At 66.8% G+C, this 230686-nt stretch carries 190 protein-coding genes, 1 tRNA gene, 12 pseudogenes and 1 riboswitch (1 of these 204 cut by a window edge); of the genes and pseudogenes, 97 read left to right on the top strand and 106 right to left on the bottom strand.

Annotated elements, in window-relative coordinates:
- The first annotated feature begins 190 nt into the window (after positions 1–190).
- The 11 genes from LPC10_RS06490 (at position 191) to LPC10_RS06440 (ending at position 9888) form a co-directional block, all read left to right on the top strand.
- Complete coding sequence (locus LPC10_RS06490) at positions 191–2131, top strand: PQQ-dependent methanol/ethanol family dehydrogenase (protein WP_231345964.1); 1941 nt, start codon at positions 191–193, stop codon at positions 2129–2131.
- A 114-nt stretch (positions 2132–2245) separates the two neighbouring features.
- Positions 2246–2935: a pentapeptide repeat-containing protein gene (locus tag LPC10_RS06485; protein ID WP_231345963.1), complete on the top strand. Its 690-nt coding sequence runs from the start codon at positions 2246–2248 to the stop codon at positions 2933–2935.
- An 11-nt stretch (positions 2936–2946) separates the two neighbouring features.
- A complete protein-coding gene (locus LPC10_RS06480; RefSeq protein WP_231345962.1) occupies positions 2947–3354 on the top strand; it encodes a hypothetical protein in 408 nt (135 codons plus the stop codon).
- A gap of 43 nt (positions 3355–3397) precedes the next feature.
- Complete coding sequence (gene pedF, locus LPC10_RS06475) at positions 3398–3859, top strand: cytochrome c-550 PedF (RefSeq protein WP_231345961.1); 462 nt, start codon at positions 3398–3400, stop codon at positions 3857–3859.
- Between the two features lie 8 nt (positions 3860–3867).
- Positions 3868–4182 carry a hypothetical protein gene (locus LPC10_RS06470; protein WP_231345960.1) on the top strand — a complete coding sequence of 105 codons (315 nt, stop codon included), beginning with the start codon at positions 3868–3870 and terminating at the stop codon, positions 4180–4182.
- The gene (locus tag LPC10_RS06465) at positions 4179–4736 is read left to right on the top strand and encodes a cytochrome b (protein WP_231345959.1); all 558 of its coding nucleotides are present in this window, start codon (positions 4179–4181) and stop codon (positions 4734–4736) included. Before LPC10_RS06470 ends, LPC10_RS06465 begins: the two co-directional genes overlap by 4 nt.
- Positions 4733–5293, top strand: coding sequence for a rhodanese-like domain-containing protein (locus LPC10_RS06460; RefSeq protein ID WP_231345958.1), 561 nt, complete (start codon positions 4733–4735; stop codon positions 5291–5293). Before LPC10_RS06465 ends, LPC10_RS06460 begins: the two co-directional genes overlap by 4 nt.
- A 14-nt stretch (positions 5294–5307) precedes the next feature.
- The gene (locus tag LPC10_RS06455) at positions 5308–6123 is read left to right on the top strand and encodes a quinoprotein dehydrogenase-associated SoxYZ-like carrier (RefSeq protein ID WP_231345957.1); all 816 of its coding nucleotides are present in this window, start codon (positions 5308–5310) and stop codon (positions 6121–6123) included.
- Complete coding sequence (locus LPC10_RS06450) at positions 6120–7085, top strand: quinoprotein relay system zinc metallohydrolase 1 (RefSeq protein ID WP_231345956.1); 966 nt, start codon at positions 6120–6122, stop codon at positions 7083–7085. Before LPC10_RS06455 ends, LPC10_RS06450 begins: the two co-directional genes overlap by 4 nt.
- 716 nt (positions 7086–7801) lie before the next feature.
- Entirely contained in the window at positions 7802–8077 is a 276-nt protein-coding gene (locus LPC10_RS06445; protein ID WP_231345955.1) for a hypothetical protein, read from the top strand.
- A gap of 143 nt (positions 8078–8220) precedes the next feature.
- Positions 8221–9888, top strand: coding sequence for a recombinase family protein (locus LPC10_RS06440; RefSeq protein WP_231345954.1), 1668 nt, complete (start codon positions 8221–8223; stop codon positions 9886–9888).
- Positions 9889–10255: 367 nt separating this feature from the next.
- Here the strand turns inward: LPC10_RS06440 and LPC10_RS06435 are convergent, their stop codons facing one another.
- The 3 genes from LPC10_RS06435 to LPC10_RS06425 are packed head-to-tail and all read right to left on the bottom strand — an operon-like array spanning position 10256 to position 14404.
- Entirely contained in the window at positions 10256–11680 is a 1425-nt protein-coding gene (locus tag LPC10_RS06435) for a hypothetical protein (protein ID WP_231345953.1), read from the bottom strand.
- Positions 11661–12566, bottom strand: coding sequence for a HAMP domain-containing sensor histidine kinase (locus tag LPC10_RS06430; RefSeq protein ID WP_231345952.1), 906 nt, complete (start codon positions 12564–12566; stop codon positions 11661–11663). Before LPC10_RS06430 ends, LPC10_RS06435 begins: the two co-directional genes overlap by 20 nt.
- On the bottom strand, positions 12563–14404 hold the full coding sequence (locus LPC10_RS06425; protein WP_231345951.1) for an ABC transporter ATP-binding protein: 1842 nt from the start codon (positions 14402–14404) through the stop codon (positions 12563–12565). The genes LPC10_RS06430 and LPC10_RS06425 overlap by 4 nt, the downstream gene beginning before the upstream one ends.
- A gap of 314 nt (positions 14405–14718) precedes the next feature.
- On the opposite strand from LPC10_RS06425, the gene LPC10_RS06420 reads away from it, so the two are divergent.
- Both LPC10_RS06420 and LPC10_RS06415 read left to right on the top strand, forming a co-directional pair.
- A complete protein-coding gene (locus LPC10_RS06420; RefSeq protein WP_231345950.1) occupies positions 14719–15282 on the top strand; it encodes a recombinase family protein in 564 nt (187 codons plus the stop codon).
- 187 nt (positions 15283–15469) lie between these two features.
- A complete protein-coding gene (locus tag LPC10_RS06415; protein WP_231345949.1) occupies positions 15470–16852 on the top strand; it encodes a TadE/TadG family type IV pilus assembly protein in 1383 nt (460 codons plus the stop codon).
- Positions 16853–16947: 95 nt separating this feature from the next.
- Here LPC10_RS06415 and LPC10_RS06410 read toward each other — a convergent pair whose 3' ends face one another.
- From LPC10_RS06410 to LPC10_RS06400, 3 genes are all read right to left on the bottom strand, one after another.
- Entirely contained in the window at positions 16948–17382 is a 435-nt protein-coding gene (locus LPC10_RS06410) for a hypothetical protein (protein WP_231345948.1), read from the bottom strand.
- A 151-nt stretch (positions 17383–17533) separates the two neighbouring features.
- Entirely contained in the window at positions 17534–18808 is a 1275-nt protein-coding gene (locus LPC10_RS06405; protein WP_231345947.1) for a Y-family DNA polymerase, read from the bottom strand.
- Positions 18808–19242 (bottom strand): LexA family transcriptional regulator, encoded by a 435-nt coding sequence (locus LPC10_RS06400; RefSeq protein WP_231345946.1) that lies wholly within the window; start codon positions 19240–19242, stop codon positions 18808–18810. Before LPC10_RS06400 ends, LPC10_RS06405 begins: the two co-directional genes overlap by 1 nt.
- An 882-nt stretch (positions 19243–20124) precedes the next feature.
- On the opposite strand from LPC10_RS06400, the gene LPC10_RS06395 reads away from it, so the two are divergent.
- The 3 genes from LPC10_RS06395 to LPC10_RS06385 are packed head-to-tail and all read left to right on the top strand — an operon-like array spanning position 20125 to position 22430.
- The gene (locus tag LPC10_RS06395; protein ID WP_231345945.1) at positions 20125–20478 is read left to right on the top strand and encodes a helix-turn-helix domain-containing protein; all 354 of its coding nucleotides are present in this window, start codon (positions 20125–20127) and stop codon (positions 20476–20478) included.
- 18 nt (positions 20479–20496) lie between these two features.
- Entirely contained in the window at positions 20497–22047 is a 1551-nt protein-coding gene (locus tag LPC10_RS06390; protein ID WP_231345944.1) for an ADP-ribosylglycohydrolase family protein, read from the top strand.
- On the top strand, positions 22047–22430 hold the full coding sequence (locus LPC10_RS06385; protein WP_231345943.1) for a hypothetical protein: 384 nt from the start codon (positions 22047–22049) through the stop codon (positions 22428–22430). The genes LPC10_RS06390 and LPC10_RS06385 overlap by 1 nt, the downstream gene beginning before the upstream one ends.
- A 183-nt stretch (positions 22431–22613) precedes the next feature.
- Here LPC10_RS06385 and LPC10_RS06380 read toward each other — a convergent pair whose 3' ends face one another.
- The 9 genes and pseudogenes from LPC10_RS06380 to LPC10_RS06340 form a co-directional block, all read right to left on the bottom strand.
- Positions 22614–23006, bottom strand: coding sequence for a hypothetical protein (locus LPC10_RS06380; protein WP_231345942.1), 393 nt, complete (start codon positions 23004–23006; stop codon positions 22614–22616).
- A 216-nt stretch (positions 23007–23222) separates the two neighbouring features.
- On the bottom strand, positions 23223–25601 hold the full coding sequence (locus LPC10_RS06375; protein ID WP_231345941.1) for a DEAD/DEAH box helicase family protein: 2379 nt from the start codon (positions 25599–25601) through the stop codon (positions 23223–23225).
- Positions 25602–25886: 285 nt separating this feature from the next.
- Positions 25887–26300 carry a site-specific integrase gene (locus tag LPC10_RS25670; protein ID WP_370644716.1) on the bottom strand — a complete coding sequence of 138 codons (414 nt, stop codon included), beginning with the start codon at positions 26298–26300 and terminating at the stop codon, positions 25887–25889.
- Between the two features lie 698 nt (positions 26301–26998).
- Positions 26999–27075: transfer RNA gene (locus LPC10_RS06365), tRNA-Arg, on the bottom strand.
- Positions 27076–27476: 401 nt separating this feature from the next.
- Positions 27477–27797: pseudogene (locus LPC10_RS06360) on the bottom strand (IS3 family transposase); the annotation flags it as partial.
- Between the two features lie 76 nt (positions 27798–27873).
- Positions 27874–28740, bottom strand: a complete 867-nt coding sequence (gene istB, locus LPC10_RS06355; protein ID WP_003602200.1) for an IS21-like element ISMex13 family helper ATPase IstB — start codon at positions 28738–28740, stop codon at positions 27874–27876.
- Complete coding sequence (istA, locus tag LPC10_RS06350) at positions 28737–30002, bottom strand: IS21-like element ISMex13 family transposase (protein ID WP_003602196.1); 1266 nt, start codon at positions 30000–30002, stop codon at positions 28737–28739. The genes istB and istA overlap by 4 nt, the downstream gene beginning before the upstream one ends.
- A 138-nt stretch (positions 30003–30140) precedes the next feature.
- A pseudogene (locus tag LPC10_RS06345) lies at positions 30141–30988 on the bottom strand (IS3-like element ISMch5 family transposase); the annotation flags it as partial.
- Between the two features lie 134 nt (positions 30989–31122).
- Positions 31123–32532: pseudogene (locus tag LPC10_RS06340) on the bottom strand (ISL3 family transposase); the annotation flags it as partial.
- Between the two features lie 191 nt (positions 32533–32723).
- Here LPC10_RS06340 and LPC10_RS06335 point away from each other — a divergent pair.
- Complete coding sequence (locus LPC10_RS06335; RefSeq protein WP_231345940.1) at positions 32724–38333, top strand: HAD-IA family hydrolase; 5610 nt, start codon at positions 32724–32726, stop codon at positions 38331–38333.
- A 15-nt stretch (positions 38334–38348) separates the two neighbouring features.
- Here the strand turns inward: LPC10_RS06335 and LPC10_RS06330 are convergent, their stop codons facing one another.
- A complete protein-coding gene (locus tag LPC10_RS06330; RefSeq protein ID WP_231345939.1) occupies positions 38349–38621 on the bottom strand; it encodes a hypothetical protein in 273 nt (90 codons plus the stop codon).
- Between the two features lie 122 nt (positions 38622–38743).
- Positions 38744–39448, bottom strand: a pseudogene (locus LPC10_RS06325) (hypothetical protein).
- 379 nt (positions 39449–39827) lie between these two features.
- Here LPC10_RS06325 and LPC10_RS06320 point away from each other — a divergent pair.
- A complete protein-coding gene (locus LPC10_RS06320) occupies positions 39828–43112 on the top strand; it encodes a glycosyltransferase (protein ID WP_231345938.1) in 3285 nt (1094 codons plus the stop codon).
- Positions 43113–43247: 135 nt separating this feature from the next.
- On the opposite strand, the pseudogene LPC10_RS06315 reads toward LPC10_RS06320, so the two are convergent.
- Positions 43248–43567: pseudogene (locus LPC10_RS06315) on the bottom strand (transposase domain-containing protein); the annotation flags it as partial.
- Positions 43568–43710: 143 nt separating this feature from the next.
- Here LPC10_RS06315 and LPC10_RS06310 point away from each other — a divergent pair.
- Positions 43711–43914 (top strand): hypothetical protein, encoded by a 204-nt coding sequence (locus tag LPC10_RS06310; protein WP_231345937.1) that lies wholly within the window; start codon positions 43711–43713, stop codon positions 43912–43914.
- A gap of 327 nt (positions 43915–44241) precedes the next feature.
- On the opposite strand, the gene LPC10_RS06305 is transcribed toward LPC10_RS06310, so the two are convergent.
- The 3 genes from LPC10_RS06305 to LPC10_RS06295 all read right to left on the bottom strand — a co-directional run bounded on the left by LPC10_RS06305 (position 44242) and on the right by LPC10_RS06295 (position 47364).
- Positions 44242–45768, bottom strand: a complete 1527-nt coding sequence (locus LPC10_RS06305; RefSeq protein ID WP_231345936.1) for a tripartite tricarboxylate transporter permease — start codon at positions 45766–45768, stop codon at positions 44242–44244.
- A 30-nt stretch (positions 45769–45798) separates the two neighbouring features.
- The gene (locus tag LPC10_RS06300) at positions 45799–46296 is read right to left on the bottom strand and encodes a tripartite tricarboxylate transporter TctB family protein (RefSeq protein ID WP_231345935.1); all 498 of its coding nucleotides are present in this window, start codon (positions 46294–46296) and stop codon (positions 45799–45801) included.
- 81 nt (positions 46297–46377) lie between these two features.
- Positions 46378–47364 carry a tripartite tricarboxylate transporter substrate binding protein gene (locus tag LPC10_RS06295; RefSeq protein WP_231345934.1) on the bottom strand — a complete coding sequence of 329 codons (987 nt, stop codon included), beginning with the start codon at positions 47362–47364 and terminating at the stop codon, positions 46378–46380.
- Between the two features lie 522 nt (positions 47365–47886).
- On the opposite strand from LPC10_RS06295, the gene LPC10_RS06290 reads away from it, so the two are divergent.
- Positions 47887–48087 carry a hypothetical protein gene (locus LPC10_RS06290; protein ID WP_231345933.1) on the top strand — a complete coding sequence of 67 codons (201 nt, stop codon included), beginning with the start codon at positions 47887–47889 and terminating at the stop codon, positions 48085–48087.
- 159 nt (positions 48088–48246) lie between these two features.
- Here the strand turns inward: LPC10_RS06290 and LPC10_RS06285 are convergent, their stop codons facing one another.
- Positions 48247–49137 (bottom strand): alpha/beta hydrolase, encoded by an 891-nt coding sequence (locus tag LPC10_RS06285; protein WP_231345932.1) that lies wholly within the window; start codon positions 49135–49137, stop codon positions 48247–48249.
- Between the two features lie 348 nt (positions 49138–49485).
- Between LPC10_RS06285 and LPC10_RS06280 the strand changes: the two genes are divergently transcribed.
- Positions 49486–50487, top strand: a complete 1002-nt coding sequence (locus LPC10_RS06280) for a phosphoribosylaminoimidazolesuccinocarboxamide synthase (RefSeq protein WP_231345931.1) — start codon at positions 49486–49488, stop codon at positions 50485–50487.
- Between the two features lie 197 nt (positions 50488–50684).
- Here LPC10_RS06280 and LPC10_RS06275 read toward each other — a convergent pair whose 3' ends face one another.
- On the bottom strand, positions 50685–51329 hold the full coding sequence (locus LPC10_RS06275) for a 2,3-bisphosphoglycerate-dependent phosphoglycerate mutase (RefSeq protein WP_231345930.1): 645 nt from the start codon (positions 51327–51329) through the stop codon (positions 50685–50687).
- Positions 51330–51568: 239 nt separating this feature from the next.
- Here LPC10_RS06275 and LPC10_RS06270 point away from each other — a divergent pair, with 239 nt between their 5' ends.
- A complete protein-coding gene (locus LPC10_RS06270) occupies positions 51569–52036 on the top strand; it encodes a hypothetical protein (protein ID WP_231345929.1) in 468 nt (155 codons plus the stop codon).
- A gap of 112 nt (positions 52037–52148) precedes the next feature.
- On the opposite strand, the gene LPC10_RS06265 is transcribed toward LPC10_RS06270, so the two are convergent.
- A complete protein-coding gene (locus LPC10_RS06265; protein WP_231346978.1) occupies positions 52149–52400 on the bottom strand; it encodes a hypothetical protein in 252 nt (83 codons plus the stop codon).
- Between the two features lie 378 nt (positions 52401–52778).
- Here LPC10_RS06265 and LPC10_RS06260 point away from each other — a divergent pair, with 378 nt between their 5' ends.
- From LPC10_RS06260 to LPC10_RS06240, 5 genes and pseudogenes are all read left to right on the top strand, one after another.
- Positions 52779–53444 carry a tripartite tricarboxylate transporter TctB family protein gene (locus LPC10_RS06260; RefSeq protein ID WP_231345928.1) on the top strand — a complete coding sequence of 222 codons (666 nt, stop codon included), beginning with the start codon at positions 52779–52781 and terminating at the stop codon, positions 53442–53444.
- A gap of 16 nt (positions 53445–53460) precedes the next feature.
- Positions 53461–54966: a tripartite tricarboxylate transporter permease gene (locus LPC10_RS06255; protein ID WP_231345927.1), complete on the top strand. Its 1506-nt coding sequence runs from the start codon at positions 53461–53463 to the stop codon at positions 54964–54966.
- 65 nt (positions 54967–55031) lie between these two features.
- Positions 55032–56003, top strand: a complete 972-nt coding sequence (locus LPC10_RS06250) for a tripartite tricarboxylate transporter substrate-binding protein (protein ID WP_231345926.1) — start codon at positions 55032–55034, stop codon at positions 56001–56003.
- A 317-nt stretch (positions 56004–56320) separates the two neighbouring features.
- Entirely contained in the window at positions 56321–57073 is a 753-nt protein-coding gene (locus LPC10_RS06245; RefSeq protein ID WP_231345925.1) for a TerC family protein, read from the top strand.
- 138 nt (positions 57074–57211) lie between these two features.
- Positions 57212–57868, top strand: a pseudogene (locus tag LPC10_RS06240) (IS5 family transposase); the annotation flags it as partial.
- Positions 57869–57937: 69 nt separating this feature from the next.
- Here the strand turns inward: LPC10_RS06240 and LPC10_RS06235 are convergent.
- Positions 57938–58354, bottom strand: a complete 417-nt coding sequence (locus LPC10_RS06235) for an ester cyclase (protein ID WP_231345924.1) — start codon at positions 58352–58354, stop codon at positions 57938–57940.
- A 346-nt stretch (positions 58355–58700) separates the two neighbouring features.
- A complete protein-coding gene (locus LPC10_RS06230) occupies positions 58701–60863 on the bottom strand; it encodes a molybdopterin-dependent oxidoreductase (RefSeq protein ID WP_231345923.1) in 2163 nt (720 codons plus the stop codon).
- Between the two features lie 233 nt (positions 60864–61096).
- Between LPC10_RS06230 and LPC10_RS06225 the strand changes: the two genes are divergently transcribed.
- Complete coding sequence (locus tag LPC10_RS06225) at positions 61097–62563, top strand: PLP-dependent aminotransferase family protein (protein ID WP_231345922.1); 1467 nt, start codon at positions 61097–61099, stop codon at positions 62561–62563.
- Between the two features lie 414 nt (positions 62564–62977).
- Positions 62978–65443: pseudogene (locus LPC10_RS06220) on the top strand (TonB-dependent siderophore receptor); the annotation flags it as partial.
- A 123-nt stretch (positions 65444–65566) separates the two neighbouring features.
- Here the strand turns inward: LPC10_RS06220 and LPC10_RS06215 are convergent.
- Together LPC10_RS06215 and LPC10_RS06210 are read right to left on the bottom strand one after the other, a co-directional pair.
- Positions 65567–66931: a cytochrome P450 gene (locus LPC10_RS06215; protein WP_231345921.1), complete on the bottom strand. Its 1365-nt coding sequence runs from the start codon at positions 66929–66931 to the stop codon at positions 65567–65569.
- Between the two features lie 117 nt (positions 66932–67048).
- Positions 67049–67690, bottom strand: coding sequence for a hypothetical protein (locus tag LPC10_RS06210; protein ID WP_231345920.1), 642 nt, complete (start codon positions 67688–67690; stop codon positions 67049–67051).
- Between the two features lie 233 nt (positions 67691–67923).
- Between LPC10_RS06210 and LPC10_RS06205 the strand changes: the two genes are divergently transcribed.
- Positions 67924–68463, top strand: coding sequence for an STM3941 family protein (locus tag LPC10_RS06205; RefSeq protein ID WP_231345919.1), 540 nt, complete (start codon positions 67924–67926; stop codon positions 68461–68463).
- Positions 68464–68485: 22 nt separating this feature from the next.
- Here the strand turns inward: LPC10_RS06205 and LPC10_RS06200 are convergent, their stop codons facing one another.
- The 4 genes from LPC10_RS06200 to LPC10_RS06185 form a co-directional block, all read right to left on the bottom strand.
- Positions 68486–69460 carry a hypothetical protein gene (locus tag LPC10_RS06200; RefSeq protein ID WP_231345918.1) on the bottom strand — a complete coding sequence of 325 codons (975 nt, stop codon included), beginning with the start codon at positions 69458–69460 and terminating at the stop codon, positions 68486–68488.
- A gap of 27 nt (positions 69461–69487) precedes the next feature.
- A complete protein-coding gene (locus tag LPC10_RS06195; RefSeq protein WP_231345917.1) occupies positions 69488–69949 on the bottom strand; it encodes a hypothetical protein in 462 nt (153 codons plus the stop codon).
- Between the two features lie 166 nt (positions 69950–70115).
- Complete coding sequence (locus LPC10_RS06190) at positions 70116–71552, bottom strand: hypothetical protein (RefSeq protein WP_231345916.1); 1437 nt, start codon at positions 71550–71552, stop codon at positions 70116–70118.
- Positions 71553–71671: 119 nt separating this feature from the next.
- Entirely contained in the window at positions 71672–73369 is a 1698-nt protein-coding gene (locus tag LPC10_RS06185; RefSeq protein WP_231345915.1) for a molecular chaperone HscC, read from the bottom strand.
- A gap of 242 nt (positions 73370–73611) precedes the next feature.
- Between LPC10_RS06185 and serA the strand changes: the two genes are divergently transcribed.
- Positions 73612–74862 carry a phosphoglycerate dehydrogenase gene (gene serA, locus LPC10_RS06180; protein WP_231345914.1) on the top strand — a complete coding sequence of 417 codons (1251 nt, stop codon included), beginning with the start codon at positions 73612–73614 and terminating at the stop codon, positions 74860–74862.
- Between the two features lie 17 nt (positions 74863–74879).
- Positions 74880–76277 (top strand): FAD-binding oxidoreductase, encoded by a 1398-nt coding sequence (locus tag LPC10_RS06175; RefSeq protein WP_231345913.1) that lies wholly within the window; start codon positions 74880–74882, stop codon positions 76275–76277.
- 156 nt (positions 76278–76433) lie between these two features.
- On the opposite strand, the gene LPC10_RS06170 is transcribed toward LPC10_RS06175, so the two are convergent.
- The 10 genes from LPC10_RS06170 to LPC10_RS06125 all read right to left on the bottom strand — a co-directional run bounded on the left by LPC10_RS06170 (position 76434) and on the right by LPC10_RS06125 (position 87126).
- Complete coding sequence (locus LPC10_RS06170) at positions 76434–76784, bottom strand: hypothetical protein (protein ID WP_231345912.1); 351 nt, start codon at positions 76782–76784, stop codon at positions 76434–76436.
- 10 nt (positions 76785–76794) lie between these two features.
- On the bottom strand, positions 76795–77472 hold the full coding sequence (locus LPC10_RS06165) for a tetratricopeptide repeat protein (protein ID WP_231345911.1): 678 nt from the start codon (positions 77470–77472) through the stop codon (positions 76795–76797).
- A gap of 17 nt (positions 77473–77489) precedes the next feature.
- Complete coding sequence (locus LPC10_RS06160) at positions 77490–78590, bottom strand: hypothetical protein (RefSeq protein WP_231345910.1); 1101 nt, start codon at positions 78588–78590, stop codon at positions 77490–77492.
- A 149-nt stretch (positions 78591–78739) separates the two neighbouring features.
- Positions 78740–81172, bottom strand: a complete 2433-nt coding sequence (locus tag LPC10_RS06155) for a LamG domain-containing protein (protein ID WP_231345909.1) — start codon at positions 81170–81172, stop codon at positions 78740–78742.
- A 130-nt stretch (positions 81173–81302) separates the two neighbouring features.
- A complete protein-coding gene (locus LPC10_RS06150) occupies positions 81303–81743 on the bottom strand; it encodes a N,N-dimethylformamidase, small subunit (protein ID WP_231345908.1) in 441 nt (146 codons plus the stop codon).
- A 379-nt stretch (positions 81744–82122) separates the two neighbouring features.
- Positions 82123–82821, bottom strand: coding sequence for an urea ABC transporter ATP-binding subunit UrtE (gene urtE / locus LPC10_RS06145; protein ID WP_231345907.1), 699 nt, complete (start codon positions 82819–82821; stop codon positions 82123–82125).
- A gap of 2 nt (positions 82822–82823) precedes the next feature.
- Positions 82824–83564 carry an urea ABC transporter ATP-binding protein UrtD gene (urtD, locus tag LPC10_RS06140; protein WP_231345906.1) on the bottom strand — a complete coding sequence of 247 codons (741 nt, stop codon included), beginning with the start codon at positions 83562–83564 and terminating at the stop codon, positions 82824–82826.
- Positions 83565–83689: 125 nt separating this feature from the next.
- Entirely contained in the window at positions 83690–84811 is a 1122-nt protein-coding gene (gene urtC / locus LPC10_RS06135; protein ID WP_231345905.1) for an urea ABC transporter permease subunit UrtC, read from the bottom strand.
- Between the two features lie 53 nt (positions 84812–84864).
- A complete protein-coding gene (gene urtB / locus LPC10_RS06130; RefSeq protein ID WP_231345904.1) occupies positions 84865–85749 on the bottom strand; it encodes an urea ABC transporter permease subunit UrtB in 885 nt (294 codons plus the stop codon).
- Positions 85750–85815: 66 nt separating this feature from the next.
- Positions 85816–87126, bottom strand: a complete 1311-nt coding sequence (locus LPC10_RS06125; RefSeq protein WP_231345903.1) for a transporter substrate-binding domain-containing protein — start codon at positions 87124–87126, stop codon at positions 85816–85818.
- Between the two features lie 549 nt (positions 87127–87675).
- Between LPC10_RS06125 and LPC10_RS06120 the strand changes: the two genes are divergently transcribed.
- Positions 87676–89151 (top strand): carbohydrate porin, encoded by a 1476-nt coding sequence (locus tag LPC10_RS06120; protein WP_231345902.1) that lies wholly within the window; start codon positions 87676–87678, stop codon positions 89149–89151.
- Between the two features lie 86 nt (positions 89152–89237).
- Here the strand turns inward: LPC10_RS06120 and LPC10_RS06115 are convergent, their stop codons facing one another.
- On the bottom strand, positions 89238–92567 hold the full coding sequence (locus tag LPC10_RS06115) for a helicase-related protein (protein WP_231345901.1): 3330 nt from the start codon (positions 92565–92567) through the stop codon (positions 89238–89240).
- 174 nt (positions 92568–92741) lie between these two features.
- Here LPC10_RS06115 and LPC10_RS06110 point away from each other — a divergent pair.
- Positions 92742–93497, top strand: a pseudogene (locus LPC10_RS06110) (IS5 family transposase).
- A 350-nt stretch (positions 93498–93847) separates the two neighbouring features.
- Here the strand turns inward: LPC10_RS06110 and LPC10_RS06105 are convergent.
- From LPC10_RS06105 to minC (LPC10_RS06085), 5 genes are all read right to left on the bottom strand, one after another.
- A complete protein-coding gene (locus LPC10_RS06105) occupies positions 93848–94786 on the bottom strand; it encodes a FecR domain-containing protein (RefSeq protein ID WP_231345900.1) in 939 nt (312 codons plus the stop codon).
- Positions 94787–94899: 113 nt separating this feature from the next.
- On the bottom strand, positions 94900–95409 hold the full coding sequence (locus LPC10_RS06100; RefSeq protein WP_231345899.1) for an RNA polymerase sigma factor: 510 nt from the start codon (positions 95407–95409) through the stop codon (positions 94900–94902).
- Positions 95410–95882: 473 nt separating this feature from the next.
- Positions 95883–96170 (bottom strand): cell division topological specificity factor MinE, encoded by a 288-nt coding sequence (gene minE / locus LPC10_RS06095; protein ID WP_231345898.1) that lies wholly within the window; start codon positions 96168–96170, stop codon positions 95883–95885.
- Positions 96167–96982, bottom strand: a complete 816-nt coding sequence (minD, locus tag LPC10_RS06090; RefSeq protein WP_003602600.1) for a septum site-determining protein MinD — start codon at positions 96980–96982, stop codon at positions 96167–96169. Before minD ends, minE begins: the two co-directional genes overlap by 4 nt.
- A gap of 12 nt (positions 96983–96994) precedes the next feature.
- Positions 96995–97681, bottom strand: a complete 687-nt coding sequence (gene minC / locus LPC10_RS06085; RefSeq protein ID WP_231345897.1) for a septum site-determining protein MinC — start codon at positions 97679–97681, stop codon at positions 96995–96997.
- A 374-nt stretch (positions 97682–98055) separates the two neighbouring features.
- On the opposite strand from minC (LPC10_RS06085), the gene LPC10_RS06080 reads away from it, so the two are divergent.
- Positions 98056–99744: a methyl-accepting chemotaxis protein gene (locus LPC10_RS06080; RefSeq protein WP_231345896.1), complete on the top strand. Its 1689-nt coding sequence runs from the start codon at positions 98056–98058 to the stop codon at positions 99742–99744.
- Positions 99745–100119: 375 nt separating this feature from the next.
- Here the strand turns inward: LPC10_RS06080 and typA are convergent, their stop codons facing one another.
- The gene (typA, locus tag LPC10_RS06075; RefSeq protein WP_231346977.1) at positions 100120–101946 is read right to left on the bottom strand and encodes a translational GTPase TypA; all 1827 of its coding nucleotides are present in this window, start codon (positions 101944–101946) and stop codon (positions 100120–100122) included.
- Positions 101947–102250: 304 nt separating this feature from the next.
- Between typA and LPC10_RS06070 the strand changes: the two genes are divergently transcribed.
- The 8 genes from LPC10_RS06070 (at position 102251) to LPC10_RS06035 (ending at position 111718) form a co-directional block, all read left to right on the top strand.
- Positions 102251–103591, top strand: a complete 1341-nt coding sequence (locus LPC10_RS06070) for a DUF2254 domain-containing protein (protein WP_231345895.1) — start codon at positions 102251–102253, stop codon at positions 103589–103591.
- Positions 103592–103697: 106 nt separating this feature from the next.
- Entirely contained in the window at positions 103698–104438 is a 741-nt protein-coding gene (gene minC, locus LPC10_RS06065) for a septum site-determining protein MinC (protein ID WP_231345894.1), read from the top strand.
- Positions 104439–104686: 248 nt separating this feature from the next.
- On the top strand, positions 104687–105667 hold the full coding sequence (locus LPC10_RS06060; RefSeq protein ID WP_231345893.1) for an ABC transporter substrate-binding protein: 981 nt from the start codon (positions 104687–104689) through the stop codon (positions 105665–105667).
- 13 nt (positions 105668–105680) lie between these two features.
- On the top strand, positions 105681–106502 hold the full coding sequence (locus tag LPC10_RS06055) for an ABC transporter permease (protein ID WP_231345892.1): 822 nt from the start codon (positions 105681–105683) through the stop codon (positions 106500–106502).
- Positions 106503–106510: 8 nt separating this feature from the next.
- A complete protein-coding gene (locus LPC10_RS06050; RefSeq protein ID WP_231345891.1) occupies positions 106511–107380 on the top strand; it encodes an ABC transporter ATP-binding protein in 870 nt (289 codons plus the stop codon).
- 238 nt (positions 107381–107618) lie between these two features.
- Complete coding sequence (locus LPC10_RS06045) at positions 107619–109496, top strand: ATP-binding protein (protein WP_231345890.1); 1878 nt, start codon at positions 107619–107621, stop codon at positions 109494–109496.
- Positions 109486–110844, top strand: a complete 1359-nt coding sequence (locus LPC10_RS06040; RefSeq protein WP_231345889.1) for a sigma-54 dependent transcriptional regulator — start codon at positions 109486–109488, stop codon at positions 110842–110844. Before LPC10_RS06045 ends, LPC10_RS06040 begins: the two co-directional genes overlap by 11 nt.
- Positions 110845–110872: 28 nt before the next feature.
- On the top strand, positions 110873–111718 hold the full coding sequence (locus LPC10_RS06035) for a 3-keto-5-aminohexanoate cleavage protein (RefSeq protein ID WP_231345888.1): 846 nt from the start codon (positions 110873–110875) through the stop codon (positions 111716–111718).
- A 226-nt stretch (positions 111719–111944) separates the two neighbouring features.
- Here LPC10_RS06035 and LPC10_RS06030 read toward each other — a convergent pair whose 3' ends face one another.
- Positions 111945–112571, bottom strand: coding sequence for an HdeD family acid-resistance protein (locus tag LPC10_RS06030; protein WP_231345887.1), 627 nt, complete (start codon positions 112569–112571; stop codon positions 111945–111947).
- A gap of 596 nt (positions 112572–113167) precedes the next feature.
- Between LPC10_RS06030 and map the strand changes: the two genes are divergently transcribed.
- Positions 113168–113920 carry a type I methionyl aminopeptidase gene (gene map / locus LPC10_RS06025; protein ID WP_231345886.1) on the top strand — a complete coding sequence of 251 codons (753 nt, stop codon included), beginning with the start codon at positions 113168–113170 and terminating at the stop codon, positions 113918–113920.
- A 7-nt stretch (positions 113921–113927) separates the two neighbouring features.
- Here the strand turns inward: map and LPC10_RS06020 are convergent, their stop codons facing one another.
- Entirely contained in the window at positions 113928–114356 is a 429-nt protein-coding gene (locus tag LPC10_RS06020) for a TIGR01244 family sulfur transferase (protein ID WP_231345885.1), read from the bottom strand.
- A 223-nt stretch (positions 114357–114579) separates the two neighbouring features.
- Between LPC10_RS06020 and LPC10_RS06015 the strand changes: the two genes are divergently transcribed.
- Positions 114580–114963, top strand: a complete 384-nt coding sequence (locus LPC10_RS06015) for a restriction endonuclease (RefSeq protein ID WP_231346976.1) — start codon at positions 114580–114582, stop codon at positions 114961–114963.
- Between the two features lie 43 nt (positions 114964–115006).
- On the opposite strand, the gene LPC10_RS06010 is transcribed toward LPC10_RS06015, so the two are convergent.
- Entirely contained in the window at positions 115007–115300 is a 294-nt protein-coding gene (locus tag LPC10_RS06010; protein ID WP_231345884.1) for a hypothetical protein, read from the bottom strand.
- Between the two features lie 227 nt (positions 115301–115527).
- Between LPC10_RS06010 and LPC10_RS06005 the strand changes: the two genes are divergently transcribed.
- The 3 genes from LPC10_RS06005 to LPC10_RS05995 all read left to right on the top strand — a co-directional run bounded on the left by LPC10_RS06005 (position 115528) and on the right by LPC10_RS05995 (position 117679).
- A complete protein-coding gene (locus LPC10_RS06005) occupies positions 115528–116034 on the top strand; it encodes a PAS domain-containing protein (RefSeq protein ID WP_231345883.1) in 507 nt (168 codons plus the stop codon).
- 177 nt (positions 116035–116211) lie between these two features.
- Complete coding sequence (locus LPC10_RS06000) at positions 116212–117366, top strand: acyltransferase family protein (protein WP_231345882.1); 1155 nt, start codon at positions 116212–116214, stop codon at positions 117364–117366.
- Positions 117367–117463: 97 nt separating this feature from the next.
- A complete protein-coding gene (locus LPC10_RS05995) occupies positions 117464–117679 on the top strand; it encodes a DUF3606 domain-containing protein (protein WP_231345881.1) in 216 nt (71 codons plus the stop codon).
- Positions 117680–117722: 43 nt separating this feature from the next.
- On the opposite strand, the gene LPC10_RS05990 is transcribed toward LPC10_RS05995, so the two are convergent.
- Positions 117723–118139 carry a flagellar biosynthesis repressor FlbT gene (locus LPC10_RS05990; protein ID WP_231345880.1) on the bottom strand — a complete coding sequence of 139 codons (417 nt, stop codon included), beginning with the start codon at positions 118137–118139 and terminating at the stop codon, positions 117723–117725.
- Between the two features lie 203 nt (positions 118140–118342).
- Here LPC10_RS05990 and LPC10_RS05985 point away from each other — a divergent pair, with 203 nt between their 5' ends.
- From LPC10_RS05985 to LPC10_RS05965, 5 genes are all read left to right on the top strand, one after another.
- Complete coding sequence (locus LPC10_RS05985; RefSeq protein WP_231345879.1) at positions 118343–119542, top strand: flagellin; 1200 nt, start codon at positions 118343–118345, stop codon at positions 119540–119542.
- A gap of 183 nt (positions 119543–119725) precedes the next feature.
- Positions 119726–120925, top strand: a complete 1200-nt coding sequence (locus LPC10_RS05980) for a flagellin (RefSeq protein WP_231345878.1) — start codon at positions 119726–119728, stop codon at positions 120923–120925.
- A gap of 223 nt (positions 120926–121148) precedes the next feature.
- Positions 121149–124169 carry a penicillin-binding protein 1A gene (locus LPC10_RS05975; RefSeq protein WP_231345877.1) on the top strand — a complete coding sequence of 1007 codons (3021 nt, stop codon included), beginning with the start codon at positions 121149–121151 and terminating at the stop codon, positions 124167–124169.
- 37 nt (positions 124170–124206) lie between these two features.
- Positions 124207–125292, top strand: coding sequence for a hypothetical protein (locus tag LPC10_RS05970; RefSeq protein ID WP_231345876.1), 1086 nt, complete (start codon positions 124207–124209; stop codon positions 125290–125292).
- A gap of 455 nt (positions 125293–125747) precedes the next feature.
- Complete coding sequence (locus tag LPC10_RS05965) at positions 125748–126251, top strand: hypothetical protein (protein WP_231345875.1); 504 nt, start codon at positions 125748–125750, stop codon at positions 126249–126251.
- 15 nt (positions 126252–126266) lie between these two features.
- Here LPC10_RS05965 and LPC10_RS05960 read toward each other — a convergent pair whose 3' ends face one another.
- The 4 genes from LPC10_RS05960 to ptsP all read right to left on the bottom strand — a co-directional run bounded on the left by LPC10_RS05960 (position 126267) and on the right by ptsP (position 133337).
- Positions 126267–127772, bottom strand: a complete 1506-nt coding sequence (locus LPC10_RS05960) for a carbohydrate porin (RefSeq protein ID WP_231345874.1) — start codon at positions 127770–127772, stop codon at positions 126267–126269.
- A 147-nt stretch (positions 127773–127919) separates the two neighbouring features.
- Positions 127920–129644: a PTS fructose transporter subunit EIIBC gene (locus tag LPC10_RS05955; RefSeq protein ID WP_231345873.1), complete on the bottom strand. Its 1725-nt coding sequence runs from the start codon at positions 129642–129644 to the stop codon at positions 127920–127922.
- A 180-nt stretch (positions 129645–129824) separates the two neighbouring features.
- Complete coding sequence (gene pfkB / locus LPC10_RS05950; protein WP_231345872.1) at positions 129825–130772, bottom strand: 1-phosphofructokinase; 948 nt, start codon at positions 130770–130772, stop codon at positions 129825–129827.
- Between the two features lie 3 nt (positions 130773–130775).
- The gene (gene ptsP / locus LPC10_RS05945; protein ID WP_231345871.1) at positions 130776–133337 is read right to left on the bottom strand and encodes a phosphoenolpyruvate--protein phosphotransferase; all 2562 of its coding nucleotides are present in this window, start codon (positions 133335–133337) and stop codon (positions 130776–130778) included.
- A gap of 211 nt (positions 133338–133548) precedes the next feature.
- On the opposite strand from ptsP, the gene LPC10_RS05940 reads away from it, so the two are divergent.
- Positions 133549–134532: a LacI family DNA-binding transcriptional regulator gene (locus LPC10_RS05940; protein ID WP_231345870.1), complete on the top strand. Its 984-nt coding sequence runs from the start codon at positions 133549–133551 to the stop codon at positions 134530–134532.
- Between the two features lie 16 nt (positions 134533–134548).
- Here the strand turns inward: LPC10_RS05940 and LPC10_RS05935 are convergent, their stop codons facing one another.
- From LPC10_RS05935 to LPC10_RS05920, 4 genes are all read right to left on the bottom strand, one after another.
- A complete protein-coding gene (locus tag LPC10_RS05935) occupies positions 134549–137713 on the bottom strand; it encodes an efflux RND transporter permease subunit (protein WP_231345869.1) in 3165 nt (1054 codons plus the stop codon).
- Positions 137714–137802: 89 nt separating this feature from the next.
- On the bottom strand, positions 137803–139056 hold the full coding sequence (locus tag LPC10_RS05930) for an efflux RND transporter periplasmic adaptor subunit (RefSeq protein WP_231345868.1): 1254 nt from the start codon (positions 139054–139056) through the stop codon (positions 137803–137805).
- Between the two features lie 268 nt (positions 139057–139324).
- Positions 139325–141130 carry a translation elongation factor 4 gene (lepA, locus tag LPC10_RS05925; protein ID WP_108939101.1) on the bottom strand — a complete coding sequence of 602 codons (1806 nt, stop codon included), beginning with the start codon at positions 141128–141130 and terminating at the stop codon, positions 139325–139327.
- 159 nt (positions 141131–141289) lie between these two features.
- Positions 141290–142087, bottom strand: coding sequence for a HugZ family protein (locus LPC10_RS05920; RefSeq protein ID WP_231345867.1), 798 nt, complete (start codon positions 142085–142087; stop codon positions 141290–141292).
- Positions 142088–142391: 304 nt separating this feature from the next.
- On the opposite strand from LPC10_RS05920, the gene LPC10_RS05915 reads away from it, so the two are divergent.
- The 5 genes from LPC10_RS05915 (at position 142392) to LPC10_RS05895 (ending at position 146497) form a co-directional block, all read left to right on the top strand.
- Positions 142392–143108, top strand: coding sequence for a response regulator transcription factor (locus LPC10_RS05915; protein WP_108939099.1), 717 nt, complete (start codon positions 142392–142394; stop codon positions 143106–143108).
- Positions 143109–143136: 28 nt separating this feature from the next.
- Positions 143137–144987, top strand: coding sequence for a stimulus-sensing domain-containing protein (locus tag LPC10_RS05910; protein ID WP_231345866.1), 1851 nt, complete (start codon positions 143137–143139; stop codon positions 144985–144987).
- Positions 144984–145499 (top strand): HPr kinase/phosphorylase, encoded by a 516-nt coding sequence (locus LPC10_RS05905; protein WP_231345865.1) that lies wholly within the window; start codon positions 144984–144986, stop codon positions 145497–145499. Before LPC10_RS05910 ends, LPC10_RS05905 begins: the two co-directional genes overlap by 4 nt.
- A gap of 125 nt (positions 145500–145624) precedes the next feature.
- A complete protein-coding gene (locus LPC10_RS05900) occupies positions 145625–146026 on the top strand; it encodes a PTS sugar transporter subunit IIA (RefSeq protein ID WP_003606016.1) in 402 nt (133 codons plus the stop codon).
- Positions 146027–146173: 147 nt separating this feature from the next.
- Complete coding sequence (locus LPC10_RS05895) at positions 146174–146497, top strand: HPr family phosphocarrier protein (protein WP_231345864.1); 324 nt, start codon at positions 146174–146176, stop codon at positions 146495–146497.
- Between the two features lie 77 nt (positions 146498–146574).
- Here LPC10_RS05895 and LPC10_RS05890 read toward each other — a convergent pair whose 3' ends face one another.
- The 3 genes from LPC10_RS05890 to LPC10_RS05880 form a co-directional block, all read right to left on the bottom strand.
- Positions 146575–146862, bottom strand: coding sequence for a GIY-YIG nuclease family protein (locus tag LPC10_RS05890; RefSeq protein ID WP_231345863.1), 288 nt, complete (start codon positions 146860–146862; stop codon positions 146575–146577).
- 209 nt (positions 146863–147071) lie between these two features.
- A complete protein-coding gene (locus tag LPC10_RS05885; protein WP_231345862.1) occupies positions 147072–148181 on the bottom strand; it encodes a GTP-binding protein in 1110 nt (369 codons plus the stop codon).
- A 61-nt stretch (positions 148182–148242) separates the two neighbouring features.
- Positions 148243–149730 carry a D-alanyl-D-alanine carboxypeptidase family protein gene (locus LPC10_RS05880; RefSeq protein ID WP_231345861.1) on the bottom strand — a complete coding sequence of 496 codons (1488 nt, stop codon included), beginning with the start codon at positions 149728–149730 and terminating at the stop codon, positions 148243–148245.
- Positions 149731–150001: 271 nt separating this feature from the next.
- On the opposite strand from LPC10_RS05880, the gene queE reads away from it, so the two are divergent.
- Together queE and LPC10_RS05870 are read left to right on the top strand one after the other, a co-directional pair.
- A complete protein-coding gene (queE, locus tag LPC10_RS05875; RefSeq protein ID WP_231345860.1) occupies positions 150002–150640 on the top strand; it encodes a 7-carboxy-7-deazaguanine synthase in 639 nt (212 codons plus the stop codon).
- A gap of 144 nt (positions 150641–150784) precedes the next feature.
- Positions 150785–151213: an ABC transporter ATP-binding protein gene (locus LPC10_RS05870; protein WP_231345859.1), complete on the top strand. Its 429-nt coding sequence runs from the start codon at positions 150785–150787 to the stop codon at positions 151211–151213.
- A gap of 175 nt (positions 151214–151388) precedes the next feature.
- On the opposite strand, the gene LPC10_RS05865 is transcribed toward LPC10_RS05870, so the two are convergent.
- Positions 151389–152258 (bottom strand): LysR family transcriptional regulator, encoded by an 870-nt coding sequence (locus LPC10_RS05865; protein WP_231346975.1) that lies wholly within the window; start codon positions 152256–152258, stop codon positions 151389–151391.
- A 99-nt stretch (positions 152259–152357) separates the two neighbouring features.
- On the opposite strand from LPC10_RS05865, the gene LPC10_RS05860 reads away from it, so the two are divergent.
- From LPC10_RS05860 to queC, 4 genes are all read left to right on the top strand, one after another.
- On the top strand, positions 152358–152576 hold the full coding sequence (locus LPC10_RS05860) for a hypothetical protein (protein ID WP_108939090.1): 219 nt from the start codon (positions 152358–152360) through the stop codon (positions 152574–152576).
- A 145-nt stretch (positions 152577–152721) separates the two neighbouring features.
- Complete coding sequence (locus LPC10_RS05855) at positions 152722–153429, top strand: YoaK family protein (protein ID WP_231345858.1); 708 nt, start codon at positions 152722–152724, stop codon at positions 153427–153429.
- A 254-nt stretch (positions 153430–153683) separates the two neighbouring features.
- A complete protein-coding gene (gene queD / locus LPC10_RS05850) occupies positions 153684–154040 on the top strand; it encodes a 6-carboxytetrahydropterin synthase QueD (protein WP_231345857.1) in 357 nt (118 codons plus the stop codon).
- A 5-nt stretch (positions 154041–154045) separates the two neighbouring features.
- Positions 154046–154783, top strand: a complete 738-nt coding sequence (queC, locus tag LPC10_RS05845) for a 7-cyano-7-deazaguanine synthase QueC (protein WP_231346974.1) — start codon at positions 154046–154048, stop codon at positions 154781–154783.
- 48 nt (positions 154784–154831) lie between these two features.
- Here the strand turns inward: queC and LPC10_RS05840 are convergent, their stop codons facing one another.
- Positions 154832–156028 (bottom strand): MFS transporter, encoded by a 1197-nt coding sequence (locus LPC10_RS05840; protein ID WP_231345856.1) that lies wholly within the window; start codon positions 156026–156028, stop codon positions 154832–154834.
- Positions 156029–156205: 177 nt separating this feature from the next.
- Between LPC10_RS05840 and LPC10_RS05835 the strand changes: the two genes are divergently transcribed.
- The 3 genes from LPC10_RS05835 to LPC10_RS05825 all read left to right on the top strand — a co-directional run bounded on the left by LPC10_RS05835 (position 156206) and on the right by LPC10_RS05825 (position 158759).
- Positions 156206–156964, top strand: coding sequence for a helix-turn-helix domain-containing protein (locus LPC10_RS05835; RefSeq protein WP_231345855.1), 759 nt, complete (start codon positions 156206–156208; stop codon positions 156962–156964).
- Between the two features lie 130 nt (positions 156965–157094).
- Positions 157095–157832, top strand: coding sequence for a PIG-L deacetylase family protein (locus LPC10_RS05830; protein WP_231345854.1), 738 nt, complete (start codon positions 157095–157097; stop codon positions 157830–157832).
- 75 nt (positions 157833–157907) lie between these two features.
- Positions 157908–158759: a glycosyltransferase family 2 protein gene (locus LPC10_RS05825; RefSeq protein ID WP_231345853.1), complete on the top strand. Its 852-nt coding sequence runs from the start codon at positions 157908–157910 to the stop codon at positions 158757–158759.
- Positions 158760–158775: 16 nt separating this feature from the next.
- On the opposite strand, the gene LPC10_RS05820 is transcribed toward LPC10_RS05825, so the two are convergent.
- Positions 158776–159012 (bottom strand): hypothetical protein, encoded by a 237-nt coding sequence (locus LPC10_RS05820; protein ID WP_231345852.1) that lies wholly within the window; start codon positions 159010–159012, stop codon positions 158776–158778.
- A 375-nt stretch (positions 159013–159387) separates the two neighbouring features.
- Between LPC10_RS05820 and LPC10_RS05815 the strand changes: the two genes are divergently transcribed.
- From LPC10_RS05815 to LPC10_RS05800, 4 genes are read left to right on the top strand one after another with little or no spacing between them, the layout of a single operon-like run.
- The gene (locus tag LPC10_RS05815) at positions 159388–159570 is read left to right on the top strand and encodes a hypothetical protein (RefSeq protein ID WP_231345851.1); all 183 of its coding nucleotides are present in this window, start codon (positions 159388–159390) and stop codon (positions 159568–159570) included.
- Complete coding sequence (locus LPC10_RS05810; protein ID WP_231345850.1) at positions 159571–159798, top strand: hypothetical protein; 228 nt, start codon at positions 159571–159573, stop codon at positions 159796–159798.
- Between the two features lie 58 nt (positions 159799–159856).
- Complete coding sequence (locus LPC10_RS05805) at positions 159857–160159, top strand: hypothetical protein (RefSeq protein ID WP_231345849.1); 303 nt, start codon at positions 159857–159859, stop codon at positions 160157–160159.
- A gap of 40 nt (positions 160160–160199) precedes the next feature.
- Entirely contained in the window at positions 160200–160487 is a 288-nt protein-coding gene (locus LPC10_RS05800; RefSeq protein ID WP_231345848.1) for a hypothetical protein, read from the top strand.
- Positions 160488–160665: 178 nt separating this feature from the next.
- Here the strand turns inward: LPC10_RS05800 and LPC10_RS05795 are convergent, their stop codons facing one another.
- The 4 genes from LPC10_RS05795 to LPC10_RS05780 form a co-directional block, all read right to left on the bottom strand.
- Complete coding sequence (locus LPC10_RS05795) at positions 160666–161715, bottom strand: glycosyltransferase (protein WP_231345847.1); 1050 nt, start codon at positions 161713–161715, stop codon at positions 160666–160668.
- Positions 161716–161929: 214 nt separating this feature from the next.
- Positions 161930–163018, bottom strand: a complete 1089-nt coding sequence (locus LPC10_RS05790; RefSeq protein ID WP_231345846.1) for a glycosyltransferase family 2 protein — start codon at positions 163016–163018, stop codon at positions 161930–161932.
- 5 nt (positions 163019–163023) lie between these two features.
- A complete protein-coding gene (locus tag LPC10_RS05785) occupies positions 163024–164118 on the bottom strand; it encodes a glycosyltransferase (protein ID WP_231345845.1) in 1095 nt (364 codons plus the stop codon).
- 410 nt (positions 164119–164528) lie between these two features.
- The gene (locus tag LPC10_RS05780) at positions 164529–165212 is read right to left on the bottom strand and encodes a GntR family transcriptional regulator (protein ID WP_231345844.1); all 684 of its coding nucleotides are present in this window, start codon (positions 165210–165212) and stop codon (positions 164529–164531) included.
- 381 nt (positions 165213–165593) lie between these two features.
- On the opposite strand from LPC10_RS05780, the gene frc (LPC10_RS05775) reads away from it, so the two are divergent.
- Both frc (LPC10_RS05775) and LPC10_RS05770 read left to right on the top strand, forming a co-directional pair.
- On the top strand, positions 165594–166871 hold the full coding sequence (frc, locus tag LPC10_RS05775; RefSeq protein WP_231345843.1) for a formyl-CoA transferase: 1278 nt from the start codon (positions 165594–165596) through the stop codon (positions 166869–166871).
- Positions 166872–167011: 140 nt separating this feature from the next.
- Positions 167012–167227, top strand: a complete 216-nt coding sequence (locus LPC10_RS05770) for a hypothetical protein (RefSeq protein ID WP_231345842.1) — start codon at positions 167012–167014, stop codon at positions 167225–167227.
- Here the strand turns inward: LPC10_RS05770 and LPC10_RS05765 are convergent.
- The 4 genes from LPC10_RS05765 to LPC10_RS05750 all read right to left on the bottom strand — a co-directional run bounded on the left by LPC10_RS05765 (position 167209) and on the right by LPC10_RS05750 (position 170384).
- Positions 167209–167376, bottom strand: a complete 168-nt coding sequence (locus LPC10_RS05765; protein ID WP_231345841.1) for a hypothetical protein — start codon at positions 167374–167376, stop codon at positions 167209–167211. The two genes, LPC10_RS05770 and LPC10_RS05765, sit on opposite strands and share 19 nt — an antisense overlap.
- 222 nt (positions 167377–167598) lie before the next feature.
- Entirely contained in the window at positions 167599–169446 is a 1848-nt protein-coding gene (locus LPC10_RS05760; protein WP_231345840.1) for a zeta toxin family protein, read from the bottom strand.
- A 37-nt stretch (positions 169447–169483) separates the two neighbouring features.
- The gene (locus tag LPC10_RS05755; protein ID WP_231345839.1) at positions 169484–169765 is read right to left on the bottom strand and encodes a hypothetical protein; all 282 of its coding nucleotides are present in this window, start codon (positions 169763–169765) and stop codon (positions 169484–169486) included.
- Between the two features lie 163 nt (positions 169766–169928).
- Complete coding sequence (locus LPC10_RS05750) at positions 169929–170384, bottom strand: cyclic nucleotide-binding/CBS domain-containing protein (protein WP_231345838.1); 456 nt, start codon at positions 170382–170384, stop codon at positions 169929–169931.
- 434 nt (positions 170385–170818) lie between these two features.
- On the opposite strand from LPC10_RS05750, the gene oxlT (LPC10_RS05745) reads away from it, so the two are divergent.
- The 4 genes from oxlT (LPC10_RS05745) to LPC10_RS05730 all read left to right on the top strand — a co-directional run bounded on the left by oxlT (LPC10_RS05745) (position 170819) and on the right by LPC10_RS05730 (position 176932).
- Complete coding sequence (gene oxlT / locus LPC10_RS05745) at positions 170819–172111, top strand: oxalate/formate MFS antiporter (protein ID WP_231345837.1); 1293 nt, start codon at positions 170819–170821, stop codon at positions 172109–172111.
- Between the two features lie 266 nt (positions 172112–172377).
- Positions 172378–173703 (top strand): oxalate/formate MFS antiporter, encoded by a 1326-nt coding sequence (gene oxlT / locus LPC10_RS05740; protein ID WP_231345836.1) that lies wholly within the window; start codon positions 172378–172380, stop codon positions 173701–173703.
- A gap of 468 nt (positions 173704–174171) precedes the next feature.
- Positions 174172–175926, top strand: coding sequence for an oxalyl-CoA decarboxylase (gene oxc, locus LPC10_RS05735; RefSeq protein WP_133090189.1), 1755 nt, complete (start codon positions 174172–174174; stop codon positions 175924–175926).
- 289 nt (positions 175927–176215) lie between these two features.
- Positions 176216–176932 (top strand): alpha/beta hydrolase, encoded by a 717-nt coding sequence (locus LPC10_RS05730; RefSeq protein ID WP_231345835.1) that lies wholly within the window; start codon positions 176216–176218, stop codon positions 176930–176932.
- Positions 176933–177033: 101 nt separating this feature from the next.
- On the opposite strand, the gene LPC10_RS05725 is transcribed toward LPC10_RS05730, so the two are convergent.
- The 3 genes from LPC10_RS05725 to LPC10_RS05715 all read right to left on the bottom strand — a co-directional run bounded on the left by LPC10_RS05725 (position 177034) and on the right by LPC10_RS05715 (position 179463).
- Positions 177034–177186 carry a hypothetical protein gene (locus tag LPC10_RS05725; RefSeq protein ID WP_231345834.1) on the bottom strand — a complete coding sequence of 51 codons (153 nt, stop codon included), beginning with the start codon at positions 177184–177186 and terminating at the stop codon, positions 177034–177036.
- A 461-nt stretch (positions 177187–177647) separates the two neighbouring features.
- Positions 177648–178898 (bottom strand): formyl-CoA transferase, encoded by a 1251-nt coding sequence (frc, locus tag LPC10_RS05720; RefSeq protein WP_108939065.1) that lies wholly within the window; start codon positions 178896–178898, stop codon positions 177648–177650.
- Positions 178899–179013: 115 nt separating this feature from the next.
- Positions 179014–179463 (bottom strand): PAS domain S-box protein, encoded by a 450-nt coding sequence (locus LPC10_RS05715; protein WP_231345833.1) that lies wholly within the window; start codon positions 179461–179463, stop codon positions 179014–179016.
- 274 nt (positions 179464–179737) lie between these two features.
- On the opposite strand from LPC10_RS05715, the gene LPC10_RS05710 reads away from it, so the two are divergent.
- Together LPC10_RS05710 and LPC10_RS05705 are read left to right on the top strand one after the other, a co-directional pair.
- Positions 179738–180181 (top strand): OsmC family protein, encoded by a 444-nt coding sequence (locus LPC10_RS05710; RefSeq protein ID WP_231345832.1) that lies wholly within the window; start codon positions 179738–179740, stop codon positions 180179–180181.
- 29 nt (positions 180182–180210) lie between these two features.
- Positions 180211–180579, top strand: coding sequence for a nuclear transport factor 2 family protein (locus LPC10_RS05705; protein ID WP_108939062.1), 369 nt, complete (start codon positions 180211–180213; stop codon positions 180577–180579).
- A 118-nt stretch (positions 180580–180697) separates the two neighbouring features.
- Here LPC10_RS05705 and LPC10_RS05700 read toward each other — a convergent pair whose 3' ends face one another.
- The gene (locus tag LPC10_RS05700; RefSeq protein ID WP_231345831.1) at positions 180698–181855 is read right to left on the bottom strand and encodes a DUF2778 domain-containing protein; all 1158 of its coding nucleotides are present in this window, start codon (positions 181853–181855) and stop codon (positions 180698–180700) included.
- Positions 181856–182191: 336 nt separating this feature from the next.
- Positions 182192–182400, top strand: a riboswitch (cobalamin riboswitch).
- Positions 182401–182505: 105 nt separating this feature from the next.
- Between LPC10_RS05700 and LPC10_RS05695 the strand changes: the two genes are divergently transcribed.
- A complete protein-coding gene (locus tag LPC10_RS05695; protein WP_231345830.1) occupies positions 182506–184716 on the top strand; it encodes a TonB-dependent siderophore receptor in 2211 nt (736 codons plus the stop codon).
- Positions 184716–185876: a DUF1624 domain-containing protein gene (locus tag LPC10_RS05690; protein WP_231345829.1), complete on the top strand. Its 1161-nt coding sequence runs from the start codon at positions 184716–184718 to the stop codon at positions 185874–185876. Before LPC10_RS05695 ends, LPC10_RS05690 begins: the two co-directional genes overlap by 1 nt.
- A 75-nt stretch (positions 185877–185951) precedes the next feature.
- On the opposite strand, the gene urtA is transcribed toward LPC10_RS05690, so the two are convergent.
- The 9 genes from urtA to LPC10_RS05645 form a co-directional block, all read right to left on the bottom strand.
- Positions 185952–187193, bottom strand: coding sequence for an urea ABC transporter substrate-binding protein (gene urtA / locus LPC10_RS05685; protein WP_231345828.1), 1242 nt, complete (start codon positions 187191–187193; stop codon positions 185952–185954).
- 189 nt (positions 187194–187382) lie between these two features.
- Entirely contained in the window at positions 187383–188258 is an 876-nt protein-coding gene (locus LPC10_RS05680) for an urease accessory protein UreD (protein ID WP_231345827.1), read from the bottom strand.
- Positions 188258–188902: an urease accessory protein UreG gene (gene ureG / locus LPC10_RS05675; protein ID WP_231345826.1), complete on the bottom strand. Its 645-nt coding sequence runs from the start codon at positions 188900–188902 to the stop codon at positions 188258–188260. Before ureG ends, LPC10_RS05680 begins: the two co-directional genes overlap by 1 nt.
- Positions 188899–190611, bottom strand: coding sequence for an urease subunit alpha (ureC, locus tag LPC10_RS05670; RefSeq protein WP_231345825.1), 1713 nt, complete (start codon positions 190609–190611; stop codon positions 188899–188901). The genes ureG and ureC overlap by 4 nt, the downstream gene beginning before the upstream one ends.
- Positions 190612–190626: 15 nt before the next feature.
- Positions 190627–191322, bottom strand: a complete 696-nt coding sequence (locus LPC10_RS05665) for an urease subunit gamma (protein WP_231345824.1) — start codon at positions 191320–191322, stop codon at positions 190627–190629.
- A 13-nt stretch (positions 191323–191335) separates the two neighbouring features.
- Positions 191336–192016 carry an urease accessory protein UreF gene (locus LPC10_RS05660; RefSeq protein WP_231345823.1) on the bottom strand — a complete coding sequence of 227 codons (681 nt, stop codon included), beginning with the start codon at positions 192014–192016 and terminating at the stop codon, positions 191336–191338.
- A 4-nt stretch (positions 192017–192020) separates the two neighbouring features.
- Complete coding sequence (gene ureE / locus LPC10_RS05655; RefSeq protein ID WP_231345822.1) at positions 192021–192482, bottom strand: urease accessory protein UreE; 462 nt, start codon at positions 192480–192482, stop codon at positions 192021–192023.
- Between the two features lie 183 nt (positions 192483–192665).
- Entirely contained in the window at positions 192666–193733 is a 1068-nt protein-coding gene (locus tag LPC10_RS05650) for a DUF2778 domain-containing protein (protein WP_231345821.1), read from the bottom strand.
- A gap of 440 nt (positions 193734–194173) precedes the next feature.
- Positions 194174–196141 carry an oleate hydratase gene (locus tag LPC10_RS05645; protein WP_231345820.1) on the bottom strand — a complete coding sequence of 656 codons (1968 nt, stop codon included), beginning with the start codon at positions 196139–196141 and terminating at the stop codon, positions 194174–194176.
- Positions 196142–196667: 526 nt separating this feature from the next.
- On the opposite strand from LPC10_RS05645, the gene LPC10_RS05640 reads away from it, so the two are divergent.
- Positions 196668–197288 carry a DUF1269 domain-containing protein gene (locus tag LPC10_RS05640; protein ID WP_231345819.1) on the top strand — a complete coding sequence of 207 codons (621 nt, stop codon included), beginning with the start codon at positions 196668–196670 and terminating at the stop codon, positions 197286–197288.
- A gap of 69 nt (positions 197289–197357) precedes the next feature.
- On the opposite strand, the gene LPC10_RS05635 is transcribed toward LPC10_RS05640, so the two are convergent.
- Complete coding sequence (locus tag LPC10_RS05635; RefSeq protein WP_231345818.1) at positions 197358–199844, bottom strand: PAS domain-containing protein; 2487 nt, start codon at positions 199842–199844, stop codon at positions 197358–197360.
- Positions 199845–200256: 412 nt separating this feature from the next.
- Between LPC10_RS05635 and LPC10_RS05630 the strand changes: the two genes are divergently transcribed.
- From LPC10_RS05630 to LPC10_RS05620, 3 genes are all read left to right on the top strand, one after another.
- Positions 200257–203274 (top strand): PAS domain S-box protein, encoded by a 3018-nt coding sequence (locus LPC10_RS05630; RefSeq protein WP_231346973.1) that lies wholly within the window; start codon positions 200257–200259, stop codon positions 203272–203274.
- A 215-nt stretch (positions 203275–203489) separates the two neighbouring features.
- Complete coding sequence (locus tag LPC10_RS05625; RefSeq protein ID WP_231345817.1) at positions 203490–205601, top strand: TonB-dependent receptor; 2112 nt, start codon at positions 203490–203492, stop codon at positions 205599–205601.
- A complete protein-coding gene (locus LPC10_RS05620; RefSeq protein WP_231345816.1) occupies positions 205598–206326 on the top strand; it encodes a DUF4198 domain-containing protein in 729 nt (242 codons plus the stop codon). The genes LPC10_RS05625 and LPC10_RS05620 overlap by 4 nt, the downstream gene beginning before the upstream one ends.
- Positions 206327–207037: 711 nt before the next feature.
- On the opposite strand, the gene LPC10_RS05615 is transcribed toward LPC10_RS05620, so the two are convergent.
- The gene (locus LPC10_RS05615) at positions 207038–207268 is read right to left on the bottom strand and encodes a hypothetical protein (protein WP_231345815.1); all 231 of its coding nucleotides are present in this window, start codon (positions 207266–207268) and stop codon (positions 207038–207040) included.
- A gap of 20 nt (positions 207269–207288) precedes the next feature.
- Here LPC10_RS05615 and LPC10_RS05610 point away from each other — a divergent pair.
- The 5 genes and pseudogenes from LPC10_RS05610 (at position 207289) to LPC10_RS05590 (ending at position 211984) form a co-directional block, all read left to right on the top strand.
- Positions 207289–208640, top strand: a protein-coding gene (locus tag LPC10_RS05610) for an IS3 family transposase (protein ID WP_231345814.1) whose coding sequence is annotated in 2 segments (ribosomal slippage) — positions 207289–207624 and positions 207627–208640 — 1350 coding nt in all. Because the reading frame shifts where the segments join, the coding sequence is not laid out codon by codon here.
- A 76-nt stretch (positions 208641–208716) separates the two neighbouring features.
- Positions 208717–208869, top strand: a pseudogene (locus tag LPC10_RS05605) (transposase domain-containing protein); the annotation flags it as partial.
- A gap of 153 nt (positions 208870–209022) precedes the next feature.
- Positions 209023–210501: an amidase gene (locus LPC10_RS05600; RefSeq protein WP_231345813.1), complete on the top strand. Its 1479-nt coding sequence runs from the start codon at positions 209023–209025 to the stop codon at positions 210499–210501.
- Positions 210502–210519: 18 nt separating this feature from the next.
- Positions 210520–211638 carry a recombinase family protein gene (locus LPC10_RS25665; RefSeq protein ID WP_370644661.1) on the top strand — a complete coding sequence of 373 codons (1119 nt, stop codon included), beginning with the start codon at positions 210520–210522 and terminating at the stop codon, positions 211636–211638.
- A gap of 25 nt (positions 211639–211663) precedes the next feature.
- Complete coding sequence (locus tag LPC10_RS05590; protein WP_231345812.1) at positions 211664–211984, top strand: helix-turn-helix transcriptional regulator; 321 nt, start codon at positions 211664–211666, stop codon at positions 211982–211984.
- Between the two features lie 142 nt (positions 211985–212126).
- On the opposite strand, the gene LPC10_RS05585 is transcribed toward LPC10_RS05590, so the two are convergent.
- A complete protein-coding gene (locus LPC10_RS05585; RefSeq protein WP_231345811.1) occupies positions 212127–212639 on the bottom strand; it encodes a hypothetical protein in 513 nt (170 codons plus the stop codon).
- Positions 212640–212679: 40 nt separating this feature from the next.
- Positions 212680–213770: pseudogene (locus LPC10_RS05580) on the bottom strand (IS3 family transposase); the annotation flags it as partial.
- A 62-nt stretch (positions 213771–213832) separates the two neighbouring features.
- Here LPC10_RS05580 and LPC10_RS05575 point away from each other — a divergent pair.
- A protein-coding gene (locus LPC10_RS05575; RefSeq protein ID WP_231343685.1) for an IS3-like element ISMch5 family transposase occupies positions 213833–214980 on the top strand; the annotation gives its coding sequence in 2 pieces (ribosomal slippage) (positions 213833–214082 and positions 214082–214980; 1149 coding nt in all).
- A 42-nt stretch (positions 214981–215022) separates the two neighbouring features.
- Here LPC10_RS05575 and LPC10_RS05570 read toward each other — a convergent pair.
- Together LPC10_RS05570 and LPC10_RS05565 are read right to left on the bottom strand one after the other, a co-directional pair.
- Positions 215023–215217 carry a hypothetical protein gene (locus tag LPC10_RS05570; protein ID WP_231345810.1) on the bottom strand — a complete coding sequence of 65 codons (195 nt, stop codon included), beginning with the start codon at positions 215215–215217 and terminating at the stop codon, positions 215023–215025.
- Positions 215217–217376, bottom strand: coding sequence for an AAA family ATPase (locus tag LPC10_RS05565; protein WP_231345809.1), 2160 nt, complete (start codon positions 217374–217376; stop codon positions 215217–215219). The genes LPC10_RS05570 and LPC10_RS05565 overlap by 1 nt, the downstream gene beginning before the upstream one ends.
- A gap of 681 nt (positions 217377–218057) precedes the next feature.
- Here LPC10_RS05565 and LPC10_RS05560 point away from each other — a divergent pair.
- The 4 genes from LPC10_RS05560 to LPC10_RS05545 are packed head-to-tail and all read left to right on the top strand — an operon-like array spanning position 218058 to position 221823.
- Positions 218058–219365 (top strand): glycosyl transferase family protein, encoded by a 1308-nt coding sequence (locus tag LPC10_RS05560; protein ID WP_231345808.1) that lies wholly within the window; start codon positions 218058–218060, stop codon positions 219363–219365.
- A gap of 10 nt (positions 219366–219375) precedes the next feature.
- Positions 219376–219570, top strand: coding sequence for a hypothetical protein (locus tag LPC10_RS05555; RefSeq protein ID WP_231345807.1), 195 nt, complete (start codon positions 219376–219378; stop codon positions 219568–219570).
- Positions 219571–219574: 4 nt separating this feature from the next.
- Positions 219575–220711, top strand: a complete 1137-nt coding sequence (gene wecB, locus LPC10_RS05550) for a non-hydrolyzing UDP-N-acetylglucosamine 2-epimerase (RefSeq protein ID WP_231345806.1) — start codon at positions 219575–219577, stop codon at positions 220709–220711.
- Between the two features lie 11 nt (positions 220712–220722).
- The gene (locus LPC10_RS05545) at positions 220723–221823 is read left to right on the top strand and encodes an HlyD family secretion protein (RefSeq protein WP_231345805.1); all 1101 of its coding nucleotides are present in this window, start codon (positions 220723–220725) and stop codon (positions 221821–221823) included.
- A gap of 245 nt (positions 221824–222068) precedes the next feature.
- Here the strand turns inward: LPC10_RS05545 and LPC10_RS05540 are convergent.
- The 6 genes and pseudogenes from LPC10_RS05540 to LPC10_RS05515 form a co-directional block, all read right to left on the bottom strand.
- Positions 222069–222407: pseudogene (locus tag LPC10_RS05540) on the bottom strand (transposase); the annotation flags it as partial.
- A 263-nt stretch (positions 222408–222670) separates the two neighbouring features.
- Complete coding sequence (locus LPC10_RS05535; protein WP_231345804.1) at positions 222671–223300, bottom strand: tyrosine-type recombinase/integrase; 630 nt, start codon at positions 223298–223300, stop codon at positions 222671–222673.
- A 214-nt stretch (positions 223301–223514) separates the two neighbouring features.
- On the bottom strand, positions 223515–224066 hold the full coding sequence (locus LPC10_RS05530; protein WP_370644659.1) for a cytochrome b: 552 nt from the start codon (positions 224064–224066) through the stop codon (positions 223515–223517).
- On the bottom strand, positions 224066–225178 hold the full coding sequence (locus LPC10_RS05525) for a catalase family peroxidase (RefSeq protein ID WP_231345802.1): 1113 nt from the start codon (positions 225176–225178) through the stop codon (positions 224066–224068). The genes LPC10_RS05530 and LPC10_RS05525 overlap by 1 nt, the downstream gene beginning before the upstream one ends.
- A gap of 7 nt (positions 225179–225185) precedes the next feature.
- Positions 225186–225953: an anti-sigma factor gene (locus LPC10_RS05520; RefSeq protein ID WP_231346972.1), complete on the bottom strand. Its 768-nt coding sequence runs from the start codon at positions 225951–225953 to the stop codon at positions 225186–225188.
- Positions 225954–225955: 2 nt separating this feature from the next.
- Complete coding sequence (locus tag LPC10_RS05515; RefSeq protein WP_231345801.1) at positions 225956–226486, bottom strand: RNA polymerase sigma factor; 531 nt, start codon at positions 226484–226486, stop codon at positions 225956–225958.
- 266 nt (positions 226487–226752) lie between these two features.
- Here LPC10_RS05515 and LPC10_RS05510 point away from each other — a divergent pair, with 266 nt between their 5' ends.
- Positions 226753–227031, top strand: a complete 279-nt coding sequence (locus tag LPC10_RS05510; protein ID WP_231345800.1) for a hypothetical protein — start codon at positions 226753–226755, stop codon at positions 227029–227031.
- A 299-nt stretch (positions 227032–227330) separates the two neighbouring features.
- On the opposite strand, the gene LPC10_RS05505 is transcribed toward LPC10_RS05510, so the two are convergent.
- The 6 genes and pseudogenes from LPC10_RS05505 to LPC10_RS05480 all read right to left on the bottom strand — a co-directional run.
- Positions 227331–228236 carry a sigma-70 family RNA polymerase sigma factor gene (locus LPC10_RS05505; RefSeq protein WP_231345799.1) on the bottom strand — a complete coding sequence of 302 codons (906 nt, stop codon included), beginning with the start codon at positions 228234–228236 and terminating at the stop codon, positions 227331–227333.
- Positions 228237–228330: 94 nt separating this feature from the next.
- Complete coding sequence (locus LPC10_RS05500) at positions 228331–228747, bottom strand: cupin domain-containing protein (RefSeq protein ID WP_231345798.1); 417 nt, start codon at positions 228745–228747, stop codon at positions 228331–228333.
- A gap of 40 nt (positions 228748–228787) precedes the next feature.
- Positions 228788–229537 carry an SDR family oxidoreductase gene (locus LPC10_RS05495; RefSeq protein ID WP_231345797.1) on the bottom strand — a complete coding sequence of 250 codons (750 nt, stop codon included), beginning with the start codon at positions 229535–229537 and terminating at the stop codon, positions 228788–228790.
- Positions 229538–229739: 202 nt separating this feature from the next.
- A complete protein-coding gene (locus LPC10_RS05490) occupies positions 229740–230195 on the bottom strand; it encodes a carboxymuconolactone decarboxylase family protein (RefSeq protein WP_231345796.1) in 456 nt (151 codons plus the stop codon).
- 272 nt (positions 230196–230467) lie between these two features.
- Complete coding sequence (locus tag LPC10_RS05485; protein ID WP_231347153.1) at positions 230468–230632, bottom strand: hypothetical protein; 165 nt, start codon at positions 230630–230632, stop codon at positions 230468–230470.
- Positions 230590–230686, bottom strand: a pseudogene (locus tag LPC10_RS05480) (IS5/IS1182 family transposase) (its annotated part continues 95 nt past the right edge of the window); the annotation flags it as partial. The gene LPC10_RS05485 and the pseudogene LPC10_RS05480, both read right to left, overlap by 43 nt.

Below are 230686 nucleotides of genomic sequence, written 5' to 3'. Positions count from 1 at the left end.
GCGGCGGGCAATCTTTCCCGCCATACCTCCATTCGAGCCCGGCCTCGGGACGCCAAGCTCTCACGAAGTATTCGGGTCGCCCGCTCGTCGCGGCGGATCGTCGGATGCTTGTCGTGAGGCTCCCGCGGACCGGCTCCCCATCAGAATCGAAAGACGCGGCGCGGCCCACGCGACCGCCAGGGAGAGACGCATGGCCAGGAAGACAGCGGGGCACGGCCCCCGCACGCTGATGCTCGCCGCCGCTTCGTCGCTGATCCTGTCCGGCCTGCTCATGGCGGCGCCCGCCTCGGCCCAGAAAACCGAGACCAAGGATGCCCCCAAGGCCGAAAAGGCCTCGACCGGCGCCGCGGTGACCTGGGAGGACATCCTCAACGACCAGAACACCGACAAGGACGTGCTCATGTACGGCATGGGCATCAAGGCCCAGCGCTATTCGGGCCTCGACAAGATCAACACCAAGAACGTCAGCCTGCTGAAGCCGCGCTGGTCGTTCTCCTTCGGTGACGAGAAGCAGCGCGGCCAGGAGGGCCAAGCGCTGGTGCATGACGGCGTGATCTACATCACCGCCTCCTACTCGCGCATCTTCGCGCTCGACGCCAAGACCGGCAAGAAGCTGTGGTCGTTCTCGGCCCGCCTGCCCGACGATATCCGCCCGTGCTGCGACGTGGTGAGCCGCGGTGCCGCGATCTACAACGGCAAGATCTATTTCGGCGCGCTCGACGCCTCGATGTACGCGCTCGACGCCAAAACCGGTAAGGTCGTCTGGAGCAAGAAGTTCGACGACCACGCCGCCGGCTACGCCTATACGGGCGCGCCGAACATAATCAAGGACAAGAAGACCGGCAAGGTCGTCCTCATCCACGGCAATTCGGGCGACGAGTTCGGCGCGCAGGGCAAGCTCTACGGCCGCGATCCCGAGACCGGCGAGGAGATCTGGATGCGGCCGCTGGTCGAGGGCCATATGGGCCGCCTCAATGGCAAGGACTCGACCACGACGGGCGACGCCAAGGCGCCGTCCTGGCCCAACGACAAGGACGGCAAGAAGGTCGAGGCGTGGAACCACGGCGGCGGCGCCCCCTGGCAGACCGGCGTCTACGACGAGAAGACCAACACCTTCGTCATCGGCACCGGCAACCCGGCCCCGTGGAACCACCATTACCGCTCCGGCCCCGGCGGCGACTGGAAGCCCTACGACAGTCTCTACACCTCTGGCCAGATCTACATCGACCCGTCGAACGGCGAGCCGGTGGGCTTCTTCCAGCACACCCCGAACGACGCGTGGGATTACTCTGGCAACAACGAGATCATCCTGTTCGACATGGAGAAAGACGGTAAGACCGTGCGTCTCGGCGCCCATGCCGACCGCAACGGGTTCTTCTTCCTTACCGACACCGACAAGCTCACGGCGCGCGACGGCCAGATCAGCAAGCAGACCGCGCTGGTCGCCGCCTATCCCTTCGTGCGTGACATCACCTGGGCGACGGGCTGGGACCTGAAGACCGGCCGTCCGATCGAGGTCGAGGGCCAGCGTCCGCCGGCCCCGGAGGAGGGCCAGGCCAAGGGTAAGTCGATCAAGGTGACGCCGAACTTCCTCGGCGGCAAGAACTGGAATCCGATGTCCTACTCGCAGCAGACGGGGCTGTTTTACATCCCGTCGAACGACTGGACCGAGGATTACTGGACCGAGAACGTCACCTACAAGGCGGGTTCGGCCTATCTCGGCCAGGGCTTCCGCATCCAGCGCAAGTTCGACACCCATGTCGGCGCGCTGCGCGCGCTCGATCCGAAGACCGGCAAGATCGTCTGGGAGCACCTGGAGGCGATGCCGCTCTGGGCCGGCACCATGACGACCAAGGGCGGGCTCGTCTTCACCGGCACCTCGGACGGCTACGTGAAGGCGTTCGACGCCAAGACCGGCAAGCAGCTCTGGGCGTTCCAGACCGGCTCGGGCGTGGTCTCGGTGCCGAGCACCTGGGAGATGGACGGCAAGCAGTACATCGGCATCTCCTCGGGCTACGGCGGCGCGGTGCCGCTGTGGGGCGGCGACATGGCCGACCAGACCAAGCTCGTCTCGCAGGGCGGCTCGTTCTGGGTGTTCGAGCTGCCGACCGACACCGCCTCGGCGCAGTGACCCGACGCGCGGGAGGTTTTTTTTAGAGCCCTCCCGCCGCCACGGCCGGGCCGGCGCCACCGCGCCGGCCCGATGCGACACCCCCAAAAAAATCCGCAAAAAGGAGCTGACCCGATGTCGGCCCGGACCCGCGGCGCCCGGCGCGCCCTCCTGATCGCCGGCCTTCTCGCGCACGCGCTCCCGGCGGCGGCCCAGACGGTGGTCCTCAACCGGGAAGAGCGGCCGAGCCCCTGGGAGGTCGGCGGCTGCACCATCGCCCCCGGCGCGAAATGCGCGGGCGCGGACCTGCGCCACGCCGACCTGAAGAACGCCGACCTCGGCGGCGCCGACCTCACCGGCGCCAACCTCGCCCGCGCGGATCTCCGCGGAGCGAACCTGCGCGGCGCCATCTTGGAAAAGGCCAATCTCAGCGGGGCCCAGCTCCAGATCGCCTTCATGCAGGGCGTGAAGGCCAAGGACGCCCGCTTCGTCGGGGCCAACCTCGACCACGCCCGCATCGTCGGCGGCGATTTCAGCGGCGGCGACTTCACGGTGGCCGATCTGGAGATGGTCCAGGCCAAGCGCGCCCAGTTCGTCGGCGCCCGCTTCATCGACACCGACCTGCAGGAAGCGAAGTTCTACGAGGTGAATCTCACCGGCGCGGTGATGGACGGCGCCAAGATCCGCTTCGCGATCTTCCAGGACGCCTGGATGCAGGATTGCAAGGGCTGCCCGGTCCACTGGCAGACCGACAAGCCCGTCTGGGAGGCCTACCCGGCCGCGACCGCCCCGAAGCACGAGGACGAACCGCAGGCGGGCAAGTGACGGCGTGGCCGATGGCGCTCGCGATGCTCGGCACGATCCTCTCGCTGCCGGCGCTGGCCGCGGGCGAGGCGGAGGCCGGGATGCGCGCCGCCTTCGCCAAATGCCGCGCTATGGCCGAGGGCACCGAGCGGCTGGCCTGCTACGACCGGCTCGCCGCCCACCTCGCCCCGCCCCGCTTCCAGGGCCGCCTGACCGCGCAGACCGAACCCTTCGAGATCACCGCGCCCACAATGCTGCGCTACGAGAGCGATGGCCCGATCTTCGTCCTGTACCTGAAGGACGCGGCCGGCGGCATCGTCCAGAACCTGCACATCGGCGGCGGCGGCAGCGCCACCCACCGCATCGACACGCCCGGAACCTACTCGCTACAGGTCAGCGGCTCGGAGACGTGGCGCATCTGGCTGGACCCGGCCCCGTGAGCCGCCCGGCCGAAAATCTCCCCATCGAGAAAGGCATCCGCCGATGAACCGCACGCTCCGGGCCGCCGCCCTCGCCCTGCCGCTGGCGATCCCGCTCGCCCTTGCCACGACCGCCCTCGTCCACGCCCACGGCGACGGCGCCCCCTCGGCCATCGACACGACCGGCCTGGAGCCGCTCGGCGAGAACGACCGCGACAAGAACCCCTATGTCGGCAACGCCAAGGCGGTCGAGATCGGGGCGTCCGGCTACAACAAGAACTGCGCCCGCTGCCACGGCATCGACGCCAAGTCCGGCGGCATGGCGCCCGACCTGCGCGAACTCGACAAGACGGAAGCCTCCGACGTCTACTTCCTGACCCGCGTGCGCGGCGGCGCCCAGCGCGACGGCCGCTACCGCATGCCCCCCTTCGCCGACATCCTGAGCCAGGAGGCGATCTGGGCGATCCGCACCTACATCGAGAGCGAGGCCGACAAGGACCCGGCCATCGCGGCCAAGATCAATTGATTCCGCGGATGCTCGCGCATTCGGCCTCGGCGCTCGCGCTGGCGGGAGGGCTGCTCCTGCCCGTCCCCGCGCGCGCCGAGGTCAAGGAATACCAGATCCGGCGCATGCTGATGCTGAAGACGGAGTGCACGGTGACCGGGCTCGACATCGCCCGGATCGCCGACGACCCGCGCCTGCGCGAGCGCTTCCGCGCGACCTGCGAGAACCTCAGCCACTATCCCGACGGGGTCGAGATCGTCTGCCCCGACACCGAGGACGAGCGCGACTGCACCCTGCTCACCGCCAAGCGCGAGTTCCCCCATCTGAGGCTGCTGGCGCGATGACCGCCCCCGCGCCCTGGCCCGGCCGCCTCTCGCTCGGCCTGCACTGGGGCGTCGGCGCGGGCGTGCTCGGGCTGCTCGCCTTCGGCTTCTGGCTCCAGACGGTGAAGGGCGGCCCGGACAAGACCGCGCTCGTGCAGATCCACAAGTCGGTCGGCGTGCTCGTCCTCATTGCCGCGCTCGCCCGCGTGGTCTGGCGGATGCGCGAGGGCTTTCCCGCGCCCGCCGGGCCGCACGCCGCCTGGGAGCGGCGCGGCGCGATTCTCCTCCACGTCTTCCTCATCGCGGCGACCCTGCTGATGCCACTCTCCGGCATCCTGCGCTCGCTGGCCTACGCCCGCCCTGTCTCGGTGTTCGGGCTGCCGCTGGTCCCGAAACTGTTCGAGGCCAAGCACGAGACGCTCTACGCGGTGGCCTCCAACCTCCACGATGGGCTGGCGCTCGCCTTGAGCGCGGCGCTCGCGCTCCACGTCGCGGCGGCCCTCAAGCATCACTGGATCGACCGCGACGCCACGCTCACCCGCATCCTCGGCCTCACCCGGAGGGCCGGGCGATGAGGCGCGCCGCTCTTACCGCAGCGCTCGGTCTCGCCGTCCTCGCGGGTGCCGCCCGGGCCGATTTCGACAGCGACGAGACCACCGGCTACCGGGTGCAGAACTACCGCGCCCCGGTGACCCGCCCGGTCGAGGCCGGGGAGCGGATCGACATCGCCGCCCTCGACCGCCTGCGCGACGAGGGCGCGGTGCTGATCGACACCATGCCCCAGCGCGGCGGCTATGACCCCGCCACCGGCGCGTGGCGCATCGTGGACCGCCGCGAGACGATCCCCGGCGCGACGTGGCTGCCCGAGACCGGCCGCGGCCGGCTCGAACCGCGGCTCGCCGCCTACTTCGCCCGCCATCTCGCCCGCCTGACCGGCGGCGACCGGGGGCGCCCCATTGTATTCTTCTGCCTCGCCGATTGCTGGATGTCGTGGAACGCGGTCAAGCGCGCCGCCGCGCTGGGCTACACCCGCCTCTACTGGTTCGCCGATGGCACCGACGGCTGGACGGACACCGAGCGTCCCCTGGTCGAGGCCGTCCCGCCCCCGGTTCCACCCCTCGAAGACCGCTGAGCCGAGGCCCCGCGATGCCCTTCCTCTCCCCCTTCAGGCCCTTCATCGACCGGCCGCTCGCCCGCGCGGCGGCCCCATCCAGCGGCAGCCGCGATCCGCTCGATTCGCCGCTCTGGCCGGCCATGGCCGAGCGCTATCTCGGCGGGCGCCGCACCGTGTTCGACGACGCGGTGCAGGTGATGCTACCCCCCGTCACCGAGGACCAGACCCAGGTGCCGGTGACCGTCGATGCCCGCGCCCTGGGAAGTGCCGACGAGGTGCTCGTCATCGCCGACCTCAACCCGTTTCCGCTGACCCTGCGGCTGGAGCCACTGGCGGCCAAGCCTTTTGTCGCCTTCCGCATGAAGATCGAGCAGGGCACGCCGATCCGCGCCGCGGTCCGCAAGGGCGAGACCTGGCATGTCGGCGGGCGCTATCTGGATGCGGCGGGCGGAGGCTGCTCGGTGCCGCCGGTGGTGGAGAAGAAGGTCGATTGGAAGAGCCTCGGCGAGACCCGCGCCCGGGTCTGGAGCGAGGCCGACGGCCTTCGCCTGCGCCTTCGCATGACCCACCCGATGGACACCGGCATGCTCGCCAACATCCCGCTCTTCCTGATCGAGGAGCTGAGCGTGGCCGATTCCGCCGGCGCGGTGCTGGCCCGCCTCACCCTGCAGGAGCCGGTGGCCGACAATCCGACCCTGACGCTGCTGCCGGACCGCCCGGCGACCGGCGAGGCGCTGACGCTCAAGGCCCGCAACACCAACGGCACGACTTTCACGGTGCGGGTGCCGATACCGCCGAATGCGGCGTCCGCGGCCGCTCCGGCCGCCGGGCAGGAGGGACGGCTGTGAGCAAGGAAACCACGATCACCCGCCGCGCCGGCCTCGCCCTTGGGCTTTCCGCCGCCGCCCTGCCCTGGCTCCGGGCCGAGGCCGCGCCGCTTCAATATCCGCTTCATCCGGTCGAGATCGTCCCGCGGGTCTGGACGATCTACGGCGCGCCCGAACCCATCACCCGCGCCAATGGCGGGGCGATCGCCAACATCACCGTGCTGGACACCAGTGACGGTGCCGTCCTGATCGATGCCGGCCCCTCGCACCGCTACGGCACGGCGCTGAAGGCTCTGGCCGAGCGCCTGACGGGCAAGCCGGTGGTGCGGGTCTACCTCACCCACATCCACGCCGACCACGTGCTCGGCGCGACCGCCTTCGAGCCCGGCACGGTCAGCGGCGGCCCGGCGCTCCGCGGCGACCTGAAGCGGGCCGGCACCGACCTCACCAACGGTATGTACCGGGTCGCGGGCGACTGGATGCGCGGCACCGGCGTGCCCGAGCCCGGTCGTGTCGCGGAAGCGGGCGTCGAGACCATCGGCGAGCGCCGCTTCCGTATCCTCCCGCTCGCCGGCCACACCCGCGAGGACCTGTGCCTGTTCGAGGAATCGTCCGGCCTGCTCTTCCCCGGTGACCTCGTCTTCCTCGACCGCGCCGCCACCACACCGGACGCCGATCCCGAGCGCTGGCGCGGCGCGCTGGCGACGCTCAGTGAGATCGACCACCACCTGCTGATCCCCGGCCACGGCCCGGTCGAGGCCGGACGCCGCGGCATCGACCAGACCCGGCGCTGGCTCGACACGGTCGAGGCGCGGATCGACGAGGGGTTTTCCCGTGGGCTCGACGTGACCGAGCTGATGGCCGAGCCCCTGCCGGACTGGACCGCCGGGCTCGCGGTGGCGCGCTACGAGTTCGCCCGCTCGGTAATGCATCTCCTGCCGGCCCTGGAGCGCCGCGACCTACCGCGATGCACTCAAGCTTGATCCGAGACCAAATAGCAGTTCAAAGCCAGCATTTCCAAGATTGGCCCTTGGCACGAATCCGTCGTCCGGCGAGCGGATGCTGAATAGCAGCTTCATGAGCCCAACCAGACCTTGGACCGCAGAGCCTCGAATGTCCGCAAGGGGCTGGAAGCGGCGGTTAGGCGCGGGCAGTCCGAAGGGCGGCTCATGGCGCTATGCGGACCTGCCGCCCATCCTTGCCGGTTGTAGAATGCTTCGGACGCAGCGTTGACCAGGGTCCAATCTGATGGTCCAATCCCCAGGTCCGATACCGCTCAAGACGGGTGATCGAGGGCCTAACCCTTTGATGTCGTACCCCTTCGGTTTTGGCTGAGAATCCTGGCTACTCACCTACATTATGCCGGGACCCTCACAGCGCTTCTTGTCTGAACAGGAACACCTGAGCGGCCTGACAGCGCCCTGGATTGATCGGGCAGCGCCGCGTCATCGGCTTCGAGTTTGAGAACACCGCTTGCGTTCACCCAAGTTATCAGGAATCTTAGCCGTACATGGCGGTTCGCGCTTGAGCGAACGCGTCGTGTCGCGCCGGGGAAGGTGAAGAAACTGCCCCACGCTGGCCGGCGGCCAGCCTCGGATGCGTAGGCTGCCGGTCGGCGTGGGACCTCACGTGCTTCGTGGTGTATCAACCCTCCGCTCCGCCGGCGGCGTGCACCCCAGGTGCGTCGAAGCCGGCACGGATGACATCGGGCGCGGTAGCCGGCGCCAAGACATCGCTGAAGTCCCTGGCCGCCGGAGCGCCTGTCAAAGGTCGGGGAGCCCACTTCGGCATCGACGTGCCCGCGCCGCTGTCTCCGCAGCGCAAACGCGGACGCGTGTCCCGACGCGAGCCTGATCCGCCTCAGGTTGTGAACGATCTCCCGCGTCCACTGCCGGTCTCCCGGGCCGAACTCGACGTACTCGAGACCTTCCTCGGGGCCGAGATCGACGCGCTTTTTCGCGACCTGCTGCCATGACGCGCCCGTTCGTCTCGACGGTGCCTGTCAAAGCCCCATTCGAACACGGCGCGGCGAGAGGTCTGTGGATCGCGTCCCATCCCGGCTTTGCCTCTCCCCTCGACCGACTCACCTTGCCGCCAGCTGCGTCGGAGGCTTGACCGATGAAACTGATCAACCGCTCGAACCGCCTCCTACCCGCTCGGGACGGTCAACTACGCGCCTGTCTATACCTACGTGTCTCAACGGGCCGGCAAGCCGAGAGCGACCTCTCCATCCCCGACCAGCGCAAGTCGGTGCGCGCCTACTGCACCGCCCACGGCTGGCCTGTCATCGCCGAGCATGTCGAACCCGGAGCCTCCGCCCTTGACGACAACCGCCCCGCATTCCAGGCTATGATCAACCGGGCCGAGGACAGCGATCACCCCTACGACGTCATCGTCGTGCATTCACTGTCACGCTTCTTCCGCGACGCGCTCGGCCTGGAGATGTATGTCCGCCGCCTCTTGAAGGTCGGGGTGCGGCTCGTCTCGATCACCCAAGAGTTCGGTGACGATTCTGCCGCCAAGATGATGCGCCAGATGATCGCGCTGTTCGACGAGTACAACAGCCTCGAGAACAGCAAGCACGTCCAGCGCGCGATGAATGAGAACGCGCGCCAGGGCTTTTACAACGGGGCGACGCTACCGCTCGGCTACACGCTCGAAGAGATCGAGCGACGCGGCAGCCGGGTCAAGAAGCGTCCGATCATCGATCCGGTCGAGGCGGAAACAGTTCGGCTGATTTTCAAACTCTACCGGCACGGTGACGGCCGCTCCGGCCCCCTCGGCGTGAAGGCGCTCACCTGCCACCTGAATGAACGCGGCTATCGCACACGCGCCGGGGCCAGCTTCGGCGTGGCTACGATCCACGGCATACTGACGAACCGGATCTATGTCGGGGAGTGGGGCTTCAACAAGCGCTGCTCGAAGACGCGACAAGCCAAGCCGAAGGCGGAGCACATCGCCATTGCAGTGCCGCCTATCATCGCCACGGATGAGTTCGAGGCGGTGCAGGCTACGTTGAAGGCCCACAACCCACGCGTCACGCCGGCGCGGGTCGTGACAGGCCCGATCCTGCTCACCGGGCTTGCGACCTGCAGCACCTGCGGCGGTGCGATGACGCTGCGCACCGGCACCTCGGGATCGGGGCAGGTGCACCGCTACTACAGTTGCTCGACGAAGGGACGGCAGGGTCCGACGGGCTGCTCGGGCCGGACGATCCGGATGGACACGCTCGACACTCTGGTCACCGAGCGTCTCGTGGCCGACCTTCTGCAGCCTGACCGATTGCGGATGACGCTGGCCTCGCTGTGGGCGCTGCGCGCCGAGCGAGCAACGCAGGTCGATGGCCGTGTGGCTGCGCTGCGCAGCGAGCTCACGACCGCGGAGGAGAAGCTGAGGCGGCTTTACCGGTTGGTGGAGAACGGCGACGATGAGCCGGACGACCTGCTGAAGGAACGGCTGTCGAGTTTGCGAGCCGAGCGAGATCTGGCGAAAGCTACCCTCGGCCGGATCCGTATGGTCAGCCCAAATCCAACTGAGATCGGGCCCGAACTGATCGAGCGCTTCGGGCGTCTGCTGCGCGAGAATGTGACCTCGGGTGAGATCCCGTTCCGGAAAGCGTGGCTTCAGACAATTGTCGATCGCGTCGAGGTGGGAGCAGACGTGATCCGCATCGTCGGTGACAAGGAGAGCCTGAAGAATGCCCTGACGGGTTCGGGCGGCGAAGCCGTGACCGGCGTTCGCAGTTCTGTACGGAAATGGCGCACCCGACACGATTCGAACGTGTGACCTTTGCCTTCGGAGGGACGCTATTTTGAGCTCACTCGAAGGGTAGGCAACCATCCTGCTCCACAATCACGTTTTTGATCAGCGAGTTACCAGTCCAATCTACTTCAACAATGACGACGGATCAATCAGGCAGGATTGGCCGATCATGCTCTCTGAGCGGTGACTTGTGACGCCTCGTGAGGAACGGAAGACGACACGGAGAACTGGCTAAGGTGTCTAGAATCATCATTTTACTGCCGGTTCTAAAGCTGAGGACGACCAAATGTACCGTGCTCCACTAGATTTTACTTTGTCCGTCAGCCGGATATAACGCATCGTTTCCGAGAATTTACAACGATGTTACAGCGTGGAACGAAGAGAGAAAGTTCTATGCTCTCGCAGATATTGCGGCTACTATCCCCCGCAGAAGTCCGATAGTAAGCTCAGGCTCTACCGTAGAAAACTTCAATTGGCGCAATACATAGGCGTAACTGCAAGCGTTGAAGGCCGTGTCTCCGCCAGCCACGTCATATGCCCAATCACGGCACGTTTTCACGAAATGGGGAAAAGGATGACGACTTTCATATTCATCCCTGTTTAGCCAAATAGGGAGGAGCTTTTTAAGGTTGTTAGCCGCAAATATCCTGGCTCCATCAGGATGATAGATACAGCTGAGCTCAAGAGTGATAGGGTCGATGCAAGAAGATTGATGGTCGACATCGCCAAAGTCAATCATTACGGGCTGCAATCTGCCATCGACGAGAACATTTCCTCCATGTAGATCGCCATGAGCACAAGAGCTTCGATAGCTTACGGACAAGCGTTCTACTTTTTCAAAATCGAGGTCGTACCTGCTAAAAATTTCAGTTGCAATATCATCATTTACTAATTTTCTTCTAAATTCTTTGATAGTCGTAGTTTTTAAGTCAAAAGCATCAGACCAAATTTTTGTATTTGCCTTGATCGAGCGAACTACACTCGACCCATCGGTCCCATGATCAATGATATCAAATAAAGTTCGGTCATAGTTGTCAGCCAATCTGTAAAACGCGCCTGATGATCCACATGCACCTTTTTCAACCGTTTCCATGAGGGGCGGAAAGAAGCCAACAGGCAGCGACTTTACATAACGATTGTAAGCTCTAATTTCGGTTTCAACATGACGTTTCGGGCCTAGTTTAACGACCATCTGCGCAACAGGCTGATCATTCTGCGCTCGAACTGTGCATCGCATCACTCTTGCCTTGGATAGACCGCCGCTTAAAGGGACCACATCAACCTTAGAGCCGCCGAGTCTACGAGCTCCTACGCTGATGATACGACTGAAACCGTGCGTAAGTCCTAACTCACGACCACGTGAGTTAATCTCAACCTTCTTCAAGGTGCCTATTTCAGCTGCTACTTGCGTGACCTCTTCGATGAGCTTTGCCGCATTTTCCTTCTCAAAATAATCTAACGTATTCGCTGCTACGCCAGATCCCCAAAGATCAGTTTTCTCACCAAATCTTGCAAGGCGCTTCGTAAATTCATCCATATCGGATCCAGTTAGAATAAATATCTGGATTCCCGGGCACGTATCAATCGCGGAGTAGAAAACCTTCTGTCCGTTTCCCTTGTCCGCGACGAGGCCGTGATCATCAACAGGAATACGCAAGTCCAAGACAATCAGATCAAAGAATTCTTCGTTGAGTGCGGTTAAAGCAGAAGACTGACTTTTTGCCAGTCTGACATAATCAACGCCAGGTATTTTCCATAGCAGAGGCTGCATCTCGTCAGCGAAAAGCCCATGGTCTTCAACGAACAGAATCCGCATTTTTTCTGAACCACCTTATCTCGAAGTGAGCACCTGAGTCATAGTTCTTGACGGTTACTTCGCCTTGCATCGACAGCATGGCTTGCTGTGCAAGTGACAGACCGAAGCCTAGATGACCCTCTTTAGAACTAGATCCCTGCTTCAAGGCCGCCGCTGGATCGTCGATGAACCCTGGCCCCGTATCTTTGATAGCTAGATAATTGTCTGTTTGAGTGCTTCCCCACGTAAATATAATGCGTAGCGATTCTTTTCGAGGCTCAGATAGTACAGCTTCTATTGCGTTCCGGTAGCCGTTCACGATCGCAAGACGCAGTCGATCTGGATCCGCACTCACTGTGAATCGCGCAGGCCCGGCGAATGCGATGCTTATTCCTGCCCTATCTTGTGCGGTATGTACGATATCTGATACCAGATCGGGCAGGCTGAAAGAAGAATATGTTGGCGGAGAACTGGCATTCTTCAATTCTCTAATCGCTCTAAGCAAACTTTGCAGATGCTCAACGGATCTCCGGGTTCTCGAGTTTTGATAATCTGCGATCTCAGAAGGGGCAGCCAAGGCAAGCGCCCCTACTATAGGTGATATTTCGTGTATGAATTCAGCCGCAATTTCTTCTGTCATTTTAAGTTTAAGCGAGATCAAGTCGCTGCTAAGGACATCTATCTCACTATCGATTTCCGTTATACCCCTCGCTTCACCCCCTTTTTCAATTGATTGAATTGCAGATTGAAGCGCACGCTTGATCCAAGGAACGCTTTCACGATTCAATGCGGCTCGCAACGCAGCCTTATCGCTCCGCCGGGCATTTTCCGCGAGATATCGTGCAGCAGCCAGACGGACTTCTGTTGCGTCGTTACGAAGATCACCAAGCGCCTTCGAGTGATTCATGGCAATTGGTGATCAGCATAGAACTGCGCACGATCACGAAAAGCTTGCATTCCGCCTTCCATGATACTGGTAATTGCTCGTATAGAATCGGGATGATCAACTTTTTCGCACACTTCAACAGTTGCATTGCGCCCATCGGAGACCAATTGTATTATCATGCTTGCATTTCCAAGAACTGGAATGTTTGCATTATGAGTAGTAACAATAATCTGAGAGTTTTTTGATCGTGATCTTAAAGACTTAATAAGTGTCTCTGAAATGAAAGCATTATCTATATGGTCTTCCGGCTGGTCTATTATCAGAGTCCGGTCGTCGTGTTGAAGCACTATGGACAATATAACAGTGCACCTCTGCCCGGCCGACAGTTTGGAAACATCTTTATATTCAAGTCCATCAAGTAGCTGCAATACAACGCTGTCTTCTATGTTTACAACAAGGATACTGGAAAGGTCAGTTCCTTTTAAGCTTGCAATAGCACGGGCAGCTCTATCTTTTGTGATGCCAGTTAAATTGGAAAGCTTCGCATAATCCTCAGTGTCTACACAGTGGACTAACTCGCGAGGGCTAACATTTTCAACGATAACATTAGCTAGATCATTGTATCGGATCCCTGATCCTCGGAAAGCTGCTATCAAAGCTGCAGCGTAGTATTCATACTGACCAAACCGATCAATTCTTATATCGATTTTCGGGCCAAGATTGGCGTTCAGTTTTTTTGCTATGTCAGAACGTTTGCTGTATCTTACGGATCTTATGCGTTCGAGCGTATCTAGTAAATCATTGCGCTGCTGGTGGAGCGAATGCAAACGACTCTTTCTATCTTTGATATTCTTCTCGGTCGCCTCTAGCTGAGCGATTTTATTTTTTATAGATGAAAGCTGTCTTGAGGTTTGCCCAGCTCCCTCGATGATCTTTTCTATCTCTACCCTGACAGATCTCGCTTGCGCTTCTACCTCAATACGCATGTCTTGGATCTGTTGCTTTGCTATGTCCGCTTTCGCAGAAATGTCAGACAAAGTTCTTTTGGTGTCAGTCAACTTGGTGACCGCCGCAGCAAACTGATGTTTTAACAATGGAATTGGATCTCTACCGACATCCGTTTGCCACTCTTCCAAAAAAATGCTATTATCAAATTCGGTGCTTAAAGCCTTTGTCACCTTCTGAACTTGAGTTACAAAACGCGAAATGTAGTCTTCCGACAGCTTATAGTCGATGATCTTGTCAGTCAGGTCTGTCAGGAGCACTTGACGTTTGTTGTTGTCTTCCGAAGAAAGACTCACGCGCAAGGATTCTTTTTCGAGCGACTGAGCTAAAGATCTCAGAGCCGGCAGTTCATTTATACCTGACGATAGCTGGTCAATTTCATCTACGACAGACTTTATGCTTCGACTAATTAGTCCAATATTGTTTTTTATACTTGCTTCACTGGATTGATCTGACGAATCATCTTTCACAAAGCTGTCTATCAAGCTTAGGCGCCCTTGATCTGTCAGGGCGACAGTTTCTATTTCTTTCTGCGAAAATATGAGCGGGGGTAGGTAGAAATCGCTAGCATTCGAATGTTCGTCGTAGGCGGTACGACTCACATGTACTTCATCAAGCAGATCTTCCAACGTCACCGCGATCTCGCCGTCCCCAAGTACCGCTTGTGCGTGCTCGATGGAGGCTTTTGCGGCATCGACGGTATGGTTCGGTGCTTTGAGTGCATAGCGTATGAGCTCGACGAGCGAAGTTTTGCCCGTGCCTCGTGCCCCGATAATTGCGATCAATCCGGGCGGTAGATACAAGTCAAGGCCATTAAGAAAGCCTTCTTCTACTTGGACACGGCTGATGTGCACGTTAATCCCCGAAATCCGTTCAGTGTGATCATAGGCGATGTATCAAGACCGCTCAAGCAGCAAGGTTCTCACATGAACCTCTGAAACAGTAGTCCGAGGCAAGCCGTCACACCGGGCTATGACGTTTTGATCCGCCACTCATGGAAGGTGGTACGACAGCGTCATGGCACCGTCGCCCTTATCCGTACCATCAGAGTGCACGGAGAGGTGACGTAACATCGCCGCCGATACTCCCTAAGCGCAGGCGTAACATCAGGCTTGCCTCTTTCCCGATGTTACGTCATTGTCACCGAGTCTAGAGCTTGGAGTGACAGTTGGCGAGAATAGGATATGCGCGGTGCAGTTCGGAGGATCAGTCCCTCGACATTCAAACCGAACGGCTCAAGGCCGAGGGATGCCAGCCGATCCGGGCGGAGAAGGTGTCCGGTGCCTCGCGTGATGGTCGCACGGAACTGGCCGCCATTCTCGACTTCATCCGTGAGGGTGACGAGTTGGTCGTGGTTCGGGCTGATCGGCTCGGCCGTGACACCCGCGACGTTCTCAACATCGTCCACGAACTCGACCAGCGTGGCGCCTTCCTGACTGTCCTCGATCCGCACGTCTCAACTCGTGGCGAGAGTGGACGTATCGTGCTGACTGTCCTCGGGATGGTCAGTCAGATGGAGCGCCGATTCATCCTTGAGCGTCAGCGGGAAGGCATCCGGGCTGCGAAGGCGAAAGGTGTCTATAAAGGTGGAACACGGCGGCTGGATCGAGAGAAGGTACTGGCTATGAAGGCCGAGGGTTACGGACCAGCCGCCATTGCGAAGGCCCTTGGTTGCTCAAGGATGCAGGTCTACCGGATCATCGGTTCGGGGGCGCAGGCACCATCCGCCTGATCTTTATGATAACCTGTAGATTTGTCTAGCGTAGTTGGTTGCTAGATACTTAATCATCGACGCTCGGGCTACACGGCTTGGCAGGTATCTCGTTAAGCTTCGACTGCTAGAACGGAGAAGAAGGGCAAACATTTGGTAGGTTGTTTTGGTTCTCGGTATCGGACGGCTACGGGACAGTCTGGCGCCGTTGAGCCGCATAGCCAGCACCTTTCACCGGGATAGCGGCGGCACCGTCACCGTCATCGTCGCGCTTGCCGCGACGACTTTGATCGGACTTGTGGGCGGAGCGATAGACTATGCCCGGCTGGTCTCGGCCCAGAGCCACATCCAACAGGCTGCCGACGCCGGCGTGATGGCAGGTGGCAACGCCCTTAAACTCGTCGTGTCCAACACCGACTCGATTGTCGGCCTGACCACACAGACCATACAAGCCGAAATCAAGGACGGCGCCAGGAACCCTGTCACGATCCAGGTTGACGTTGCCAGTGACAAGACCAGCGTTACAGCGACGGTAGAGCAGACCATCCAGCTCACCTTCGGGCCGTTCGTCGGCATGTCGTCACAAAAGCTTTCGGCCAAGGCCAAGGCCAGCGTCGTCGGCAAGATGCGCCTGTGTATGCTCGCGCTCGATCCGGCCGCAGCCGGTGCGTTCAACCTCGAAAAGAACGCGCAGGTCACGGCTTACGACTGTGCACTGTACTCCAATTCCAAGAGTGTCTCCGGCATGGTCGGCAAGGACAATGCGATGGCACGCGCGCAGACGATCTGCTCGGCGGGGGGGACCAGTACCACGCGCGCGAACTTCACGCCCAACCCCCAATCAAGCTGCCCGGTTGTTCCCGATCCCCTTGCCGACCGCCCTGCACCGGAGATCGGGGACTGTATGACGCTGCCCTCTGGCGCGAGCAAGAAGCCCAAGGCCGGCAAGAACCTGATCGACCAGAGCGTTACCCTCTATCCCGGAACGTATTGCGGCGGACTCGAAATCAGGAAGAAAGCTGTCGTCACGCTCAATCCCGGCGTCTATGTCATGAAGGATGGTCCTCTCCTAGTAACGCAAAGCGCAGCACTGTCCGGAACGGACGTAGCGTTTTATTTCACCGGAGACAAAGGGAGCCTGCTGTTCGACAAAAAAACGACTATCAGCCTGTCCGCCCCTGTTAATGGCCCCATGGCCGGTTTGTTGATGTCCGAAGAAAGGGCCGTTTCGGCACCGGTTGATCCGGTATCTCAACTTGAAGATGAAATCGAGGAAGACACTTCAACGGTCAGTCTTAAGCCAGGCAAGACGCCCCCGCCGCTCGCTGCCAGCAAGGCAATGCGGACGTACCGCATCATCAGCGACAATGCCCGCACCATCCTCGGGACAATCTACCTACCAGCAGGACGTCTTGTGATTGATGCGACTAGGCCAGTTGCAGACATGTCAGCGTATACCGTGGTCGTGGCTCAGCAGATCAACCTCTACGAAGGGCCAAATCTTTATCTCAACGCCAACTACAATAACACGAGCGTACCGGTGCCGAAGGGCCTCGGGCCGATCTCAGGACAGCTGCTGCTCAGCCAGTGACATGGCCGGTTAGAACGATCTCGCTAGTTGGCGGGGGATGCTCATAGAAAAAGGGCCGCCCGCAGGCGACCCCATCGTTGGTTCTGTGCCGTCGCTTACCAGCCGTAGCCGTAGCCGCCATAGACGGGAGCATAGCCGTAGGCAGGCGCATAACCATAGCCGCCGTAGTAGCCAACCGGACGGCCATACCCGTATCCGCCATAGCTATAGGAGTTGGCGGCGATAGCACCGGCCGCGAGACCAGCGATGCCCAAACCGATGGCTGCGCCCGATCCAATTCCGCGGCGGTAGCCGTATCCACGATATCCGTAGCCGCGACGGAAGCCGACGCCACGATACCCACCGAAGCCGCCACGGTAGCCGTAGCCGCCGTAACCGCGACGGAAGCCAACCCCACGATATCCACCGAAACCGCCGTGGTAGCCGCCGTAGCCACCGCGCCATCCAGCTTCCGCCGGAGTCACAGTAGCAGCCATCGAGCCAAAGCCGAGCATCGCGGTGGCAGCTAGAACGAGATGACCCTTACGCATGGAATGCCTTTCGCAAATGCGCTATTCCCGTTCAACAAGTGTCAGATTGGGTCAGTTCCGCCTGCCTACCCTCGCCCGGTTGTCGCATAGGCACTTAGCGATCCTTCACACTGTCAAGGTCTCGATCTCCCCGCCGTTTCTCCCCCCATCCCTATCGCACAGTGAGAAGTTCATCGATGCGCGTCGTGTAGCGGGGCGAACGCATATCGAACTTGGTGGACCATGACCGGGCTTTAGCCCAACCCGACGATGCCAGAACCACGCTTCCCCGTCCGTGTCGTCGGTTGCAGTTGTCTAGGGCATCCATCAGCGGCCGACTTCGCTCACGATCCAGTCCACCGATCAAGGCCCGCTGCGACGCTTCAAGGGGCATCAGGTCCGTCGTGATGATGCCGGCCTTCGAATATCGGTAGCCGTCTTTCCAGACCCTCCGCACGCCAGAGATCGCAGCCTTTGCCAGGACCAGTGTGTCGTTCGTCGCTTCGGGTAGAGTGACCACTGTCGAGACGGATCGTTGCGGCCTGTCTCTGTCATGCTCCGACGTATGGTAGAACACGGTGACGTGATCGGTCCCTAAACGTCCCTGCCGAAGCTTCTCGCCCAACCGTGAAGCGTAGGTCGCTACAGCCTCTTCCATCCTCGGCAGGTCATCGACGCGATCCGAGAACGAGCGGGTGACGGCGCAGCCCTTACGGGTAGGCGCGACGGTTTCGAGATCGAGACAGGGGATGCCGCGAAGCTCGTAGACCAAACGTTCGCCGACGACGGTCATACCCTTACGGGCCAACCTGGGATCGAGGTCGCGAACATCACTCACACTATCGCACCCGAGGGCTTCGAGCTTGCGTGCGGTCGCCGGTCCAACGCCCCATATCTCTCTCAGGGACGTTCGCACTAACCATGCGGCCCGCTCTTCCTCGTCGGAGAGATCGCACACTCCACCGAGTTCAGGGATCGTCTTGGCGATGTGGTTCGCGAGCTTGGCGAGCGTCTTGGTTGGTCCGATGCCTACACAAGTCGGGATGCCGGTCCACTGCTTGACGGTTGACCGCATATCCCTCGCGAGACTGACCCGATGGGATACCTGCACATCAGTCAGGTCGAGGAAGCTCTCGTCAATGCTATAGATTTCGACACGCGGTGAGAAGCTACGATAGATATCGTTAACCCTCGCAGACATATCGCCATACAGTGCGTAATTCGATGAATATACCTTAATACCAGACGAATTGCAATAATTTCTGATCTTAAAGTACGGATCTCCCATCTTGATACCGAGCGACTTAGCTTCCTGAGTTCTCGCTATCGCACATCCATCGTTATTGGAAAGGACGATGACAGGAACTCGCGCAAGTGAACTGTCAAACACCCTCTCGCACGAACAGTAGAATGAGTTTCCGTCCGACAAGGCATAGGCGCGGGCCATCAGCGGGAGGCACGACGACGGGGATTGATCGAACCTGAGACGACGCCCCACACTTCCACCAAGGCATCGGACGGAAGCTGGAAGGTCGGATAGCGCGGGTTGGCAAACGACAACGTGATCCGATGCCCCTGCCGACCGAACACCTTGAACGAGCGATCACCGTCAATATCGACCACCACAACATCGCCGCTTGCGGGTGTGAGGGAACGATCTACCACCGCAAGATCGCCATCGAACAGGCGGGCGAGAATCATCGAATCACCCGCGACGCGCACAAGGAACGTGGCTGGCCGGTTCGCGATCAGTAGCCGCTGTAGGTCGATCTCTTCCTCGATGAAGTCGTCAGCCGGAGACGGAAAACCGGCCCTGACGGGCTTCGCCAGGACCGGTAGCGGCATGGGACGGGTAATGATGGGAACGGCGGTATGGAGCATCGACAGCCACCTAGAGCGATCCAGAACATAACAGGAACACTCTAGGCCACGAACGTCAAGGATCGTGCCCTGTGGATAACTCGTATGGTGGCCGGGTGGGCGTTAAGACCGGCGCGGGACGCTCAGCGATAAAGCCGGCCTAACTGCATCCATTAGCGTAGATGCGGGCCGATCAAGACCGCCGATCCCGTGTAATCATCTGCGGCTTCGCGATAGTCTGCTCGATCCGCTGATATTCGATGGGCGGAACCTTCGAGGCTCTCACGGTCTTCGGTCGCGCTACGATCTCGTCATCATACTCGTAGTGGTGGATGTTTCGAGTATGGTGGATGTGATGCTCTTCCGACGTGTGGGTGTGATGTGCCTCGGTCGAGTTCCTGTTGCCATAAGCTTGAACGATAAGCTTCGTGATGCCCTGACATGCCAACATAATGAGTAGCAGGGCGAAGCAGACTCCGAAGCCTACTAGTGTGTAATGAACCAAATCGAACCAAGTCATAGGATCGCCTCGTGTTTAGAGTGGTTAGTGGTGCTGATTGTCGGAGATTCTAATCTTCTTCCCAATCAACCCAATACCGCGATCCATTCACAGTGCCGCTCTTCGGACCCTTGCCGGTTACAGAACCAAGTAGGTGGTTAGAGGACATCCATGATCCTCGTTTCGCGTATTTCATATACCAGTAACTACCCTTCCGAACGACCCCCCTGAGTTGGATGTCAGGATCGTCGATGCTCACGAAGGGCTTGAAAGTTCGTCCGTTCCCCTTGTTACCCCAAACCATAAATTAAGACTCCTAGGTCGTAGCTTGACTACGCCCAAGGTCAGAATTATCGTATCTGTGGTCAGTAGGCAATGCCCGAACTCGTAGCCAGAGTCCGGGCATGACGCGTGACTTGAAGCAAGCGATAGGAGCACAGGCCAAGCGTGCCCGTGAGAATGCCGACCTCACTCAAGAACGGCTCGCTGAACTTATTGAGAGAACAAAGGACGCTGTTTCGAGCATTGAACGGGGCGTTAACCTACCCTCGCTCGACACATTGGCCCGTATAAGCCAAGTCACAAGAGTTCCGATGACGTTCATGGTTGAGACGGTCGATAGCAAACAGGAAGATGACGAGACTCTGTCGCGCATCAGATTGATTCTGAAAGGCCTATCTCAAGACGACCGGAAGCTTGCGCTCGTCATCATTGAAGCTATCGCCAATCAGCGTGCCACGAAGATGTCCGTTGAATAATATCCGTGCATGATATAGATGGATGATAGGAGCATTCAATCTATGTCAGAGGATGGGTATCATACTTTCCAAACGGTCTTCGGTCGTCACAGTCAGCCTAAACAACGAACCAGCCTGACGCATCCGATTAAGGTCGCGACGCTCCCGGCTGGTGATGGACTTGGAAAGATCGGTGTCACGTTCTGTCCCGGTAAGGTTCAGACGGACGGCGCTACAGGCTCGTGGAACCGCGATCTGGCGACGGACATCAAGGCGATCTCCGATTGGGGCGCGACAACACTAGTCACGCTGATCGAGAATCACGAGATTGAGGCCCTACGGGTTCCTGGCCTTGAAGGAGAATGTCAGCACCACGGGATCGATTGGCTCCACCTACCGATTCGTGATGTTTCGACCCCTACGGAGACGTTCGAGACAGAATGGGTGACGGTCGGTGAAGGGCTGCGGTCACGCCTTCGGAATGGCTTCAACGTCGTTGTCCACTGTAAGGGTGGCCTTGGTCGCGGGGGAACCATAGCGGCAAGGCTTTTGGTCGAGCTTGGTGCTGATCCCGAGGATGCCATTCGGAGGGTCCGTGAGGCCCGTCCTGGCGCCATCGAGACCGTCGAGCAAGAGAAGCACGTCTACCGCCAGCGTCCCGTTGGAGAGCGTCAGCCCTCGGCAACACTGGACGCGATTCGGGACCGTGCCCTCGGTTCTCTGGTCGGCTTGGCCGTGGGTGACGCTATCGGGACCACGGTGGAGTTTCGGCCACGCGGCAGCTTCGATCCCGTCACGGACATGATTGGCGGCGGTCCTTTCAACCTCAGGCCGGGTCAGTGGACGGATGACACGTCGATGGCCTTGTGCCTTGCGGACAGCCTGATCGAGCGTGACAGCCTGGATGAACGCGACCTACTCGAACGGTTCTGTCGCTGGTTTCGTCGGGGTGAGAATTCCGTCACAGGTCACTGCTTCGATATCGGCACCGTGACCGCGACCGCCCTCACCCACTTCGAACAGACCGGCGACGTTCACGCTGGTCCGACTGATAGGATGACGGCCGGCAATGGGAGCCTGATGCGTCTGTCACCGGTCGCTATCCGCTACTGGAACGATCACGACCGCTTGAGGGACGCAGCACGGAGACAGAGTTACACGACCCATGGCGCTCAAGAGGCCGTGGACGGCTGTGAAGCGTTCTCCGCGATCATGGCCTCGGCGATCCAGGGAAGGCCGCTCACGGACGTTCTGAGCGCATCCTACGGCCATGCTCTCTGTGACGGTGTTCAGGCGATTGTCGGAGGATCGTGGAAGGGGAAACACCGGGACGATATCCGATCCTCCGGTTACGTCCTCCACTCCCTTGAAGCTGCCTTGTGGTGCGTAGGAACGTCAGGAAGCTTCTCGGAGGCCGTCCTAAAAGCGGTGAATCTCGGTGATGATGCTGACACTACGGCGGCGATCACGGGCCAGCTTGCCGGTGCCGTCTACGGTCTGTCAGGCATTCCCGAACAATGGCGGAAGCGTCTCGCCTGGAATGATCGGATCGAGGGCTTAGCGGATCGGCTGTTCACGGAGAGCGTTTGATGAGTGACGATCCCTTCATCCCCTATGCCGTGATCGAGACCGCGAATTGGCCGCCCACGTCGCTTATGACGATATGGGCGATAGGAGCGGCAAAGCTGAAACGCATCGACTTCGACCTGTCACAGCCGGAAGATACGTTCATCAAGCAGGCGTTAGTAGGATTGCAGTCAAAGCTTGATCGATGGGGAGGCAAGGAACTCCCATCGTTCGGCCGCCCGATTTCGATTGTCATTAACCTCGAACCGAACAAAGGGATTCGGATCGACCTCGATGGTTCTATCTCGGATCATCTTGACTGGACGATGACTATAGGTTCAGCCTCAGAAAGAACCGGTCGAGGGAAAATTGAACTAGGATTGAAAGACAGTACTTCGAGTTGCTAAAATACAAAATATATGTGCTGAATATCTCTAATCGGCACAAATAGTCCAGTTACAACAAAGTAATATATTGCTTGCTAACAAGTATATCCATTTTGACCCTTGGACGACGAATGGCGTTTGAATGGTATGTGATACGTGAGTCGGCGGCCACTTGGCCGCCGATCTACTATCTGCGCTGCGATGCTAATTGAAAACTATTTTAGCTCCATAGTACTCAGCAATTTCTTCCTCTGTTTGCTCGTCAAGAGTATCATAAATATCATCTGACTCCCGAACCAAAAGCGCAACATATTTCTGATCGATTGTCGTTGTGATCAATCTCTCGCCCACAATAGTCAACATCTTCCTGATATCGGAGGGTGACATCAAGTTCCACATGTCGACAATGTCGTTTGAATTGTGGATGACCTCTCCAAGAACATTAAGCGTATAAAACAGCTCTTGATCCTCAATCGGCATCGCTACATATGGGTCACGCGGCATCATGACTTCAAGATAGCGACATACAATACTCCGAATAATATAAAGTTGCCAATTATGCTTGGTTTGGTGGCCGCGATTGTAACAAATGGTCATCTATGGGGTTCCTTATGGGTATGTAACTTTCCGCAGCATTAGCGCAGAAAAGCAGGCGGTAAGAGGTTAAGTATGAGCAGAAATCGGCCTCTTATGTGCCGCCTAATGCCTTATCACTTCAACCATCTCTCTTATAGCAACTGAATAGTCACGATAGAATAAGAGCTAGATTTGACCGGTGCCCTGAACTGCCTCCTTCAGCGCACCCATCACTGTTTATCCAACTCTGGCAGATGACCGCATCATTCGCCGCTTGTCGTTGATGCGGTCATTCGGCGAACGGCTCGACAATGCCGCTTGTGTCAGGGTGACGTCCCGAGATGCATCATCCACACCACCCTCAAGCAGCGTGTAGTTCAGCTTCAACAATGCCTTATGACTCTTGCCTTGCACGACAGTCTCATCTCGAAAGCGTTGCAAGGCTTCTTCGCATAGTTGAGCATGGTCCACCGCAATAGACTTCGCCGATGCCTGAGATATGGCGTCCGCTAGGCCATCACTATCGAAGCGCGTCGGGAACGAGTTGTTACACCAGTCCAGCACGTCGAGCGGCTTTCGGCCATTACGATAGTGTAGGAAGAAACCATCACCATCCGCCGGCTGACAGGGAAGATAAAAGAGGTCTGTTAGATAGGGCTTACGGTCAATTCCGTGAACCTTCTCCTTGCTGTTGAAACCAAACTCGAAAGTATCTCTATATCCTTCGATTTCGATCTTGTGGCATATCATATTATAGATTGCCGTATACATCGCAGGAGACATGACCGTATCGGTAAGAAGAACAACTCGATACCGGGGCATTGCCTTCGTATGACTGTATGAGCTATAGGCAAGCATCTCGATATTGGGTAAGATTTTGGATAGCTGTCTATGCGTCAGCGTCCCGTTCTCAATATCAAGGTAGATGTTCTTACCGCAAAACGCATTCGCCTTAGATCGACGAGAAGTAGCATCATCCTTATCGATGAATAATGCAGGGCTGATCAACAGGTTGGCATTCTTAGATTTAAAAACAGACTTTGAATAGAACTTCATGTTCTTCACGAAGGCATCGCTCGAACCTACAAGCATCGTTGATTTGCTATCCTTCTTATGTTCAATGATGGACCCTTGAAGGGATGTCACAGGTATAACTGTATTAAAGGAATAGCCGTGACAATCGTCGATTATGAAAATTTCTTGTTTTGACTCAATTGCCTTCCTCAATCCATTCATCACTTCTGCTTGCTGGCCTTTCATTCTATCACGATGAGCCCTTTGTCTATCTGCTTGACTGGCATAAACCTTGTCAGACCTCGTTCTACCACCTGTTCTCGCATCAATGCCCAACGGAATGACAACTGATCCGGGGAATCGTTCCTGCTGCCACGCAGCATTCTGCCGGTCAGGCAGAACTACAATCTTCCGCTCAAGATTGTTGGGATTGCGCACCGAAATGCGATTATATGTCTGATAACAACAGTGATAAGCCAATGCGACTCGCTGTTCATCAGGTCCGATTCCACACAGATTTGTAAGAAACCCACCCTCATTCCTGCTATAATTCAGTGCCGACATAATAACGGCCTTGTTGATATGCTGGAACTGGTTCAATCCATGTGGGCTATGACCGACATTATGGGCATGTAATACATCTGAAAACGACTCCTTCTCATTCACAACGTTGTCCTGCCATACAAACTCTTCCTCGCCGAACAGAGAACGCACTGCTTCTAGAAACCTAGGTCTGATCAACGGATCTTTCTTCTGTTCCGTCTTCGACCAGTTACGTTCAGAAGCGTAGTAGAACTCAATCAAATGGCCGTTTTCATGCTCGTTGTAGCGAAGCTTGTTCATCAGAGCATCATCCCTGGCGAACGTCACACCCTTTCCTGCGAACCACTTGTATAAGATTGTCTCTTCTGCCCGTGCACCAGCCAACAAGACAGATTTGAAGCCGAGAAACACGGATGGATTGAGCATTGAGTATGTGGTTAGGACACGATCATCCTTGCTCCCTTTCAAGAGTCCGTTGTAGGATTTGCGATCAACGTAAGTGGTGTAGCGACCTTGATGGACACGGCTTGCAAGTGGATTGACTAGAGTAGTGAAGACGTCCTTGTTTCTGTTCTCAGCCAATTTCCTGATAGTCGAGGGATTGGAGGCCGTAACAAGACCATAGATCGGACCAGCATCCCCAATCGCTAAGGAATCGGTGAGCAAACTATGGTTGTCGGGAAGGCGGATGCTGTCAGGAACGAACGCAGCAGGTATCTCGTCACAGATCAGATGAATGCGTTCAGGTCGATCAAAATGTGGAATCATCAAGAACGCTGCTAACGTGCTGATGATGACGTGGGGGCGATCTGGTGGATTCCTCAGATGATTCGATAGGCTGACTAGTGTTTTCTCCCCGCACGTATCCTGGTTAAAGACCTCTACGGGAACATTGGGAAACCGCACAGACATCTCTTGCGCGGTCTGATGGCAGAGGTTCTTGGACGGTTGGATTAGGACGACTGTTTCACCACCCCTGACGAGTTCATCCAACCGTTCTTCAATAGCGTAAGTCTTTCCCGCACCTGTAGGCGCCGGGCAATAATGAATAGTTCTCACTTGTGTTTTCCAGAAATTGACGTCTTATCGCGGAAAATGAAAATGCGATTCTAGACGGTTTATGATTGTTATAAAAAGCTAATATGAGCATTGTGCTTTCCCTGGCGCACTTCTCACATCAGCGGCTAAATGTCAGCAGCGGAGTTGTTCCGGCCGACATTCAGACGATACGCGCTAAATGTTCACGATAGAATGCGAGCTAAGCTGCGAGAGTCCTACGCTTGCAACAGTCAGGCGTTAGGCTTTGGTATTCTAGACTGACTGCGTTGGTCTCGTCGTTCCTTGCTATGTAGCAGGTGACTTTGTCATTTGCGCGAGCTTCTTACTTATGCTTTCTGGTCTGATATGTGTGTATCTCATCAGCATCTTCGTATCGCGATGACCACTGATCATAGCGACCTCGGGTATGCTAAGTCCTAGCTCGAAGAACCTGCTTATTGCTTCATGCCTAAGGTCGTGAAAGCGCAATCCTTCTAGTTGGGCACGAACCCGTAAGCGATTCCAACTGAGATGAACTGCGTTGCATGACACACTAAAAACGCTGTCGCCCCGTCGCTCGATGCGCATAAATTCTTCTATAGCTCTGGGAGTCAATGGAACTGTCCGCGGCCTGCCGTTCTTCGTTTGATGCAGGCGCACAGTTCCTTTCCCAAGGTCAACATCTTTCCATCGAAGCGACAGTATCTCGCTTCTGCGCATACCGCTCTCTATGGCTAGCACAATAATAGATGCAACTTGTTGGTTCTTCAATCCAGAAATCGCTTCGTATAGATTTGCCTCCCCTTCCTTAGAGAGTCGTTCTTCACGCGGTAGTCCTGGTGCTGGAAATCGGATATCATGCAAAGGGTTTTTATCTAAAGTAATACCCCATTCTTTTCTAGAGATTTCGAAACAGTGTCGGAATATCGTAAGTTCACGCCGAACTGTATCTGGTCCAACCTTTTTTAGTCGATTGTTTCTATATTCTGCGAAGTGCCGCGATGAAATGTTCGTGACTGAGACGGCGGCTACGGGATGCCCGAGCATGTTGTTGATGCGGCAGTTCTCCGAAGCGTAGCCCCGTTTGAGCGCAGTGACCTCGGCCTGATACCGCTGCAACAATTCCCCAACCGTCAGGCTACCGCCGGCGGGCCGCTCAGCGGGGTCATCAGTCGGAGAATGGTCGCGTTCCCGAGCCTGCGCCCAAGCTACCGCAGCGGCCTTGGAAGGGAACGATTTTGAGCGTGTGGGAAAGCCGACATGCCGCACCTGAACCTGCCAGGAACGCCCTCGCTTTCGGATAGTTGCCATGATTCGTGACCCGTCGCTTGTGACAAAGCGTGACAGGCTGTTCACGAACGCTAGGTGGAGCTTTCGGAAGGGTCAGAAAACCATAAGCGAAAACAATGGCTTATGATTGGCGCACCCGACACGATTCGAACGTGTGACCTTTGCCTTCGGAGGGCAACGCTCTATCCAGCTGAGCTACGGGTGCTGACCGTGGCTCGTGAGTAGCTCAACTCAAGGCGCCGCGCAACGGCGCTGTGCGGGGTGATGAAATGCCCTGATCGCTCAAAGGGATGGTAGCGTAGCCTTCCTCAGGCAAAGGTCACATGTTCGAATCGTGTCAAGTGCGCAAGGGAGGAGGGAGGGGGAGGGGCTGCTCGAGCGCCGGCGGTGTGTCCGCGGGTGCGGACGGCGCGCGGCTCGGTTGAGGCGCCGGTGCCGCGCGTGCGCCGCTCATGTAGGAGCTCAGATCACTCTAAGGCTGTTATGGACCTATCGGCTGGGCGGCTCAAATGATGGGTCATGAGCCAGTCCCGGAAAGCCTACCCGTCCGATGTGTCCGACGACGAATCCGCCGAATGGCCTGCTGCCGGTTTGTTGGACACCGTCCTAAGCTAATTGGGTTCGGTTTTCGAACTCGACGGGGCTGAGGTAGCCCAAGGTCGAGTGCCGCCGCGCCAGGTTGTAGAAGCGCTCGATGGAATCGAACACGTCTGCACGGGCTTCATCCCGCGTCCGGTAGGTCCGTCGGGCGGTGCGCTCGGTCTTCAGCGAGGAGAAGAAGCTCTCCATTGCCGCGTTGTCCCAGACGTTGCCCGAACGGCTCATCGAGCAGGTCACGCCGTGCTCGGTCATTTGACGCTGGAAGGCTTCGCTCGTGTATTGCGAGCCCTGGTCCGAGTGATGCAGCAAGGCATCCGGCTTGCCTCTGTCAACGGGCACCGAAGTCTCCGCAATTGTGGGCTTTCAAAATTCCCTGGCCGGCGGGTTCGGTGCGGATCGGTGATCAGCCGGCCGTGTGATCGGAGGCAGCCTTTCCGGGTGGACGACCGCGACGCCTGGGTGCGGGCGGCGGAACGATCAGGGCCTTGGAGCGGACGTGCTCGGGGACGAGGTCGGCGTGCTGGCGCAGGCGGTAGCTCGCCCCCTCGATCTGGATCACCACGGCATGGTGGAGGAGTCGGTCGAGCAGGGCTGTCGCCACGACCGGATCACCGAACACTTCGCCCCACTCGGCGAAGCCGCGGTTCGAAGTCAGGATCATCGCCCCGCGCTCGTAGCGCGCGTTGACGAGTTGGAAGAACAGGTTGCCGCCACCGGGGACGACGGGGAGGTAGCCGATCTCGTCCACGACCAGCAGCGAGGCCCGGCAGAGATAGCGGATGCGCTCGCGCAGGGAGCCGTCGCGCTCGGCCTTGGCCAGCGAGGTCACGAGGTCGGCCAGCGTCGAGAACACGACGCTGCGCCCGGCCTTGACCGCCTCGACGGCGAGCGCGATCGCCAGATGGCTCTTGCCGGTGCCGGGTGGTCCGAGCAGATGGACGACCTCGGCCCGGTCGATGAAGGTCAGTTCCGCCAGCGCCAGGACGCGCTCGCGGTCGAGCGAGGGCTGGAAGGCAAAGTCGAACCCGGACAGCGTCTTGATCGTGGTCAGGCGCGCGACCAGCAGGGCGGTCTTCACGCGGCGGTTCTCGCGCAGCGTCAGTTCCTCGGTCAGGATCACGTCGAGGGCGGCCAAGCCGTCGATCTCGCCCTGCTCGATGCGCCGGACCGTCGCGTCGAGCACCTCCAGGGCGCGCGGCATGCGCAGGCCGACCAAGCTGCGCTTGATGCTGTCGAGGGTCGTGGCGACACAGGGGGCGGCGCGGCTCATCGCTGGCCTCCGATCCCGCCGGCGAGCCGTTCGCCGACTGCCTGGTAGACAGCCAGCGAGCGCCGGGCGACGTGATCGCCATGGCGGCCGATCGGCAGACCGTCGGGATGGCCGCGGCGCATGGCCCGAGCGGCCGTGCCTTGCCGATGGTCGGGGTCGATGCGGTACTGCCGTCGTCCCTCCAGGATCGGATGGCTCGCGACGAGCCGGCCACCATCGAGGATGCGGATCGTGTCGGGCAACTGATGCACCTCGACGACGCGCCGGGTCCGATCCGGTACGCTGTAATAGTTGCCACCGATCGAGACGAGGCCATCGTGGCTGACGCGCCGCTCCAGCGTGAGCAGAGCGTCGAAGGGCAGAGCCGGCAAGGGCTGCAACTCGGGCCGCTCGGCGGCGAAGGCTTCCGAGACGATCCGCTGCGTGGTGCCGTGCAAGCGGACGTTGGCGACGGTATCGAGCCAGCTCCGAAGCTGGCGGTTGAGGTCGTCGAGGTCGCGGAAGGAACGTGCGAGGAAGAAGTCCTGGCGGATGTAGGAGAACGGTCGCTCGACCTTCCCCTTGGTCTTGGCCCGGTACGGGCGGCAGGCGCGCGGCAGGAATCCGTAGTGCTGGGCGAGTGCCAGCAGGGATCGGTTGTAGACGATGTGGCCGTCCGCATCCTCGCCGGTGACCGCCGTCTTCATGCGATCGTAGAGGATCTCGATCGGCACGCCGCCGATCGCGGTGAAGGCCTGCATGTGACAGCGCAGCAGCGTTTGCAGGTCCTGATGCAGGACGAAGCGCGCCTCGATGTGCCGGGAATGGCCGAGCACCAGCGAGAACAGCCAGACGATGCAGGTCGTGTCCGGCGCATCCGTGAAGGTGACGAGGAAGCGGGCGAAGTCGACCTGCGCCTGCTGGCCGGCCGGGGTCTCGAAGCGGACCTCGTAGGGCTTGGCCTCGGGCGGCCGGATCGCGGCGGCGAACCGCTTCACCGCGGTGTAGGCACCGGTGTAGCCGCGCTCGCGCAACTCGCGGGTCAGGCGCACGGCACTCAGGTCGGGGAAGGCGGTGATCCGCTCGCGCAGATAATCGAGATAGGGCGCGAGCTTGCTCGGGCGGCCGGGCTGACGCGGGCCGTAGGCCGGCGGCTCGAGGCCGCGCTCGATGTACTTGCGGATCGTCTTCGGATCGCGGCCGGTCCGGCGGGCGATGGCGGAGACGGACAGGCCCTGTCGGTGCAGGTCCAAGATCATGACGAGTTCTCCCAGCAGAACCATCCTCGTCGCTCCCAGCCGATCGGTATCGGCAGGCATGGTGGCTGAGGATGGAAAAGCCCGAGAGGGCGCGGGGCGTCGCGACCCTACGGGCCAGGGCACCGACCAGGGAATTTTCGATGCCCACAATCAGGGAGTATTCAACGCCCGCTGACAGCCTCTGCGCCAGATCGCCATGACGAGCGCATCTGTCACGAGTTGAGCCGTCATACTGGCCTGCATCGACCAGCCCACGACACGGCGCGAGAACAGATCGATGACGGCGGCGACGTAGAGCCAGCCCTCGGCGGTCCAGATATACGTGAAGTCGGCGATCCACTTCCGGTTCGGAGCGTCGGCCGCGAACCGCCGCTCCAGGAGATTGGGCGAGGCAGCGGCCCGCTCACCTTCGTCCTTTGGCAGGCCCCGTCGGCGCGGTCGCGCTCGCAAGGCATTCTCGCGCATGATCCGCTCGATGCGGTGCAGCCCGCATGACACGCCCTGGGCGAGCACATCGCGCCAGACGCGCCTCGCGCCGTAGGTGCGGTCGCTGGCCACGAAGCTCGCGTGGGCCTTGCTCAGGATAGCTTCGTCGTCCCGTGTGCGTCGGCTAGGCTGCCGGGTGAGCCAAGCGTGGAAGCCGGAGCGCGAGACACCCAGCGCCGCGCACATCCAGGCAACTGGCCAGACAGCACGATGCTTTGCGATGAACGCGAACTTCATATCGCGTCCCTCGCAAAGTATGCGGCGGCCTTTTTTAGGATATCACGCTCCGCTTTTAGACGAGCGACCTCCTTGCGCAGCCGGTCGATCTCGATCTGCTCGGGCTTCATCTGCCCCTGACCGGGAAAAGCGTGTTGGGGATCGGCCGCCGCCTGCCTCACCCACCGGTGCAGCATCGTCTCGTGAACATCGAGATCGCGCGCGGCCTGCGCGACACTGACACCACGTTCCCGAATCAGTCGAACCGCCTCGATCTTGAACTCACGTCCGAACTTGCGACGCTGCATGGAGCACCTCCGGCTTCACCTTCACACCTAAACAGGGTGTCCGTGAAACCGGCAGCAGGCCAGTGCGCCTGGATCATAGGCACACACTTCCACAAGCGTGAGCTCATGTCCGGTCATTTAGGGGGCTACTTCACTCTGTCCCTCGACAGGCCCTTGGCGAAGGACGCGAGGAGGCTGCGAGCAGCCGTATCGATCCAGGTGTCGAGGTCCGGCGGTTTGCGCTCACGGATCATGGTCTGGAAGCTGGACAGGAGTGAACGAGCCTCATCGAGAGCCGGCACTGCCGCCTCGATCGTCGCCACCGTCACGACCTCGGCCTTGCTCAAGCCGTCCCGCCCGCTCGTCATCATCCGCGCGAGAAGGCGCGCGGAGGGAACCTTGCCGGGCGCACCCTCGGGAGCCTGCTCATGACGCCGACGGCGGGTCGCCCATTCTCCGACGACGCGGAGGCTGCCGGTGAACCCGTCGGCGCGCAAGCGTCGCCACAACTCGGCACCGTTGCGGCAGCCGGCCGTCCACTCGGCGTCGAGCCGCGGCAGATAGGCCTCATGGCTGCTCTGGCGCGCCTGGAACACGTCGCCGGTCAAGCCACGCAGCACATCACGCACACGCTTGCGGCTGTGTCCGGTCGTGCGGACGATCTGCCGGATCGGCGCTCCCTGTCGCGACAGCGTCAGGATCGCCTCGGCAGTCGCCGTCCGCCGACGGTAGCCCTCGTACTGTAGGCGTTCGGCGCAGGTCAGCCGGCCAGGATCGATCGTGGTGGCGCCCACCGCCGTGCGGATGGCGGTCATCGATTTGCGCACGGCATCGAGGAAGGCGGCGCTGGCGTTCTCCATCAGGTGCCAGCGGTCGGCGACCTGGGTCGTCCTGGGCAACGCCCGCGCCTCAGCCTCGCCGTAGCAACCGCCGCGGTCACGGGCGAGGACGGCGATCTCGGGGTGGGCGGAGAGCCATGCCTCGACGGTGCCGCTCTCGCGATCCGGCAGGAGGGCGACAACGCGCCGCCGCTCCAGATCGCATATCAGCGTGCCGTAGCGGTGCCCACGGCGGAACGCCCAGTCGTTGATGCCGATCACCTTCAAGGTCTCGGCCGGCCTCTGGGCCCGGCGGCGCACGGTCCGCAACATCGTGTCGCGACTCGCTGGCACCATGAGCCGGCGGGCGAAGCTCTCAGCCGGCCTACCACCGAGCGCGAGGCCGAGATGATGGACAATGGTCTCCACCCGTCCCGTGCGCCGGGCGTAGGCGGCGGCGAGGTCCGGTTCGAGCCGCTCGGCGAAAACCTTCGTCCGGCATTCTGGTCTGACGCACCGGAACCGGCGGGCGCCGACCCTGATGACGACGTGCCGGCCGGCGGCCGGCAGGTCCGGCAGAGTGCGGCTGTACCGGCTATGCACCCGCGATGAGACGCCCTCACACCTCGGACATCGGGCCGAGGCTGCTTTGGGCCGAGCCGTTATCGTCAGGCCCGCTCCTACCTCAATGTGGTCGACGACAAGGCTTGGCGGGACGATCGAACCGAGATGAAGGCTGCGGGCCATGGCAGGATCTCCAACGGCAAAAGCCGAGATCCATCAACCCGCCTGCACCGAAAGTGAGTCAAAGCCCTTTTTCGACGCCGTTCGACACGCTACTCGAATGCCGCCCGCGCACCCCGCCGAGCAGGCTCCTGCGCCGAACCCTACTCATCCGAGGGCTCGGCGCGTCAACGTAGAGGCGCATAGGTAACCTCATGGTACGCATTGGGACAATCGCCGATTTTCGGAACTATGCTGAGCCGTATCGCCACGTCTCTTTCGACCTTTTTGATACGTTGATTCGCCGTCGCTTCCTCGGCGTAGGGGAAGTACATGATACCGTCAGCGCCTATGCCCAAGCGCTGATCGGCCGACGTCACGAGCGGCCGCCGTCCGAGATCACCTCACTTCGCTACGCCATGGGGCGCGTACTCAAGGGATCGGTTGAGCAGGTGATCCAGGAGCCGACCCTGGAGATGGTGTGGGGCCGCATCCTCCAGCATGAGGACATGGTGGCCAGCGACGAACAGCGGCAGGACTTAGTGGGGCGAATCGTAGCCTTCGAGCACGCCCTGGAGATGGCCAACCTCGCTCCTGTCGAAGGTGCGGTCGAACTACTCACTGCTCTCAAGGCAGATGGCAAAGTCATCATTGCCATCTCTGACATGTATTTCAGCCACTCGCAGATGCTGGATATTCTCGATAAGCTTGGTTTGCGAGCATTCTTTGATCACATCTACATTTCCGCCCACTGCAATGAGACGAAGCAGACTGGTGACCTGTTCAAGCGCGTTCTCAGAGACGTCGGGATCGGGCCGCAGGACATGCTGCACGTGGGAGACAACCAGCAATCCGATATCGTCATGGCGGAGAAGGTCGGCGTGGGGGCGGTTCTGGTGGAGCAAAGCCACCTCATCCGCGTTGCGCCGCCTGCCTATGGCCACCGCGCCCGGGTCGAGGAAGATGTTGCCGACGTTCTAAAGACGTATCTGTTCGCAACAATGCTTGATGCTTACCAGCAGCGCTCGGAGCATCTGTACTTCATGGCTCGGGACGGTTGCGCCATGCGTGGGTTCCTCGAACGTTGGAACTCCCCTCTCCTCTCCCGGTTCATGCCCCCGCCCCCCGCCACCGACCTATTCCTGAATCGCGTCCTGACGTGCTGGAGTAATGTCGATCTTGGCGCCTCAGACTGGTTGGTCGCCGCCGTTGGGATCGCCTTCTGGCTCAAGCAAGGTGAGGCGACCATTGCCCAATTGTCCGCTTTGCTCGGTATCGAGACGGTCCCGAGCGAGCTGGGGACGGGCGTGTTGCGATCCGTCAACGACACCTTCCGTGTGGTCGAGGCTTATCGCAACGCCGGTGCCGTGTCGGCGATCCGATCATCGATCATCAGCAAGCGTTCCCAGGTCCTGCGCTACCTGAAGACGGTCGGTTTCTTCGATCATCGGAGTGTAACCTTTTGTGATCTCGGCTATTCCGGCTCGGTCCTAAGAGCATTGAACACCCTCTTGCTGCAGCAGATCACCGAGGGCGAGGCCGTACCAGTTCCGAAGATGACGCTGCACCTGATCGTGACCTACGACAATTACGAGGTCAATCGCGTCCCCGCGTTGCCGTTCGTCCGCTTTGGCAGGGACACCGTGCTGCCGTGTGAACGATTGCCGCCGGGATTGAAGGGGTCATTCGCCTGGCTCGAGCTCTTCTTCAAACATCCGACGCTTCGCCCGATCACGCGCTTCATCGAAGGGGATGAGGGTCCCCAGCCAGAACTTCTGCACGATCCCGCTCCGCCCTGCGCCACGCCAGCGCAGCGGGTCGAGGAGTTCGCCGTTGCCAAAGACGAGGATATCGTTCTGTTGTGGATGGCAGCGACCGGGCATTACGATGTGCTCGCCACGCCCTTGCTGACGCGCTTCGACGAGCCCGATGCCCGGACCATCGAGCAGATGCGCGACCATCTCTACGAACTTGATCCGATCGAGGGCACAAAGCGATCGATCATTCTCGAAATGCCTCATGCATCCTCCGACGAAGTCGCACAGGCCGCGCGGCGCGGCGACTATTGGATCTCGGGCTCGGTGGTGGCATCGGCACTTGCCGCCACAGACGATGCCGGTGTCGAGGAGCCGGTCAACAAAGCGCCTCAATCGACCACCTCGTCGCCCTCGGGGAGAGCGCGTCCTCGGCGTGGACTGCTGGCCCGCTTCCTGAGGCGATGGACACGAGCGGCGAAGCCGCCTTCCGCTCCTGCCGCCAGCTTCGATGCCTACTTCTACCGTTCCTTCTACCGCGATCTCCGCCATTTTCTGACCGACCAAGAATTATGGGATCACTACCAGCGTCATGGCCGCTCTGAGCGGCGGCTCACCTCGCGGGATGCTTTTGTCACCCAGCTGAAGGCCAATTACGGCACCCCACCCGACGATTTCGATACGGGTGCTTATCTGCACTACAATCCCGATCTCGCCATGGCGATTGACTCGCCGGAGCGAGCACTTGAGCATTACATGCACTCGGGGATCAATGAGGGGCGCCGGTACACTCCCCCGCTCGAGCCGCTGAACACCGAGTTCGAGCAGTTGCTCGCGGCGGGGAAGATCACGTTGACGGCGCAGGAACTGGCGCGTCGGCAGACCGGCGCTCTGACCGTGGAACTGATCCTGCGGCGTCACGGCATCCGACCTGGGCCGTGGATCGACCGCATAGACCTGACGGCGTTTCGCGCCATGCATTCCACCTGGTGCGGCCCCATCGCGACGATGGCCGAATGCATTGTGGCGATCGTCGAGAAGGGGTTGGTTCATGCACCGTCCCTTTCTTTCAGGGAACCTTTCGATCCGGCGTTCTATCGGGCGCAACTGTCGACGCCGGTCGGGCCGAATACAGAAGATCTGTTTCGCCATTACCTCAACATTGGCTCCTTCGGTAACTTGGTGCCGTCCGAGGAGGCCGGGCTGCTGCAACTATGGAATCGTGCCGACTATCCGGAAGGGCTGAACTGGCAGGCCTATCGTGACAACTGCGGAAAGCGAGAGCTGCGGAACGCGGACCGATTGAAGGTCTTTCGTGCTTTTCTCGACGTGCCGGCAAAGCAGCAAATCGAATACCTCGATACAAACAAATCGACCGCCTTGGTGCAGTTTCTCGCACTGCGGTCATGGCATGTTCATAATCGGATCGACGATGCCCGGATGCTTCTGTCCTTCGCTGTCAGGCAGCATCAGGATCTGGGGCAGATCCACCACCTTCTCGGCGATCTCGAAATTGCCGCCGGCCGTTCCGCCGATGCGCTGGTCCACTATCGACGAGGGATAGCGGCGTCCTGCGCCAATCGGTGGAGCTACATCAATGCGGCCCGCCTCCTACTGGATATTGGCGATCATCTATCGGCGCTGATAATTCTTCAGAAGGGTCGCGCGATCTGGCATGAGGCTCAACCATGGCGAGGCCTGTACGGCCGCGCGATGCACCTGCGGTCCCAAGCCTGTAAGGAGCGCGTCAAGGCGTGGCAGTTGCCCTCGTCGGGCTTGGCGGAAGCCGACGCCATCGTCCGAGAGATCGCGACCCGCGTGCCGATGACGAGCCAGGCCATCAGTGAACCTGGGATGGTCCTCCTCGTCAGCGGACGACCCGCGGCCGGAGCGAGGCAGGATCGCGACCTGCTGGCCAACATCATCGTCTGCGATCTCGCGGGTATCGATGCCGGCGACTATCTGGCGGCGATCCTGCGGGCGGAACTGGTCGTTTTCCATGAAGTGCCCTTCACATATGAAGTGTTGCTGGCCATCGCCACCGCGAGAGCTTTAGGTCGCGAAGCCATTTATTGGTGCGGCGACCTTGCAAATTGGGACGGCCATAGCATTGATCTCGCCCTCTGGGGTGTTTCCGCCGAAGAAGGATCGTGGTTTACGTCGTCTGAAGCCCGTGAAATGGCGTTGGTGGCCCGATATTGCGATCGTATCGTCACCACACTCCATGGGCTTCGCCCTGTCTTATGCGCAATCGCAACGCAGGTGGCGGTCGAGGAAATAATCGTGGGCTCTCCCAACCTGCGAGGGACGGATCGCGTCGCTCGTGTGCTGCTGATCGGTCCGTCGGATGAAGACGATGACGAGATCGACGAGATACTGGCGCGTGCCATCACCGATGCGGTCGAACAGGATCCCGCTCTGACGATCATGGCGGAGCGCAAGCTTGTTTCGCAATGTAGGTCCCCTCATCTGGGAGGCCGTATCGCACCGATCGATGATCGGCCTACCATGGCAAAGCTCGCTCAGCTGGTTGTGACGGCTGACTTGGTGGTCGATCGGACATCCCAGTCAGAGGCGGCCTACTCGCTTCATCAGGAAGCGGAAGCGCGTGGCATCCGGGCGGTCATGTGGCGGGGCAATCTCACTGACTGCGATGGGTCCGCCAAGGCGAGCCGCCCACGCGACAGGCGCGTGACGCAGGTAAGCGGCGTATCGTTCGCGCAGACGGTGGAGAGCGCCTTTGCGAGCGAGCGCCCTCGGCCGAAATCCTTGGAGCTGGCGCCCAGCCGGCTCGTTCGCCGACCGGATTCGGTGGGCAAGCCGCGCCTGTTGTTCGTCAACGTCTGGTTCACGCCACAAACGTTCGGTGGTGCCACCCGAGTCCTGAAAGACAATATCGACTATCTGCTTGACCATCATGCCGACGAGTTCGAGCTGGCTGTCTTCACGTCCGATGAGCATAACGAAGTGCTCGGCCAGTTCACGATGGACAGTTACCGGGGTATACCGGTCTTTCGAGTGGCGACGCCGGAGGAACCCTTTGTCCATTGGCGGCCCGAGACATCGATGGTGGCCGCTAGGTTCGAGGCGCTTCTCGAACGCTTCGCACCCGATCTAGTCCACATCCACTGCCTTCAGCGCCTTTCCGCCTCAGTGGCGGGCGCCTGCGCGGCTCGCGGCCTGCCCCACCTCGTGACGCTGCACGACGGTTGGTGGTTGTCTGACAACTTCTTCCTCTCGGACGAGCATGGCCTGCCCACTCCAGCCTGTCAGGATTATCAGGTCCAGGCACGGCCCGAGGTGATCGATCTCGGCCGATCCGCGCTGCGGGCGCAGCGGCTCCGCTCCATCCTGCTCGGCGCTACGCGACGCCTAGCCGTCTCGTCCAGCTTTGCCGCCACATACGGCCGTTGCGGCATCCCCTGCGACGTGGTGGAGAACGGGGTATCCCGTATTCCCCCTGTCGCCCGATCGCCGCGGCGCGAGGACGGACGCGTGGCCCTCTGCCATGTCGGCGGTCTCGCTCGCCACAAGGGAGCCTTCCTGATCGAGGCGGCACTACGCACTAGGCGTTATGAGCACCTTCATTTCACTATTGTGGATCTGGGCCAGTCTGAAGAGTTCGAGGAGCATCTCGTTTGGGGGGGAACTCCCGTCACTGTAGTGGGGCGGATGAATAGCGATGCGATCGCAAACTTTTACGCTAGAATGGATGTTCTTCTCGCCCCCTCGACCTGCGAGGAGAGCTACGGGCTCGTTGCGCGGGAAGCCCTGGTCCATGGTTTGTGGGCCGTCGTCGGCGATCGGGGCGGGATGGCCGAAGCGATAGCGCCGGACCGGAATGGTTTCGTGGTGTCCGTAGAGGATGCGGAGGGTGTCGCCGCCGTCTTGGCGGAGATCGACGCCGATCCCGTGCGCTTCCGCTCTTCGCCTTCCTACGTGCCCCCCATGAGAAATGCGGACGAGCAGGCACGCGAGCTGATAGCTCTTTATCGACAACTGCTTCTACGGCAGGCTGGGCCGCGCTCCGAAACCCGGCACTCCAAGACAGGGCGCGCCGGTTCGTGGTGAGGCCGGCGCGGCGCATCAGGTTAGCCCCGCATCGGCATGCGTCTCGGCCAGCACGAACGCTATCTGCTTGCAGGCGCTCGACCCGGTCCGATGATGCGTCATCTCGGTGGCGATGCGGCGCGCCTCGTGGAGGAGGCGCTCCTCGGCTTCCTGGGCTTCGGTGAGATCCTCGAGCGCCGCGGCAACGCGGCCCGTGTGGTCGGCGAGCGGGGCGGCGGTCACCGCCACCGAGGCGGGCTGGTCGGGCAGCCCGACCGGATGCCCCGCGGCCCGGCACCAGCCGAACACCTCGAAGAACCGTCTCTCGGGGCGTTGCGCAGGGTGTTTTGACGATGCGGTCGGCTTGGACCTGAACGCTCGGCAGTCTGGCGGTGGTCGTGAACAGGCATGGGGGCCTTCCCGAGCCTCTCTCAGGCCGCGACCGGCTGCGTTTCGATCCATGGGAAGCGCTTGAAGTTATAGGCAAGATTGGCCAGTCCAATCTTGGTTCGCCTCTGGCCAGACCGATGGTGCGCACAAATCGGCCGAATCGATGCTTCTGGCCGGCAAAGACCGTTGCGACGGCAGAGCGAACCTTGGATCGGACGCGGTTGGCCTTGCGCTGGGACGCCGTCAGATCGTGGCCGGGCTGCCGCCGGAAGTTGATCTTCGAACGCCGGCCATGCTGGGCCAGATGGGCCTCGTTGGTCTTCGAGCAGGCCGTGTCGGCCCAGACCTCGCTCGCCGTGTTGGTCGGATCGAGAACGTTGGCCAGTTGTGCCCCGCTATAGGCGGTCGCGCCTTGGCCCGCTTCAGCCTCCAGTGGACGTCACGAGCCTTTTGCGCGAGCTTTTTCGGCTTGGCCGCCCACGCATCCGCGGGATCCGGCCCTCCTTCAGATCAACCTTATCCGCATCCATGTTGCGTTGGCGCAGAGCGGCGATGAGCGAGGCGTCGATGATCTGCCCCGACATCGCGAGATAACCCTTGCCCTTCAGCCAGGCGTCGCCCTTCGAATCATCGGATCGCTTCAGTACGGTTGCCGACCTCGACCGGAGCGCCTCGAAGTCGATCTGAGCCGCGAGCTTCACAAACGGATCGCCGTTCTCCGCTAGACGCTGATAGTGCTCATTCAGATCAAAAAACCCTGGCTAATCCATCCCAGCCTCCCCGTACCGACAATGTCAGGGAATCACGCCACCGCGCCAAGCGGAAGGGGAACTTCGAGGTGTCCGACCGGCTGCACTCGCCCTGCTGGATGCATCGATCCCGAGATTTGTGACCGGGTGAGGTCGAATGGCACGGCGGGGTGCCCTGAAGAGGGATCACACGAACCACCATGGCTGCCACGCGTGCGCCATATGGACATGGAGCCATGACCGCTGCTAGAGACGACGCATCCTGCGGCAATTGCTTGACACTATTTGCATGACCGTACGCGCCCGAATGTATTTGCATGCAGACAATTTCTCTGATCGTCCGCGCAAATTTTAAAATTAAATAAAAGAGATAAACGTGAGCGAGTCCATAAAAGTACGAATAAAAAAAATAAAATTGGCGTTTAGAAACGCGTTGGGCCCTCCAAACAAAGCCATTTACGAAAAACTCGGAGACGGACTTTGGCAGAATTACTTTTCGAAGCAAAGTTATTTTGCGTTAAATCCAGACTTAAGTTTGTCAGATGCGACCGAAGAGCATTTTCGGACAATCGGGTACAAAAGTCTTAGACGCTTCAATCCAGGGATTAGCTTTGACCCTGTATTTTATCGTGATCTATACCCAGATCTTGTGCACCTGCCAGATGAAGCGGCTTACAAGCACTGGCTGATCTACGGACTGGGTGAAAACCGCCTCGCCTCGGCTCAGGCTTATCTCGGAAGTGTCGGCTATTCAGGGTCGCTGCCCCGCTACTTTTCGTCGACACTTTCGAATGATAAGTATGCGCACAGAGCGGCTGATTACCGTGCGTTTTTGTCTTTTCTATCAAGTTCCGCCGAAGAATTTCAATCGATGCTAGCAAGCATTGATATCAACTTTTTGGATATCGGTACAATAGCGCGATACTTCGTAAGTAGAGGAGCGATAGACAAAGCGATTTTCTGCCTGGAGATCCGAGCTCACAAGTGCCCGGTGGACACGGAAGCTTTAGGTGCTCTTGCTGATCTGAAGCTGCAATCAGGCGAACGTTACGGGGCGCTGAAGCTCTATGAAGCCGTTCTAGCGCACGACTCGGAAGCAGTCGGGCCAGCTGTCAACGCGGCCGACATTTTAGCCTCATTCGGTGACTTTGAACGTGCGCTGACGCTGCTCGGCAACGTTCTGATGGTCGTGCCCGATATGTATCATCTCCGGCCGATCGGCATGAGCTACGCAAAGCGGCTGTTTGCTCGCGAGCATGGAATGCTCGTGAAGATGGCCGCTGGCCGACAGGTTGAGGAGGCTCGCGAACTGACTCGTCATATTTTGGCTTCAAGCGCGCAGAAGGCAGTCTCTTTCTCCCTCGGTCCCGTCGTCACACAAGCCGTGTCATCGAAGCGTGTAGCAATCTTCGCGTTCACGGAACCGCGGCAATGCTTTCGCTATCGGGTTGATCACAAGCTGCAGCAACTGGCCGCCAACGGTATCGAAGCACAATGGTTTGATGCGAATGATCCAAGGCGCCTTCGCGATCAGGCTTCGAGATTTGGAAGCGTAATTTTCTTCCGTGTGCCCGGGGCGCCGGAGATCTACGAACTCATTGAATACTGCAATCGGCTTGGAATTCAGACGATATACGAGGTCGATGACCTTATCATCGATCCCGATAATTATCCGCCGCCGCTCGAGAGCATGGGCGGACTGGTGACGAAGGAGGAATGGGGCAGGTTCGTGCTCGATCCGATCCTCCTCGCTGGCGCGGCGCGTGCATGCAGCTACGGAATCGGATCCACGGAGAAAATCACGAACGAACTGGCCAAGCTCGTTCGCACCGGCATTGCCTTCACGCACCGCAACGGGTTCCTTGAGGCGGACTACGCGCCGGTGCAAGCAGAGACCCGGCACGCGCCGCATCCGGGCCGAATTACGATCTTCTATGGAAGCGGCAGCCGCAGTCACACGGGCAACTTTTACAATGGCGCGGCACAGGCGATTGTCGCCATCATGCAGCGCCATCCCTCGGTCGACCTGCAGATTGTTGGGCCATTAACTCTCGATAAGAGCTTCGAATCATTCGGAGCGCGCGTGAAGCGCGCCGAACCGATCGCGGTATTCCGCGATTACCTTAAGGTACTTGCGCGCGCCGACATCAACATTGCACCACTCGACGGATCGGCCTTCGCTGACGCCAAGAGCGAGATAAAATGGATGGAGGCAGCACTGGTCGGCGTGCCGTCGGTTGTGAGCCGGTCGAGCAACTACGAGGACGTTGTGCACGAAGGGGTCGACGGGCTGCTCGCCTCGAACCAGGCCGAATGGTACGACGCTCTCAACAAACTCGTGCGCGACGCGTCCGTCCGACGCGCCATGGCTGCCGCGGCGCAACGCACCGTGACGGCGAAGTACAACGAAGAGACGATGGGCAGCGCGCTAGCGACCCGTCTGGCGGAATTCCAACCGGAGCAGTGCAAAGCGCGGACCGACAAGCTCAAGGTCGCGCAAGTCAACGTCTACTTTGCCCCGCAGACAATCGGCGGCGCGACCCGCATCGTTGAGACCCTCGCGCAGGAACTAGGCCGGCAGGGGTGCTTGGTTGAGGTGTTTGGCTCGCTCGCCCATGCAGGCTACGAGGGCGCGCATGAGCGCTACGCAGCTTTGGGCTGCGATGTCACCTTGGTCGCGCCGAGCACCCGGAGCCAAGGCGCCGCGGAGGACGATGGGCTGTCGCGGGCCGCATTCGTGGAATTCTTGGACCGGTTTAAACCGGACGTCGTCCATTTCCACTGCATACAGAACCTCACGGCGAGTCTGCTCGACGAGACGCGCGAGCGCGGCATTCCTACGATCGTCACGGTTCATGACGGCTGGTGGGTGTCGGACAATCAATTTCTGGTCCGGCCGGATGGGACGCTCGTTGAGCAGGGCGGCGTATGGGGGGATCCGAACCGGCTCCTGCGACTGAGGCAGGCGCTCGCATCGGTCGACAGGATCATCAGCGTGTCCGATTACTTCGCGAGGCTCTATCGGGAGCGGATCGGAGTGAGGGTCGACGTCATCGCCAATCCTGTAACGCAGTTTCATGCGACGGACGGGCCAGCGGTCGGGCCATTAGCCATTGGCCTGCTCGGTGGCCTCGGTTTGGCAAAGGGAAGCGATCTGCTCCACCAAGTACTTTGCCACTCCACGTTCCCGAACTTACGCTTTACCCTGGTCGATCACGCCGTGATCGAGGGACAGATCCGTAGGGAGAACTGGGGCGAGAACGAAGTTACGATCATCGGCAAGATCAAGCAGGCGCGCATTGCGGATCTCTATGGACAATTGAATGTAGTCCTCGCGCCATCGATCTGCGTCGAGAGCTTCGGCCTCGTCGTCAGAGAAGCGATCTCCCTCGGAAAATGGGTCGTCGTGTCGGATCGCGGCGCGCTCAGTGAATGCGTCAAGGAAGGTGTGAACGGGTTCGTAATTGACGTGTCGAACGTGTTAGGCTTGCTGAACGTTCTGCGGAAGCTCGACGCGAACCCAAACCGCTACCGCAAGCATAAGGCCACGCAACTCGACTTACCCACGGCGGAACAGGTAGGCGGCGCCTATGTGGCACTTTATCGTGAGGTCGCCGCGCAGCCTCTGTCCAGAACGGAACCAGAGGGCGGCGACGCCTGACCGGATCCCTGCGGCTGGCGGCATGATTGTCGAAGGCGTTGTGCACTCTGAAGCGCGAGCTGCAGCAACGGCTGCAGAAGTCGGGTTACGACTCGGAGGTAGAGGCTTTTTTGGGATAGCGGTCTGAGACCCCGTTCAGAAGTATGCGGTCGGCGGAGGGCCTGATGATCGGGCGGCTTGAGCGACTGGCGTCCAATTCCAGGGCAGCAGGTCGGCCAACCGCCTGGCCGGATGATCGGCGATACGGGTAAGCACGTCGCGCAGGTAGGCCAGGCTGTCGAGGCCGTTGAGCTTGGCGCTCTCGATCAGGGTGTAGAAGGCCGCCGCGCGCTCGGCGCTGCGGTCGGATCCGGCGAAGAGGTTGTTCTTACGCCCGACCGTAGCGCCCGCTCGACCGGGTTGTTGTCGAGCGCGATGCGGCCGTCGTCGAACACGCCGGTCAGCGCGGTCCACTGCTCGACTTCGGGCCCGAGCGAGAAGGGGACGATCTCTCGAAGGTGACGTTGACCCACCACAGCCTCAAGAATGAGGGCAGCGCCGGCCGATGTCTCGGGCTGCGACGAGACGAAACTGACGCCGATGACCGGGATCGGGCTCGGTGCAGGAGAAGGGAAAGGCGCTCCTCGCCGAGATCATCGCACGCGTGAATGACCTGTTCGGCGTCGACACGACCGACGGCGACCAGTTGAGCTACGTAACGACGCTTCGGGACATAATGCTCGAGTCCGAGGCTCTCGTGACGCAGGTTGCCAACAACACCAAGGCTCAATTCGACAATTCGCCACCCTTGAGGCCGAGCTGATAAACACCATCATCGATGCATTCGAGGCTCGCGCGTCCCTCAGCAAGCCAGCGCTCGACTCACAGAAGGTTCGCCAGGGGCTGACAGAGTCTTGCTTGGGCCGGCTCAGCCTTACGAGGCTCTTTGAGCCCTTGCAGGTCAAGAGCATGGGCACGCATGAGGCCAGCACAAAGTGCAGGCATCGCAGACCCGTAGGCAATCTCGTATGCAAGGAGAAGCTGAGCCGGGGCGAGCTTCAGGGTCGAGATGCGTCGTCGCGAAGGCCGCGATCTTCGTCCAGCCGCTGCTCCACGACGCCGCATTGGCTCTCGAAGGCCTGGTTGCATCTCAACGCGCGACCGGGGCCGGCCGGGTGAGGCCGGCCTTGCGCGCCAGCCGTTTGCGCAGGTCGCCGAGCGGCCCCCAGAACAGGAGCAGCAGGCCGAGGACCATCAGGCTCGAGACGAGGCCGTTCGAGAAGAAGACGGACAGGTCCCCGCCCGAGCCGAGCAAGGCTTGGCGGAACGCGTCCTCGGCGCGATCGCCGAGGACGAGCGCGAGCACGAGGGGGGCGAGCGGATAGTCGAGCTTCTTGAAGACGTAACCGACCACTCCGAAGATCAGCATCAGCCAAATGTCGAAGCGCGAGGATTCGACCGTGAAGGCGCCGATGGCGCAGACGACGAGGATGATCGGTGCGACCAGCGCGAAGGGGATGCGCATGATCGCGGCGAAGACCGGCACGGTCGCGAGCACGATCAGGAGGCCGGCGAGGTTGCCGAGATACATCGAGGCGATCAGGCCCCAGACGAACTCCTTCTTCTCGACGAAGAGCAGCGGGCCGGGCTGCAGGCCCCAGATCATCAGGCCGCCGAGCAGCACCGCCGCGGTGGCCGAGCCGGGGATGCCGAGGGCCAGCATCGGCAGGAGCGCCGAGGTGCCGGCGGCGTGGGCCGCGGTCTCGGGGGCCAGCACGCCCTCGATATCGCCGCGCCCGAACTCCTCGGGCTGGCGGGAGAAGCGCTTGGCGAGGCCGTAGCCCATGAACGAGGCCGCGATCGCGCCGCCCGGGGTGACGCCCATCCACATGCCCACGACCGAGGAGCGGATCAGCGTCGCCCAGTAGCGCGGCAGCGAGGCCCAGGTGCGCAGGACCACGCCGAGATCCATGGCCGCCCGCTTGCCCTTGAAGTGCAGGCCCTCCTCGATGGTGAGCAGGATCTCGGAGACGCCGAACAGGCCGATCACCACGACGAGAAAGTCGAAGCCCTTCATCAGCTCGGGCGTGCCGAAGGTCAGGCGCAGATCGCCCGAGATGGTGTCGAGGCCGACTGCCGCGAGCAGGAAGCCCAGTGCCAGGGACACGATGATCTTGGCCTTGTTCTCCCGGCCCATGCCGATGAACGAGCAGAAGGTGAGGAAGAAGACGCCGAAGAACTCGGCCGGGCCGAAGCGCAGGGCGAACTTGGCGACCAGCGGCGCCACGAAGGTGATGAGCACCACGCCCGAGAGCGCCCCGATGAAGGAGGCGGTGAAGGCCGCCGTCAAGGCCTCGCCGGCCCGCCCCTTCTGCGCCAGAGGGTAACCGTCGAAGGTGGTGGCGACCGACCACGCCTCGCCGGGGATGTTGAACAGGATCGAGGTGATCGCGCCGCCGAACAGGGCGCCCCAGTAGATCGACGACAGGAGGATGATCGCTGAGGTCGGGTCCATGCCGAAAGTCAGCGGCAGGAGGATCGCGACGCCGTTGGGGCCGCCGAGACCCGGAAGCACGCCCACCACGATGCCGAGCAGCACGCCCACCACCATGAACAGGATGTTGTGCCACGTCAGCGCGACCTGGAAGCCGAGCAGGAGCTGGTTGAGGTCGTCCATGGAAATACTCTCCGCCGCAGGCCGGTCAGGTCAGTAGCCGAGGAAGGCTTCGATCGGTCCCTTCGGCAGCGGAACCCGGAACTGTTGCTCGAACACCCAGAAGATGACGAGCGGCACGAGCACGGTGGCGAGCGCCGTCTGCCACCAGCGGAAGGCGCCGAGCGTGACCATGAACAGGGCCATGAACAGGGCCGAGGACAGGTAGATGCCGAGGAAGGCGATCCCCAGCAGGTAGAGGAACAGCGGCACGAAGACCTGGGCCACCAGCCGGAGCTGGCTGTAGGTGACGAAGATGCTGTCCTCCCGCCGCAGGGCGCTCACGAGGGCGGCGATGGCCGCGACGCCCAAGATTGCGGCGACGCGGGCCGGGAAGAAGCCGTTTTCCGGCCCGTTGTCCCAGCCCGCACCCCGCCCGTAGGAATCCCACAGGGCCAGCCCGGCAAGGCCGAGCAGCAGCAGCGCCACGACGATCTCGACGGCGCGGCGCGACAGGCCGCGCTCGGGGAGCGGGGGAGAGGCTTCGGTCATGTCGGGCAGTTCCTGAACAGGTGTTCGCCTCGGCCGCGCCGCCCTTCGACGAAACGGCCAGCACCGCAGCCGGGCGCGGGCTCAGTTCGCCGCGATGAACCCGGCCTTGGTCATCAGCTCCTTGTGCTTGCGCTCGTCCTCTGTGAGGAAGTCGACGAAGCTCTGGCCGGAGCGGAAATCGGGCACCAGCGCATTGCGCTCGAGATAAGACTTCCAGTCCGGGGTCTCGGTGACCTTCCTGAACAGCTCGACGTAGAAGGCCTGCTGCTCCGGAGTGACCTTGCCGGGCATGAACATGCCGCGCAGCATCTGATAGGTGACGTTCACGCCCTGCGACTGGCAGGTCGGGATGTCGGACCACGCCATCTCGGCGGTGACCTTCTGCGTGTACTCGATCGGCTTGTCGGAGAAGGCACAGAGCGGCTTCACCGCGCCGGAGCGCCAGTTGGCGACCTCTTCGGCCGGGTTGTTCATGTTGGCATCGATATGGCCGCCGGCGAGCTGCACGGAGGCCGGGCCACCGCCCTGGTAGGGCACGTAGGTGATCTTCGTGCCCGTTGCCTGCTCCATCGTCACGGAGATCAGGTGATCCTCGCGCTTCGAGCCATTGCCGCCGGTCTTGAGCGGCGGCTTGGCGGCCTTGGCAGCCTCGAAGAATTCACCGGCCGTCTTGTAGGGCTTCTCGCTGTTGACCCAGAGCACGAAGGCATCCTGCGCCATCATCGCGATCGGGGTGAAATCCTTCCAGCTCACCGGAAGCTTGGTGGAGAGAGGCGTCATGTAGATGCCGCTCGACGTGGTGATGAGCTTGTGGGGGTCGCCGGCCGATTTCTGGATATCGAGCATCGCCTCGCCGCCCGCTGCGGCGGGCTTGTTCACGATGATGATCGGCTGCTTGACGAGGTTGTTCTTCTGAATTGCCCCCTGGATCGTGCGCGCCATCTGGTCGGACGATCCGCCGGGCGGGAAGGGGACGATGATCTCGATCGGCTTCGTCGGTTCCCAAGCCTGGGCCGGGGCAGCAGACAACAACAGGGCCGCGATCGCGGCCCGCACGGCAACTCTCATAGCGTCTCCTCTCGCGGCGCACGTTTCGGCACGCGGCCTGTTTTTTGGTTCGAGGACCAGACGGCTGCACCGTTCGCCCCCCGACGGCGTTGCTCGGGCCGTTCGTGGTCCGACACACCAACCGGCAGCAACAACCAGCGACTTTGATAACGCGACGGGCGCAGCTGCACCTGAGCCGACAGCCACTCGGATTTTTGAATTATAAATCTCTGCGACGCAAGCGCGCTGGGCGTATTATGCACGCATCACCGGGGATGTGGCCTTTTCGGGATGCCCTCGGATGGGCGGCGCACATCATCAGGCAAGATGCAATTGCGCTCGGCCGCCACCTCACCTTTCCTGATCCGCTATAACCGGTAGCGCCCGCATGGCGGCATCAACGGCCAAACACCCATCAGCCGGGCGTGCCTCGCGGATCGAATGCCGGCACCTGCCCTCGTTGGTCCAAAACCCGGTTCAAGCGTTGAGATCGATCAAGGCTTCCTGCAGCCGTCCCCTGCGAGCGTCGAGTGCCAATCCCCGATGAACGCCAATCCTGATGTGAACCCGCCATCGGCGCCCGCGGTCGAGCAGACGCCGATCCTCGATGCCCGCACGCGGCTGCGGCTCGGGCGACAATTGGAGGCGTTGTATGAACCCGTGCTCGACGAGGTGCTCGATCCACGCTTGGCGGAGTTGCTGCAGCAATTGGAGCGCGATCAGCGTCAGGTCCGAGGCGAGTAGCCGCTCAACCGGCGGCCCGAGCCGGAGATCTCCTCCCGACGAAGCCGAGCCCGGTTGGGCCAGAGCGTGCGCGTCGAAACAGGAGCCTGAGGACGCCGCCCCGGCGCCCGCGGATCGGATGCGGATCTCGGATCGCGTCCGCCTCGACACCCCGCCTACTCAAGCACCGTCGAGATGAGCCCTGATGAAGGCCCCCGCCGCGGCCAGCGAGCGCCGACCCTCCGCGACCTCCTGGTAAAAGAGATGCCAGGCATGGATCATGGCCGGCCAGATCTCGAGATGCACGGAAACGTCCGCGCCCCCCGCACCGGCGGCCAGTCGAACCGCGTCGTCGAGAAGGGTCTCGGCCGAGCCGACCTGGATCAGCATCGGCGGTAATCCGGCAAGGTCGGCGTAGATCGGCGAGACGAGTGGCCCGCGCGCATCGGCGCCGTTGAGGTACAGGTTCGCCAGTTCGGACAGGTAGGCCCGGCTCAGCAGCGGGTCGACGGCGGCCTTGGTCTCCAGGCTGGCACCGGTCAGGGCGAGGTCGGTCCAGGGTGAACTGAGCCACAGGCAACCCGGCAGCGGCCGTCCCGCCTCCCGCAGCGACAGGGCCGTCGCCAGCGCGAGGCCGCCTCCCGCGCTCTCCCCTGCGAACGCGATTCGTGCCGGTGCGATGCCGGTATCGAGCAGGAACCGGTATCCGGCCAGGGCATCCTCGAGGGCGGCCGGAAACGGGTGCTCGGGCGCGAGCCGATAGTCGAGCGCGAGGGTGCGCGCACCGGCCTCGCGCCCGGCCTGCGCCACCATGTGGCGATGGCTCGTCAGGGAGCCGGAGACGTAGCCGCCCCCGTGCAGGAACAGCACGACATGGTCGCTTCGAGCCGCGGGCGTGCGCGTCCACTCCGCGGGCACGCCGTGCGCATCGACCGGTTCGACGATCACGTCCGGCGGCAGCGCGTAGCCGGCTCCGAGGCCATCGATCCGCACCCGCCGTGCGGCGAGGTCGGCCGGCCTCGGATGGGCGGCGAGGCGGGCCCGGATCGCATCGATTTCGGACGATGGCATCGCGCTCCGATCCGTTTGTCCGAAGGGTCTCTCCGGCCGAAGCCGGGGGCACGGCCTTCCGCAGGGTCGAGCGAGAAGTTTTGCACGCGGGCGCGGCTTTGGAAATGATGCCGGCGGCCCGCTCCGGGCCGCCTTGCGGCGCGAGGCTCCGGAAAGAGGCCCGATACCCTGCGCAAACGAGGATCGTCGTGAGCGGAGCCGTCGGGGAAGGGTTGTTCACAGCGCCTGCGGGTCCGCCGGGCGGCCCCGGAGACAGGAGCGCTGCGCCTCCTTCCGCGGCGACGATGGGGCGCTTCCCTGCTACGAGGCGTGCTTGAACTCCCTTCCTGACATGAGCGGGTGAGACGAATGAAGGATGCAAGCGCCCTCGCGCCATACGCGCATCACGTTCTGGACGAGGCGGAGATCGCTGGGCTGCCGAACCGCTACCGGGGCAAGGTTCGCGACAACTACGATCTGGCCGACGGCCGCCGGATCCTGATCACCACCGATCGGATCAGCGCCTTCGATCGCCCGCTGGCCGCCATTCCTTTCAAGGGGCAGGTGCTGACGCAAACCGCCCGCTACTGGTTCGAGCGGACCGCCGACATCTGTCCGAATCACGTGCTTGCCTATCCGGACCCCAACGTTGTCGTCGGGCGACGGCTCGACATCCTGCCGGTGGAGGTCGTGGTGCGGGGCTATCTGGCGGGCACGACCTCCACCTCGATTCTCACCCGCTATCAGCGCGGCGAGCGCGAGATGTACGGCCACCGCTTCCCCGACGGCCTGCGCGCGCATGAGCGTCTGGCGCAAGCGGTCATCACGCCGACGACGAAGGCCGCGGATGGCGGACACGATGAGCCGCTCAGCGAGAAGGCGATCCTGGAACAGGGCCTGCTGACGGCCGCACAATGGCAGACCGTCTCCGAGGCGGCGCTGGCGCTGTTCGCCCGCGGCCAGGCACTCGCCGCCGAGCGCGGCCTCATCCTCGCCGATACGAAGTACGAGTTCGGGACCGACGCCGACGGACGGATCGTGCTCGCCGACGAGATCCATACCCCGGACAGCAGCCGCTACTGGTTTGCGGAAAGCTATCCCGAGCGGCTCGCGGCCGGGACGGCGCCCGAGAGCTTCGACAAGGACTATGTCCGCAACTGGGTCGTGGCGCGCTGTGATCCCTACCGCGATCCGATTCCCGAGATCCCGCCCGAGGTCGTGCTCGGCGCTGCGGCGGTCTACATCCGCGCCTACGAGACCATCACACAGGAGACCTTCGTCCTGCCTGATCCGGCCGAAGTGCCGATCGAGCGCATCCGGCGCAATCTCGCGACGTATCTGGGTAATGATCAGGCGAAGGGGCCGGTCTAAAAGTGCCTCACAAAACTCCCGGTCTCTGACTGTCGTCACTCTGGCAATGACGGCGCAGCGGGAGTTTTGTGAGAGACACTAAGCCCTGACGTGCCCGCGCGCGGGATTTCTTCGCACGCTGTGGGCCGCGTGAGGCCACGGTACCTGCGCCGACCGCGTCGCGGCGAAGCCGATCCGAGCCGCGTTGCGACGATCGATCACGCGCTCGTCTTCGTCGGAATCGCCGCCGCTCGGGCGAGCGTTCGGGTGGCCGTGTCGTAACGGTAGACGAGGATCTCGGCCGTGCCGATGTTCACGACCTCGATGTGCTCGGGTTCGATGCGGTCGAGGCGCATGAGCAGCGATCGCAGCGAGTTGCCGTGGGCGACGACGAGCACGCAGCCGCCGCTTTCCACGCGAGGGGCGATGGCGCGCTCGAAGTACGGCCACAGGCGCGCGCCCGTCATCGCCAGGCTCTCGCCGCCGGGCGGCACCGCGTCGTAGGATTTCCGCCAGGTGCGGACCTGCTCGACGCCGAACTGCGCCCGTGCCTCCGTCTTGTTGAGGCCCGCCAGCGCTCCGTAATCCCGTTCGTTCAGGGCGGCGTCCGCGTGCACCAGCAGATCGGCTTGGCCCAGCGCATCGAGGATCAGCGCGAGGGTGTGCTGAGCCCGCCGGAGCCGGCTCGTGAACGCCGCGTCGAAGCGATATCCGAGCGACCGGAGCGTGGCGCCGGCCTCAGCGGCCTCCTCGGTGCCGCGGGGCGTCAGGGCTGGATCCCGCAATCCGGAAAACAGCTCCCGCTCGTTATCCTCGCTCTGGCCGTGCCGCACGAGCACGAGAGTGTGTTTGCTGCTGTCCATGTCCATCCGCTCGCCGGAGCGAGCTATCGCAGCCCGGACAGGCTCGCAACACGGGTCCCGCCGCGGTGCACCGCGCCGCGATCGGCGGATCGGGATGGAGGCCGCGGCTTTTCGCTGCCGCGGCGAGCCGAAGCCGTCGATGCGCGTTGTCCGTCGGGCCTTGCGAGAGGGCTGCGAAGGGGCTGCGATGGGGCCGCGCTGCCAGGCAGCGGCCAGACGACGGAGGGTGCGACGCTGCGATGCCGACGGTGTTTCTCGATTGCGACGGGGTCCTGGCCGACTTCGATCGTGGGGCCACCCGCGTGCTCGGGATGTCGCCGGAGGCATTCCAGGACCGGTTCGGCCTGAAGGAGTTCTGGAACCGGCTGGCGGCCGCGCCGGACTTCTTCGCCGACCTCGATCCGTTGCCGGATGCGCGGGAACTCTACGAGGCGGTCGAGGCCTGCCGGCCCGTCATCCTCACCGGTTTGCCGCGGGGGAACTGGGCCGAGCCGCAGAAGCGGCGCTGGGCGGAGCGTCACTTCCCCGGTGTGGCGATGATCGCGACGACCGCCGCGCTGAAGCGCGAGCATTGCCGTCCCGGCGACGCGCTGGTCGACGATTGGACCACGCACCGGCATCGCTGGGAGGCGGCCGGCGGCGTCTTCATCCATCATCGGAATGCGGCCTCGTCGATCGAGGCCCTGCGCGCGCACGGCTTCATCTGACCGCGGCCGCTCCATGGGGGCCGGCGCCTTGAGCCGACGCACCTTAGACCATGTCCGACCCGATGCGATCGGGCCGGACATCGCTCTGAGCGATGACAAGTTTTCGTTGCGCTTAGCCGCACATGCGGCGGTAGCGCCGGCAATTGCCCTGACCTTCCTCGCCGTAGATGTCCTTGTTCTCGCAGCGATCGCGAAGGTCCCGGCACATGCGGCGATAGCGGCGCTCCTCACGCTCTTCGCGATAGCCGCGGCCATCATCAATTTCCACGCCGCCGGGACCGATCCGGAACCCCTGTGCATGGCTCGGAGCATTGAGGATCATCAGTGTGCCGAGGGCGGCCGCCGCGACGAGAACCTTACGTATGGACATTCGTCCTCTCCCCTAAACTGCTAAACCGGGGAGGCAAACGCGCAATCACAGAAAAGGGTTCAGACATCGACGCCGTTCGACCGACAACCCGACGCGTCCGTATCTCTGATCGAAACGGCCGTTGCGCCGTGGCGAGCAAGGCCTGCCGGCTTGTCTCGGCGCTGTCGAGCGGGGCCGGCGTGGCGGCCGCCGGGTCTGTTGTCGGCAACAATGGGTTTGGAACGACAGCATTTCGCGGGCGCAAGCTCTTGCGGAATCTTGGCTTTGCAGCATAGGCTTCAGACAAAATTCCTCGGGGGAGGGACCGGTCGTTCCCGATGTGCAGCGCACACCGGAGTCGCCGGTGCGGGCATGCCCGTTTGAGAGGGGACAATGAGCGACCGGTCGAGTGGCGCTGGGGCGGGACATGCGCTCTCGCGCATACCGCAGAACGTGGTGGCCGGCCTCGGCCTCGTGCTGCTCGGGGTGTTCGGCGTCTGGGCCACGGGTGATCTGCCGCGCGGCACCCTCGGTGCGATGGGTCCCGGCATGCTGCCGCACTGGGTGGCGATCGGCGTGGCCGCCAGCGGGGTCGTGCTGGCCGTGACGGGCTTCGTCCGCGGCGGCGAGGGGCTTCAGGCCGTCGGCCTGCGCGGTCCGGTCGTCGTCGTCCTGGCCATCCTCGCCTTCGCGGCCACGATCCGGCCCGCCACCCTCGGCCCCGTCACCACGCCCGGCCTCGGCCTGATCGTCGCCGGTCCCCTCGCGGTCATCCTCGCGGGCTATGCCAGCCCCGAGGCGCGGTTCCGCGAGCTTCTGATCCTGGCGCTGCTTCTCACCGCCGGATGCATGCTGCTGTTCGGCGATCTGCTCAACCTGCCGATTCCGCTCTTTCCCAGCGCCCTGGTCGAGGCGGCGAGCGGAACGATTCCTTCGCGGGTGCTCCTGCGGCTGATGGCCGGGACGCTCGCCCTGATAGGGCTCTGTCTGCTCGTCCTGCAACGCCGGTCGGCCCGGCGCGGCGAGACCGACGTCGCCCGGCACTCGATGACTGCCTGATCGGAAGCGCAAGCCCGTGCCGGATCTCCTCTCCAATCTCGGTCTCGGCTTCGCCGTCGCGCTGAGCCTGCAGAACCTGTTGCTCTGCTTCCTCGGCTGCCTCGTCGGCACGCTGATCGGCGTGCTGCCCGGCGTTGGGCCGATCGCCACGATCGCCATGCTCCTGCCGATCACCTTCGGCCTCGATCCGGTGGGCGCGCTGATCATGCTCGCCGGCATCTATTACGGGGCGCAGTACGGCGGCTCGACCACCGCGATCCTCGTCAACATCCCCGGCGAGGCGACTTCGGTCGTCACCACGCTGGACGGGCATCAGATGGCGCGGCAGGGCCGGGCCGGCATCGCGCTCGGCACGGCCGCGATCGCCTCGTTCTTCGCTGGCACCGTCGCCACGCTGCTGATCGCGGCGCTCGGCGCGCCGCTGACCCGCCTCGCGCTGATCTTCGGGCCGGCGGAATACTTCGCCCTGATGGTGATGGGGCTGGCCTTCGCCGTCGTCCTCGCCCACGGCTCCGTGCTCAAGGCCGTGGCCATGATCCTGGTCGGCATCCTGTTCGCCTGCGTCGGCACCGACCTCGAGACCGGCGAGGAGCGGATGACCTTCGGCTTCACCTTTCTGACGGACGGCATCGACTTCTCCGTGCTGGCCATGGGCCTGTTCGGGGTGGCGGAGATCCTGCGCAACCTCGACCAGACCGAGACGCGGGAGATCGCGCGGGCGCGCATCGGCCGCCTGCTGCCGGGCTTGGTCGATCTGCGTCAGGCGATGCCCGCGACCTTGCGCGGCACCGCGATCGGGGCGACGCTCGGCATCCTGCCTGGCAATGGCGCCGTCCTCGGGCCCTTTGCCGCCTACACCGTCGAGAAGCGCATCGCGCGGGATCCGAGCCGCTTCGGCCGCGGCGCCATCGAGGGCGTCGCCGGCCCGGAGAGCGCCAACAACGCGGGCGCGCAGACCGCCTTCATCCCGCTCCTCACCCTCGGCATCCCGCCCAATGCCGTGATGGCGCTGATGGTCGGCGCGATGACGATCCACGGCATCGTTCCGGGGCCCGGCGTGATGACCAAGAGCCCCAACCTGTTCTGGGGCATGATCGCCTCGATGTGGATCGGCAACCTGATGCTGCTGGTCATCAACCTGCCGCTGGTCGGCATCTGGGTGCGCCTGCTGAAGGTGCCCTACCGGCTGATGTTCCCTGCGATCCTGATGTTCTGCTCGATCGGCATCTACTCGATCAACGCGTTGCCGACCGACGTGATGCTGATCGCGGCCTTCGGAATCTTCGGCTACGCGCTGATCAAGTTCGGCTTCGAGCCCGCGCCGCTCCTGCTCGGCTTCGTGCTGGGCCGGCTGATGGAGGAATATCTTCGGCGCGCGCTCACCCTGTCGCGCGGCGATGCCATGGTCTTCCTCGAGCGTCCGGTCAGCGCGGTGCTGTTTCTCGTCGCCTTCACCATTCTGGCGCTGGCGCTGCTGCCCTCGCTGCGGCGAAGCCGCGACGAGGTCTTCACAGAAGCCTGAGCGCCCGGTGCCCGAGGGGCCCGGAACGCTCCGAAGAGACGACATCAGGAAGGGATGAGGAAACCATGAGAACGGCTCTCGCGATCAGTCTCCTGTCGGTGCTCGCCGCCTTCGGGGCAGCGGCGGACACCTACCCCCAGCGCCCGATCACCATGGTGGTGCCGTTCGCGGCCGGCGGCCCGACCGACGTCGTCGCGCGCATCGTCGCCGAGCCGATGTCGCGGGCGCTGGGCCAGCAGGTCGTCATCGAGAACGTGACGGGCGCCGGCGGCACGACCGGCATCACCCGAGCCTCGCAGGCCTCGCCCGATGGCTACACCATCATGATGGGCCATATGGGCACGCACGGCGCGGCGCCGGCCCTGTTCAAGGGTCTGAAATACGATCCCGCCAAGAGCTTCGACCCGATCGGGCTGGCCGCCGGCACGCCGATCGTCATCGTAGCCAAGAAATCCATGGCGGCCCCTGACCTGAAGGGCTTCGTCGAGGCACTGAAGAGCGGCGGCGCCTCGGTCAACCAAGCCCATGCCGGCGTCGGCTCCGTCTCGCACTCGACGGGCATCCTGTTCAACTCGCTCATCGGCGCCAAGCCCACGCTCGTCGTCTATCGCGGCACCGGGCCGGCGCTGAACGACCTGGTGGCGGGGCAGGTCGACTTTATGACCGATCAGATCGTCAACGTCGCCCCGCAGATCACCGGCGGCACGATCAAGGCCTACGCGATCGCGACCCCTGAGCGCTCCCCGAGCCTGCCCGATGTGCCGACCACGAAGGAAGCGGGCCTGCCCGATTACCAAGTCAGCGCCTGGAACGCCGTCTTCGCACCGAAGGGCCTGCCGGCCGATGTCCGGGCCAAGCTCGTCGCCGCCCTCGATACCGCGCTCAAGGATCCGGGCGCGAAGAAGCGCATCCTCGAACTCGGCGGTACGGTGCCGAAGGAGGCCGAGGCCGGGCCCGACGCGCTGCAGAAGCTCGTCGAGAGCGAGGTCGCCCGCTGGACGCCCGTCCTCCGGTCCGCTGCCGAGGGCAATCCCTGACACGCCTTCGAGGGCCGGTCCCGGGCAGGTTGCCGGCGGGACCGGCCTTCGGCGGACGCCGCTGTGTGACCCGCAGCGATCCGGTATCCCTCCGTCGAAGAAGCCCATCGAGCCGGCGCTCCCCTTAGTGTCTCTCACAAAACTCCCGCCGCGCTGTCCTCACCAGAACGAGAGCCGTCGGTGACCGGGAATTTTGTGAGGCACTTTTAGCGATGCGGCCGGCCTCACCGAACATCCTCATCGTCCTGTGAGACCACGGTGCGAACGCTGGCGTTCGCACCGCCGCGACGGGCCGGGACAGCGAAAGCGCGCGAATCGTGGACACCTATCTCAGTTCCTCCTTCCTGCTGTCCCTTCTCCAGATCATCTGGATCGACATCCTCCTGTCGGGCGACAACGCCGTGGTCATCGCCCTGGCCTGCCGTGGGCTGCCCGAGCGGCAGCGGCGGATCGGTGTGTATGTCGGTGCCCTGGTCGCGGCGCTTCTGCGGATCGTCTTCGCCCTCATCATCTCGCAGCTTCTCGCGGTGCCGCTGCTGAAAGTCGTCGGCGGGATGATCCTGCTGCACATCGCCGTGAAGCTGGTGCGCGGTGAGGAGGAGGACGAGAGCAGTATCAAGGAGCAGTCCAGCCTGCCCAAGGCAATCTGGACGATCGCCGTCGCCGACGCGGTCATGAGCTTCGACAACGTCGTCGCCGTGGCGGGGGCCGCCAAGGGGCACGATGAGCTCTTCATTATCGGCCTGGCTCTCTCCGTCCCGCTCCTCGTGGTCGGCGCGACCTTGATCACCCGCCTGATCGACCGCTTCCCGATGCTGATCTGGTTCGGCGGCGGGCTTCTCGGCTGGGTGGCGGGCGAGATGATCGTCACCGATCGGATGGTGCAGCAGCACGTGATCGAGGCCCTGCCCACCGCTCTGCAGCCCAGTCTGCATGTCGTGGCGGGTGCCCTCGGCGCCGTCCTCGTCATCGGCATCGGCGCCCTCCTCAAGCGCAAGTCCGATCGGGCTGTCGCGGGTGAGCAGGCCGAGGCCGTGGTCACGGCGGAGGCCGATATCCTCGGCCGCTGAGGCTTAAGAGTGCCTCACAAAACTCCCGCTCTCTGGCCGTCGTCACTCTGGCAATGACGGCGCGTCGGGAGTTTTGTGAGAGACACTAAGAGCGCCTAACAGAACGGGCAGGGACCGCTTGGTCGGGCGTTGGTTGGTATGGCACGTCCGCTTCTGCCCGATGATCTCTGGCGCGAGATTGCCCCGCATCTGCCGCCGCCCCGGCCGCGTCCGAAGGGCGGCCGACGTCCGATCGAGAGCCGGGCGGCGCTGACCGGTATCCTGTTCGTCCTGCGCTCCGGGTTGCCCTGGGCTGCCGGCTGAAATGGGCTGCGGCTGCGGGATGAGTGGCTGGCGTCGGCTGCGCGACTGGCAGGAGGCGGGTGTCGGGGCGCGCCTGCATCGAGTCCTGCTGGAGCGCCTTCACGCGGCCGGTGAGATCGACGGGAGCCGGGCGAGCCTGGACAGTGCATCTGTCCCGGCCAAAAAAGGGGCTCTGCCACCGACCCGAACCCGACGGACCGGGGCAAGCCGGGTACGAAGCGCCACCTCGTCACCGATGCGCGCGGCACGCCGCGCGGCTTCCGCCTGAGCGGGGCCAACCGGCACGACAGCGTGATGAGGGCCCAGACCCTCGACGCCATCCCGCCCCTGCGAAAGGGACGGCGCGGGCGACCACGCAGGCGGCCCGGCAAGCTGCACGCCGACAAGGCCTACGATGCCAGGGCGAGGCGCCAGGAGTGTCGGGCGCGCGGGATCGTACCGCGCATCGCCCGCAAAGGCATCGAGAACAGCGAGCGGCTCGGGCGTCACCGCCCAGAGATCGTCGGGCACGAGAGCATCCATGCCTGCTCAACCCGTCAAACTCCGGTTTTGTCCCCTGCTCTAAGCCCAGCCCAACTCCCTCACGGCCCGAGCGTCGTTCCAGATCTTCGTCACCCCGACGATCTTATCGCCTTCGAATTGCATGACGTAGACGTAGTCGGTCGAAGTGCTCCTTCCCGTCGGCGGGCAGGGGCCGCCTTCGCCGGTATGGGTTCCGTGGAAAATCCCATAGGCCGCCACGTTCCGGCGCTCCTCATCTGTGGCGAAGGATTTCACCTCGTACCGACCGTCGGGGACGAAGGTCAGGAGCCCCTTCATCCACTCGGTGTAGTCCCGTAGCGAGGTCACGCCAGCGAGCGCGTCGGCCTGGGCCGAGAAGGTCGCGGCCGGGGTGCAGTAGCGCTCGCAGGCCTCCCACCCTCCGCCCGTCTCGCAAGCGTGGAAGAACGCCTTCGCAACTGTCGTAATGTCGCTCATGCCGAGATCATCTTTCCCATTACTGCGGAAGCCGCTCGTTCTGGACATCCGTCGAAGGCATCCGCCTGAGATCGTGCCTCATGAGGCTTCGTGTCTCTCACAAAACGCCCGCCGCGCTGTGCTCGCCCGAGCGAGAACGGTCGGTGGCCGGGCGTTTCGTGAGGCACTCTGAGCCGAACAGACCGATCGCGCTCGCGCGAGCCCCTCGGAAGGGTGCCCGCGCGGAAAGTCGTTCGGCGAGGGCGCTTTCCGGCGGCCTGATGCGATCAGGTCGGATACGGCCCTAGAGCATCGTTTTTGCATCGTCTTCTCCCGAAAGCCGGCGGCCACCTTTCGGGACGATGCTTTAGTTCGCCCGCGAGACCTCGACGAGGTTGTCGGAGAACGACGGCGCGTGGCCCATGTCGGTGAAGGCCCCCGACGAGATGCTGTTGACCGTGCCCTCGTTGTGCTGGCGCCAGTAGCCCAGCGTCGCCACCACGATCCCGGCCCTCACGTCGTCGGTGATCCGCGCCACGCCTTTGAAGGCGCCGCGGTCGTTGCCGACCTGGACCCGGTCGCCGTCCCGGATGCCGCGAGCGTCCGCATCGGCTTGGTTGATCATCACGAACTGCTCGCCCTGGCCCTTCTGCTTGTCCTCCATGTTCGCGTAGCAGGAGTTCAGGAAGTAGTGGCTCTTGGGCGAGACGATGTTGAGCGGGAAGCGCTTGGCCAACTCGGGGTCGTTCGTGTGGGATTCGCGCGGGCCGAGGTAATCGGGCAGCGGGTCGAGGACCTCGCCCGGCTGGAAGCCCTCGTACATCTGCCGGAACGGGGGGGCGACGAAGTTCGTGGCGCCATCCACTTTCAGCATGCACTTGCCGGTCGGCGTCGGGAAGTTCCCCTCCCGATGCGGCGCCCGGTCGTCCGGCGTGCCGACCTTCAGTCGGGCGAAGCCGTGCTCGCGCATATAGGCGAGGTCGATGCCCTCGCAGGCCGGCGACGACCAGTCGACGTAGTGCTCAAGGCACTCGCTGTCGCTCCACTTGAAGTTCTCCTCCTCGAAGCCGAGCCGCGCGGCAAGCCGCCGGAAGATCTCGTTGTTCGGGATCGCCTCGCCCGGCGCCTCCGCGCACTTGGTGTTGTAGGTCAGATAGAGGTGCCCCCAGGAGAGAATCATGTCCTCCATCTCGGCGCCCATCGTGGCGGGCAGCAGGATGTCGGCGTAGGAGGCCGTGTCGGAGATGAAGTGCTCGGCGGAGACCATGAACAGGTCTTCACGCATCAGCCCCTCGACGATCTTGTCGGTCTCGGGCGCCTGCGTGACGGGGTTCGAGTTCCAGCACATCATCGACATGATCGGCGGGTCGAGCTTCATCTCGCCGGTCAGCGCCCGGCCGATCTGCAGGTTGGAGACGACGCGGGTGCCTTCCGGGATCAGGTCCGGACGGCAGATGACGTCGAATTTGTAGGGGTGCTCCCACACGCCGAACTGGGTGACGCCGCCGCCGACATGGCGCCAAGCGCCGGTGAGCGCAGGAATGGACGAGACCGCCCGGATGGTTTGGCCTCCGCCGTAGTGCCGCTCCAGCGCCACACCCATGCGGATGCCCACCGGCTGCTCGGTCGCCATCTCGCGGGCGAGCTTGCGGATGTCGTCGGCGGAGACGCCGGTGATCTCCGCGGCCCATTCGGGCGTGCGGGGAGCGGCCCGCTCCTTTAGCTCCTCGAAGCCGACCGTGTAGTTGTCGACGTAGTCCTGATCGACGAGCCCCTGCTCGATGATCGAGTTGATGAGCGCCATGGCCAGCGCGCCGTCGGTGCCGGGCTTGGGCGCGATGTGCCAGTCGGCAGCCTTGGCGGTGCGCGAAGCGTAGGTGTCGATCACGACGACCTTGGCGCCCTTCTTCTGGGCGTCCTTCACGATGGCCCAGTGGTGCAGGTTGGTGCTGACCGAGTTGCAGGCCCAGATGACGATATATTTCGAGTGGATGTAGCTGTCAGGGTCGAGGCCCGCCGTGGGGCCGACGGTGAGGAGCCACGCGGTGCAGGAGCCCTCGCCGCAGAAGGTGCGCTCGGTCACGGTGGCGCCCATGCGGTTGAAGAAGGCGTCGCCACCGTTCAGCCCGTGCACGAGACCCTGGTTGCCGAGGTAGCTGTAGGGCGCGATGGCCTGCGGCCCGTACTGGTCGATGATGGCCTTCCAGCGCGTCACGATGGTGTCCAGCGCCTCGTCCCAGGTGATGCGCTCGAACTCCTTCGAACCCTTCGGGCCGACTCGCTTCATCGGGTAGAGCAGCCGGTCGGGGTGATAGTGGCGCTTCTCGTAATCCTTCAGCTTCACGCAGAGACCACCGCGGGTCATCGGGTGATCCGGGTTGCCACGCACGCCCTGAAGCTGTCCGTCCTTGACGTCGAACAGCATCGAGCAGGTGTCGGGGCAATCGTGCGGACAGCCTCCGAAGAAGGTTTCCGTCAGGCTCTCGGCTTCGGCGACGATCAGGGAGTCCGGCTTGACGATTTCGTTCATGTTTCCTCCGCAGTCGAGCGTCCGGCCTTCTTAGCGTTCCGGATGGCGAGCTCGATCCGTTCTTAGGATGCACTAAAACGCAAACAATTCCAAATTTTGGTCAGGCAAAAGGGCCAAATCGGGCGTGACCCATGGTACCAACTGTTTTATCGCCTCGAGCGTGCGGGCCTGAGCCGGCGGACGCTGGCACTGGCCGTTCGTCCCAAACGGGTCGCCGTCGGCGGGAGTGACGGGTGGAACTGACGCTCACGCTGGACGCCACTTCCGCCAAGCCCCTGCAGGTTCAGGTGTTCGACCAAGTCCGGGAGATCATCCTGGAAGGGAAGCTGAAGGCTGGCATGGCGCTGCCGCCGAGCCGCCTGCTGGCCGAGCGCCTGGGCATCTCTCGCAACACCGTGATCACGGCCTACGAGCGGCTCGCGGCCGAGGGCTACGTCAAGGCGCGCGGTACGGCTGGCCTGTTCGTGGAGCCCATCCCGCCGGACAGCCTCCTGTTGATTCAGCGCGGCGACCAAGTCCTGACCAACGGACCGGCCCCGGACGAAGGCGGCGAGCCCGTGCTCTGCTTCGCCGGCTCGCCCGGGGGTGGCAGCGACCGGCCCGAGCGCGACTTTTGGGTCGGACGCTCGGACCCGGCCGGTTTCCCGCTCCGTATCTGGCGGCGGATCGTGAACCGTCTCCTGTCACACGAGACCGCCTACCTGACCGACTATTGCGACCCGGCAGGCCTCCCTGAACTCCGCGCGGCCATCGCCACGCACCTGAGACGTGCCCGCGCCGTCGCGGTGACGGAGGACCAGATCATCGTGACCACGGGCGGACAGGATGCCCTCAACCTGGTGTTCAATCTGCTGAGGTTCCACACACGTCAGCTCTGCATCGAGAACCCCTGCTACCTCGGGGCTTCCCTGATCTTCAGGAGCGCCGGCATGGCCGTCCATCCGGTCCCGGTCGACGGCGACGGCCTGCGCACGGATCGTCTGCCCAAGGACCGGGGCAGCCTGCTGTACGTCACGCCCTCGCACCAGTTCCCAACCGGCGCGCTCATGCCGGTGACCCGGCGGCTGGAACTTCTGCGCTGGGCCGAGGAGACCGACAGCTACATCGTCGAAGACGATTACGACAGCGACTTCCGGTACGATGGCCCGCCGCTGACCGCCCTGGCCGGCCTCGATGGGGGACGACGCGTCTTCTACGTCGGCACTTTCTCCAAGTCAGTGGGGGCGGGCCTGCGCATCGGCTACGCCACGGTCCCGCGCCTGTTCTGGGACGAGGCGCGGATGCTGAAGGCCCGGATGAGCAACGGTCAGGCATGGCTTGAGCAGGCTGCGCTGGCCACCTTCATCGACGAGGGTCACTTCGACCGTCACCTCCGACGGCTGAGGCAGGTCTACAAGTCGCGACGCGACGGCCTCGTCCGAGCGCTGCGGGAGACGTTCGAGGAGCCCATCATCCTGGGTGCGGAGAGCGGCCTGCATCTCGTCTGGCGCCTGCCGGAGGGCTTTCCGCCGGCCAGGAAGATCCAGAGCACGGCACGCGAGCGAGGCATCGGCGTCTACGCCCTGTCCAGCGGGGCCGCTTACGACTTCGATCCCGGAGCACGGGATGACATGCTCGTGTTCGGCTACTCCTCGCTGGCTGAGGCACAGATCGAGAGCGCGGTACGCGAACTCCAATCGATAGCAAAGGATGCCTGCTGAGGACAAAGCTTGGCGCCGCTTATGTCCGCTCTCGGGCGCGCGCGACACCAGGTCGAGCAACCGGCTTGGGTCGAAGACGGTCCGCCCGCTTACAGGCGCGTCATCGAAGCCGGCTTCCCACCCTCAGCAGCCTTTTGTGCGGTCAAGCTGATCGGGATCAGACCCTCGGGCGACGGCATCCGCAGCCCCCCACACGGACACGCCCCTCTCCGACGGCCTCGTGGCGCTCGGCCTTCGAAAAAGTTCGGTTCCGAAGGTCAGGAGTTCGGCGGCTCGCCTGTCTATCGAAGCAGGAGCGGGCAGAGGCGCTCCCGGCCGAGGACAGGGACGCGCGGGGATATGGTGCTGGGAGATCGACGCGGGGGTGCGCGGCGCGCGCGGGATCTCGCTGTGGCGGGCGCATCGCTGATCGCCATGATGGCCGCCGCGGGCGCTCAGGATACCGTTCCGCTCACGTCGGACAGAATCCGTCTCGTCCCAGTCAGCGGCGACGCGCCGTCCGGCTCGGGCGATACGGGCGCGGCGCGGATCCCGGTCGCGGTTCCGGCGGGGCCGCTCGAACCGGCCCTGACCGCCCTGGCCGGACAGGCCGGGTTGAGGCTCGCCTACCGGACCGCCCTGACCGAGGGACTGACCACCCGAGGCGTCGAGGGCGCGTTCCGGCCCCTCGACGCGCTCGCCGAACTGCTCGCGGGCACCGGCCTGACCTACCGCGCCGCCGGCTCCTCGACGATCACCCTCGTCAACCCGCGCTATGTCCAGCTCGGCAACGAGCCGGCCTCCTCCGTCACGCTGGAGGAACTGGCGGTCGAGGGGCGGGCGGGCAGCGGCGCCCGCGCGGCGGGCCTTCCACCGCCGACCGGGACGATCGGCCAGCCGCCCCCGCCTTACGCCGGCGGGCAGGTCGGCGGCGGCTCGCGCCTCGGCCTGCTCGGCAACCGCAACACCTTCGACCAGCCCTTCAACGCGACGAGCTACACAGAGAAGCTGATCCGCGACCAGCAGGCGCGTAATATCCAGGACGTCGTCAACAACGACCCCTCGATCCGCACCAACGTGCCGGCGTTTTCCGGCATCCTCGGCTTCTTCATCCGCGGCTTCCCGGTCTTCGCGCAGGACATCGCCTTCAACGGCCTGTTCGGCGTCGCCGATGCGTTCAATCCGGCGATCGAGCCGATCGAGCGCGTCGAGGTGCTGCGCGGCCCCTCGACCCTGCTCTCGGGTGTCCCGCCCTTCGGCAATATCGGCGGCGTCATCAACCTGATCCCGAAGCGGGCGCTGGAAGAGCCGCTCAACCGGGTCACCCTCGGCTACGCCTCCGACGCACAGGTCTACAAGGCGGTCGATGTCAGCCGCCGGTTCGGGGACGCCAAGGAGTGGGGCATCCGCTTCAACGGCGCGTTCAACAACGGCGCCACGCCGATCGACAACCAGAGCCTTCATTTCGGCACCGCCGCGCTCGCCCTCGACTATCGCGGCGAGCGGCTGCGGGCGGCGCTGGACCTCGGCTACCAGGAACTCGACTTCCGCTCGCCGCTGCGCAACCGCAACGTGGCGGCCGGCGTGCGCATCCCCCGCGCGCCCGAACTCACCCTCAACCAGCACCAGCCCTGGGAGTACCGCGACAGCGCCAACCAGCACCTCGCGACCCGCGTCGAGTACGACCTGACGCCGGACCTGACCCTCTACGGCGCCTATGGCCGATCGAATTTCCGGCAGGAATATTTCGGCGGCGTGCTGACGATCTTCAACGCCCGGGGCGATTACCGCGACCCGATCAGCTACCTACCGTTCCATATCGTCAACCGGACGGCCGAGGCGGGCCTGCGCGGCACCGTCGAGACCGGGCCGATCCGCCACAGCTTCGGCCTCGCCGCGGTCGGCTTCTGGCAGGATCTCGCCCAGCCCACGGCGCAGAATGTCGGCGCGCCCATCGTGTCGAACCTCTACGACCCGGTGATTGTCGCCCCGCGCTCGACCTTCGGCCTGTCGAACGCGACGCCGCGCACGTCGAGCCGGATCAACCGCAGCCTCGCCATCGCCGACACGATGTCGCTCTTCGACGAGCGGATCCTGCTCACGATCGGCGGGCGCTGGCAGAGCCTCGACGTGAATTCCTACAATCCCGTCACGGGCCTGCGCACGGGGGCCAGCGAGAGCGGCGCCTTCTCGCCCGGCATCGGCGTCGTGGTGAAGCCGTGGGAGCGGCTCTCGCTCTACGCCAACTACGTCGAGGGCCTGACCTCGCCGGCCCCGCCGGTGAACGCGCTCAACGCCAATGCCGCCTTCCCGGCGGCGGTATCGCGACAGACGGAAGTCGGCGCCAAATACGATTTCGGCACGCTCGGCCTCGGCTTTGCCGCCTTCGAGATCGAGCAGCCCTTCGGCTTCCTCGACACAGCCACTCAGCTGTTCTCGGTCGATGGGCGCCAGCGCAACAGCGGCGTCGAACTCACCGTGTTCGGCGAGCCGGTGCCGGGCGTGCGGGTGCTGGGCGGCGTCAGCCTGCTCGACGGCGTGCAGGTGCGCTCGCAGGATCCGCGCAATGTCGGCCGGGTCGCGGTCGGCGTGCCGGAGGTGCAGCTCAACCTCTACGGCGAATATGACCTGCCGCCGAGCCTCCTGCCGGGCCTGAGCCTGACGGGACGGGTGATCTACACCGCGACGCAGTACTATGATCTGGCCAACAGCCAGAAGATCCCCGACTGGGCGACGCTCGATCTCGGCCTACGCTACGCCACCCTGTTCCGGGACCGGCCGCTGACGCTGCGGGCGAACGTCGTCAACGTGACGGGCAACAATTACTGGGCGACGACGGGGCGCGGCATCCTCGCGCAAGGGACGCCGCGGACGGTGCTGCTCTCCGCCTCGGTGGATTTCCGAGGGCTCACACCCATCGACGATGATCGTGACGCATCGTCGATGACCCCGCGAATGCGAGGCGAGGGTCGTCCGCCGGACGCACGGCGCAGGACCTTCGGTCCTGGTCCGTGCAGCTTGGCATCAGGCCCGCCGCGTCAGCCGGAAGGCGGGGGCGTGGTCGGGCTGGGTCGTCACCACGGCGGCCGGGAGCACCGGGCGGGCATCGGCCCGCTCGATCCGAAAATGGCCGACGATCCGGCTCAGCGCGAGGGTCGCCTCGGTGAGCGCGAAGGCCGCGCCGATGCAGACCCGCGGCCCCGCCCCGAAGGGCAGGTAGGCGAAGCGCGGCACCGGCGGAGCGCCGGGCAGGAAGCGGGCGGGATCGAAGGCATCGGGATCGCGCCATAACGTGCGGTGCCGGTGCAGCAGCCAGGGCGAGATCGTCACGCTGTCGCCGGGCCGGACCGCCTCACCGCCGAGGACGTCCGGACGAAGCGCACGGCGGGCCAGCACGAAAGCGGGCGGGTAGAGCCGCATCGTCTCCTCGATCACCGCGCGGGTGAACGGCTTGTCGGCGCAGGCGGATTCGGCGGCCACGGCGGCTTGCGCCTCCGGTGCCAGCGCGAGCAGAGTGCAGGCCCAGAGCAGGGTCACCGCCGTGGTCTCGTGCCCGGCCAGGATCATGGTGGCGACCTGATCGCGCAGTTCCTCGTGCGAGAAGCCCCGGCCGGTCTCCGGATCGCGGGCGGCGCGCAGGAGGTCGAGCAGGTCGCGCGCCTCATCCTGAGGCCGTCCGCCCTGGCCCTCGTCGCGATCGGCGATCACCCGATCAAGGAAGGCGACCCAGTCGCGGCGGTAGCGGGCGCGGGCCCGGTCGAGCGGCGTGGCGAAGCGCAGGGGCACGAGCAGGTCGCTCAGGTGCGGGCGCCCGAGCCGCGCGGCGTAGGCTTCGAGGAAGCCGCGCAGCCGGTCGCCGTGATCCGCCATGCCGACGGAGAACATGGTGCGCCCGGCGATCTCCAGGGCGAGCCGCTGGAGCGCGGCGAACAGATCGACCGGCCCCCGCGCCGCCGAGTCTTCGAGGGCGAGCACCGCCTCATCGCTCGCCGAGAGGATGTGCGGCACCAGCGTCTCCACCGCCCGCGGGGTGAAGGCGGGGGCGAGCGTGCGCCGCTGGTGGCGCCATGCCGTCCCCTCGCTGATGAGCAGGCCGTCGCCGAGCAGCGGCCGCAGGATGCGGATGGTCATCGGGGTGCGGGCGTAGTTGGCGGCGTTGTCCACCAGCACGTGCCGCACCAGTTCCGGGTCGCTGACAGTGAAGCGGTTGCGCCCGAACAGCCGGCGGTGGCGCAGGGGGGCCTCGTAGGCGGAGGCCGGCCAGCAGAGGATGCCGTTGACCCGCATCGCCGCGATGAAGCGCAGCGTCGGCAATTCCCGCTCCGGCGGCGCCGGCACCGGCGGCACCAGACGCGCCGTCGCGTGTCCGGGGGGAGCCTGCATGTCCATTCCGTCCGTCTCTCGCGCACCCGTGAGCGGGCACTCGCGGAGCGTTCTAGGCGCTGGGAGCCGCCGGGGCGAGTGCGCTGGCGGAAGGGCTCGGCAAGCGACGGCGCGCGGGCCGCATCAGCGGCGCAGAGTGCCGGTCAGGCTGTGCTGCGGCGGCTCGCCGGGATGGACAATGCGCTCCCAGGAGAAGTCGTCCCAGCGCAGGAACGCGTCGAACCAGCGGCGCAGGCGATCCTCGCCGGCCTGTCCGGTGTAGCTCGTCAGAGCGACCGTCAACGGCGCCTCGACGGCGACGTCGAAGCCGGTGCCGGGCTCGGTCTCGCCGGTGAGATGCAGGGCGAAGCGGTCGCCGCCGCGATGCGCCGCCGTGATCCGGCAGGGACCGAAGGCTTCGTCGCCGTAGGTGCCGAGCAGGCCCGGCGGCTCGCGCCAGGTCTCGCCGGTGAGCGGGTTGACCGCCCGCGGCCCCTCGTAAGCGAGATCGAGGCCGCCGAGGCTGCTCAAGTCCCGACCCGCGAACAGCTGCGTCGGCACCTCGAGCCACTGCGTATCGACGTTCGGGCCGATGACGAGATGTTCGTCCTCGTCCTCCGGCACGTCGTAGGTGAAGGGCCGCCCCTGCACGCTCAGGGTGAGGCCGACCGTGTCGCCGGGCTCCTGCCCGCGCCAGCGCCCGTCCGCCGCATTCAACGAAAGGCTGTACGATTCGATGTCCGGCGCATACGCCGTGCCCTCGTAGATCATGCGAAAATGGCCCATGCGCAGCCCTGCCCCCTCCGTTCGCCGGCCAAACCGCGTCTGCGCCGCCCCCCGCATCGGGGCCGGGACGCTACCGGTGCGGGAAACGGCCTGCAAGGCGCGGGCCCCTGATCGAGGAGAGTGTCGATGATCGTCTGGTCCGGCTGGGGTGTGCTCTCCGTGCTGATGCTGCTGCTCGGTACCCTTGCCGCCGTGGGCGCCTTCTTCGCCAAGGTTCCGGGACATCCGGTCTGATGCCCTTGCCCGACAGCACCAACCCGACCGAGGCGCGCATCGACCTGCACGGCTCCCGCTGGCGGCTCATCGGCCTCCTGCTCCTGGCCCTCGGCTTCACCGCCCTCTGCCTCGCCCTGCTCGTCTTCGAGCCGAAGGACGGACCGATCGTTGCACCCGGCAGCGTCGAACAGTTCATCCTGATCGTCGGCACCGGCTTCTTCGGCCTGACCCTCCCGCTCTTCGTCCGCGAGGTGCTGCGGCGCGGTCCGGTCGTGTCGGTCTCGCGTCACGGCCTGTTCGACCGCAGGCTGTCGAGCGACTGGATTCCCTGGTCGGCGATCACCGGTCTCGACACGGTCGCGGTCGGCCGCCACCGCTTCCTGCGCATCGCCGTACACCCGGACCACGACGCGGCCCTCTCCTGGACCCGCCGCGCCCGCGTGAGCGCGCGCCTCAACCGGATGTACGGCGCGGGTTACTGGCTCTCCGGCCAGGGCGTGGAGGGTGGCTTCGACGCCGTTCTGGCCGCGATCGAGCGGGTCTGGCGCGAGGATTGAGCGAGGCGGCACCCGGCCGATTTCAGAGCGGCGCCGATCGGTCCCGTCGGGCGAGGGCCGCGCGGGCTGTGCTCGCCTCCCAGGCTTCATCCGGATCGCCGCCGGCCATCTCGGCCGCGGTCACCGGGACGGCTTCGAAGAGCGGAACGGAACCGAACGGCAGATCGGGGATCGCCGCGCCGTCCGCCGCCGCGGCGAGGATCACGAACTCGAACGGCGCACAGGCGGCCGGGAGGCGGGAGAACAGGATCGCGCCGTGCGTCTCCACATCCCTCGCCACGCGGTAGCCGTCCGCGACGCGGTCGCCGAGGCTCACCATGATGTTGGCCCAGAGCCGCACCCGCTCGGTCTGCGCCGCCTCCCCCTCCGGCAGCCGCAGAGCGACCTCGCAGGCGACGCCGTTCTCCGGGTCGGGGATGCCGGCCCAGGGCGTGGACAGGCCGTCGGTGGCGAGCACCACGCCGTCCCTTGATCCATCGGTCGGATGCAGCAGCAGGACCCGGCGATGGGGGCAGAACCACTTCGTCTGACCGTGGATGTTGGCGTCGAGGTCCTGCGCGGCGAAGCCGGAGAGGACACGGCCGCGCCCCTCCCAGAACCGGCGGCGGGCCGCCGCGGCGGCCTCGTAGGCCGGGTCTTCGGGTCCGCGCGGGACGATGGCCGGGTCGAACACCGTCTCGACGTGGATGCGGCCCGGCTGCCCGAGGAGCGACAGCGGGAAGCCTGCCCGCGTCCAGCGGACCTCGACCCGATTGAAGGCCGCCCCGCCAGCGGCGGCGAGGCGCTCGACCGCCGCGCGGACGGCGTCGAAGGCGCGGCGAGGCTCGGGATCGAGGTGACGGCCGCGGGCATCGGTGTAGCCGCCCGAGATCTGCGCGTGCCCCGCCTGCAGGGTTGTGGCGCTCCAAGCCCCCGCGACCGCCCCCGCCGGGGCGCGCCCGAGATCGGCGCGAAGGTCGCGCTCCGCATCCGCGATGCCGTAGGGCGTGCCGGCCATGCCGCGTCCTCTCCCTCGCCGCTCGGATCAGGTGTTGCGGCCCGGCTTCTCCCGGCCAGGGCAATCGCCGCGCCGGCGCATCAGCGTCAGGATCTCGGAGGAGAATTCGGGGCGCCGGGTGATGAGGGTCTGGATGGTGCTCGTCACGCTGTCCTTGGAGAAGTGGTAGGTCAGGACGAGCTTCGATTCCTTGCAGGCCATGGCGAAGACGAAGCCGTCGGGCAGGTCGCGGGTTTCGCTCAGGCGGCAGGCGTCGAGGAAGCGCGGGTTCGACTGGTACTGCGCCATCGTCTCGCTGCGGAACGACTCGTAATCGGCCGAGGCGAGGCAGGCCTCGCCCTTCGCCCCCTGGTCCTGGAACTGGCTGTTGCGGCTCTCGGTCTCGTAGAGGCCGGGCACGAAGACCGGCCGCGGCGTCAGAAGCGGTGCGGCCTCCCCTGACGGCGTCTCCGCCCGGACAGGACCGCCGAGGAGGAGCAGCGCGCTCACGGCGGCGCATCGGATCGCGGTCGTCCTCGGCATGTCGGCGGGCCTCTTCTGGTTCGAGCGGGGCCGGCTTCCGGCGGTGCGGCCAGGGTCGCCGGTGCCGCGGCCAAGTCAAGCCGTCCACCGAACCGAGAGGAGGCGAAAGCCGGCGGACGCGGTCGGAGCCGTCCTACCCCCTGAGCGCGGTGGTGATCATGGTGGCCAGTCCGAAATAAGGACCGACAAAGGCGATGGATCCGCCCCATACCAGGGCGAGCCAGCCCCAGCCGCTCAGGCGGGCTCCGGCCTTGCGAAGATGTGTCGTACGCTCGAACGGGGCATACACGCCCTTGCGTCCGGCGCGGCGGGCGGCCCGGGCGGCCGCCGCGATCTGGATGCGATCCGCCCCGAACGCCGTCGCGGCGGCGGTCCCGGCCCAGAGAAAGAGCGCAAGAACGCCGAGGGCGATCGCTCTGCCCCCACTCTCCCTGGTCGCGGCCTCCGACAGCAGGAAGGAGAGCCACAGCCCCGCAAGTGCCGCGAGCGCCACGCCCCAGCGGCGATGCGCCACCGCCCAGACGTGCGGTGCCAGCAGCGCGTAGACGGACAGGCGCCGGGGCGGCGGGGCCTGCCGCCGCATCGCTTCGTAGGCTGTGAGGGCGTGCGGGGCGGATTCGAGGAAGGCGCGGGCGTCGCCCGCCTGGAGCGGCAGGCGTCCGCGGGGGAAGACCGGCACCGCCACGACGGCCGGATCGCCGGGCTCAGGGGGAATCGCGTCGCGCAGGATCTGCGTGGCGAGCACCGCATCGTGCGGATCGAAGCGGGCGGCGAGAACCGCATCCTCCCGCGGCCAGCCGAAGACCGGCGCGGCCCGCAGGATCGCCGGGCGGGTGGCCTCGACACGCTTGCCCGTGATCCGCCCGTCCGGACCGCGCCAGAGCCCGAACAGCGCCCGCAGCAGCGCCGCCTCCGCCAGGGCGCGGGGTCCGGCGGGCAGCCGCCGCGCCCGCGTCAGCCAGGCGGTCAGGCTGTCGGCGCCGTCGCGGAGGAAGGGCGGCAGATCCGCCTCGAGCGCGCGCGCCTCTCCCCATTCGGTCGGTCCGGCTTCGAGCGGCGCGATGTCGATCACCAGGGGCGTCGGCGCCCCCGGCACGGGGTCCGGGGGCGCCGACGGAGGGTCGAGGTCGCGCACGAGGAGTGCCGGCACCTCGAGCATGGGTGCCGGCGGACCGTCGAGATCGCGCACGAGGGGCACGGCCGGCGGGAGGACGTCACCGGGCGGCGCCTTCGATCCGGCCTCCGCCGCGAGCTCTGCCGTCACCTCCGTGCCGCCGTCCGGCTCGTTCGCCGGCTTCGGCTTCTGCGCCGCCCTGGCCGGATCGCCGGGCGTTTCGTCCGCGGGCCCTTCCCCCGCGTCGCAGGGATCGTCCTCAACCTCCTGCCACGCTTCGGGCAGGGGCCGCCGCGCCTCCGCCAGGGCGCGCTCGCGGGCGGCGAGAAGGGCCTGGAAGCCCTCGGCATCCTCGTCGGGCCGGGTGAGTTTGAGGCGGCGGGCGTAGGCGCGCCGGATCGCCGACGCGTCCCGCGTCGGTTCGAGCCCGAGCAGGCGCCAGGCGCTGTCGGTCATGGCTGGTCCCATACCAAGTGGCATGGAACCCGACCGATGGTCGGGCTCCATGCGTCCGTCGGACGCCTGCCGCCGCGCTGTCGCGCGGGCCATCGACCATGTGTCATCATCGATGGGTCTCAGAACCGGAAGCGGTGGTCTTCGAGGGCGTCGAGATCGGCGGCGAAGGCCGCGCGCAGCGCCTCGGGCTCGCTGCCGGAGGCCTCGGCGATCTCCCGCTCGAAGCGGGCGACGCGGCCGGCGACGTGCTGGCGCAGGTCGCCGCGCAGCTCCGCATAGAGCGCGTCGGCGCGGGCCAGCAGCGCCCGGTTCTCCGCTTGCTCCCGCGGCGCGAGCTTGATCGCGGCGAGCGCGGCGAAGCGCGCCTCGATCTCCGCCTCGTCGAGATTGGCGCCGTTGCGGAAGACCTGACGGCGGCGCAGGCCGGTGGACGCCACCGCGACCTCGACCTCCAGGGCGCCGTTGATGTCGTAGGTGAAGCGCACCTCGGCGGTCTCGGTGCCGGCCGGCGCCTTCGGCAGCGTCACCGGGACCTGACCCAGCGGAATGTTGTCGTCCGGGCGCAGGCTCTCGCCCTGGAACACCTCCACCGCGATGTGGTCCTGTCCGTCGTGGATCGTGGTGATGCGGTGGGCCCGGCTCACCGGCACGGCGGCGTTGCGCTCGATGATCGGCAGCATCACCTGCGTCGCCCCGGCGGTGCGGGCGTTCTCGGTGATGGCGATGCCCAGGGTGAAGGGGCAGACATCGGTCATCACCACCTCCTCCAGGGCGGCGTGGCGCGCCTTGAGCCCGGCCTGCACCGCCGCCCCCTGCGCCACCGCCGTGTCGGGATCGACATGGACCAGGGGCAGCCGCCCGAACAGCCGGGCGACGAGACTGCGGACCACCGGCATCCGGGTCGCGCCGCCGACGAGGATCACCCCGTCGAGGTCGGCCAGCCGCTTGCCGGAATCCGACAGCGCCCGCTCCAACGGCGCGCGCAGGCGGTGCAGGAGCGGAGCGGCAGCGGTCTCCAGCCGGGCGCGGTCGAGTTCGCCTCGCCGCACTTCCTCGCCGAGCCGGATCTCGTAGGCCGCCACCGGCGCGGCAGTGAGCCCGCGCTTGACCGCCTCGGCGACCCGCAGCAGGCGGGCGCGGTCACCGGGCGACAGGCCGTCGAGGGCCACCCGCTGATCCTCGGCGATCGCCGCCGCGAGAATCTCGGAGAAGTCGTCGCCGCCGAGCGCCACGTCGCCGGCGGTGGCGCGCACCTCCATCACGCCCTCGTAGAGTTCGAGCAGCGAGACGTCGAAGGTGCCGCCGCCGAGATCGAACACGAGAACGGTGCCCTCCTGCTTGCTCTCCACTCCGTAGGCGAGGGCCGCCGCAGTCGGCTCGTTGACGAGCCGCTCCACCGGCAGGCCGGCGAGGCGGGCGGCGTCGAGGGTGGCCTTGCGCTGGATGTCGTTGAAATAGGCCGGCACCGAGATCACCGCCTCGGTCACCTCCGTGCCGAGATGCGCCTGGGCGTCGGCTTTGAGGCTCTTCAGCACCAGGGCCGACAGTTCCTCCGGGCGGAAGCTCTGGCCGCGGCCGAGCCGGGTGACGTGACCCGAGCCCATCCAGCGCTTGAACGAGGCGACGGTGCGTTCCGGCTCGGTGGCGAGCCGCTCCCGCGCCGCACGGCCGACCAGCACCGTCCCGTCCGCGTCGAGGCCGACCACGGAGGGCGTCAGCGGTTCGCCGAGCGCGTTGGGAATGAGCCGCGGCCCTTCCGGCGTCCAGACGGCGACCGCCGAGTTCGTGGTGCCGAGATCGATGCCGACGATCGCCATGGAGCCCCCTTCGGTTCGGGCAGCCGTCTCACCCCCGTGCAGGCCGCTCCGCCGCCGTTATTAGCCACAGCCCGCGGTGTCGGCGAAAGCCCGGACCGCGCCGCCGACGGATCGGACAAGGAGGCCGGGCGGACCGCGTCACGAATCGCGCCGATCGTCGCCGAAGACGAGACGCCCCCGATTGCCGCATCGCAACATTCCTGTATGGCGGGCGCTCCCCGATGACAGGCGCAGGTGACCCCATGCCGGCCAGAGACAGCTTCACGCTCCAGGATCAGGTCAACATCATCCTGGCCGAGAACATCGCGCCGTCGGCGCTGGAGGTGCTCGCACGGGCCGGCATCCGCGACGTGCAGCGCCTGCCGCGGGCCGTGGGCTCGGCGGATGCCGAGGCGCTGGCGGGCACTCACGTCCTCGGCATTCGTTCGCGCACGCAGGTGACGGCGGGCCTGCTCGACGCCGCCCCGGCCCTCGTCGCGGTCGGCTGCTTCAGCGTCGGCACCAATCAGGTCGATCTCGACGCGGCCCGCGCCCGCGGTATCCCGGTCTTCAACGCGCCCTTCTCGAACACCCGCAGCGTCGCCGAACTGACGATCGGCGAGATCGTGATGCTGCTTCGGCGCATCCCCTCCCGTTCCGAGGCGGCCCATTCCGGCGGCTGGGACAAATCGGCGGAGCATTCCTACGAGGTCCGCGGCAAGACCCTCGGCATCGTCGGCTACGGCAATATCGGCGCGCAGCTCTCGAACCTCGCCGAGGCGATGGGCATGCGGGTGATCTTCTTCGATCTCACCGACCGACTGCGCCACGGCAATACCGAGCCCGCCGACAGCCTCGACGACCTGCTCGCGGTCAGCGACGTGGTGAGCTTGCACGTGCCGGAGACGCCGCTCACCCACGGCCTGATGAGCGCCGAGCGCATCGGGAAGATGAAGCCCGGCGCCTACCTCATCAACAACAGCCGCGGCACCGTGGTCGATCTCGACGCGCTCGCCGACGCCCTCAGGCAAGGCCGCCTGCGGGGTGCGGCGGTCGACGTGTTCCCCGTCGAGCCGCGCTCCAACGACGAGCGCTTCGTCTCGCCGCTGCAGGGCATCCCGAACGTGATCCTCACGCCGCATATCGGCGGCTCGACGGAGGAGGCGCAGGACCGCATCGGCTCGGAGGTCGCGCGCAAGCTCGTCGACTACGTCGAGACCGGCTCGACGCTGGGTGCCGTCAACTTCCCGCAGGTGCAGATCCCGCCGCGGCTCGGCGGCGTGCGCTTCCTGCACGTGCACCGGAACGTCCCCGGCGTGCTCGGCCACATCAACCAGGCCTTCGCCCGGCGCGACGTCAACATCGCATCGCAGTACCTTCAGACCGAGGGCGAGTTGGGCTACGTGGTGGTGGAGGCCGACGCCGCCCCCGCCGACCGGGCCGGCATCCTCGCCGAGCTCGACGCCATCGAGGGCACGGTGCGCACCCGCCTGATCCAGGCGCGGATCGCCTGAAGGATCCTTAGCAAGCCATGAGCGCGACCGGACTTCCCTCCGACTTCCTCGCCCGGCTCGATGCACGGCTGGGGCCGGGCGGCCTGCTGACGGACGAGGCCGATTGCGCCCCCTTCGCCATCGACTGGCGCCGCCTGTTCCCGGGCCGGGCCGCCGCGGTTGCGCGGCCGGCGAGCACGGAGCAGGTCGCCGCCATCGTCGGCCTGTGCCACGAGGCCGGCGTCGCGCTGGTGCCCCAGGGCGGTCATACCGGGCTCGCGGGCGGGGCCACCCCCGACGCCTCGGGGCGCCAGATCGTGCTCTCGCTGGCGCGGATGAACGCGATCCGCGCGGTCGATCCGGTCGGCCTCACCCTGGAAGTCGAGGCGGGCTGCGTCGTCCAGGCGGCGCAGGCAGCGGCGGAGGCCGCCGGGCGGCTGTTCCCGGTGAGCTACGCCGCGGAAGGCTCGGCGATGATCGGCGGCATGATCGCCACCAATTCCGGCGGCATCAACGTGTTGCGCTACGGCATGACCCGCAACCTCGTCCTCGGTCTCGAAGTCGTGCTCGCCGACGGCAGCGTCGTCGACGGCCTGCGCGCCCTGCGCAAGGACAATGCCGGCTACGACTGGAAGCAGCTCTTCATCGGCAGCGAGGGAACGCTCGGGATCGTCACCGCTGCGGTGCTGCGCCTCGTGCCCCGTCCGCGTCACACCGAGATCGCCCTGCTGGCGGTACCCGATCCGGAGGCGGCGCTCCGGGTGCTGGCCGCCGCGCAGGACGGCCTGGGCGACACGATCCAGGCCTTCGAATTGATCTCGCGCTGCTCCTTCGACCTGCTGGAGCGCCATGCCGACATGGCGAGCCCGCTCTCCCCCTCGCCCTGGTGCATCCTGCTCGAGGCGGGATCGAGCCTCTCGGGTCTCCGGGACGCGGTTGAGGGCACGCTCGGCGAGGTTCTGGAGCGGGGCGATGCCCTGGACGGCGTGCTGGCCGAATCGAAGGCGCAGGCCACGGGCCTCTGGTCCTTGCGCGAGCGCATCACCGAATGCGAGGCGCATCAGGGCAAGTCGGTCAAGCACGACGTCTCGGTGCCGATCCCGGCGATCCCCGCCTTTCTGGAGGCCGCCGACCGGGCGCTGGCCGAGGGCGCGCCCGGCACCGTCCCGAACGTGTTCGGCCACATGGGCGACGGCAACCTGCACTACAACGTGCTGATCGGGGCCGAGCATGACGGCGCCGCGATCAACCGTCTCGTGCACGACGTGGTCGACCGGTTCGCGGGCAGCATCTCTGCCGAGCACGGCATCGGCCAGTACCGTGTCGACGAGCTGGCGCACCGCCGCCGGCCCGAGGAGATGGCTCTGGCGCATCGCCTGAAGCGGGCCCTCGACGCGGACGGCCTGCTCAATCCGGGCAAGGTTCTGCGGACCTGACCCCGCTTCGGCGATAGCATTCGGGCCCGGCTCTGAAGGGGCGGAGGCGCGCCATCTACGACGAGCCTCGACGCCGTGTTTCGGTGTCGCATCACGGGAGGATCCCGGGTTCCGCTGCGCGGCCCCGCGAGGACGGGAGCGACGGGACCCCGGCCATCAACCAGATGCCGCATCATGCGCTGAAGCGAACCGGGTTCCGGCCGTCCCCTCGACTCCGGATGCCGCCACCGACCCGCGCCGGAACAGAAACACCTGGCGCCCTTCCCCGACCAGCGCGGTGGCGCCCTGGCGCCCGCAGATCCAATCGCGCACCATCGCCGCGGCGGCGGGCGAGACCGCCGGCTTCCACAGCCAGATGTCGCGGGCCTCATCGACCCCGTGTTCGCGAAACAGCGCGGCGGCTGCATCCTCGGCCACGCCCACCGACCACGCGGAGAAATCGGCGCCGAACTCCTTCACGTAGCTGATGAACTCGAACTTGATCTGCTGCACGCTGTAGGCGGTCATCGGTGGCGCCTCACGCGGGGATCGGGGCGATGCGGCCGGGCTCGCTGCGGCGCGCCTGCGCCCGGGTGGCGCCCTCGCGCTTCTCCTCGGCCGACATCTCCCGGATCACCTCCTCCAGAGCGTTGAGCGCCGTGCCGACGCCGTGACCGGCGGCGAGCGAGAGCCAGGCGAAGGCCTCGACCCGGTCGCGCTCCACTCCGATGCCCTGGGCGTAGAGATGGCCGAGCCGGGCCTGGGACGGGTAGTGCCCGGCTTCCGCCGCGCTGCGGTAGAGGGCGGCAGCACGGGCGGGGTCGGCAGGGAGCCCGTCGCCCTTCGCCAACAGGGTGGCGAGATTGTAGGCCGCCATCACGTCGCCGCTGGCGGCGGCTCGCTCCAGCCAGCGCGCGCCCTCGGCCCGGTCCTGCGCGACGCCCTGGCCCATGGCCAGCATCGCCCCGACATTGGTCGCGGCCGGGCCGTGCCCCTGCTCGGCAGCGCGGCGATACCATTCGAAGGCCTCGGTCAGCGAGGCGGGCACGCCGGTCCCGCCGGCATAGAGCGCGCCGAGCCAGGCCTGCGCCTCCGGATTGCCCGCCTCGGCGAGCGGCCGGAACACGGCGAGCGCCCGGTCGTAGGCGTGGGCTTCGAAGGCCGCGACGCCGTCGGCGAGGACTGGCGCGGGGGCGAGAGGCTGGGCTAGACTCATCGACATCTCCCAAAAAATCAGCAGCCGCGGCCCTGGGCCGTGGCGTAGAGGGGCTGGGTCTCCGTGGCGGCCGGCCGCGCCAGCACGCGGGCGGCGATGTTTCGCTGCAGCCAGAGACCGGCTGCGTTCGTCGGAAGAGGGTCGTCCGCCTCCGGGCCGGTGAGCGCCGCCTGCGTGGCGACGGCCGGCGCCATCCGGGTAGCGATCTCGGCAAGCCACGCATCCCAAGACATTCGCCCCGGAGCGGCCGCGGCCGATTCCGCGTCGCCCGAGCCGAGCAGCCCGATCCGCAGCAGCGTCTGCCCCAGCGCCGTCGGCTGGAGCATCACCGCGCAGGTCTCAGCCCGCCCCGCGATCAGGACGAGGTTCGGGAAGTAGACGGCGATCGTCGCAAGCTCTCCGGTCGCGAGGCGTCCGGTCAGGCGCAGGCTGTCCGAAGCCTCCGCCAAGGGCTCGCCCTCGGCCAGGGCCTGCATCGCAAGTTTCCAGTTGGCGGAGAACTCCGCCCGCCGGGTCTCGCCAGCCAGCGCGGTCAGGCCCTCACGCGGCGGTTCGGGCGGGGCGGCCGCGGGATCGAGGTTGATCCGCACCAACGGCCCCCAGGCACGGGCGGCGACCGGCAGCAGCCGCTCCGGGCGCAGGCCGAGATACTGGTGCATCGCCGGTGTCGGCCCGTCGGGGCCGGCCGGCAGCACGGCCCCGTCGCGGCTGTAGCCGCAGGCGGTGAAGGAGCAGCGGGTCTTCGTGCCGGTGCGGCATTGCAGCGGCACCGCGCGGCAGCCGCCGTGCTGGGCCTTGTTGAAGCGCCCGACGAGACCGCCGTCGGACTCGCGCTGGACATGGAGGCCGTGATGGCCGGCCGTGAAGGGCAGGAGGTCGCCGGCGGAAGGAATCTCGGCGCCGAGGCCGATGGCGAGCCAGGAGCGAGTCCAGACCGCGTCGTCCTCAAGCTCGGCGAAGGCGAGCGCGCGGTAGGCGGCCGGCGGCAGCAGGCGCGGCGCCGCCGGATCGAGGCTGTCGGCGAAGAAGGCGGGGTCGGCGAGGTCGAGCCCCTCGGCGCGGTGGCCGAGATCGGGGCGGTCCGGCACGAAGCCGGCGGACGCGACGGCGAGGACCATGAACGCCTCTCACTCTTCGGGGAAAGCGGCGGGAAAGGGTCGGTGGCAGCGCACCTTCGGGGGCTGACGGGCGCTGCCACCGGGGCTCCGCCCGAGGAGGGCAAGGACGGAGCGTCGGAGCGATCCCCGCCGTGGCGGGAACCATGAGGTCAGGCGGGCAGCGGCTCGCCGCGCTCCTTGCGGCTGCGATGCTCCATCGGGGTCGGGTCGTAATCGGCCCGGCCGCGGTGCTTGATCGCGCTGTCCGGCGGGGCCGGCAGGGGCCCGTCCATCGCGAAGCGGTCGAGCACGTTTTTGGTCAGCCGCGAGATGTTGTTGTCGCAGTTGTTCCACGGCAGCGAGCCGCAATAGGCGATCGAGGAGAAAGCGAAGCAGGCGCCGCCGTTCGGGGTCTCGTGATAGGCGATGTCGCCGCGCACCCGCGGATGGGTGGTGCCGTCGAGGCCCTGCTGGTTGAAGCCGAAATCCTCCATGACGAGGAGGTAGGCCTCCGTGTGCCGCCCGGCCGAGGTCGCCACCGTGAGGGTGTGCGGGGGCGAGCCCAGCATCGTGTCGACGATGTCGAGTTCGAGACCCGCCGCGCCGCCGCCGACGAGGCCGAAATTGCCGAGTTTTTCGTCGTAATCGATGCCCTCGAAGGCCCACGACACGCGGGTATCGAGGCTATCGGGTGTGCGCGAGAAGTAGCTCGAGACGTCGAAGCCTTCGGACGACATGCCGACGCCGGCCACCGAGTGCAGGTAGCGCCCGCGGAAACGCCACATCCCGCCGAGTTCGCCCGTGCCCTGGTGGTAGTACTCGCCCGGATCGGCCCGCCAGGTGCGGATACCGGATTCGCAGCGGCGCATCTCGGTGACGACACCGCGGCCCTTGTCCTCGTAGCCGGGATGGTACGAGTGGACCCAGTACCACGCGTCGGCGCCCATATACATCAGCCGGCCGCCGCGCTGGGTGTAGTTGTGGAGCGCGTCGAGCTGGGTGCCGGTGTTGTGCTCCGGGTGCGAGCCGGTGATGATGACGTTGTAGTTCTCGATGCGGGCGAGCCCGTCGTAGGTGATGTCCTCGTCGGTGAAGACATCGTACTCGTAGCCCATCGTCTCCAGCCAGTAGATCAGGTGGAGATCGGCCGGGTATTGCCACGGCGCCTGGGCGAGGAAGTGGTCGTATTTCGGCCGGATCGACAGGATCGGCCGCAGGCGCGACGAGATCGAGATGCCGGTGCCATCGGTGTGGGTATCGTAGATCGAGCCGCCGTATTCGCGGTGCTCGGACAGGAACATGTTCTGCTGCTGCATGATCGGCACGCGGTAGACGAACAGTTCCGCACCGCCCGCGTTGCAGGCGACGTGCTCGTTGGCATAGGCCATGTAGCTGATCGTCGGCACCATCACCGCGATCTTGGCGGTCTCCTGGCCGATGCGCGGCACCACCCAGAACGGGATGAACTCCTCGTCGCCCTCAGGCGTGGTCAGCTTGGCGGCGTAGAAGCGGCTCTTCACGCCGGTCTCCGGCACGGTCCAGGCGAAGTCGCAAGACCAGCGAGCGTCATCGACGTCGTCGTCGTGGAAGCTGATGGCGCCGTATTCCTGCGGCGCGTGCTTCCAATCGAAGTTCTGGCCCGACCAGTTGTAGCCGGTCATGCCGCGGTTGGGGCAGTTCACCAGGGTCGCGTCGAAGCGGTAGGGGCCCTCGTCCTTACAGATGAGCGTGTCGATGCCGACGGAGAAGTTCCAGGCGGCGACGATGCACTCGGAGAGCTTGCCGGTGGGGCCGGCATTGCGCCGCTCGGTCAGGCCCGGCTGGGCACCGGCCTTCATCATCTCGATCTCGGCCCGCGAGAGCGCCCGGTTGCAGAGGCGCGGGCTGTCGAGCTTGCCGTTATACTTGCCGGCAAAGACCACGCCGGCCGGCTTCGAGGAGGCGGCGAGCGGATCCTCCGGCGCCAGCCGCTCGACATAGGCGCCGAGCGCGACGGGTACGGGAGCGTGGGCGATCGCGGCCTTCAGGCGCGCCTCGACCGGCGCGATCTCGGGATCCAGCGCGTAGACCACCTGCGGTTCGTGGATCAGCGTGACGAGGCCGGTGGCGGCGTCGAAGGTCGCGGCGCAGAAATGCCAGGCATGGTCGCGGATCGGTACGCCGGTGGTGATCCGGTGCTCGTTGATGCGCAGTTCGAGGCAGCCCTCCTCGTTGATGAAGAGGCCGTAGCCGCACTCGTTCGACCACTTCGTCACGAGGCCCTGCGGCCCGTGCTTCCAGTAGCGCGGATGGGTTTTCGGCGCGGTCGGCCAGATCCAGCACTGGAGCGTGAAGCTCTCGACGTGGAAGGGCTTCGCGTCCGGCACGTAGCCGTAGGAGCCGCCGTGGATGATCTGCTTCTTGCCGGTATAGGTGCCGTTGACCGCCGCCTCGACCGGCTTGTCGATGTAGCCGGGCCCGCGCGGATTGGTGTCGCCGTTGATCATCTGGACGATCTCGACCTTGTACTCGGACGGACCGTCGCAGTTGACGTAGAACTGGATCGTATCTCCGGGATGCACGCCGAACTTGTCAGCGTAACCGGTCAGCCTCATGGTGGTCATCGGGTCAATCCTTCGGGCATCGTCTCTGGTCCCCGCCCCCGCTCGTCCGCGCGTCGTTGCGCGAGGGGGCGCCAGGAGGCGCGTCACGGCCTCCCGCTGATCGACGTGAGTTCAAGAATTCCTGGTCGCTTCAGGTGATCGGCCAGTTATCGTCCTTGCGCTTCCAGCCCTCGTGATAGTCTTCCGGGAAGCCGTAGCTGTCGGAGAGCTCGTCGAGGCGCATCAGGAAGATCTCGTGCTGGATCTCCTGCTCGTCGGTGTAGATTTTGTCGCCGACGAATTCGGGGGGCACGCCGCGGACGCCGGAGAGCCGGGCAATGCGCCACTCGGCATCGACCTTGGTACAGATCACGATCAGCTTGCCCTTCGGGCTCTGGCCGCGCATGCGCAGCAGCACCCGCTTGAGCACCGGATCGGCATGGACGCCGCCCGTCACCACGGTGGTGTCGCCGGGCGTCTCACACAGCAGCACCGAGTTGCCGGCGACCCCCTTCATCGAGTCCATGCAGGCCTTGTGCGCCTCGATCAGGCGCTGGCGCTCGGGCGTGCCCTTCTTCGGGATCGGTTCCATCGTCGTCGCTCCTCTTAAGTCCCGGCCGCGCCGTTGCGGCCGGCATGGTTGCGGGCTTGCACGCCGGTGCGATCCGGCGGCGGCCCGTATCGGCGGAGCCGTGACGCCCCACTGAGAAGTGAAGATGCAGACAAATCGACCGAGACTATTCGGAAATTTGCTTCCGATTACGCGGATCTTATTTGTTGGTCGAATTTATTGCTCGTACAGACGGAAGGTCAAGTGAATAATTCTTGTCAGGAAACGTTTTTTACACCGACTGTAGACAACCTCATTTTCCCGAGCACCGACGCAGCGATCCGGTGGCGCCCCCTCTCCGCGGAAGGGGGCGCCCTGGATGGCTCCGGATTCGCCTCACCATGACGGCGTGGCCGCGGGCTCAGATCGTCATGTGCCGCTCGATCAGTTCATCGGTCATCTCGCCGATCGGCCCGCGGGCGACGATGCGGCCGTTCTCCATCATCAGGAAGGCGTCGCCGAGCTTGCGTGCGACCTTGATGTGCTGCTCGGTCAGGATCAGCGTGATGCCGAACTCCTTGTTGAGCCGCCCCAGCGTCTGGCCGATCTCGGCGACGATGTTGGGCTGGATGCCCTCGGTCGGCTCGTCGAGGAGCAGGATGCGCGGGTTGGTGGCAAGCGCGCGGGCGATGGCGAGCTGCTGCTGCTGGCCGCCCGAGAGCAGGCCCGCCTTCCGGTGCAGGTTTTCCGCAAGGTAGGGGAACAGGGTGAGGCAGAGTTCCGGCACGTCCTGGCGCCCGTCGGTGCGAGCGAAGGTGCCGAGCAGGATGTTCTCCTTGACCGTGAAGTGCGGCAGGATCTGGCGCCCCTGCGGGATGTAGCCGAGGCCGTACTTCGCCCGCACATGGGTCGGCGCCTTGCCCACGGACGCGCCGTCGATCCGGATCTCGCCGGAGGTGCGGTCGGTCAGGCCCATGATGGTGCGCAACAGCGTGGTCTTGCCGACGCCGTTGCGCCCGAGCACGCACAGGCACTGCCCCTCGGGCAGCCCGAGGCCGACCTCCTTCAGGATCGGCGTCTTGCCGTAATAGGAGGTCACACGGTCGAGATCGAGCAGCATCGTCAGACCTCCGCCTCGCCGAGATAGACCTCGCGCACCCGCGGGTCGTTCTCGATGTCGCTGAGCTTTCCCTGCGCCAGGAAGGCGCCCATGTGCATCACCGTGACCACGTCGGCGATCTGCCGGACGAAGCCCATGTCGTGCTCGACCACGATCAGGGTGTTGGTGCGCTTGAGTTCGTTGAGGAAGACGATGGTCTTCTCGATCTCGGACTCGGTCATGCCCGCGACCGGCTCGTCGAGGAGCAGGATCGCCGGGTTCTGCATCAGCACCATGCCGATCTCGAGCCACTGTGTCTCGCCGTGGGAGAGGAAGCCCGCCTCGACCTCGAGACGGTCCTTGAGGCCGGTGAGTGTGGCCACCTCGTCGAGCTTGGCCGAGAAGCCGGCCGGGCGCCGCCGCAGCATGTTGCGGAACGGGTTGACCTCTCGGCTATAGGCCACCTCGAAGTTCTGGCGTACGCTGAGTTCGCGGAACACCGCCGGGACCTGGAATTTGCGGCCGATGCCGCGCTGGGCGATCTCGTGCTCGCTCAGAGCGGTGATGTCGTCGCCGCGCAGGACGATCGAGCCGGAGGTCGGCTTCTGGCGCCCGGTGATGAGGTCCATGGTGGTGGTCTTGCCGGCCCCGTTCGGGCCGACGAGGCAGCACAGGGTCAATTCGGTCACGTCGAGGCTGAAGCCGTTGATGACCTTGGTGCCGCCGAAGCTCTTGTGCAGGTCGCGGATTTCGAGAACGCCCATCATTACCTCACTTTGTCCGAGTGGCAGGGAACCCGACCGATGGTCGGCCTCCCTGCGTCCGGCGGACGCCCGCCGCCGCGCCATCGCGCGGGCGCTCGATGATGAGAGAGGTCATCATCGATCGGTCACTCGCCCGCCGCCGGGGCGCCGGAGATCGCATCCCGCAGGTTGGGCCGGGTGTGCTTGCCCGGCTGGCGCGAGAGCCCGCCGAGCACCTTTTCGAGAAGCCCCGCCAAGCCCTTGGGCAGGAAGCGCACGACCACGATGAAGAAGGCGCCGAGCACGAGCAGCCAGGTCGCCAGAAACTGGTCGCCGAGATAGCTCTGGCCGCCCTGGATCAGGAAGGCGCCGAGGATCGCGCCAAGCAGCGACAGGCGCCCGCCGATCCCAGCCCAGATCACCATGCCGATGCTGAAGGTGGGGTCGAGCTGGGCCGGCGAGACGTACTGGATCAGCATCACCCACAGGCAGCCGGCGAGCGCGGCGATGAAGCCGGAGATCGCGTAGATGCAGGTCTCGTAGAGGGCGACGTTGTAGCCGAGGAAGCGCACCCGCTCAGGGTCGCCGCGCAGGGCCTGGACCACGAGGCCGAACTTGCTCTGGGTCAAGAGCTTGGCGCCGACCGTGACGGCGATGAGCAGGCCGCAGACGATCCAGTAGGCCGTCGGGCCGTAGGGATCGATATCGGTGCCGAAGAGGCTCAGCGGCGCGGGCGGCGAGAGGCCGTTGGCGCCGTTGGTGTAGGGCTGCATGTCGAGGATCAGCGTGGCGAAGGCGGAGAGCATTGCCAGCGACATGATCGCGAAGAACGGCCCCGAGACCCGGGCGCGGAACATCAGCGTGCCGAACACGACGTAGAACAAGGTGGGCACGACGAGCGCCAACACGATGCCGCCGCCGGTGCTCCAGAACGGCTGCCAGAACCAGGGCAGGTGCTCCAGGCTGTTGTTGAGCATGAAGGGCGGGATCGGGTTCGAATCCAGATCCTGCGACTGCATCTGCATGGTCATGGCCATGCCGTAGGCAGCGAGCCCGAAGGCGATGCCCTGGCCGAGATTGAGGATGCCCCCAAAACCCCAGCACAGGCTGATCGACAGGGCGAGCATCCCGTAGATGCCGTAGACGGCGAACTGGTTGAGCAGGAAACCGTCGGAGACGAAGGCCGGGATCAGGGCAATGCTGAGGAAGAACAGTCCGTAGACCGCCCATTGCGCCGGCTTGCTGTGATAGAGATTGCGCGTCGTCATCTGCGGGTGAGACTCTTCTGACGGGCAGGGGGAAGGGTGAAGCCGAAGTGGCTTCACCGGCGGCCTTTGGCGACGGCGAAGAGGCCGCGCGGGCGGAAGCGCAGGAAGACGACGATCAGCACGTAGAGGAGGAAGCGCGCGAAGGTGTCGTTGGTCATGAAGGCAAAGACCGATTGGAGTTCGCCCGTCAGCCCGGCCGCGGCGACGCTGCCCATCAGCGTCCCGCCGCCGACCACCACCACGAGGAAGGCCTGCACCACGTAGGCCGTGCCCATGGTCGGCAGGACGATCGCGAGCACGCCGAACAGCGAGCCGGCCACGCCGGCAAGGCCCGCGCCGATCGCGAAGGTCGTCATGTAGACCCGGTCGGCGTTGATGCCGAAGGAGGCGGCCATCTCCTTGTTCTGCATCACCGCGCGCACCTGCATGCCGAAGCGGGTGCGGTAGAACAGCCAGGCGGTCGCCGCGACGATGAGCGCGGTGATCGCAAGCACCACGAGGCGGAACACCGAGAGGCTGGCAAAGCCCACCTCGACGTTGCTCTGGAAGATCTCTGGCACGGCGATGTATTTCGGATCCGAGCCGAAGATCAGCCGCACGCCCTGCATCAAGACGAGCGACACGCCCCAGGTGGCGAGCAGCGTATCGAGCGGGCGGTTGTAGAGGTAACGGATCAGCCCGCGCTCGATCACGAGCCCGACGAGCGCCACCACGATGAAGGAGGCGGGCAGGCAGAGCAGGAACGGCAGACCGAGGGAACTCTGCAGGGCGTAGGAGGTGTAGGCACCCAGCATGATGAACTCGCCATGGGCCATGTTGATGACCCCGACGGTGCCGTAGATGATCGTCAGACCGATCGCGGCGATGAGCCAGATGCTGGCGATGCTCAAGCCCAGCAACAGGGCGTTGGCAAAGGGGGCAATGTCGAGGGACGTCACGGGACCTCCGTGATTTCGAGGCCCGGCCGCGCGGATCCGCGGCCGGAGCGGGGGCGCGGGAATCCGTCAGATGACGTTCTTGCGGCTCTTGCCGTCGGGGGCGACGAGGCCCGTGGCGGTGCATTTCCCGGCATTCGGGTAGATCGAGTACGGATCGGGCGCGACGTGTTCTTTCGCTTCCGAGACGATCTTGAAGCTGCCGTCCGCCTGGCACTGGCCGATCTTGGGCTTGAGCCAGGAATTGAAGTTGTCGCCGTCGATCCAGATCAGGCCTTCCGGCGAGACGTCGTCCTCGACCCGCACGCCGCCGCTGACGTCGCGGATCATACGCGAGGTGACCTCCTCGACATTGCCGGTCTTCTTGATCGCGGCCTCGAGACCGGCCTTGAACACGTAGGCCGAGAGGTAGGTCTCCTCCATGTTGTAATGGGTGGAGCCATTCTTGCCGTACTTGCTCTTGAGGAAGTTCTCGACGAACTTTTGGTTGGTTGGGTTCTCCAGCGACTGGAAGTAGGGCGCAGAGAGGAAATGTCCGGCGCCGAATTCGGCACCCATCGCCTTGGTCTCGATCTCACCGGTGGTGAGCGAGGCGATCGGCATGGAATCGACCTTGAAACCCTCCTGCTTGAACTGCTTGTGGAAGGCGATGTCGGAGGCGCCGACCACGGTCGAGAAGATGAAGTTCGGCTTGGCGTCGCGGATCTTGCCGAGGACGGGCCCGAATTCGGCACTGCCGAGCGGGATGTACTCCTCACCGACCAGCTCGCCTCCGGCCTCCTGGAGCCAGATCTTGGCATTCTTGTTCGACTCCTTCGGCCAGACGTAGTTCGAGCCGACGAAGAAGACTTTTTTCCCGAAGTTCTTGACCATGTAGGGGATCAGGTCCTTCGAGTGCTGGTTGGCCAGCGGACCCGTGCAGATCGTGTTTTGGGTACATTCCGCACCCTCGTAGCAGGTCGGGTAATAGAGCAGGCTGTTCTGCGACATCACCACCGGCAGGATCGCCTTGCGGCTGGCCGACGTGTAGCAGCCGAACAGCGCGATCACCTTCTCGCGGATGATGAGTTCCTTGGCCTTCTCCGAGTAGACATTGAAGTCCGACTTGGCATCGACGATCACCGACTGGATCGGATGCCCGGCAATACCACCGTTCTTGTTGATCTCGTCGATGGCATACTGCATCACGAGGGTGGAATCTTCCTCCGGCACCGCGAGCTGGCCGGTGAGGGAGAACAGCAAGCCGACCTTGATCGGTTCGCCTTTCTTGAGCGTCGCACCCCAGGCCTCGCGGGCCGTCGGCAGCCAGAGATGCGGCGCGGCGATCGCTGCCGCGGCGAGAGAAGACTGCTTCAGGAGCTTGCGACGCGTGAAGTCCATATCGATCCCCTTATTTGCTATGCAGCTGCCCGATTTTTGAGCGAATAGCCTTATATATGCTTAGACTGTCGCGTTTTTTATTTCTCTAAACGCTAAAGCGCCTTTTCACGGCGCGTCAAGAGCATATTTCTCCTGAAGACATTTTTTTTCTTATGGGCAATGCCGATGAGGGTCGGGACCCAAACCCGCCCGCTTCGTGGCCCGCTTGCAAACGCGATGCCGCAAAATCCAAAAAGTCCAAATTCCCGGTTGACCGCGCGCAAACTTCAGTGCCAGCCTAGTAAAGCAAAGGCCATGTGATCAAAAATTACGCAGAAGCACGAGCTTTGATCACATTGCCCAAGCATCGGACGCACCAGAGCCACTTGCCTGTGGCTGCCGAGCGATCGGCCAAAAACCAGAAATCAGACATTGGCTGTTGCACGACACTTGCGAGGCGTGCCGCCGCATCGCGGGTCGGAAGCCGCCGGATTGCGCACCGCAAAATCCGGAGCCTCCTAAATTCAGCGAAGTCTCGATCGCAGCGAGTACAGTAAAGGGGATGACGTAATGCGTGTTGGTAGATGCGGGAAGGGATCAGGGACGGCGGGCTCGGGACGGCGAGGACGGCATCGCGGATGGGCCGTCGGCGCGCTGTTCGCGGCGAGCCTTGCGGGCGCGAGCGGAGCGCTGGCGCAGCAGCCCTCACCGGTGGGCGAGTTCAACGATCAGACCCAGCCGCGCACCGATCCCAACATCGCCGCCAAACCCAGCGACCCCGTCCGCGTCGGGCCGCTCGCCCCCTGGGCCACCCACATGGCCGAGCGCGGGCTCACCTTCGACGTCAACGTCTACAACTTCTACCAAGCCAACCCCTCGGCCGGCCTGCGCACCGGCGAGCAGTCCAATTCCACCTACTTCGTCCTCTCCATGACCGCCGACATGCAGCGGCTGGCCGGCATCGCCGGGGGCGCCATCAAGTTCACCCAGACCTTCTTCGGCAACGTCCGCAACCTCAACATGGCCGCCGATATCGGCGACACCACGCTCGGCTACCAGCCGCCCTTCAACCCCAACTCCAACCGCCTTTCGCTGCTCACCTATCAGCAGAAGCTCCTCGACGACCGCCTCGTCGTCGAGTTCGGCCGCACCCACCCGGACCGCTACTACGGCCTGCCGCCGTGCAACTCGATCAACTCCTGCTTCCAGGACCTGTTCTACATCAACGCCGGCTTCACCTCGCCGCTCTACGCCGTCTGGGGCGCCAACGCCGCCTACCAGCTCTCACCCTCGACCTACATCCAGGCCGGCGCCTTCTCGGTGAACCCCGGCACCAACGCGCTGTCGGGCTACGACTGGGGCTACGAGCGGCTCGCGGGCGCGCTCGTGATGACCGAGATCGGCTACAAGACCGACTACACCATGACCGCCTATCCGGGCCGCGCCTCGCTCACCGGCTTCGTCAACACGGCCGACCACGACGACAACTTCAAGACGGTGCTGGGCACCTCGCGCGGGCTCAACCCCGGCACCCCGGCGCTGCAGAAGACGGGCACGTCCGGCATCGTTCTGACCGGCACGCAGACCGTCTGGCGCGCCGATGGCGGCCTGGTCGCCAACCCGCACCCGACGGCGATCTCGCTCTACACCGGCACGGGCTACGCCTTCGATCCGACGGTGCCGATCCGCTTCAACTCGTTCTTCGGCGTGCTCTTGCAGGCGCCCGACCAGAGCCGGCCGAACGACACCTACGGCCTGAAGATGAACTGGCAGCGTTTGTCTGAGAACTACACGCAGTTCCTCGCGGATGCGAACTTCATCTCGGGCGGCTCGGGCGCACCGTATTCGCGCGACAAGTTCGTGTTCGAGGCCAACGCGCATCTCGATGTCGGCGCGGGCGTGATCCTCGAGCCGGTGGTGCAGTACGTGGTCAACCCGAACACGTTCTGGAACCCCTACACGCCGCGGCGCGCCAAGGACGGCTTCTACGGCGGCTTCACCCTCGTCGTCCCCCTCGGAACCCTCCTCGGCCTCGCGCCGGGCTGAGCGACGCTCGCTCGGTCCGCTCCGGCTCATCAGCTCGGCCCTCCCGGTTTCACCACCGGGAGGGCTTCATGTGTTGCAGGTCCCACTCAGCCGCGCCGGTCGCGTGCCTCGTCGAGGCGGCGCAGGAAGGCAGCAGCCTGCCGTCCGCGCTCCACCGCATCCTCGCTGCCCCCGCGCATCACGATGCGCCCATCGCGCACCGTGACGTCGTCGGAGACCGGGATCACCGGCATCGCCCTGTCCGGATGGAAATCGGCGGCGATGCCCTGCGGACCGCCGCTGAGACGAATGATGCCGAGGGTCAGGCATCCGATTCGCAAGCTGGCCAGAGTGAACAGGGCCTCCACCGGCTCCGGCAGCGGCCCGAAACGGTCCTCGATCTCGTCACGCAGGGCGTCGATCTCGGCCGCCTCGCGCAGGCGTAGCAGGCGGGTGTAGAGGCTGAGGCGGATCTCGGGTTCGGGGATGTAGTCGGCGGGCACGCGCCCATGCAGGCCGATCCGCACTTCCGGGCTCCAATCCTCGGCCGCCTCCCCCTTGGCCGCGCGTAGCGCCAGTTGCAGCAGGTGCTGGTAGAGGCCGAGACCGACGAGCTTGACGTGGCCGGACTGGTCGTCGCCGACGAGATCGCCCGCCCCGCGCAGGTCGAGGTCACGGGCGGAGATGGCGAAGCCGGCGCCGAGCCGGTCGAGTGCCTCCAGCGTGCGCAGCCGCTTCTCGGTGGAGGGGCTGAGCGGCTTGTCGGGGTGTCCGAACAGGTAGACGACGCCGCGCCGCTGCCCGCGCCCGACCCGGCCGCGCAACTGGTGCAACTGCGCGAGGCCGAACCGCTCCGCATCCCAGATCAGCATGGTGTTGGCCCGCGGCACATCGAGCCCGCTCTCGATGATGCTGGTGGCCAAGAGCACGTCGCCTGCGCCGTCGGCGAAGCGGACCATGGCATCGTCCATCTCGGCCGGTTTCATCTCGCCATGCGCAATCACGACCTCGAGCCCCGGCACGAGCGCGCCCAGGCGCTTTGCCATCGGCGCGATGTCCTCGATGCGCGGGCAGACCACGAAGCTCTGGCCGCCCCGGCGATGCTCGCGCCGCAGGGCCGCGGCGAGCGTCGCCTCCTCGAACGGGGCGATCACCGTGCGGATCGGCTGGCGCACCGCCGGCGGCGTGGCGATGACGCTCGGGCTCTGCAGGCCGACCATCGCCGCCTGGAGCGTGCGCGGGATCGGCGTCGCGCTCAAGGTGAGGATGTGGGCCGTTCCCGCCGCCTTGCGCAGGCTCGCCTTGGTCTTGGCGCCGAAGCGCTGCTCCTCGTCGATGATGGCGAGTCCGAGATCGTGGAACGCGACGCCGCGCCCGGCGAGCGCCTGGGTGCCGACGACGAGGCGCACGCTGCCGTCGGCGAGGCCCTGCTTCACCCGTTTGGCCTCGGCCGGAGGCACGAGGCGCGAGAGATGCGCCACGTTGATGCCGAAGCGGGCAAAGCGCCGCCGAAACGTCTCGACATGCTGGCGCACCAGCACCGTAGTCGGCGCCATCACCGCGACCTGCCGACCGGCGAAGACCGCCGCCGCGGCGGCACGGAGCGCCACCTCCGTCTTGCCGAAGCCGACATCGCCGCAGATCAGCCGGTCCATCGGCGCCGCGCCGGCGAGATCGGCCAGCGTCTCCTCCACCGCCTGCGCCTGATCGCCGGTGAGGGGATAGCCGAAGCCGGCGGCGAAGCGCTCCATCTCGCGCTCCGGCGGCACGATCTGCGGCGCGCGCGTGGTCCGGCGCTCCTGTGCGGCCTTCAGCATCGCCCGCGCCGCCTTGGCGAGCGTCGCCTCCGCCTCCAGCCGCCGCCGGGCCCAGGTGCCGCCGTCGAGCCGGTCGAGGGTCACGGCCTCGGCCTCCGAGCCGTAGCGCCAGATCCGGTCGGCTTGGGCGACCGGTACCATCAGGATCGCGTCGTCGGCAAACCGCAGGCGCAGGGCGTCCTCCGCATCCGCCTCGCCCGCACGGATCGTCTCCAGCCCCTCGAAGACGCAGAGACCATGATCGCGGTCGATCGCGACGTCGCCGACCCGCAGTTCGACCTCGCCGATCGGCAGCACGGCGGCGCGCCGCTGCACGCCCGCAGCGAGATGCCCGAACAGGTCGGCGGCGGCGATCACCGTCGCGCCGGCCTCCGGCACGCGGAAGCCTGCCTCGACGGGGGCCTCGATCGCCAGCATCGCGCCGGGCTCCGCCGCCTCGACCTCGCCCCAGCCGTCGATCAAGCGGACCGTCCGCTCATCGGCGGCGGAGGCTGCCCGCACGAGGCGGCGCAGCGGCGCCTTGGGACCGGCGAGGACGACGCGCTCACCGGCCTTGAGGGCCGCGCGCACGGCTTTGGCGAAGGCCGTCTCGGGACGGCGCTCGCGGGCGAAGACCGGCCCGACCACCGGCTCGGCCGCGTCTCCGGTCGCGGCGGCGAGGCGACGGGCCTCGATCAGCGCCGCCCACGTCTCGGGCGTGAGGTAGAGATCCGGCTCCCGGTCGGCCTTCGATGTCCGTCCGCTCCCGGCCGAGGCGGTCAGGCCCTCCGCCTCGCGTCCCTCGGCGATCTGGTCGAAGAAGGCGGCGGCGCGCTCCTCCACACCATCCTCGACGACGAGGCGCGCCTCGGGCACGTAGTCGAGGACCGTCACGAGTTCGGGATAGAAGCGCGCCAGCCGGTGCTCCTGGCCGGTGAAGGGTTCCAGGGACAGGCCGGAATCCGAGTTGAGGATGATCTCGGTGGCGGGATCGATCACCAGCCGCCCTGTCTCGACCTTCGAACGCTGCGACACCGGATCGTAGGAGCGGATCGCGGTGATCCGGACGCCGTCATGCTCGACCCGGCAGGGAAGCGGCGCGGCCGCCGGGAACACGTCGAGGGTCCGCCCGCGCAAAGCCACCTCGCCGGGCTCGTCGACCCGGTCGTCGAGGATATAGCCGAGCCGGGCCAACTCCGCCGTCAGCCGCTCCGGATCGAGCGGATCGCCGACGCGCAGCTCGACATGGGCGCTCGCCCAGGTCTCCGGCGGCGGCACGCGTTGAAGAAGCGCGGGGGCGGTGGTGAGCAGGATGTCGGGTTGCGCCTGGGCGTCGGTCAGCCAGCGCAGCACGCCGGTACGCGCCCCCATCACCCCGCGCGAGGGCGAGGCGCGATCGAAGGGCAGGCAATCCCATTCGGGATAGACCGCCACGCTCCGTTCCGGAGCCAGAGCCCGCAGGATTGCGGCGATCTCGTCGAGGCGGCGCCCGTCGCGGGCCACGTGAATCAGCGGTCGCGCGGCCCCTGCTAGGCCGAGCAGGGCGACCGCCAGGGCCCCCGTCGGGATCAGCGGAGCGGCAGCCGCTTCGTGACTCGCATCCTGATCGTCTCGGGGCTTCGCAGTCCTGGGCTTTGCCATCTCTGTTCCGTGCAGGCGACGTCCGGGGTCGGCCTGCGGGAACACCGCACAGCCCGTCGCCGGTTCCTGTCCGGACACGCGATTGCCGGCCCTCTCCGCACTTCGCTGGGGACGGTTGTGGAAAGAGCGACAACACGACACGGCCGCGGCGTCGACCGCCCTGCAGGTCGGTCGATCTCGCCGATCACCTGCGCCGGTGGCCGGCGCTTGCTCAAGCGTCCGATCGAGAACCGGGCGGCGCTGACCGGTATCCTGTTCGTCCTGCGCTCCGGGTTGCCCTGGGCTGCCGGCTGAAATGGGCTGCGGCTGCGGGATGAGTGGCTGGCGTCGGCTGCGCGACTGGCAGGAGGCGGGTGTCGGGGCGCGCCTGCATCGAGTCCTGCTGGAGCGCCTTCACGCGGCCGGTGAGATCGACGGGAGCCGGGCGAGCCTGGACAGTGCATCTGTCCCGGCCAAAAAAGGGGCTCTGCCACCGGCCCGAACCCGACGGACCGGGGCAAGCCGGGTACGAAGCGCCACCTCGTCACCGATGCGCGCGGCACGCCGCGCGGCTTCCGCCTGAGCGGGGCCAACCGGCACGACAGCGTGATGAAAGCCCAGACCCTCGACGCCATCCCGCCCCTGCGAAAGGGACGGCGCGGGCGACCACGCAGGCGGCCCGGCAAGCTGCACGCCGACAAGGCCTACGATGCCAGGGCGAGGCGCCAGGAGTGTCGGGCGCGCGGGATCGTACCGCGCATCGCCCGCAAAGGCATCGAGAACAGCGAGCGGCTCGGGCGTCACCGCTGGGTCGTCGAGCGGACCCACGCTTGGTTCAACAGCTTCCGCCGCCTGCCGATCCGCTACGAGCGGCGCAGCGACATCTACGAGGCCTTCACCAGCCTCGCCGCAAGCCTCATCACCCGCAACCAGATCAAACGGTTCTGTTAGGCGCTCTTGGCGAGCATCGCAAAACTTCCGGTCGCCGACCGTTCTCGCCCTGGTGAGGACAGCGCGGCCGGAGTTTGGTGAGAGACACTTGGCCGCTGCATTGGTGCAACTCGACTTCGACCGGGCAGCGTGACGAGACCGGCCGCGAAACTCCTGACCTTCGGCGCGCCTGTCGTCCCGATGCGTCTCACGCTGGTTCCGGTTGACCGCTTCGGATTCTGCCGGACTCCGTCATCGCGAGGCGGAGCCGAACCGATCCAGGGCGCGACCTCTCCGGATCGTGCGGAACCTTCGATTGCCCCGGCTTCGCCTTGCAAGGACGACCGAAGTCATCAACCGGGCGCCTCGTTTCAGGAGGCCGGTCGGACGAGGATCAGGAGCGGCGTCAGCCGGGTGAGGCGCAGCCCCATCGCCGCGGCCAGAACGTCGAGCGACGCGTCGGTGTCGCGCAGGTCGAGCGTGCCGCTGAAGCGACGACTGCCGAGGGCTGAATCCGTCAGCAGGAGGCGGCCGCGCCGGTAGCGTTCCAGTTCGCTCAGGACATGGGAGAGCGGCTGACCCGAGACGCTGAGCTTGCCCTCGCGCCACGCGATCGCCTGCGCGACGTCGCCCGCGCGGGCGACCGGACGGTCATCCTCGCCCCGAAGCGCGACCTCACCGGCCCTGAGCCGCGTCTCGCCGGCGCCGGTCGCCACATCGACCCGGCCCTCGGCCACGCCGACGGGGGCGGCCGCGCCATCGACCCGGACGAAGAAGCGCGTCCCGACCGCGCGGGCCCGCACCCCGTTCCCGCTCACGACGAAGGGACGCCCGGCATCGGGTACGACATCGAACACCGCCTCGCCCCGCAGCAGCGCGACGCCGCGCTCACTGGGCGTGAACCGAAGGGCCAGGGCCGTATCGGTGTTGAGATCGACCCGGCTGCCATCCGGGAGGGTGGTCGTCTCGATGCGGCCGCGATCGGTCCAGGCATCCGCCCGCATCCGGTCCACCCAGCCGAGCGGGTCGCTCAGCAGGACACCCAGGCCGAGGGCGGCGGCAAGCGCCGCCAGACCCTTCGGCAGGCGGGGCCGCCGCGGATCGGGTGCCCGCTTCATCGTGCCGCGCCACGCCTCCATCTCGGCATAGGCCTCGGCATGGGCGGGGTCGGCCGCGCGCCACGCCTCGAAGGCGCGATGGTCGGCGTCCGTCGCATCCGCGGAGGAGAGGCGCGCGACCCAGAGGGCGGCCTGCTCGTAGACCGGATCCTCGGCCTCCTCCGGCGCGTCCGAGGGCGTGCGCTCGTTCATCCCGCTGTTCTTGCCGGTTCTCTTTCGCACTCGTCTCGCATGCCCGTCCGGGCCAACGCGAGCCCCGTCTCCCGTGAAGACCGGTGAGGCCGGAAAATCCTGACGTGCCGCCTTCAGAAAAAGTCGCGGCAGGTGCGGCGGGTGTGGAGGAACGCCTTCATCAGGTGCTTCTCGACCATGTTGCGGCTGATCCCCAGCCGCGCGGCGATGACGCCGTTGGGCAGGCCGTCGAGGGTGCTGAGCAGGAAGACCTCGCGGCAGCGCGGCGGCAGCCTGTCGATGGCGGCCGCGACGAGGCGCAGTTGCTGGCGCGCGATGACCTGCTGCTCGGGCCGCGCCTGCCCGTCCGCCACCTCCGCGAGGTCGAGGTCCGTCAGGGGAGAAAACAGCCCCTTCTCGAGACGGCGCCGCGCCCCAAGATTGAGCGCGACGTTGCGCGCCACGAAGAACAGGAAGATGCGCGGCTGCTCGATCTCCGTTCGGTCGAACGCCTTCACGAGGCGCAGATAGGTCTCCTGTGCCGCGTCGGCCGCATCGGCCGGATTGCCCAGCAGACGCGTGAGAAAGCGCTGCAGCCGAGCGCCCTCACACCGATGCAGAGCCTCGATCAACCCCGCCGACATCCCACCCACCCCGAACCCGCGAAGGCGCGCGACGGCACCGTTCCCGGCCGTTACGGGAGACGTAAACCGCGCATTGAACAAGTCCGGGAGGACAGTTTGTATGTGTTCTAGAGTATTCTTTCAAATCAAAACAAGCCTTTGAAGGCTTTGCAGGAATCGATTGCCGGACAGTCTGTTCTTCTATTGTGGCCGTCTTGAGCGGGTCCGCAAAAACGACATATGTTGCCGCCGGGCAACGGCCGGTCTTTCCCGATCGCTCGCTTCCGGTCGTCCATCGCGATGCGGCCCCGTAGAGGGTCGCGAAACGAAAAAACCTGCGGCACCCGTTCGGGGCCGCAGGTGGTGGTTCGTCCGGAGGGCGGTCGGCTCATACCAAATCCGGTTGATCCCTTCGGGATGGCGGATTTGGCCCTCGCTCAAGCGCCGCGCGGGCTGGCTGATACGCTCCCCGCCTCGATCGAGCGGAGACCGGATCAGGCGATGGCGCGCTTGGCCTTCGGCTTCGGCTTGAGCACTGCATCGACAGGGAATTCGATATCGACGCCGAGCGTCGAGACGCCTTCGCCCCGCTCCAGCTTGATCTGCACCTTGTCGCGCTCGACCGTGACGTGCTTGGCGATCACGTTCAGGATCTCCTCGCGCAGGGTGATGATCAGGTCGGGCCGTCCGTTCTCCACGCGCTCGTGCGCGAGGATCAGTTGCAGGCGTTCGCGGGCGACCGAACCGGAGCCGCGCGGCTTGAGGAAGGTCAGGACACTCATGCGGCCCTCCGTGTGAACAGCTTGTTGATCAGGGATTTGCGGTCGGACGGGATCGCCATCGGCACGGTCTCGCCCTTCAGGCGGCGCACGGCGTCGATGTAGGCGCGAGAGGGGGCGCAGAGCGGGTTGTTGAGCGTCACCGGGCAGCCGACATTCGAGGCGCGCAGGACTTCGAGGCTCTCCGGGATGATGGCGAGCAGCGGGATCGAGAGGATCTCGAGCACGTCGTCGACCTTGAGCATGTCGCCGCGGTCGGCGCGGGCCGGGTCGAAGCGGGTCAGGATCAGGTGCTTCTCGATCGTGTCGCCGCGTTCGGCGCGCACGGTCTTGGAGTCGAGCAGGCCGATGATCCGGTCCGAGTCACGCACCGAGGAGACCTCGGGGTTCGTCACCACCACGGCGACGTCGGCGTGGCGCATGGCGAGCTGGGCGCCGCGCTCGATGCCGGCGGGGCTGTCGCAGACGATCCAGTCGAACTTCTCGCGAAGCTCGCCCATCACCCGCTCGACGCCCTCGTCGGTGAGCGCGTCCTTGTCGCGGGTCTGGGAGGCCGGCAGCAGCGAGAGGTTCTCGAGGCGCTTGTCGCGGATCAGCGCCTGCGGCAGCTTGGCGTCGCCGTTGGTGACGTTGATCAGGTCGTAGACCACGCGGCGCTCGGCGCCCATGATCAGGTCGAGGTTGCGCAGGCCGACGTCGAAATCGACCACGCAGACCTTCTCGCCGGCCTGCGCCAGCGCCGCACCGAGCGCTGCCGTCGTGGTGGTCTTGCCGACGCCGCCCTTACCGGACGTGACACAAAGAACCTTGGCCATTCTCGTTTCCCCTTAACCCAAGGCTGCAATCTTGATCGCGCCGCCGTCGGACCAGATCTGGACCGCTTGGCCGCGCAGGTGAGTGCCCATGTCCTCGGCCGTGCGGACGAGGCGGTCGATGCCGAGAAGCTCGGGCTCGAACTTGCGGCAGTAGATGCGTGCGCGGGGGTTGCGGGCGGCGCCCGCGATGGCCCGCCCGCGCAGGGCGCCGTAGACGTGGATGGAACCGCCCGCGAGGACCTCGGCGCCCGAGGACACCGAGCCCATCACGGTCACGTCCCCCTCGCGGTGGACGATGCTCTGGCCGGAGCGAATCGAGCCCTCGATGGTGAGGGAGGACACGCCCGGCTTGTCTTCCTCGAACGCCGGCGCCTCGAAGGCATCGCCGACGGGACGGCCGCCGACGAGCCGCGGCGGAAGGAGCGAGGGCAGCGGGGCCTCCGCGCCCTCGATGCCGAGGATGCGCAGTTTCCGCGCCGACAGCTCGGCGATCAGGGTCTCCAACTCGGACGGCGCAGGTTTGAGACCGGCGACGTCGAGGATCACGGCCCGGTCGTCGAACAGCGTGGCCGATCGCTTCAGGGCCGCGTCCAGAAGGGCGAGCCAATCGGCGAGGGGGGCTTCCGGCGCCAGCGAGACGGCGCGGAAGACGCGGCCTCGCAGGGGCAGTGTGGGGCGGGTGGGAGCGGGGCTGGTCACGGGCGTTGACGTTTCCTTACCGACGCACCCATTGACCGCCCGGATGGTTACCGAGGGGTTAATTTTTGGATGCGCCGGGCAAGAATTGCCGGGCAAGATATTCCCGCCACGTCTGCTCGATCAGGAAAAACCGATTTAAGTCAGACATTTGTCCGAAATCTGCCAGCTTAAACAACCTTCGCGCCGGCCTGTGCTTGTGGGATCGCTGGATCCTGTGATCGGCGCGAATCAGGCAACTCGGCCCCATCGCTTCGCGGCATGAGTGCACAATTTTCTTGTGCCATTCCGGATTAACGGGACTTTAGGTTCGTGAAAGCCATCATTTGTTGAAGCGCTGCCGCCGGGTAGCGCATTTGCCCTTTTGGATCAGCGTTATGCGTGGCATCGCCAATCTCTCCATCGTCGCCAAGCTCGTCGTCGTCTTCGCGCTGGTCATCCTCGCGGTCTGCGGCTCCACGTTCATCAGTTGGCGTAGCCTCGGCAAGATCGAGGAAACCAACCGCTGGCGCGACCACACCTACCAAGTGCTACTGGAACTCGACCGTTTGACGGCCACCATGGTGGACCGGGAGACGGGCCTGCGCGGCTATCTCGTCTCGGCCGAGCCTGCCTTCCTCGAACCGTTCCATGCCGGAACCAAGGCGTATGGCGAGACGCTGGGACGGCTGCGCAGCCTCGTCGCCGACAATGCCGAGCAACTGCGCCGACTCGACGCTCTCGACGCGGCCGCCGGCCAATGGACCCGCGACGTCGCCGAGCGCGAGATCGCGCTGATGCGCGACGAGGCGACCCGGGAACAGGCACGCCGGATCGAGGCATCCGGAGCCGGCAAGACGGCGATGGACACCGTGCGCAAGGTCGCCGCCGCGATGGCCGGCGCCGAGGCGGCCCTGCTGGCGACGCGCGCCCGGATCGCCGAGGAGGCCGCGAGCACGTCCCGCCTCGCCGTCGGCGCGGGTCTCGCGGCGCTGCTGCTCGTCGCCGGCCTCGGCATTCTGCTGCTCAACGGCTTCGTCGCGCGCCCGATCCGCCGGATGACCGGGTTGATGAGCCGCTTGGCGGAAGGCGATGTTAGCGTCGAGCTTCCCTTCCGTGAGCGCCGCGAAGAGATTGGGGCGATGGCGAACGCCGTTCAGGTGTTCAAGGACAACCTGATCCGCACCCGTGCCCTGGAGGAGGAGACCGCACTGGCACGGGCCGGCGCCGAGGCGCAGCGCAAGGCGGCGATGCGCGAGATGGCCGACAGCTTCGAGCGGGCGGTGAGCGGCATCGTCGGCACCGTCTCGGCCGCTGCCACCGAGCTGCAGGCGACCGCCCAGAGCATGGAGGGCACCGCCTCGCAGACGGCCTCCCAATCGAACGCCGCCGCAGCCGCCGCGGAAGAGGCTGCGGCCAATGTCGGCACGGTCGCCGCGGCCGCCGAGGAGCTCGGCGCCTCGGTGCAGGAAATTGCCCGGCAGGTCACCGGATCGACCGCGCTGGCGCAGAAGGCCGTTGTCGAGGCCGAGGGCACCGCGCAACTCGTGCAGGATCTGAGCGTCGCGGCCGCCAAGATCGGCGACGTGGTGGGCCTGATCTCCACCATCGCCGGGCAGACCAACCTGCTCGCGCTCAACGCCACCATCGAGGCGGCCCGCGCCGGTGAGGCCGGCCGCGGCTTCGCGGTGGTCGCCGCCGAGGTCAAGGAACTCGCCAACCAGACGGCGCGGGCGACCGACGAGATCTCCGGGCAGATCGGGCAAGTCCAGACCATCACCGGACAGGCCGTCAACGCCATCGGCGACATCGCGGCGCGTATCCGCGAGATCGACGGGCTGGCCGGATCGATCGCTGCGGCGGTCGAGGAGCAGGGGGCGGCGACCCAGGAAATCGTGCGCAACGTCTCCGAGGCGTCCGCCGGCACCGGCGCGGTGACGGGCAACGTCGCCAGCGTCGCGGCCGCCGCCGAGGAGACCGGTGCGGCGGCGAGCCAGGTGCTGACCTCGGCCTCCGAACTGTCGCGCCAGTCCGAGCATCTCGACGGGCAGGTCCGCCACTTCCTCCACACGATCCGGGCGGCCTGATCCGGTGTCCGCTTGATCAGAGCGGGGATCGGATCAGCAAGCCCGCGCGGCGCTTGAGCGAGGGCCAAATCCGCCATCCCGAAGGGATCAGCCGGATTTGGTATGAGACGAGCAAAGCCTTTTCCGGTTCGTCGATCCGGAATCGAGCGCATCCCCTTTCTCCGCCTGCGGGGAGAGGGGGGAACAGCATCCGGAGGGAGGCTCCGGACATGGCTCGCACGCAAAAAAGGCCCCGGTGCAGCCAGCGCACCGGGGCCTTTTTTGCGGGTTCGTTGCGAGCGAGGCGGCTCGTATGGGTGTCTCTCACAAAACGCCCGCTGCGTCGTCAAAGCCAGAGTGACGACGGTCAGAGACCGGGAGTTTTGTGCGGCACTCTTAAGCCGTCAGCGCTTCCTTCGAGCGCTCGAAGCGCTTGCGGTCGTTCGGGTCGAGGTGGATCTTGCGCAGGCGGATCGACTTCGGCGTGACTTCCATCAACTCGTCGTCCTGGATCCAGGCCAGCGACTTCTCCAGCGTCATCCGGATCGGCGGCGTCAGGCGCACGGCCTCGTCCTTCGAGGTGGTGCGGATGTTGGTGAGCTTCTTGCCCTTGAGCACGTTCACTTCGAGGTCGTTCTCGCGGTTGTGCTCACCGACGATCATGCCCTGGTAGACCTTGGCACCGGGCTCGATCATCATCGGGCCGCGGTTCTCGAGGTTCCACATGGCGTAGGCCACGGCCTCGCCCTTGTCGTTCGAGATCAGCACGCCGTTGCGGCGGCCGGCGATCTCGCCCTTGAAGGGCTCGTAGGCCTTGAACAGGCGGTTCATGATCGCGGTGCCGCGGGTGTCGGTCATCAGCTCGCCCTGGTAGCCGATGAGGCCGCGGGTCGGAGCGTGGAAGACGAGCCGGAGCCGGTTGCCGCCCGAGGGCCGCATCTCGATCATCTCGGCCTTGCGCTCGGACATCTTCTGCACGACGACGCCGGAATACTCCTCGTCGACGTCGATCACGACCTCCTCGACCGGCTCCATCACGTCGCCGTTCTCGTCCTTCTCGAGGACGACGCGCGGCCGGGACACGGCAATCTCGAAGCCCTCGCGGCGCATGGTCTCGATCAGAATCGAGAGCTGCAGCTCGCCGCGGCCGGAGACGTAGAACGAGTCCTTGTCGGCCGCTTCCTCGATCTTGAGCGTGACGTTGCCCTCGGCCTCCTTGAACAGGCGGTCGCGGATCATGCGGCTCGTGACCTTGTCGCCCTCGGTGCCGGCCAGCGGCGAATCGTTGACGATGAAGGACATGGTGACGGTCGGCGGGTCGATCGGCTGGGCCTGGATCGGCTCGTTGACGGCCGGATCGCAGAAGGTGTCGGCCACGGTGCCCTTGAGCAGACCGGCGATGGAGACGATGTCGCCGGCCTCCCCGACGTCGATCGGGGCGCGCTCCAGGCCGCGGAAGGCGAGGATCTTCGAGACGCGGCCGGTCTCCACGACCTTGCCGTCGCGCGAGAGCACCTTGATCGACTGATTCGGCTTCACCGTGCCCGAGGCGATGCGCCCGGTGATGATGCGGCCGAGGAAGGGGTTGGCTTCGAGCAGCGTGCCGAGCATCCGGAACGGACCTTCCTCGACGCGGGCCTGCGGCACGTGCTTGAGCACGAGGTCGAACAGCGGCGCGAGGCCGACATCCGGCGAGGCGTCGGGCGAATCGGCCATCCAGCCATTGCGGCCCGAGCCGTAGAGGATCGGGAAGTCGAGCTGCTCGTCGGTGGCGTCGAGCGCCGCGAACAGGTCGAACACCTCGTTGACGACCTCGTTGATGCGCGCATCCGGCCGATCGACCTTGTTGATCGCGACGATCGGGCGAAGGCCGATCTTCAGTGCCTTGCCGACCACGAACTTGGTCTGCGGCATCGGGCCCTCGGCGGCGTCGACCAGCACGATCACGCCGTCGACCATCGAGAGGATGCGCTCCACCTCGCCGCCGAAATCGGCGTGGCCGGGGGTGTCGACGATGTTGACGCGGGTATCCTGCCAGACGACCGAGGTCGCCTTGGCGAGGATCGTGATGCCGCGTTCCTTCTCGAGGTCGTTCGAGTCCATCGCCCGCTCCTCGACCCGCTGGTTTTCGCGGAAGGTGCCCGACTGCTGGAGCAGCTTGTCGACCAGCGTCGTCTTGCCGTGGTCGACGTGGGCGATGATGGCGATGTTGCGCAGCTTCATCGGGGTCTCGGAAACGTTCGAAAAACGTGGAGCCCGGCCATAAAGCGGCGTGTCGCGGGCCGTGCTTCGACGGTCGTGACGCCAGGGTACGGATTCGGGCGGTATCGCGTCGCAATATAAGGTGTCGCTCGATCCGGCAAGTGCGGGCACGCCTCGCATGAGCGGGGCAGCCATGCCGCCGCGCTCTTTTTCGGGCGAGGCCCCCGCCGGCTCGCGTCGTCGGGGCCGGGCGACTATGGCCGGAGAGTCGCCGGCGGGAACCAGCTTTCGCTGCCGCCGTGACGTTCGAGGGAGGAGGCTGACCATGCCGCGCTGGCGATGGCTGATGGCGCAACTGACGCGACGGCTCTGGGTACGGGCCACGCTGATCGGCCTGATGGGCATCCTGGCCGCGATCCTGGCGGCCTTCATGGACAGCCATCTGCCCTTCACGATTCCCGGAACGATCAGCGCGGACGCCCTCGACAGCATCCTCACCGTGATCGCGTCGAGCATGCTGACCGTCACCACCTTCTCGCTGAACGTGATGGTCTCCGCCTACGGCTCGGCGACGAGCAACGTCACGCCCCGCGCCACGAAGCTGCTGATCGAGGACCGGCTGACCCAGACCGTCCTCTCGACCTTCCTCGGCTCCTTCCTGTTCGGCATCGTCGGCCTCGTCGTCTCGAAGACCGGGGCCTACGGCGAGCAGGGTCGCTCCATCCTGTTCGTGGTGACGATCGCCGTCATCGCGCTGATCGTGATCGCGCTGCTGCGGTGGATCGACCACCTCACCCGTCTCGGCCGCGTCGGGCAGACCACCGACCGCGTCGAGGCGGCCGTCCGGAAGGCCATCCTCGCGCGGCTGCGGGAGCCCTTTCTCGGCGGCACGCCGCTGCGCGATCCCTCGCGGCGGATCCCGGCCGCGACCGTCCCCGTGACGACGGAGGCGATCGGCTACGTCCAGCACATCGACATGCCGGCCCTGTCCGCGTTCTGCGAGAAGCGGGATGCGGAGGTTTACGTCACGGCGGTCCCTGGGACCTTCGTCTACCCGCACACGCCGTTGGCACGCTTGCGGACGAAGCGGGTGCCGGACGGCGAGGAGGCCGAGGCCCTGCGCCGCGCCGTCATGGCCGTGTTCTCGGTCGGCACGGAGCGCTCCTTCGATCAGGATCCGCGCTTCGGCCTCGCCGTGATGAGCGAGATCGGCTCGCGCGCCCTCTCCCCGGCGACGAACGATCCAGGGACCGCGATCGACGTCGTCGGCCGTTCGACCCGCCTTCTCTGCCTCTGGGCCGGTGGCTGCGCCGACGAAGAGCACGAACGGGCCGGTGGGCCGCCGACATATCCGCGCGTGCACGTCCCGCCACTCGACACGGCCGATCTCGTCGAGGACGCCTTCATGCTGATGGCGCGCGATGGGGCAGGGCTGATCGAGATGCAGTTGCACATTCAGAAGGGATTGTGGGCGCTCGTCCGCTTGGGTGATGCGGCACTCGCAGCCGCCGCCCGGCATCAGTCCCGCATGGCCCTCGACCGGGCCGAGGTCTCTCTCCCGCTCGCGGCCGACCGGCGCCGCCTGCGCGATCTCGTGCACGCGCTCGAAGCCGGCGACCCGCAGACAGGACCGGATCGCCTTCCCGATCCCGTGTCGGCGGGTTGAGGGGAGGGCAGGCGCGTTTGCTGTTGAGGGCGTGATGCCCCCGCGCGGCGCGGCGCGCGATCTGCCATAAGCTGCTCGGAATGATCCACCTGCCGCGAACATGCCCGTGACCGACCGTCCTCCGATCCGCTTCCGCGGCCGCTCCTTCCTGGCGATGGTGCTGGCCCCCGTGCCGCCGATCGACCAGTGGCTCGCCGAGCTCGATGCGCTCAAGCAGCGGGCGCCGGCCTTCTTCGCGGTGCGGGCGATCATCCTCGACGTCACCGGCCTGCGCTTCGAGCGCTCGGATCTCGCCCATCTCTGCGAGGAGCTGAACCGGCGCTCGATCACCATCCTCGGCATCGAGGGGATTGGTCCGACCTCGCTCGGGCCGGGCTTCCCGCCGCCGCTGGTGGGCGGCAAGCCGGTCGAGGACATCGCGCCGCCGGAGCCCGGTGCGGCAGCGTCCGCGCCTGTCGAGGCGCCGACGGCCCAGGCCGCCGCCCCCGCCCTGGTGGCCCCCCCAGCTCCGGCCCGGCCGCGCTCCTTCGTCCTCGATGCGCCGGTGCGCTCGGGGCAGGTGATCCAGCATCTCGACGGCGACGTGACCGTGCTCGGCTCGGTGGCCTCCGGCGCGGAGGTGATCGCGGGCGGCTCGATCCATGTCTACGGCGCCCTGCGCGGCCGGGCGATCGCCGGCGCCGTAGGCGATCCCGCCGCCCGCATCCTCGCCCGCAAGTTCGAGCCGGAACTCATCGCCATCGACGGTCTTTACAAGACCGCCGACGATCTCGGCGGCAGCCGGTGGGGCCAGTCGGTGCAGGCGCGGCTCGAAGGGGACGCGATCGTCCTCGTTCCGCTCGACTGACGTCGCAGCCCGGATCCATCCTTCGTCGTAACGGTGCATCCACGGCGGCATTCCGCCGGCCTTTCGGCGCGCGTGGCGGAAAACCGCCGCCGCCGGCTCGGGGAACGCTTCGTTCCGGCTGAGAAAACGAAATCCTGTACAAGCAGTTACGCGAAGATCAGCGAATCCTGCATAGCTGGCATGCGCCGTGCAAAAGGGAAGGGGCGATCCGCACCGGCCGCAGAGCCGGGTCATCAGGGAGAAACCTCTTGCCCGTTCGCCGTCCTCTCACACGCCGCCGCCTCAGCCTCCTCGCCATCGCGACCGCCGCCTTGCTCGCGCCGTTCCCCCTCTCCGCGCAGGAGGTAATCCGCGTCGGCAACCTGAAGCTCGCTCACTTCGCCGGCGTCTCCTACGTCAAGGAGATCGCCAAGAATTGCGGCATCACCGTCGATCTCAAGATCTTCGCCAAGGGCCCGGACATCATGCAGGCGATGCTCGCCGGCGAACTCGATGTCGGCGCAACCGCCTCCGAGGCCGCGATCTCGGCCCGCGGCAACGGCGCCTCCGTCTACATCGTCGGCGGCTTTGCCAAGGGCGGCGCGCGCCTGCTCGCGACGCCGGAATCCGGCATCAAGTCGGCCGCCGATCTCAAGGGCAAGAAAGTCGGCGTCACCCGCGGCTCGATCCAGGAGGTGCTGCTCGGCGCCGAGATGGCCAAGCACGGCCTGAAGAACCGCGACGTCAACCTGATCTTCCTCGGCTATCCGGATCTGAACCAGGCGCTTCTGCAAAAGCAGGTCGACGCGATCATGCAGACCGAGCCGCAATCGGCCCAGGCCATCGCCCGCGGCTTCGGCGTCGAGGTGATCAAGCCCTACGACACCCCCGTCGGCTCGCCGATCCGCACGCTGGTGATGACGGAGAAGTTCTACAACGAGAAGAAGCCGGCCGCGGCCAAGTTCATGGAATGCTTCGTCAAGGCCCAGAAGACCTTCATGGACGATCCGAAGGCCGCCGAGACCTTCGTCACGCAGGACGTGTTCAAGGGGCAGCTCACCGGGGCGGAGTTCCAGGATGCGCTCGCCAACTCGCCCTACACCCTGGAGATGAGCGCCGACCACATCCAGAAGACCACCGACGTCATGGCCGAGCACGGCATCGGCAAGATGTCGAAGCCGGCTAAAGCCGCCGACTGGGTGAAGCTCGACCTGCTGGAGGCCGCCAAGGCTTCCGCCGGCACGAACTGAGGAGGCTCAGTCGATGAACGCCTCCCGTCTCAAACCCCTGGCCGAGGGATTTGCGGTTCCGGTCGCCGTCCTCCTGATCTGGCAACTCGCCTGCACCGCCGGCCTCGTCAACCCGATGGTGCTGCCCTCGCCGGCGGCGGTCGCGGCGCGCTGGTGGGCCTACCTCGCCCCGCTCGAGCCCTACGATCCGGCCCACGGCTCGTGGTTTCTCTGGCTCTTCTCGGGCGAGATGCTGCACGACGCGATGGCCTCGCTCTATCGCGTCGTGGTCGGCTTCCTCGTCGGCGCCGGGCTCGCCCTGCCGCTCGGCCTGTTCATGGGCACGAGCGACCTGATCTACCGCCACATCAATCCGCTGATGCAGGTGCTGCGGCCGATCCCGCCGATCGCCTACATCCCGCTCTCGATCCTGTGGTTCGGCCTCGGCAACGCGCCGGCCGTATTCCTCATCGCCATCGGCGCCTTCTTCCCCGTGCTGATGAACACCATCGCCGGCGTGCGCCACGTGGACGGGATCTACATCCGCGCCGCCCGCAGCCTGGGCGCCAGCCGGACGACGATCTTCCGGCGCGTCATCCTGCCGGCGGCCACCCCCTACATCCTGTCGGGCGCGCGGATCGGCATCGGCACCGCCTTCATCGTGGTGATCGTGGCCGAGATGATTGCGGTCAACAACGGGCTCGGCTTCCGCATCCTGGAGGCGCGCGAATACTTCTGGTCCGACAAGATCATCGCCGGGATGCTGACCATCGGCGCGCTCGGCCTCGTCATCGACATGGCGGTCAGCCGCCTCAACAACCACCTGCTCCGCTGGCACCGCGGCCTGGAATCGTGAGGGAGCCCATGTCCGTGCAACCGCATCCCATCGACGCCGTCACGCAGCACGCCGTGCCGGTCGCCGCGCCCCTGGCCACCTCCGCCTCGCCCCACATCGTGGTCTCGGGGGTGGACAAGGTCTTCCCCGTCCCCGGCGGCGAGGTCGTCGCCCTCAAGGACATCGACCTCACCATCAACCGCGGCGAGTTCGTCTGCCTGCTCGGGCCTTCCGGCTGCGGGAAGTCGACGCTGCTCAACGCCATCGCCGGCTTCTCCCACCCGACCCGCGGCGGCATCGCCGTCGAGGGCCGCGCCGTCTCCGAGCCCGGTCCCGACCGGGGCATGGTGTTCCAAGAATACGCGCTGTTTCCCTGGATGAGCGTGGCGCAGAACATCGCCTTCGGTCTCGAGATCAAGGGCATGGGCCGCGCCGCGATCGAGGCGCGGGTGGCCGAGCTCCTCGACATGCTCAAGCTCGCCGAGTTCCGCGACCGCTTCCCCAAGGACCTGTCCGGCGGCATGCGCCAGCGCGTGGCGATCGCCCGCGTGCTGGCGCTGGACAGCCCGGTGATGCTGATGGACGAGCCCTTCGGCGCCCTCGACGCCCTGACCCGCCGCTCGCTCCAGGACGAGCTGCTGCGGATCTGGGCGGCCACCGGCAAGACCATCGTGTTCGTCACCCACTCGATCGAGGAATCGATCTATCTGGCCGACCGCATCGTGGTGCTGACCTACCGCCCCGGCACGATCAAGCGCGACATCCGGGTCGAACTGCCACGCCCGCGCGACAGCGCCTCGGCCGCCTTCAACGCCCTGAAGCGCGACCTCTCCGCCCTGGTGACGGCCGAGCAGCACCGCTTCGAGGAGGTGGAGATGAAGGGGGTGACGACGGATTGAGGCCTCGTCCGGACGGGAGCTGCCGACGCGGTCGGCGGCTCCCGCTTGCGGCCGTAATCCTGTTCAACCCCCTCATCCCGAGGTGCTCGCGCGAGCGGGCCTCGAAAGATATTCCAGATCTCGCGCGGCTGGCTGGAGCACCCTTCGAGGCCTCCGCTCTGCTCCGGCACCTCAGGATGAGGGCGGAGGAAGGGACCCATCCGGAGCGGGCCGGCACGCACCGGCGCACAGAACCGTCATGCCTGTTCCCTACGCCAAGGCCGTGCGCGCCCTGCTCTTCGCCGTCCTGGCCATGGCGGCGCTTCTCGTCGTGATCAAGGCGGGCGACGTGGCCGAGGACCGCGTCGCCGCGAGCCTTGCCGGCGATGCCCGGCAGCGGGCAGAGATCTACGCGCAGAGCCTGGAGGGCGCCATCGAGCGCTTCGGCTTCCTGCCGGCGGCGGCCGCCCTCGACCCGCGGGTCCGGGCGCTGCTGGCCGCGCCGGACGATCCGGCGCAGGTCGCCACCGTCAACGCCTATCTCAAGCGGCTGAGCCGCGAGGCGGGCGCCGGCGTCGTCTACCTGCTGATCCCTTCCGGACTGACCATCGCCGCCTCGAACTGGGACACGCCCCAGACTTATGTCGGCCAGGACTTTTCCTACCGGCCCTACTTCATGGAGGCGCGCGGCGGGCGGGTCGGGCGGTTCTACGCCATCGGGACGCTCACCGGCGTGCCCGGCTACTTCATCAGCGCCCCGGTCATCATCGACGGCGCGGTGCGCGGCGTGGTGGCGACCAAGGTCGGCCTCGATTCCGTGGAGGCGATCTGGCGTGAGGGCACCGACCGCGTGCTCGTGGCCGACGAGAACGGCATCGTCTTCCTCGCCTCCGACCCTGCCCTCAAGTTCCGCGCGACCAAGCCGCTCGACGCTGCCGCCCGCGCGCGCATGGAGCAGACGCGCCAGTACGGGCGCGACGACTATCGCCCGATCGGTTTCGGCCGGACGGAAGAAGTGGGCGGCGTGCCGCTGGTCAGCCAGTCGGAGGCGGCGCCGCGGGGCCGCGCGCTATTCGAGCAGCAGGCGATGTCGGCCTATGGCTGGACGCTGCTGCTCTTCGCCGACGCCGCGCCGGTGGCGATCGCCGGGCGCAGCGCGCGGGTCGGGGCGATCCTGGCCCTGATCGTGCTCGGACTGATCGGCCTCTACGGCAGCCAGCATCTGCGGCGCGTGCGCGAGAACCGGGCCGCGCAGCGCGAGTTGGAGGCCAAGGTCGCGGCCCGCACCGCCGACCTGCGGGCGGCGAATCTCAGGCTCGCGGGCGAGATCGAGGAGCGGACCCGCGCCGAGGGTGATCTGCGGGAGACGCAGGGCGAACTGGTCCAGGCCGCCAAGATGGCGACGCTGGGCCAGATGGCGGCCGGTATCACCCACGAGCTGAACCAGCCACTCGCTGCCCTGCGGGGCTTGGCCGACAACGCCTCCGCCTTCCTGCGCCAGGGCCGCGAGGCGGAGGCGGCGGCCAACCTGACCCGCATCGTCGCCCTGGTGGACCGCCTCGGCAAGATCACGGGGCAGTTGCGCAGCTTCTCCCGCCGCTCGGGGACGGAGCGGGTCGCCGTCGATGTCGGCATGGCCGTCTCCGAGAGCCTCGCGATCCTGTCGTCGCGCATCCGCGACGCGGGCGCGCGGGTGACGACCGATCTCGATCCAGCGGCGCAGTGGGTGGTGTTCGAGCCGATCCGCCTGTCGCAGGTGCTGATCAACCTCGTCGGCAACGCTCTCGACGCGGTCAAGGGCCGTCCGGGCGCGGAGGTCGCGGTGCGTGCCTGGGCTGGCGACGGGCATGTCGTGCTCAGCGTCGAGGATAACGGACCGGGCCTCGATGCGGCGGCGCTCACTCGCATCTTCGATCCGTTCTTCACCACCAAGCCGGCGGGGGAGGGGCTCGGCCTCGGCCTGCCGATCTCGCTCGCCATCGCCCGCGAGTTCGGGGCGAGCCTCCAGCCCCGGCCGATGGCGGGCGGGGGCCTCGCCTTCGACCTCGTGATGGACGTGGCGCGCGAGATGGCTCAGGACTCGGCCGGGATGGCCCCGCCGGAGAGGGGGCGCCAGAGGATGCCGCATGTTTCCTGAGGCCGAGCCGGCCGCCGCCCTGCGCGTCGTGCTGATCGACGACGAGGAGATGGTCCGCCTGTCCATGGAGCAGGCGCTCCAGCTCGGCGGCATCGCCGTCGAGGCTTTTCCCACTGCCGAGGCGGCGCTCCCGGCCATCACCCGCGACTTTTCCGGCATCGTCGTCAGCGACGTGCGCCTGCCGGGCCAGGACGGCCTCGCGCTGCTGGCGGAGATCCGCCGCCGCGATCCCGAATTGCCGGTGGTGCTCGTCACCGGCCATGGCGACATCGCCATGGCGGTCGCCGCCATGCGCGAGGGCGCCTACCACTTCATCGAGAAGCCCTTCGTCAACGACGCCTTCGTCGAGGTGGTTCGGCGCGCGCTGGAGAAGCGCGCGCTGGTGATGGAGAACCGCCGCCTGCGCCGCGCCCTCGACCGGGGCGAGGCGCCGGGCAGTGCGGTGGAGCGCTGCCTCGTCGGCCAGTCCCCGGCGATGCGGCGCCTGCGCGAGGACATCGCCTCGCTGGCCTCGGCGGCGGCCGACGTGCTGGTGCTCGGCGAGACCGGGGCCGGCAAGGAGCAGGTCGCCCGCGCCCTGCACGAGGGCGGGGCACGGGCGGGCAAGCCGTTCGTGGCGATCAATTGCGGCGCCATCCCCGAGAGCATGTTCGAGAGCGAGATGTTCGGCCACGAGGCCGGCGCCTTCACCGGGGCGGGCAAGCGCCGCATCGGCAAGGTCGAGCATGCCAGCGGCGGCACCCTGTTCCTCGACGAGGTCGAGAGCATGCCGCTCGCCCTCCAAGTGAAGCTGCTGCGGGTGCTGCAGGAGCGGCGGGTGGAGCGGCTCGGCTCCAATACCGGCGTGCCGGTGGACCTGCGGGTGGTGGCCGCCACGAAGGAGGATCTCGACGCGCTCTCCGAGGCCGGGCGCTTCCGACGCGACCTGTACTTCCGCCTCAACGTGGTGACGCTGACCCTGCCCCCTTTGCGCGAGCGCCGCGAGGACATCCCGCTCCTGTTCGAGCGCTTCCTCGTCCAGGCGGCGGTGAAGTACCAGCGCCCGGTGATCGAGGTGCCGCCGTCGCTGCGCCGGTCGCTGATGCTCGCCGACTGGCCGGGCAATGTGCGTGAACTCAAAAACGCCGCCGAGCGGGCCGTGCTCGGATTCCTCAGCCCGGATCTCGCCGGTGGGCCCGAGGCGGCGCCGGGGCTCGACGCCCTGCTCGACCGGGTCGAGCGCCTCGTCATCGAGGACGCGCTCAAGGCCTCCGGCCAGCGCATCGCCGAGGCCGCCCGGGCGCTCGGCCTGCCGCGCAAGACGCTCTCCGACCGCATGCGGCGCCTGGGCCTGAGCGCGGGCGATTAATTCTTTTCTCGAATGCGAGACCGAACCCGTGACGCACGATTCCGGCTGGCCGCCGCTCATCCTCGCCAACGCCCCCAATGGCGCCACCCGCACCAAGGCCGACCATCCGGCCCTGCCGATCACGCCGGCCGAGATCGCCCGCACCGCGGCCGAGATCGCGGAAGCCGGCGCCGCCCTGATCCACGTCCATGTCCGTGACGCAGAGGGCCGCCACCTCCTCGATGCGGACGCCTACCGCGCGGTCACCGCCGCGATCCGCGCCGAAGTGGGGGATCGCCTCGTGGTGCAGATCACCTCCGAAGCCGCCGGGCGCTACGAAGCCCCGGAGCAGATGGCGGTGGTACGCGCGACCCGCCCCGAGGCGGTCTCGCTGGCGCTGCGCGAGATCGTGCCGGACGCTGCCGCCGAGACCGCCGCGGCCGAGTTCTTCGCCTTCGCCCGGCGCGAGCGCGTCCTGCTCCAGATCATCCTCTACGAGGCCGCCGAAGTGACCCGCTACGCGGAGCTCAAAAGCCGCGGCGTGCTCGGCGAGGGCGAGGATTTCCCGCTCTTCGTTCTGGGCCGCTACACCCCCGGCCAGGTCTCGCGGCCCGCCGACCTGCTGCCCTTCCTCGCCGCGGCCGGGGCGGGGCTGCCGCTCTGGGCGATCTGCGCCTTCGGCCCGCGCGAGAATGCCTGCGCCCTCGTCGCGGCGGGGCTGGGCGGGCATGTGCGCGTCGGCTTCGAGAACAGCCTCCTCGCCCCCGACGGCCGCCCGGCCGAGAGCAACGCCGCCCAGATCCGCCGCGCCGCCGAGGGCGCCCGCGGGCTCGGGCGCCCGCTCGCCGATGCCGACACAGCGCGGGCGATGATGGCCGGAACCGTTTCCGGTTGATCAAAGTGGGGCCGGGCGCGGCGAGCACGGCCCGCATCTGAAACCGGCGTTCGCTTGCTCCCTTCGCTGATGCTCGCGCTGACGAAGGAGAAGCAGGCTCGAAGCAATCGGAAACCGTATGAAGCGGGCCCATACGCGCACGTGCCGCCGGACCGACGCTCTTTGGATGACGAGGCGTGCCCGATCGGGGGCACGGTCGAGGCTCCGTCCGGAGCGGCGGGCGGCGTCAGGGGCGCCCTGTCGCCGCGTGGCGGGAGCGCAGACGGAAGCCGAGGATCAGCAGCGCGACGCCGAAGGCCACGGCATAGGCGCCGAGCCACCATGTCAGCACCAGCGCCGACATGCCGGGATTGATCAGGAGCACGATCCCGAACAGCACCGAGACCAAGCCGCCGAGACCGAGCCACCAGCGGCCGTAATCCAGGTGGAGGCGGAAGGCCGCCGCGATCATCAAGCCGCCGGAGAGGATGGCCCAGGCCGCGACGAGGAGCACGAAGGCCCAGACCGCGGCCGCCGGCACGAGGAAGGCCGCGACGCCGACCACGAGGTCGAGCAGGCCTTCGAGCAGCAGGAGGCCCCAGCGCTCGTGCTGCCGCGCCGCCCGCACCGCGGCGATGATGCCGAACGCGCCGTCGACTAGCATGTAGGCCGAGAAGAACAGCACCAGCGACAGCACGAAGGCGCCCGGCGCCACGAAGGCGATCGCTCCGAACAGGATCGCGAGGAGGCCGCGCAGGGCCACGAGCCACCAGTTCCGCGCCAGCACGGCGCTCATCGCATCGAGGTGGGCCGGCCCGGTCCGCGGCAGGTCGGACGGGGGCGCCGCCCCGGATGTCTCGGACGCTCCAGCCATGACATGCTCCTCCGGCGCGATCGGATAGGGTCGGGCGTGGCGGCGCTGCGGCCGGACCGGGCGCAAACCTGCCATCGGTTGCGCAACGCAACGTAGAGATGTCTGTTCCCTGTTTTCCCGTTGCCGGAGCCGGTCGCAGCCAATTCGTGGGAGCTTACGTCCGAGCAATCGGATTTCCTGCGGCAGGACTTCGTATCCGATCCCTGCCCTGGGTCTTGTTTGCGGTAATCCCGTCGTTTTGGCGCGCGGATCTCTCGATGTCCGATGCATGTTCTCGCGCATCAGGGGAGATGCGAGGGCGGAATTCTCTCCATTTTCCGGATTGCGAGCCCGCGCCGTTTCACCGGACTTCCGAAAGTCTCGTGCGGGATCGAAGGCGCTGCCCTGCCCCCGACCCAGTCGGCGCGGCGTCTGCCCCGTACCCGCCCGAGCAGATCGCCCGTCCACGTACGGGCAGGGCACCGGCCCGCAGCGATGACTTCGCGGAAGCGTCCGGAGATGGCAGAAGCGTCCGGCCGGAGCTTCGGTCCGCGAGGCCTCCTGCAATCGGCAAAGGCCGGGACGGCGCGGCAGGACCCCGTGCGAGAGGACGCGACATGACGGTGTCGAACGACGACGAGTTGGCGGGGCTGAAGCGGATCGGGCGCATCGTGGCCGACACGCTGGCGGTGATGGGGGAGGCGATCGAGCCCGGTATCACCACGCGCGAACTCGATGACGTCGGGCGGGCCTTCCTGGAGGCGGCCGGCGCGCGCTCGGCGCCGGAGACGGTCTACGGCTTTCCCGGTGCAACCTGCATCAGCGTCAACGAGGAGATCGCTCACGGCATCCCGGGCGAGCGCCGGATCGCGCCGGGCGACCTCGTCAACATCGACGTCTCGGCGCAGATGCACGGCTACTTTTCCGATACGGGCGCGTCCTTCGCCGTGCCGCCGGTGACGCGGGCGGTCGAGCGGCTGTGCAAGGACGGGCGCCGGGCGATGTGGACGGGCCTGCGGCAGGTCGGGGCCGGCAAGCCGCTCTCAGGGATAGGCCGGGCAGTGGGCAGCTTCGCCCACAAGAACGGCTACACGCTGGTGCGCAACCTCGCCAGCCACGGGGTCGGCCTGTCGCTGCACGAGGAGCCGACCGAGATCGCGACCTGGCCCGACCCGTCCGAGCGCCGGATCATGCGCGAGGGCATGGTGCTGACGGTCGAGCCGTTCCTGTCGCTGGGCGCCGATTTCGCCGAGGACGGCGACGATCCCTGGACGCTCTACAGCCGGCCGCAGGCCCTCACGGTGCAGTACGAGCACACGGTCGTCGCCACCCGCAACGGGCCGATGATCCTCACCATGCCGGGGCAGTAAGCCGGGCTCAGCCCGCGTTGGCGGCGAGCCAGCGCTCGGCGCCGGAGAGGTCGTAGCCGTGGCGGGCGCCGTAGGCGGCCACCTCGTCGCGCCGGAGGTGCCCGGCGAGCACTTCGCCGATCACCCAGAGCGTCAGCGAGCGCGTGCCGCTGCGGCAATGGGCGACGACCGGACCCGGCGCCGCCTCGACCGCCGCGTGGAAGCGCTCCACCGCCTCGCGGGTGAGGGTGGGGCCGGTCACCGGCAGGTCGAGATAGCCCAGGCCCGCCGCCTCCGCCGCCGCGCGCTCGGCCGCCGCGCCGGGCTGGCCCGGCTCCTCGCCGTCGGGGCGGTTGTTGATGAGCAGGCGCACGCCCTCGGCTCCGAGCGCCTCGATCTCGGCGAGGCTCGGCTGATGCGCCACGGTGAGCTTGGAATCGATGGTCGTCCGCTTCATGCCGCCCGCTCCTGCTGCTCCTGGCCGATGCTGACCCCTCGCGCTCAGGGGTAGCCTGCGCTCTCCGCCGCAACAAGACATGGGCCGAGCCGTGGACGCATCCCCGAGGCGTCCGGCCGGTGGAGCGGCGCCGGTGACGCAGGGCGAGGGCGGGAGCCGCGCGGCCGTTCCGGCCGTTTCCCTCGTGCCCGGCGGGACCGGGGCGCTGAATGGAGTGACAAAGGTGGTCGGGCGGCGCGCCCGTCGCTGGCGCGACGCGGATCCGGAGACGCATGGGCCGAAGCCGGCAGCCCAACCGGTCTGCCCGCTCTGCGAGCGCCCGATCCCGCCGCATGCGCGCCAGAGCCTGCACCACCTCACGCCGAAGCTGAAAGGCGGCGCCCGCGGGGCGACCGTGCGGCTGCATCAGATCTGCCACTCGGCGATCCACGCCCGCTACAGCGAGGCCGAGATCGCCCGCAGGTTGGCCGAGGTCGAAGCGCTCCGCGCCGATCCCGAGATCGCCCGCTTCCTCGATTGGGTGCGCGGCAAGCCCGACGACTTCCACGCGCCCACGCGCATGACCCGCACGCGGCGCGGCGACGGCGGCCTGCGGCGGTCAGGGTGAAGGGCAGAAGGGCGGCTGACGGGCGTGTGGCAGGCGGATTGCATCACTCCTTGAGATGCGCCGCGAGAAGCCGCTCGATGAGCGCGGTCAGCGCGTCACGCTGAGGGCATTCTTCGTCGCGACGTAAGAACAAGGACACGCTCTCCCCAGCAGTGTTCTGATCCACATCTCCGGCAGTGCTGCACACGACGGGTTTGCCTTGCGCATCGAGCGTCAAGAGCCAGCGCTTGCCCTCCGCGTCTACATACAGGTGATGAAAATCCTTCGAAGCGCGGAACGCAGTGACTGGAACGCCAAGCACGTCTGCGAGTTCTCGCAGGCGATTCGATTTCGTCATGGAAACTGGCTAGCCTCGATCTGGGGAGGGAATGCGCTCATGTCCTTCACCCTCTCCCCGCTCTCCGGACACATGATCAGCAAGTTGATGCAGGCTTTTCGTTTGGTCGCCATCCTAGATTAACGTGCGTAGGGTGTCTGGGCATGCCATATGATACGGGTCGATACTGGCTGGGGTCTCTGCCTGACACGTCAATTGCCTCTCAAGTCGGGACTTGGGAAACAGACTTGAGAAACGACCGCACCGTTGCCGACCCAATCGCGGCCGGGTTGTTCAATCTCGATCCATGGCAAGCCGCAATCGGATTGCCGCTGGCGGATTACGCCGAGGCGATCCTGCCGGCCGACCGGGACGAGTTCTTCACCAATATCGATCGCGTGAGCGAGCATGGCGGGTTGTTCGTCGGCGAGTATCGCGTGTGCTCGGAAGCGAGCGGCGTACGGTGGGTGCTGGCGCGGGGGTACTATGAGCGCGATGACAGCACGGGCGACGTCGTCGGACGCGGCATTGTCGTCAACACCACCGAGAGCAAGCTGAAACGGCCCGTCGGCGATCGCGCCTTCTTCATCCTGCACCGGAATGAGCCGCCGCTCGAGCGCCTCGCATCCTGCGCGCTCCAGGCTCGGCGCACCATCGATGAAGTGGGCGAACACGAGCGGCCGGCGCTGCGTCCGGCGGTCGATGCCTTGCTGTGGGCGGTCGGGCGTGTGCTTGCCAAACGAGGGTGCTTCTAGGCACGGCATCCGGACCAGCACCTGTCTGGAGAGCCGGCGCGGTCCCTGCGAGAAATTCATCGATCGCCTTGGTGAGGCATTAACCGCACGGCGAAATCGCAGGGCATGGCTCGCGGGCGCTTAACCCACGGGTGCGAGGATGGGGGCTCGATCCCGTCCGGACGAGGTCCGCCCGCCATGACCGCAGCCTCCACCGCGGCCACCCGCCCCCTTCGCCCGCATCCCGAGGAGGCCGCCCGGCTCGCCTGGGTCGATGTCGCCAAGGGCCTGTGCATCATCCTCGTCGTGATGATGCACTCGACGCTCGGCACCGGCGAGGCTCTCGGCGGCGAGGGCTTCCTGCACGATGTCGTCGAATTCGCCCGGCCGTTCCGGATCCCCGACTTCTTCCTGCTCTCGGGGCTCTTCCTCGGCCGGGTGATCGATCGCGACTGGCGCCTGTTCGCGGACCGCCGGGTGGTCCACTTCGCCTATTTCTACGCGCTCTGGGTGGTGATCCAGTCGCTGTTCAAGGCTGGATCGATCGTCGGGGGGGCGGAGGGACCGGCGGACAAGCTCGCCGCGTTCGGCCTGCACCTCGCCGAGGCGCTGGTGGTGCCTTACTCGACGCTGTGGTTCGTCTACCTGCTTGCCGTGTTCTCGGTGGTGACGAAGTTGCTCCACCGCCGGGTTCCGCCGGCCGTGCTCCTCGTCGCTGCGGCCGCGCTGCAGATCCTGCCCACGCACGGCCTGCCCGAACTCCTCGACGAGTTCTGCGAGCGCTACGTCTACTTCCTCGGCGGCTACCTCTTCGCCGAGTGGATCTTCCGCTTCGCCGACCGGGTGCGTGAGCGGGCAGGGCTAGCGCTCGCGGGCCTCGCCTTGTGGGCGGCGCTGGAGGCCGTGTTCGTGTTCACGCCGACGGGGATCGAGGGCCTGCCGACCCTCGCGCGCCTGCCGGTGGTGAGCCTCGGGCTCGGCACGGTGGGTGCGCTCGCCATCGTCGCCTTCGCCGCGCTGATGACGCGGGCGGGCGGGCCGGTGACCGCGGCGCTGCGCGCCTGCGGCGAGCGCTCCATCGTGATCTATCTCGGCTTCTTCCTGCCGATGGCGCTCACCCGCACCGTGATCGCCCGGTTCAACGGGGCGCTGCCCGATCTCGCCCTTGATGTCGGTTTGGCGAGCCTCGTCGTCACCGTTGCGGCGGTGACGGTGCCGCTCGCCTTCGAGCGGCTGGTGCGCGGCACGCGCCTGGACTTCCTGTTCCGGCGCCCGGCCGCCTTCCACATCGCACCCGCCCCGGCCTCCCCGCCGCGCCTTCGGTCCGGGCCGGTGGCGCCGCGCGAGGCCTGAGCCGAAAGGCCCGGCATCCGGAACCTTCGAGCCCCGCTCGCCGGTTTGTCCCTGGTAGCCGCTCGCCGTTGCGGGCGCGATCGAAGGAGGCCGGAGGATGGTGCAGGAAGCGTCCGATGCGGGACATGGGGTGAGCGGCGATCCCGCCCAGGTGGTGCTCGAAGCGCCGCGCGACCGCGCCTACTGGGCGCGCCGGTTCGAAGTGTCGGCCGAGCAGGTGCAGGCGGCGGTCGAGGCGGTCGGCTCCGACGCGGCCCGGGTCGCCGCGCATCTCGGCAAGCCCTGGCCCTACGAGAAGAGCGGCATCGTCTGATCCGGCCGTCGCGCGGAGGTCCCCATCGCGCGAAGGGCGCCGCTCAGCCCTGCGGCGCGTCCGCCTCCTGGCTCGCCGCGAGATGGCCGAGGAGCTGGCGCTCGTAGGCGATCAGCTCGCGCCCGCGCTTGATCGCGCGGTGGTATTGGCTCGCCGAGAGTTCGTCCTGGATCGCGAGGATGTAGGGCGCCATACTGGGCGATGCCTTCATGATCTCGGTGGCTTGGCGCACGAACAGATCCTCGGCCTCCGGCGGGTTGTCGGCGAGGTAGATGAACTGGAGCGTCACGCAGAGCTGCTTGGCGGCGGTGTCGGCCTCGGATTCGGTGAGGATCTCGCTCTCGCGCAGGAACTTGCACTGGTTCTCGATCACGAAGGTCGAGCGCCGGTCGCCGTTGCGGATCAGCGCGCCGTTGATGATCAGCCGCTCCTGAGGCTTGAGTTCGATGCGCAGGGCCATGGTGAACAAATCCTTGATAGGTCGAGCCGAAGCAAAGGCGACGAAATTCTTTTAACCATGATCGCAGAGCTTTTCGCTCTGCTTGCGTTTGGCGGGCGAAAGCCCATGAATCCGGCGATCGGATTAAGGTCTCGGCAAGGCGCGGGGTGGAGGGTCCGGATGTCGCCAAAAGGGCGGCATCAAGACCCACAAGGATCGCCCCCATGTCTTCCGGCATCACGCTTTCGGCCGCCACTCGTCAGAACCTGCTCTCGCTGCAGGACACCTCGGCCCTGACGGCCACCACCCAGAACCGCCTCGCCACCGGCAAGAAGGTTTCCTCCGCCCTCGACAATCCCGTCAACTTCTTCACCGCTCAGAACCTGTCCAACCGCTCGACCGATCTTGGCGGCCTGCTCGACGGTATCTCGAACGGCATTCAGGCGATCCAGGCGGCCAACCAGGGCATCACCTCGATCCAGAAGCTGATCGACTCGGCCAAGTCCACCGCCAACCAGGCGCTCTCGACCCAGATCACCACGACCGGTACCGCGACAAACAACTACACCGCCCCTGCGTCCTCCGCCGCCACGGTCAACTTCTACATCAACGGCGCGAGCAAGTCGGCGATCATCCCCAGCGGCGCCACCATCGACGCGGCCATCACGGCGCTGAATTCGGCGGCCGGCACGAACGTGACGATGTTCTCGAAGGACACGACCGGCAAGAAGATTGTGCTGAACGCCAGTTCTGCGGTCGAGTTCGAGACCACGGCCGATCAGGACGCCCTCGGCTTCGCCCAGGGCACCAGCGCGCCCAACAAGTACGGTGCCAGCAATGACGCCGTCTCCGCCGGCTCGGACCTGACCGTGTCGGGCGTTGATGCCCGCAAGAAGCTTTCCGAGCAGTACAACAGCCTGCTGACTCAGATCACGCAGCTCGCCAAAGATTCGAGCTTCAACGGTACCAACCTGATCAGCAACGGCGATCCGACCAACAAGCTGCACATTGCCTTCAACGAAAAGGACAGCTCGAACCTCGACGTGCAGGGCCAAGATCTGACGGCGGACGGCCTGAAGCTGACCTCGATCACCGGCAATTCCGGATCGACCGTCGACGGCAAGGGCAACTTCCTGCTCGACACCAGCATCACGAGCACGTTGACCAACTTGACCAAGGCCTCGGATACTCTGCGCACGGCGAGTTCGACTTTCGGTTCGAACCTCTCCGTGGTGCAGAACCGGCAGGACTTCTCGAAGAACCTGATCAACGTGCTCGATACCGGTTCGGCGAACCTGACGAATGCCGATCTGAACCTCGAAGCGGCGAACTCCCAGGCGCTGTCGACGCGTCAGTCGCTGGGCATCTCGGCGCTCTCGCTCGCCAACCAGGCACAGCAGAGCATCCTCCAGCTCCTGCGCTGATCGCGTCATCTGAGACGCAAGGCGCCAGCAAAGAGACGGCCGGGACCTTGTTCCGGCCGCCTTCCCATTTCAAAATCGGGAAATTTGCGTGGTCAAGAAGGTTCGTTAACGCTACGGCAACCTGGAACGTGGTGAATTAACCCTAATGCAGGTTCGGTATCGATCTGAACGGGGTTGTTACCCATGTCTTCCAGCGTCACGCTTTCGGCCGCCACTCGTCAGAACCTGCTCTCGCTGCAGGACACCTCGGCCCTGACGGCCACCACCCAGGGGCGTCTGGCGACGGGCCTCAAGGTCTCCTCCGCCCTCGACAATCCCGTCAACTTCTTCACCGCACAGGCCTTCAACAGCCGCTCGGGCGACCTCGGTGCGCTGCTCGACTCGATTTCGAACGGCATCCAGACGATCCAGGCGGCCAACCAGGGCATCACCTCGATCCAGAAGCTGATCGACTCGGCCAAGTCCACCGCCAACCAGGCGCTCTCGACCCAGATCACCACGACCGGTACCGCGACAAACAACTACACCGCCCCTGCGTCCTCCGCCGCCACGGTCAACTTCTACATCAACGGCGCGAGCAAGTCGGCGATCATCCCCAGCGGCGCCACCATCGACGCGGCCATCACGGCGCTGAATTCGGCGGCCGGCACGAACGTGACGATGTTCTCGAAGGACACGACCGGCAAGAAGATTGTGCTGAACGCCAGTTCTGCGGTCGAGTTCGAGACCACGGCCGATCAGGACGCCCTCGGCTTCGCCCAGGGCACCAGCGCGCCCAACAAGTACGGTGCCAGCAATGACGCCGTCTCCGCCGGCTCGGACCTGACCGTGTCGGGTGTCGATGCACGCAACAAGCTTGCTCAACAGTACAACAGTCTGCTGATCCAGATCACGCAGCTCGCCAAGGATTCGAGCTTCAACGGTGTGAACCTGATCAGCAACGGCGATCCGACCAACAAACTGCATATCAGCTTCAACGAGCGGGACACCGCCAACCTCGACGTGCAGGGTCAGGATCTGACGGCGGACGGCCTCAAGCTGACCCCGATCACCGGCAATTCGGGCTCGACGGTGAATGGCCAGAGCAACTTCCTGCTCGACGCCGACATCAAGGGCACGCTCACCGGCCTGACCAAGTCCTCGGACACCCTGCGCGCAGCAAGCTCGACCTTCGGCTCGAACCTTTCCGTGGTGCAGAACCGGCAGGACTTCACCAAGCGGATCGTCAACATCCTCGATACCGGCGCGGCGAACCTCACCAACGCCGACCTCAACGAGGAGGCGGCGAACTCCCAGGCACTCTCGACGCGTCAGTCGCTGGGCATCTCGGCACTCTCGCTCGCCAACCAGGCGCAGCAGGGCATCCTCCAGCTCCTGCGCTGATCGGCCGATCGCCGCAAGACGTACGGGTTTGGGGGCGACCGCACGGAGCGGTCGCCCGTTTTCGTCGTCTGCGCTCTCGCTCACCCTCGCGGGGCGTATCTCCGCCCCGTGCCTGCCCCGTGGCGTTCGGGCAAGCGCGTCCATAAATCAGCCGCGTTGTGCGCCGCTTGATCGGCGCCGACACGCCGTCCGTGGCGTGCCGGTCGGAATCCTGACACGCTCGATGAACGTCATCCTGATCAAGCTGTTCGCGACCGCGCTGACCCTGTCCCAGGTCACGACGCGGCCGGACGCGGTGCGAACCCAGTTCGACCCCGCCAAAGACGGCCCGGAGGTCGTGACGATCCTGCGCGACGGCTGCGCCCACATGCGCAAATCCTTCGACATCGAGGACATCAACCTCGACGAGCTGATCTCCACCGCGATGGAAGATCCGAGCGCGGTCGCGGGCGACAACGCGCCCAAGATCCTGCACGGGCTCGATCTCAACGAACTGAACACGAGCTACAAGCAGTTCTGCAAGGGCGAGAACCCGGCCAACTCCCCCTTCGAGGCGGGGGCGGTGATCGCCTTCTACAACAACGCCGTGAAGGACCTGCCTTCGGCCGAGGCCCTGCGCGACATCAAGCTGCCCAGCGCCAGCGTGATCCTCGACGGGGCGGGCAAGCCCTTCTCCGAGACCTTCGAGTCCCGCGGCCGGCGCCTCCCGGTGCCGATCGGCACGGTGCCGGACCTCGTGCAGAAGGCCTTCGTCGCGGCCGAGGACAAGCGCTTCTACCAGCACCACGGCATCGACGAGCGCGGGGTGATCCGCGCCTTCGTCGGCAACCTCGCCTCGCCGGGGCGCCCGGCCGGCGGCTCGACCATCACGCAGCAGGTGGTCAAGAATCTCTCGGTCGGCGACGACGTCACCTACGAGCGCAAGATCCGCGAGATGATCGTGGCCTCGCGGTTGGAGAAGCTCCAGACCAAGCCGCAGATCCTCGGGCTCTACCTCAACGGGATCTATCTCGGCCGCGGCGCCTACGGCATCGAGATGGCGGCGCGAAGCTGGTTCGGGAAGTCGGTGGGCGCGCTGACGCTGCCCGAGGCCGCCCTGCTCGCCGGTCTGCCGAAGGGCCCGAACTACTACAGCCCCGACAAATATCCCGAGCGGGCGCGGGAGCGGCGCGCCTACGTGCTCAGCCGGATGAAGGAAGAGGGCACGATCACCGAGGCGCAGATGAATGCGGCGATGGTCTCCGATCTCGGCATCAAGCCGCCGGACGCTGCACGCCAGGATTCCGGCTTCTACCTCGTCGATCACGTGGCCCGCGAGGCGCGTAGCTTCGCCGGGCTCGAATCGCTCACCAGCGCGAGCTTCACCGTGCGTGCCACGGTGAATGCCGGCCTGCAGAGCGCACTGGAGAGCGCGCTGCAGGAAGGGCTCGCCACCTACGAGCGCGGCACCGGTCGCGCCCGCTACGAGGGGCCGGAGTTGAACCTCGCCGAGGCAGTCAAGCGTATCGAGGCCGCCGCGCCGGCGCCGGAACCCGCCGCCGAGCCGGCGCCCGCACCTGAGACGAAGAAGGGCACCAAGAAGGGGGCGGCGAAGGCGCCGGCCAAGCCTACGCTGCAGCCTGCTTGGCAGCGCGCACTCGTCTCCGCCCGGCCGCAGCTCTACGACGTGCGCTGGCCCCTCGCGGTGGTGCTCCAGACCGGCAAGAACGGCACGCGGGTCGGCCTGCCCGACGGCCGGGTCGCGAGCCTGGAGCCCGGCCCCGCGCGGGGAAAACTCCAGCTCTACGACGCCGTGCGGGTGCGCCTGCGCGAGGGCAAGGGCAGCCTGCGCGCCGACCTCCGGGTGCGCCCCGCCGTCCAGGGCGCCGCCATCGTCCTGGAGAACCGCACGGGCAAGATCCTGGCGATGAGCGGGGGCTTCTCCTACCCCCTGAGCCAGCTCAACCGGGTGACGCAGACCGTGCGCCAGCCGGGCTCGACCCTGAAGCCGCTGACCTACCTCGCCGCGCTGAATGCGGGCCTGCAGCCCAACACCCTGGTGATGGATTCCGCCGTGACCCTGCCGCCCATCGGCGGCATCGGCGATTCCTGGTCGCCCAAGAACTACGACGGCGGCGGCTCCGGCGCGACGACGATCCGGCGCGGGCTCGAATTCTCCAAGAACCTCGTCACCGCCCGCCTGCTCCAGGGCGGCATCGCCCCTAAGGCGCCCGACAGCCTGCAACGGGTCTGCGACATCGCGCTGGAGGCCCAGCTCTACGCCGAGTGCGAGCGCTACTACCCCTTCGTGCTCGGCGCGCAGCCGGTGCGGATGATCGATCTGGCAAGCTTCTACGCCGCCATCGCCAACGAGGGCGCGCGCCCGAGCGCCTACGCGCTGGAATCGGTCGAGCGCGACGGCAAGCCCGTCTACAGCCATCCCGACAAGCCGCCGGTGCGGATCGGCTCGGCCGACCGGGTCGCGTTCTACCAGCTCAAGACCATGCTCCAGGGCGTGACCCGTCACGGCACCGCCGCGGCGCTCTCCGGCATCTCGCAATACGTCGCCGGCAAGACCGGCACCTCGGAGAACGAGAACGACGCGTGGTTCGCCGGCTTCTCGAACGAGATCACCGTGGTGGTCTGGGCCGGCTACGACAATGCCGATGGCGTGCGCCGCACGCTCGGTCGCGGCCAGACCGGCGGCCACGTCTCGGTGCCGATCGCGCGGGCGATCTTCCAGGCGGCCTGGGCCAACGGTGTGCCGCGCACCCCGCTGGCGCCGCCCTCTCCGGAGGCGAAGGCTCTGATTGCCGACCTGCCGATCGAGCCGCGGAGCGGCCAGCGTGTCGCGGGCGGCGGCTTCATCGAGCATTTCCGCCTGAAAGGGGGCCAAGTCGCCGACACGCAATACGCGCTGGTGCCCCGCGACACGCTCTACGCCATGCGCCCCGACGCGGAGGACGGCGATTACGGCAATGCCGAGGACGGGGCGGATGTCGCCGGCGACCTCTTCGGCAACCTGCCGGGCGGGCGCCGAAGCACCGATGACCCGTTCGCGCAGCGCCGCAGCGCCGAGACGGAGGATCCCTGGGGCCTGCGCCGCGACCGGCGGGAGGAGCCGCAGGCCTGGCCCGGCCGCGACCGTTACGGGCAAGTCAACCCGGTGCCGTTCGGCTCGCCCTTCGACGACGACGGCGACAGCCGCGCCCGCCAGCGCCGCCGCGATCCCGACTACCTGTTCGGCGACGACCCCGGCTACTGACGCCGCCTTCTCCTCATCGACATCTCCGAGGTCCGCTTTGCCCAGGCTTTTTCCGGCCGCCCTCCTCGTCGCGCTCGCCCTGGCCGTGCCGGCCCGGGCGCAGGACGCGGCGAAGGATATTCCCAAAGATCCCCCTAAAGACCTGCCGAAGCCCGCAGCCCTGGTCTCCGACCGGGTCAAGGACGTGCCGGCCCTGACGCCCGGCGATGCCGCGAGCCTCAAGCCCGGCACGGTCCTGTTCAGCGATCGCCGCGAGGCTGCCTCGACCAACCCGGAGAGCGGGCTGATCGCGTTCGACGCGTGGCGGAAGAGCCGGCCACAGGAGGCCGCGGCGCTGAGCCCCTGGCCCGGCTATGCCGAGCCCGAATACACCCAGACGGTGAACGGCGTCGCCAAGCAGCGCCACGAGACCCTGAAGGTCTATGTCGCCGAAGGCCGCTTCGTCGTGGCCAAGCCGCCCTCCGCGATCGATCTCTCGGCCTTCGCCAATCTCGACTTCCTGGCCAGGATGGACCCGGTGATCCGCCACAAGCGGCTCGAACCATCGGAGGTGACGCCGACCAAGGACCCGGCCGCCGCCTTCGCCAAGCGCCCCGACCGGCCCTGGTGTGGCGCAGGCGGCGTCTGCATCGAGTCGCGCTACGATCTCGAAGGCAAGCTGCCGCTCGGCGTGAAGCTCGCCAACAAGCTCGAACTCGGCTCCTCGAAGAAGGTCGCGGAGTTCGTCTCGTTCCAGAGCGAGCTGCGGGTGCTGCCGCCGGCCGAGGCGGCGGGCCTCGCCGCGCTCACCAAGATCGACACGCCCGTGGCCGGCGGGCTCGAACAGACGATCTTCTGGGTCAATCAGATCCTGCGCTTCGGCAAGTTCCTGGCGGTGATGCAGGCCGCTCCCGACGATCCGAACCGGACCGTGGTGACGACCTACATGGCGCTCGCCATCAAGGCCGACGTGCTGGAGCGCAAGCAGGAATATGCCCGCGTGCCGGTGCTGAAGAACCTGCTGCCGGTGCAGGTGCTGATGGGCAATTCCTCGTTCAACACCGGCACCTCGATCAGCGCCGGCGTGCCGACCTACGCCCGCAACCGCATCGTCGCCTTCGCCGACGCCCTGGCGAAGCGATGACCCGAGCCAAGCGACCCGAGGTCGGACCACCTACGTTCGGCGGTGTCATCCATTCCTTACAAAACCGTGCGCAATGATACCGTTGTCGCCGCGGGGCTACTGACACCGGCTGGTATATTGGATAAAGTCGCCCGACTCGTTCCTGAGACCGCGAGTTACCTCAGCCGGCGCGCCCCATAGGCGCGCCGCTTTTTGTTGGGCCACCGCTCGGTACGACGGCTGCCGTCCCCGCCATCGCGACGAGGGCATCGTCCGGGATATCGGATCCAGGACGAGGTTCTATCCTCCTGTGTCCGCATCAACTTTTTCCGAAAGCCGGCGGCCACCTTTCGGGAGGATACTCTGGGCTGAAGTGTGAAACACCGTTCCGCAGGATGGCAGGCATAGCGCCCCAAGGGTCGGAGCTGTCCTCGATCGTCCTGGGAAACGTCGCAGTGAAATCGTGCGGACCTGTTTTGGCGCTCCTGACGCTGGCCATCATGTCCTATGGAGACAGCGCCGCAGGCGTGGCAGCCGCGAGCCGCTGCACGCTCGACTTCATCCTGCTGCCGGACGGTACGCCGACGCTGACGGGCGATCGTCTGCGCGATGCGGGAGGCATCGCGGCGGCCATCGCCCGTGCGCATGACACGCTCGAAGCCGCCGGAGACATCGCGCTCGGACGCACGACATTCGGTTCGGTCGGCGTGTTCGATCGCTGCGCTGTGATGGCACGCCTTGCCGACGATCCGCGCTGGACCGCATCGATCGACAGCCGTAGGGCCGGAGGGCCGCTCCACGACGCGCTGAAGGCTGACGTGCTGGCCCCGTCCATCGCCGCGGCGCTTGCCAAAGCGGGGCGCAAGCTGCGCGGCGTGAGCGTTGAAACGGTTTTGCTGTCCGAGGGCCCGGCCGAGGATTGCCCGAAGAGTCCTGCCAGAGCACCGATCGAGGCGCGGATGTGGCTGTTGCTGGAATAGGTGCCGTCTCCCTCCTCATGGGCTCCCCGGACCCCTGGCGAGGCCGGCGAGGGTGAACAGGTCCACCGAGAGCTTGGCGCCGACGACGAGGGTGTCGGGGATGTTCTTCGGGTAGTACGGGAAGCGGGTCTGATCCGGGTTGACGATGTATTGCAGGTTCGGCGTCAGCCGGATCGCGGGCGTGACCTGTAGCCCATAATTCAGCTCCATCATGATCTGCTGCTTCGGGATGGTGCGGAACAGGCCGAGCGAGGCCTGCGCCGCCGCGATGTTGCCGAGCGCCAGCGGGCTGAAGGCCTGCGTGTTGATGACGAAGCCGACCGTGTCGTAGGGCCGGCCGGCGAAGGTGCCGGTCTGCAGCGCGCCGATCTCCAGAAAGTAGTCCTCGACCAAGCGACCGCCGGTGCCGGCCATGGCGACGCCGAACAAGGTCAGCCCCCCGATGCCGTTCGGGTCGGGCCGCCAGACCATCTGGTCGAAGCGGGCATAGATCCCTGAGCGGCCGAAGCGCGTCGCGGGAGTCAGCCCCGTCAGCACGGCCGGCCCGCCCGCGACATCGCGCACCGGATCGGCGTAATCCGAGCGGTCGACCCAGCCGCCGATGCCGTAATTGCGGGGCAGTGCGTCGTTGGCGAACGTCGTCGCGTAGCCGAGTTCGAACGGGATGATCGCGCCGGTCGCGCCCTTGGTCGAGAAGTCGAGGCCGTTGTCGCCGGGCTGCTGGTGCAGCGGGTTCACCTCGTAGGCGCCGACATGGAAGAACACCCGGTCGGTCAGCCACGCCTTGGCATGCCCGCCCCAACTTGCCACCGGCCAGAAGGTGAAATTCGAGGTCTTGAACACGAAGGTTGGGTTGCCGCAGGCGGAGTTCGTCTGAAAGTTGCAGTAGATCGGCGAATTCAGGAAGTTGATGTTCGCCACCAAGCGCCCGACCTCGATGTCGAGCCGGTTGTCGAACAGCTTCTGCTGGTAGGAGAGCAGGGTCAGCCGCGTGGTCTGGCCGCCGCCGAAAATCTCCTGAACGCTGGTGTTGTTGCCGATGACATCGTTGGCGAGGCTGCGCCCGTGGCGGTTGGTGACCGCGACGTGGAACGAACCGCCCTCGATCCCGGCCAGCCGCTGCAGGTCGGCATCGATGCCGAAGAAGAGCTGGCCCGCCCAGGCCGCGCCCTGGCGGATGCCGCCGACGGGGTTGGTCGCGCCCTGTCCGGTATAGTTGAGCAGGAACGAGAGGCCGTTGCCGAGGTCGAACGTACCCGGCGGTAGGGCCGGGGGCGTGGCGCTCTGGCCGAGCACGTCGGCGGCGGCGGCCGCGCTGCCGTCGTCACCGAAGGTGCGGCGGGGCGGAGTGCGGCGGGCGATCCGACGCAGAGCCGGGCGGCGGATCGTGGCCGGCACGCCGATCCGAGATCCGGTGAGACCGGGGGGCGTGAGGGGCTCCCGCGCCTCGGCCCGCATCGTTCCGCCCGCCAGCGCCGTGCAGAGGCCGAGCGCCGTCCATGCTGCCTTTCCAGCCTTCATCTCGTTCCCCCCCCCCTCGACGTTCTCACGGCACGGTTGCTCGGAGGCGGTCGATGATTTGACCAGAAGTTGTATCTGTGTCCGCAGAGCGGGACGAGTCCCGTTCCGCGGCGCTTCGTGTTGGCGTCTCCGGCGCCCGCCGCCCGGTCAGGCCGCCCGCTTCTTGAGGAGGCCGACGAGAAGGCCGGTCACCAGCGTGCCGGCGGCGAGCGCGATCAGGGCGCCTGTCACGTTGGTCACGGCGTTCGGGATCGGCAGCACGAACAGGCCACCATGGGGCACCTTGAGGGTCACGCCCGAGGTGAGGGCGATGGCACCCGCGATGGCGGAGCCCGCCACCATGGACGGGATCACCCGCAGCGGGTCGGCGGCGGCAAACGGGATCGCGCCCTCGGTGATGAAGGCGGCGCCGAGCACGGCCGCCGCGCCGCCGGCCTCGCGCTCCGGCGCGGTGAAGCGCGACGGGAACAGCCGGGTGGCGAGCGCGATCCCGAGCGGGGGCGTCATGCCGCCGAGCATCACCGCCGCCATCGGCGCATCGACACCCGACGAGAGCAACGCGGCGGAGGAGGCATAGGCCGCCTTGTTGATCGGCCCGCCCATATCGACGGCCATCATCCCGCCGAGCACGAGGCCGAGCAGCAGGGCGCTCGCCCCTTGCATGCCCTTGAGCCACTCGGTGAGCGCGGCCAGCACGGCGGCCACCGGCACGCCGACGACGTAGACCATCAGGAGGCCGGTGATCGTGGTGGCGAGAAGCGGCAGGATCAGGACGGGCTTCAGGCCCTCCAGATTCTTGTGCAGGCGGATGTGCTTGTTGAGGAGAGCGGTCGTGGTGCCGGCGATGAAGCCCGCCGCGATACCGCCGAGAAAGCCCGCCTGGAGGTTGGCGGCGAGCATGCCGCCGATCATGCCCGGCGCGATGCCGGGCCGGTCGGCAATGGAATAGGCGATGTAGCCGGCGAGCGCCGGGACGATCAGGGCGAAGGCCGCCTTAGCGCCGATTTCTCCGAGCGCGTAGCCGAGCGTGCCGGCATTCTCCGGCTTCATCGCATCGATGCCGCCGACGGCGAAGGCCAGCGCGATCAAGAGGCCACCCGCCACCACGAAGGGCAGCATGAAGGAGACGCCGGTCATCAGGTGCTTGTAGGCGCCCGCTTGTCTCTCGGCCGCCGCCGGGCGGGCAGGGCCGTCGGCCTGCGCTTGGCCTCCGTCAGCCGCCTGCAGCTGCGCCTCAGCGAGCGCGGTTGCGATCAGGCCCTTGCCGTCGCGGATCGCCGCCTTGGTGTTGGTGGCGTAGACCCGCTTGCCGGCAAAGCGCGCGCGGTCGACGCCGGTATCGGCGGCGATGAGCACGATGTCGGCCGCGGCGATCTCGGCCGCGGTCAGCGCGTCGCGGGCGCCGACCGACCCTTGCGTCTCGACGCGGACCGTGTGGCCGAGCGCCTGGGCCGCGGCCTGGATGCCCTCGGCCGCCATGAAGGTGTGGGCGATGCCGGTGGGGCAGGACGTGATCGCCACGATTTTTTTGGGAGTCGCCGCGGTGGTTGCTGCGGGGGAGGGCGGCTCCGCGCCGACGCTCAGGCGGTCGAACACGGCGTTGACGTCGGTGAGCACGTCCCCGATCGCGGCGCGAGCCCGGTGCAGGGCGCCGAACCGGCCCTCGCCGAGATCGCCCTCGCCGACGAGCAGCACGGTTGTCGCTTCCGCGATCGCCGCCTCGGGGAGCGTGTTGCCGCTCGTGCCCTTGCCGCGGATCTCGAGGGCAATCGGCGTGTTTCGCCGTACGGCCGCCTTGCGCAGGGCCTCGGCGGCGAGGACGGCGTGGGTGGAGAGGTCTCCGCCTCCCACCACGGCCAGAAGCTGTGCCATGGGTTTCCTCCTCGGGGTTTTGCCCGTTCGTTCGCCGCTTATCCCTCGCTCCTCTGCAGGAGAGGGTGGCCCCCGAAGGGGGTCGGGTGAGGGGCTGGCTCCGCCTTGTCCGGAAGCGTCGCTCCCCTCTCCCGCCTCGCATCCGCGAGGCACCCTCCCCCGCAGAGGGGGGAGGGTTTCTCAGCCGAGCGGCTCGACCTGAATCTCGGTTGCGAGCGCCTCGACCTCAGCCCGCCCCGGCAGGTTCGCGCCCGTGCGGCTGAGCTTGCCCGCAGCGAAGGCGAGCGCCCGGCGGGCGAGATCGGGCAGAGCCAGGTGATCGTGCAGCCCGGCGACGAGGCCAGCGACGAGGGCGTCGCCCGCGCCGACCGTGCTTGCCACCCGCGTCGGCGGCGGCAGCGCCCGCAGCGCGCCCTCCGACGAGACGAGCAGGGCGCCCTCCGCACCCAGCGAGACGCAGACCAGGGCGATGCCGTCGCGCTGAAGCGTTCGCGCGGCGTCGAGCACGTCGGCGAGCGCGGGAAGCGGCCGTCCGGCCCATTCCTCCAACTCGTGCCGGTTCGGCTTGATCGCGTCGGGCAGGCTGTCCCGCCCCGCTGCCAGGGCCGCGGCGAGCGCCGGCCCGGAAGCGTCGAGGATGACGCGGGCGCCGCGCCGCTTCAGTTCGGCGGTGAGGCGGGCATAGGTGTCGGCGGGGGCCGAGCGCGGCAGGCTGCCGGCGAGCACCGCGAGGCTGCCGGAGCCGGTCAGGTCGGCGAGCACCGCCCGCACCGCCTCGATCGTCGAAGGGCCGATGTCGAGGCCCGGCAGGTTGATGTCCGTGGTCTCGCCGCTGCCGGCATCGAGCAGCTTGAGGTTGGTGCGCGTCTCGCCGGGGATCCAGACGAAGCGGTCGTCGATGCCCTTGGCCGCGAGAAGCTGCGCGAAGGGCGCCGCGTTGTCCTGGCCGAGCACGCCGGTGACGGCCACCGACAGACCCCAATCGGCGAGGCAGCAGGCGACGTTGACGCCCTTGCCGCCGGCATCCGACCAGACGGAGCGGGCGCGGTGGACGCTGCCGGGCGTCAGCGCGTCGAGGGTGACGGTCTGGTCGATCGCCGGGTTGAGGGTGAGGGTGACGAGGCGCATCGCTCAGGCTCCCGCGGCCGTGGTATCGAGGGTGCGCACGGCCGCCGCGTCCTCCTCGGCGCAGGCCTGCGCCGCCAGCGCCTTGAGTTCGGCCATGTCGCTGGCCCGCAGGCGCGCCTTCACGCCGGGCAGGTCACGGGGCGTCATCGAGAGTTCATGGACGCCGAGCCCCGCGAGCAGGCTGGCTCCGAACGGATCGCCGGCGATGCCGCCGCAGACGCCGACGAAGCGCCCGTGCCGAGCCGCGCCCTCGCAGGTGAGGCGGATCAGCCGCAGCACCGCCGGGTGGAGCGAGTCGGCCTCCGGCGCCAGCTCGGTGTTCTGGCGGTCGATGGCGAGCGTGTACTGGGTGAGATCGTTGGTGCCGATCGAGAAGAAGTCGCAGTGCCGGGCGAGCGCATCGGCCTGGATCGCGGCGGCCGGCACCTCGATCATGATGCCGAGCGGCACCGCCGGCGCGCCCACATCCTTGCGGATATGCTCGCAGATCGCGCGCAGCCGCAGCACTTCGGGGACCGAGGTGATCATCGGCATCATGATCGAGAGCGGTGCGTCCTTGCCCCGCGCTGCATCGGCCGGCACGTGGTCCTTGGCCGCCCGGTAGAGGGCGCGCAGTTGCGGCTCCATCAGGTCTGGCCGGCGCAGGAGCAGGCGGGCGCCGCGCACGCCGAGGAAGGGGTTTTCCTCCTTCGGCAGATGGAGGTGGGCAACCTGCTTGTCGCCGCCGATATCGAGGGTGCGCACGATGAGCGGGCGGCCCGCCAGCGCCTTCAGCATGGCCGAGTAGGTCGCGTACTGGTCGTCCTCGGACGGGGTGTCGCCGCGCTCCAGGAACAGGAACTCGGTGCGCATCAGGCCGACACCCTCCGCGCCCTGATCGAGCGCGAGCGGCACCTGCTCGGGATTGTTGACATTGGCGCCGATGGCGATGCGGTGGCCGTCGCGGGTCTCGGCGGGCCTCGCCCGCTCCCGTGCCTCGGCCTCGGCCTGTTCGCGCTGGCGGGCCTGCCACGCCCGCGCCGAGGCGATGTCGGCCTCGCTGGGGTCGAGGTAGAGCCGGCCGGTGGTGCCGTCGAGGATGGCGAGCGTGCGGTTGGCGAGCGCGAGCAGGCCGGGCCCACCCGCCACCGCCGCCGGGATGCCCAGGGTGCGGGCCAGGATCGCGGTGTGCGAGGTCGGGCCGCCCTGCGCGGTGGCGAGCCCGATGACGCGCGCCGGGTCGAGCCCCGCCGTGTCGGAGGGCGCGAGATCGGGGGCGATCAGGATGCAGGGCACGTCCGGCAGGTCGTGGCCGCTCTTCAGCGCCGGGTCGATCTGCGCCAGCACCCGGCGGCCGACATCGCGCAGGTCGGCGGCGCGAGCGGCCAGCACCGGGTTGCCGAGCGCCGAGAGCTGGCCCGCCATCCGCTCGACCGCGGCGTTCCAAGCAAACGCCACGCCGTGGCCCTCGACCATGAGCTGGCAGGTCAGCGTGATGAGGTCGGTGTCGGCAATCAACTCGGCCTGCGCCCGGAAGATGCCGGCATCGGCCTTGCCGAGGCGCCGCTCGGTGTCGTCGGCGAGCGCCTTGAGCTGGCCGCCGGTCGTCGCGAGCGCCCGGTGCAGGCGGTCGGCGCCGGAGGTCAGCGGCTCGGGCTCGTCGGGCACCGTGAGCTCGGCCGCGGCCAGCACGTGGATGGGGCCGATGGCGAGACCGGGGCTGGCACCGATACCGGCCATTACCCATGGGCCCTCAGTGGGGTTCCAGCCGGCCACCGGAGCGGCGGCCTTGGCCGCGGCCTCCGCCGCGCGCTGGGCGGCGGCCTTCTCGCCGGCACTTAAGGAGGTCACCGCGGCGCAGATCTTGGCCAGCGCCCCGGCTTCGTCGTCGCCCTCGGCCGAGATCGTCACCTCGTCGCCGCAGCGCAGGCCCAGTTGCAGCAGGGCGATCAGGTTCTTGGCATCGGCCACCGCATCGCCGTGGCGCACCTGGATGCGGGCGGGGAGCGCCCGGGCGGTCTCGACCCAGTGCGTGGCGGGACGCGCGTGCAGCCCGGTCGGGTAATCGACGGTCCAGTCGAAGCGCTGGCGCAGGTCGGTGGCCGGGCCGGTGGCGGACGGCGCGGCGGCGTCCTCGGTGAGCGCCGCGGCGATGTCCGCCTCGCTCCCCGTGGTACGGAGCTGTTCGAGCCGGGCCTCGTCCTGGATCAGGCGGGTGAGGCGGCGCAGCACCGTGATGTGCGTGTCCGATTGCGCGGCGATGGCGAACACGAGATGCGCAGTCTGGCCGTCGTGCCACGCGATGCCGCCGGGGATCTGCAGGACGGCAAGCCCGCTCTCGCGCACCAGATGCCGGTCGTCGACCATGCCGTGCGGGATGACGACGCCGTGGCCGAGATAGGTGTTCGCCACGCTCTCACGGCGCAGCATGCTCTCACCGTAGGCGCCGTCGATGCAGCCGGCGGCGGTGAGCAGCCCGGCGGCTTCTCGGATCGCGGCCTCCTTGCTCGCCGGGGCGGCGCCGAGGCGGACCAGCAGCCGCGGACCGGTACGATGGGGCGAAAACGACGGCGTCAGCGCGAGCATGGCGTGCTCTCCTCGACCTGGGTGATGCCCCGGATGGTCACCGAGTGCGGTGGTCGTCTCCGGTTCCCCGACGCGACCTGTTGTCTTTTATGAAAACGTTTTCACAACATGTGTCAAGAACTGACTTGCAACAAAGTGCAGCGTGCGCGCTTGCAGCTCTCCGAGCGGAGTGGCAGAACCGTTTCATGTCGATGAAAACGTTTCCTGCGTCATGAGTGTCGGAATCCGCGACGTGGCCCGCGCGGCGGGGGTTTCGACGGCGACGGTCTCGCGAGCGCTCGGCCGCGGCCCTGTGAGCGACGCCGTGCGTGAACAGGTCGAGGCGGCGGTGCGCGCCACCGGGTACCGACCGAACCTCTCGGCCCGGCGCCTGCGCTCGAAGGCGGCCCAGACCATCGGCCTGATCGTGGCCGACATCCGCAATCCGTTCTTCACCGCGGTGAGCCGGGCGGTGGAAGATGCCGCCTACGCCGCCGGGATGCGGGTGATCCTGTGCAACACCGACGAGGATCCGGCCCGCGAGGCGATGTATCTGCGCCTGATGGAGGAGGAGCGGGTCACGGGCGTGATCTTCGCGCCCACGCGGGTGACGGCGGATAGCCTCACAGCCGACAGCCTGTCCTTCCCCACGGTGTTCATCGACCGCTCGGGCCTGCCCGGCGCCCATGACAGCGTGGTGCTCGACAATGCGGCCGCCGCCGCGTCCCTGGTCGATCACCTCGTGGCGCAGGGCTTCCAGCGCATCGGCGGTCTGTTCGGCTCGACGAGTTCGACGGCGCGGGAGCGGCAGGCGGGCTACGCGGCGGCAATGCTCCGCTATGACCTTGCGCCGCTCGCCCGCTCCGCGGCGCCGAACGCGACCGCCGCGGAGGCCGAGGCCGCGCGCTGGCTGTCACAGCCCGACCGGCCCGAGGCGCTGATCCTCTCCAACGGCCTGATGCTGATGGGCGCGGTGCGCGCGGCGCGTACCCTCAGCCTCGCCGTGCCGCGGGATCTCGCGCTCGCGGGCTTCGACAACGAGCTCTGGACCGATCTGGTCGAGCCCGGCCTCACCGTGATCGAGCAGCCGGTGGCCGAGATCGGCGCCCAAGCGATGCGCCTCCTGTTCGAGCGCATCGAGCATCCGGGTCAGCCGGTGCGCAAGGTGACGCTGAGCGGGCGGACGGTGCTGCGGGGCTCGACGCGGCGGGGGTGAGGGGCGCTGACGCCCCTCAATGCGCTCCGGCATGCGCCTGCGCGGCGGCGACCCGGTCCGAGGCCTCCGAATGGACGGCGGGCTTGCGGCGCGAGAAGGTGAGGATCAGCACCGGCAGCACGAGCAGGATCAGCAGGGGCGCGAGCGCCATGCCGCCGACCACCACCAGCGCGAGCGGCTTCTGAACCTGCGAGCCGACGCCGGTGGAGAAGGCGGCCGGCAGAAGGCCGACGCCGGCCACGACGCAGGTCATCACCACGGGGCGCATCTGGGTGTAGCAGGTGCGCAGCATCGCCGGCACGCGCTGCACGCCCGCGGCCAGGAGGTCGTTGTAGAAGGACAGCACGATGATGCCGTCCATCACCGCGATGCCGAGGAGCGCGATGAAGCCGATCGCCGCCGAGACGGAAAACGAGGTGCCGGTGAGCGACAGTGCGAGGATGCCGCCGGCCATCGCCATCGGGATCACGCTCAGCGCCAGCAGCGAATCCACCACCGATGAGAAGTTCATGAACAGCAGGATCGCGATGATGCCGACCGCGATCGGGACGGTCACGGACAGGCGGGCGATCGCGCCCTTCATGTTGTTGAACTCGCCGACCAGTTCCAGCCGATAGCCCGGCGGCAGCTTCACCTCGTCGGCGACGCGGGCGCGCGCCTCCTCGATGGTGCTGCCGAGATCGCGCCCGCGCACCGAGAACTTCACCGGCAGGTAGCGCTCCTGCGCCTCGCGGTAGATGTAGGCCGGGCCGGAGACGAGTTGGACCTTCGCCACCGCGCTCAAGGGGAACTGCACGGGCGCTCCGTTGGCCGGGCTCTGGCCGGCGATGCGCAGGTTGGCGATCGCCTCGATGCTCTGGCGGAACTGGGGCTGGAGGCGCACCATGATCGGGTAGTGCCGCTCGGAGCCGGGATCGTAGAGGTCGCCGGCCGAGTCGCCGCCGATGGCGGTGCGCACGGTGGTGTTGATGTCGCCCGGCGTCAGGCCGTAGCGGGCGGCGCGCACCCGGTCCACGTCGATCTCGATGGTCGGCTGGCCGAGCGACTGGAACACGGCGAGATCCTCGACGCCGTGGATCGTCGAGAGCACCCGCTGCACTTGCTTGGCCGTGTCGGTCAGCGTCTGCAGGTCGGGCCCGAAGATCTTGAACGAGTTCTCGCCCTTAATGCCGGAGACCGCCTCGGCGACGTTGTCCTGAAGATATTGCGACAGGTTGAAATCGACGCCGGGGAAGGCCGCCTGGAGCTTGTGCAGCATTTCCTCGGTGAGCCGCTCCTTGTCCATGCCGGGGCGCCACTGGTCGAGCGGCTTCATCGGCGCGAAGAACTCGGCGTTGAAGAAGCCGGCCGCGTCGGTGCCGTCATCCGGACGCCCGTGCTGCGACACCACGCGCTCGACCTCCGGGATCTGAGCGATGATCTTGCGCATCGCGTTGACGTAGCCGTTGCTCTCCTGCAGCGAGATCGTCGCCGGCATGGTGGCGCGGACCCAGAGGTTGCCCTCTTCCAGCTTGGGCAGGAATTCCGAGCCGAGATGGCGGCCCGCCACGCCGACGCCGACGGCGATCAGCGCAACGCAGGCCATCGTGACGAGCCGGGCACCAAGGGCCGCGCGCACCGCCGGGCGGTAGATCCGGTCGAGGAAGCGGACCAGGATCGTCTCCTTCTCCTCGATATGGGCCGGCAGCAGGTAGGCGGCGAGCGCGGGCGTGACCGTGAAGGTGGCGATGAGGCCGCCAAGGAGTGCGTAGGCGTAGGTCGTCGCCATCGGGCCGAAGATGTGGCCCTCGACGCCGGTGAGCGTGAACAGCGGCAGGAAGCCGGTGACAATGATGGCCGCCGCGAAGAAGATCGAGCGGCTGACATCGCCCGCGGCCAGCGCGATGCGCCCGGATTTCGCATCGAGCCCCGGCGGCGGGTAGCCGGGGATGCCGTGGCCGGAGAGCCGCCGGAAGATCGCCTCGACCATGATGACGGTGCCGTCGACGATGAGGCCGAAATCGAGGGCGCCGACCGAGAGCAGGTTGGCGGATTCGTCGCGCGCCACGAGGATGAGGACGGCGAAGAACAGAGCGAAGGGGATCGTCGCCACAACGATGAGCGCCGAGCGAAGATTGCCGAGAAACAGCCACTGGATCGCGAGGATCAGCAGGATGCCGACCACCATGTTGTGCAGCACGGTGTGAGTGGTCACCGCGATCAGCTCGGCGCGGTCGTAGATCCGCTCGATCTTCACGCCCGGCGGCAGGATGCCGGCGGCCTCGATCTTGGCGACCTCCGCCTTCACGGCTTCGATCGACGGTGTGCTCTTCTCGCCGCGGCGCATCAGGACGATGCCCTGAACGATGTCGTTCTCGTCGTTCATGCCGGCGATGCCGAGTCGCGGCTGGTGGCCGATGGTGACGGTGGCGATATCCTTCACCAGCACCGGCGCACCGCCGACCTGGGTCAGCACGGTGCCGTTGATGTCGTCCACGTCGCGGATCAGGCCGACCGCGCGCACTACCGCCGATTGGCCGCCGATGGCGACGCGATTGCCGCCGACATTGAGGTTGCTGTCGTTGAGCGTCTTGACCACGTTCGAGAGCGTCAGGCCGTAGGCCATCAGCCGGTCGAGATCGACGGAGAGTTCGATGGTCTTTGTCTTGCCGCCCCAGCCGATGGCGTCGATCACGCCCGGCACCGCGCGGAAGCGCTTCTTCAGCACCCATTCCTGGAGCGTGCGCAGGTCCAGCACGCTGTAGCCGGGCGGGGCCGTGAGCTTGTAGCGGAAGATTTCGCCGATCGGGCTGATCGGCGAGATGGTGGGCTTGGCCCCCGCCGGCAGCGGATCGAGCTGCTGCAGGCGGTTCAGCACCTGCTGCTCGGCCTGGAGGTAGTCGAACTCGAAGCCGAATTGCAGCTTCACGTCGGACAGGCCGTAGAGCGAGATCGTGCGCACCTGCTTCAGGTTCGGCATGCCCGAGGTGATGCGCTCGATCGGGATCGTGACGTAGCGCTCGATTTCCTCCGCCGAGAGGCCGTCGGTCTGGGTCACGACATCGACCATCGGCGGGGTCGGATCGGGATAAGCCTCGATGTTGAGATTCTGGAAGGCGGCGAGCCCGCCGACCACGAACAGCACGAAGGCGAGAATGACGAGGGGGCGCTGCCGGAGCGCGAGCGCGACGATGCCGTTCATGGGGTCGATTCCAACCTCGCGCCGTCGGGCGCGGCCGGGGACGGCCCCGGCTCGGAAGATCTTTGCTTTTCGCGGGAGACGGCTGGCTATCAGCCCTGCTGATCGGTCATGCCGTCGATGAACAGGGCGCCCTTCGAGATCACCCGCTCGCCGACGGAGAGACCGTCCGTGACCTCGATGTTGTTGCCGTCGATGAAGCCGGTCTTCACCGGGCGGCTCTCCACGGCGTTGCCGGCGCCGAGCACCCAGACCCGCGCCTTGTCGCCCTCGAAGATCACCGCCTGCCGTGGCACGGCGCGGGAGACGGTCTCGCGCTCGTTGATGATGTGGACGCTGGCATACATCTCGGGCTTCAAGAGCCCCTTGGGATTGTCGACCTCCGCGCGCACGACGATGCGGCGCGTGGCGGGATCGACCGAGGCGCCGATATAATTGATCCGGCTCTCGAAGCTCTGGTTCGGATAGGCGAGCACCCGGAAGCGGATGCGCTCGCCGAGATCGACCTTGGCCGCATCGGTCTCGCGCAGCTGCGCGACGATCCAGACCCGGCCGAGATCGCCGATGACGTAGGAGGGATCGGAGCCGCCGGTGTTGATGTACTGGCCCGGGCCGATCTTGCGCTGGATCATGGTGCCGGAGAGCGGCGCGTAGATCGTCGTCTCGGGGTTGATCGCGCCCTTGGTCTGGAGCGCCTTCATGTCGTCGTCGGCCAGCCCGAGGATGCGCAGGCGGTTGCGCACCGCCTCCAGGCCGACCTCCGCCGTCTTGGCGTCGTTCTGCGCGGTGGCGAGATCGTTCTGTGCCGTCTGCAATTCCTTCAGCGTGGTGACGCGGGAATCGTAGAGGTCGTGCAGCCGCTTTTCCGTGTTCGTGGCGTAGGAGAGCTGCGAGCGCGACTTGTTGAGCACGTTCAGCGCTGCGAGGAAGTCGTTTTGCGCCTGGACCATCTCGTTGGCCTGGAGCGAGAACAGCTTGTCCCCCTGCTTCACCTGTTCGCCGGAGCGGGCGAAGATGGTGATGACCCGGCCGGCATAGGGCGAGAAGACGGGCGTCGCGCGGTACTCGTCGACGCTGATCTTCCCCTCAGTGGCGATGTCCTCGTAGAACAGCCGCTGCTCCACCGGCACGGTCGTGACCGTGGCGAGCTGGCTGTCGGTGAGCACGAAGCGTCCCTGCGTCGTCTGCGTGACCGCGGCCGGCGTCGGCACCGCGGCATCGACCTCCTTCGGCCGACCGTACCACAGGGCGGCGGCCGCCCCCGCTCCCAGCACGCAGGCGACGAGGAGTTGCGTGCGCAACCGCATCGTCCGCGGCGTCAGGTTTTCCTCGTGCGCCCCGCCCATCGTTGTCTCGTCCCGCTTCGACCCAGCGCCGCAATGTTACGACGGGCGCGCTGCGTGCCGGTTGATTCGGCTATCGCTTGCGCGCAACCGAAGCTCCCGAATTGCGCCGTTACCGTGGCGGCTTGACGGGGGTATGACGGGACCCGTTTCATTCAAATGAAATAAGGGCGCCGATTTGAAATCGGAGGCGGGAATTTTCTCGCGCGCCGTTCGTATCGCCCTTTCGCGGTGACGGACCGGTGAGCGAAACCGGGGCGCCAGCCTCGCCTCAATCGTCCATCTTCAGGGCGGCGATGAACGCCTCCTGCGGGATCTCCACGCGGCCGAACTGGCGCATACGCTTCTTGCCTTCCTTCTGCTTGTCCAGAAGCTTGCGCTTGCGCGAGATGTCGCCGCCGTAGCACTTGGCGGTTACGTCCTTCGACAGCGCCCGGATGGTCTCGCGGGCGATGATCTTGCCGCCGATCGCCGCCTGGACCGGGATCTGGAACAGGTGGCGCGGGATCAGATCCTTCAGCTTCTCGCACATCGCCCGGCCGCGCGACTCGGCGCGGGTGCGGTGGACGAGCATCGAGAGGGCATCGACCGGCTCGGCGTTGACGAGGATCGACATCTTCACGAGGTCGCCCTCGCGGTAGTCGGAGACGTGGTAGTCGAACGAGGCGTAGCCCTTCGAGATCGACTTCAGGCGGTCGTAGAAATCGAACACCACCTCGTTCAGCGGCAGGTCGTAGACGACCATGGCGCGCTTGCCGACGTAGTTCAGATCGATCTGGATGCCGCGCCGGTCCTGGCACAGCTTCAGCACGCCGCCGAGATACTCGTCGGGCGTGAGGATGGTGGCGCGGATCCACGGCTCCTCGACCGTCTCGATCTTCATCGGATCGGGCATGTCGGCCGGGTTGTGCAGTTCCTTGAGCTCGCCGTCGCGCATCATCAGCCGGTAGACGACCGACGGCGCGGTCGAGATCAGGTCGAGGTTAAACTCGCGCTCCAGACGCTCCTGGATGATCTCGAGGTGGAGAAGTCCCAAGAAACCGCAGCGGAAGCCGAAGCCGAGCGCCGCGCTCGTCTCCATCTCGTAGGAGAAGCTGGCGTCGTTCAGGCGCAGCTTGCCCATGGCGCCACGCAAATTCTCGAAGTCGGCGGCGTCCACGGGGAACAGGCCGCAGAACACCACCGCCTGGACTTCCTTGAAGCCCGGCAGCATCTGCGTGGTCTGGCGCTTGTCCTCGGTGATGGTGTCGCCGACGCGGGTATCGGCCACCTCCTTGATCGAGCCGGTGAAGAAGCCGACCTCGCCCGGCCCGAGTTCGCCGATATCGGCCATCTTCGGGCGGAACACGCCGATGCGGTCGACGCCGTAGGCGGCATCCGCCCCCATCATACGGATGGTCATGCCTTTTTTCAGCACGCCGTCGACGATGCGCACTAGCACGACGACGCCGAGATAGACATCGTACCAGGAATCGACCAGCAGCGCCTTCAGCGGCGCCTCGCGGTCCCCCTTCGGCGGGGGCAGGCGCTTGACGATGGCCTCCAGCACCGCCTCGATGTTGAGGCCGGTCTTGGCCGAGATCGGCACGGCCTCGGAGGCGTCGAGACCGATCACCTCCTCGATCTGCTCCTTCACCCGGTCGGGCTCGGCGGCCGGGAGATCGACCTTGTTGAGGACCGGCACGATCTCGTGGTTGGCGTCGAGCGCCTGGTAGACGTTGGCGAGCGTCTGCGCCTCGACGCCCTGCGAGGCATCGACCACCAGCAGCGAGCCCTCGCAGGCGGCGAGCGAACGCGACACCTCGTAGGCGAAGTCGACGTGGCCGGGCGTGTCCATCAGGTTGAGGACGTAATCCTGCCCGTCCTCCGCCTTGTATTCCAGGCGGACGGTGTTGGCCTTGATGGTGATGCCGCGTTCGCGCTCGATATCCATCGAGTCGAGCATCTGCTCGCTCATGTCGCGCAGGGCCACGGTGCCGGTCTGCTGGATCAGCCGGTCGGCGAGCGTCGACTTGCCGTGGTCGATATGCGCGACGATGGAGAAGTTGCGGATGTTGTCGATGGTGCGCGTGGTCATCAGGGTCTCCGGCACGGCGAACCCGTTGCGGGCTGGCGCGGCGCACGGCAGGTCTGTCGGGATTGGCCGGGGCGGGCATAGCAGCGGCGGGCACGCACGCCAAGGCGGGGCGAAGCCGCGGGGTGTGCGGCCCTCGCGAAGATCGGCGCTTGGACCTCTTCAGGCCTTGGGTCGAGGCGCGTCCGCGGCCCGCGCCGCGGCGGCCATCGCCACGAGGACTTTTCGCAAGCTCCCCATGTCGCGCACCGGCTCGGGGTAGGGCACCCGCGCCGTGCGCTCGCCGGCCATCAGGTCGAGCCCCTCCGGGTCGAGCCCGGTGAGGCGCCAGCCGGTGCCGGGCTCGCCGGTCCCCGCAGCGTAGAGGGCGAGCGCGTCGGCGTGGTCCGCGTTCATATGCTCGACGGCGCCGCGCTCGCCCGCCACCACCGCCTCGGCGCCGGTGAGGTCGAGGAGCAGCTCCTGCGGTGTCAGGGTCGCCGCCTTGGCAAATCCGCCGTTCAGGTGACCCGCGCTCGGCGCGAGGGTGAAGAAGCCGAAATCGGGAAAGTCGGCGTAGAGCTTGGCCTTGGGGTGGCGCGCCAGGAAGCGCTCGCGGATCCGCGGCTCGTCCGTGCGCGCGGCGCGGCCGGTCACGGTCAGGCGGGGATGGGCCAGCGGATCGCCCTTGCCGCCGACCGAGAACAGCAGCGAGGCGCGCGGGTCGTTGTCCAGGTTGCGCGTGTGCGCCGAGAGCCGCGAGAGCAGCATCAGGGGCGTGCCGTCGCTGTCCGTGGCGATGGTGACCAGGGAGGCGAAGGGCGTACCGTCGGCCGCATCGATCGTAGCGAGCGCCCCCGAGCGCACGCTGCGCAAAAGGTGCCGGGCAAGCCCGATCGCGTCGAAGGGGGCCTCGGATGCGGGCAGGGGTTCGGCCGGTCCGCGCCGTTCCTGTGCCGGCGGCGTCGCGTCGTTGGCCATGGAAACTGTTCTCCCAAATTTTCGGGGACAGCATAGCGCGGTGCGGGGCGCGCGCAGAAGAGCCGACAGCACCGTCGGGCGCGGCGCGTTGTCCGCCCTATTTTTCGTCTCGGGGACCCTCAGCCGAGCCGCCCGATACGGCCAAGCTTAGACTGCCGCTCGCTTTTTTCGAACGATGGTCGTAAAGGACGAGACCCTCCGCACGGTCGGCGGTCCCCGATTTGCGGGGGACTGCCCGTCCGTTGCGGGCCCGCAAAACGACGCGCCAGGGGCGGCGCGCGCGCCGTCAAGTCAGGGAAACTGCATGCCCACGATCGCCCTCGTCGACGACGACCGCAACATCCTGACCTCCGTCTCGATCGCGCTGGAGACCGAGGGTTACCGCATCCAGACCTACACCGACGGCGCCTCGGCGCTGGACGGTTTGCGTCACTCCCCGCCCGATCTCGCCATCTTCGACATCAAGATGCCGCGCATGGACGGAATGGAGCTTCTCAGACGCCTGCGGCAGAAATCGGACCTTCCCGTGATCTTTCTCACCTCGAAGGACGAGGAGATCGACGAGCTGTTCGGGCTCAAGATGGGTGCGGACGACTTCATCCATAAGCCGTTCTCGCAGCGCTTGCTGGTCGAGCGGGTCAAGGCGGTGCTGCGCCGCTTCGCTCCGAAGGACGCCGCCCCCGGCGGGGCCGCTCGCAGCGAGGCGGATGCCGCCGCCCGCTCGCTCGAGCGCGGGCAACTGATGATGGACCCCGAGCGCCACACCTGCACCTGGAAGGGCGAGCCGGTGACGCTCACCGTCACCGAATTCCTGATCCTCCAAGCGCTGGCGCAACGCCCCGGCGTCGTGAAGAGCCGCAACGCCCTGATGGACGCGGCCTACGACGATCAGGTCTATGTCGACGACCGCACCATCGACAGCCACATCAAGCGGCTGCGCAAGAAGTTCAAGGTGACCGATCAGAGCTTCGACATGATCGAGACGCTCTACGGCGTCGGCTACCGGTTCAAGGAGGGCTGAGGCGATTTTCCCGCGGTTCCGTCCGTCGATGCTCGCCCCCCTGTCCCGCCAGCCCGATTCCGATGAGGCCCACGCCCGCCGCGGCGTCCTCGCGCGGGTCCTCGGCTCCCTCACCCGCCCGCCCCTGACCTGGCCGCGCGACCTCTGGAACGCGGTCGGCCAGCGCGCCTCGTCGAGCCTGACGCGCCGCATCGTGGTGCTCAACCTCGTCGGGCTGATCGTTCTGCTGTTCGGCTTCCTCTACCTGAACCAGTTCCGCCAGGGGCTGATCCAGGCCCGCGTGCAGAGCCTGCTGATCCAGGGCGACATCATCGCCGGCGCCATCGCCGCCCAGGCCTCGGTCGATACCGACGCGATCCGGGTCGATCCCGACAAGCTCTTGCAGCAGCAGGCCGGCGAGGGTCGCGACTTCGAGGATGACCCCGCCTCGCTCGCCTTCTCGCTCAACCCCGAGAAGGTCGCCCCCCTGCTGCGCCGCCTCGTGACGCCGACCGGCAACCGCGCCCGGGTCTACGACCGCGAGGGCAGCCTGCTGTTCGACACCCGCTCGCTCTACGCCCGCGGCGACATTGCCCGCAGCGACACGGCTGTGAAGCCGCCCAAGCCCAACGTGCTGGAGCGGATCTGGGACTTCATCGGCAACCGCATCCTCGGGCTCGTCGTCAGCGAGCGCTCGGCCCAGGAGGAGGCGGGACCGCAGGACGGGCGCGCCTTCCGCGAGGTCCAGGCGGCGCTGAAGGGCTCGCGCGGCACGATCTCCCGGCGCAACGAGCGCGGCGAGACCATCGTCTCGGTGGCGGTGCCAATCCAGCGGGCGGGCTCGGTGCGCGGCGTGCTGATGGTCTCGACGCAAGGGGGCGACATCGACCGGGTGATCGCCTCCGAGCGCTTCGGCCTGCTCCAGGTGTTCCTCGTCGCCGCGGCCGTGATGCTGGTTCTGTCGATCCTGCTCGCCGGCGCCATCGCCGGGCCGGTGCGCCGCCTGGCGGACGCCGCCGAGCGGGTGCGGCGGGGCATCAAGTCGCGCCAGGAGATCCCCGACTTCACCAATCGCACCGACGAGATCGGCCATCTCTCGGGCGCGCTGCGCGACATGACCCAGGCGCTCTACCGGCGCCTCGACGCCATCGAGAGTTTTGCCGCCGATGTCAGCCACGAGCTGAAGAATCCGCTCACCTCCCTGCGCAGCGCCGTCGAGACCCTGCCGCTGGCCAAGACCGACGAATCGCGCAGCCGGCTGATGCAAATCATCCAACACGACGTGAAGCGCCTCGACCGCCTGATCTCGGACATCTCCGACGCCTCCCGCCTCGATGCGGAACTCGCCCGGGCCGAGGCGCGCCGGGTCGATCTCGGCAAGCTTCTCACCACGGTGACCTCGGTCGCCAACGAGCGGCGGCGCGGGAACGCGGCGCTGATCCAGTTCGACATCGAGCGCCCCGGTGCCGAGATCGAGGACCCATTCCGCATCATCGGCCACGACAGCCGGCTCGGGCAGGTCGTCAACAACCTGCTCGACAACGCGCGCTCGTTCTCGCCGCCCGGCGCCAAGGTGCGGGTGGCCCTGCGCCGCCTGAAGAACGAGGTCGAGTTCGTGGTCGAGGACGAGGGGCCGGGCATTCCCGAGCACGCCCTGGAGCGGATCTTCGAGCGCTTCTACACCGATCGGCCGGAACAGGGCTTCGGCCAGAATTCAGGGCTCGGGCTGTCGATCTCGCGGCAGATCATCCAGGCGCATCACGGCTCGATCCGGGCCGAGAACCGCCCGGGCCCGGCCGACGAGGAGGGGCATCCGACCGTGCGTGGCGCCCGCTTCATCGTGCGCCTGCCCGTGGCCCCCCGGGCCGACCGCTACGGCGAGGACGACCTCGCCGCATGAGCGGGGAGGGTGCCGCAGGGGAAGAGCGGCCACGAGAGACGGTGCATGCGAGCTGCGTGCTCCTCGACGAGGCCGGCGTGCTGATCCGAGGGCCGTCGGGGGCCGGCAAGTCCGCGCTCTGCCTCGCGCTTCTCGACCGCTTCTTCCTCGAAGGCCGCCACGCGCGTCTCGTCGGCGACGACCGCGTCCAGCTAGAGGCCCATCACGGCCGCCTCGTCGCCCGGCCCCACCCGGCGCTCGCCGGTCTGATCGAGATCCGCGGCCTCGGCCCGCGCCGCCTCGTAACCCATGCGCCGGCCGCGGTGGTGCGGCTCGTGGTCGATCTCGTCGCGGCGGTCGAGCGCCTACCGGAGGCCGCCGACACCGCCCGGCTCCTCGGCGTCGCAGTGCCGCGCCTCACCCTTGAACCGCGTCATCCCCGCGAATACCTGATTCGCGAGGCGCTTGGCGCCGGCGTGGCAATGCGGACGCACCCCGCCGCTCTCGTGCCCGGCGGCGCCCGCGATGTGTAGCGCGGTTGCCGCGGCCATGTCATGGTGAGGCTGTTGTGTCGCGCAAAACGACGCGACCCGCTTGCGCTTCACTTTGCGCTGCACAAGATGGCGTCTCCGCTCACAGGGCGTTGGAACACGCTTCGATGATTGGAATGGTGCTCGTCACCCACGGGCTGTTGGCGACCGAGTTCAAGGCCGCCCTGGAGCATGTCGTCGGCCCTCAGAAGCAGGTCGAGACGATCACGATCGGCCCGGAGGACGATATGGAGCTGCGCCGCGGCGACATCATGTCCGCCGTCGGCCGGGTCAACTCCGGTCAGGGCGTCGTGGTTCTCACCGACATGTTCGGCGGCACGCCGTCGAACCTCGCCCTGTCATGTATGAACGGCGGCCAAGTCGAGGTGGTCGCCGGAATCAACCTGCCGATGCTGATCAAGCTCGCCAGCGTGCGTGAGGCCGAGAGCCTCGGCGACGCCGTGCTCCATGCGCAGGAGGCGGGCCGCAAATACATCAACGTCGCCTCGCGGGTTCTTGCGGGCAAGTAGTTTGCGGGCAAGTCGCCCGATCTCACCACCGCGCGGCCTTTCCTTCGCCCAGCTCCCGGCTTAACCACGTCGTCCCGCATCCGGAACGGCGCGCCTCGGCGTGCCGCGATCCGTATAGAAGCGGCGGGGGAGGGAGTGCCGGAGACGATGAGCGAGAGCGTGGACGGCGAGGTCGAGCCGCAGCCGGAGGTGCCCGAGGGCGGTCTCGTCCGGATCCTGCCGATCATCAACCGCCGCGGCCTGCACGCCCGCGCCTCGGCCAAGTTCGTGCAGACGGTGGAGCGCTTCACCGCTTGCGTGACCGTGACCCGCGGCGGCGAGACCGTCGGCGGGCGCTCGATCATGGGCCTGCTGACGCTGGGCGCGGCCAAGGGCACCACCATCGCCGTGGTCGCCGTGGGCGACGACGCCGCGCCGGCCCTCGACGCGATCGAGGCGCTGCTCGCCGGCCGGTTCGGCGAGGACGAGTAGTCTTTCATCTCGCCCGGCATCGCGAGGTCCGGTGCAAACGACCCGGGGCGCAACAATGGCCCGACGCGCGCAGGATATCAGGCGAGATCGGGATAAAGGTCGCGCCAATCGGGATTGAGTCGCTCGATCAGGGCCAGCTTCCTGCTTCGTGAACCGGCCTTGATCTGCTTCTCGCGGGAAATGGCCTCGATCGTCGTTTCGTGCGGCTCGTACCAGACCAAAAGCTTGCAGCCGTAGCGGGCTGTGAAGCCTTCCATCAGCTTGGCTCGATGTTCGTAGGCACGGCGCGGAAGGTTCGAAGTGACGCCGGTATAGAGCGTCCCGTTGCGAGCACTCGCCATGATGTAGACGACAGGGTGCCGCATCGATCGCGCCTCGGGGCCAGTCCGTTCCCGTTTTGGTGGAGCGATACAATCTGTGGATGTCGCGCCCTGGATTGCTTCGCTTCGCTCGCAATGACGATGTGAATCGACTTCGCCGTCATTGCGAGGCGGAGCCGAAGCAATCCAGGGCGCAACGAGAGCCGGAAGAGGCTGCCACTTCGTGACAGCCTTCTCGCCTGCGCGAACGCCTCCTACCCGCCTGGAATCGCCAACGGATTCTCCGTCAGCGCCGCGCGGTCCGGGGTGTCCACGGCCGGCTTGCCCAAAAAAGCGTCCCAGATCCGGCGGACGAAGGCTGGGTCGAGGTCGCGCACGATCAGCACCAGCCGCGAGCGGTGGTCCGCATCGGGCCAAGCGGGCAGCGTCACCGGTGCGTGGACGACGTGCTGCACGCCGTGCACCACGACCGGTCGCTCGGGATCGTCGGCGAGCGCGACGAGGCCCTTGAGGCGCAGGAGCTTGGGTCCGTGCGCCGAGCGCAGGAGATCCAGGAACATCTCGAAGGCCGGGCGCGGCACCGGCGCCTCGCTGGTGAGATGGAAGGCGCGGATCGCCGCGTCGTGCCGGTTCACATCGTGATGATGATGATGGCCGTGGTCGTGCCCATGGTGATGGCCGTGCGCTTGGTCTTCCGCGCCGAGCCAGGCGCGCACGTCGTCCTGTTTTCCGTCGAGGCCGAACAGCCCGCCGAGCAGGCGTTCGGCCGGCACGTCGGGACCGTGGATCCGCGCGCCGGGATTGAGCGCGGCGAGCCGTCGGGTGAGCGCCTCCGGCTCGGCGCCGGGCAGGTCGGCCTTGGTCACCACGAGGTGGTCGGCCACTGCCGCCTGCCGCAGGGCCTCGGGATGCGCGTCGAGGGTGCCGGCGCCGTTGACCGCATCGACGACAGTCACCACCCCCTGCAGCTGGAAGCGGATCGCGAGATAGGGGTGGTAGATCAGCGCGTGGAGGATCGGCGCCGGGTCGGCCAGCCCCGTGGTCTCGATCACGACCCGGCGGAACGGGTTGATGCGACCGTTGTCCCGGCGGCGCAGCAGGTCTTCGAGGGTCGAGATCAGATCGCCGCGCACGGTGCAGCACAGGCATCCCGCGCCGAGCAGGATCATCCCCTCGTCCACCGTCTCGATCAGCAGGTGGTCGAGCCCGACCTCGCCGAACTCGTTGACGATCACCACGGTGTCCGCGAGCGCCGGATCGCCGAGCAGGCGGTTCAGCAGGGTGGTCTTGCCCGCGCCGAGGAAGCCCGTGAGCACGGTGAGCGGGATCGGCTCGGGGCGGCCGGGTTGTTCGACGTGAGGCATGTGGGGTCGCAGTCTGTGTCTCGGCCCCGATATGATCGCGCCGGACGCCCGCGGAAACCCTTTAAGACTCGTCGTTCTTCGCTTTCTTGTCCGCCTTCTTGGCGGCAGGCTTCGCCTCGGGTTTCTTCGCCTCCGGCTTTTTCGCAGCGGACGCAGCGGGCTTGTGGGCCGGTTTCGCGGCCCCCTTCGGCGCGGCCTCGACCGAGGTGTAGGCGCTGGTCGCGGCCGGCACCCCCTTGTCCTTGCCGGCGGACTTCACGGCCGGCTTCGGCGCCGTCACCGCGGCGGCGCGGGCCTTGGCGGCCTTCTCGGAGGCCGCCTGCTTGGCCGCGTCCTTGGCGGCCTTGGCCTCGGCGCGCTTGCGCTGGGCCGCTTCCAGCGCGGCCTGCCGGGCCGCCTGCTTGGCGGCTTGCGCCTCCTGCTCCTCGCGGGCGAGCGCCATCGCGCCCTCGGTGGGGCTGCTGCCGATCCAGACCGGGATCGGCTGCAGCGGCGCCCGCGGTGGCAGGGTGCGCCCGCGGACATTGGCGTTGCCGAGTGCGGCGAAGGCGAGGTTGGCCGCGTCGGGCGTGGCCGAGCCGAGGAGCCGGGTCGCCGCGCTATCGGCGCCGGGTCCGCTCGCGGTCAGGGCGCCGGGCCCCTCGTCCACCGGCATCGGCTTGCGCTTGTCGCAGATGTAGGGGCGCATGTCCGGCGGGGTGGCGACGCTGGAGGCCGGCAGCGATTCGAGCGTCGGCGCGGTCCAGCCCGCCGTCTGGGCGAAGCCGTAATCGAACAGGTCGGCGGCCTTGATGTCGCGCTCGCGGGCGCTCGGCTGGCCCATCACCACGGCGATGATGCGCCGGCCGCCGCGGGTCGCGGTCGCCACCACATTGAAGCCGCCCGAGCAGATGAAGCCGGTCTTCATGCCGTCGGCGCCGGGATAACGCCCGAGCAGGCCGTTATGGTTGGCCATCACCGACTTGCCGAACTGGATCGCCGAGATCGAGAACAGGGCCTGCTGGTTGGGGAAGTCGCGCATCAGCGCGCGGGCGAGGATCGCCATGTCGCGGGCGCTGGTCCATTGCCGCGGCTCGGGCAGGCCATTGGGGTTGTACCAGCGGCTCTCGCGCATGCCGATCCGGTGCGCGGTCTCGTTCATCATGTCGGAAAAGCCCTCGACGGAGCCGCCGAGACCCTCGCCGATCGCCCAGGACACGTCGTTGGCCGACTTGACCATGATGATCTTGAGGGCGTTGTCGAGGGTGATCTGCGTGCCCGGCTTGAAGCCCATCTTCGAGGGCGGCTCGGCGGCGGCGGCCGGTGAGATCGTCAGCAGCGTGTCGAGGGAGACCTTGCCCTGGCGCACCATATCGAGGGCGACGTAGGCCGTCATCAGCTTGGTGACCGAGGCCGGATACCAGGGGTCGGTCGCGCCCTGGCTGTAGAGCACCTTGCCGGAATCGGCGTCGACGACGAGGATCGGCGCCGTCACCGCCGAGGCCGCCCCGGCCATCAGGCCGAGGGCGGTGAGCGAGCCGATCAGCCGTCCCCAAACACGGTTCACCATCGGGCCAATCTCGAAAGGGTGTGAGGGCGCAGGACGCCGCGGAACAGGATTTCCGTTGCCGGCCCCGGACGTTCGCGAGGGATGCGTCCGGAACGCGTCGGATCGAGGAGACCCGTTCATCAACGTGCCCTCCGTGGCGAGAGCATGGCAGACCAAGGGGTTTTGCCCACGGTTAAGCTGCTGGCCGGGGTTGCGTTCCGCGAAATCGTGCGCCGCTTGGTCTTCCGGGCCTCGCGAGGGTAAGGGCAAGCCCTGGCAGAAAAGCGCGACGATGTCCTACGCGGTCAAGGAACTGTTCCACACACTTCAGGGCGAGGGCGCCCAGGCCGGGCGCGCGGCGGTGTTCTGCCGGTTTTCCGGCTGCAATCTCTGGTCCGGCCGCGAGGAGGACCGGGCGGGCGCCGCCTGTCGCTTCTGCGACACCGATTTCGTCGGCATGGACGGGGAGGGCGGCGGACGCTTTGCCTCGGCGGAAGCCCTGGCGGAGGCCATCGCCGCGACTTGGGCCGGGGGGACGGCCAACCGCTACGTCGTCTTCACCGGCGGCGAGCCGTTGCTGCAGCTCGACGCGGCGTTGATTGCCGCTGCCCATGCCCGCGGCTTCGAGGTGGCGGTGGAGACCAACGGGACGCTGCCCGCCCCGCCCGGCATCGACTGGATCTGCGTGAGCCCCAAGGCCGGCAACCCGCTGGTCCAGACCTCGGGCGACGAGTTGAAGCTGGTCTTCCCGCAGGCGGAGGCCGAGGCCGCGCCGGAGCGTTTTTCGGATCTGCCCTTCCGGCATCATTTCCTGCAGCCGATGGACGGGCCGGAGGCCGCCGCCCACACCGCGGCGGCGGTGGCCTATTGCCGGGCGAATGCCCGCTGGCGGCTCTCGCTCCAGACGCACAAGATCATCGGGATTCCGTGACGGCCCCGTCCGGGTCGCGCAGACGATGATGGCGGACCGGCCGAGCCGATGCGGCCGGCGGTTGCATCTCTTCTCCGCCTCGACCACGTTCGCGCGCCAGCGCGGCCGGCCCCGGCCGGCGCCCCTACGGCCAAAGGACGCCCGATGACGCCTGATTCCACGCTGCCAAATTCCCCGGCGCTTGGGCTCGATCACTCCTCCGTCGAGGACCTCAACCTCGCCCTGCGCCACTATCGGCGCCTGATGATCCGCCTGCCCCTGATCCTCGTCCTCGGCTTCGCGGCGGCGATCGGCCTGTCGTATCTCGGAACCGCCCTGTCGCCGCCCTACGGCGTCTACATCCTCGGCTGGGATCTCACGACCTGGGGGCTGCTCGGACTCCTCGCCGTTCTCTTCGCCGAGCTTTGGTGGGAGGGGCGGCAGATCGGGCAGGCTCTCAACAGCGTCGAGATGCAGTCGGCGCCCATCGCCTCTCTGCTGGGCGGCCAAGCGCTGATCGGTGCGCGCGCCCGCGAACACGGCATGAAGCCGGGCCCCTTCAACGGTCCGCTGCGGCCGATCCGTGAACGGTAGGGGCAATCTCGCGCAGGCGGCGACGCGACGCTTGCTTTCGGCTCTTCTTCGATGCGTGGACGGTCCGCTTCCCGGCATCGTCCTCGTCATCGATCCGCGCCCCGAGCCCTCCGACGAATCGGGCGCCCCGTGCTCGGTGGGCGACGTGCGGCTGCGGTGCTCGACCGCAGGAGGCTCACCCTTCAGGGGCGGCCTGAAGCTCCGCCGTGCTTGCGAGAAGCGTCTCCTGCAGCGCCGTCGCGACGGCATGCTGACGGCCTGAGCCGAGCACCACGAACTCCACCTCGCCGATCGGCGGCAGGCCGGCCGCCTCCGGGATCGGCGCCAGTCCCGCCGGCATCACCCTGGCCGAGTGCGGCGCGATGCCCAGACCCGCCTCGACGGCCGCGCGCAGCCCCATCAGGCTGCCGCTGGTGCAGGCGATCCGCCAGGAACGGCCCGCAGCTTCGAGGGCATCGAGGGCCAGGGTGCGCGTGATCGAAGGCGGCGGATAGAGGACCAGGGGCAAGGCCAGCGACGGATCGGGAACCAAGCCCGGTCTGCCGGCCCAGATCAGCTCGTCCGCCCAGGCCAGTTCGCCGCGCGGATCGCCGCGTCGGCGCTTGCAGAAGATCACATCCAGTTCGCCCGCATCATAGCCCTGGTAGAGGGCCCGGCTGAGCCCGACCGTCAGCTGCAGGTCCACCGAAGGGTGGCGCTCGGCAAATCGCGCCAGAACCTGAGCCAGGGCCGAGAGCGTGTAGTCTTCGGAGACGCCGAGGCGGATGCGGCCGCGCAGGCCGCCCGGCGAGAAGAAGGCGCGAAGCCGATCGTGCGCTTCCACGACCTCGCGCGCGAAGCCGATCATGGCTTGGCCATCCGGGGTCGGCGCGACCCGATGGGTGTCGCGCATGAGGAGTGAACGGTCCAGCGCCTGTTCCAGCCGCGCGATATGCCCGCTGACCGTGGATTGCCGCACCCCGAGCATCTGCGCAGCGGCCGTGAAGCTCCCGCTCTCAACCACGGCCAGGAACGAGCGGATCTGATCGACGTTCAGGTTGCTTATCATGGTTCGTGATAGCCGATATCCCTATGGCTCTGGAGCCCGGCAGGCTTAAGGTCCAGATCGAACCGGCAGTCCATCATCAGCGCCAGGTTTCCTCCGATGACCGCTCCCCTTGCCATAACCATGATCTTCATCGGCGGATTCGTCGCGATCCCGGCCTTCGGCCGATGGGCGCATCAGGTCACGGAAGCGCTCGCCTTCCTTCTGGCGACCGTCCTGCTGGTGACTGTGATCATGGTCCTTTGCGATCGATGGCCGGATTACTTTGCCAATCCTCGGGCGCCGGTCACCGTGATCGTCGATTCGCCCCGGGATTAGAGCGCCCTCCGACGAAGCGGATGCCGGTTCGTCGAGAGCGCGCGCGACAACACAAGGATCGTGAGCGGCCAGCCTGACGCAATCGGGCGGGCACCGCTCTCGTGCGTCGAAACGCGTTCAACGCCGATCAATCCAGGAAGCTCTCGTGAAGTCGCAGATCTCGGGTGGCGGCACGTCCGCCGGAGCGGCCCTCGCCTTCGTGGCCGGCTTCATCGATGCCGCGGCCTTCATCGCGCTGGCGGGCCTGTTCACGGCCCATGTCACCGGAAACTTCGTCCTGATCGGCGCCGAGTTGGTCGCGAGTTCGGCCGGCGTGCTGGCGAAGGTCCTGGCCTTGCCCGTCTTCATGGGGGCGGTGGCGGCGACCCGCCTCCTCGCACTGTTCCTGGAGCGGCGCGGTACCGATCCGCTGCCCTGGCTGCTCGCCGCGGAGGCCGCCCTGCTCGCGGGCTTCGGCCTGTGCGGCACCTTGGCGTTGCCGCTCGACGCGCCGGACGGTGCCCCGGCCCTGATCGTGGGCATGCTCGCCGTCGCGGCCATGGGCGTGCAGAACGCGATCGGCCGGCTCTCGCTCGGCCATCTGGCTCCGACGACGGTGATGACCGTGAGCGTGAGTCAAGCCGTCATCGACGCAATGGATCTCGTTCTCAAACCGTCCGGAAACGCCGCCCCGGCGCGCGCGCGGTTGCTGCGGGTGCTGCCGGCCATCGTGACCTTCGCTGCGGGCGCCCTGTGCGGAGCCTTCGGGATCGCCCATCTCGCCTTCGGCTGCATCGCGTTGCCGATCATGGTTCTGATCGGTTTGATCGCCTTCGTCGCGATGGCGCCCGCCGAGGCGAATGTCGCGGCGTGAGCGACATCGCTCGCGCATCGTGCTGGATATCCGATCCCGCACGATGCTCCATCCTTTTGCACTTGCGGCGTCTTCTCCCGAAAGCCGGCGGCCACCTTTTGCGACGATGCTCTATCGCAACGCGAGGGACCGGATAGAGGGTGCATTTCGGCCGATGTGGTGACATATCCACGATCTCGGTGCGCCCACCGGCCGCCGTCAACCCGCTGCGCCGTCCGCGGCGGGACTGTTCCGGACCCCGTGAAGATCCCGCGATGAAGATCACCCAGGCCTTCACCTTCGAGGCGGCCCACCGCCTGCCGAACGTGCCCGAGACCCACCGCTGCCACCGCATGCACGGGCATTCCTACCGCGTGGAGCTGACGGTGGCGGGCGAGGTCGATCCGACGAGCGGCTGGGTAGTCGATTTCTACGACATCGAGAGCGCCTTCGCGCCCCTGCTGGACCGGCTCGACCACCACTGCCTCAACGAGATCGAGGGACTGGAGAACCCCACCGCCGAGCATATCGCAGCCTGGATCTGGCACCGCGCCAAGCCGTCGATTCCGGGGCTTGCCAGCGTGCGGATCTTCGAGACGCCCTATTCCTGGGCCGAGTACGAGGGCACGTGACGACGATGCCGGAGGCTGCGGACCCTGCGCCGACGGTGCAGGGGGAGGGTGCGCTGGTGCTGTTCTCCGGCGGCCAGGATTCGGCGACCTGTCTCGCCTGGGCCCTCGACCGCTTCCCGCAGGTGGAGACGCTCGGCTTCGATTACGGCCAGCGCCACCGGGTCGAACTCGACCGGCGCGAGGGCTTGCGCCAGGGTTTGGCCAGCCTCGATCCGGCCTGGGCCCGCCGGCTCGGGCCCGATCACACGCTCTCGCTCGCGGCGCTGGGCGACATCTCCGACACGGCGCTCACTCGCGACAGCGAAATCGCTCTGGCTCGGGACGGATTGCCCAACACCTTCGTTCCGGGCCGCAACCTCGTCTTCCTCACCTTCGCCGCCGCGCTCGCCTACCGTCGGGGCCTGCGCCACATCGTCGGCGGCATGTGCGAGACCGATTACTCGGGCTATCCCGATTGTCGCGACGATACGATCAAGGCGATGCAGGTCGCGCTCAATCTCGGGATGGAACGCCGCTTCGTGCTGCACACGCCCCTGATGTGGATCGACAAAGCGCAGACCTGGGCGCTCGCCGAAAGCCTCGGCGGGCGGGCGCTGGTGGATCTCGTCGTCGAGGAGAGCCACACCTGCTATCTCGGCGAGCGGGGCGCGCGCCATGAGTGGGGCTACGGCTGCGGCACCTGCCCGGCCTGCGACCTGCGCGCCAAGGGGTTTTCGCGGTATCTGGCCGCCCGCACGGAATGAGACCGGCCGGCGTCGGAGCCGCCGCCGTCCACTTGGCAGGCCGCTCCGTTACTCCGCGGGAACGAGCGGGCGCGGGGCTGGTCCGCGGGTGAGTGCGAAGAAGCCCAGCGCCGCCGCGACGATGACGGCGCCGAAACCCGCCGCGATCCCGAGCACCAGCCCGAACCCGCCGCGATCGTGCAGCACGGCGATCATCGGCACCACGAATCCGCTGACGGTGAAGCCGAGGAAGTAGCGCACGCTGTAGGCCCGGGCCCGGTAGGCGGCGGGCACGTAGCGAGCCACCATGGCGTCGTTGATGACGACCTGCCCGTAGAGCGCGGCCATCGTCAGCACGAGGCCGGCGAGCAGCGGCAGGCCCGTGCTCGCCGCCGCCAATCCCAGGCCGAGCGGCTGCAGGACGGAGAGGGACAGGAACAGGATCGGCAGGCTGTAGCGGTCGATCAGCCGCCCCATTGCGAGCTGAGTCAGGGCACCGAAGGCGAAGACGAGGGTCGCCACCGATCCGATCAGGGCGAGCGGGAGGCCTGCGCCGACCCGCTCATCCACGACCTTCGGCAGGGCGATGGTGGTGATGTTGAAGGTCATCCCGCCCGCGATGATGGCGAAGGCGAACACGACGAGGAGGGGACGCGGCCGCGCAACCGGGATGAGTGGGGCGCCCCCGGTCTTGCCGCCTCCGGCCTCGCCGTCGCCGGGCACCATGGCGAGGAAGGCGGCGCCCACAGTGAGGCAGAACAGGCCCGGCACGATGAAGGCCGCCTGCCAGCCGAGGCCGGCCGCGAGCAGGGCCGTGACACCTGAGGCGGTGGCCGCGCCGGCATTCCCCCACACCCCGTTCACGCCGAGGTCGCGCCCGAGGCGGCGGGCATGGGTGACCAGCATGGTCGAGCCGACCGGATGGTAGATCGCCGAGGCCAGCCCCAGCACGCAGAGCCAGACCGCGAAGCCGGTCGGGCTCGCCGCGCTCGCCACGCCGAGGCAGGACAGGCCGTAGCCGAAGAAGAAGACCGCCAGAAGGTTGCGCCGGCCGAACCGGTCGGCGAGCCAGCCCATCGGCAGCGAGCAGAGCCCGAAGGCGACGAAGGCGCCGGTCGCCAGCCCGATCAGCTCGCCGTAGCTCAGGCCCGTCTGCGCGGCGATGGCAAGGACGGCGGTCGGGTAGATCAGCAGCACGAAATGGTCGAGGCCGTGCGCCACGTTGACGAAGCGCAGGGTGCGGCGGGACAGGGTCTCGGCATCCATCGGGCGGGTATCTCCGGCATCCCCAGCGACGATGATGCCTCATCGCCGCTGGCCCGCGCGGCGGGCGTCCGCAGGGTTGCGTGCGGCTTGGTACAAGCCTGCCTCTCCTACCTGACCCGTTGCACGCCGTCGGGCCGAAGGTGTACGCAATCGGGCCAAAAGGGGCAGGGCGTCGGCATGCCTTCGATCATGCGTTCGATCCGGGCCGAGGATTATCAGGACGTTCCGCGTGCGGTCGCGGTGATGCCCAAGACCTTCGCCGCGAGCAGCCGCACGGAGCGGCATTTTCACCCGCGAGCGCAGCTCCTCTACGCCACCTCCGGCCTGATGATGGCGAGCGCCGAGGACGGGACCTGGGTCGTGCCGGAAGGGCATGCCCTCTGGATCCCGCCGCGGCTGCCCCACGCGGTGGCGATGCACGGCGCGGTCGCGATGTGCTCGGCCTATCTCGCGGTCGAGGCGATTGCCGGCTTTCCCGGCCGGGCCTGCGTCATCGAGGTCTCGCCCCTGCTCGCCGCCGCGCTCGCCGCCCTGACGCGCGAGCCCGTGCTCTACGACGAGGCCGGGCGCGGCGGCCACCTCGCCGCGCTCGTCCTCGACGAGATCCGCCGGGCGCCAGAGACCAAGCTCACCCTGCCGCTGCCCAGCGACGCGCGGCTGCGCCGGATCTGCCTCGGCCTCATCGACGCGCCCTCCACGGCCTTCGATCTCGACGCCTGGGCCGACCGCGCCGGCCTGAGCCGCCGCACCCTGACGCGCGGGTTCCGCCGCGAGACGGGCCTCACCTTTGGGCAGTGGCGGGCGAGGGCTCGCGTCGTGCGGGCCCTGGCGCTCGCCGCCGACGGCGTGCCCCCGCGCCAAGTGGCCGCCTCGGTCGGCTACCGCAGCATCCAGGCCCTGCGGGGCCGGACGGAGGCGCTGCTGCCGGAGCCGTGACAAGCTTACCGTGACCATGGCCTGCTTGCCGATTGCCGATTGCCGGTTGCTCCGGCGCGGTCGGGTCGATAGCGGTCGCCGACGCGATGAGCTTTCGAGCCCGTTCCACGTTTCGAACCCAGGAGCCGCCATGCGCGCCGACGCCTTCCTTGAGGCCGTGAAGGCCCTGCCCGTCGCCGACCTCGCGACCCTCGTGCCGGATGGGGGCGGCCTCGTCGTCGTCGCGCCGCATCCGGACGACGAGAGCCTCGGCTGCGGTGGGCTGATCGTGCAGGCCGTGAGAGAGGGACGCTCTGTCCGCGTCGTCATCGTCAGCAACGGCTGCGGTTCGCACCCGAACTCCAAGGCCTATCCGCACGACCGCCTGCGGAGCTTGCGCGAGGCCGAGACCGTGCGGGCCATGGCCGAACTCGGGCTCGGTGCGGAGCATGTCCACTTCCTGCGCCTGCCCGATGGCGGCGTGCCGAGCGAGGGCGCGGAGGCCGAGGTGGCAGCGGACAAGGTCGCCGAGATCGCTCGCGCGGCAGGCGCCCGCGCCCTGTTCGTGACGTGGCGGCACGATCCTCATTGCGACCATACGGCATCCGCCGCCATCGTCGATCTCGCCCGCGCCCGACTTCCCGGCATCGCCGCCTACGCCTACCCGGTCTGGGGCTGGACCCTACCGCCGGAGCGCGAGGTCGGGCCGGCGCCGGGAGGATTTCGGCTTGTCGTGGAGGCCGAGCGCGCGGCCAAGCGCCGGGCAGTGGAGGCGCATGCCTCTCAAGTCTCCGGCCTGATCGAGGACGATCCCTCCGGTTTCCAATTGCAGCCGGCAATGATCGACCGGCTCTGCGGCTCGCACGAGTGGTACATCGCTCTCGGCTGATTCCCTTCATCGGCGTTTCAGGTTGAGGCTGGCAGGACGGGCGCGACCTGACAGCTTGGCCGGACTGGAAACCCCGTGAGCACCACCAGCGTCGTCACGCTCAACAAGGGGCGCGATGCCCATCTCGCGCGCCTGATCGAGGGGCTCGCCCGCGGCCCGGCCCCGATGGAGTGCATCGTGGTCGAGATGGGTCGCGCGCCCGAGCCGCTGCCGGAGACGCCGTTTCCGCTGCGGCGAATCGGTTTCCCGAGCGCCGGCCTGCCGCTCGCCGCCGCGCGCAATGCCGGCCGGGCGGCGGCCTCCGGCGACATCCTCGTCTTCCTCGACGTCGACTGCATTCCCTCCCAGGGCCTCGTCCCGACCCTCGCCGCGGCAGCGGCGGCCCATGACGGCCTCGTCTGCGGGCCGATCCGCTACCTGCCTGCCGGGGCCGTCCGCGACGGCTGGCAGGAGGCCGACCTGTTGCGGGCCGGCATCCTTCACCCGGCGCGGGACTTTCCGGACAGCGGCGTGAGGGAAACCCGTAATCCCGGCCTGTTCTGGTCGCTTGCCTTCGCGGTGCGGGCCACGACCTACGACCGGCTCGGCGGCTTTGACGAGGGCTATGACGGCTACGGCGCCGAGGACACCGATCTCGCCTTCCGCGCCGCGGAGATCGGCGTGCCGGTGCTGCTGGCGGGCGCGCCGCCGGCCTTCCACCAGCACCACCTCTCCTGCGACCCGCCGCTGCAGCACTTCGCCGACATCGTCCGCAACGCCCGCCGCTTCCGCGCCCGGCACGGCCTCTGGCCGATGGACGGCTGGCTCGACGCCTTCGCGCGGCTCGGCCTGATCGGCGCAAGCTGCGAGCCCGACATCACCCTCCTGCGCGGCCCGAGCCCGGAAGAAATCGCCGCCGCCCGCGTCCCGTCGGATCGGCCGTTCTGAGCGCAGGAAAAGCGCCTCACCGGCTGCCGGAGGCCGGATCGGCCGGTACCGTCCCGCTCGCCTCGTCATTCTCGGTCGTCTCACTCCTGGCAGGCCGCGGCGATGTCCCGCCCGTCAGGCTGCGGTGGCTCGGGCTGCCGTCGCCGGCCTCCGCGTGGTCCGGGCTGCTCAGGCTCGGATGTCCGTGGGAGCCGGCCACGCTCTCCCCGGCAAATCCCTCGGCCCGGTCTTCGCCGTCTCGTGCCATAGCCATCTTCGGCTCCCTCCTCGCACCGACGGCCGTGCCGCCGGGTGTGCTGCGAAACCGATCGGATCGGCTCGCGGTTCAAGCCGGAGACGACGATCCGAGAGCAGCTGGCTCCGGCCGGTGCCGTCTCGCAGGTTTGGGGCTGTAGCTCTCTCGGGGACGATGTTCCTTGAAAGCACACGCAGTCACATCGAGAAGCATTTTCGTCCCGTGCGTGCGCATGGCGCATCGCCTATGTCTTGGAAATATCTGGTGTAACAGCGAAAGAGCCGAGGTCTTGATCGAAGGCTTGGCTGAAAAGTTTCAATGATCAATCCGAACTCTTCGGGCGCTGGCCGGTTCTTCAGGCATCGTCGCCGACACGCGAACCCCGGAGTTTCAATGAGCACCAAGCCTCCGCCCGTTCCGCCCGCCAACCGGTCAGACAAAGGGCCGGGCAGCGCGCCCGAGACCGCCCCTGTTCAGGGCCAGGCCTCTTCACAGACGAAGGATCCGGACAAGATCGGCCAGGCCGGCAACTCGAAGGTCAACACCACCCATCAGGGCTACCAGCAGGATCGCTGAATGAGCACTTCCTCGAAGCATCCCAACACCAACCGCCATCACGGCGGGCCGGGCAGCAGCCATCAGGACCGCTCGAAGCCCTATGTCGAGCCCGATCACGGGCCGACGCCGGGCAGCCCGACCAACCATTCCAAATCCGGCGTGTCCGGGGGCGGCGGCGAGCGCGATGCGCACCACACCCACAGCACCATGGGCAACGCCCCCGACCGCACCGACCGCTCCCATTGAGGCGGCGCGTCGAGCCGACATCGAGCGGACGGATCCGTTTCGCATCAGGAGAAAAGCCATGGACGAGAGCCGCGGCAAGCCCGATCGCCATTCCCTTCGCGAATTCAACGCTTACGCCGACCGCAACGGTCAGGATTTCGGGCAGGACAGCCCGCTCGACGTCGCTCGTCCTGCCGACCTGCAGCGCGTGCTGCAGGAGGACCCAGGTGGGCAGGCTCAAGCGGCACGCATCGCCTCCGATTTCGACCGGCTCGACGCCATCTCCGGCGGGAGCATCGAGTCGGTCGAAGCCGTCGAGGCAGCGACCCCGCCGGAAAATTTGCGCCGCATCAGCGATCCGACCTTCACGCCGAAGCGCTGACCGACTCGGCCGATCGAGAGCACCAACGAGGAGGATCGCGATGAACGGACGATGGCTCGGCACCGTCGTGCTCGGAGTCGTGATCCTCGCAGCCGGGCCGGTCGCAGCCCAGGATACGGGCGGCGGCGCCGGCCGGGCCGGCAGCTTCGGCAATGCCGGCGTCAACGATCAGACCGGCACGGCCAGGAGCAGCAATCCGAATCCGGGCAGCGGCGGCATCACCCGCGACGGCGCCGGCGTGCTGTCCGACAAGCCGCGCACGAGTGGCGCATCGGGCCCCGGCACCACGGGACGGGAGACCTCCCCGGGAACGACGAACGACAAATGAGAACGCATCGGCCCGCGCCGGTGCCTGGCGTTTTCGAGCCGATTCGGACGATCTGACGGGCGTGAGCGCCGCTCAGACCAAATCCGTTTAATCCCTTCGGGATGGCGGATTTGGGCTTCGCTCAAGCGCCGCGCGGGCTTGCTGATCCGCTCCCCGCTCTGATCGAGCGGAGACCGTATCAGCCGGCGTCCCGGCATAACGCCTCGATCGCGCCGGCCGTTTGCGCCAGCGCATCGGGCTCCGCGAGGCGCCGGACGATCTCCGGGTCGAGGCCAAGACCTCTGGTCACGAGATGCGGCCATGCCGTCGTTTCCGGCCAACCGCGATGGACGACCGCCGCGCCGAGCCGCTCCAGCGCCTGCGCCTTGGCCTCCTGCTCGTCGTAGGCGCGCGGCTCGGGCAGACAGAGGAAGCGCTTGCCCAGGGCCGCCACCGCGGTGACGAGCCCGTCGCCCGCACCCCCGACCACGAGGGCGGCGGGCGCGAGATGCGGGCGCACATCCGTGACCCAGCCGTGCAGGTTCAGGTTTTTCGGGGCTGTCCCCGTGCCGGTGACCGGCCCGAGCACGTGCCACGCGCGTTCCGGCACCGCCTCAGCGGCCTCGATCAGTGCCTCCAGCCGCCCGCCCTCGCCGCCGCGGCCGAACACCACCACGATGCGTCCGTCCTCCTCAGGCGCGAGCCGTGCGGGCGCGCCGCCGAGAAAGCCACTGTAGAGCGTCTTTTCGCGCACCCAATCCGGCACGTGCCCACCGTCGAGCGCCTCGGGGAACGGAGCGAGCAGGCGCGAAGCGGCCCGGAAGGCTTCCAGATGCGGCCGGTCGGTGCGAGTGCCGGACAGGCGCACGACGAGGCTCGGCACTGATAGCAGCCGGGCGAGCAAGGCCACCTCCGCCGAGACGTCGACGACGATCAGCGCCGGGTCGTTCTCCGCTGCCCAGGCCGCGATCCGGCCCATCCGTGCGCGGATGCCGGGATGGTTCAGCGGCACGTAGTGGAAGCATTCGGGGCGCTGGTCTGCGCCGTCCTGCCCGTCGAAGCTGCGATCCAGGCGGTCGTCGGGCAGGTCGAGCACGGGGCCGGGTGCGCCCGCGATGTCGAGTCCACTGAAGCTGCCCATCAGGGTGCAGGGCCGCCCCAGCGCGTCGAGCGCCCGCGCGAGCGCGATCGCCCGCTGAAGGTGCCCGGCCCCCTGATGGTGGACGTAGTAGCCGACCGGACGAGTCATGCCAGTTCCCCACGCGTCCCGCTCCAAGCGGCGGTCGCCTTACACAGATCCTGCCGATGATGCCGGAATTTGCCGGACCCCGTCATCGCAGGAGTCAGCGAAGCGCTCCAGGTCGCGCCCTCTCCGAAAAGGTCAGGGCCTGGATTGCTTCGGCTTCGCCTCGCAATGACGCGCGTCGGGACCGAGGCGATCTCGTGTCGGGCGCCGGCCGGCCTCACGCCGCCCGGTCGCGCCGCAGGGCCGCACAGAGAGAGTCGAGCGCTGTAAGCGCCTCGTCGAGGCCGCATTCCGGGGCGGGGCCGTCCCGCGCCTCGAGGCGCGCATGGGCGCGCTCCACGAAAGCGATGTCGTTAGGGCAGGCCGGCAGATCGATGGCGGCGAGGTCCTCCGCATCGAATCCGAGCGCGTGCAGGGCAGCGGGCGCGGTGCCCTCGCGATAGGCGCGGCGCAGAGCGGCCCGGCGCAGGATGATCCGCTCCCAATGAGCCGCCACAGGCAGGCGGTAGGCCTCGCCCTCGCGCACGACGCGAGCGCGGCGCAGCATCTCGGTCGCCATGCCGCCCTCGGCCCGGCCGGCGGTGCGGGCTGAGACGAGCACCGCCACGTCGGGGCAGTGGCGCAGACGCCCACCCGCCCGCTGCACGGCACCGACTAGGGCGTTGTCCTCGCCGCGGGGCAGGGCCGGCAGGCCGCCGACCGCGCGATAGAGCGAGGCGCAAAGTGCGAGGCTTCCCCCCGTGTGGTCGCCGTGGCGCGGCGAGGGGTCATGGGGCGGGGGATCGAGCGCGTCTTCGAGGGCGCGCACGCCCGACCAGTAGCGCTCGACCCGTGCGTGGAAGGCGGCGAGCGCGGGATCCGCGTTGCCCTCGTCGTCGATCACCAGCCGGCCGCCGACGATCTCCGCCTCCTCCAGGGCACGCAGATTCGCCGCGACCCAGCCGGGGACGAGCCGCGCATCGGCATCGGTGGTGAGGAGCACGCCATCGGGCGCCCCCTCGCTCTCCAGCCACTCGGCGCCCGCATCGAGGGCACGGCGGCGGGCGGTGCCGACATGGGCCTCGGCGGCCGGAAAGGTCGCCGCGATCAGGCGCAATGCCAGGGTGGAGAGCGCGCCCGAACCTTCGAGGGCGCGCACCGCCTCGACCGTGCCGTCGGTGCAGTTGTTCACCACGATCACGACCCTCAAGGGCGCGTCCGCCGAGAACCCGTCCTGCGCAGCGAGCGCCCGCAGCAGGCGCGGAAGGCGCTCAGCCTCGTTGCGGGCCGGGATGCAGACGACGGCCGGGCCGGGGCGTGCGGACATGGCGCTCAGGCCGCCGGGCGTTCGAACAGGGCGGTGCGGGTGCTGTTGGCCGGCGCGCCGGCCAGCACCTCGCGGTAGAGTTCCTCGTAGCCGTCGGTCATCACGTCGGCGTCGTAGAGCGTCTCGGCCCGGCGGCGGCAGGCGCGGCGTTCGAGGGTGACGGCGCGCTGGATCGCGCGGGCGAGCGCCGCCACGTCGTCGGCCGGGGCGAGAGCGCCGGAGAGGCGGTCGACGATATCGGGAATCGCGCCGCGGCCGAAGGCGGCGACCGGCGTGCCGCAGGCCAGCGCCTCGGCGACGACGAGGCCGAACGGCTCCTCCCAGCGCGGCGAGACGATGGCCGCCCGCGCGCCGCCGAGCTGATGCGCCAGCTCGCGATGAGAGAGATGACCGACATAGGTGACGTCCTCCCCGAGCCGCGGGGCGATCCATTCGTCCCAGTAGCGCGGGTTCGGCTTCGGGCCGGCAAAGCGCAGGCGCATCCCGGCCTCGCGGGCCGCGTCGATGGCCAGATGCGTGCCTTTCTCGGGCACGATCCGCCCGCTCCAGAACACGTAGGCGGCCGGGTCGGCGAACGGACTGAAGGCGAAGGTCGAGAGGTCGATGCCGTTGCCGATGACGCGGGCATCCGGCACGAGCGGCTGCCATTCCTGCGCCAGCGACGGCGAGACGGCGGCGAAGATCATGCCGGGCTTGGCCGCGCGGACGCCCTCGGCCAGCGATTCGAAGGGCGGCGTGTGGAGCGCCGTCGTCATCGGCACGGGGAGCGTGTGGCTCGCGCGCAGGGGCAGATCGTGCAGGCTGTTGTTGTGCACGATGTCGAACCCGCCGCGGGCGACCGCCTCCATGATGCGCTCGTAGGCCGCAAGCTCGGCCCGCTCGATCCGCTCGCAGGCCACCGGATCGCCCAGGGCGTCGCCGGTCGGCGGACAGACGGGGTTGGGAACCAGGGCCGGATCCGAGCCTTCGGAGGCGAACAGGGTCACCCTGTGACCGCGCGCCCGCAGCGCGCCGGCCAAGTGATGCGTGTGCATCTCGAGGCCGCCCAGATAGGGCTGTCCGATCGGGAACTTGAGATGGGCGATGACGGCGATCTTCAAGGGCGTTGTCCGAAGTCGGCGGCGTGGAGGACTTGAGGAACCAGTCCAATGGCTAGGCTTTCGCCCGCACCATCGCCCGTGCTCTAGGAACGCCCGATGAACGAACCCTTCAGGAAACGAAAAGGGGGAGGAATAAATGTGACGAAGGGGGAGATGCCGCCGCGTCGTCACGAGCCCGCGCAGAAAAGCGCGGCCGTCCGAGCCGGTCGACTGGCTTCGGCGGCCTCGGGGATCTGTATTCGCCTGATCAGGCGAGGCCGCAGCCGGCTTTTGCGGGCAGTTCTCAAGTGAGGCGCGCGGTCGATTGCGCGCGTTTCAGCGCTCTGGCGGATGAGTTTGGGCCGCGTCAGGCGTCGCGAAAGCCGCTGGCCTCGCCACGCCCACCGGGCCGGACAGAGCGCGGGAAGACCTCAGTCGAGATGATTGCCGTAGCGCTGGACGTGGTCGGCGAGGCCCAGGCCGTGGTCGCGCACGAGTCGTTCGGCGCGCTCCGCGTCGCGGGCCTCCAGCGCCTCGATGATCTGCACATGCTCCTCGATCGACTTCGAGGCGCGGTCGCCCTGTCGGAGCGCCGTATTGCGGATGCCGCGCACGTGCATCAGCAGATTGCTGGTCAGATCCTTGATCACCTCACTGTGGCCGAGCGAGATGATCTTCTGGTGAAAGCGGATGTTGGCTTCCGAGTATTCACCGAGATGCTCGTAGGGCTTGCCGTCGAAGAATTCGGGGAAGCAACGGCGCAGGGAGGCCAGATCCTCGTCCGAGGCGGCGGTGCAGGCGAGCCGGGCCGCCATGCTCTCCAGCGCCGCCCAGGCCTGGATCATGCCGACGATCTCGCGCTTCGTCTTCTTGACGACGAACACGCCGCGCCGGGGCTCGTTGCGCACGAACCCTTCCTGCTCCAGCACCGTCAGCGCCTCGCGGATCGGCGTGCGGCTCACGCCGAGCGTCTGCGAAAGGCCGCGTTCGTCCAGCCGCACATCTCCGGATTGGCCGTAGATGTCCATGTTGGTGATGGCGGATTTCAGCGCCTCGTAGGCGAGCGTTCTCAGGCTCGTCGCCGGGACGATCGGCTTGATCGAGAGATTTTCCATCGCTTCGGATCGACCTTGATGCCGATGGGGATGCGGGTCCGGAGATGGGGCATCGAGCCGTTCGAGCATGGCGCCTCGCCTCGGGGAAGACAAGCCGACCGCACCCATGCGCCCGGCTTATACCTCCGGATTCTGCTCACGAGCCCGCGCGGATCGAGATCCCGAAACTCGCAAACGTTGACGTCTGGCATCTGGTATGCCAGAAAGAAACCTTGAAGTCGAGAGCTTCGGCATTCGCTGGGCGCAGAGCAGCCTCCCCTCGGAGGTGGCTGGTGTGCACGGTGCTCAAGACCGGCCCGGCTTCTCGACATGCGCTCCCGCCGACGCCATCGGCTGACGGGCGCAGACCAAGTGGCTACTCTCCTGGGGAGGAGACCTGCGATGGGCAAGGCGCTCGAAGGCGTTCGGATCCTCGACTTCACCCACGTCCAGTCGGGGCCGACCTGCACGCAACTGCTCGCTTGGTTCGGAGCCGACGTGATCAAGGTCGAGCGGCCGGGCGCGGGCGATGCCACGCGCCAGCAACTGCAGGACCTTCCCGGTGTGGACAGCCTCTATTTCACGATGCTGAACCACAACAAGCGCTCGATCACGCTCGACGCCAAGAACCCGAAGGGTAATGCCATCCTTTGGCGTCTGATTGCCGAGTGCGACGTGCTGGTCGAGAACTTTGCCCCCGGTGCGCTCGACCGCATGGGGCTGACCTGGGAGAAGCTCCAGACCGCCAATCCGGGGCTGATCCTGGCCTCGGTGAAGGGCTTCGGCCCCGGTCGCTATCAAGATTGCAAGGTCTACGAGAACGTCGCCCAATGCGTCGGGGGCGCGGCCTCCACCACCGGCTGGCGCGACGGCGTGCCGATGGTCTCGGGCGCCCAGATCGGCGATTCCGGCACCGGCCTGCACCTTGCGCTCGGCATCGTCACGGCGCTCTACCAGCGCACCCAGACGGGGCAGGGGCAGCGGGTCGACTGCGCGATGCAGGACGGGGTGCTCAACCTCTGCCGGGTGAAGCTGCGCGACCAGCAGCGTCTCGGCCATGGCCCGCTGATGGAATACAGCCAGTACGGCGAGGGCGTCCCCTTCGGCGAGGCGGTGCCGCGGGCGGGCAACGATTCCGGCGGCGGCCAGCCCGGCCGCATCCTGAAGTGCAAGGGCTGGGAACAGGATCCCAACGCCTACATCTACTTCATCACGCAAGGGGCGGTCTGGGGCTCGATCTGCGACATCATCGGCGAGCCGGACTGGAAGGACGATCCGGCCTACGCCACGCCGAAGGCGAGGCTTCCGCATCTCAACGAGATCTTCACGCGCATCGAAGCCTGGACGATGAAGCACGACAAGTTCGAGGCGATGGAGATCCTCAACGCCTACGAGATTCCGTGCGGGCCGATCCTGTCGATGAAGGAGATCGCCGAGGATCCGATGCTGCGAGCGAACGGGACGGTGGTGGAAGTCGACCACCCGACGCGCGGCGCCTACCTGACGGTGGGCAATCCGATCAAACTCTCGGCGAGCCCGACCGAGGTCACCCGAGCGCCGCTCCTCGGCGAGCATACGGACGAGATCCTGCGCGAGGTGCTCGGCTGCACGGATGCCGAGATCGGCGACATCCTCGGTTCGGGCGCCGTCGGCGGCGTCCACCGCATCGCCGCAGAGTAGCGATCGGTCTTATTTTGCGATTGGGCGCGGGATCGGAACTTGATTTCCAAGCCTCTGGTATGCCAAATACCAAGGCGAACGTTTCGATCCTGAGCAGGGGATGTGATCTCTCTCCGGATCGGCATCCGGAGGATGCGGTGATGACCGAGAACGCTCTGGACGACGCCCTGGCCGATCTCGTGGAGGCGTTCGGACACGTTTCCGAGGCCGAGCTACAGGCGTTCCTTGATGGGACGCCGCGCTCGGATGCAGGCTTCGCCGTGACAGAGAGTGGTTCGGGCGTGTTCCCTTTGCCGACTCCTGCAAGCGTCGCTGCGCGTGACGTTTTCGGCGCGATTCAAGCCGCGTCGGCGTAGCGGCCGGCGGTCTGCCGCGCCTTGGCATCGCGGGCGGCCTGATTGTCCGGCGTTGCATCGGAGATGGTCAGACGGTCGGCCAGCTTGACGACGAGCAGCGCCTGCAGGGCACCGAAGAAGAGAAGCGCGGCGAGCCAAGTGGCGAGCATGATGGTCTCCGACAATGCGCGCTGGCAATGGGCTATGGTGCGGTGCACATAAGATAGCCCGACTCTTCGTGATATGAAGTACAAAATACCAGATTCGGGCCGACGTCACCTGCCCGCGAACGCCGCCATGGGATCTGGTGCGATGGGCAGGGTCGAGCAGCCCCGGTGAGGGAGTTTGCCTGACAGCGATCCGAGGATGTCGCGACAGACCGGGCGCGGCGGTCAGCGGATCGTCTGAACGACGTCGCGACCCCAGGCACCGAGCGTCGATGTCTCGGTTGGGGAAAGCCTCTCGTCGAGCGGCGGAGCTTCACCGGTCCGTTCCCGTAGGCCAACCGCCGAGAGCGCCTGCGCCGTCCCGTCCTCGTTGAGGGCGGCTGCCAGCCCCGCCCGGTCGAGACCGAGAAGCCGACCTTGCTCGAAACGCGCGAAGACCCGGCCCGTCTCGCGGTCGGCGAAGCGCACGACGGCAAGCCGCCGCAACACCTCCCGCAGGAAGCCCGCATCCGCCTCAGGCGTCTCTTCGACGCCGCGATAGACCTCGGCCGCGCTGCGGGCGCGAATGTCGATCCGCCGGTAGCGCTCGATCGCCAGCAGGGCTCTCGCGTCGAGGATCGTCATCGTGTCGTTCGTGCCGAAGGCGATGGTGAGCGGACGGGCGCCCTTGGGCACGCTGTTGTCGAGAAATTCGAAGAAGACCGGCCGGTCGCGGCGCAGGACCCAGTTGAAGAACAGCCGCGGCATGCCGGTATAGGCCTCGACATTGTGCGCGAGCAGATCCTCCACCGCCTTGTAGCGTCCGAACTCCTCGCCCCGCTTCCAGGCCCGCTCCACGGTTTCCTCGGGCGGCGTGACCATGAACTGCAGGAAGACCCGGTGGCCGAACCGGGTCAGGAGCTGGCCGGCGCCGTCGCTGCCGGCCTCCGTCGAGAAGCTGTCGAAGCGGAAGCGGTCGATCAGCAGGTGCGAGAGGCGGCCGTCGGCTGCCTTGCGGGTGATGTAGCGGTCGAGCTTGGCATCGACGATCTCGACCTCGTGGCCGGTCAGCGGGCCGGCGTAGCGGCGGGCGGTGCCGAGGCTGTCGTAGTCGAGCAGGAACTTGCGCCAGACGTCGGGGGTGATGACGGCGAAATCCTGCCAGGAGGCACCGATCCGTTCCGCAAGACCGCGCTGGTAGGGCCGGATCGTGCTCTTGCCCGAGGCCGAGGCACCCTTGACGGTCATCACCACCGGCTGCGCCTGGGGCTCTGGCCGATGGTAGCCCTGCGCCTCGGCGACGGCCTCGATCCATGGCGCGATCAGCGTGCCGATCCGGTCACTGCCGCAGCGGTTGGTGACGAGGATCCCGGCGAGCCGCCGCAGCAGCGCCCGATCACGGATCAGCATGCCCTGGCGGGCGATGACGTGGCCGAACACCGTGCGGAGCGCCTCGCGGACGGAGCTCTCCAGGGTGTCGGCTTCACCGGCGGCGGCGCACCGCGCGTCGAGGCGAGCAAGGAGACTGGCTTGGCCATCGCTGGCCGGTGGGGCACTCCGGGAAGAGGGGCGTTCGCGTGCACCGAGGCGGGCAAGCCACCGCCCCCAGCCGGACGCCGGCTCGGGCACCGGCGCGGGCGCCTCGTCGAGCAGGGCTGAGAGCTCGCGGTCCAGGATCGTGTCGGCCTCAACGCGGACGGCCTCGTACGCGGCCGCGACCGCATCGAAGCGCTGTGCCACGCCTTCGTGTAGGAGGGTGGTGACGATGTGCCGGAAGTTCAGGCCGAGATCGGCATAGACCTCGCCGACCGGCACCGAGATGTCGGCCATCACCCGGATCAGCACTTCGTGGACGGCGAGACGCTCGGGCCGGAAGGGCGCGATCTGGGTCGCGGGCAGGCCGCTCAAGTCGGAGAGTTCGAGAATCTCAGGGTAACTGACGGAGACGTTTTCCGGACGGAACAGCGTGGCGAACGGGCGCATCGCCCGCGGCAGGCCGGGTTCGAGCCCCGGATTCCAGGCATCGAAGGCCGGCGCATCCGCGGGCGCCGCCAGCGAGGCGATGTCTGCGAGGGCCGACGCCGCTTCGTTCATCGCGCCGGCCCTCCCTGCCGCGGCCCGTCTGTGCCGATCAGGCGGCGGAGGCGTTCTCGATCGCCTCGAACCGGATCTGGTAGGCCTCGCCCCAGAGGGTCGCGGCCCGCTCGTGCCAGGCGGCATCGAAGAACAGCTTGGCGCAGAACGAGCTGCGCCAGATACACACGGCGATGATGCGCTCGTCGAGAACGCGGATGTGGCGGCTCTCTAGTCCGCCGGCGATACCGAGGCGCGGCAGCATGTCGATGCTCGACACGCCGAATTCGTTCTCGCCCGGAAAGACGATCGGACACTCGACGACGGTCAGATGTTTCATCGGGGTTTCCATGGCGGGCGCCTTTTCTCGGAGATGTTGTCCGACCGGTTCCGGTTCATTCTCGCACAACGCCCGATGCCTTGTGCCCGCTCCATCGGATGCGGTCTACGGTGTCGATGCGTCGTGCGCGGCGACCATCGCATGCAAGCGGGGCCTTGCGCCTTCACGGATGCGGTGATGCCTGTGGAGTCGCCGCGGCCCGCGCCTGGCCGATGTTGGCGCCGATGTCTTTGCCAAATTCTTGGCCGGCACAATCCCAGATGCTCAGGATCGCGCGGATGCGGCAGGACTCCATCAGGGCGATGTGGTCGACCCTCCGCTCGCAGAAGGTCTTCAGGCGCTCCTGCGCCGAGGCCCCGATATCGACGGCGGGAAAATCGGGGTCGGTGATGAGCCAGACGCTGCGGCTGTAGATCTCGGGACCGTCGGCCGCCACCGCACGGAAGATGTCGCGCTGCGTGAGAAGACCTGTCACCGTCCCGTCGGCCTCGCCCTCGACGACGACGAGGGCACCCGTTCCCGGCTGGGCGAGAAGCTGCGCCGCCTCGGCCACCGAGCGGTCTCTGTGAATGGTGCGGACACCCGCGGCATCCGGCTCACGGCGCATCGTTCCAAACACGGCGCTCCTCCATCGGCATGCCTCTCGACCGGGGCCGCCTTGGAATGCAGGCTGGTATACAGCATACCTATTGTCAATCCGACATTTTGAATTATGGTGCCGCCGCGTCCGGACCGGCTGGCAAGATCGAGCCACCGGCCTTCACGCCATGGGGCAGAGCAGCAAGCTCGGCAGCACGTCCCTTCTCGGTACGGGGCCCGCAGAGCCCCCGGCCCTCGTTCGCGCAAGACCATCGTCCAGAATTCGGCAGAGCCCGTTGGCGGAGGTGTCACACGAAAACATTTCGGCCTTTCAAGAAGATCATTGCGGCGCTGACCGAGTGTTCGCGCTTTCTGCCTGCATCAAGCAATAATACTTCTATTTTTACAAAAATATTTTAGGACTAAAACTGACCAAAAAGCTCGGAAAATCGAGCGTACACTGGAGATACGTCCATGACCGATCTATCCACGACAGGCGCTTCAGCGCCTACGAACCGTTGGCTGCAATTGCTGTTCGGCATCGTCTGCATGTGCATGATCGCCAACATGCAGTACGGGTGGACGTTCTTCGTCAACCCGATCCAAGAGCGGCACGGCTGGGACCGCGCCGCGATCCAAGTCGCCTTCACCCTCTTCGTCGTCACCGAGACCTGGCTCGTCCCGATCGAGGGCTGGTTCGTCGACAAGTACGGCCCGCGGGTCGTGACACTCGTCGGCGGCCTGATGTGCGGGCTCGCCTGGGTGGTCAACGCCTACGCCGACTCGCTGACGATGCTCTATATCGGCGCCGTCATCGGCGGCACGGGAGCGGGCGCGGTCTACGGCACCTGCGTCGGCAACTCGCTCAAGTGGTTTCCCGACCGTCGCGGCCTCGCCGCCGGCCTCACTGCGATGGGCTTCGGCGCGGGCTCCGCGCTCACCGTGGTGCCGATCCAGGCCGTGATCCACCATTACAGCTACGAGTCGGCCTTCCTCTGGTTCGGCCTCGGCCAGGGCCTCGTGGTGATGCTGATCGCCCTGTTCCTGGTGGCGCCGAAGAAGGGGCAGGTGCCCGAAATCGCCCGCGTCAGCCAGAGCCGGCGCGACTTCTCGCCGGGTGAGATGGTCCGCACCCCGATCTTCTGGGTGATGTACGCGATGTTCGTGATGATGGCCGCCGGCGGCCTGATGGCGACCGCGCAGCTCGGCCCGATCGCCAAGGACTTCCACATCGCCGACGTGCCCGTCAGCCTGTTCGGCATCACCCTGCCGGCCCTGACTTTCGCCGCCACCATCGATCGGGTGCTCAACGGCGTGACCCGACCGCTCTTCGGCTGGATCTCCGATCATATCGGCCGCGAGAACACGATGTTCCTGTCCTTCGGCATCGAGGGCGTGGGCATCTACATGCTGAGCCAGTTCGGCCAGGACCCGATCATGTTCGTGATCCTGACCGGCCTCGTGTTCTTCGCCTGGGGTGAGATCTACTCGCTGTTCCCTGCCACCTGCGGCGACACCTTCGGCTCGAAATACGCCGCCACCAATGCCGGCCTGCTCTACACCGCCAAGGGCACGGCGGCGCTGATCGTGCCCTATACCAGCATCCTCACCACCATGACCGGGAGCTGGCACGCGGTGTTCCTGGCGGCGGCCGCGCTCAACATCCTCGCGGCCCTGATGGCGATCTTCGTCCTCAAGCCGATGCGGCAGGCCTATACGCGCGATGCGGCGGCGGCGACCGAGCCGAAGACGGCCACGGCGCACTGAACGGCGCCTCCGGACCGTTCGTCCGGCTGACCACGATCATCGACGCGCACCGGGCCTGACTGCCCGGCGCGCGCCGACGGGTCCTCACCGCGGACCTTCGGCCGTCGATCGAACGAGACGCGCCGAAATCGGCGCCCTCGTCGGCCTGCCGGAGTGCCGCAGCCTTCCCGCCTGACCTCCATCCCCCTCGGCAGAGTGTCTGCCCGGCATCGTCATGCTCAATGCGGCGCCCGGGGGAACATCGGAAATCTAAAAGGAGATACCGGATGGTTTTCCAACCGGCAGAGCAGCACGCGCGTCAACAGACGCCTTCGGATGCGCCGTCCGCCAAGTGGTGGCAGCTTGCCTTCGGCGTGCTGTGCATGGCGATGATCGCCAACCTTCAGTACGGCTGGACCCTGTTCGTCGATCCGATCGACGCGCAGCACCAATGGGGCCGCACGGCGATCCAGTTCGCCTTCACCATCTTCGTTGCCACCGAGACCTGGCTGGTGCCGATCGAGACGTGGTTCGTCGATCGCTACGGCCCGACCCTCGTGGTCGGCTTCGGCGGGCTCATGATCGCCCTGTCCTGGACGCTCAACGCCTACGCCGACTCGCTCTTCCTGCTCTACACGGCGGCCGTGATCGGCGGCATCGGGGCGGGCTCTGTTTACGGCACCTGCGTCGGCAACGCCCTGAAATGGTTTCCCGACCGGCGCGGCCTCGCCGCGGGGGCAACCGCGGCAGGCTTCGGCGCGGGCGCGGCCATCACCGTGATCCCGATCGCGAACATGATCGCCGCGAGCGGCTACCAGAGGGCGTTTCTCGTCTTCGGGCTCGGCCAGGGCGCCATCGTCCTCCTGCTGTCGCTCTTCCTGCGCAAGCCGTCGGTCGCCGTGCCGATCCAGCGCAAGAACCTGCGCCTGCCCCAGACCAAGATCGACCGCAGCCCGAAGGAGGCAGTGCGCACGCCCGTCTTCTGGACGATGTACGCGATGTTCGTGATGGTCGCCTCCGGCGGCCTGATGGCGGCGGCGCAGATCGCTCCGATCGCCCACGACTTCAAGGTCGCGGGTGTGACGATGAACCTGTTCGGCCTGCAGATGGCCGCGCTCACCCTGGCCATCTCACTCGACCGCATCTTCGACGGGTTCGGCCGGCCGTTCTTCGGCTGGGTGTCCGACAATATCGGCCGCGAGAACACGATGTTCATCGCCTTCGTCATCGCCGCGACGGCCTGCATTCTGCTGCTGGGCTACGGCCGCAACCCGATCATCTTCGTTCTGTGCACGGCGATGTATTTCGGGGTGTTCGGGGAGATCTACTCGCTGTTCCCCGCGACCTGCGGTGATACCTTCGGCTCGAAGTATGCAGCCAGCAATGCCGGTCTGCTCTACACCGCCAAGGGCACCGCGGCCTTCCTCGTTCCCTTCGCCAGCGTCCTGTCGGCGCATTACGGCTGGTCGGCGGTGTTCGGCCTCATCATCGGGCTGAACATCCTGGCCGCCGCGCTCGCGGTCTTCGTTCTGAAGCCGATGCGGCGGCGCTACCTCGCGGCGGAAGCGGAAATCGCCGGAGCGGACGAGGCGCGGGCAGTCAAGCTCGCCTGAGGGCATCGGTGGCCGGCCGCCCCGATTGATACGGTCTCCGCTTGATCAGGTCGGAGACCGTATCAGCAAGCCTATATGGCGGTTGAGCGAAGTCCAAATCCGCCATCCCGAAGGGATCGGCCGGATTGGGTATGACGAGACACGCGCCGCGGCGATGATGCTCGGCGTGTGTCTTCATGGAGGGCCAGCGTCCCGTCCGCGCCGCTGCCGGAGGGGGCAACGGAAGAGCCAGCCGGGCGCCCGCAACACGCGGGAGAAAAGGCGCTGGTTCCGTTTGACCGGCCATTTGGTATTTGGTATGCCAGATCTGTCGCAACAAGACCGGCCGTCCGCTGCACGGTCCGCACGCCGGGAGAGGCGTTGCGCAAGGCGCCGGCCAAGACACCGGCTAAGGCACCGCGCCGCATCGGCCCGACGCCATCGGGCCCCGAGCGGGACACGACATCCAATCATCAGGGAGAACGCCGCATGACCGTCCAGGCCCAGAACATCGACGCGATCACCGCGGGCGCCGTGCCCCACGAGGAGGCGGAGCTGACGGACGGCTTCCACCTCGTCATCGACGCGCTCAAGCTCAACGGGATCGAGACGATCTACAACGTGCCCGGCATCCCGATCACCGATCTCGGGCGTCTCGCCCAGGCCGAGGGCATGCGGGTCATCTCCTTCCGCCACGAGCAGAACGCGGGCAACGCCGCCGCGATCGCCGGCTTCCTCACCAAGAAGCCCGGCATCTGCCTCACGGTCTCCGCGCCGGGCTTCCTCAACGGCCTGACCGCGCTGGCCAACGCCACCACCAACTGCTTCCCGATGATCCTGATCTCCGGCTCCTCCGAGCGTGAGATCGTCGATCTGCAGCAGGGCGACTACGAGGAGATGGACCAGCTCGCCATCGCCAAGCCGCTGTGCAAAGCCGCCTTCCGCGTGCTGCACGCCGCCGATATCGGCATCGGTGTCGCCCGCGCCATCCGAGCCGCGGTGTCCGGCCGCCCCGGCGGCGTCTATCTCGATCTGCCCGCCAAGCTCTTCTCGCAGGTCATCGACGCCGATCTCGGCGCGCGCTCGCTGGTGAAGGTGATCGATCCGGCTCCGGCCCAGATCCCGGCCCCGGCCTCGGTGACCCGCGCCCTCGATCTCCTGAAGTCGGCCGAGCGTCCGCTGATCATCCTCGGCAAGGGCGCGGCCTACGCCCAGGCCGACGAGGCGGTGCGTGCGCTCGTCGAGGAGAGCGGCATCCCCTACGTGCCGATGAGCATGGCCAAGGGCCTCCTGCCCGACACCCACCCGCTCTCGGCGGGCGCGGCGCGCTCCACCGCGCTCAAGGATTCCGACGTCGTCGTGCTGGTGGGCGCCCGCCTCAACTGGCTGCTCTCCCACGGTAAGGGCAAGACCTGGGGTGAGCCGGGCTCCAAGCGCTTCATCCAGATCGACATTGAGCCGCGCGAGATGGACTCGAACGTCGAGATCGCCGCCCCCCTCGTCGGCGATATCGGCTCCTGCGTCGAGGCGCTGCTCGACGGCATCCGCAAGGATTGGAAGGGCGCGCCCCAGAACTGGCTCGAGACCATCCGCTCCAAGCGCGAGGCCAACATCGCCAAGATGGCCCCGAAGCTGATGAAGAACTCGTCGCCGATGTGCTTCCACTCGGCGCTCGGCGCGCTGCGCACTGTCATCAAGGAGCGGCCCGACGCGATCCTCGTCAATGAGGGCGCCAACACCCTCGACCTCGCCCGCGGCATCATCGACATGTACCAGCCGCGCAAGCGTCTGGACGTCGGCACCTGGGGCGTGATGGGCATCGGCATGGGCTTCGCGGTCGCCGCAGCCGTCGAGACCGGCAAGCCGGTGCTGGCGGTCGAGGGCGACTCGGCCTTCGGCTTCTCCGGCATGGAGGTGGAGACCATCTGCCGCTACGAGCTGCCGGTCTGCATCGTGATCTTCAACAACAACGGCATCTATCGCGGCACGGACATCGACCCGACCGGGCGCGACCCCGGCACGACGGTGTTCGTGAAGGACTCCCGCTACGATAAGATGATGGAAGCCTTCGGCGGCATCGGCGTGAACGTCACCACGCCGGACGAGCTGAAGCGGGCCGTGGACGAGGCGATGGATTCCGGCAAGCCGACCCTCATCAACGCGGTCATCGACCCGGAGGCCGGCAGCGAGAGCGGCAACATCGGCAGCCTCAACCCGCAGAGCACGCTGAAAAAGAAGAAGTAAGGCGAGGCCCTCGCGCCTTGAAAGGACCGCGGTGCCCCCGGCACCGCGGTCTTCCTCGTTTCACGGCCAGAGCTGCCGATCGGCGCTCCGGCCCCGGTAACCACCCACCTCCCTGATGCTGAGGGCGCAGCGAAGCGGAGCCTCGCAGCACGCACGGACGCTGCCACAACCCTGACCCGACGCGCGCCCGCCGAGGCGTCCGGGATCTCGGTTCAGGCGTGCTTCGAGGGCGGCTCTCGCGGGTACCTCAGCATGAGGAGCGGGGTGGGCTCCCTCAGCGAGATGTCCCATGGCCTCCGGGATCGACCCGACTGCTCCCATCGATCCGCGCCTGACCGGCCGGCTCGCCTTCCTGCCGCGCCTGCCGAGCAAGCCGCCGCTTCCCCCCGGCCGCCACGCACTCGGCCTGTTCGAGACCCGCGACGCCGTCCTCTGCGTGCCCGAACACATCGATGCGCGTCTGCCGACGCCTCTCGTGGTCCTGTTCCACGGCGGCGGCGGGCATGCCGAAAAGATCCTGCCGATGCTGGAGGGTCATGCCAAGTCGCGCGGCTTCCTGCTGCTCGCACCGCAATCGCTCCATCCGACCTGGGATCTGGTGATTGCCGGCAACGGCCCCGACCGGGAGCGGCTCGACCGGGCGCTTGCCGAGGTCGCCGACCGCTTCCTGATCGATCCCGGCCATCTCGCCTTCGCGGGGCACTCGGACGGGGGCAGCTACGCGCTCTCGCTCGGCCTCACCAACGGCGACCGGGTCAGCCACATCATCGTGTCCTCGGCGGGCTTCCTGTCCGTGCAGGTGCAGGCGGGCGCGCCGAAAATCTTCATGTCGCACGGGACGCGCGACGAGCAGATCGGCATCGACCGCAGCGCCCGGACTCACGCCCGGCTGCTGCGGGGGGCGGGCTACGATCTGACCTATGTCGAGTATGACGGGCCGCACGCCTACAATCCGGACGTGGTGGCCCAGGCCGTCGATTTCTTCCTCGGCGACTTCTTCGCCTGAGCCGCGGGCCTGCCTCGATCACTCTCCCGGATATCCGATCCGGGCGCGTGATCGATCCTCTTGTCTGGACATCGTGTTTTCCGACAGCCGGCGGCCGCCTTTCAGGACGTTGCGCCGGCAGCGGCTCCGGGTTCTTCGACGCCGACGTCCTCCGGCTCGACCACGGGTAGAGTGGGGTGGCCGCTCCGGGCCATGCGCACCGCGATCTGGGCGTGCGACATCTCCGGGTGCAGACTCTCGACCTCGGTGGTCATCGCGTCCGCGGCGCAGCCGTGCGGGGCCTCGCCCAACCTCACTTGTCAGCGCCGGGCGAGGCCTGTGGGCATGCGGGAGCCGCGAAGAGCAGGTCGGCGGAGGCGCCCTTCGGTGCGATCGGCGACGGCAGCCCGGTTCTGGTCTCAAGTGCGGCACGGCCGCATGGCGAGGGGAAGGCGCGTCGCGGCAGCCGGGGCCGCGAGACGGAAAAACCGGACCGACAGGGTCGGCCCGGGAAAGTCATCGGAGGAGGAAAAAACCCGGGCACCGTGCCCGGTCAAGCGCTCCCGGGGCGATGCCCCGTCCCGGGAGATTCATGGCCGAAGGGGGCCGGCCATCCAGTGTCTCTCACGAAACTCCCGCTGCGCCGCCATCGCCAGAGCGAGAGCTGTTCGCGACCGGGAGTCTTGTGAGGCACTCTCCGTACGGGCAGTCCGGGGGGACTGCCCGCCGTTACCCGTCAGACCGCGCGAGCCTCGTGCATCGCGGCGATCTGCTCAGGCGAGTAGCCGAGGCCGGCGAGGACCTCGTCGGTGTGCTCGCCGAGCAGGGGCGAAGCCTTGATGTCGACCTTCAGGTCCGAGAACTTGATCGGGCTTCCGACGGTCAGGTACGAGCCGAGCTTCGGATGCGGGACCTCGACGATGGTGCCGCTGGCGCGCAGCGACGGATCGGCGGCGATCTCCTTCATCGACAGCACCGGCGAGCACGGGATGTCGAACTTGCGCAGGATGTCGACGGCCTCGAACTTGGTCTTGTCGGCCAGCCAATCCTCGATGATCGCGAAGATCTCGAAGATCTTGTCCTGGCGGGCGCGGGGCGTGTTGTAGGCCGGATCGTCGATCCACTCCTCACGGCCGAGCGCCTTGCAGATCGGCGCCCAGGCGTGACCCTGGATGGTGAAGTAGATGTAGGCGTTCGGATCGGTCTGCCAGCCCTTGCACTTGAGCACCCAGCCCGGCTGGCCGCCGCCGCCCGCGTTGCCGCCGCGCGGCACCACGTCCGAGAACTCGCCGTGCGGGTATTGCGGGTACTCTTCGAGGTAGCCGATGGCGTCGAGGCGCTGCTGGTCGCGCAGCTTCACGCGGCAGAGGTTGATCACCGAGTCCTGCATCGACACGGCGACCTTCTGGCCCTTGCCGGTCTTGTTCTTGGCGTGCAGCGCCGTGAGGATGCCGATGGCCAGGTGCATGCCGGTGTTCGAGTCGCCGAGCGCGGCGGCCGACACGGTGGGCGGGCCATCCCAGAAGCCGGTGGTCGAGGCGGCACCGCCCGCGCACTGCGCCACGTTCTCGTAGACCTTCAGATCCTCGTAGTGGTGGCCGTCCGAGAAGCCCTTCACCGAGGCGAGGATCATGCCCGGGTTGAGCTCCTGGATGCGGGCCCAGGTGAAGCCCATGCGATCGAGCGCGCCGGGGCCGAAATTCTCGACCATCACGTCGGACTCTTGGATCAGCTTCTCGAGGACTTCCTTGCCCTGCTGGGTCTTGGTGTCCAGCGTCAGCGAGCGCTTGTTGGAGTTCAGCATCGTGAAGTAGAGCGCGTCCGCGTCCTCGACGTGGCGGAGCTGGGTGCGCGTCACGTCGCCGGAGCCCGGACGCTCGACCTTGATCACGTCGGCTCCGAACCACGCAAGGAGCTGGGTGCAGGCGGGGCCGGCCTGGACGTGCGTGAAATCGATGATTCTGATCCCGTCGAGCGGCTGGGTCATCTTGGTTTTCTCCCTCTTTCGACTTCGTTGTGAGTTGGCGTTGTTGAAAAGTTGGAAAACAATGCTTTAGGCAATATCTCTGAATGACTTAGGTCTGCTGTGTGCTGTGTCCGCTTCAGGCGCAGACCAGTGTGCCCAGAGCGTCCTCCAATTCCGCGACGCGGCGGCGTAAGGCGCGCTCCTCCTGGAAGCGCTCGGTCTCGTCGCGGATGATCGCGGCGATGCCGGTCACCTCGCCCTCCGCGCCGTGCAGCAGCGCGACGGTGAAGGCGATGGAGAGCGCCCGTCCGTCCTTATGCAGGGCCGGAACCTTGAGCAGCGATGTGCCGTAGCGGGTCTCGCCTGTGCGCATCGTCTTGGCGTAGCCGTCCCAGTGGCGCTTGCGGTGGCGCTCTGGGGTGATGAGATCGAGCGTCTCGCCCAGCGCCTCGGCCTCCGAGAAGCCGAAGATCCGCTCGGCAGCCGGATTCCAGGTGACGATCCGTCCGTCTGCGTCCGAGATCACCACCGCATCGCCGATCGCCGCGACCAGCCCGGATGTGTCGAAGGTCTGCGATGGAGCCATCCGTCGCCTCCTTTGTGCCGCCGCTAGCCCAGAGGCCGCACGGCGAGCGGAGAGGAACAATGGCTGTCGAGGATGCCGCGTTCGGTCATGGCAGGCGTTGCCTCCTTGGCTTCCCAGGTCTCCCGAATTCCGGGTGTCCCAGATCGAGGCCGCTCTTTGCGGTGGCTCATCGATTGGCATCTGGTATACCAGATACGAATAGCAGGTCAAGGCGCACCGCGCGGCTCGAACGAGATCGCGGCGGGGCGGTTGATAGGGAGGCAAGGAGGCCGGAATGTCGGGCAAGCACAGCATCAAGATCCGGCAGATCGAGGCCTACGCGTTCCGGATCGAGTTCGGCGAAGCCTTCGTGCCGCTCATGACCGACGAGCCGGAGCCGATCGGCGGCGGCACCGGTCCCTCGCCGGAGCAGGTGCTGATCGCTGCCGTCAGCAATTGCCTGTGCGCGAGCCTCGCCTTCGCGCTCGGCAAGTACCGGCAGGAGGGCGGCGGCGTGAGCGCCGAGGCGATCGGGCGGGTGGCCCGCAACGCGGAAGGTCGCCTGCGCCTCGTCGGGATCGAGGTCGACATCGCCCTTGGCGCATCGGCCGAGTCGATGGACCGGCTCGACCGGGTTCTCGCTCAGTTCGAGCAGTTCTGCACCGTATCCGAGAGCGTCAAGGCCGGGGTTCCGGTGGCGGTCGCGGTGCGGGACGGGCAGGGTAACCGCCTGAAATAGACACGTCTCACGAATAGGGAGGAGCAACGATGAGCGAGAACGAGAGGGACGTGGCGCGCGAGCCCGAGGATCTGGCCCGGCTCTTCCACGAGCGGGCCAATGCCGGCGATGCCGAGGGGCTGGTCGCCCTGTACGAGCCGCAGGCTGTGGTCGCCGCGGGCGACATCGTGGCGAGTGGGCACGACGAGATCCGCCGCTTCTACACGGATCTGCTGGCCCGCAAGTCGGACTTTCCCGAGCCCGAGACGCTGCCGGCGATCCGCAACGGCGACCTCGCGCTCACCTTCGCGCGGCTGCCGAACGGTGCGCTCTCGGTCGAGTCGGCCCGCCGGCAGCCGGACGGCACGTGGCGCTGGGCGATCGACCAGCTCAAGATCAAGCCGGTCACGAAGGGCTGACGTCAGGGGTTTCGAAAGGACGGCTCCTTTTCATAAGTTCCAGGCCAGAGCCCTGGTTGAAGGGAGGCCGGGGTTCCACCCCGGCGCTCAGCCAAAGGAATGATCCCCTTGGGATCCTTCAATCCGCGGAGGCCGAACGGCGCGGCGTGGTGCTGCGCCGGTTGGCGAAGACGCCGGGGGCGGTGCCGGGCACCACGACCATGCGCCGAACCTCGCCGCGCAGGTAGGCCTGGAGGAAGCGGGTGTAGTTCTTGAACACGACGCAGCCGTTCGAGGCGCCGCTCGGGCCCAGCATGTAGGTGTGAGCGAGGATGCCATCGCGGCCGTGGATGGCGGCCGAACCGCCGACCGGGTTGAGGCGGATCGCCCGCACCCCGTGGAACAGGGCCTCGCGCTCCCGCAGGTCGTAGACGCCGGGCGGGGTGGCGCCGCGCATCCGGACGTGGACGTAGTCCGGGTTGTCCTGAGCGACGCCGAGGCCGGAATGGGCCTCCAGCACCTCGCCGTTCGGCAGGGTCACGGTCGCGGCGCTGATGTCGTAGACGGCCACGCCCGGCTCGGAGACCGGACCCGGCACGACCCGCCGCCGTGCGGCCGAATCGACCGCGCCGCTGTCGAGCCCGGCATAGGCCATCGCCTTGTTCGAGGCCGGTGCGGGCGACGAGGAGCCGGGCAGGTCGAACATCTTCTCGAAGAACGAGCGGTCGTCGGTCACCGCGGCGCTGAACACGCTGCGGGTCGGCTCGGTGGAGGCACGCGCCGTCGAGGCCATCCAGTTCGAGGCGGCGCGGGCAGTCTGCATCCGCGGTTCGTAGCGGAACTCCTCAGGGCGCCGCACCGGCAGGGGCACGGTGAGCGCGACGCGGGCCACCGGCGCGGCCGGGCGCGGTGCGGCGGCGGGCGGCACCTCGGCCATCGCAGCCGCGGGGAGGGCGGCCAGGGTCACGGCCGGCTCGGGCGCCGCCGGCGTCCGGACGGCGATTGCCTTCGGGGCCTGTGGGACGAAACCCCGAGTGGCGGTGTCGAGAACCGGCGCGGGGTCGAACATCGAGGCCAGGGCGCTCGGTGCGGCCGGCGCCTTCTCCGCCTGTCCGGCGTCATCGGACACCTGCACGGTCTCCGTCGGCAAGGGCTCCTCGGCATTCTGCGGCTGCAGCAGGCCGGCCAGCGCCAGGCCGCCGAGGGCGGTGAGCGCGAGGGCGGCAAGGGGCTGCCCGCGTCGACGGCGGACGACGGGCCGGGCGGAGCGACTCTGGACGAGCTCGGCGATGTCCATGCGGGCGGTACTCGACAACGCGGATCCCACACGGCCTCCCGCCGTCGTTTCCGGCTTAACTGTGCCAGAATGACGATCGAGATGGCTTTGCCGATTAGGGAATGATCAACCTTAAGCCTTTCCGTATTGAACGGGATCTTGGTTAATCTTGCCTAAACCGTAGCCCTGCCCGCTAAAAAACGCTCGATCACGATTTTTAGGGTCGAGTGGTGTCGCGGGGCATCGATGCACCGGCGTTCCGGTTTGCCGCGCAGGGCAGTGTGCCTCATGGGTCACAAGTTGTGTAATGTTGTTACATCTCATCGGGCGGCCTGTTGACCCTGCATCGCGGCGCAGCGAAGTTGCTGCGGTCAAGGTTCCCCCGGATGCAGGTTCGGGGGCTAAGAGGGAATTCGGTAAGCCCGTCCGGGCGAAGCCGAAGCTGCCCCCGCAACTGTGAGCGGTGAGCCCCGTCAGGAATGGTCATTGGTGCACCGCACCGGGAAGGCTGGGACGGAGGCGCGGACCCGTGAGCCAGGAGACCTGCCTTGGCGTGACGATGTCCCCCGGGCGGGGTGTTCCGGCGGCGTGCCTGAGCGGCGAGCGCGTATCCATGCGCTCGCAGTTCGGCATCCGCTCCGGCTCGCGCCCGCACAGCCAGAGCGCGCCCTGTGAGAGTTCGGACGAGCCTGAATGCCACCGATGTTGCGAGGCCGGTCCGGCGCCCGCACTGGATGCTGGCCGCCCTGCTCTGCGCCGGCCTGCCCGGCCCGCAGGCGCGGGCGCAGGAAGCGGTGACCCTGGAGGAATTGGCGGTCGAGGGGGAGGGGCGTGGCCAGGGCGTCGGGAACGGCGCGCCCGACGGCCGGACGGCGGCGGCCGGCACGGTCGGCCTGATCGGTCCGACACCGGGCTACCGCGCCGACCGCGCGGTGAGCAGCACGAAGACCGACACGCCCCAGCGCGACGTGCCCCAGGTCGTCACCGTGGCGCCGCGTGAGGTCATCACGGATCTGACCGCCACCCGCGTCGACCGTGTCTTCAACTACACGCCGGGCGTGGCGCAGCAGAACAATTTCGGCGGCCTCTCGGTGTTCAGCTACGCCATCCGCGGCGTCACCACCTCCGAGATCTACAAGAACGGCTTTCCCCTGAACCGCGGCACGCCGCCCCCGCCGGATACGCAGAACGTCGAGCGCATCGAGGTTCTGAAGGGCCCCGGCGGCGGCTTGTTCGGGCGCAGCGATCCGGGCGGGCTCGTCAACATCATCACCAAGCAGCCCACCGTCGAGCGCTTCGTCGAGATGGGTGGGCTGTGGGGCTCGTTCGGGCAGTTCCGCGGCACGGTCGATTCCGGCGGCGCGCTGAACGAGGAGGGCACGGTCCTCTACCGCTTCAACCTCGCCGCCGGTGCCCAGGGGAGTTTTCGCGATTTCGTGGACAGCGACCGATTGCTCGTCGCGCCCGTCCTGAGCTGGCAGATCACGCCGGACACCCGGATCACCGTCGAGACCGAGTTCCTGCGCAACCGCATCGTGTTCGATCGCGGCGTCATCGCCCTCAACGGGCGGCTCGGAATCCTGCCGATCTCGCGCTTCCTCGGCGAACCGGGCCAAAGCACCTACCAGACCAACAACACCATGCAGGTGCGGGTCGATCACCGCTTCAACGCCGACTGGCAGATGCGGCTCGCCACCCACTTCAACACCGGTACGCTGGAGGGCGAATCCGCCGAGATCCGCGCCATCGCCGCCGATAACCGCACCGTCTCGCGGGACCGCAACTTCCGCGACTACCGCTGGGACACGGCGATCGGCCAAGCGGAGGTGGTCGGGCGCTTCGACACCGCCGGCATCGGCCACACGATGCTGCTCGGCTTCGAGCGCGAGAGCACCGACAGCCGCGTGCTCTACCTGCGCTCGAACTTCCGCACGAGCCCCTACGCCATCGACATCTACGATCCGCGCTACGGCCAGCCGCTGCCGCCGCTCACCATCCCGCGCAACAACTTGGAGCGGATCACCAACACCGCCCTCTACGCGCAGGACCAGATCGCCTTGAGCCCGGAATGGAAGGCGCTCGTCGGGGTGCGCTTCGACTTCTTCGAGCAGTCGTTCCGTGAGCGCACTGAGCGCTCCCAGGTCGATCAAACCTACTTCGCGGCGACCCCGCGAGCGGGCCTCGTCTACCAGCCGACCCCGGAACTCGCGCTCTTCGCCAATGTCGGCACGAGCTTCCGGCCCAATATCGGGCCCGATGCCGCCGCCGTGGCGCTTTCCGGGCCATTCGCGCCGGAGACCGGCATCGGCTACGAGGTCGGGAGCAAGATCGACCTCTACGGCGGCGCCCTGGCGCTGACCGCCACCGCCTTCCGGGTCGACCGGGAGAACGTGCTGACGCCCGACCCCAACAACACGGCCTTCTCGCTCGCTGCCGGCGGAGTGCGCAGCGAGGGCTTCGAGTTGACGGCCGCCGGCCAGATCACGCCGGAGATCAAGATTCTCGCGGGCTACGTCTATGCCGACGCGGTCGTGACCAAGGACAACGTGCTGCCGGTGGGCTCGCCGCTCATCAACGTGCCGCGGCACTCGGGCAGTCTGCTCGCGGTCCACGAAGTGCAGACCGGTCCGTGGAAGGGGCTCGGCCTCGGCGGCGGCGTGCGCGGCGTCGGCGACCGGCCGGCGGACGCGGTCAACAGCTTCGCGCTGCCGGCCTACATCGCCGTCGATGCCCTGGCCTATTACCGTTACGAGAACTTCCGCTTCGGGCTGAACGTCGAGAACGTGTTCGACACCGAGTATTACGAGAGTTCGCTCAACCGCTTCCGGGTCTATCCCGGCTCGCCGCGCCGCTTCACCGGCACGCTGAGCGTGCGGTTCTGATGGTCTCTCCGTCGGGCGCAACTCCGGTTCCGCGCACTCGCATCGGCGCCATCGATGCCCTGCGTGGGCTCGTGATGCTCCTGATGCTCGTCGATCATGTGCGCGAGTTCTTCTACCTGCACGCCCAGGTGAGCGACCCGGTCAACCTCGCAGCGACACCGCCGGACCTGTTCCTGACGCGGGCCGCCTCACATTTCTGTGCACCGGTCTTCCTGCTGCTGACGGGGCTCGCGGCGAGCCTCTACGGGCAGAAGCACGGCAGCCGGGCGGCGACCTCCGCCTTTCTGATCAAGCGCGGGCTGTTCCTGATCGTCCTCGAAGTGACGCTCGTGAACCTCGCCTGGACCCTCAACCCGCTGCCGCCGATCCTCTACCTGCAGGTGATCTGGGCGATCGGCCTCAGCATGGTGGCGCTTGGCCTCCTGCTCTGGCTGCCGCGGCCGGTTCTGATCGGCGTCGCGCTGGCGATCATGCTCGGCCACAACGCCCTCGACGGCGTCGTGCTCGCGCCCGATCAACCGGGCTACGCGCTGTGGGCCGTGCTGCACCAGCGCGGGATGATCCCGCTGCCCTGGGGCGCGGCACGCACCTCCTATCCGGTCTTGCCCTGGATCGGCGTCATCGCGGCGGGCTACGCGCTCGGGCCACTCTACGCATCCGGTATCGACCCAGCCCGGCGCCGCCGACGCCTCGTCACCCTTGGGCTCGCGAGCCTGACGGCGTTCCTGATCCTGCGCGGCCTCAACGGTTACGGCGACCCGCATCCCTGGCAGGCGGGCAAGGACGGGATCGCGCGCGCGCTGTCCTTCATCAACCTCACCAAGTATCCGCCCTCGGCCGATTTCCTGCTCGCCACCCTCGGCCCCGGCCTGCTGCTGCTCGCGCTGTTCGAGCGCCTGCCGGATCGGCGCCTGCGCTGGCTCGCCGTGTTCGGCGGGGCGCCGCTGTTCTTCTATCTCGCCCATCTCTGGGCCCTGCGTCTCGTCTATGGCGGCCTCACCGCCCTCGACCTCGCCGGCGCCTCCGGCCGGATCGAGGCCGGTGCGCCGTGGCAGATCTGGCCGATCGCGGCGGCCTTCGCGCTCGCCCTCTACCCGGCCTGTCTCTGGATGGTGCGGCTGAAGCGGCGCAGCGCGTGGCCGGGGTTGAGCTACTTGTAAAGGCCGAGATCCGGGGAGCGACCGCGTTGCGCGCATCCCCTCGCCCCGCCTGCGGGGAGAGGGGACAGGTTGAGGTTACTGATACCCCTTCGGGAAGGGGTTCGGCTCGATCAGCTCCGGGCTTTCGTAGACCACGTCGAACTGGCCGTCTGCGCGCGCCCGCGCCACACGGGTCTTCGACCAGAGATGGTGGTTCTCGTGGATCTTCACGAAGCCCTCCGGCGCATCCTTCATCTCGATGCCGGGCGAGGCCTCGATCACCCGGTCGATCTCGAAGCTGCCGGCCTTCTCCACCGCTGCCTTCCACAGGAAGGGACTCAAGTAAGCCGCCTGGGTCGCATCGCCGATCACCGTCTTCTCGCCCCAGCGCTTCTTGAAGGCGGCGACAAACTTCTCGTTGGCCGGGTTCTTCAATGACTGGAAGTACTTCATGCAGGTATAAGCGTCGGCGATGTTCTCGCCGCCGATGCCGTCCACTTCGTCCTCGGTGACGGAGACGGTGACGAGGATCTGCTTCTTCAGATCGATGCCGGCCGCCTTGAGCTGCTTGTAGAACGCCACGTTCGAGCCGCCGACGACGGTCGAGAAGATCACGTCCGGCTTCTTCAGCTTGATCTTGTTGATGACCGAGTTGAACTGGGTGTGGCCGAGCGGGAAGTATTCCTCGCCCGCCACCGTGCCCTTCAGCACGCTGGTGATGTGCCGGGTGGCGATCTTGTTGGTGGTGCGTGGCCAGATGTAGTCCGAGCCGACCAGGAAGAAGGATTTGGCAGCCTTCTCCTTGCCGACCCAGTCGAGGCCCGCCAGCGTCTGCTGCGTCGCCTCCTGGCCGGTATAGATCACGTTCTTGGACTGCTCCAGGCCCTCGTAATAGGTCGGATAGTACAGCAGGCCGTTATACTGCTCGAAGACCGGCAGCACCGCCTTGCGCGAGGCCGATGTCATGCAGCCGAACACGGCTGCGCAGTGATCGTTGACGACGAGCTTGCGCGCCTTCTCGGCGAAGGTCGGCCAGTCGGAGGCGCCGTCCTCCTGGATGATCTTGATCTGCCGGCCGAGCACGCCGCCGGCCGCGTTGATCTCCTCGATGGCGAGTTTCTCGCCCTGCGTCGTCCCGGTCTCGGAGATCGCCATGGTACCGGTGAGCGAATGCAGGATGCCGACAGTCACCTCCTTGTCGGTCACGGCGAGCGCGCCCGCGCCGGTCTGCGCGAAGGCGCGCCCCGGCAGGGCGCCGAGCAGCGGCGAGGCGGCAAGGCCGAGGAGAAGGCGACGGCGGAGATGGAAGTGGGCGTCGTTTCGGTCACGCGAGCGCATGTTGTCTCGAAATCCTTTGAACGTCATCCAGCCGATCGACCCGAATGACGGCCATATGGCCGCCAGACGAGGCCGATACCCCCGCTCGTATTTCGTCTCAGGAAACCGATTCGCATCAAGGAGAATTGCTGTGCGGCCTGCCCATATTTCTCGCCATGTGCCGCCCGGCTGATCGTTTCGAGACAATCTCTACTTCCGGCGCCGGCCGGGTGCGCACCCGCTCAAGGCCTCGAACACGATCCGGAACACCGCCTCCATGCCGGCCGAGAGGGTGCCGCCGTCCGGCGCGAGCAGGCGCAGGCCGAGGCCGGCCCCGTTGGGCAGCGGGCTCACGCCGGTCAGGCAACCGGCGGCATCGCCTGCCTGCCGCAGGCGAAGGCCGGCCAAGCGCGCGTCGTCGGGGGCGCCGAGCACGACCATCGTGCCGTAGGCGCGATGAGGCCCCATCGGCGAGGCCGCTCCCGCGAACGCGGCGCCGTCGATCCGGCCGCGCTCCCGCACCAGCGGACGGCCCTCGGGCGTCCGGATCGTCAGGCCGAGGTCGAGCCGGTCGAACGGGCGGCCCTCGCCGAGGGGATCGTGGCAGGCCACGCTCTCGGTGACGATGGCGCGGGCGCCCGGCTCGGCGGTGATCTCGGTCGAGACCGCGAGATGCGCGCCGGGAAACAGGATGAGCGGATCGGGATTGAGCGCGAGGAAGGCGCCGTCCGAGATCGTCAGCCGCGTCTCCTGGCGCGTCGGCTCCGGGCCGCCGCGATGCACTACGGTGCCGGCCTGCGTCGTGACGTGGGCCCGCGCGCCGGGGCGCGCCGCGATGTCGAGGGTGAGGTGGTCGGCGGCGTAGAGGCCGCCCGAGGCCGATTGCAGGTATAGGGTGGCGAGATCCGGGTTCTCCGGATGCATCCGGAAGGCACGGGTGATGTGGAACGGGTAGGGCACGCGCTGCCGCGACAACACCGTGGTGCCACCGCCGCGGGCGAAGATCAGCGCCGCCTGCACCCTCCGCCCGATCGCGGCGTGGGGCGGGGCGGGTGCCTCGGAAACGTCGTCCAGCGACAGTGCCATCAGGGCGCGAACAGGACGGCGCGGCAGATCGCGTCGGCCACCGCCTCGACGCCCTCGCCGGAGCGGGCATTGGTGGCGGCCACCGGTTTCGTACCCCGGACGCGTGCGGCCTCCGCCAGCATGCCGGGGAGATCGACGCCGACATGGGGTGCGAGATCGGTCTTGTTGATGACGAGGAGGTCGCAGCGCAGCACGCCGGGGCCGCGCTTCCTCGGGATGTCGTCCCCGCCCGCTACGTCGATGACGAAGATCCACCAATCGACCAGATCGAGGGAGAAGGTCGAGGCGAGGTTGTCGCCGCCCGATTCGAAGATCAGGAGCTGGAGCCCCGGAAACTTCGCCTCCAGATCGTCGCCCGCGGCGATGTTGAGAGTCGGGTCCTCGCGGATCACGGTGTGGGGGCAGGCGCCGGCCTCCACCGCCTCCACGCGCGCCGGGTCGATCAGCCCGGAGCGGCGCAAGCGCTCGGCATCCTCCTTGGTGACGAGATCGTTGGTGACGACCGCGAGATCGACCCCGCGGGCCTGAAGCGCCGGGATCAGCCGCTCGATCAGCGCGGTCTTTCCCGAACCAACGGGACCGCCGATGCCGATGCGGGCGGCGGTGACGGTATCGGGCAGGGCAGGGGAGGGGGAAGCGGTCATCGCAGCATGTAGCGTTGGGCGAGCGGGAGGACGGTGGCGGGCTCGCAGGTGGCGAGTTCCCCATCCACGAAGACCTCGAAGGTCTGCGGATCGACCCGGATCTCCGGGCAAGCGTCGTTCCACAGCATGTCGGCTTTGGTCAGCGTGCGGGTGCCGCGGGCCGGCAGCAGGCCTTTGCGAAGGCCCAGGCTCTCGCGGAGCCCGCCTTGAATCGCGAGCGGGTGGACGAAGCAGGCCGACAGCCCCTGCTTGGCGAGGCCGAAGGCACCCCATTGCGGGCGCATCAGCATCGGTTCGCAGGTCATCAGGGACGCCGCGGAATCGCCCATGGCGCCCCAGGCGATGAAGCCGCCCTTGATCACCAGTTCCGGCTTGATGCCGAAGAAGGCCGGGCGCCAGATCACGATGTCGGCCATCTTGCCGGGCTCCAGCGAGCCGATATGCGCGTCGATGCCGAAGGTACGCGCGGCGTTGATCGTGTACTTGGCGATGTAGCGCTTGATCCGGGCATTGTCGCCGAAGCCCGGCCGCTCCTCGGGGAGGCTCCCGCGCTGGTCCTTCATCTTGGAGGCGAGCTGCCACGTCCGGCAGATCACCTCGTGGATGCGGCCCATGCCCTGGCTGTCAGAGCCGAGCATCGAGATCGCGCCGATATCGTGCAGCACGTCCTCGGCCGCGATGGTCTGCGCCCGGATGCGGCTCTCGGCAAACGCCACGTCCTCCGGCAAAGCCGGATTGAGGTGGTGGCATACCATCGTCATGTCGAGGTGCTCGTCGAACGTGTTGACCGTGTAGGGATTGGTCGGGTTCGTCGAGGAGGGCAGGCAGTGGGGCAGTCCCGCCACGCGGATGATGTCGGGCGCGTGCCCGCCGCCCGCACCCTCCGTGTGATACATGTGGATGGTGCGTCCGCCGATCGCCGCCAGCGTATCCTCGACGAAGCCGGATTCGTTGAGCGTGTCGGTGTGGAGCTGAACCTGGAAGTCGTGCTCGTCGGCGAAGGCGAGGCAGGAATCGATCGCCGCCGGCATCGCCCCCCAATCCTCATGGATCTTCAAGCCGAGCACGCCGGTCTCGAGCTGCTCCTTGAGAGCGGCGGGCTTATGCGTGTTGCCCCGGCCCAGAAAACCGAAATTGACGGGCCAGGCTTCCGCCGCCTGGAGCATTTTTCCCGTGTTGAACGGCCCGCCGGAATCGATGCCGACCGTGATCGGCCCGAGCGAACCGCCGAGAAGCGTGGTGATGCCGGAGGCGATGGCGTGGTCGGGCAGCCCCGCAGAATCGAAGTGGACGTGGACGTCGATGGCGCCGGGCGTGGCGATCAGCCCCTCGCAGTCGCGCACCGTGGTGCCGGCCGAGACGATCAGGCGCGGATCGACCCCGTCCATGATCGCCGGGTTGCCGGCCTTGCCCAAGCCCACGATGCGCCCGTCCTTGATGCCGAGGTCGCCCTTCACGATGCCGATGACGGGATCGATGACGAGGACATTGCACAGGAGGAAGTCGAGAGCTCCTTCAGCCGCCGTGACGCCGGGCGCGAGCCCGATGCCATCCCGAAGAGTCTTGCCGCCACCATGCAGGCATTCGTCGCCGTAGACCGCGTGGTCGTGCTCGACCACCGCGACGAGGGAGGTGTCGGCGAGCCGCACGCCGTCGCCGGTGGTGGGGCCGTAGAGGGCGGCGTAGTCGCGCCGGGGAATCGTGACCATGTTTCTCAGTCTCCCTCAGGCGCCCTTGAAGCCGCGGGCCTTGGCGCGAGCCAGCGCGTCGGCGCGGGCGGACTCGGAGTCGAGCTTGCCCTGCGTCAGGTTGTTGAGACCGGTGAGTTCCTTGGCGCCGCCGAAGCCCGTGAGCGTTACTGTCTTGCGCTGGCCCGGTTCGAACCGCACCGCCGTGCCTGCCGGGATGTCGAGGCGGAAACCGAGCGCCTTGGCCCGGTCGAAATCGAGCGCCCGGTTGACCTCGAAGAAGTGGTAGTGCGAGCCGATCTGCACCGGCCGGTCGCCGGTGTTGACGACCTCGATCGTGACCCGCGGGCGGCCGGCGGCGAGTTCGATCTCACCCTCGGCCGGCAGGATCGCGCCGGGCTCCAGCGTGTCGGGCTCCGCGCCTTCGGCCGCACGGATCGGTTCATGCACGGTGACGAGCTTGGTGCCGTCGGGGAAGACGCACTCGACCTGCAGGATCGGCATCATGGAGGCGACGCCCGGCATCACGTCACCGGTGGTGAGGATGGTCGAGCCCCAGCCGATCAGGTCGGCGACCGAGCGTCCGTCGCGGGCGCCCTCCAGGATCTCGTCGGTGATGATCGCCACCGCTTCCGGGTAGTTCAGCTTCAGCCCCCGTGCCCGCCGCTTGCGGGCGAGTTCGGCGGCGGTGAAGATCGTGAGCCGTTCCATCTCGGTCGGCGTCAGCAGCATCGGCTCGGCTCCTTCAATTGGCGAACAGGCGGAGTTCGGCCTGGGCTTGTCGCATCGCGGCGATCTCGATCAGCGGGGTGAAGCCGGTGAGCTCGACCGCGCCCGTCGGTTCGGGCACGGGCTCCTCCAGCAGTTCGGCGATGATCGGCAGCGCGCCGCCTAACGTGCGCTGCGCCTCGATCGCCCCGATGGCGCCGAGCCGCACCGCGGCCGAGGTCAGCCCGCTAGCGAAGAGATAGCCGGAGACGGAGGCGGCGGTGCGCTCGTCGAGGCCGAGTCCCGGCCATAGGGCGCCCTGCACCGTGGGAAGATGCCCGATGAGCGTCCCTGCGCGCACCGCGGCGCGCAAGGAGGCGGCGCCCGGCGTGCCGAGGCGGGCGTGCGAAGCGAGCAGCGAGGCGCCGTTGCGGCGGCTGCCGACCCGCATCGGCTCGGACAGCGAGGCGGCCTCGACCGCCGCGTCGATGGCTGCGAGCCGCTCGATCGCCGGGCCCGCGCGGTGGGCGAGGATCAGCGCGACCCGGTCGGTCCCGGCCCAGCGAAAGCGCAGGGCGGCGGCGATCGTGCGGGCCAGTGCCGCCTCGTCGAAGGCAGGATTGTCCGCAATCAAGCCTTCGAGGCCGTTGGAGAAGGCGAAGCTGCCGCTCGGGAAGGCGGTGTCGGCCTGCTGGAGCGCGGTGAGGGCGGCCAGCAACGCCTTAGCCCTCCTCGCCTGCATCGACGGCATGGGTGACGCGGCCCTCCGTGACCAGCGCGCCGAGCCGGACGAGGTAATCCTCCGCCGGCCCCTCCAGCGCGACGAGGAGGGCCCCGCCGTCGAAGCGGACCCGCCAGTGCAGGTTGCCGGCGTGGTAGCCGAGTTCGAGCGCGTCGGCGGCGCTCGCCGGCACGAGCCGCAGCCAGCGCTCGGTGCCGACGCGGGCGACCAAGGCATGACCGTCGTCGAGGACGAGCACGGCCCCGTCGAACAGGGCCTGATCCCGCGGCAGGGCCAGCGCGATCTCCTCGCCGGCCATCGTCGTCGCCCTCAGGCGCCGCCGGGCCACATCGGCGCTCGGCACCCGCAGGATGTCCACCGCGCCGTGATGCTCGAGGTGATGCAGGCGCTCGGCCAGCCCAGCCTCCGACCGGCTGCCCAGAACGCGTTGGATCACACGCATACGCCACGACTCCGATGCACAGGCTGCCCCGCCCGGCGCGCGGGCGGATTGGTCCTCGGGGTGCCGGAACCGCGGGACGGCTTCCGATCACCCACCGGACCTTATGCGAAGATCGGGCCAGGATCGAGCGTAAAGAGAATGAATTTTTCTCTCAAAGAATAACAGAGCGGGTCCGGCGCATCTTCAGCGTGACGCAACCAGAGCGTTCGGGTCGCGGCCGCGACCCGCGACGACGACGACACGGCGGATCTCGCCGCGCAGGTAAGCCTGCAGGAACTTGTCGTAATCCTTGAACGAGATGCAGCCGTTCGAGGCGCCGTTGGGGCCGAGCAGGTAGGTGTGGGTGAGCAGGCCGACGCGGCCGTAGATCGCCTCGCTGCCGCCGACCGGCGTGAGGCGGAGCGCCCGCACCCCGTGGAACGGCGCCTCGCGCTCGGTCAGGTCGTAGGTGCCCGGCGGCGTCGGCCCGCGCATCTTGAGGTGGACGAAGCGCGGGTCGTCCATGCTCTCGCCGAGGCCGGAATGCGCCTCCAGCCGCTCGCCGTTCGGCAGGACCACGCTCTGGGCGCTGATGTCGTAGACCGCGATGCCGCCTTCGCCCGGCGGCCGTGAGGCCGGAGCCGGCGACGTGAGCGGCCGGCGGGCGGCCGATTCGGCCGCGCCGTTCTCCAGCGCGGCGTAGGCGAGGGCGGGCGCGGGGGAGGCGGGTCGCTCGACGCCGAGCAGCCGCTCGAAGAAGCTGCGGGTGTCCTCCGCCTCGGCCGGCGCGGCCGCCATCGTGGGTCGGCGGGCGGCGAGCCGCTCGGCCCGGCGCAGGGCCGCCGCGGCTCCGAGAGCCGTCAGCTCGGGCGGCCGCCGGACCGGCAGGGGCACGAGCTGGGCGACGGCGGTCTCCTGCGGCGCGTCCGGAAGCCAGAACAGGGCCGCCATGCCGAACCGGGCATCGGTCGGAGCGGTCAGGGCCTGCGGCGCCCATTCGGCGAGCGCGGCCTCCTGTGGTTCCGTGGCCTCCGGCACGGACGCCTGCGTCTCGGTCGGCACCTGAAGCGGTCCCTCGACCGGCGCCTGGGCAACCGTTTCGACCGCCGCTTCCGTAAGAGCTTCCGGCACCGGCTCCACCGCAGGCGGCACCACGACAGCCTGCCGGGGCGGCAGACCGAGCGACACGAACGGGGCGGAGGAGGCCAGGATCAGCGCCGCGCTCAGATAGGCGGCCGTGGGCAGAGCCCACGAGAAGAGAGGATGTGCCATGCTGCGCCGCCCGAAATCTCGTCCCGGAGCGGCCTCCGCCCCTGAACCGCCCTGTCGGCACGGGGGCAAAGGCTGCCCCAGCCGATCAATCTATCGTTAACCAAGTGTGCGGCGGCACTCGGCGATTCTGGGGCGAGATCGTGGTCGGGCGGGGGTAAAACCGGAGCGGACTCTGGGCTGGGCGGGCCGTGGATGCCTCCGGAAGCGCATCGTCAACGGCGAGGATCGGTCGGGTCACACCGTTTCTGGCAAATTGCCTCGGCTTCGCCTCGCAATGACGAAGAGAGACTATATCAGTGATTTAATGGACGTTTTTGGTTTAGCTGATTTGGAAGTGGGATTTTGATGCCTGGAAATATTTATATCATGTTCATCGGGCTGCTTCGATGGACCCGCATCAGGCAGGAGGTGTGACGTCCTGCCGTCGCAAGGCGCCGGGATCACTTCTGTGATCGAATATGCCCGCGAATCTGTTCGATCGAGGCGCCGATGGCGGTCAGAGCCTGCCGTCTCTTGCTGAGCAGATGCCGCATTTCCAGCTGAGCCGATCCGCGGGGCGGCCCTTCGAGCTCCGGCAGGGGCGGTAGGATATGGGCGTAGTAGGTTCGCCCGAGCAAGCGATGCAGCAGGCGTTCGCCGGGGAAGGGCTCGTTGTTGTTCAAGGCGCGCGCCGCCTTGAGCAGGTTGCGGATGTCGTACTGGACCGGGCTGATATCCGGCACCTGCTTCTTCAAATCGAGCAGCGTATAGACGGCCACGCGGGCGGTGCGGATCGAACTGTCCATCGTGAAGATGATGTCGTTCGCGGTTTCGACGAACTGGCCCATCAGGCCGAGATTCGTGCAGCCCTTCGGCACCACATGCGGCCGGTCGCCCGCGGCGCGCGGCATGAACATCGCCGTGATGTAGGGCATGAGTGCGAGGCGCACCTTCGTCTTGGCCGCCACCGCCTCGCTCTGATCGGCAATCCCGAGATGGAAGCAGAGTTCGCTCAGGATCTCCCGGCCGGTACAGGCCGGCATCGGCTTGCGGACATGGTTCCCGTCCTTGTCCATCAGCAGCGCGTAGGCCCAGAGGACCAGCACGTCCTTGGGCTGTCCTGGGAAATGCGGCTGACGGTTGCAGGTGACGCTCAGGACCCAGTTCGAGTCCGTGAAGGTGATGATCCCGCCTGTCACGGTCTTGCCTGAATAGGGATCGTTGACCGCCAGCTCCTTCAAGCGCTCGACGAGGGGCGACGGTTCGCAGGTCAGCGTCACCGATTCCCACATCGATTTCTCGGTATCGCCGTAGAACTTCGCGGGCTTTCCGAAGACTGGGGATTTTTCCGCCAGATTCTTCCACAGCGTCCAATCGCTGTCCTCGCCCGGATCGTGCTGGCCGCGTTCGAGGACCGGTGCATGGTCCATGTCACCGTAGGCCGTGCCCTCGGTCATCGAGCCCGTCAGGGCAAAGACCACATCCCCGGCCGCGACCGGGATGACCTCGTTCTTGCCGTCCGCCCGGATGTGGATGCCCGTGACGCTCCGCGTCTCGCCCTCGACGCGCATCGCAAGGTCGGTGGCCCGCGCGCCGAACCGCACCTTCACGCCGCGGGCCTGAAGGTGGTTCACCAGTGGACGGACGAAGCTGTCGTACTGATTGTATTTCGGGAAGACGAGCGCCGACATGTCCGTCAATCCGTCGATCGAGTCGAGGAAGCGATGCATGTAGAGCTTCATTTCAAGCAGGCTTTGCCAGTTCTCGAATGCGAACATGGAGCGCCAGAGAAACCAGAAATTGGTCTCGAGAAAGCCTGAGCTGAAATATTGCTCAATCGTAATGTCGTCGAGATCTTCCTTGCGCTTGAGCAGCAGCCGGATCAGCTCCCATTGCTGGGATTTCGTGAGGCCAAATCTCGAGAAGTCGCGGATCTGCCCCTGCTGGTGCATGAGCCGCGCCTTGGAGTAATTGGGGTCACGGTCGTTGACGAGCCGGTACTCGTCGAGGACGCTGTAGCCCTCCGGCAGTTCCAGCGCCTGAACATCCTGGAACATGTCCCAGAGGTTGTCGTAATTCCAGTTCATCTCGCGGCCGCCGCGGATGATGTAGCCGTCCTGCGGATTGCCGGCGCCGTCGAGGGAGCCGCCCTCGACGCTCAAGGCGTCGAGGATGGTGATGTCCTCGCCCTTCATGCCGCCGTCGCGGATCATGTAGAAGGCGGCGGCGAGGCCTGCGATGCCGCTGCCGATGATCCATGCCCTGCGCTCCTCCACCCGTTGGTCCGGCACGGGACGGTTTCGCATGTAGGCGCCCATCATGTCCGGGGGCGGAAGCGTGTTGTCCGGCCGATGGTGCCAATAGGCGGCCGATGCATCCGCCTCGACGGTGAAATCGCGGCCTTCTTCGCCTGGATGGGCCCCAGCCATTGCGCGTCTCCGAGGAAAGCGGACGGTGTCGTTGTTCCGGCGCGACGGATCAGGCTGTCATCGGTTCGCCGTTGCGGGCATGGCTTTCGGACGAATGCCTGCTCGACGCACGGTTGAAAGCTCGGTTGCCGGCCGGAGCCTCATCTCGGCCCGTGGGCTGCGCCTTCCAATGAGGCAGATCAATTGAAGCGACCGATTTGTGGGGTAGGGTTAGGCATCGTCTTTCTGGGATTGGCGAAGAGATGGCCTGTTGTTAATGAAAGACATGCTTCATAATTAAATATTGCCGGTAGATCTGTTGCAGTGATTGGGGAGTTTTGCCGGTCGCAGCCTTGTTAAGTGACCATGAGCTGCCATCGCTTCGGCGGCCTGTCCCCGGCGGATGTGCTGCGCCGGAAGACGGTCAGATTCCACAGCGTGCCCGCCATTCTCCCGCGCCTGGCGAGAACCGGCGGGCACGGTTCGCCACCCTGACCGTGCCAGGGCCGACAACACCCGTCGCACCGTCTTCATCGAGGAGGAATGAATGGCCGAGCTTGTGGTGATTGGATTCGAGGATCCGCAACAGGCGGACAGTGCCCTGAACGAGCTGGCACGCCTGCAGGGCGAGTACCTGATCGATCTGGAGGATGCGGTCGTCGCCGTGCGGAGCCCGGACGGCAAGCTGCGGCTCAAGCAGAGCGTCGATCTGATCGGGGCGGGAGCGGCCTCCGGCGGCATCTGGGGCGCGATGTGGGGCTCGCTGGTCGGCCTCCTCTTCCTGAACCCGCTGCTCGGCCTCGCCACGGGGGCGGCGCTCGGGGCGGGAGCGGGGGCGCTGTCGGGCAAGCTCGCCGATTACGGCATCAACGACGATTTCATCCGCTCCGTGGCCGAGGCCGTGCAGCCGAACACCTCGGCCCTGTTCATCCTCGTGCGCAAGGCGCAGCCGGAGAAGGTCCTCGCGGAGATGAAGCAGTTCCGGGGGCGCGTGATCCGCTCCTCACTCTCGCCGGAGCAGGAAAGCCGGCTCCAGGCGGCTTTGTCGGGACCGGAGGTGTCGATGCCCGGAAGCGCCGAGCCGGCCGCGTCGGACGGCACGGCGGCGCCGGGAGTCGGCAGCAGCCCGCAGCCTCCCGGTGGGGCCACCGGTCCGACGGGCGCCTGATCCCGGCAGACCGCCGGTCGATCGGGGGGTATGAACCGGCGGAGGGCGGCGGCCGCCCTGTGCCCCGCTTCAGGCCGGGGTCGGCCGGTGGCCGGGGGCGCCCGCCGGCCGGGGACGCCGGTTCAGGACGTTGCGCAGCGCGCGCGCGACCTGCTCGGCCGAGTAGGGCTTGCGGACGAGGTCGAAGCCGTGCGTGTCGTCCTGGGCCAGCACGTCGCTGTAGCCGGTGGTCAGGATGATCGGCAGGTTCGGGTGGCCGGCCTTCAGCCGCCGTGCGAGTTCGACCCCGCCCATGCCCGGCATCACCACGTCCGAGAAGACCGCGTCGAACCGGAACGGCACCCGCTCGAATTCGACGAGCGCCGTCTCGGCATCGTGCGCCCAGACGATCGAGTGGCCGAGATCCTCCAGAAGCTGGGTGCAGAAGCGTCCGACATCGAGATTGTCCTCGACCACGAGCACGCAGAGCGCCCGCTCCTCGGTCGCGGGCTCGGCCGTGTCGTCCCCCTGCTGCGTCTCCGGCGCGGGCGCATCGACCTCGGGCAGGTAGAGCGTGAAGGTGGTGCCGTGTCCCGGTTCGCTCGCCACGTCGATGTCGCCGCCCGATTGCTTGGCGAAGCCGATGACCTGAGAGAGGCCGAGCCCGGTCCCCTTGCCTACCGCCTTGGTGGTGTAGAACGGCTCGAAGATGCGCGTCAGATGCTCCGGGGCGATGCCGGTGCCGTCGTCGCGGACCGAGAGGGCGGCGAAGGGCCCGGCCGCGCCGGCATGGCCGCGGATCGAGGGCAGCGCCGTCCCGCAGGCGAGCCCGAGCGTCAGCGTGCCCTCGCCGGCCATCGCGTCGCGGGCATTGACCGCGAGGTTGACCAGCGCGGTCTCGAACTGGCTCGGATCGACCCGCACGTGGCAGGGCAGGTCGGGCACCTCCGCGACGATGCGGATGCGGGCGCCGGTCACCGCGTTCAGCATGTCGGCCACGCCGCGAAGCCGCCCGCCGAGGTCGAACACCTCGGGCTTGAGGGGCTGCCGCCGGGCGAAGGACAGGAGCTGGCTCGTCAGCTTGGCGGCGCGATCGACCGTGTCCGAGACCGCCTCCAGGTAGCGGCTGCGCCGGTCCTCGGGCAGATTCGGCCGGCGCAGGAACTCGACGGACGAGCGGATGATGGTCAGAAGGTTGTTGAAGTCGTGCGCCACGCCGCCGGTGAGCTGGCCGACGGCCTCCATCTTCTGGGCATGGCGCAGCGCTTCCTCGGCTCGGGCGAGTTGCTCCTGGCCGCGCAGCCGCTCGGAGACGTCCTGGGCATACTGGAACGCGCCGATCCGGCGTCCCTGCGCGTCCCGCAGCGCCGTGAACCGCAGCTCGTAGGAGGGCCGCTTGCGTTCCGGGGCGCCGAACGCCTCGATGAGGGTGAATTCCTCGCCGGCAAGGGCACGGGACCAGACCGCCTTCACCGCGGCGCGGTCGTCGGGATGACCGGCCAGCAGGTCGAGGAGGTTGTCGCCGACGCCGGGCCGGACGCCGTAGATGCTCTCGAACTCGTCGACATAGGCGCGGTTCACCGCGAGCACGCGGTAATCGTCGTCGAGCGCGGCCACGAGAGCGTCGGTGGTCTCGAACACGTCGGCCCAGAGCTTGCGCTGGGCGAGCGCGTCCGCCACGCGCCGCTCCAGCGTGGCGTTCAGGTCCTGCAGGCGCTCCTCGGCGAGCTTGCGGTCGTGGATATCCTCGACGACGCCGTACCAGCGGATGATCGCGCCGCCCTCGTTGCGCCGCGGCCGGGCGCGCGCGCGCATCCAGCGGTACGCGCCGGTGCGGGCGATGCGGATGCGGTAATTCACATCGACCGGCTCGCCCGAGGCGAGGCAGCCCGCGAACACGGTCATGGTCCAAGGCACGTCGTCGGGATGAAGCGCCTTGGCCCAGCCGGCGCCCTCCGGTTCGCCCGGCGCCTGCCCGGTCAGTTCGAGCCAGCGGTTCGAGTAGGAGGTGATGTTGCCGTGCGGGTCGCAGGTCCACGGCACCTGCGGATTGAGTTCGACCGTGTGCCGGTAATGGTCCTCGCTCTCGCGCAGGCGCCGCTCGCCGAGGACGCGGGCCGTCGTCTCGGCGGTGACGCAGAACAGGCCGGCGACGGCGCCGGCCTCGTCGTAGGCGGGCGAGTAGGTGAAGGACCACCAACCCTGCTCGGGCTTCCCCTCGCGCGAGAGGTCCAGCATGACGTCGGTGAGGGTCTGGCTCTCACCTGCGAGGGTCGCATCCACCAGCGGACCGATCTCGTCCCAGATGCTGGCCCAGACCGCGCGGAAGGGTTGGCCCAGCGCGCCGGAGAGCCGGTAGCCGAGCATCGGGCGGTAGGCGTCGTTGTAGAAGCACAGCAGGTCCGGTCCCCAAGCGAGGAACATCGCCGTGGGGCAGGACAGCATCAGCGACAGCGTGCTGCGCAGCGATTGCGGCCATCGCTCCGGCGGCCCGAGTGAACTCGCCGACCAGTCGTGGGCGCGGATCTCGGCGCCGGTCTCTCCTCCGGGCGGCAGGAATGCGAAGGCATCAGCCATGACGCGCGACGCCTGCGGCCCGGACATCTCCGCGCGCCGACACATCGGCCGCCTTGCACCCGACGATGGCCCTCCGCCCGGTCACGGTCGGTCGAACCGCGCCCGTCGGGTGCCGCAGGTCTCGAGAGGGAAGGCCAAGCATGGCGGTGGGATAACCTGTCGATTCATTGCGGGCGAGCCTCTCGGCCTGCGCCGTTTCAGCACCTCGCCGATTGTAACCGGGGTGGCCGGTCACCGGTTGCCACTCAATGCAGCAAGAGAGTTGGCCGCGAGAGAGGTGTGACGGCAGAGTGGACGTCCTCGACGCCCTCCATCCATCGACGCGCCGCCATCGCCGTCCGATCGGCCTCACTTTCGCCTGAGCCGGCCCCGCATGGTGGAACAATCCGGTGCCACCAAGCCTGTCTGCACGATGAACCCCGCCCCGACGAGCGAGCGAGAGGCCGCGCGCCTTCAAGCCCTGGACCGTTACCGGTTGCTCGATACGCCGCGCGAGCGGGATTTCGACGAAATCGCGGAAGCCGCCGCCGAGCTGTGCGAGGCACCGATCGCCGTGGTCAACCTCGTCGGCGACGGGCGTCAGTTCTTCAAGGCGGAGGTCGGCCTCGGCGTGCGCGAGACGCCGCTTGAAACCTCGTTCTGCCGGCAGGCCATCCTGCACAACGACTTCCTCTATGTGCCGGACACGGTGCGCGACCCGCGCTTCGGCGGCAATCCCTTGGTCAGCGGCGAGCCCGGCCTGCGCTTCTACGCCGGAGCCTTGCTGAAGACCGCCGAGGGGCAGCCGATCGGAACGGTCTGCGTCCTCGACACCCGGCCGCGCAAACTTTCGGAGCGGCAGCGCCGCGGCCTGATGCGGCTCGCCCGCCAAGCCATGGCGCAGATGGAACTGCGCCGCGCGCTGCGGGAGCAGGCGGAGCAGCGCCTGCTGCACGAGCGCATCCTCGACAGCGCCACCGACTACGCGATCGTGGCGACCGATCCGGATGGTCGCGTCACCCGCTGGAACACCGGCGCCGAGCGCATCCTCGGCTGGACCGAGGCCGAGATGCTGGGGCAGGCGATCGACGCGTTCTTCACGCCCGAGGATCGCGCGGAGGGCCGGCCCGAAGTCGAGATGCGCCTGGCGAGGGAGAACGGCAGCGCCCCGAACGAGCGCTGGCACATCCGCCGGGACGGAACCCGCTTCTGGGCCTCGGGCGAGATGATGCCGCTGACCGCCGAGGGCGGCGCCCTCATCGGCTACCTCAAGATCCTGCGCGACCGCACCGGGCCGCGCGCCTCGGAGGCGGCGCTGCGGGACAGCGAGATGCGCTACCGCTCCCTGGTCGAGGTCAGCCCGCAGGTGGTGTGGTTCGGCGACGAGGCCGGCAACATCACCTACTGCAACGCCTACTGGTACGATTACACGGGGCTGCCCCCCGGCGAGACCGGCGAGGCGAGCTGGATGGGGGTGATCCACCCCGATCACCGCGAGCGCGTCCGCGACGCGTGGCTCGCGGCGGCGCGGAGCAAGAGCCCTTACGAGGTCGAGTTCCCGCTTCGCCGGGCCGACGGGCAGTATCGCTGGTTCCTCTCGCGGGCGCGGCCCGTGCGCGACGAGGCGGGCCAGCTCAGGAGCTGGATCGGCACCACCCTCGACATCCACGAGCGCAAGGTGGCCGAGGAGCGCTTCGAGGCGCTCACCGAACTCGCTCCGGCGATCATCTGGTTCGGCAATCCGGACGGCAGCCTCAGCTACCTGAACGACCGCTGGTACGCCTATACCGGCCAGACGCCGGAACAGGCGCTGCCGCTCGGCTGGGGCGAGGCGATCCACCCGGACGATCTTGATGGTCTGCTCCGGGCCTGGGACACGGCGCGACACCGCGAGATCGTCTACGATACCGAGGCGCGCCTGCGGCGCCGGGACGGGACCTACCGCTGGTTCCTGATCCGCGCCGAGCCGCTGCGGGACGCGGGCGGCGCGGTGGTCGGCTGGCTCGGCAGCAACAGCGAGATCCACGACCGCCGCCAGGCCGAGGAGGATCTGCGCAAGGCGCAGGAGCAACTCTACCTCGCCGTCGAGGCCACCGGGACCGGCATCTTCGACTACGACCTCGTCACCGACACGCTCGAATGGGACGCGCGGACCCGCGCCCTGTTCGGCCTGAGGCCGGAGGCGCCCGTCAGCTACGCGGTCTTCCTGGCGGGGCTGCATCTGGACGATCGGGATTGGGTCCATGCGGCGGTTCAGGCCGCCCTCGATCCGGCCGGCAGCGGCCGCTACGACATCGCCTTCCGGACCGTCGGCCTGGAGGACGGCGTCGAGCGCTGGGTGGCGGCCAAGGGGCAGGCCTTCTCCGCCGAAGGCCGCGCCGTGCGCTTCATCGGCACCGCGCGCGACGTCACGCAGAGCCGGCGCGCCGAGCAGGTTCTGCGCGAAACCGAGGAGCGCTACCGCCTCGCGGCGCGCGCCACCAACGACGCGATCTGGGACTGGAACCTCGCCACGAACCACGTCCTCTGGAACGAAGCGCTGACGGTCGCCCACGGCTATGCGCCGGAGGCGGTCGATCCGACCGGCGATTGGTGGATCGCCCACATCCACCCCGACGACCGGGCGCGGATCGACGCCTCGATCCACGCCGTCATCGACGGGACCGGCACCGCCTGGAGCGACGAGTACCGCTTCCTGCGCGCGGATGGCACCTACGCCGACATCCTCGACCGGGGCTACGTCATCCGGGACGGGCAGGGACAGGGAACGGCGGTGCGGATGATCGGGGCGATGCTCGACATCAGCGAGCGCAAGCGGGCCGAGGAGCACCAGCGCCTGCTTACCGGCGAGCTGCAGCACCGGGTCAAGAACACGCTCGCCCTCGTCCAGGCGATCGCCAGCCAGACCTTCCGTAACGCCTCGGACCCGGAGGCCGCGCGCGAAGCCTTCGCCGCGCGCCTGATCTCGCTCGGCCGCGCGCACGACATCCTGACCCGATCGAGCTGGACCGAGGCGCCGATCCTCGAGGTCGTCGAGGGGGCTCTGGCGGTCCATCGGGGGGCCGCCGCGGCGCGCATCCGCGCGAGCGGGCCGGGGGTGCTCCTCGGGGCCAGGGCGGCGCTCTCGCTGGCGCTCGCCCTGCACGAGCTGGCCACCAACGCGGCCAAGTACGGCGCCCTCTCGAACGAGGCGGGATGTGTCGATCTGCGCTGGCACGTCGTGCACGAGGGCGAGACACCCCGCTTCTGCCTGACATGGTCCGAGCAGGGCGGGCCGCCGATCCTGACCCAGCCCTCGCGCCGCGGCTTCGGCTCGCGCCTGATCGAGCGCAGCTTCGCCGCCGAGGTCGGCGGCGAGGTCAAGCTCACCTATGCGCCGGCTGGCCTGATCTGCCGCCTGGAGGCGCCGCTCGCATCGATGCAGGAGCCGCGCAACGAGGCCGCGGCCTGAGGCGATGAGACGGCAACGTCCGGTTCGTGAAGCGGACCGATCATCGCGTCGGTCTTCATAAGCAGGGACAGGCGTCCTCGTCGTCGGTTCTCGACCAGCAATTGTTAGATCGAAATTCGCTCCGGCGAAGCGTGGGTATGAAAAACTTCTGACTTGTGCATACCGACTATTTGCGATCTAGTACGGCCCGGATGACTTGAGCCCTGGGTTGCGCGATGTCGCCGCTCCTGACGCGCCTGCTCGCATCGGCCGGCGCCCTCGGCTGCACCACGCTCCCCGGTCACGCGCTCGATCCGGCCGCGGTGGAGCTGGAGGAATTGCAAGTCACGGCGCAATCCGCATCGACGAGTCCGGTGACGACGATCTCCGGCCCGCCCCCGAACCTGAAGGCCGCCCTGTCCCCCTCGGTCTCGGCCCTGCCGGGCAACACCACGGTGATCGATGCCGCAGAGATCGCCCGTCTGCCGGTGCAGAGCTACGGCGACCTTTTCCGCCCCGTGGCCGGTTTTGATGTCTCGAATTACGGCCAGGGCGGCGTCGGCTACGGCATCGCTTTGCGCGGCTTCAGCGACGCCGAGCACGGCCGCGACGTGGCTGTCTTGATCGACGGCGTGCCGATCAACGAGGTCTCCTCGATCCACACCCCGAACTACGTCGATCTCAATCCGCTGATCCCCGAGACGATCGCCTCCATCAGCATCGTGCGCGGGCCGTTCTCGGTCGAGGCGGGCGATGCCAATCTCGGCGGCGCGATCTTCATCGACACCAAGCGGGCGGAGCCGTTCTCGACGCTGGGCGTGTCGGGCGGCTCCTTCGGCACGGCGCGCGGGCTCGCCACCTTCAGCCAAGTCGGCCCCGGCCTCCAGCCCTTCCTCGCCTACGAGGGCTACGGCACGGGCGGCTATCGCGACAATGGTGATCTCGGGCGCTACAACGCCTTCAACAAGGTCACGATTCCCCTCGATCTCGGCTCCAGCTTGTCGCTGCGGGTGCAGATGTACGGCACGGGTTTCGGGCAGCCGGGCTATCTGGAGCGCGACCGCGTGCGGGCCGGCCTCGTCTCGCCGCGCGCGGCGACCAACCTCACCGATGGCGGCGGCAAGACCCTGCAGACCTTCGTGGCCAACTACGTCAACGGATCGCCGGACGATGCGCTGTCGGCGCTTCTTTATGCCAGCCACGACGTGTTCAGCCGCTTCTCGGATTTCGGTGCCGGCCAGCGCGGACAGGTCGAGGAGCGCGAGACCGCGGGCGGGCGCATCCGCAAGGTCTGGACGACGCGCCTGTTCGACGCCCTGCCGGCCCAGATTCTCGTCGGCGGCGATTGGCGCACCGACGCGCTCGACGTGAACACCGGCCCCTCGGTGGCGCGCAGCTTCACCGCGCGCAGCCTCGATCTCGACATCCTCCAGCATAACCTCGCGGCCTATGCGCAGGTGCAGGCCAAGCCGGCGCCCTGGCTGAAGCTGACCGGCGGCGCCCGCTTCGACCAGTTCTTCTACGACGTGCGCAACAATCTCGATCCCGCCCTCTCGCCCAAGGTCAGCCCCAACGTGGTCTCGCCCAAAGGTGGGGCGGCGCTCACGCCCTTCGACTGGCTGGAGCTGTTCGCCAATTACGGCCAGGGCTTCCGCAGCCCGTCCGCGTCGAGCGAATTGACCGGCAACCCCCGCCTCACCCCGTTGACGATCGAGAGCACGGAGGGCGGCGGCCGGCTCGTGTTCGACCGCCTCAGCCTCCTCGGCACCGTGTTCTTCACCGACATCGCCAACGAGGTGTTCCAGCCCGCGCCCGGACTGCCGGTGCAGAACCTCGGCAAGTCGCGCCGCGACGGCTTCGAGATCGAAGCGAAGGTGCTCGCCTACCGCGAGGGCCTCGACCGGGTCGCCGTCTTCGCCAACTATTCGGGCGTCTCCGCCCGGCTGCTCAACGGGGCGCCGTCGATCTTCGTCCCCAACGTGCCGGCCTTCCTCGCCACCGTAGGCGCCGAGTTCGACGTCGGCGCCCCGGCCGCGCTCGGCCCCGGCCGCCTGACCGGCGCGGCCTACCTGTCCTACACGGGAGCCAAGCCGCTGACCGAGGACGGGGGCTTGCGCTCATCGCCCTATCCGCGGGTGAGCGGCCGGATCGCCTACATCCACGAGAGCGGCTGGACCACCTACGGGCAGGCCACTTGGTATCCGGGCGACCGCACCAGCGAGAGCATCTTCAATTTCGGTTCGTCGGTCTCCGCCGTGGCCGCGGACATCTTCACCAGCCCGCAGCCGCGCCTGACGCTGCTGGCCGGCATCACCTACGGCTTTGCAACGGGAGTACCAACACAATGAAACGCATCGCCCTCTTGGCCGCCGCCTTCCTCGCCCTCGGCGCACCGGCCTCCGCCCACGACATCTGGCTCGACCCGACCGGCAGCGGTGTGCAGGTCCTCTACGGACATCCCCACGAGCCGGAACTGCCGAGCGCGGGCAAGCTGATGAGCCTGACCGCCTACGAGCCGTCCGGCGCGGTGGTGTTGAAGGCCAAGCTGGAATCCGGCCCGGCGCTCAGGGCCGCGCATCAGGGCGACGCGCTGTTCGCGGCCGCCTACGACAACGGCTACTGGGTGCGCCTGCCCGACGGCAGCTACCGCAATGCCAGCAAGCGGATGCTGCCGCAGGCCGACAAGAGCCTGTGGTCGGTCAAGTTCGCCAAGGCGGTCTCCGGCCCGGCGGCACCGTGGGACAAGATCGTCGGCCAACCGCTGGAGATCGTTCCGCTGGAACCGCCGACTTCGGCCTCGGGTCAGATCCGGGTGCGGGTGCTGTTCGAGGGCCGTCCGCTCAACGGGGCCAGCGTGGTCGCCACCGACGGCGTGACCTTCAAGAGCGATGCGGATCAGGCCCGCGCCACGACGGATGCCGAAGGCGTGGCGGTCGTCGCGCTGCGCCGCGCCGGCCCGCAGGTTCTCGGCGTCAGCCACCGCGTCACCCCTTCGCAAACCCCGGCGCTCGCCGATTCGGACAGCTACGGCGCGACCCTCGCCTTCACCGTGACCGACCCGAAGACCAACTGAGCGAGGGGGGATCGCGGGGGCATCGACCCCGATCGACCGCCGCACCAGTCCATGAAAGTTGGGGCGCATCGGTTTTCCGATGCGCCCCTTCGATTGTCCCGGCGAGACGGCGCTCGCGCTCGGAGATGTCGACGGCAGCGACATCTCCGATGCGGACTCACGGTTCAGGAGCAGCCCGTCGTCGAGCGCCCTGTACAATATGGTGTAGGACGCATCTGTGTGTATGTAGAATGGGTTAGCTTACGGCATATGCTGCCGACTTATGCCGAAGCTGCCGTCTAGCGCCTATCAAATCCCCGACTGTGAGCCCGCTGCCGCGGCATCGAGCCACGCCTGCTGCAAAAGGGACTTTCCAGTGTTCTCCGAAGCAGATCACCGGAATGCAGTTGGCAGTGTGCTACCAACCCCGCACTCCGGTTGGTGTCCGACGACACCGAGCCGAACTTTTGCAAGTCCGGAACTTTCATTCTCCTACGCCTGAGGAGGTGCCGTACTGGTTCCTTGCCCAGGGGAGGGGCCAGCCATCCGGGACGACCTCAAGGCACGCTCCGCTCTACGGCCTTGACCCCGACCCGGACGGCCGGCGTAGAACTGTCATCGCCTTCGACGCCCCAGAGGGCGTGGAAGGCCGCATCTTACGACACTCAGGCCTTCCAGCGTGTCCGCGCAAAAGGGAACCCTTTTGAGCGTCGCGCCGGTTCGGGGGTCCTCTTACGCCGTGCGCTTCTTGGTCCGCTGTATCATCGAGATGTCGACCGCGTAGCTGTGGGTTAGGCCGGTGAGGGCTTTCTCGTCTGTGAAACGCTGCCGCGCGTCGACCTGCTGTGCGAGGGTCAACCGGCCGAACGACCTGTGTGCGCGCCGTGCCTTGGCGCGACTGTCCGCCGTCAGCACTCCTGAGACATACTGAGGGTCTTCACGAACGGAGGATGGCTGGTTCATCGTCGCCTCCAGGAGCGAAGATGAAACAGACGTCCGGGCCGGTACGGAAGCCGGCAGAAGCCGTGATCAAGGACATCCGCCGCGCGACACGCCGGCAGTTCTCGGCCGAGGAGAAGATCCGCATCGTGCTGGAAGGCCTGCGCGGTGAAGACAGCATCGCCGAGCTGTGCCGGCGTGAGGGCATCGCCAGCTCGATGTACTACGGCTGGTCCAAGGAGTTCTTGGAGGCCGGCAAGAAGCGGCTGGCCGGCGACACGGCCCGCGCCGCGACCGCTGATGAGGTCCAAGATCTGCGCCGCGAGGCGGGTGCGCTGAAGGAAGTCGTGGCCGACCTCGTCCTGGAGAACCGCCTGCTGAAAAAAAGCATGACCGCGGCTGGGGGCGACGAGGCATGAGGTACCCGGCCTCTGAGAAGCTGGAGATCATCCAGTTGGTCGAGCAGTCTCACCTGCCGGTGCGCGCTACCCTGGAGAAGCTCGCCATCCCGCGCGCCACCTTCTACCGCTGGTATGACGCCTTCCAGTGCGGCGGCCCCGAGGCATTGGCGGATCGTCCCTCGCGGCCCAGCCGGGTCTGGAACCGTCTGCCGACAGAGATCCGCGAGCAGATCGTCGCCCTCGCACTGGAGGAGCCAGAGCTCAGCCCGCGCGAGCTGGCGGTGCGCTTCACCGACGAGCGGCGCTACTTCGTCTCGGAGGCAACCGTCTACCGCCTGCTCAAAGCCCAGGACCTGATCACCAGCCCGGCCTACATCGTCGTCAAAGCCGCCGATGCGTTCCACGACAAGACGACCGCACCCAACCAGCTCTGGCAGACGGACTTCACCTACCTGAAGGTCGTGGGATGGGGGTGGTACTACCTCTCGACCGTGCTCGACGACTTCTCGCGCTACATCGTGGCGTGGAAGCTGTGCACGACGATGCAGGTTGGCGACGTCACCGCCACGCTCGACCTTGCGCTGGCGGCGGCCGGGCTCGACCATGTGCAGGTGGCGCATCGGCCACGGCTGCTCACCGACAACGGATCGAGCTACGTCGCGGGTGATCTGGCCGACTGGCTCGGCAGTCAGGGTATGACCCACATCCGCGGTGCCCCGCGCCATCCGCAGACGCAGGGCAAGATCGAGCGCTGGCACCAGACGCTCAAGAACCGCATTCTACTCGAACACGCTTACCTGCCCGGCGAACTCGAGGCGCGTGTGGCCGCCTTCGTCGAGCACTATAACCATCTCCGGGCTCACGAGAGCCTGGGCAACCTCACCCCTGCCGACGTCTACTTCGGCCGCGGCGAGACGATCTTGCGTGAACGGGCGCGGATCAAGCGTCAGACCCTCATGGATCGCCGCTTGCGCCATTACGCGCAGGCTGCCTAACCTCTCAACCCAGGTGGACCAGAGCCTCCGTTCCTGAGCACCTCAAAGCGTCTCAAATCATCTGACAACGGACAATACCCTGATCGAGACGGCCAAGCTGAACCGGCTCGATCCCGAGGCCTACCTGCGCGACGTGCTCACGCGCATCGCCGATCACCCGGCCAAGCGGCTGGCCGATCTGCTGCCCTGGAACTGGACGCCCGCCCTGCCGGCTGCGCACGCTGCCTGACCGGTCCGCCCATCACCGAGCGCTTACACGCGAAACAGCGGCAAGGAACCATCTATGAAACTCTAGCTTGAACTGAAAAGCTTCACCCGCGGACTCGATCGCGGCCCCGCAATGGAGACTGCCATGCCCAGCCGCCGTGACGTTGTCAGAGGTATGAGCCAGGTGAGCGCGGCTTTCTTCGTAGGGGGAAGAGCTTTTGCGGCACCAGTTGATGAGGAGATTGCCTGGATACCGGCGACGAGTCTGATCCCGGCCTTCCGTTCGGGCGAGATATCTCCCGTCGCGGTGCTAGAGGCGCAGATCCGGCGGATCAATCGCCTGAACGGTAAGGTGAACTGTATTACCTACCAGCATTTTGATGAGGCGCTCGCCGCTGCTCGAGAGTCGGAGCGCCGCTACCGCTCCGGCATCCCGCGCCCGCTAGAAGGCATCACCGTAGCGGTGAAGGACGAGTATGCCGTTAAGGGATGGGTGACCACGATGGGCACCCTGCTCCGGAGGAATGCTCCGCCCGAGCAGGCCGACGGCCCGGTGATTGAGCGGCTGCGCGCGGCCGGGGCCCTGTTCCCGATCCAGACGACAGTTCCAGAGTTCTACTCGTGGGTGACGACGGCGACTCGATTGTGGGGGATCACGCGTAATCCGTGGAACTTGCAATACACGCCGGGCGGTTCATCCGGCGGCTCCGGCGCCGCGCTAGCGGCTGGGTTCGCGACTTTGGCTCTCGGGTCAGACATGGGCGGATCGATCCGCATTCCTGCCTCCCAATGTGGGTTGTACGGCTTCAAGCCGCCCTTCGGCCGCGTTCCGACGAGCGAGATCGTGTACGAAACGCAGGGTCCGCTCGCTCGGACTTTCGACGACCTCAATTTATTCACTCAAGCCATGGTCGGCCCCCACCCCATGGTGCATTCGTCGCTCGCGCCGCGCCTCGACTTTCCGAAGACCTACGGTCCGATCGAGGGTTGGAGGATCGCCTTCGATCCAGCTTCTGGGTTGGCGCCGTTGGACCCGTCGGTCCGCGATGCCTTGGACCGCGGTCTCGCGCAGCTGCGCGCGCTTGGCGCAAGCATCGAGCAAGTGGATCTCGAGTTCCGTGCGTCAGACTTCCAGACCTTCAACTTTGGCTTGTTCTCGACCGCAATGGGCGCGCTGATATCCCAGGCGAGGCGCGACCCAGAGAAGCTGACACCGTATGTGCGCGAAGGGATAGAAAAGGCCAGTCATCTAGGGCCCGATGAGCAGGCGGCAGCCGAGACGCTTCTCGCGCGCTATAATCGCCGTGTGCAGGAGCAGGTTTTCCAGCGCGGTTGCCGGGCGCTGATCATGCCGACGCTAGCGACGTCCCTTATTCCGGCCGAACATGGTCTGAATCCCGCGAACGACAGCGTCACCGTCGACGGCAATCAGGTGCGCGGTCTGACCTTCCTATTCACTTGGCCATGGAACTTGCTGAGTCGTTATCCAGTCGTTGCTGTTCCACTTGGTCTCGGCCCTTACAACATGCCCATCGGCATGCAGATTATTGGCGACCGGTTCGACGATCTTGGTGCCTTCCAGGTTGCCTCTGCATATTCGCGCGCGGCTCCGCCGCTTTATGCCGGCCAGGAGTTTCCCAAATTTGAGGGCTGAGTGAGGGCTAACGCCAGGATGGGACGACGGTCGAGCGCGTCGGTGCCTTTGCCGGTCTCGACCTCGGTCAGTTCACGAGCGAGGGTGAAACCTTCGGTCTCGCAGAACCGGAGCACCGCTGCGCGCTGCGCTTCAAGGCCGAGACCGGAACGACCCTGCCGAGCGGTGCTCAACCCGGTAGTAGGCGACGACCTTCGCGGTGCCGAGCATCGCGTCAAATCCTTGGTGATGTCCGATACCTCGGACGATACAGCCGTAAGCGCCGCCACCGAGCGCTTACTGTTGATCAGCTATGCGCGCGTTTCCACCGAAGACCAAGACCCGCAATATCAGCTAGACGTTCTGAAGGCGGCCGGCTGCGTCCAGGTGTTCCAGGATCGCGCCAGTGGGGCGACGTTGAGCCGTGCCGCCCTCGACCAAGCGCTTGCCGCCCGGCTGCACGCTCGTCGCCTGGAAGCTGGATCGCGTCGGCCGCACTGGCTCGAAACCGTACGGACCATTGTCGACCTCGACCGGCGCGGTATCGAGTTCCGATCGCTCACCGAGTCGTTCGACAGGATGGCCGTGCCGATGGAGTGTGAGCTCCTGGTCCTTGTAGGAGAGGGTGCCGCTGGAGAGCCCGACCCGCATCACGTTGTCGTTGAAGGCGGCGACCTCGGGCCAGCCCTCCCGCACCTTGGAGCCGACCAGTTCGGGATGCCGGCCGGCCGCGAAGACGGAGTAGGCGACGTTGTAGAGCATGATGCCGTCCTCGCCCCACAGCATCACCATGGGCACGGGGGAGCGGAGCAGAGTCGAGGTCGCGGTCCTGAGGCTTTGCGGCCAAGCGTCGATGGGGCCGAGCGAGGTCTGGGACCAGTCCCGCGCCGCGATAAGTTGGCCGCAGCTGCCGCTGGCGAGCAGAGTGTCGCGAAAAGCATCGGCCCGGGCGTCGGCCAAGGTCGTCCTCTTGAGGATGGGATTGAACGGCGCGGGGCTGAACACCCTGCCTATGGCATCCATGAGAAGCGTTCAGGAGCCGATCCGTTGCACGCACTCTCGTCGAAGACGGCTCTCTGCGTCGGCTGCAACGGGCGGAAACGCTCCAAGGGGCATCGCGCTTGCACGCGAGCAGATGATCGATATCCTATACACTGAGGCCAGCGACGTATGGGATACCGTCATGCAGACGCGTGCAATCCTCAACTCCGACGAACTCGACAGCTTACGCCTGCTCGGTCAAAGGGTCCGCCTCGCTCGACTGCGGCGGAACCTTACTCAGCAGGAACTGGGCGAACGGATGGGGGTGGGCAGGCTGACCGTCGTATCGCTGGAGAAGGGGCGTCCGGGCGTGAGCCTGTCGACGGCGCTGAAGGCGCTGACCGTCTTCGGCTACACGGACAGGCTCGGGAAGCTGCTTGAGGTCGATCCGCTCGGGGAGGAGCTTGAGGTCGCCACGGGCCGGCAGCGCGCCAGCCACGTCTCTGGCGTCGCCGACTTCTGAGCCACGTGAAGCGCAAACGCCATCGGAGCTTCGGCCCGGTACCCATCTCGGTCAGTTCAGCGGCCGAGCCGCGCACGAGACTGGCGTTGCCCGTTCCGGCGAGGCTGGATCAGTCCGCGGCGGCCTTCAGGCCAGTTTGCGTTCAGCGAGTGGAATCAACTTCGACGACGAAGCCTTCATCGAACCTGGGATTGCTGCCCTCCTCGCCGCGCGGGTTCGAGAGGATCCGGGTTCCGTATCCGGGAACAAAGTCGACTGTCCGATGAACGTGTCCGCAGATCCAAAGGTCGGCAACACCCACGTCGGTCAGATAGGTTAGATCGGAGGCGGACGCGGCGGCAGCTGGGTGGCTCTGCAGGTGGATCGGCAGGACGTCCACATGCGGTGCAAAGTGCGTCACGACGATCCGTGGCCCGGACGGCGCTGCATCGGGATCGAGGATCTCGCTGAGCACGCAGCGCTCGGCTTCATGCAGTCGGACGATGTCGCTGCCTCTGGCAGGAATGATGCTGCCGGCATCGCGGATGCCGATCGGTTCGCCGAACTCGCGCGGATAGAGGAGCTCACCTGCGGGTTGGTTCAGTCGTAGGTCGGTCCAGAGCGTACCACCGGCGAAATGCCCGTCAGAGAGTTCGACCCAGCCTTGGCCGTCCAAGAAGGTTGATCGGCCCCCACGGGGTGGTCCAAGTTCGAAGTTAGTGCAGGGTTGGCCTTTGCTCCACGGATAGCTTGGCCGGCGGAGCCGACCGGGTGAGCGCAGCCGGCCAAGCGGTGAAGGCCGGCACGAACACCTCCGGGGCTGGCGGCCGGTAGCCGAGCGAGGCGTGCGGGCGCACGCTGTTGTAGTGTCGACGCCAACTCTCGATCACGATCTGTGCCTCCTTGAGCGTGTAGAAGATCTCACCGTTCAACAGCTCGTCCCGTAGTCGTGCGTTGAAGCTCTCGACGTAACCGTTCTCCCATGGCGAGCCGGGTGCGATGTAGGCTGTTCTGGCGCCGACACCGGTGATCCAGGCCTGCACGGACTTGGCGATGAACTCCGGACCGTTGTCCGAGCGGATATGGCCGGGCACGCCGCGCAGGATGAACAAGTCAGACAGCACGTCGATCACGTCCGCCGCCTTGAGCTTGCGTGCGACGCGGATCGCCAGGCACTCGCGCGTGAACTCATCGACCACGTTGAGCATCCGGAACCGGCGCCCGTCATGGGTGCGCGCTTCGACAAAGTCGTAGGACCAGACGTGATTGCGGTGCTCCGCCCGCAGTCGCAGGCAGGAACCATCCCCGTCCCAAATGCGGCCGCGCTTGGGTTGCCGAGCCGGGATCTTCAGCCCCTCGCGCCGCCAGATCCGCTCGACCCGCTTGTCGTTGACCAGCCAGCCGGCCGCCTTCAGCAACGCGCTGATCTTCCGATAGCCGTAGCGACCATACCGCTCCGCCAGCTCGACAAGATCGGCTGTGAGAGCGGCCTCGTCGTTTCTCCCTCGCGGCGCCTTGCGCTGCGTCGAGCGATGCTGCCCGAGCGCCCGGCAGGCCCGGCGCTCGGACACCTTCATCGTCTGCACGATGTGCTCGACACACGCTCGTCGGCGCGCGGGGCTCAGAAGTTTCCCTTTGCCACCTCCTGCAGGATCAACTTGTCGAGCGTGAGGTCGGCAATCGCCTTGCGCAGCCGCTGGTTCTCGACCTCCAAATCCTTCATCCGCCGGACCTGATCCGTCTTCAGGCCGCCGAACTCCTTGCGCCAGCGATAGTACGTCACCTCGGTCACACCGAGGGCTCGGATTGGCCTGCTGCCGGTTTCACGGACACCCTGTTTAGGTGTGAAGGTGAAGCCGGAGGTGCTCCATGCAGCGTCGCAAGTTCGGACGTGAGTTCAAGATCGAGGCGGTTCGACTGATTCGGGAACGTGGTGTCAGTGTCGCGCAGGCCGCGCGCGATCTCGATGTTCACGAGACGATGCTGCACCGGTGGGTGAGGCAGGCGGCGGCCGATCCCCAACACGCTTTTCCCGGTCAGGGGCAGATGAAGCCCGAGCAGATCGAGATCGACCGGCTGCGCAAGGAGGTCGCTCGTCTAAAAGCGGAGCGTGATATCCTAAAAAAGGCCGCCGCATACTTTGCGAGGGACGCGATATGAAGTTCGCGTTCATCGCAAAGCATCGTGCTGTCTGGCCAGTTGCCTGGATGTGCGCGGCGCTGGGTGTCTCGCGCTCCGGCTTCCACGCTTGGCTCACCCGGCAGCCTAGCCGACGCACACGGGACGACGAAGCTATCCTGAGCAAGGCCCACGCGAGCTTCGTGGCCAGCGACCGCACCTACGGCGCGAGGCGCGTCTGGCGCGATGTGCTCGCCCAGGGCGTGTCATGCGGGCTGCACCGCATCGAGCGGATCATGCGCGAGAATGCCTTGCGAGCGCGACCGCGCCGACGGGGCCTGCCAAAGGACGAAGGTGAGCGGGCCGCTGCCTCGCCCAATCTCCTGGAGCGGCGGTTCGCGGCCGACGCTCCGAACCGGAAGTGGATCGCCGACTTCACGTATATCTGGACCGCCGAGGGCTGGCTCTACGTCGCCGCCGTCATCGATCTGTTCTCGCGCCGTGTCGTGGGCTGGTCGATGCAGGCCAGTATGACGGCTCAACTCGTGACAGATGCGCTCGTCATGGCGATCTGGCGCAGAGGCAAGCCGGATGCCTTGCTGCATCACTCGGACCAGGGCTCGCAATACACGAGCGAAGCCTTCCAGCGTCAAATGACCGAGCACGGCGTGACCTGCTCGATGAGCCGTTCGGGCAACGTCTGGGACAACGCGGCAATGGAGAGCTTCTTCTCCTCGCTGAAGACCGAGCGCACCGCCCGACGGACCTACCGGACGCGGGATGAAGCCCGTGCAGACGTGTTCGATTCCATCGAGCGCTTCTACAACCTGGCGCGGCGGCACTCGACCTTGGGCTACCTCAGCCCCGTCGAGTTCGAAAACCGAACCCAATTAGCTTAGGACGGTGTCCAACAAACCGGCAGCAGGCCACGGATGACAAGCCTATCGTCGAGTGCTTCGACGATCCACCGACATCATCCTGAGGTTCTCGAACTCCGCGCGTTTCCGCACGATTTCGGCTAAGCCAGCGATGACGGTCTCGCGATCGCTTTTGAGGATCTTGCAGAGCGTGTCGATCGCGTCGGAAAGCGGCTGCAGATCGCCCAAGTCCGGGGCGTCAGGCATCAGCGCGAACATCACAACACCTCTGCGGCAGTCGTGGAACACACGTCGGATTCGCAGTCTGTCTCCGTCTTTAGCGCGAGGTCGATCTCGTGCCGGGAAAGGTAGCCGCTTTCCTCGAGCATTCCTGCGAGCGCCTGTAGTGCCGGTCTGCGCTCAGTTAGGATTCTTCGCGCTCGCTCGCTCGCGTGCCGTAGGCGCTCGACAACAGCCGGGAGAACGCCCGCGATCAGGACTGTGTCAGCCGCAGCCTCCAGATGCACATTCCCGAGTTGCCCGAGGCCGAATGTCAACTCGATGTCGCGTGCGATAGCCGTCGCCATCGCGAGGTCGGAGTTCGCGCCGAAGCCTGCGCCGATCGACCCTGCACCGAGTTCGATCTCCTCCGCGATCCGGCCGGCTAGGAGCGACGCCATGGCCGCCTCCAGCTCGTGCAGGGTCGCAGCTCCCTCCATAGCCAGTTGCAGGCAGGCCTGCCCGCCATTGTCGTGCAGGGAGAGGTCCGTGAGCATGCCGAAGCCAAGGGCGTGGCTGACGACCGCGTGCCCTGCCTCATGGACGGCGACGCGGTGCCTGATGGTGGCCGGGAGTGGACGGCGCCCCTGTCGAACCTCGGCCAGTACATCGTCAACAGTCACGGCTCTGGCTTTACGGCGCGCCGTCCCCTTGGCACGCCGAATGAAGGCCTCGACGTCCGCCCCCGTCATGCCGCGAGCCGCCAAGGCCAGCGGCAGCATCGACGCGCTCGGCAGAATCTCGCGCCCGAGATGGTGGCGGAAGATCTGGGCTAGAGCCGCCGTATCCGGTTTCGCGATTGCGATCTCTCGGTCCAGACGTCCCGCTCGCTTCACGGCGGGATCGATCTTTTCTGGGTAATTCGTGGCGGCCACCACCACAACGCCAGGCCGCTCGTCCACCCCGGCGAGCAGCTCGAGGAATAGGTTCACGATCTGGGTCCAGTACTGCACATATTCGCCCCGAATCTGCCCACGGTCGGAGATGCCGTCGATCTCGTCGATAAACAGGATACAGGGTGCTTGCGCCTTTGCCTGCGCGAAGACCTTGCGGATCGCCTGGAGCGTCCCCGACAGGTAGTCGGCGCTGTTCCACTCTGCGACCGAGGTCCCCACCAGCGGGACGCGTGCAGATTTTGCCAACGCACGGGCAAAGCTCGTTTTGCCGACGCCAGGCGGCCCCGAGAGCAGCAGGCCGCGATGGTCGAATTCGGCCCAACTCAACTGGCCGCTCCGGTAGGCTTGCAGGTCGGACGCGGCGGCGAGCCCCCAGGTCTTGGCCTCGCCGTAGCCGTCAAGCTCCTCCAGTGCAGTTCCTTCGCCGAGATAGTCGGCCTTGGCTGCAACGATGCGCTCCAGCGCTTCGATGCATGAATCGGAGGACGTCGCCCTCCGGAGAGCGACGGGCAGATCAACGATGTCGATCATGCGCAGCAGATCCTGATCGATCCCCCGCGATGGCCGGCTGCCGACCACGGCTTCAACAACGAGTGCGAGTCCAGCCTGATCCAGACTCGGCAGAGTGATCCGGTGTTCGGCAGAGCGCATCAGGTCGCGCGGCAGTTGACGCTTCGGATCCGGGGCAATTCCAACGATCGGAACCCGCACATGCAGTGCGGTGCCGATCACATCATTGCCCTTCTCGGGCCGAGCGTCGCGACCGACCCCATCGCAGACGAACAGGGCGGCATTTCTGCGGGTCAGCTCACGGGCTCTCCCGCTCGAGAGTTCTACGACCTTCGTGTCTGCCCGGAACAGGCACTTCTCCGCGACGATGCGGACAGGTTCGACAAGATCGGTCACGTGCGTGGCGAGCGTGACGACGGGCGCCTCGCGGCGCAGCCGGCGAACAAGACCGGGCTCTGCCTCGATCGCGCGAGCGAGCATAACGGCCACGGCGGCGAGATCCGCTGGAACCGGGACATGCGTGGCCTCCGGTCGGTTCTCTTCATCCTGGACGACGATTTGCTCGATGGCGTCGTCCTCGTCGAGAAGAGGGTCATCCCCGAAGCCGAACGGGTTGGAGCGTTGGTCGGCCTTGAGGCGCTTGCGTTCGTCCTGGGCGAGTTGTTGCAGGAAGGCACGTGCGAGTTGGTCGGAGGATGTGCCGTCATGGGCACGCGGATCCGTGGATGGAAGCAAAGAGGATGGAGCGAGCATGCGAGATCTCCCACGGCCGAGCCACTGGGGGGCTGGCCGTCAGCGTAAGAGCTGGATTGGGCGCGGCGACGCGGCTGGCTCGACGGATTGGGAGCACTCGGCAGGCGTCGGGTTCGGCAGATCGCCTGCTTCATAGGCGACGACAAGGCTTGGAACATAAATGGAACATGTGCGCTAGCGGGTAAAATGACTTGTGCACAGACGCGGAGTATTTGCGCTTTCGCATTGATGCGCCATGAGCCGACCTTGGGCCGGCACGCACTGAACCGCCGCTTTCGACCCGTTTCGGGCATCGAAAGTGTCCGCTCTGAAGCAAACGCGGTGTACCAACCGGCTCTCGAGGGAGTGGGAGCAGGATTCCGGCGGCATAGAGAAGCACTCCTTCCCTAATCGTGCGGCCCCAGTGTGCCCTCCTGCGCGGGCGATCCTTGCAGCAAAAAAGTAGCACACTTGAACAAGCAGAGGGACCTGATTCCAAGGTTTCAGCAAGCCTTCGATGCGCGCGAATGTCGCACCTGCGCCTCGCGTGAAAGTTGCGCGCCTCATCCCCATAAATATCGCATCACAATCCACTTTCCCTTTATGGCGCCCTTCAGCGTCGCCGTAGGTCCGAGCCGTATACGAACGGGCCGGAGATAGAACTTGGACTCGGGTTTTATACTACTCAGCTTCACGCTGCTCATGAGTGTGCTGATCAGCCTCTCCTCCATCGACGATGCCTTCATCGACATCGCGGCGCTCGGCATCGTCAGGCTTGGAGTGCCGGGCCTGTCCCCGGTAGGGTCCGAATCCGGGCTCCCCCGGATCGCAGTCTTTGTCGCCAATTGGCACGAGGAAGATGTTCTCGGGAAAATGGTCGAGGGGAACCTCCGCCGTATCACCGATCCAGCAGTGAGCCTCTTCCTCGGCGTCTACCCTAACGACACAGGAACGCTGCGGGTCGCCAAAGAACTGGAGGCAAAATACCCGGATCGCGTCCAGGTGATCGTCAATACGCTCGATGGGCCGACCTCAAAGGGGCAGATGCTAAATGAGATGTTCAATCAGGTCTTCAGCAGGAACGACTGCCCGGACATCGCTGTCCTGCATGATAGCGAGGATGTGATCGACCCAAGAACGTTCCGGATCTACGCCGAATACGCGAGGAACGGCTACGACTTCATCCAGGTGCCGGTGTTCTCCTTGAACCGGGGCAGGAATGCCCACGTCGCCTCGACCTACATGGACGAGTTCGCCGAAAGGCACACGCGCGAGATGGTCGTCCGCAACGCGGTCGGGGCCATGATCCCCTCAGCGGGTGTCGGCACGGCCCTCACGAAGAAGCTCGTGCGCCACTTCGTCCGCGAGCGCGGAATGGTGCTTCTCTCCGGCACCGTCACGGAGGATTACATCCTCGGTGTCGAGGCGAAGCGGGCAGGTTTCAAGTCGGCCTTTGCCGCGGTCTCCGCCGACGAGACGCGCGGATTCGATTTCGTCGCCACCCGCGAGTTCTTTCCCCGGACCCTGGCAGCGTCGGTTAAGCAGAAGACACGCTGGATCTACGGCATCAACTTCGAGGCCATGCGCAAACTCGGCTGGGAAGGAGACCTCTGGGACAAGTATTTCTTCATGCGTGATCGCAAGGGGATGATCACGAATTTTCTGCCGCCGATCTTGCTGACGCTCCTGCTCCTCTATGCCGTCGGCTTGCTGTCCGCGGACGCAATGCCGATCGAGTGGGAGAGGATCTTCCATGTCTCGCTCGTCCTGAACTCCATTTCGGCGTTCATGCGCTACGTGTTCCGGATCTTCGCGAACCATCAGGTCTATGGAGAGTACGACCCGATCGGCGTGGCCGTACGCTGGCCCGTCGCCCTCTACATCAACATGATGGCTGTGTTCGGGGCGTGGAAGATCTTTCTCGGTGAATCGAATTTCGGCACGAAACCGATCGTTTGGTCGAAGACGGCGCACGAACTTCCCGAAGATTTCATGGCCGCCCGCAGGTGAAGAGGAAATTATGACCGACGATCCGGTCAAGACCGAACCCCGTGCATTCTTGCTCGATCCCTGGACTCTAGTGCCTCCACCAAATCGGCGGAACGGTGTCGTCTTCTCGCCGTACTTCCCGGAACGCAATGAGCGGCCGGAGCCGAGCCGCGAAGACGATGCGAAGCTGCGCCGCCGCAAGCCCCTACCGACCCGGAAGAGCTGACGTCATGACGGTGCGTATCCTCGTCACGATGGGCACGCGGCCCGAGATCATCAAGCTCGGGCCTGTTTGCCAGGAGTTGAGCAGGCGCTCAGGCGTCGAGCTCGAGGTGTTCTGGACGGGCCAGCACATCGAGCTCGCGGCCGGCCTCGCCGACTTGTTCGACCTGAAGATCAGCCACAACGGCAGCAAGGTCATGGGCGAACCTGACCTCGCCGGGAAGTTCAGTGTCATGGCGCAGCAGATCGGGGGCGTGCTGCGCCAGAAGCGGTATGACTGGGTTGTCGTGCAGGGCGATACGATCACGGCGGCCGCCGCGGCCGTCGCCGGCTTCTACAATTGCGTACCGGTCGCGCATGTGGAGGCCGGGCTGCGCACCGGGAACCTCCATTCTCCATGGCCGGAGGAATTCGACCGGCGTGTCATCACCTTGTCCAGCTCGGTGCATTTCGCGCCGACCGCGATGGCAAGGGACGCCCTGCTGAGAGAGGGGGTGCCTAGCCGCGACGTCATCCTGACCGGAAACACCGTCGTGGATGCCCTGCTCCATGTCCGGGAGCAGGTGCAGGGAAACTACCGGCCGCGGGATCCCGACATCGCCAAGCTGCCAAAGGGCAGGAAGCTGGTCCTGGCGACGCTCCATCGCCGCGAGACCATCGGCGAGGGGCATCGAAACGTCCTGAGAGCCCTGCGGACGCTGGCCCGGGACGGTGACAAGGTCGTCGCGCTCCCCGTCCACCTCAACCCGGAGGTGCGCGGGGAGGTGCTCGATGTTCTGGAAGATGAGCCTGGCGTGTATCTGCTCGCTCCGCTGCAATACCCCGACTTCGTGCACCTTCTCAGCCGTGCCTGGACCGTTGTGACCGATTCCGGCGGGCTGCAGGAAGAGGCCCCGACCTTCGGCCTCCAGATTCTGATCACCCGAGATACGACCGAGCGCCCCGAATGCGTGAGCGCTGGTTTCGGCAAGCTCGTGGGAACCGATTACGGTGCGATCGTGGAGGGCGTGCGCCGCCTCACGGCTGACGACAGGCCTCTGCTTCTCGAGACCGCGAACCCGTTCGGCGACGGCCGTGCATCGCTGCGAATCGCCGATCGGCTCCTCGCACCTGCGGTGAACGCTCTGGTCGCCGCGAACCGATGAACGAGGGAGACATGTCGGAACTCAAAGTCAGCGCAGTGAGGTGGAAACGAGCCAGGAAGGTCCTGGCCGGCATCGTCATTTGCGCCCTGTCTGTCGGAGGAGCTTTCTACTTCCTCGCGACAGGACGGTTGTTGCTGGACGCCGATGGCGTGATCACGCGCGAGTACGTGTCGGTGTCGGCTCCGTACAACGACTCGATCATCAGGCAGGTTCTCGTCCATCGAGGCGAGCTGGTCCGGGAGGGGCAGAAGATCGCGATCGTGGAATCGCCCAGCATCTCGCACACGCTCGCCAACCTCTCGATCCAGAAGGGGAAGATCGTCGCGGAGATCTCTCAGCTGAAGAGCCGCCGCGCCGTCACGCAGACGCTGCTTCCGGATGCCAAGAAGAACAGGGACGAAACGCTGGCATACCTGGAGCAACTCAAGGATGCGCGCGAAAAAGGGCTGACCGTGGAAAGGAGCGTTCACGAGATGTCGGTCCTGCATGTGCAGGCTGCCGAGAAATACCTCTCGCTTCTCTCCGACGAGAAGGCCATCGATGAGCAGATCGAGGCGAACCGTGCCGCGCTGAAGGAGATCGAAGGCACCTCACAGAACCTGAAGGACATCTACAATGATGGCATCCTCCTGGCCCCGGCCGGAGGCTATGTCGGGCCGGTGGTCGCCTCGGTCGGGGAAATGCTGAACGGCAACGACTCGGAGGTGACGAAGATCTTCAAAGGGCCGAGTTTCGCGGTCGCCTACATCCCCGAAACCTACATGTTCGAACTCCGTGAAGGAGAGCCGGTCAGAGTGAAAGTGCGCGGCCGGTCCTACACGGGCGAGATCGAGAAGGTGCTGCCGGTCACGAAGGCGCTCCCGCCGGAATTCCAGCTGCCCAACAGGCAACGCGAGCGGGGCCAGCTCGTGCGGATCGATCTACCGAACGCCGATGAGTTCGCCCTGGGGCAGAAGGTGCGGGTGAGAAGCTGCCTGCTGTCGGACTGCCAAGACGTGGCGGGTACCATCAGGGAGGCGGTCTCCGCGGTGGCGAGCGCCGCGCGGAACGTCGCCGCGCCCGCCGCAGCTCCGTCGGGTAGCGCAGGGGTTGGTTCGATCCACAGGGCTTGACCTGCCAGCCGTCGTTGCGTGTCAAGCAGCCGGCGTGTCTGAGCCTCTTGAGTCGAGGGCTGACAACGCTCGACGGTCGGTCTTGTCGGTGCCGCGACGAAGGCGCACCCGATCGCATCAGACTGCAGTTGTGCGATACGCCGTTAGCCGATCTTCAGGCGCCTCCCATTGTGTTTTCAGCCAGATTCCATTGACAAGGTGAGGCCAACGCCGCCCGAGCGTGCGGCCTGCGCATCGAGGATGGCGCCGGTCGGGCTAGCTTCGCGCCCGGTACGCTCGCGGTCGGCCAGGGTGAGGGCGTGGGCGAGGCGCTCGAACACGCCCGCCTTCGACAGCCTTAGGAACCAGCGGTGAACGGTGGACCACGGCGGGAAGTCCAACGGCAGGTGCCGCCACGCGCAGCCGGTGCGCAGGACGTACTGGATGCCGTCCAGGATTGCCCGCAACGGCCAGCGCCAGGGACGACCCGCGCGCGACGGCTCAGGCAGGAGCGGGGCGATCAGCGCCCACTCCGTGTCGGTCAAGCTGCTTGCGTAGGGCAGGCTCTCGCGCGCAAGCTCGGCGCGGGCGGCGGCTGTCCACATCGGCGATCCAGGGTGAGCGTCAGACACTCCCCCAACGTCGACGATGCTCGCCGCTCACCCCAAACGACCGTCCGACTAACTCTTATGAAACGGGGTCTAACCGGGTGCTTCTACCCAGACCTTCTATTGCACACCAGATCCGCTACTGCTTTGGGATGGGACATTCGAACTGACTCGGCGAAAAGTCCGCAAGGGGTCATTTGGCACCCTGGGGGCGACCATTTTACTGACACGCCGCGGCCATTTCGACCGCGGCGCCCGTTTCAGATCTCGGTCTGCTCTGAGAGGATCAGCGCGTCGTCAACCTCAATGCCGAGGTAGCGAACCGTGCTCTCAAGCTTGGTATGGCCAAGGAGCAGTTGGCAGGCTCGGATGTTGCCGGTGCGCTTGTAGACCAGCGCAACCTTCGTGCGGCGCAGGCTGTGCGTGCCGAACGCCGAAGGGTCCAGGCCGATCAGGGCAACCCAGCGGTCGACCAGCCGACTGTAGTGCCGCGTCGTGAGATGCTCTCCGAGCCGACTCCGGCTTGGAAACAGCCAGTCGCCGGCTTTCAACCTGCGTGCCGTCAGCCAAGCCGAGAGAGCCTCGCGCGTCGGTTCGGTAATCTCGAATGGAACCGGCCTGCCGGTCTTGCGCTGGCAGACGGTCGCTCGGAGACGCACGGCGTCGCCCAGGTAGATATCGCTCACGCGCAGGCCGACGAGATCACACCCGCGCAGCTTGCTGTCGACGGCAAGGTTAAACAGGGCGAGGTCTCGCGTGCGGTTGGCGAGTTGGAGGCGCGTGCGCAGGGCCCAGATGTGCTTCGGCTTCAGCGGCGGTTTGGGTCCGACGATACGCCCGCGGTTCCAGGGAACACGCGGTTTTGTGGAAACGGTAACGACTTCGGGCATGACAGGCTCCTGGGTTCAGGAGCCCGCCATGAGGAACCCGATGCTGCCAGTGCGCCCAATGTCGAATGACGGCTCTCTGCAACACAAGCCGACATTGGAGCCGGCGGGCCTAGACCGTTGCTCCCGACCCGATCCGGACCTTTGGTGGCAGCACCTCGAATGCCCGCTTGTTGCACGACAGCCGAAGGAAGCCAGGCCTGTCAGAGGCCGCTGCTCATAAATCCCCAGCCGAGCGCCGCGAAAGCCAAGGTGCCATGCTGGCGAAGACGCCGTCCTGGCGGATCAACCCATGCAGCAGGGCCGCCCCGAGATGCGCCACGATGAGCCCGAACAGTCCGTAGGCCAGAACGGTGTGGAGTCCGCGCAGCCACGCATAGAGCATCGGGCTCTGCGGCAGGATCGGCGGCAGCACCAGCGGCCCGACCACCGCGACGGGAAGGCGCCCCGCCGACAGCATCGCCCAGCCGACGAGCGGCATGGCCAGCATCAGCCCGTAGAGGGCGATGTGCGAGGCCTGCGCGGCCCGCCGCTGCCACGGAGGCAGATCCGTCGGCAGGGGCGGCGGGGAGCGACGCCAGCGGTTGGCGAGCCGCAGGACCGCCAGAAGCAGGATCAGCAAGCCGAGCGGGCGATGCAGTGCGACCAGCCTGCCGTAATCGGCGAGTGAGGTCACCATCGCGACGCCGATGAACAGCATGGCCAGGATCAGCACCGCCATGCTCCAGTGCAGCAGGCGGGCCGGCGCATTGAAGTGGGTGGGGTGCATCACAGGGCGTCTCCTTTGCCGGCCGTCGCGATCACGGCGCTGGGGCTCGTCGCCTCGCCCGCCCGGCGGGTGAAGGAGCGGGCATAGGCGGCCGAGCGGGCGCTCAGCAGCGGATCGTCGGACGGGGCGATGCCGTCCGGCAGGACGAGCGGGTCGAAGTTGACGTCCCGGCAATTGCCGGCCTCCTCGGGCGTCGCACCGGTGAGGGTCAGCGTGCCCACGTCCAGGCTCTCGCGGTCGGCTGGCCAGGGCAGGGTCGCGTCGGCGGTGGCATCGCCCGACCGGCCGACCGTGACGACGAGGTGCCAGCGCAGCGGTGCCTGCCGAAGCTGCGCGATGAGGTCGTCGAACAGGTAGTTCTTGTCCGTCCGCGCGGCTTGCGCGGTGGTCTCCGGCACCGCCGGCCGCTCCGGTATGAGGGCCCAGCGCACCGGCTTGGCGCGGCCGTCGGCGGCCACGAACCGGAAGGCGTTCAGGCTGCGGAAGGTGCTGTCGGCGAAGCCCGCGGTGATCTGGCGCGCCTTGATCAGGCTTGCTGCCTTCGCGCTCTCCGGATGAACGGCGAAGAACGCCTTCATGCGCTCCGGGTCGGGCTTGCCGGTGGCCGGATCGGGCTTGGCTGCGAGCAATTGCTCGTAGAACGCCTCGGGCGTGCGCACGGGGAAGACCGGGAGGGCGTTCATGCCCGTGCGCCACTCCTCCCGATCCGGGAGCCTGAACCGCAGGGCGAGGCTGCGCACGGTCGTTGCGGCATCCGCCGCGTAGGGTTGCCCGCCCGCGAGCGCGACCCGCCCCTCGACCGGCGTCACCCGCCCCGCTGCGAACACGCCCGCCTTCGAGAGGCCGGTGCCTGCCCCGTTGCCAGCGAATTCACCGACCACGCACAGGCCCTTGGCATGGTTGCGCCGGAAGCCCGGATGCGGGCCGTTCACCTGCTCGAAGCGATCGACGATGCGGGCCGGGGTCAGCGCGGCCGGCGACAGCCAGCCGCCTGCGGCGGCAAAGGCCCCGGCCGTGCCGGCGAGCAGCGCCCCGATGGCGGAGACACGTAGCATCAGGGCGCGCGGGGGCATTCCGGGCGGAGCCCCGGTCAGGCGGTGCAGCAGAGCCATGGAAGCCTCAGGTGTTCGTCGCAGTCGTGCGGCGGATTTCGTTGGCGAGGGGATGCAGAACGGCGGGATCGCTCGCGCCGACAAGGCTGTAGCCGAGCCCGCCCTGGGCCCAGGCGTAGCCGGTGGCCGATCCCGTCCGGTGCTCGCGCATTGGCGCGTCGCCCGGCTGAGCCATGGGGCGCATCAGCATGACGAGCCGCGTGCCGCGCGAATCGTCGTACATCAGCAGGCCCGCCGGGCCGTGCGGCGTGGCGACGAGGCGCCCGCCCATCAGCCGGTAGCCGGAGCCGCTCAGGTCCGGCACGCCGACGCGGCGGTCGAGCCGGGCGGAGAACCAGCGGGCGAGTTCGTCACTGCTGCTCGCCGCGAGTTCGACCGGGCGCAGGCGGTCGGGGGCGTAGACGGCGTAGTTCGCGCTCGCCTCCTGGGCCAGGGCATCGACGCCGGTCATAGGTGCGGACAGCGTGCCGCGAAGACCCCAGCCACCGATCCCCCCGAGCGCCAGCAACACGGCCGCGGCCGCCGCCTGCCACGCCGGCAGACGCGGGCGCCGCCGCGCCGCGACGAGGTGGGCGAGGTTGAGCTGGGCCGGGACCGGCTCGGCGGCCACCGGCGCGAAGGCGTCGCGCAGGGCGTCGCCGAGCCCGCGCATGCGCTCGACGCGCAAAGCGAGATCGGGATGGCGGGCGAGGTAGGCCTCGACCTCGGCCCGGCGCGCCGCCTCCAGGCGGTCATCGATGAGGGCCTGGATGTCGTCCTCGGTGATCGGGCGCACGGTCACTTCACCCTCCTGAGCAGCGGACGCCCGGCGGGGGCGGATGTGCGCTCCCCGTCCATGAGCTGGATCATGCGGTCGCGGGCCCGCGCCAGACGCGACATCACCGTCCCGATCGGGATGGCGAGCACCTGGGCCGCCTCGGCGTAGGACAGCCCCTCGACGCTCACGAGCAGCAGTACCCCGCGCTGTTCTGCCGGCAGCGCATCGAGCGCCGCCGTCAGGTCGCGCTGGAGCAGGCCCTCATGCTGGTTCGGGGCGACCGCGAGGACCGCCTCAGGGGCGTCCTCGACGGGCAGGGACATGCCGCGGCGAGCGCGCTGGCGCATCTGGCTCACGGCGAGATTGTGGAGGATGGCGTAGAGCCACGTGCGCACGTCACCGTCCGCCCGGCGCTGATGCCAGCGGCCGATGGCGCGCTCCAAGCAGTCCTGCACGAGGTCGTCGGCATCGGTCGGGTTGCGCAGGAGCGCGCGGGCATAACGGCGTAGCGCCGGGATGAGCGGCTCGATGAGGCGGACCATATCGCTCACGGCCAGTCTCCTGACATGCGCGGACTTTCCTATGCCGGGTTGCCCGCGGCAGGGGTGCCCGGCGACGGCATGGGAGCAGAGACGCCGTTTCTCGACGTTTATTCCAAGCCCTCCGGATTTTTTCTTCGTTGCACCGCAGGCCCGGCGCGGAACGATGAAGCCGCGATTTTTTTAAACTGTGCACGGAATAATCCTCGAAAAGCGGCGTCTGTCAGGTCGTCGCCAGGCCGAGCCCAATGTTCGGTAGGAAATTCGAGGAGCCTGACATGTACAGCATCAAGCACAAAGCTCTCGTCCTGTTCGCGGCCGTCGGTATACTGGCCAGCGCCGGCGCCAGTGCGAAGACCGTCGCGCCGGAGCGGGTCTGTTCGGGCCTCTGCATCTCCGCACTCGCCTCCGATTGGACGGCCGGTGCGGCGCAGCGCCGCGAATTCTTTGAGACCGACACGGACTCGGCCAACGCCAACAACCCCGCCCTACCGCCCTACGCCCGCGGTCGAGGACAGGAGACGGGAGGCCCCGCGCGGGAGCTGATCCCGAATTGAGAGAATCACGCTCGCCTGCTCCGCCCCGTCAAGCTCGCTGTTCACCCCAGCGGTGGAACGACTGCTGGGGGGCGGCAGCTTCTGACACCGGACGGACAACCTCAGGAACCGAATGCCGGCCCTTGGCCGTCGATTGAAGTTGGCATTTGGGCACAAAGCCGTCGTTCAGCAGGCAGATACTGAACGACGGCTTCCCACCCCATCCGGTCCTTTAGCGGCCGTCACCCCAGAGTCCGCTTGGGGCCAAGAGTGCGAAGCTGAATGTCGAGTGGAGCGACTCGGGGACGCCCGCTGCCTGATCACTGCGTCCGCGAGGTTGGATTCGGTCTCACCGCGAGAGCCTGCGCGACGTGGCGGAGCTTGTCCGGATTGCGGGTGATGTAGATCGCAGTGATCCGGCCGTCCTCAATGGCGAGTGCAGTGGTTTGGAGAACATTGCCGCGTTCGCGGCTGACATAGCCGGGCAAGCCGTCGATCCAGACAGGTTCGAGCATCTGCGCCCAGTCTTGTCCCCATTTGCGCCGCACACCCTCGAACATGCGCAGGAGACGGTCCAATCCAGTGATGGGGTTGATGAAGGCCAGAACCTTGCCGCCGCCATCCGAGTGCAGCACCGCGTTGTCGGCGAGAATGGTTCGCAGCGCTGCGGTGTCGCCGCTGGTGGACGCCGCGAAGAAGGCGCGTGCGATCCGCTCGCCCTCTTCGCGCTCTACAGGGAAGCGCGGACGCGCAGTCTGCACGTTCCGCCGTGCCCGGACGGCGAGTTGGCGCACAGCCGCCGCCTCCCGGTCGAGTGTGTTCGCCACCTCGCCGAGCGGCACCCCAAAGACGTCGTGGAGGAGGAATGCCGCCCGCTCAAGCGGCGACAGGCGCTCCAGCGCCATCATCAGCGTCAATGTCAGGTCATCTTCGTCCACTCCATCATCATCTTTTTCGACGAGTGGCTCAGGCAGCCAAGCGCCGACGTAGGTCTCCCGGCGGGCGCGGGCCGACTTCATCTCGTCGAGGCAGAGGCGCGTAACGATGCGCGCGAGAAACGGATAAGGAGCAGCGACCTTCGTCTGGTCCACCGCCACCCAGCGCAGCCAGGCATTCTGCACGACATCCTCCGCTTCGCTGCGCGAGCCAAGCATGCGGTAGGCGATGCGCAGAAGCCGCGCGCGATGGGTCTCGAAGGTCACCGTGGCGATTTCGGCCTGCGACATGGCCCTTCCTAGAAAACAAAGTCGCTTGAGCAGATGTGGACGACCATCGGTTATCCTTGCCGCCTTGAACAGGTGCGTTCCCGCGCCGCCGTTGCTACGGCCGGTCCGGCATCGTCAATGCCCGGTCGGCCGTATCCACGACGAAGACGGCGAGGAGCTTGGAGGGCTCGACATCACTGGCATTGGCGCTGACACCGTGGTGATCACCGGGCATTTCGACAAAGCTCTCGCCGACGCGGAAGACCTTCTCTGGGCCGTCGTTGATCCGACTGCGCACCGCACCCTCGATCACAGTTGCCGTGATGAAGGCAGATGCGGCGTGGGTGTGGGACGGTGAGGAGCCGCCCGGACCGTACTCAACGAGGACGCCGCGCAGGCTCTTGCCAGGAACCGAAGGCAGCGGATGGTCGAAGATCGTCGTGACGCGGGCCTCGCCCCTCGCAACATCAGCCACCACCGCAGTAACGGCGGAGACGGCAAAGAGGGCTCCCAGAAGATATGTTCTGAACATAGCAGGGGTTCTTTCTTAGTATATAGAAAAGTGCAGCGGTTCAGGCGGAAGCGAGCCAGCTCTCAAACCGCGTCGGCCCAAGCCGCGCCGCTTCCGCATGCTCGGGAACAAGCGACCCCGTATCGAGCTCGGCGCCGAAGTAGCGCGCCGCCCTGTCGGCCTGCACCTCCCGACGGTCGCCGGTGGACGCAATCCAGTGGGCGACGAAGTCGCGGAACGGAAGGCGGTCTGGCCCGGCGATCTCGATCGTCGCGTTGCGTGGTGGAGCGAGCGCGACATCGGCGAGCGCTACGGCGACATCGGCGGCGGCGATGGGCTGAAAGTCCGCATTGGGCACGACGAGGCGGGTGCCGTCGACCGATCCTTCGGCGATGGTGGCGACGAACTCGAAGAATTGCGTCGCCCGCACGATGGTGAAGGGGATGCCGGAGGCCTTGACGAGCGCTTCCTGCGCCACCTTGGCCCGGAAGTAGCCGTTCCCCCTCAGGCGGTCCGTGCCGACGATGGATAGGGCGACGTGATGCTTCACACCCGCCTCGCGCTCCGCGGCGAGGAGGTTGCGGCCAGAGCGCTCGAAGAAGTCGAGCACTGCCACGTCCTCGAAGGACGGAGAGTTCGACACGTCGACGACGATGTCGGCTCCGGCAAGAACCCCGGCCAAGCCCTCGCCCGTCAGCGCATTCACCCCGCTGCTCGGCGAGGCAGCGATGGCCTCATGTTCCTGTCGCGAAAGTTCGGCCGTCAGGTGACGCCCTATGAGGCCGCTTCCGCCAATCACCACGATCTTCATGGCACCCGCTTCCTTGTTCGAGAACGGACTGGGCAGCTCCTCGCCGCTTTCAGGCGCCCGTCGAACAAAGGACGAGGTAGGTGAGCCCGATGTGACATGCCCCGGGAAAGTCAGTGGGGTGACACGTGGACCTGCGGTCAGGAATCGATTGACATCGGCGTGAACGGAACGGTGCTGGCCCCTTACGGAGCGGCAGAGCCGACTAGGCCTTCGCCTGGACCGGGAGGCGGAAGGGTGCGCCGAGGCGGTTAAATGCGTTCATCGCGGCGATGGTGATCGTCAGGTCGACGAGATCCTTGGCCGTAAAGACAGTGTTAGCGGCGGCATAGGCTTCATCGGAGGCGTGGGTCTCGCTGATCAGCGTGACTTCCTCCGCCCAGGCGAGAGCGGCGCGGTACTGTTCAGAAAACAAGTGGGGCACCTCAGCCCACACAGAAACCAAGACGACCTTCTCGAGCGGCATCGTCTTGAGAAGGTCTCTCGTGTGCAGGTCGATGCAGTGCGCACAGCCATTGATCTGTGACACCCGCAGGAAGATGAGGTGGATCAACTCATGGGGTAGATCGGTGCCGGTGGTTATGTAGTGGTGGATGCCATACAGCGCTTTTGCACCCTGCGGGGCTACCTCGTTCCAGACCAGTCGCCTGTTCTTGCTCATGTCTTTTCCTTGTGCTCGGAGTGCCAGTGATCGACGCTCAAAGCCATGACGAGCCAAGCGACTTGAGTGTGACATGCGATGCCACATTCTCGCTCGAAGCGGATCATCTTCCAGCCGAGCGCATCTGCGTCCGCTTCCAAGCAGGCTGAGCAGCTCGATTGGCGATCGACATGGGTCAGACACGGAACGTCTGCTGCCGGACGAAGCGCCAAGGTCTGGTTGCCGCCCCCATCCGGACCTTTAGCGGCAGCACGTCGAATGCCCGCTTGGGGTCAGGAGTTCGCGCTCGTCTTGATCTGCGACGCGCCGATTTCGATGAAAAACTCGCGTCGGATCTGGATCGAGCGCTCAACGGACGAACGCGCCGGTCCGACGCGAGAGCGATCCTGATCGATCAGGCCGGGATGAACTGCTGAAGCGGGATCGGCTTGGCGCACTTCCTGAGGTTCTGGGACGCCGCGGCGAGGTGGAACTCGTCCCAGGCCCCGTTC

It is taken from the genome of Methylorubrum sp. B1-46 (genome assembly GCF_021117295.1).
In the GTDB taxonomy this organism is placed as follows: Bacteria; Pseudomonadota; Alphaproteobacteria; order Rhizobiales; family Beijerinckiaceae; genus Methylobacterium.
The sequence above is the reverse complement of the archived record's forward strand: the minus strand, read 5'-3'. Positions and strand labels throughout refer to the sequence as shown.

Coding starts and splice junctions, on each gene's coding strand:
- LPC10_RS06210 (WP_231345920.1), bottom strand. CDS start 67,690: ATGGGCCATTTTCGCATGATCTACGAGGGCACGGCGTATGCGCCGGAC.
- LPC10_RS06465 (WP_231345959.1), top strand. CDS start 4,179: ATGACCGCCCCCGCGCCCTGGCCCGGCCGCCTCTCGCTCGGCCTGCAC.
- LPC10_RS06000 (WP_231345882.1), top strand. CDS start 116,212: ATGACCGCAGCCTCCACCGCGGCCACCCGCCCCCTTCGCCCGCATCCC.
- istB (WP_003602200.1), bottom strand. CDS start 28,740: ATGAGCCGCGCCGCCCCCTGTGTCGCCACGACCCTCGACAGCATCAAG.
- LPC10_RS06445 (WP_231345955.1), top strand. CDS start 7,802: ATGACATCGGGCGCGGTAGCCGGCGCCAAGACATCGCTGAAGTCCCTG.
- LPC10_RS06150 (WP_231345908.1), bottom strand. CDS start 81,743: ATGGAACCGATCCCGAAGAAGGGCACGCCCGAGCGCCAGCGCCTGATC.
- LPC10_RS06400 (WP_231345946.1), bottom strand. CDS start 19,242: ATGCTCCATACCGCCGTTCCCATCATTACCCGTCCCATGCCGCTACCG.
- LPC10_RS05835 (WP_231345855.1), top strand. CDS start 156,206: ATGCCTTCGATCATGCGTTCGATCCGGGCCGAGGATTATCAGGACGTT.
- LPC10_RS06230 (WP_231345923.1), bottom strand. CDS start 60,863: ATGAACGAAATCGTCAAGCCGGACTCCCTGATCGTCGCCGAAGCCGAG.
- ureE (WP_231345822.1), bottom strand. CDS start 192,482: ATGCGTGTGATCCAACGCGTTCTGGGCAGCCGGTCGGAGGCTGGGCTG.
- LPC10_RS05770 (WP_231345842.1), top strand. CDS start 167,012: ATGACCGAGAACGCTCTGGACGACGCCCTGGCCGATCTCGTGGAGGCG.
- LPC10_RS06480 (WP_231345962.1), top strand. CDS start 2,947: ATGGCGCTCGCGATGCTCGGCACGATCCTCTCGCTGCCGGCGCTGGCC.
- LPC10_RS06430 (WP_231345952.1), bottom strand. CDS start 12,566: ATGAATCACTCGAAGGCGCTTGGTGATCTTCGTAACGACGCAACAGAA.
- LPC10_RS05545 (WP_231345805.1), top strand. CDS start 220,723: ATGTCGGAACTCAAAGTCAGCGCAGTGAGGTGGAAACGAGCCAGGAAG.
- LPC10_RS06055 (WP_231345892.1), top strand. CDS start 105,681: ATGAACGCCTCCCGTCTCAAACCCCTGGCCGAGGGATTTGCGGTTCCG.
- LPC10_RS06175 (WP_231345913.1), top strand. CDS start 74,880: ATGAGCGCGACCGGACTTCCCTCCGACTTCCTCGCCCGGCTCGATGCA.
- LPC10_RS25665 (WP_370644661.1), top strand. CDS start 210,520: ATGGGACGACGGTCGAGCGCGTCGGTGCCTTTGCCGGTCTCGACCTCG.
- LPC10_RS06275 (WP_231345930.1), bottom strand. CDS start 51,329: ATGGACAGCAGCAAACACACTCTCGTGCTCGTGCGGCACGGCCAGAGC.
- ptsP (WP_231345871.1), bottom strand. CDS start 133,337: ATGCTCGCGCTGACGCCGTCGTTTTCGCCCCATCGTACCGGTCCGCGG.
- LPC10_RS05790 (WP_231345846.1), bottom strand. CDS start 163,018: ATGTCCGCACGCCCCGGCCCGGCCGTCGTCTGCATCCCGGCCCGCAAC.
- LPC10_RS05960 (WP_231345874.1), bottom strand. CDS start 127,772: ATGAAGGCTGGAAAGGCAGCATGGACGGCGCTCGGCCTCTGCACGGCG.
- LPC10_RS06105 (WP_231345900.1), bottom strand. CDS start 94,786: ATGAACGAGCGCACGCCCTCGGACGCGCCGGAGGAGGCCGAGGATCCG.
- LPC10_RS05510 (WP_231345800.1), top strand. CDS start 226,753: ATGTACAGCATCAAGCACAAAGCTCTCGTCCTGTTCGCGGCCGTCGGT.
- LPC10_RS05715 (WP_231345833.1), bottom strand. CDS start 179,463: ATGGCTCCATCGCAGACCTTCGACACATCCGGGCTGGTCGCGGCGATC.
- LPC10_RS05795 (WP_231345847.1), bottom strand. CDS start 161,715: ATGACTCGTCCGGTCGGCTACTACGTCCACCATCAGGGGGCCGGGCAC.
- serA (WP_231345914.1), top strand. CDS start 73,612: ATGCCGGCCAGAGACAGCTTCACGCTCCAGGATCAGGTCAACATCATC.
- LPC10_RS05570 (WP_231345810.1), bottom strand. CDS start 215,217: ATGTTCGCGCTGATGCCTGACGCCCCGGACTTGGGCGATCTGCAGCCG.
- LPC10_RS06460 (WP_231345958.1), top strand. CDS start 4,733: ATGAGGCGCGCCGCTCTTACCGCAGCGCTCGGTCTCGCCGTCCTCGCG.
- LPC10_RS05920 (WP_231345867.1), bottom strand. CDS start 142,087: ATGGCCAACGACGCGACGCCGCCGGCACAGGAACGGCGCGGACCGGCC.
- LPC10_RS06300 (WP_231345935.1), bottom strand. CDS start 46,296: ATGACCGAAGCCTCTCCCCCGCTCCCCGAGCGCGGCCTGTCGCGCCGC.
- map (WP_231345886.1), top strand. CDS start 113,168: ATGACGGTGTCGAACGACGACGAGTTGGCGGGGCTGAAGCGGATCGGG.
- LPC10_RS05680 (WP_231345827.1), bottom strand. CDS start 188,258: ATGGCACTGTCGCTGGACGACGTTTCCGAGGCACCCGCCCCGCCCCAC.
- LPC10_RS05505 (WP_231345799.1), bottom strand. CDS start 228,236: ATGTCGCAGGCCGAAATCGCCACGGTGACCTTCGAGACCCATCGCGCG.
- lepA (WP_108939101.1), bottom strand. CDS start 141,130: ATGACCACGCGCACCATCGACAACATCCGCAACTTCTCCATCGTCGCG.
- LPC10_RS06440 (WP_231345954.1), top strand. CDS start 8,221: ATGAAACTGATCAACCGCTCGAACCGCCTCCTACCCGCTCGGGACGGT.
- LPC10_RS06200 (WP_231345918.1), bottom strand. CDS start 69,460: ATGGCCGGCACGCCCTACGGCATCGCGGATGCGGAGCGCGACCTTCGC.
- LPC10_RS05560 (WP_231345808.1), top strand. CDS start 218,058: ATGAGTGTGCTGATCAGCCTCTCCTCCATCGACGATGCCTTCATCGAC.
- LPC10_RS06455 (WP_231345957.1), top strand. CDS start 5,308: ATGCCCTTCCTCTCCCCCTTCAGGCCCTTCATCGACCGGCCGCTCGCC.
- LPC10_RS06155 (WP_231345909.1), bottom strand. CDS start 81,172: ATGACCACCATGAGGCTGACCGGTTACGCTGACAAGTTCGGCGTGCAT.
- LPC10_RS06485 (WP_231345963.1), top strand. CDS start 2,246: ATGTCGGCCCGGACCCGCGGCGCCCGGCGCGCCCTCCTGATCGCCGGC.
- LPC10_RS05700 (WP_231345831.1), bottom strand. CDS start 181,855: ATGGACATCGCCGAGCTCGTCCAGAGTCGCTCCGCCCGGCCCGTCGTC.
- LPC10_RS05615 (WP_231345815.1), bottom strand. CDS start 207,268: ATGAACCAGCCATCCTCCGTTCGTGAAGACCCTCAGTATGTCTCAGGA.
- LPC10_RS06165 (WP_231345911.1), bottom strand. CDS start 77,472: ATGAGTCTAGCCCAGCCTCTCGCCCCCGCGCCAGTCCTCGCCGACGGC.
- LPC10_RS05730 (WP_231345835.1), top strand. CDS start 176,216: ATGGCCTCCGGGATCGACCCGACTGCTCCCATCGATCCGCGCCTGACC.
- LPC10_RS06295 (WP_231345934.1), bottom strand. CDS start 47,364: ATGAGAGTTGCCGTGCGGGCCGCGATCGCGGCCCTGTTGTTGTCTGCT.
- LPC10_RS05555 (WP_231345807.1), top strand. CDS start 219,376: ATGACCGACGATCCGGTCAAGACCGAACCCCGTGCATTCTTGCTCGAT.
- ureC (WP_231345825.1), bottom strand. CDS start 190,611: ATGGTCACGATTCCCCGGCGCGACTACGCCGCCCTCTACGGCCCCACC.
- oxc (WP_133090189.1), top strand. CDS start 174,172: ATGACCGTCCAGGCCCAGAACATCGACGCGATCACCGCGGGCGCCGTG.
- LPC10_RS05935 (WP_231345869.1), bottom strand. CDS start 137,713: ATGAACGGCATCGTCGCGCTCGCGCTCCGGCAGCGCCCCCTCGTCATT.
- LPC10_RS05885 (WP_231345862.1), bottom strand. CDS start 148,181: ATGCCTCACGTCGAACAACCCGGCCGCCCCGAGCCGATCCCGCTCACC.
- LPC10_RS06305 (WP_231345936.1), bottom strand. CDS start 45,768: ATGGACGACCTCAACCAGCTCCTGCTCGGCTTCCAGGTCGCGCTGACG.
- LPC10_RS05980 (WP_231345878.1), top strand. CDS start 119,726: ATGTCTTCCAGCGTCACGCTTTCGGCCGCCACTCGTCAGAACCTGCTC.
- minD (WP_003602600.1), bottom strand. CDS start 96,982: ATGGCCAAGGTTCTTTGTGTCACGTCCGGTAAGGGCGGCGTCGGCAAG.
- LPC10_RS05710 (WP_231345832.1), top strand. CDS start 179,738: ATGTCGGGCAAGCACAGCATCAAGATCCGGCAGATCGAGGCCTACGCG.
- LPC10_RS06385 (WP_231345943.1), top strand. CDS start 22,047: ATGAGTGACGATCCCTTCATCCCCTATGCCGTGATCGAGACCGCGAAT.
- LPC10_RS05940 (WP_231345870.1), top strand. CDS start 133,549: ATGAGTGTCGGAATCCGCGACGTGGCCCGCGCGGCGGGGGTTTCGACG.
- LPC10_RS05810 (WP_231345850.1), top strand. CDS start 159,571: ATGAGCACTTCCTCGAAGCATCCCAACACCAACCGCCATCACGGCGGG.
- LPC10_RS06235 (WP_231345924.1), bottom strand. CDS start 58,354: ATGAGCGACATTACGACAGTTGCGAAGGCGTTCTTCCACGCTTGCGAG.
- LPC10_RS06380 (WP_231345942.1), bottom strand. CDS start 23,006: ATGACCATTTGTTACAATCGCGGCCACCAAACCAAGCATAATTGGCAA.
- queE (WP_231345860.1), top strand. CDS start 150,002: ATGTCCTACGCGGTCAAGGAACTGTTCCACACACTTCAGGGCGAGGGC.
- LPC10_RS05975 (WP_231345877.1), top strand. CDS start 121,149: ATGAACGTCATCCTGATCAAGCTGTTCGCGACCGCGCTGACCCTGTCC.
- LPC10_RS05705 (WP_108939062.1), top strand. CDS start 180,211: ATGAGCGAGAACGAGAGGGACGTGGCGCGCGAGCCCGAGGATCTGGCC.
- LPC10_RS05805 (WP_231345849.1), top strand. CDS start 159,857: ATGGACGAGAGCCGCGGCAAGCCCGATCGCCATTCCCTTCGCGAATTC.
- LPC10_RS25670 (WP_370644716.1), bottom strand. CDS start 26,300: ATGCGCAGAAGCGAGATACTGTCGCTTCGATGGAAAGATGTTGACCTT.
- LPC10_RS06080 (WP_231345896.1), top strand. CDS start 98,056: ATGCGTGGCATCGCCAATCTCTCCATCGTCGCCAAGCTCGTCGTCGTC.
- LPC10_RS06470 (WP_231345960.1), top strand. CDS start 3,868: ATGCTCGCGCATTCGGCCTCGGCGCTCGCGCTGGCGGGAGGGCTGCTC.
- LPC10_RS05665 (WP_231345824.1), bottom strand. CDS start 191,322: ATGCTGCTGACGCCGACCGAGATGGAACGGCTCACGATCTTCACCGCC.
- LPC10_RS05780 (WP_231345844.1), bottom strand. CDS start 165,212: ATGGAAAATCTCTCGATCAAGCCGATCGTCCCGGCGACGAGCCTGAGA.
- LPC10_RS05600 (WP_231345813.1), top strand. CDS start 209,023: ATGAGCCAGGTGAGCGCGGCTTTCTTCGTAGGGGGAAGAGCTTTTGCG.
- LPC10_RS05725 (WP_231345834.1), bottom strand. CDS start 177,186: ATGACCACCGAGGTCGAGAGTCTGCACCCGGAGATGTCGCACGCCCAG.
- oxlT (WP_231345836.1), top strand. CDS start 172,378: ATGGTTTTCCAACCGGCAGAGCAGCACGCGCGTCAACAGACGCCTTCG.
- LPC10_RS06205 (WP_231345919.1), top strand. CDS start 67,924: ATGCCCTTGCCCGACAGCACCAACCCGACCGAGGCGCGCATCGACCTG.
- LPC10_RS06120 (WP_231345902.1), top strand. CDS start 87,676: ATGCGTGTTGGTAGATGCGGGAAGGGATCAGGGACGGCGGGCTCGGGA.
- LPC10_RS05990 (WP_231345880.1), bottom strand. CDS start 118,139: ATGGCCCTGCGCATCGAACTCAAGCCTCAGGAGCGGCTGATCATCAAC.
- LPC10_RS05525 (WP_231345802.1), bottom strand. CDS start 225,178: ATGGCTCTGCTGCACCGCCTGACCGGGGCTCCGCCCGGAATGCCCCCG.
- LPC10_RS05815 (WP_231345851.1), top strand. CDS start 159,388: ATGAGCACCAAGCCTCCGCCCGTTCCGCCCGCCAACCGGTCAGACAAA.
- LPC10_RS06270 (WP_231345929.1), top strand. CDS start 51,569: ATGCCGACGGTGTTTCTCGATTGCGACGGGGTCCTGGCCGACTTCGAT.
- LPC10_RS05860 (WP_108939090.1), top strand. CDS start 152,358: ATGACCGCTCCCCTTGCCATAACCATGATCTTCATCGGCGGATTCGTC.
- LPC10_RS05840 (WP_231345856.1), bottom strand. CDS start 156,028: ATGGATGCCGAGACCCTGTCCCGCCGCACCCTGCGCTTCGTCAACGTG.
- urtC (WP_231345905.1), bottom strand. CDS start 84,811: ATGACGACGCGCAATCTCTATCACAGCAAGCCGGCGCAATGGGCGGTC.
- LPC10_RS05820 (WP_231345852.1), bottom strand. CDS start 159,012: ATGGCTATGGCACGAGACGGCGAAGACCGGGCCGAGGGATTTGCCGGG.
- LPC10_RS05630 (WP_231346973.1), top strand. CDS start 200,257: ATGAACCCCGCCCCGACGAGCGAGCGAGAGGCCGCGCGCCTTCAAGCC.
- LPC10_RS05530 (WP_370644659.1), bottom strand. CDS start 224,066: ATGCACCCCACCCACTTCAATGCGCCGGCCCGCCTGCTGCACTGGAGC.
- urtA (WP_231345828.1), bottom strand. CDS start 187,193: ATGCGCTCGCGTGACCGAAACGACGCCCACTTCCATCTCCGCCGTCGC.
- oxlT (WP_231345837.1), top strand. CDS start 170,819: ATGACCGATCTATCCACGACAGGCGCTTCAGCGCCTACGAACCGTTGG.
- LPC10_RS06260 (WP_231345928.1), top strand. CDS start 52,779: ATGAGCGACCGGTCGAGTGGCGCTGGGGCGGGACATGCGCTCTCGCGC.
- LPC10_RS05620 (WP_231345816.1), top strand. CDS start 205,598: ATGAAACGCATCGCCCTCTTGGCCGCCGCCTTCCTCGCCCTCGGCGCA.
- queD (WP_231345857.1), top strand. CDS start 153,684: ATGAAGATCACCCAGGCCTTCACCTTCGAGGCGGCCCACCGCCTGCCG.
- LPC10_RS05890 (WP_231345863.1), bottom strand. CDS start 146,862: ATGCGGCACCCTGTCGTCTACATCATGGCGAGTGCTCGCAACGGGACG.
- LPC10_RS05955 (WP_231345873.1), bottom strand. CDS start 129,644: ATGGCACAGCTTCTGGCCGTGGTGGGAGGCGGAGACCTCTCCACCCAC.
- urtD (WP_231345906.1), bottom strand. CDS start 83,564: ATGGGCGTTCTCGAAATCCGCGACCTGCACAAGAGCTTCGGCGGCACC.
- LPC10_RS05760 (WP_231345840.1), bottom strand. CDS start 169,446: ATGAACGAAGCGGCGTCGGCCCTCGCAGACATCGCCTCGCTGGCGGCG.
- LPC10_RS05565 (WP_231345809.1), bottom strand. CDS start 217,376: ATGCTCGCTCCATCCTCTTTGCTTCCATCCACGGATCCGCGTGCCCAT.
- LPC10_RS06280 (WP_231345931.1), top strand. CDS start 49,486: ATGAAGGATGCAAGCGCCCTCGCGCCATACGCGCATCACGTTCTGGAC.
- LPC10_RS06010 (WP_231345884.1), bottom strand. CDS start 115,300: ATGACGAAATCGAATCGCCTGCGAGAACTCGCAGACGTGCTTGGCGTT.
- LPC10_RS05800 (WP_231345848.1), top strand. CDS start 160,200: ATGAACGGACGATGGCTCGGCACCGTCGTGCTCGGAGTCGTGATCCTC.
- LPC10_RS06390 (WP_231345944.1), top strand. CDS start 20,497: ATGGATGATAGGAGCATTCAATCTATGTCAGAGGATGGGTATCATACT.
- LPC10_RS05900 (WP_003606016.1), top strand. CDS start 145,625: ATGATTGGAATGGTGCTCGTCACCCACGGGCTGTTGGCGACCGAGTTC.
- LPC10_RS05765 (WP_231345841.1), bottom strand. CDS start 167,376: ATGCTCGCCACTTGGCTCGCCGCGCTTCTCTTCTTCGGTGCCCTGCAG.
- LPC10_RS06405 (WP_231345947.1), bottom strand. CDS start 18,808: ATGGCCCGCGCCTATGCCTTGTCGGACGGAAACTCATTCTACTGTTCG.
- LPC10_RS05915 (WP_108939099.1), top strand. CDS start 142,392: ATGCCCACGATCGCCCTCGTCGACGACGACCGCAACATCCTGACCTCC.
- LPC10_RS06395 (WP_231345945.1), top strand. CDS start 20,125: ATGACGCGTGACTTGAAGCAAGCGATAGGAGCACAGGCCAAGCGTGCC.
- minE (WP_231345898.1), bottom strand. CDS start 96,170: ATGAGTGTCCTGACCTTCCTCAAGCCGCGCGGCTCCGGTTCGGTCGCC.
- LPC10_RS06040 (WP_231345889.1), top strand. CDS start 109,486: ATGTTTCCTGAGGCCGAGCCGGCCGCCGCCCTGCGCGTCGTGCTGATC.
- LPC10_RS05495 (WP_231345797.1), bottom strand. CDS start 229,537: ATGAAGATCGTGGTGATTGGCGGAAGCGGCCTCATAGGGCGTCACCTG.
- LPC10_RS05895 (WP_231345864.1), top strand. CDS start 146,174: ATGAGCGAGAGCGTGGACGGCGAGGTCGAGCCGCAGCCGGAGGTGCCC.
- LPC10_RS05500 (WP_231345798.1), bottom strand. CDS start 228,747: ATGTTCAGAACATATCTTCTGGGAGCCCTCTTTGCCGTCTCCGCCGTT.
- LPC10_RS05985 (WP_231345879.1), top strand. CDS start 118,343: ATGTCTTCCGGCATCACGCTTTCGGCCGCCACTCGTCAGAACCTGCTC.
- LPC10_RS06285 (WP_231345932.1), bottom strand. CDS start 49,137: ATGCCATCGTCCGAAATCGATGCGATCCGGGCCCGCCTCGCCGCCCAT.
- LPC10_RS06185 (WP_231345915.1), bottom strand. CDS start 73,369: ATGGCGATCGTCGGCATCGATCTCGGCACCACGAACTCGGCGGTCGCC.
- typA (WP_231346977.1), bottom strand. CDS start 101,946: ATGAAGCTGCGCAACATCGCCATCATCGCCCACGTCGACCACGGCAAG.
- LPC10_RS05870 (WP_231345859.1), top strand. CDS start 150,785: ATGACGCCTGATTCCACGCTGCCAAATTCCCCGGCGCTTGGGCTCGAT.
- LPC10_RS06115 (WP_231345901.1), bottom strand. CDS start 92,567: ATGGCAAAGCCCAGGACTGCGAAGCCCCGAGACGATCAGGATGCGAGT.
- LPC10_RS06050 (WP_231345891.1), top strand. CDS start 106,511: ATGTCCGTGCAACCGCATCCCATCGACGCCGTCACGCAGCACGCCGTG.
- LPC10_RS05910 (WP_231345866.1), top strand. CDS start 143,137: ATGCTCGCCCCCCTGTCCCGCCAGCCCGATTCCGATGAGGCCCACGCC.
- LPC10_RS06030 (WP_231345887.1), bottom strand. CDS start 112,571: ATGGCTGGAGCGTCCGAGACATCCGGGGCGGCGCCCCCGTCCGACCTG.
- LPC10_RS05755 (WP_231345839.1), bottom strand. CDS start 169,765: ATGAAACATCTGACCGTCGTCGAGTGTCCGATCGTCTTTCCGGGCGAG.
- LPC10_RS06070 (WP_231345895.1), top strand. CDS start 102,251: ATGCCGCGCTGGCGATGGCTGATGGCGCAACTGACGCGACGGCTCTGG.
- urtE (WP_231345907.1), bottom strand. CDS start 82,821: ATGCTGCTCGATCTCGACCGTGTGACCTCCTATTACGGCAAGACGCCG.
- LPC10_RS05930 (WP_231345868.1), bottom strand. CDS start 139,056: ATGGGCGGGGCGCACGAGGAAAACCTGACGCCGCGGACGATGCGGTTG.
- LPC10_RS06290 (WP_231345933.1), top strand. CDS start 47,887: ATGAACGCCAATCCTGATGTGAACCCGCCATCGGCGCCCGCGGTCGAG.
- LPC10_RS05535 (WP_231345804.1), bottom strand. CDS start 223,300: ATGCCCGAAGTCGTTACCGTTTCCACAAAACCGCGTGTTCCCTGGAAC.
- LPC10_RS06410 (WP_231345948.1), bottom strand. CDS start 17,382: ATGCGTAAGGGTCATCTCGTTCTAGCTGCCACCGCGATGCTCGGCTTT.
- wecB (WP_231345806.1), top strand. CDS start 219,575: ATGACGGTGCGTATCCTCGTCACGATGGGCACGCGGCCCGAGATCATC.
- LPC10_RS06170 (WP_231345912.1), bottom strand. CDS start 76,784: ATGACCGCCTACAGCGTGCAGCAGATCAAGTTCGAGTTCATCAGCTAC.
- LPC10_RS05645 (WP_231345820.1), bottom strand. CDS start 196,141: ATGGCTGGGGCCCATCCAGGCGAAGAAGGCCGCGATTTCACCGTCGAG.
- LPC10_RS06490 (WP_231345964.1), top strand. CDS start 191: ATGGCCAGGAAGACAGCGGGGCACGGCCCCCGCACGCTGATGCTCGCC.
- LPC10_RS05830 (WP_231345854.1), top strand. CDS start 157,095: ATGCGCGCCGACGCCTTCCTTGAGGCCGTGAAGGCCCTGCCCGTCGCC.
- LPC10_RS05650 (WP_231345821.1), bottom strand. CDS start 193,733: ATGGCACATCCTCTCTTCTCGTGGGCTCTGCCCACGGCCGCCTATCTG.
- LPC10_RS06435 (WP_231345953.1), bottom strand. CDS start 11,680: ATGCGGATTCTGTTCGTTGAAGACCATGGGCTTTTCGCTGACGAGATG.
- LPC10_RS06020 (WP_231345885.1), bottom strand. CDS start 114,356: ATGAAGCGGACGACCATCGATTCCAAGCTCACCGTGGCGCATCAGCCG.
- LPC10_RS06215 (WP_231345921.1), bottom strand. CDS start 66,931: ATGGACATGCAGGCTCCCCCCGGACACGCGACGGCGCGTCTGGTGCCG.
- LPC10_RS05635 (WP_231345818.1), bottom strand. CDS start 199,844: ATGGCTGATGCCTTCGCATTCCTGCCGCCCGGAGGAGAGACCGGCGCC.
- LPC10_RS05880 (WP_231345861.1), bottom strand. CDS start 149,730: ATGGTGAACCGTGTTTGGGGACGGCTGATCGGCTCGCTCACCGCCCTC.
- LPC10_RS05640 (WP_231345819.1), top strand. CDS start 196,668: ATGGCCGAGCTTGTGGTGATTGGATTCGAGGATCCGCAACAGGCGGAC.
- frc (WP_108939065.1), bottom strand. CDS start 178,898: ATGACCCAGCCGCTCGACGGGATCAGAATCATCGATTTCACGCACGTC.
- queC (WP_231346974.1), top strand. CDS start 154,046: ATGCCGGAGGCTGCGGACCCTGCGCCGACGGTGCAGGGGGAGGGTGCG.
- LPC10_RS06100 (WP_231345899.1), bottom strand. CDS start 95,409: ATGTCGGCGGGGTTGATCGAGGCTCTGCATCGGTGTGAGGGCGCTCGG.
- LPC10_RS06190 (WP_231345916.1), bottom strand. CDS start 71,552: ATGACCGACAGCGCCTGGCGCCTGCTCGGGCTCGAACCGACGCGGGAC.
- LPC10_RS05905 (WP_231345865.1), top strand. CDS start 144,984: ATGAGCGGGGAGGGTGCCGCAGGGGAAGAGCGGCCACGAGAGACGGTG.
- frc (WP_231345843.1), top strand. CDS start 165,594: ATGGGCAAGGCGCTCGAAGGCGTTCGGATCCTCGACTTCACCCACGTC.
- pfkB (WP_231345872.1), bottom strand. CDS start 130,772: ATGCGCCTCGTCACCCTCACCCTCAACCCGGCGATCGACCAGACCGTC.
- LPC10_RS05995 (WP_231345881.1), top strand. CDS start 117,464: ATGGTGCAGGAAGCGTCCGATGCGGGACATGGGGTGAGCGGCGATCCC.
- LPC10_RS05690 (WP_231345829.1), top strand. CDS start 184,716: ATGGTCTCTCCGTCGGGCGCAACTCCGGTTCCGCGCACTCGCATCGGC.
- LPC10_RS06160 (WP_231345910.1), bottom strand. CDS start 78,590: ATGGTCCTCGCCGTCGCGTCCGCCGGCTTCGTGCCGGACCGCCCCGAT.
- LPC10_RS06250 (WP_231345926.1), top strand. CDS start 55,032: ATGAGAACGGCTCTCGCGATCAGTCTCCTGTCGGTGCTCGCCGCCTTC.
- LPC10_RS05625 (WP_231345817.1), top strand. CDS start 203,490: ATGTCGCCGCTCCTGACGCGCCTGCTCGCATCGGCCGGCGCCCTCGGC.
- LPC10_RS05490 (WP_231345796.1), bottom strand. CDS start 230,195: ATGAGCAAGAACAGGCGACTGGTCTGGAACGAGGTAGCCCCGCAGGGT.
- LPC10_RS06125 (WP_231345903.1), bottom strand. CDS start 87,126: ATGGACTTCACGCGTCGCAAGCTCCTGAAGCAGTCTTCTCTCGCCGCG.
- LPC10_RS05590 (WP_231345812.1), top strand. CDS start 211,664: ATGCAGACGCGTGCAATCCTCAACTCCGACGAACTCGACAGCTTACGC.
- LPC10_RS06335 (WP_231345940.1), top strand. CDS start 32,724: ATGGTACGCATTGGGACAATCGCCGATTTTCGGAACTATGCTGAGCCG.
- pedF (WP_231345961.1), top strand. CDS start 3,398: ATGAACCGCACGCTCCGGGCCGCCGCCCTCGCCCTGCCGCTGGCGATC.
- ureG (WP_231345826.1), bottom strand. CDS start 188,902: ATGACCGCTTCCCCCTCCCCTGCCCTGCCCGATACCGTCACCGCCGCC.
- LPC10_RS06045 (WP_231345890.1), top strand. CDS start 107,619: ATGCCTGTTCCCTACGCCAAGGCCGTGCGCGCCCTGCTCTTCGCCGTC.
- istA (WP_003602196.1), bottom strand. CDS start 30,002: ATGGTTCTGCTGGGAGAACTCGTCATGATCTTGGACCTGCACCGACAG.